The following is a 186,007-nucleotide window of genomic DNA, read 5'->3' as shown; positions in this document are numbered from 1 at the left end:
CCGGTCTACGAAACCAAGACCCGCGAGATTTGCTACACGGTTTGCAAGCCGGTTTACGAGACGCGCACCAAGGAAATCTGCTACACCGTCTGCAAGCCCGTGTACGAGACCAAGACCAAGGAAATTTGCTACACGGTCTGCAAGCCGGTCTACGAGACCAAGACCCGCGAGATTTGCTATACCGTCTGCAAGCCGGTCTACGAGACGCGCACCAAGGAAATCTGTTACACCGTCTGCAAGCCCGTGTACGAGACCAAGACCAAGGAAATTTGCTACACGGTCTGCAAGCCGGTGATGGAGACCAAGACCAAGGAGATTTGCTACACGGTCTGCAAGCCGGTCTACGAGACCAAGACCAAGGAGATCTGCTACACCGTTTGCAAGCCGGTCATGGAGACCCGCACGAAGGAGATCTGCTACACGGTCTGCAAGCCGGTCTACGAGACCAAGACCAAGGAAATCTGCTACACGGTCTGCAAGCCGGTCATGGAGACCAAGACCAAGGAAATCTGCTACACCGTCTGCAAACCGGTGATGGAAACGAAGACTCGTGAGATTTGCTACACGGTTTGCAAGCCGGTTCACTATACCAAGACGATCGACGTCTGCTGCGGCCACTGGGAAACCCAAGTGACCGAATGCCCAGGCAAGGTCATCACCAAGTGCGTCCAAGAACCCGGCTGCTGGGTTTGGGATCCTTGCTGCTGCCGTTGCGTGTACAAGTGCGGCGCGGTCAAGCAATGCCAGATCCAATGCCCGCCGGTCAAGGTGTGCAAGAAGGTCTGGGTTGCCGAGACCAAGCAGAAGACGATCGACTGCGTGAAGTACGTCAAGGAAAACTGCGTCAAGACCTGCACCTATCAGGTTTGCAAAATGGTGCCGGAACAACGCGTCAAGACTTGCACCTATCAGGTCTGCCACATGGTCCCCGAGAAGCGGGTCAAGACCTGCACTTATCAGGTCTGCCATATGGTCCCCGAGAAGTGCGTCAAGACTTGCACGTACCAGGTCTGCAAGATGGTGCCGGAACAACGCGTCAAGACTTGCAGCTACACTGTCTGCCACATGGTCCCCGAGAAGCGGGTCAAGACCTGCACCTATCAGGTCTGCCACATGGTCCCCGAGAAGCGTGTGAAGACCTGCACGTACCAGGTCTGCCACATGGTCCCCGAGAAGCGCGTCAAGACCTGCACTTATCAGGTCTGCCACATGGTGCCTGAGAAGCGGGTCAAGACCTGCACGTACCAGGTCTGTCACATGGTGCCGGAACAGCGGACCAAGACCTGCACCTATCAGGTCTGCCACATGGTGCCCGAGAAGCGTGTCAAGACTTGCACCTACCAGGTTTGCAAGATGGTTCCGGAACAGCGCAGCAAGACCTGCACTTACCAGGTCTGCCGCATGGTGCCGGAACAACGCGTGAAGACCTGCACCTACACGGTCTGCCACATGGTGCCGGAACAGCGGACCAAGACCTGCACCTATCAGGTCTGCCACATGGTGCCCGAGCAGCGGACCAAGACGGTCTGCTATACGGTCTGCCACATGGTGCCCGAGCAGCGGACCAAGACCTGCACCTATCAGGTCTGCCACATGGTGCCGGAATGCCGCTCGAAGCAGGTCTGCTACACGGTCTGCCACATGGTGGCCGAGAAGCGGACCAAGCAGGTAGCCTACTGCGTGACCAAGCCGGTGCACTCCACCAAGACCGTGATGGTCAAGCGGTGCGTGCCGAAGCAGGTTCCGTACACGGTGACCCGCTGCGTGCCGAAGGTCGTCTGCAAGCAAGTTCCGGTGCAGGTTTGCTGCCCGGTGCCGGCTTGCGGCTGCGGCGAGTAAGCGTTAGTTAGGTTGAGAGGAGCCTTCTCGACTGGTTGCGAGAGGGGTCTGGTTGATAAGCGACGGCGGGCCAGTTCGCAAGAACTGGCCCGCCGTTTTTTGTTGCGCGCGGCAGACGGCGATGTTGGTACGAGTGGTTGCCCGATCGCAATTCTTTGTCAGTGGTCCGTGGTCAGTTGTTGAAGGCACCTCAGTGGATTCCGTCATTCCCGCGCAGGCGGGAATCTAGTGGTGGCGGTTACCCTCTAGATTCCCGCCTGCGCGGGAATGACGCTTGATACTCGAATGGTCATGGTGATTTACCCTCGCTTCCCTGGCAACTGTCGGTGGCCGACGGCAATGCGATTCCAGGCGTTCATCAGCGAAATGATCAGCGTCAGATCGACGATCTGCTGCTCGGAATAGTACGGCATGAGCGCCTCGTACGTCGCGTCCGGCGCCCGCGTGTGCGACACATGGGTCAACGACTCAGCCCAGTCGAGCGCCGTCCGTTCGGCATCAGTGTAAAACTTACTCTCGTGCCAGACCGCCAGGCAATCAATTCGCTGCTGCGTCTCGCCGTGAGAGCGCAATTGATTCGAGTGCAGATCGACGCAATAGACGCAACCGTTGATTTGCGACACCCGCAGCTCGACCAACGCCCGCAGCTTCGGGTCGATGCTCCCCAAGTGCGGATTCACCGCGGCCAAAGCATCGACGGCCGGCTGGTTCAATTGAAAATACCTGGCGCGGGTAGTCATGGTTTTCTTCGTCCGTTGTCAGTGGTGAAAGCCCCTCCGCATTTCCCTAGCCCCTAATCCCTCGCCCCTAGCCCCTCTTCTTTCCCGCACGGCCTCATGCCCGGCCCCTTCTTACCCATCAGCGAATCCCCCAAGTCGGCCCGGGCGCGATCGACCGCCTGCATTAGCCGAGCAACGACTTCCGTGTGCTGCGAAGCCACGTTCCGTGTCTCGCCAGGATCGGTAGCCAGGTCGTACAACGACAGCTCGATTGGCTCGACGCGGTAGCCATGCCGGCTGGCGATGCCGCGGATGCCCGACTGCTCGATCCCCAGCGGCTTCATGTTGGCGAAGTTCGACGGCTTGCCGTCGCGCCCTGGCTCAGCCGCCACCGTCAGATACTCGTGCGGCACGTGCAGCTTCCACTGGCCAACTCGAACCGCGTGCAACTCGTCCCCCGAGTAATACCAGAACTCCTCGCGTTCCCGGGCGCCAGGCGCGCCAAATAACAACGGACGCATATCTTGCCCGTCAGTCTTGCGCTCAGGCAACGGCGCATCAATCATCCGCGACAACGAAGCAAACAAGTCCATCGAGCAAACCAGCTCGTCACACACACGACTAGCCGGTACGTGCCCGGGCCAGCGGGCGATGCACGGCACGCGCACGCCCCCCTCGAACGTCGTCAGTTTCCCTTCCCGCAGCACTCCCGCCGAGCCCGCGTGATTGCCATAACTGAGGAACGGCCCGTTGTCCGAGAAGTAAATCACCAGCGTCCGGTCGTCGATCCCGTTGGCCTTCAGCGCGTCGAGCACCTGGCCGACCGACCAATCGAGCTCCTCGATCGCGTCGCCGTACAGCCCGCGACCGCTCCGGCCCTGAAACCCGGCCGAGGCGTGAACTGGCACGTGCGGCATGATGTGTGGCAGATAGAGAAAGAACGGCTGGTCCTTGCTCCGGCCGATGAAATCGACCGCCCGCGCGGTCAACCGCCGCGTGAATTGATTCTGGTCAGCGTCCAATTCGGTGACCTTATCATTCTCGTACCAGGGCAACGCGGGCACGTCGCGCACTACCGGATGCAGCGGCCCGTTGTCGTTCGAGTACGGAATGCCGGCGAACTCATCAAAGCCGCGTCGCGTGGGCAAGAACGGCGGCAGATGCCCCAGGTGCCATTTGCCATAGATCGCGGTCGCGTACCCCTGCCGCTTGAACAGCTCGCTGAGCAGCACTTCGTCGCGGGCGACGCCGACGGTGCTCTTGTGATTCAAAGCACCGGCCATGCTGACCCGATTCGGATAGCACCCGGTCAACAGCGCGGTTCGCGACGCAGTACACACCGGCTGGGCTACATAGAAGCTGGTAAACCGCGTTCCTTCGCTGGCCATCCGATCGATCCGCGGCGTCTTGAGATCCCGCGCGCCATAACAGCCCAAGTCGCTATACCCCTGATCGTCAGTGACAATAATGACCACATTCGGCCGCTCCGCCGCCAGGGCCGCCGCATTCAGCAAACCCAACACAACCGCAACCAACAAACAGCAACGACCGCATTTCATCATTTCTCTCCGCCACATCCTCTTCTCTTCTCCGTCTCCCTCGCTCCCCTCCACCTCTTCCCCCTCCGAGCAAACCTCCGTGCCACCGTGCCTCCGTGGCAAATCTTCAAAGCCCTTCGGCCAGCAACACAGCCAAGCTCGAAGCCAGCAACTCCAACTGCTCACCCTTGGTATAGAAGTGGCACGAAGGTCGAATCAGCCGCCCCCCACGCCAGCGTGTGATCGGCACTTCGATCTGATAGCGTTCCCACAGCGCCCGTTGCAACCGCCGGCCGTCACCGTCGGGCAGCGGCATCGCCACCATACTGCCATACCACGCCGAGTCATCCGGCACGAGCGGCTCGATGCCGGTCACGGGGCGCAACAACCGCCGGGCCTGCTGCGCGAGCGCGTGCGAATGTTCGCGGAACCGCTCGACGCCGGCCGCTTCCATGAACTCGATCGCCGCCGGAATCGTCAAAAAGCCCGACGGATCGCGTGTACCGAGCCAGGTGAACTCGTCGTTCAACCCCGGCTCGGCGTTCCCCGGGAACTGGCGTCCCCAGCTCAGAATCACCGGCCGTATCTGCGCGTGAACCCGCGGATGGACGTACATCATCCCGGTGCCTAGCGGGGCACAGAGCCATTTGTGGCAACTGGCCAGATAATAGTCGCAATCGAGCGCCGCGATGTTGACCGGCGCTTGCAGCAGGGCGTGCGGACCATCGACACAGACCGCAATTCCCCGCCGCCGCGCCTCGCGGCAGATCGCCTCGATCGGCAGGATCACCGCCGTCGGACTCGTGATGTGACTGACCACCAGCAATCGAGTCCGGGGGCTCGCAGCCGCGAACAACTGTGAGACAAGCCGATCGACATCGCCCAAAGGATTCGGCAGCGGCTGGATGACGAGCGTGACTCCTACCTCACGACAGCGTCGCTCCCAAATCCGCTCGACCGCGCCATATTCATGGTTAGTCAACAACACTTCGTCGCCCGCCGCGAGCGGCACGCTGGCCGCGACAAGGTTCATCCCCCAGGTCGCGTTGTCAACCAGAATCAGATCGTTGCCCGAGCAGCCGACGAACCGCCCCAAGCGTTCGCGCACGTCGGCTAACAAGCCAGCTAGCCGGCGGACATAGAAATCGACCGGGTTCCGCTCAAGCTCCCGGAACCAGTTCTGCCGCGCTTCGATCACCGGTCGCGGCGCCGGCCCGAACGAGCCGTGATTCAGATACGTCACGCCCGGGGCGAGCGACCACTGCTGGGCCAAATCCGTGATGTCGCGCATTGGCACCCCGCCCTGGTTCTCAGCCCGGCAGCCGCGGCTGCTGTTGCGTGATGCAATGATACGCCCCTAGCCCATAGACCAAGTCCCGCGCCGGCATCGGCACAGCACGGCGATCGGGGAACAATCGCGCCAAAGTTTCAAGCGCCGCCGCATCGGCCGGGTCGTCGAACTGCGGCACCAGGACCGCCCCGTTGCAGAGATAGAAGTTGCAATAGCTGGCCGGCAGACGCTTGCCGTTGACGACCACCGGCCCAGGCATGGCCAGCGGCAAGACATCGAGCGCCCGCCCGTCTTGATCGACGGCTCGCTGCAAACGCTGCCAATTGTCTTGCAACGGCGCATAGTTCACATCGCTCGGGTCGTCTTCGTAAGCGGCCACGACGGTTCGCGAGCCCACAAACCGGGCCAACTCGTCGATGTGGCCGTCGGTGTCGTCGCCGACGATCCCTCGCCCCAGCCAGATGATCTGCCGCACGCTGCAGTAATCGACCAGATACTTTTCCAGGTCGCCGCGCGTCAGTTGCGGATTCCGATTCGGATTCAACAGACATTCTTCCGTCGTCAGCAGCGTGCCGATCCCGTTGACGTCGACAGCGCCCCCTTCCAGCACGATCCCCGGCCGCACCGTGTCGTAGCCCAGCAACCTGGCGATCTCACCTGGGACGCGGTCGTCCTTGTCCCAGGCCTCGTACTTCCCCCCCCAGGCGTTGAAGCCCCAATCGACCAGCAGCGGCCGGCTTTTCGCGGGACCGACGAGGAACATCGGCCCGTGATCGCGCATCCAGGCGTCGTTCGTTTCGATGGTGTGCAGCGTCACGTTCGGCGTGTCGCCAACGAGCGCTCGCGCCTCGGCCATCACCCCTTCGCCGCCGGCGCAAATCTGCACCGGCTCGAACTGGGCAAGCGTCCGGGCCAAATGGGCCCACACCGCCGGGATGGGCTCGAAGCGATCGGGCCAGGTCTTCTTGCGCCGCGGCCACGATAGCCACGTCGCGGCGTGCGGCTCCCACTCGGCCGGCATCCGATATCTCTGTTGTGCCGGTCGAAGTCCGTCAGCCGCCATGATTCGGTCACCGTTTGCGATCGGTTCGCGTCAGTGACCCGCCGGCCACCGCTCAAGTCACGAGAGGTTCAAAAGGTTACTTGCCCGCCGGCTTGCCAATGCAGAACAAGTGCTTCTCGCCGCGCAGGAAAAGCTGTCCGTCGGCAATCGCCGCCGAGGCATAGCACGCTTCGCCGAGTTCATTCTTGGCGACGACTTCAAACTCGGCCCCCGGTCGCACCACCGTCGTCTCGCCATCGTCCGAGGTGAAATACGCCAGCCCGCCGGCCGTGAACAGCGAGGCGCTAAACCGCCGGCCGATCCGCTCTTTCCACATCCGCTCGCCCGTCTCGGCCAAAAAGCAACTGGCGATACCATTGTCGGCAATCATCATCACGTAATTCCCGACGACGACCGGCGAGGGGACATACGAACAGTTCTCCTTCGTGCGCCAAGCAATGTGCGTGTCGGTGATGTTGCCGGTCCCGTCCTTGCGAATGGCCAACAGGTGCTTGTCGGGAAAGCCGCACGTCATGAACAGCAGCTTGCCGTTGTCGACGATCGACGCCACGAACTGTTCCGTCGGCCCGTCGATCATCCAGATTTGCTCCCCGCTGCGTGGATCGTAGCTGGCCACGCATTTGCTACCCGAGAGAATCAATTGAGGACGTCCGTCGACCGTGCGCACGAGCGGTGTGCAATAGCTGCGGGTCTTGTGCTCGCGCATCACTTTCCAGACCGTCTTGCCCGACGTCTTGTCGAGGGCCGTGATGTACGAATCGCCGTCGTGATCGCCGTTGATGATGACCAGGTTCTCGAACAACACCGGATTGCTGCAGAACCCATGCGTGCTCGAAAAGACCCCCGGCCGCGCGATCCACTGCTGCTTGCCGGCCAGATCATAGGCCGCGACGGTGATGTTGCCGCGATTCACCTGCGGGTCGTCGCTGAGGTTTTCCAGGAAGGCCGCGAACACCCACTTGCCGTCCGAGGCCGGAGTGCTCGATGCGTGACTGTTCAGATGGTGCATCTTCTCGAGCGGCGTCGAGATGACCTTCTGCTGCCAGACTAGCTTTCCATCGCGCCGGTCGTAACAGAGCAGCACCCGATCGACCGCCGTCTGGGGCGGTTTTTCGGCCGTGGCGTCCTGGTCGGCTGCTTTGGCTTCCGGCTGGGGCTTGGGGGGGCCAGGAGGGCGACGTTCCGAGGAGGGCTGACCGGAGCTAGGGCCGGGCGTTTCCAGGCAACTGACCGTGAAGATTCGGTCGCCGACGACGATCGGCGAGGCATGACCAATGCCGGGCACGTCAGTCCGCCAGATGACGTTCTCGGTGCCAGACCAGGTGGTCGGCACGCCCGACTCGCGGCTGGTTCCGTCGCCGCGGGGACCGCGCCAAGCCGGCCAATCTTCGGCCAGCGCCGGCGTTACAACCGTTAAGGTCGTCACCCAGACCAGCGTTCCCAGCGCCGCACGACGATTCATCGGTCCATGCTCCTGTCACCGATCTTTAAGCCCGCCAAGCCCTTCCAGCATGGGCGATTGGGCGCGGGAACTCAAGTCCCGTGGCTGCCCAAGGGCTGATGGCAAGCGGTCGTGGTAGCGGGCCCACGGTGGTTGTGATGCCGCTTGGCAACATGCTTGATGACGTGGCGTGGCTTTCGGGCAACGCGCCATCTAAGCGGCATGTCGCTAATTCTCTTGAACCGCCCCGCGGCACAATTCGCCAACCTCGCTCCGTGATTGGACTTGGGAGGGCCTCGCGAGCATCGCGGCGAATGCTTGCCGCGTGTTTGGCATGCCGGCTGCTTTAAGAGCTTGGCATCGACAGGGCGTCACCAAACCAATACAGCACGGCTCCAGCAATCGAGGCACCGATGATTCACTTTCTGAAGAACGCGACCACCCGTTTGGCCCGCGAGCAAGAGGGCGCCATCGTCTCGGCCGAATTGATGTTGATCGCCACCATTCTGGTGATCGGCGTGATCGTCGGCTTGAAGAGCGTCCGCGACTCGGTCGTCAGCGAATTGGCCGACGTGGCCCAAGGCTTTGCCAACATCGACCAAAGCTTTTCGTTCTCGGGCGTTTGCGGCCACGCGAGCCACACGGCCGGCAGCCAGTTCCAGGACCAGGTCGACTTCTGCGACACTTCGACCATGAACTCGAACAATTTCCAGAGCAGCAAGTGCGTCAACGTCGCCGCCTGGGCTAGTTCGGAAAGCGGCATGAGCGGCTGGAACAACGGCTACTAAGCCCAAGGTTCACGGCCCAGCTTGTCCTCTCGATTGAATCAACTGACAGGGTTTTGACCCTGTAACCAAGCTTCTCCCTGCGACGGCGAGGCTCAACGGTCCTTGGACCCGCGAGCCTCGTCGTTTTTTATTGCGCGCAGTTGCCGGCAAACCCGCAGCCTGACTTGAATCGGTTCGCTGGATATAGGCTCGCACGGTTCCGGTAAACTTTGCCGAGGTTGAGCCTCCTGTCGTCGATGCGACTTGAATCGACGATCAGGAGACAAATCGGCCCTCAAAGGGATGCTTTCGCCGCACCGCCAGCGTCCGGCTAGACGATGGTTGGAAAAGGAGAATTGCCAGCTACCTCGGCCGGCCCGGTATCAGGCCGCGCGCTCGGGCAATTCCAACCTGCCACGAAACCTGTTGCGAGCCCCCGGCGATGAAAATCACTCTGTTCATTGGATTGATCGTTGGCTTGTGGGCCGCCGTCGCCGGTTCCGCGTCGGCCCAGAACCAATACGCCGCCATGTCGGGCAGCTACTATCCGCAACAGACCGCCCCCACGGCCGCCCAACGTGCCGAAGCGTTTCGCACCGCCCAGGCTCGCGCTCGCGGCACGACGCAACAGCCCGTGCAGCGCGTGGCCACGACCCAGCGCCCCGCCGCCAACCCGAACTTTGTGCCCGGACGCAGCGCGCAACGCGGCCAGCAACCGGTCGCCCGCGGCGCAGCCCAGCGCGCTCCACAGCGCGTCGCTTGGAATCAACAGGCGTTGCCGGTGCCTGCACCTGCCGCAGCCGCTCCGGTCGCCCCATCAATGGCGCCGTTGAGCGCCGGCGCGATGCCCGGCTGGTCAGGCGTGGCGGTGAATGGCGGCGCGATGTCGGGCACGCTCCCCGGCACTCCGGCCGACGCCGGCGCGATGGCCGGCCCTATGGGTGCGCCCGTGGGTACACCGATGGTAGCGCCCGACGGTGGCCCGGTTGATGACGGTGCGTATGCCGGCGGTGGCCCTGGCGGCTGTGGCGGCAACTCGACCTCGTGGCCGTTGTGCTGGGAAAAGCGACTCTGGGGCAGCCACTATCACTGGGTCTGGAACAGCACCGGCGACATGCCACAGCACATGCCCTACTTCCCGCATGCCCACGGCTACTACTATTTCCGCCCGTACAACGTGGTCCACGGCCTGCAACAGCAAGAGATGGCAACTCGCTGGGGTGGCGATGCCCGCGACCCGTACGACATCCGGCTGTTCGAGAAAATCTATCAGGAACACGAGTCGCAGCCGATGGACGCCGTGCCAGGCGAATCGACCGCCATGCGTCAATGGCGGACGCGGTAGGAAAAAGGGGCTAGGGACGAGAGACTAGGGGCTAGTAGAAGCCGCTGCGCGCCTGCGCGATCGACTGTCTACTTTCCACAATCTCCTCTCCATTGCCCCCCGCCCCCCTGCGCCTTTCCTCTCCGTGCATCCCTCCGTGCCACAGTGTCTCCGTGGCGTACGTGCCTCCGTGGCAAATGAAAATTTGCCTACCGCGCATACGCCGTTACACTAACGGGCGTTACTGGGCAGCTCCTGCGGCGTTCTGTCGCATCTTTCTCGGAGGAATATTGAGATGACTCATCGCCTCGCTCTTGTCTGCTGCGCTCTTGCCGTACTTTTTTCTGCTTCACGTGACGCCTGGGCCGACGTCGTTCCCCCCAAGGGGTTCAAGCCGACCGTCCCGTTCGTCGTCACCGTCGACGAGAACATCCAGCAGCCCAAGCTCATCATCCCGCAACGCTTCGTCCAGCATCGCGTCGGTCTGAATGGCGACGACTCGTCGGGTTTCCGCACCGCGGCAGCCGGTGTCGCCCTGTCGGTCGGCATCGCGGCGGCGCTGTTCGTGGGCCGCCGCCGATCAAAGTCAGCGGCCTTGGCGGTACTTTGCGCGGCGGCGCTGTTCGCCGGAGCGACGGCCTGGGCCGATGTACCATTGCCGGGTCGCAATCGTGGTCCCAACCAGCAACTGGCCAGCGACCCGCGCTTTGACAATGTCCCGACCGAAGTGGTCGTCAGCCTTGTGGCCCACGGCGACGTCATTCGGCTGCAAGTCCCGGCGTCGTACTTTGACGCCCCAGGTAACTTTGGCGCGCCGGCCCCAGCGCCGAACGCGCAATAACGCCCAAACGGCGGGGACGATATTGTGTCGACCGTAGCCGACATTTCGCTGCGCACTGCACGCCCGTGGCATTGGCCGCTGGCCGTGGCGGTGTTGTTGACGATGGGCTCGGCCTGCTTGCTGGCTGGCTGGCTGCCGATCGGCTTCTCGATCGTCACGGTGTTCTTGTTCGCCGGGCCGCACAATTGGCTCGAAGCTCGCTACTTCTTGTCGCGGATGCCGGGCCGGTGGGGCGCGCTGCGGACATTCTTCCTGACGGGCATTGCCGGCGTCGTCGCGCTGACGGCGGGCTTCGCCTTGCTCCCCTGGCTGGCCGAGCGCGGCAGTTGGGGAGACGAAGGCTGGCGCGTGGCGGCGGCCGCTTGGAACAGCCTGCTCGTCGTGTGGATCGTCGCGCTCGTACAGATTCGTTCGCGGCAGAACCCGACGTTCGATGCCACTTGGAGCATCCCGATCGGCTCGATCATGATCGCGGCCGCGTGGCTGTGGCCGATGGAATGGGGGCTGTTGCTGGTTTACCTGCACCCAATAGTGGCGCTGTGGTTCCTCGATCGCGAGTTGGGACGCCAGCGCCCGGCCTGGCAAGGGACTTATCGGGCGTGCCTGGCTTGCTTGCCGTTGTTCTTAGCCGCTTTGTGGTGGCGATTGGCCAGCGCGCCGTCGCTGCCGGGGGTCGATGCGTTGACGTTGCGCATCACCAGTCACGCGGGGGCGGACGTACTCGGCGGCGTATCGAGTCATTTGCTGGTGGCGACGCACACGTTCCTGGAATCGCTCCATTACGCGATCTGGATCGTGGCTATCCCGTTGGTCAGTTTTCGCGCCGCGCCATGGCAGTTGAAGAACGTGCCGCTGGCTCGCCGGTCGATGACCTGGCGCCGTGCGCTCGCCGGCGTGGTGGCGGCTGGGGCGCTGGTGATGTTGTTGCTCTGGGCGTGCTTCCTGGCGAACTATCCGCTGACCCGCGACGTGTACTTCACGGTCGCCATGCTCCACGTCTTGGCCGAGATTCCGTTCCTTTTGAGACTAAGTTAGCCACGGAGGCACTGAGACACAGAGGATTGCACGGAGGGGAAAAGCGGATGAAAAAAGCATTTCCTTGAATTCCTTCTCCGTGAAGACCTCTGTGTCTCCGTGCCTCCGTGGCTAGTCTTCAAGCGAGCAGAGCCTCGATCGGCTTGCCGCGGCCGTCTTTGGTGACGTGGACCGGGCGGCCTTCGGTCAGATAGTACGTGTCGGCCGGAATGCCCAGCGCCCGGTAGATGGTGGCGTGCATGTCGGTGAGCGCGACCGGATTCTCGACTGCCACCATCGGGTGCCGATCGGCCGTCCGGCCATGGACCAGCCCACGCTGGAAACCGCCACCGAATAAGAGCATGGCGTTCGCGCTGCTGAAGTGGCCGTGATGGCCGTACATCTTTTCGTCTTCGATCACCAGATCGTCGCCCGACTGCTGCTCGGCGAAGCCGATCGGCTCGACGCCGGCCTTGGCCTGATTGGCAACCGTGCGGCCAAACTCGGTGGCAATCACCACCAGCGTCCGATTCAACATGCCGCGATCGGTCAGATCGCGAATCAACTGCGCAATCGGGCCGTCGACTTGCTTCTTCATTTCGACGATCCGTCGCGCGCCATTCTCATGCGTGTCAAAGCCACGGAATGCCGCGTATTGGTATTCGACCTGCACGAACCGCGCACCGGCTTCGACCAGCCGCCGCGCCAACAGCAGCCCATGCCCGAAGCGCCGGCCGTGAAAGTAGGCTTTGTCGAGCAACTCTTTCTGCTCGATGCGCGGCTCGTACGCGGCGATCGTTTCGGGCGTTTCTTCTTTGGCGTAATCGAACGCCCGCTTGACCGGCGAGTCCATCATGCCCCGGGCCAGTTCCATCGTTCGCAGGTAATCTTCGACCTTGGGGGCGGCGCGCAGCGTGTCGCCGGACATCCGGGACTGAGCCTTCAAGTATTCGAGCCGGCGGTCGAGCCGTTCCATCGTCACACCCGATGCGGCCCGCAACGTGGCCAGCCCTTGCGTCGGATCGGGAATCATGAACGGCGCGTGCTTCACGCCGTAAAAGCCGGGGCCGATCGCCTCGGTGATGAATTGTTTTTCCGAGTCGCTGGTGTCGATGTCACGACCGATGTAGATGTACGGCGGCACCTGCGCGTGACGCGGGCCCAGGATGCGCGCCGCGGCCGCGCCGATGCTGGGCACCTTGACGCCGGCCGGGAACAAGTGCCCGGTCAGCATGTAATACTGGGCCTTCAGGTGGACCGCGCCGAACTTCACATCGCTGGCCAGGCTGCGCACCAGCGTGCCGTGCTGCATGACCGAAGCCAACTGTTCGAGCCCCGCGCCGAACCGCAAGCCGTCGACCGAGGTGGGGATCGACGGGCAGGTGCCGAGCACCTGGCTGCCGCGCATCCCTTTCTCGAATGGCGTGTGGGCTTTCCAGTCCCAGCAATCTTGCTGCGGCACGCCCCCGGGGAGCCAGATGAAGATCACGCTCTCGGCCGACGACGGCAGGCGCGCTTGCAGCCCTTCGGCCGCCGGTGCCACGCCCGGCCAGCCGACCGCGCCGCACAGAGCCGCGGCCCCGGCCTGCAAAACCTCGCGTCTAGTAAACGAGCGTGACATGATTGGTAACGTGAATGCTTCTTGTCTTCATCTAATCGCTAGTTGCTAATGGCTAATCGCTACTTCATCTGATGTATTGAAACTCAGGCGAGCAGAACAACACCCAATACAGGTCTTTGACACCCTCGGCGTAGTTCGGATTGGCCGACAGGAACGTCAGCCCGGCGCGACGTTCGTCGGCATTGGGCGGCCGCGAAAGCGCCGTGCGATACATCTTGTCGACCAGCCGGGGTAAATCGGCCTTGCGCACCGCCCGGTGCAGGACGACCGCTTCGTCGAGCAGGGCTTGCAACTCGGGGCCGTTCATCAGTTCCAGCAACTGAACGACGGCCACGTCGTCCGGTCGAGCGGTGATGATCTCGTTCCGCGAGGCGGGCTTCCCCAGCGCGCGGGGCAAGCCGGTCGAGCGGGCATCCTGGAAGTTGCGTTCGGCCGGAGGTAACTGCTCGGCCGTGGCCATGCGGACACTGTCGATGAACTGCTCGGCCGTCAGACGCCGCAGCCCTGGCGAGCGGAACATTCGTACCACGTCACGCCGGCCCAGGTCGAGCGTATCGGCCAGTTGTGGCTCGTACCGCAATTGATACGTCCGACTCCGCAAGATCAGCCGGACGGTGTGGTTAATCTGGTAGTCATGCGTGATAAAGTCGTGGGTCAGCCAGTCGAGCAACTCGGGATGGCTGACCACGGTATCGCCGCGGTAATCATCGACCGGTTCGAACAGACCGGCCCCCAGGAACCGTCGCCAAAGCCGATTAACGATTGTCCGCGCAAAGCGCGCATTCAGCGGATCGACGATCTGCTGGGCCGTCTGGTGAAGCCGCGCGGCGGGATTCACGGGCAGTTTCACCACGGCGTCGGCCGATTCAAATGGCCACCGCGCCGGCACGGTCTTACCCGAGCGGACGTCGCAGCGAATCTTCTCGAGATCGTACGGCGCGAACAGCCCGGCGAAGCCTAAGAACCGCTCCTGCGTCCACTCGGCATTGTCGAAGTGATCGTGGCAACTGGCGCACTTCATGCTGGTGCCGAGGAACAACTGGCCGACATTGGCCGCGGTTTGCAGCGTGGCGGTGTGATCTTCGTTGCGGACGTATTCGACGTTGTACCGCTCGCCAAACACGTCGGGGCGCTCGACCTGCTTGCGGCGCGGCATGGTCGGGTCGAGCAGTTCGGCCACCATTACATCGAACGATCGGCCTTGCTCGAAGCTGTCGAGAATCCACTTGCGGTAGTCGCCGTGCGTGAGAATGCCCCCTTGCGAGGCGACGTTTTGGCTCCCCAGCGCGTCTTCCCAAAACGGGGCCCAATGGGCGGCGTACTCGCCGCGCCGGGCGAGGAGCGCGTCGATCAGCTTGTTACGCTTTTCCGGCGACGAATCGGCGAGGAACCGGTTCACTTCGACCAGCGATGGAATCACGCCAATCAGGTCCAGGTAGACACGGCGGCAAAACGTGGCGTCGTCGCAGAGCGCCGGCTCCGGTGCGCCACTCGGCGCCGGCGACTTGGCCCAGTCGGCAACGAGGAATTGATCGATCGGGTTGTTCGTCGGCGCGCTCACCGTCGGTGACGCGGGCGGGGGAGGCAGCAACTTGATTCGCTCGCGACGCCGGGCGATCAGTTCGGCTTCGCTGTCCACTGACGTTGAAGCAGTAGCAGCGGCCGAGGCAGTTGACGTTTGGCCCGATGATGCCGATTGTGCGGTCGGCTCGGCGGCGCGCAGCTCAGCGACGAACCAGAGTGCCGCCGCTCCGCAGAGCGCCAGGCCGGTTCGCTTAACGCGGGGCCGGGTTGTCGTACGTCGGACCATTGATATCCGAATCGGCGATGATGTCGTGGATGACGGTCAATTTCGGCGGCGAGCCGCCGCCGTCAGCCCGCGCCGTCTGCGGCGCGTAGCGGACGTATTCTTTGCGGAACGGATCGAAGAACCGATCACCCTTTTGGAAGATCGGGCGGTACTCGACCATTTCACCGAACCAGGCGGGGCCGACCACCTGGGCCGGAATCCAGTGCCCGGTCCCCTTGGCGTCGAGCATGTAAAACTCGGGGAAGTTGTGCCCTTCGACCCACACGGTGCGAGCCACGGCGCCGTTCAGCCGGCAGACGCTGATGAATAGTGCGCTCATTTCTTCACAGTCGCCGCACTTCTGTTCGACGGCGAACAACGCGCCGCGGAAGTCGCCGTTCTGGAACTTGACATTGTCGCGGACCCATTGCCAGTAGTGCTTGACTTCGTCCCAGGGCTCGTCGCTTTTCCCTTCGTGCCCCAGCTTCTTGGCCAAATCGATGATCTTGGTGTGCTGCATTTCCAGTCCGGGCGCCGGCTTGGTCAACTGCTCGCGCAGCTCGCTGGGCGGAGCCTTGGCGTATTTCAACTCGGTGGCCGGCAACTTGAAGTTCAAGCGATAACGCGTGATCTCGTACAAGCGTTCCCAGACGACGGTGCCCCCCTTGGGAATCACCTCGACCTGCAGCTTGACCATGCCGCACTGGTTCTTGATCAGAGTTTCGGTCGCGCGGACACTGGGGCTGATCTTTTCGCTTAACAATCGCAAGCGCTGCTCGGGCCAATCGATCGGCACCGGACACATGGCTACGACCTGCTTGGCCGCGCCATCCGGCGCTTCGATCTTGAGCCCGATGCGTACGCGATAGACCCGGGGGTCCAACAGTTCGAGTTCGGGATCAAGGACGAGCGGCCCTTGCTTGCTCAGACGCTGAATCTGTCCCGGCGCTGGCTCGACCGGCTGTTCGACCTTGGCCGCGGGCTTGTCGGGGTCGGCGTCGCTGTCGGTGGCCGCGTCGAACGGGCGATTGGTGCCGCTGGCCGAGCGATTCGAGGACTCGGCTTGCGGATTGGCGGCCGGCGCTTGGGCCGAGGCCGAGTTGGCCAGCCAACCGAGCGTCAGGCCGACCACGAGCAGTGAAAGTCGCGTCATCGTTGCCGCACCGAAAGTTGCAAAGGATGAGGGGCCTGGCATGATCCGCCCCGGCTCACATTTACCCATGCAAAACTGGGCAAAGCGGGCGTGCTGTCATGCTGGCAATATACTCAGTATGTTGCGACTGGGCAGGCTTGTCAAAGTTTTCCAAGCATTGTCCGCTGGCCACCACGACGGCAGCAAACTCTTATCGCCCATTCATTTATAGCACGGCGGATGGGGACGAAGTCCGGTCGTAATGATTGTGCCGGCTTACGCGACACTCGACCCCGGTGACCTCGAAACGACTTTCGGCTGGCTGCCGCGAAAGGTGCCGCCCAATGAGGAAATACGCAGCTCAATTGCCGGCCGATCACTACCAAGCGGCCGCCACGAAGTAGGCGTAGCCATTTCGATAGCCTACGGCCTGAAAGTACTCTTCCTTGGGCGTGTATTTGAAATACGCGCCTTCCTTGAGATCAAGGGGGGGATCCCACCAGGGCTCGGTGCAACGACCGAAAAAGTGGACAGGTATATTCTCGTGTTTAGAGGTCTCGTACCTCTCTTTCAAACCCAATCGATTGACATAAATCGAAAAATCCGCCTCTGTCATCTTCGCACGTAAGCACCGAACAAAATCTCCCTGAAATCCATCGTCCCAATAGTATTCGTGGATATCAGTAGCGCTCGACGGGAGCGCATTACGAGCGGTCGAGCCCCCACAACCGGCGGCTGAAAGAAACAGGACGAGAGCAAAGCTCCACTTCATCGCTTTCATTTTCGCCCCAGCATTCGGTCCAGCGTGTCGGACGTCTGGTAGATCAGCGCTTCGGGCCAGTGCTGGTACGGGTGGAAGTACTCGAACGTCAGATAGCCGTTGTAGCCGACCGCTTCAAAGGCCTCGAGCACCGCGGGCCAGTTGGTCGTGCCGTCGAGCAAGGGGCGGAAGGCGTCGAGATTGAACTCGTTGACCTTCTTGCTGTACTCCTTCAAGTGTACGTTCTGGATCCGTTTGCCGAGAATCTGGATCCAATGCTCCGGGAACTGGTAGAGCATGATGTTCCCGGTGTCAAAGTGGACACGAACCCGGTCCGACTGAAAACTGTCGACGAACTCGCACATCTCGCCGGGGCTGAACAAGAAGCCGTTCGAGAAGATGTTTTCCAGGTTCAAGTAAACGCCGGCCTTCTCGGCCACCGGGATCAACTTGTTGATCGCCTCGCGCGAGCGCCGAGCGCAGACATCGTTCGGGACTGGTTCGATATCGCGGAGCCAGGGTATATAGACCGAGCCGGCGATCGTCAGCAGATTCGGCGTTTCGAGCGCATTGGCCGCCTGGATCATCAGTTGGGCAAGTTCCAGCCCCCGGGCGCGGCGCTCGGAATCATTGGCCGTCAGCGAATACGGCCAGTACAAGAACGAGCAGAGCCCGCTGATTTCAAGCCCGATCTGCCGGGCCATCTTTCCCACCGCGGCGATGTCGCTGGGCGAAGCATCCGGTGACAGATCGCCATCGAGCGCGTAGTTCAATTCGACCGCGTCAAAGCCGGCGTCCTTGGCCAGTTGCATGGCCTGGCGCAAGGTCTGGTGCTGGGGGTAGGGAAACGCCCACAGGTTGATCGACTTTTTCATCGGGTACTTTTTGCCGGTCGGCGCTGGCGACGCGGCGGGCTTCGGGGGCTCGTCCCCCAGCGCGTCGGTCGCGATCCCTTGCGCGGCCAGAAAGGCCGGCCCGAACCAGGCGGCGTAGGCCAGCAGCTCGCGACGATCGAGCGGCGGATTCTCGGGCTTGGGCTGCGACATGTCGATTCTCCGATGGGCAAAACGCGATCAACGGCGTTCAACCTAATCGACCGTTTGGCAAGCGGCAAATGTTCAACTGCCGGTCAATGCCTGAATCGCCTGGACAATCGTCCCGTCATAGGGATTCAACTGCGCGGCGATCCGATACTCGGCTAGCGCCTCTTGCTGGCGGCCTTGTTGCAATAGCACGCCAGCCAGCCGCTTGTGCGCCTCGGCCTCTTTAGGAAAGATTTGCAGGCACTTGCGCAAATACCCTTCGGCCTGTTGCAAGGCTTCGGTTGACGCCTTTCCGTCCTTGGTGCCGGCGTTGATGGTGGACGTGGCCAGATTGAAATACGGCTTGGGGCTCGTGGGGTCCAGTTCCATCGCCTTGCGAAACAGCGGCTCGGCTTCGCTAAATCGGCCCTGCATCGCATAGGTGATGCCCAGACAGTTATAGCCGGGGCCGAACCAGGGTGCCGTCTGGATGGCGTGTTTGCATTCTCGCTCGGCCTCGTCAAATTTCCCCAGCGCCGCCAGCGGCAAGGAGAGATTCGTGTGATACTCGGGCCGGTCACGTGTATTGTGTTCGACGGCATATTTGCCGTGACTAACGGCTTCGTCGAATTTGCCTTGCTCGTTGTACAAGGCTGAAAGATTGACGTGCGCGTCGACTGCTTCGCGATCACGAGCCGCCAACAAATACTCGCGCTCGGCCCCTTTCAAGTCGCCAATGCTGAATAGCGAGCGTCCCAGGTTGGTGTGCGCCGTGTGATTGTCCGGCGCTTTGTTCACGGTATCGGTCCAGATCGAGACTTCGGTCTGATAATCCTCGACGCGCCGCTGGGTCGCCATCACCAGAGCCGCGCTCAGCGCGATTCCGAGGCCGGCCACGACAAAGCCCGCCGGCTGGGCCAGCGCCGGCGTTATCGAGGCCGCACGGAGACTGAGAACTCGCACCGCCATCACGACGAACACCACGATCACTGCCAGCGGCAGGTACATCACGCGCTCGGCCACCAGTTCGGTAACGATCGGCATGAAACTGGAAGTCGGCGCGAGGATCAAAAAGAAGCAAGCTCCCAGCCAACCCCACCACCGCCGCAGCGCCACGCCAATACCGGTCGCCACCAGCGCTGCAATGATCAGCAGCCCCGGGGTTACCACTCGCGACAATTCGCGAACCGGCTCCAAGCTATAGACCAGCCGCAACGGCGTCGGCCAAAACGAAAGCTGGACGTAAGTGCCAATGGCCCAGGCCTGCGTCTTCAAATAGTCCCAGCCGGTGTAGCCCTTCTGGGCGGCGGCCGCGAAACCGACCGTCGGGTTCGACGGAGCGGCCAATATGAAAGCCAGCAACGCCAGCCACGAAGCGGCCAACCCCGCGTAAAGACTCCAGCGTCGCCGCCAGGCCACGTTCCACGATGGCGACAGAAAAGCGGCATCGTAAAGCACCACCAAGATCGGTGTGCAAACCGCGATTTCTTTGCTCAGCACACCGCACAGGCAGGTCACGCATGCCGCCACGCTGTTCAGCGTTCTGCGCCGCGGCATCAGCCAGGCTCGGCAGCTCAAATCGAGCGTCAACAGCATGAACAAGCCCGACAGCAACGTCGTACGCTGCGTCAAATAGACCACCGGCTCAGTCAACAGCGGGTGAACACCCCACAGCAATGCCACCAGCGTAGCCCAGCGCCCCGCCGATACGCGCGATCGCGGACTGGGTATTTCACCCGCTTTCATCCGCATGGCCAACAGCGTCAGCCGCGTCAGATCCCACAGCGCCGCCACGGCCAGCAGATGGATGATGATGTTCAGCACGTGGTAGCCGTGCATGTTCGGGCCGCCCGACATCCAATTGAATGCAAATGTAATCGCCGTGATTGGTCGATTTGTCAGCGTCGAATGTGGCAAGCCGACCGAGGCGGCCAAGCCCGCGGCTATTGGGTTGCTGTACTGGTGCAATTGCTGGTTCGACGTGATCGTGTATTCGTCGTCGAAGATCAGCGGCGCTTCGTAGCTCCCGCCATAGGCAATCAACACCGCAGCCAGCGGAATCGCCAGCCAACATACTTGCCAACCGGCCGCGAACGAAGGCCGGGCCGGTGGCGGCGCGGGAGTGGCCTGCTTGGGCCGTGGATCAATCGGCGCGGTCGTGGGTCGTTTTCGCCTGGCTGCCATATTAGAGCGATGCGTTGATCCAAGCCGGCGGCTATGCCGCCGTCGATCGGCGACCGAGTCGCCGGCATGGCAGCGGAAGATGTGGACCCTCGATGTTACTCGACGGTCACGCTCTTCGCCAGATTTCGCGGCCTGTCAACGTCACAGCCGCGCAGCAAGGCCACGTGATAGGCGAGCAACTGCAGCGGCACGCTCGTGATGATCGGCTGCAGGAAATCCTCGACCGTCGGCACTACGATCACGTCATCCGCCAGATCGGCAGCCCGCGTCCCGGCCTGGCAGGTGACGGCAATCACTGGGCCGCCGCGGGCTTTGATCTCTTCCATGTTCGACATCACCTTGTCGAATACCGCCCCGTGCGGGGTCAGGAACACGCTCGGCGTCTGTTCGTCGACCAATGCGATCGGCCCGTGCTTCATCTCGGCCGCCGGGTAACCCTCGGCGTGGAGATAGCTGATTTCCTTGAGCTTCAACGCCCCTTCGAGCGCCGTCGGGAACAGGAACTGGCGTCCCAGGTAGAGGAAGTTCCGGCACTCGCAATATTTCTCGGCAATGCGGCGGACCTGGTCGTTGCAATCGAGCGCCTCGGCCACTCGCACGGGCAAGGCTTGCAGTTGTTCGATAATGCGCATGCCGGCCGCATGGCTCAGGTGGCGCATGCGACCGAAGTACAGAGCCAACATCGCCAGCACCGCGCACTGCGACGTGAACGCCTTGGTCGACGCCACGCCAATCTCGGGACCGGCGTGCAGGTAAATGCCTCCGTCGGCTTCCTTGGCGATGGTGCTGCCCACCACATTCGAGATCGCCAGCGTGGGGTGACCCTTGCGCTTCATTTCGCGCAGCGCGGCCAGCGTGTCGGCCGTCTCGCCACTTTGCGTGATGGCGAAAAACAGGGTGTGGTCGTCGAGCGGCGGATTGCGATACCGCAGTTCGCTGGCGTATTCGACTTCGACCGGAATCCGGGCCAGCTCTTCGATCAGGTACTCGCCCACCAAAGCCGCGTGCCAGCTCGTGCCACAGGCGGTCAGCACCAGCCGATTGATGCCGCGCAGTTGCTGCGGCGACAGATTCAGCCCGCCAAAGTGGGCCGTCGCGTCGTCCACGTTCAAGCGGCCACGCATGGCGTTCCGCAACGTCTCGGGCTGCTCGTAGATCTCCTTGAGCATGTAATGGTCGTAGCCTTCGAGTCCGACCTCGACGGCTTGCATCTGCAGGGTCTGAACCTCGGGGCTAACGATCCCCTGCTCGCGATTGAGCACCTGCAAGTTGTCCGGGGTGATGACGGCCAGTTCGTGATCGGCCAAGAACACGATCTGATCGGTGTAGCCGGCCAACGCGGCCGGGTCGCTGGCGATAAAATGTTCGTGCTCGCCGACGCCGACGACCAGCGGGCTGCCCAAGCGGGCCGCAATCAGCAACTCGGGCTGATCGCGAAACACCACGGCCAGGCCATAGGTGCCGTGCAGCCGCGTCAGCGCCTCGGTCACGGCGCGCACGTAAGGGGCGGTGTCGTCCGCATGCGGATCGACCGGACGTTCGACGTCGGTCAATTCCTTTTCCAGGCAGTGGGCAATCAGGTGCGCGACGACTTCGGTATCGGTGGCCGAGCGGAACTGGTAGCCAGCCGCCTCGAGCGATTCCTTGATCGGGCGATAGTTCTCGATCACACCGTTATGGCAGACGGCCACCAGGTCGTTACCGCCGACGTGCGGATGGGCGTTCTCGTCGGTGGCCGGGCCGTGCGTGGCCCAGCGGGTGTGACCGATGCCCAACGACCCCGCCACCGGCAACGCATTCAGGCGCGCAGCCAGTCGGTCGATTCGGCCCGCCGCTTTGGCCAGATCGAACAAACCGTCATGTCGAACCGTCACAACGCCCGAACTGTCGTAACCCCGATATTCCAGGCGACGCAGCCCTTGCAGCAGGAAGTCCTGGCAGGACTTCAGACCGACGTATCCGACGATGCCACACATACTTTTGAACCTTGAAGGGAGGACCGCCTGGCGTTTGACTCAAACCTAGCTCGATCGGGGGCGCGGGAGTGTAGCAGCCACCTGAAAATCGACCTAGAGCGGGCAATTGGGGGGCTGTATCGCTCGTCTCCGCGAGGCGCACGGCCTGGCAGCTCCGGTTGTAAGAATTGTAGGAGCCACGCCGCCGCATCGTTCGTGCGGCACAAGGCTTATCCCCCGGCTTGACTAGTGGTTTCATCCCAACTCCGAAGTCATTGCTTGCTCGCCACTTAGTTAAAGAAATTGACATGGTACCCGCCATTGGTAGGATCAAGCACATCGTCATCCCGGGGGCGGCCTTGGGGACGGCGATGGCTGCAATCACTGCTACCAATCGGGGTTAAGGGCAATGCTTATCCAGGGAGTTCGTCGCGCGCTGTTTTCCCTATTGTGCGTAGGTCTTTTCTCGGGAGCGTTACAAGCCGAGTACCGCCTGTGGAAAGCAGCCAACGGCGGCTTTTCGGCCGAGGCAGAGTTCGTCGGACTGAAGGACGCGAACACCGTCACGCTCAAGATGAAAGCGGGCGGGTTCCTCAAGGACATCCCGCTCGGCGTCTTGTCGACGTCCGATCAGCAGTTCATTCGCACTGCGACGGGGGGCGGCGCGTCGGTGGCCGATGCGGCCCCCGTTGCCAAAGCGCCCACTAAAGGCGCCGCCGCGGCGCTCGAGAAAGAAGCCCTGACCACCGACACGGCCAAGGAAGCGGCGGGACTCTACCGCATCTTCCTCGCCGAACCAGGCATTTCGTCCGACGATCGGATTGCGGCCACGGCGCGGCAACCGTACTGGGAAGACCTGGCCGCCAAGAATTTTGTGCGGCTCGGCACCAAGTGGGTTCCCTTTGAGGACGCACAAAAGCTGCGCAAGCAGGCGGCCAAGCTGATCCAACAAAGCGCCGAGTTGCTGCGTCTGAATCAGGATCAGATGGCGCACGCCAAACTGAAGGAGGCCAGCGCCATCGACCCGGGCGGAATCTCGGCCGACTTCATCATCGGCGTGGTCTACGCCTTGGCCCTGCGCAACTACAGCAAGTCGAGCGAGCATTTCGAGATTGCGCTGCGCCGCGACCCGGGTAACGTGGCCCTGCTGAACAATCTGGCCCTCACCGAGATTCGCACCGGCGAGCCGCGCGGCGCGATCATGCACTGGCGCAAAGCGTTGTCGATTTCCACCGATCAGGCGGTGGTCCACAACATCGGCCGGCTGATCGACCAGGCCGGACGTGGTTCGGTGCGCAACGTGCCCAAGTCTTCGATTGCCGAATTGACCGCGGTGTACAGCGATCTGTTGGCCTCGGGCAAAGTCAAGGGGGCTGACAAGGCTCGCGGCTGGCAGTACATGCTGGTGCCGATCAAGTCGCCGGAAGAACTCGAAGCTCAAGAAGAGACGGCCAACAGCGCCCCGCCCGAGCCGGGGCCGGATGACCAGAAGCTGCCCGGCGTGATCGCCGGCAGCGGCACCGGTTTTGTCGTGGCCAAGAACTACATCCTGACCAATCGGCACGTGGCGGCCGAGGGGATTGCCTTCCAGATTCAAGACCCCGTCGATCGGAACAAGTTCCACGTCGCCACGCGCAAGGCCGTTTCGACCGAGGCCGACCTGGCGATTCTGCATTGCCCCACGCTCGAAGCGCCGCCTTTGTCGATCGAGCCCAAGCTGCCCGGTCGCGGCACCGATGTGATGTTGTTCGGCTTTCCGGTCTCGGACATGCTGGGCTCGTCGCTCAAGGCAACGCGCGGCGCGCTGGTTTCGCCGCCGGATCCCAAGATCAACGGCATGATGCTGTACGATGCCACCAGCAATCCCGGCAACAGCGGCGGCCCGCTTTGCAACGCGCAAGGAGCGGTGATCGGCATCCACTGTGCCGGCATGCGGTTCAGCAGCAACTATGCCGCCGGGCTGCCCATCGATACGGCGATGGCGTTTATGAAGGCCAACATTCCCGACTTCGAAGCCCAGGCGCCCGGGACCGCGGTCTTGCCCTGGCCCGAGGTCGATCAGAAGGTCAGCCCCTCGACCGTGCTGATTCTGATCCGCATGCGGACCTACAATTTGGGCCTGGCCCAGCGCGTCGGCAAAGACTTCCTCGAAGACCGCTGGTGCAACACTTGCAATGGCTTTGGCAAGGTCAAATGCCCGGTCAACAACTGCGGCCAGGGAACGGTGCCATCGATCCAAGTGCGCAACCTGGGCGACCGGGTCGAGTCGGTGCCCATTCGCGTTCCCTGCAACAATTGCGGCGGCGACGGTGCGGTCACCTGCCGTGCCTGCGGCGGCGGCAAGCTCGATTCAACCATCGGGCGCTAAGGCGTATCGTAAAGGTCTCGTCGCAGGGGTGGCACGTCCCAAGCGTAGCGCAGGGCGTGGGGAATCACGCTTGGGCAAGATCGTTAAGCGATTATCAATTCGTTGTGACGTTCCGAATCAAGCCGTCATTCCCGCGCAGGCAGGAATCGAGGCGAGACGATTTTCTCTCTAGATTCCCGCCTGCGCGGGAATGACGGAAATGCTGGGTAGCCCGGACAACTTGTTGTCCGGGTCGCGTCCGCGACAAGAGGGCTCGATTGCGGCCTAAGCGGCTCTATTCGACCGCCGCCGGTTTTCGCTACACTCGGCGCGGGGAAATCTCACCCGAGCACGAAGTGAGCACGCATGTCCGTTAGCACGATTATCATCCCGGCGCGCCTGGCCAGCACGCGGCTGCCGCGCAAGCTCATGCTGCGCGAGACCGGCAAGACGCTGATCCAGCACACCTACGAAGCGGCTCAGCAGGCGCGCAAGCCGCGCGCCATCTGCGTGGCCACCGATCACGAGGAGATCGCGCGCGAGGTCCGCTCGTTCGGCGGGTTGGCCGAGATGACCGACCCAAACGCCGCCAGCGGGACCGATCGGGTGGCGGAGTTGGCGCGGCGGATGACCGACGTCGACATTTTCTGCAACGTCCAGGGAGACGAGCCAGAGTTGGACGGCGCGACGATCGATCTGGCGATTGGCCTGCTGGAAGAACATCCCGACGTGCCGATGGCCACGCTGGCCACGCCGATTCGCGACCGGGCCAAGCTGAACGATCCGGCCTGCGTGAAGGTCGTGTGCGACTCGCGGGGCCGGGCGTTGTACTTCAGCCGCGCGCCGATCCCCTGGGCCCGCGAATGGGACGATCGATTGCTAGCGGCCGAGCCGCCCCACTTTTTTCAACACCTGGGGCTGTACGCCTATCGCCGCGAGTTTCTCTTGGAACTGGCTAGGCTGCCGCCAGCGCCGGTCGAGCAGATCGAAAAGCTCGAACAGTTACGCGTGCTGCACGCTGGTTTCGACATCCTGGTCGGCCGCGTCGACGAACCCACGATCGGGATCGACACGCCCGAAGACTACCGGGCATTTGTCGAGCGTTACAAACGCAAGTAGATTTGGAGAATCCAGTTGCAAAGGAGCATGCCAATGATTGATCCAACCATTCAAGAGCAAATCCTTGCCAGCCTCTCCCAATTGACGTCGCCTCAACAGCAACGCGTAGCCGATTATGCCAAGTCTCTTGGTAAAACGAGTGCCGGATCGTTAAGAAGAACGCCTGGCAGCGAGTTGCTCGATTTTTTTGACGTGATAAGCGATGAAGATGCGGCAGAGATGACAAAGGCGATTGAGGAAGGCTGCGAACGCATCGACAACGAGTGGTGAAGCACTTCCACAGGCAGGATTGGCTCGATCAAAAGGACACTGACGGCCATGAACACCGTAAGCATCGACGAAGCGATCAGCCTATTGCGAAGCGAACCTGAATTTCGCGAGGTAGGAGTCACCGCTTCTCGTGGCACGCGGCAGTATTACGAACTGGCCAAGGACTGTCGCTTCAAGCGGTGCGACTGCACGTACCACGATGACTACGGCTGGCATGAGTTCGTCTCGACTACCGAGACAGTGGGCGAACGCTATGTGGTCGCGCTTAATCTGAAACTCGGAAAGATTACTGTGGGTCCAAAGGGTTATCACTCGGAATATGTTTCGAATCCGGCGCATAAACGGCCACTATGCGTTTAGCGTGATGTTCGCCCTCTCATTTGTCACCTCGACGCTAGCACGCTAAACTAGCGTTTTCCGGGTGTGCGGTGGCCGGGAAGCTGATCCTGCACTCCCCAGCACCACCTCGGGCCAGCAAGGAATGGAATCGCGGATGACCAAGCACATTTTCGTCACCGGCGGCGTCGTCAGCTCGTTGGGCAAAGGACTCACCAGCGCTAGCCTGGGTATGTTGCTCGAGCATCGCGGCCTGCGGGTTCGCATGCAAAAGCTCGACCCGTACATCAACGTCGACCCGGGCACGATGAGCCCGTATCAGCACGGCGAAGTCTACGTGCTCGACGACGGCAGCGAAACCGACCTCGACCTGGGCCACTACGAGCGGTTCACCAACAGCCCGCTGACGCGCGACAGCAATTACACGACCGGCCAGATATACATGTCGGTCATCACCAAGGAACGCCGCGGAGAGTTCCTGGGCAAGACCGTGCAGGTGATCCCGCACATCACCAATGAAATCAAGAACTGTATCCGCAAGCTGCGCCGCGACGACGTCGACGTGGTGATCACCGAAATCGGCGGCACGGTGGGCGACATCGAAAGCCAGCCGTTCCTCGAAGCGATCCGCCAGTTCTCGCTGGACGCCGGCAAGGAAAACTGCCTGTACATTCACCTGACGCTGGTTCCGTACCTGAAGGCGGCCGGCGAGTTGAAAACCAAGCCGACCCAGCACTCGGTCGGCCTGCTGCGGCAGATCGGTATTCAGCCCGACGTGCTCATCTGTCGCACCGAGCGCGGCATGAGCCACGACGATCGCGAGAAGATCGCTCTGTTTTGCAACGTGCCCATCGAAGCCGTCGTCGAGGAGAAGGACAAGGACTTTTCGATCTACGAGGTGCCACTGAGCCTGGTCGACAACAAGCTCGACGAGCTGATCGTCAAGCGGCTGAACCTGAAGGCCGGCTCGCTCGATCTGGAAGATTGGCATCAACTGATGCACCGGTTGCGCAATCCCGAGCAGGAGATCGCCATCGCCGTCGTTGGCAAATACGCCGAGCACCGAGACGCCTACAAGTCGATCTACGAATCGCTCGACCACGCGGGCATCGCCAACAGCGCCCAGGTCCGCATCCAACCGATTCAAAGCGAAGACATCGAGCGCGAAGGGCCGGAACGCTTGCTGTCGGGCTATGACGGCGTGCTGGTCCCCGGCGGTTTCGGCGAACGCGGCATCGAAGGCAAGGTCGACACGATTCGCTTCTGTCGCGAGCGCGAGATTCCGTTCTTTGGCATCTGCCTGGGCATGCAGTGCGCCGTGATCGAATTCGGCCGCAACGTGGTGGGCCTGAAGAACGCCCACAGCACTGAGTTCAGCAAGGACACGCCCCATCCGGTGATCTGCCTGCTGGACGAGCAGAAAACGATTACCGACATGGGTGGCACCATGCGGCTTGGCGCGCAAAAGGCAATGCTCGATCCGGCCAGCCACTCGGCCCAATCGTACGGTACTACTACAATCGAAGAACGGCACCGCCACCGGTACGAGTTCAACAACGTCTACCGGCAACAGTTCGCCGCCCACGGCATGATGTTCGCCGGCACCAGCCCCGACAAGTCGCTGGTCGAGATCGTCGAGCTGCCCAGCCACCCCTGGTTTGTGGCCGTGCAGTTCCATCCCGAGTTCAAGTCCAAGCCGACGCGCGCTCACCCGTTGTTCGCGGGCTTCATCGCCGCAGCCATCGAACGGCACTTGGTACGCGGCGAACGGGCCGTGACGGGATCATAAGACGTTGAGGAACTGGCCGAGACATTGTACTGGGTAGCCCGGACAACTTGTCGTCCGGGTCGCGTCAGCGACAAGAGGGCTCGGTTGCGGCCTAAACCAACCTGACACCGCAACCATCTAGTTTCTTGTTGCTGCGCAACCCCGACAACAAGTTGTCGGGGCCACCCATGACAGCTCCCTTGCCGCCAGAAATACTACTCCGGCGCAAACACCATCGCGACGGCTTGTCCCTGATCGGTTCGATTGACGACCAAGGCCGGCTTGCATCCGACTTCCAGCGGCTCGTGCAGCACATTCAATTCGCAGCCCGAGTTCCCTTGCCGAAAGTTCAGCGTCGGCGGCACGATCCCGTGCTGAATCGCCAGCAGGCTGACAATCGTTTCGGCCGCGCCGCTGGCCGCGTGCATGTTCCCCAGGTAACTCTTGGGCGCCGTCACCGGCACACCGGGGAGCGTCGCGGTTAACACCTGGGCCTCAATGGCGTCGGCCCGCCGCGCGCTCAAGCCGTGGGCATTGATGTGCCCGAGGTCCGCCGGTTTCAGGCCGGCCAACTCAAGCGCGCGAATGATCGCCTGGCGCAGTCCCTCGCCCGGCCGCGCGCGACCGTCCGTGCCGCTGGCCCAGGCCAGCAAACGCGCAATGATCGTGGCCCCGCGCGCTTCGGCGCGGCGGCGCTCTTCGAGCACGATGGCCACCGCCCCTTCGCCCAGCACTTGGCCGTCGCGATCGCGATCAAACGGCCGACAAGCCCCCGCCGGGTCGTCGTTGCGGCGTGACATCTCGAACGAGACCACATGCCGGGCCCAGTCCAGCGGCTGAATCCGCGAACTTGATCCGCCGCCCAGCGCGGCGTCGGCCATGCCGCGACGGATCACCGAATCGGCCTCCCCCAGGGCCAACAGCCCCGAGACGTCGGCCTGGTAAATCGTGTTGCAGGGGCCTCGCGCGTCCTGGGCGATCGAAACATGGCCCGTCAGCATGTTTGGCAACAGCTTGAGCATGTTCAGCGGATAGGTGGCCGGCAAGCCGGTGCCGAGCCAATAGTCCGTGTCGAAGCGGCCGCCGATAACGCTCGAGCCGAAGCCATCGCGCAAATCGTCAGGCACCGGATTGATCGTGTCGGCCGCGAAGACGGTGGCCAGGCGTTCCGGCTCGATCGTCTCGGGTGCAAGCCGCGCCGACTGTCGGGCCAAGCTCGCCGCCGCCAAAGCCAATTGCGAATCGCGGGCCATGACCTTCAGGCTTTTGCGCGGCTTCACATATTGAGCCGGATCAAACCCGGGCACGTCGCCGTAGAAATGGATCGGCGCCCCCGTCGCGGCCAGCGACTCATGACGCCGAATGCCGCTTTGCTTGGCGAGGAGTTGCTGCCAGAATGGGTCGATGCCGATGCCCAGCGGAGTCAACGCCCCTAGCCCGGTGATGACGACTTCTCGCTGACTCATCGAACGACGCGATCGTAAAAGTGTGTCAAAACGGCGCGCCACCCGCCCGGCGCGCACATCCAGCGCAGATGCGATAATACACTCGTTATCTGTGATCGGAATCGGACGGGCCGTGAATGAGGCCCAGTTTGTGTCAACCGCCCCGGAGTGATCGAGCGATGCCACCTGCAACCGTTGCGTCCGGAACAATCTATGCGACCGCGCGCGAACTGCGACAGTCGATCCGCCAAGGCCAGTTCACCGGGCCGACCGCCGGCCAAGCCCCCGGCTTCGTGCAGACCAACGTGGTGATCTTGCCGGCCACGGCGGCCGATGACTTCGAACTGTTCTGCCGGCGCAATGTCCAAGCCTGCCCGCTGGTGGCGCGCTCGCGCCCCGGCGACGCGACGCTGGCCGACGTGGCCGCCGAGGCGGACCTGCGAACCGACGTGTCAGGCTGGCGTGTGTTTCGCCAGGGACGGCCCGACACAACAGGGCCGCGCGATTTACGCGCGCTGTGGCGCGACGATTTCGTGGTGTTCCTGATCGGCTGCTCGTTCACCTTCGAGAACGCGCTGGTTCAAGCGGGCTTGCGCGTGCGGCATATTGACGAAAGGCGGAACGTGCCGATGTACCGGACCAATCGAGCCTGCGAACCGGCCGGCCCGTTCCGCGGCCCGCTGGTTGTCAGCATGCGCCCTTATCGACCCGAGCAGGTGGCCGAGGTCGCCGCCATCACCGGACGCTATCCGCGGATGCACGGCGCGCCGGTCCACGTCGGCGATCCGGCGGCGCTGGGCATTGTCGATTTGGCGCGACCCGATTTTGGCGACGCGGTCACGGTGCGCGACGGCGAGGTGCCGGTCTTCTGGGCATGTGGAGTGACGCCGCAGGCGGCGCTCGAATCGGCGAGGCTTGACATCGCCATCACGCATCATCCCGGCTGCATGTTCGTCACCGATCTGCGCGACAGTGATTTCCGCGAGACAAACGCCTAGCTCCAGGGCGAATCAACACCTGGCGACATAAGCCGCCAGTTCGCGTGACTCGCGTGCTACGGTCGTGTCGTCGGAGCGGCATGATGCGGCGTGTGGGCCGGCGCGTGCTTGTTGCGCAGCAACTCGATCAAGGCCGGAATCGCGGACTTGGCCGCCGGGCCAATTTGGCCCAGCGCTCGGGCTGCCGCGCGGCGCACGTTCTCGTCCGGGTCGGACAGGCGCGCCGTCAAAGCGCCGACGGCCGGCGCGGCACGATCGCCCATTACCGACAGCGAACGGCACGCGAACGAGCGGACCTCGGGGTCTTTGTCCTCAAGCGCCGCGATCAATGCCGGCACGGCATCGTTGCCAATCCGCGCCAGCGCGTCGGCCGCCGTCTCTTGCAGCGTCGCCACGTGCTGCGAGCCGTCTTCGCTGCCGAGCAAGGCCGAGAAGATCGGCTTCTGCGCCACGACTTCAAACCGCTCGGTTTCGACCGGCTTGACCTGGGCGGCGATGTCGTTGGCAATCTTGGCCGCGTCGCGATGCGCTTCCTGATCACTGCACCCGACGCAGACGATCATCCACGCGGCAAGCGGCGGTGTCCAAGCTGAAATACGAAAGTTCATAGCCGCAACTTCGTGGGAGCCGACGAACCAAAAGCCTGCCAGCAGCGCAAGCTCATTCAAGCATGGGCGGCGGCCGGGGGGAAGTCCACGGCTTTTGGCGAGAATGCCGGCCTGGACAAGGTCGGCTCGGGACGAAAGGGCCGGATATGACGACCAGGCAAGCTGTGCGGGGGCGGCACCACGAGGTCACGCCCACTCAAGCGCCGGCCGTTTACCCTCCCCCCTGCCCCTCCCTGAAAGGGAGGGGTGTTTATCGCACGTCGCGGACGATCGACGACGAACCGCAAATCGGAGCAGCGCTTAGTCGATGCTCTCGGTCGCGTATACGACCGTTTCGGGCAGCGGCGTCGCCAGCGGTTCCACCACGCGCGGCTCGAGGCCAGTCTGCCGCGCGGATAAATACTGCTTTAGGAAGTTGACCGTCTCGTCGATGACGTCGGCTTGGCACAATAGCAGGTCGCCCGGACGCAGCATATCGAGCGCCGTTTCGACGGCCTTCACCGCGCCTTGGATTTCGGTCACTTCGACGTTGCGCTTGGTCGCTTCCATTCCCTTGCGGAACAGCTTGATGATTTCGCCTTGTTGCCGTCCGCGGAGGTAGTGGTCTTCGTAGAGGACCACATGGTCGAACTCGGCGGCTAGCATTTCCCCTTGGCGAATCATGTCGATGTCGCGCCGGTCGCCGGCCGCCGAGTATACCGCCAGCCGACGCGCGGCCGGAAACAACTTGATCGATTCGATCATCGCCTGCAGCGCCGACGGGTTGTGGCCATAGTCGACGATCACCTTGGCGCCGTTGATTTCCAGCAGGTTGAACCGGCCGGGAACTTGCCCCATGTCGCCACTGAATGTTTCGAGGCCCAGTCGGATCGTCTCGCGCGACAGCCCCAGGCCCCACGCGGCGCCGACCGTGGCCAGCGCGTTTTCGACCTGGAAACCCACGCGGCCTCCCAGCGTGAGCGGCACGCGATCGAGGCTCAGAATCACCTCTTCGCGATCCCCTTCCGCGGCCACGATGGCGTTTTCGCGCACAATCACGCAACGGCCACCCTGCTTGCGGAAGTTCTGGATCACTTCGTGTTCCGGATCGCGGCAGAAGAAGATCTTCATCCCGTCGCCGTATTCGACCATTTGAGCGCACAACGGGTCGTCGGCCTTGAGAACCGCGTAGCCTTGCTTGTGAACCACATCGACGATGGTTCGCTTGACCATCGCGATTTGCTCTGGTGTTTCAATGCCGCTGACGCCCAGGTGGTCGCCGTCGGCAATGTTCGTGACCACGGCCACGTCGCAACGATCAAAGCCCAGCCCGGCGCGCAGGATGCCGCCGCGAGCCGTCTCGAGCACGGCCGCTTCGACGTTCGGGTTCATCAACACGTTCGCGGCGCTTTGCGGGCCGGCGCAATCACCGGTATCAATCCGGCGGCGGCCGACGTAAATGCCATCGGTGCAAGTCATGCCCACCGTGCGGCCGTTCAGGCCCAGCATGTGGGCAATGAAGCGCACGGTTGTTGTCTTGCCGTTAGTACCCGTGACGGCGACCAGCGGAATGCGAGCGTTGTCGCCGGGTGCGAACATCGAATCAATGATCGCTTCGCCGACGGCGCGGGGTTTGCCGCTGGACGGTTCCAGGTGCATTCGCAGGCCAGGGCTGGCGTTGACTTCGACGATCACGCCCCCCTGCTCTTCGAGCGGACGGCTGATGTCAACCGCCACGACGTCGACACCACAGATGTCCAACCCGACCACGCGGGCCGCGTCGATGCAGCGCGAAGCCACCTCGGGATGAACCAGATCGGTTACGTCTTCGGCGCTGCCACCGGTGCTCAGATTGGCATTGCGGCGACAGAGAACCTTGACCCCCAGGGCCGGAACCGAGCCCGGCGTGTAGTTCTGTTCGGCCAGCACACCCAGCGCGATCTGGTCGAGGACGATTTTGCTCAGCGACGTTGAATGGTCGTCGCCACGGCGCGGGTCGGTGTTGATCAATTCAACCAACTCGGTGATCGAATGCTTGCCGTCGCCGATCACGTGGGCCGGCTCGCGGCGAGAGGCGGCGATCACTTTGCCGCCAATGACCAGCACGCGGTAATCCGAGCCCGGCGCGAAGCGCTCGACCATGATGTACGAGCTTTCACGCGAGGCGGCGTCGAACGCGGCAACCACTTGCTCGCGCGTGGTCAGGTTCGTGGCCACGCCGCGCCCTTGGCTGCCATACTGCGGCTTGACGACGACCGGCCCGCTGATTTCCTCGGCGGCCTCCCAGGCATCGTCGGCGCTTTCGACCGGTCGCCCTTCGGGCACCGGCACACCAGCCGAACGCAACAGGCTGCGCGTCAGGTCTTTGTCTTGAGCAATTTCTTCGGCCACGGCGCCGGTTCGGTCGGTTTGAGCGGCGCAGATGCGACGCTGCTTCGTGCCGTGACCCAGTTGGACCAGGCTTCCCGTGTTCAGGCGGCGAATCGGAATGCCACGGGCCTGGGCCGCGTTGACAATCGAACGAGTGCTGGGGCCCAACTGGACGCGCTGTCCCAACTCGCGCAGCTTGCGGACTTCGGCCTGGACGTCGAACGGCTTGTCGTGCAGCGCGGCCATGATCAGCTCGCGGGCCGTTTCGATCGCGGCGCGGCAGACGTCCTCTTCGATGAACTCGATGGCTACCTTGTAATAGCCGTCACCCAGCCACTCGCGGGCGCGGCCAAAGTCGACCGGATAGCCGGCCAGGATTTGCAACTCGATGCTGACGTGTTCCAGAATATGAGCCAGGTACGTCCCGGTGCGCAGACGCTGGAAGAAACCACCGCGCTCGCCGATGCCGCAACGATGTTCGATCATCGTGGGGAGCCAGGCCATCAGCCGGTCGGCAAAACCTGGCACGTCCGTCGAGGGGGTGTCTTTCCATTCGTTCAGATGCACCCAGATTTCGAGGACCGGATAGTTGGTCCACATGTTGGGGCCGCGCAATGCCAGAACCTTGCGGAATTCCATAGAAGATCGACTTTTTCAGTCAGAAGAGAGATGTGAGGGGATACTTACAATTGCCATCTCGGACGGGAAGGTTACGAGAGCCGCTAATGTTTTTTATTGGATTGTTGGCGAACCGATCAGGATTGATTGATGCGGAGAGTAGCGGTTATGCAACCGCGGTATTGGCTAATACCTACCGACGTTTCCTCTGGTTTACGAACCCCGATCCTCGTTGGTTTGACTCGGCAACGCAATTCGGATTCCTGCAATTTCGGGGCCCCCCTGCTGCCATTCGGCATCAGCGGTCAGTACGACCACAAGCGGCGTTGACCTTGCCGACTTTGTCGACACTGTACCCTGATGGAGACACTGCCCGCACACCAGCGTGGGCCTGACTCAGTTGGAATGGCCGGTCGCCAACCAACCTTGTCGGGTGAAATCCAAGAATCTGGCGTTTCTGACCGAAACGAAAAGCCTTCATCCGGCAACAAATCATAGGGACGCCAAACCCGCGGTTTCGTATCGCGATGAATCGCCGCCAGTCTTTTCGATCTGCACTCTAGTCTTAGAACCCGGTGGTCTCCCACAAGTCACGACGCGCAGGCGCGATAAATCATTCGGTTCGCCGAAAACATTCAGCCGGCTTCGTGAAACTGCCGTAATCATTACAAGTAACTTATCTACCAGTCTTTCGGTCCACGGTTCTGGCTCTTGGCACGTCGTTCGACGTTGGCCTTCGATTCCCGTTTGGTTGACTGAGATCGGTCGCGCCCCCAGGACGCCGCGAAAGGCCGGGGATAGATACGCAAGTACCCGGCCCAGTGCAACCGCGGATGCCGAAAGTAGGCCCTGAATCCCACAAGATATGTAGTTGGGGCAAGAAAAACAGCTTTTATTGGCCGAAATGCTGGAACGGCGTTGTAAGTTTTGGGGCCCCGGTTTCCACCTAAAGTCTTGCCCAATTGGAAGTTCGTCCGTCACTATGTTCACCAAGCCCTTGCCAGATCGCTGGCAAAGCCAGATTGAGCAACAACTTACGCCGGGCGAATCGATCCTCTCCTGGGTCGAATGTAACCTGGACCAGCGGCTTCACTTCCAGCCGGGGCTAGTTGTCCTGACCGATTGCCGGCTGGTGGCAGCCGCCAATGGCGATGAGACTTCCGCTGATCCCGACCTTCCACGGGTCGCCTCCTGGGCGCTAGGCCAAATCGACCAGTTGCGTTTGACCGAGCTTTCGGGCGCAGGGCACTTGGAGGCGCTCGGTCCAAACGGCCGACTGGGTAGCTGGCGGTTCACCGCCCCTCAGATTCCGTTGGTCCAGCGCCTGATCGCACGGTTCCAGGCGGTTCGCTATGGCGGTCAGACCGCCGCCGAAGCCTCGGCCACCTTTGAAACGGTTTGTCCCAGCTGCGGCAGCGTGTTGGCGGCCGACGAACTCGACTGCCCGGCCTGCTCGCCCCAGAAGCAGGTTTCGACCTCGCGCAGCCTGCTCCGCCTGGCCCGGTTCGGTTCACGCCACTTGGGCATGTCAGTATTGGGCTTTAGCCTGCTGCTGCTTTGCACGGCCTCGGAGTTGGTCGCTCCCTACTTCACCAAGCCGTTGATCGATAACGAACTGATCCCCCATCAATTGACCGGCCGGCCGGTGAACTGGGGGACGGTTGGCATGTATCTGGGGGCGATTGGATTGGCCGCCTTGGCCGCCTGTCTGCTCGGTTGGGCCAAGACCTATGTATTGGCCTGGGTCAGCGAGCGGATCGCCGCCGACATGCGTAACGACACCTATGCCCACCTGCAAAAGCTGTCGCTCGAATTCTTTGGCGGCAAGCGGACGGGCGATTTGATCTCGCGAATTGGCAACGACACCGATCGGATTTGCATCTTTCTGAGCGTGAACCTGATCGAGTTCGCGTCGGACGTGGTGATGATTGTCCTTACGTCGATGGTGCTGTTCTCGATTGACGCGCGCCTGGCGCTGGCGACGCTGTTGCCCTTCCCGCTGATCGCCTGGTTGATGAAAGGAGTCCGCGGCCGACTGCTCCGCGGCTTTCAGCAAGGGGGCCGGGCGATGGCCCGCGTGACCAGCGTCTTGGCCGACACGATTCCCGGTGTCCGCGTGGTGAAGGCGTTTGCGCAAGAGCAGCGCGAGATCGAACGCTTCCGCCGCGCCAACGAACAAGTTCTGATCGCGAACGATCGGGTCAACAAGCTCTGGTCGTTCTTCGGACCCGTTGTGACGTTCTTGACCGTGATGGGCGAGTTGGTCGTCTGGGTAGCTGGCGTCTGGCTCGTGGCGCGGCAAGATCACGCCATTACCGTCGGCACGTTGACACTGTTCCTGGCCTACATCGGCCGGTTCTACATTCGCTTGGAGTCGATGAGCCGGATGTTCGCCGCCACCCAGCGCGCCGCGGCCAGCGCCCAACGCGTGTTCGACATTCTCGATCGCGTGCCAAGCGTCCCCGAGCCGATCGCTCCTATTCACTTGCCGCAACTGGCCGGCAACATCGAGCTGCGCAATGTCAGCTTCCACTACGGCGCACGGCCGATCGTGCAAAATGTGAACCTGGCCATTCGCCCCGGCGAGATGATCGGACTGGTCGGTTCGAGCGGCGCCGGCAAGAGCACACTGGTGAACCTGGTCTGCCGGTTCTACGACGTCAGCGGCGGCTCGATTCGCGTTGACGGCATCGATATTCGTTCGCTGCCGGTGGCCGAGTACCGCCAGCACATCGGCCTGGTCCTGCAAGAGCCCTTCTTGTTTTATGGCACCGTGGCCGAGAACATCGCCTATGGGCGACCCGAGGCGACGCCGGCCGAGATCATGGCTGCCGCCAAGGCCGCCCGGGCCCACGAATTCATTTTGCGGTTGCCGGATGGATATGATTCGCTGGTCGGCGAGCGCGGACAGTCGCTGTCGGGGGGCGAGCGGCAGCGGATTTCGATCGCCCGCGCGCTGTTGATTGATCCCAAGATTCTGATCCTCGACGAGGCCACCAGCGCGGTCGACACCGAAACCGAACGCGAGATTCAAGAAGCGCTCGATAACCTGGTCCGCGGGCGAACGACCATTGCCATTGCGCATCGACTGAGTACATTGCGCAAGGCAGACCGGCTGGTGGTGATGGAGCGCGGGCAGATCGTCGAAGTCGGCCCGCATCGGACGCTGCTGGAAAAGCCAGGAACCTATGCCCGACTGCACCGCGCCCAGCAAGAGTTGGCCGGCGCGATCGCCTGATTGCCGTAACCCTTCTCCCCCCGGGAGAAGGTGGTGAGCGCAGCGAACCGGATGAGGGTCAGCTGCGCCGATGGGTTGACTATGAAGATGGAAACGGAACCCTCATCCGGCCTATCGGCCACCTTCTCCCGGAGGGAGAAGGGTCGATGCGTCGCCTGGCGAGATTGAGTCTTGAGTCGATAGGTGAACGAGCTATGCCTGACGAATTGAACAGCATCACGACGCGGCCAGAAATGCGGACGTTCGGCTTGCAGCACGACGCCTGGGGCCGGCTGGTGTTGATCGACGCCGAGGGACAACGCTACGTGGGCGTGGAACCGGTTCGCTGCTTTCCGATTTCCGAGGCCGATCGCTGGATTTCGATCGTCGACGCCGAAGGACGCGAGTTGGTTTGCGTCGACCGATTGGACGATCTGCCAGCCGCCACGCGCAAGACGTTGACCGAAGAACTGTCGCGCCGTGAGTTCGTGCCGGTCATCCAGCGGATCAATAGCGTCTCAATCGGCACCGATCCGGCGCAATGGAGCGTGGTGACCGATCGCGGCCCGACGCTGTTTATGCTGAAGAGCGAAGAGGACATCCGCCGGCTCAGCCCGACCCGCGTGCTGGTGATCGACGACCACGGCATTCGCTACTCGATCCCCGACATCAAAGCGCTCGACACCGCCAGCCGCAAGTTGCTGGAACGGTATCTCTGAGAAGTTGCAAGCGGCTAGTTGCTGGTTGCTAGTGAAATGCGCTTTGGCCGCCACATTGATGTGGCGATTCCGTCAGTTGTCAGTGGTCCGTTGTCAGTTGCTAACAACGATGCGAATGCTGCCTTCAATTAAGCATTCCCTCATTCAGCCAGTTCGGCTTTAAGCCACGCATAGATCGTTCCGCCGATCTGCTGGTAGCCGGCCACGTTCGGATGCACGCCATTGTCGACCGGGTAACCCGCGACCGGGTCCAGGTTCAACTCGGTTGGCACGATATAGAGTCCTTCCCGCTCGCGGCCGGCGAACTCTGTCAACTGCCGCTCGACGACGCGGTGCTGAATCCGCTTCCAACCCCAGCGGTGATACTTCCCTTTATAGTTCGCGTCAAAACCTGACTCGCGGGCGTTCGGCGGCGTGGTCAGGCAAAGACCGATCTTCGCCTTGGGCGCCGCCTCGCGCAAGCTGGCCAACAGTTCCTTGGCGGACGCGAACATCGAGTCGATCTTGGCGTCGATGTTCGCTGGATCATCCGGCTTGGCGCCGAAGCAGTCGTTGATGCCCAGCAACACGGTAATGAAATCGGGCTGTTTCCCGGCGCACGAATCGCGTACGTAGCGCGGCACGTCGAGCTGGGCCTTGCCATCGACGGCGAACACAAAGGGACTGCTGCGCACCTTGTCGTTCGTGTCAGTCGCCGGCTTCAAGAACGTCGCGAACCGCTGCCAAGTCCAACCGCCGTACCCTTCGTGCGCCACGCCGGCCGTGGCATTCGCCGGCTTGTGCGTGCCGAGCATCGTCCATTGAGGATTGCCAGGCTGCGACAACAGCCGAGCGATCTCGTTGGGATAGTGCGTGGCATGCGTCAGGCTATCGCCGACGATCAGCAGATTGATCGCCCGACCGGTGCCGGCATCTGCCGGCACCACGCGCAGCGAAGTCGTGGCCGTGGCCAGTGTGCGACCTGACTGGCTGACGCTGAGTGTGATCGTTTGCTTGCCGACTTGTGCCGCCGCTGGCGTGACAATCCAACGATTCGATTCATTCGCGCCCAAGCGCGCGTCAACGCGGAACTCAAACGTCTCGGGCTTCTCGGTCAGCACCACATTGTCGAAGTAGATGCTCATCGGCTGGCCGACCACGGCATACACGGCCGGCGGCAGCGTGAGCCGCAACGATTCGGCCGTTGCCTCGGCCGCGACGATCGGCCGGCAAACGAGCAAGGTGCAAACGAGTGCAAGATCGCGCCACAGAGATTTCGCAGTCCATGTTTTGGCAATCATCGTGAGGTCCGGTTGGCAGAAGACAGGGGCGGGAATCGTTCGCAGCAGGCGTACCCAAGACCTTGTCACGGCACGAAAGCCACGACTGGCCAACAGGCTCGACCGCCTTTATCTAGCAACCAGGAACCAGCAACCAGCAACTTCTCCGCAGAATTTCATTGACGCCGCCAAATTGTATACAGTATACGTATAACCCCGCCCCAGGAGTCCCGCCATGATCGAGCCCACCCCCCTCTCCGCCCAGGTCCATCGCCAGTTGCTCGCCGAGATTGTCGGCGGCAAGCGCACCTCGGGCACAGTCCTGCGCGAAACAACCTTGGCCGCCGAGTTGAATGTCAGTCGCACACCCGTTCGCGAAGCCTTGCGTCAACTAATGGCCGACGGCCTCGTCGAGTTGCAAACGAACCACAGCGCCATCGTTCGTTCGCTCAACGCCACGCAGCTCACCCACGTCTGTCAGGTGCGCGAGGCCCTGGAAGGAATGGCCACCGAGCTGGCGTGCCGTCGCATGACCGACGACGATTTCGCCATGCTCGACGACATGGCCGCGGCCTGTCGCGAGCGCAAGACCGAAGCGGCGTATCACCGCTTTGACCGCGAGCTGCACCGCACCATCGCCGAGCGGACGGACAACCCGTTGTTGGCGCGCGACATCGGGCGCTATCACGACCTGGTGCAGTTGATGCGCGAAAAAATCGGCGACTTGGGGAACGCCTTGCTCAACGCCTTTGAGGAACATCTTCAGATCCTCCAGGCGATCCGCGCCGGCGACGCCGCAGCAGCGCGCCAAGCGATGGTCGATCACATCCGCCTCAGTTGTCAGGCCCAGATTCGCCATCTGACCGAGGCCAAGCAGGCGCCGGCCACGCCCAAGCGCGCCGCACGGAAAGTGAGCGCCTAGATGCGTAGCCCAACGCTCGCCAAGTTTGACTTGCCCCGAGTCGCCATTACGGCGGCCGTTGTCGTTTTCGTATCGCTGGCGGTAAGCAGCGTCGCGCACGCCGCGTCGGTTGACTTTCAAAAGCAGATCGCCCCGCTACTGACCGAGCATTGCGTCGCCTGTCACAACCGCTCGCAGCTCAAAGGGGGCCTCGACCTATCGACCGGGGCGACGGTGCTCAAGGGGGGCCAAAGCGGGGCGGCCCTGGTCCCCGGCAAGCCGCGCGAGAGTTACTTGCTCGACATGGTGTCGTCCACCGACGGCGCGCGGCCCCAAATGCCGGCAAAAGGGGCACCGCTGACGACGGCTCAAGTGGCCCTAATCGAGCAGTGGATCGTCGAAGGCGCCGCGTGGCCCGAGGGGCTGATGCTGCGCGAGCCGGCCAAGGCCGATCGGAACTGGTGGTCGCTACAGCCGCTGGCGATTGTCGAACCGCCAGCGAATCAGGGAGCGCCGGCCGGCTGGAACGACTCGCCCATCGATCGTTTCATCTTCGCCAAGCTTGCCACGCAGAACCTCACCCCCAATCCACCGGCCGAGCGCCGTGCGCTGATTCGCCGCGTGACGTACGACGTGCTCGGCTTGCCCCCAACCCCCGAGGAAGTCGACGCGTTCGACAACGACAAGCGGCCTGACGCATACGAACGGCTGATCGATCGGTTGTTGGCGTCGCCCCACTATGGCGAGCAATGGGGGCGGCACTGGCTCGACGTGGTTCGCTTTGGCGAGAGCATCGGCTTCGAGCGAAATCTGATCACCGACAACGCCTGGCCATTCCGCGACTACGTCATTAAGTCGTTCAACGATGACAAGCCATTCGATCGGTTGATTCTTGAACACCTGGCCGGCGACGTGATTGGCAAGGACCAGCCTGCGGTCGAAGTTGGCACGACGTTCCTGGTGGCCGGCGCGTACGACAATGTCGGCAATAGCGATCCGATCCAGGCGGCACAGATTCGCGCCAACACACTCGACGACATCGTTCGCGCGACGGGCGAGGCGTTTCTGGGGCTGACGATTGGTTGTGCCCGTTGCCACGATCACAAGTTCGATCCGATTCGCCAGGAAGATTACTACTCGATGTACGCCACATTCGCCGGCGTGAAGCACGGCGAGCGATCCGTCGCCACGGCCGAGGCCCGCCAGGCCCGCGACTCACAGGTCAAACCGCTCGAAGCGGAACGTCAACGTGTGGCGGCGGCGAAAGAAGCCTTGGAAAAGTCTCTGCTCGATCGGGCCAAGGCACACCTGGCCGATTATGAAAAGCAATGGACTCGTCCCGCGCCGGTTTACTCGCTGATCGAGGAGCCGGTCGCGCCGGTCGAAGCGCGCTACGTGCGACTGGTCGTCGATGAGGTCCAAGGAATCGCGCGCAATATGTCGCTCGCGTCGAGCTATGCGATCGACGAATTCGAGGTCTTCGACCTGTCCGAGCCCGCCGTCAACGTCGCGTTGGCCACGAACGGCGCTCAGGCCGAAGGAGAGTCGCGGAAGATCGAGGATTTTGCCGAGGCCTACAGTGCCAAGCTGGCGATTGACGGCAAGTATCAGTCCCCCTTCACAGCCATCAAGCCCGAACTGACGATCACGTTGGCCCAGCCGACCAAGATCAATCGCGTCGTCTTTTCAAGCAATCGGAACGGCGACTACTCACGGCCTTTCCCCATCGAATATCGCATTGAAGTCTCGCTCGACAAGCACGAATGGACCGAGGTGGCCAGTTCGCGCGATCGCCGCCCGGTGAAGGCCGCCTACGATCGTCGGCTGATCAAGCTCGAAGCCAGCGACGCCGAGCAAGCGCAACTTGCCGCGCTCACGCGCGACTTGCAAGCGGCCGATGCCGCGCTGGCCAAGATCGCGCCCCTGCCCAGTTGGTGGGCCGGCATCTTCAGCGAAGCCAAGGGGCCGTTCCAGGTCTTCCTGGGTGGCGATCCCCAGAAGCCGGGCCCGGCGACGCCGATCGGACACCTGCAATCGATCTCAGCCAACGGCCCGACGTACCGCGTCGACGATGCCAGCCCCGAAAGCGTGCGCCGGCTGGCCCTGGCCGAGTGGCTGGGAGACAAGCGCAATCCGCTCACGCCGCGCGTCCTTGCCAATCGCGTCTGGCAGTACCACTTTGGTACCGGCATCGTCGACTCGGCCAGCGATTTTGGCTACCTGGGTTCGCGGCCGACGCATCCTGAATTGCTCGACTGGCTTGCCGGGCGATTGCTCGCGCATGGTTGGCGGATGAAGCCGTTGCATCGCGAGATTCTCCTTTCGCAGACCTACCGCCAATCGAGCGCGTGGCGCGAAGCGGCGGCCCGCGTCGACGCCTCGTCGCGCAGCCTGTGGCGCTATCCGCCCCGGCGAATGGCGGCGGAGGAGCTGCGCGACACTTTCCTGACCGTCGCGGGCAAGCTCGACACGAAACCCGGCGGCCCGGGCTTTCGTCTGTATCGCTACCTGATCGACAACGTCGCCACCTACGTCCCCCTCGACGCGCCGGGGCCCGAGACCTATCGCCGCGCGGTGTATCACCAGAACGCCCGGGCGTCGCGGGTCGATTTGCTGTCCGATTACGATTGCCCCGACGGCGCCTTGGCCACTCCGGTTCGCGCGAACACCACGTCGCCGTTGCAAGCCCTGACGATGTTGAACCATCGGTTCACGCTCGACATGGCCGGCGCGCTGGCCGCACGCCTGGAACGCGACACCGGCAGCGATGACCCCGCGGCCCAGGTCGACCGGGCTTGGCTGTTGGCATTCGCGCGACATCCGGCCAACGACGAGCTGCAAGCCTCGGTGGCGATGATCCGCCAGCGCGGGCTAGCGGCGTTTTGTCGCGCGCTGTTGAACACCAACGAACTGATCTACCTCGATTGACGAGCCGACGACCATGCAACCAATCAATCCATCCGCGCCGTCTACCGCCCGACTCTCGGAGTTCGATCGCCGCACGTTGCTGGCGCAACTGGGCCGCGGACTGCTGGGCGTGGTGGCGGTCGACCTGCTCAGCCGCGACTTGTTCGGTGCGGTGAACGACCCGGCCGGTGGCGCGTGGAAACCCGGTCAAACGCACTTCCCGGCCAAGGCCAAGAAGGTGTTGCAAATCTTCTGCCCCGGCGCGGCTTCGCACGTGGACCTGTGGGACTACAAGCCCGAGTTGGTCAAGCGTCACGGCCAGCCACTGGCGGGCGAAGAGGGCTCGATGAGCTTCCAGGGAAAGAACGGCAACCTGATGCAAAGCCCGTGGGCGTTCGGGCCCCACGGCCAGTCGGGCAAGATGATTTCGAGCATGCTCCCCACGATGGGTCAGCACGTCGACGACATCGCCTTCATCCACTCGATGACTTCGCGGACCAACACGCACGGGCCGGGCTGCGTGTACATGAACACGGGCTCCGTGCGCGAAGGTTTTCCCAGCGCCGGCGCGTGGGTCAGTCATGCCCTCGGCTCGCTGAACGACAACTTGCCGACGTACGTGGCCATTCCCGACATTCGCGGCGAGCCGCCGAATGGCAAGGCGAATTGGAGCAACGGATTCCTGGCCGCGCAACATCAGGCTGTGACGCTGAGCGCGCAGCAGCCGATTCGCAATCTGACCACGCCGGCCGACATCGACACCGCGCAAGAGCGCGAAACTCGCGAGCTGCTGGCCCAACTCAATCGCCGCCACCAAGCCGGGCATCCTGGCAACTCGGAGCTGACGGCGCGGATGGCGGCCTATGAACTGGCCGCGCGGATGCAATTGGCCGCCCCCGAGGTGAGCCAGTTCGACGCCGAATCGGCCGCGGTTCACAAGCTGTACGGGACCGACGACACGAACCCCTTGAAGGCGGCTTACGCCCGTAACTGTTTGCTGGCGCGACGGCTGCTCGAGCGCGGCGTGCGCTATGTCAGCTTGTACTGCGCGTCGCGGGCCTCGGGGGCCGATGGGCTGTTGAACTGGGACGCCCATAAGACGCTCAAGGCCGACTACGAGCGGCACCTCCCGATCTTCGATCAACCGACGGCGGCGCTATTGACCGATATGAAACAACGTGGCCTGCTCGACGACACGCTGGTGCTGTGGACGACCGAGTTCGGGCGGATGCCGACGCACCAGCAAGGGGCCTTGGGACGCGATCATAATCCCGACGCGTTCACCACGTGGATGATGGGGGCCGGGATCAAGGGTGGCGTCAGCTACGGCGCGACCGACGAGTTCGGCCGCCGCTCGGTCGAGGACGTGGCGACCGTCTATGATTTCTACGCCACGGTGCTGCACCTGCTGGGCTTCGATCACGAGCGGCTGACGGTCTATCACAACGGCAGCAACCGCCGCCTGACCGACGTGCATGGGCATGTGATTCAAGAGATTCTGGCGTAGCTCAGACTAATAGAGGAGAATCTGTCACCCTGACAAGTCCGCCGCAAGCTCCTGGCGAATCTGTGAGAAGGAGACGTCGCATTGCAACGAGAGCGATGACAACACCCGCTGAGCATTTATATGACAAAACCGTTTTTGGGATTCAATGCAAGGGGCGCGAACCAAGTGCTGCTGACCCTGACCTAACTCATGAAGCAAACGTCGCAAGCAATCGCCGCTCAGACATTCGTGATAAATATGGGAACGGAAAAACCTCCACAGTCACAATCCGCACCAAGCGAAGGCGTAGCTGAAACCGACGTCAAGGCGTTGCAGTCTGACTCGCCGGCGAATCCATTTGCTAACTGGCCCGGCTGGGGCGGCGATCCTTTGAGTAAGTCGATTATCGACGCTCATCACAATACGATTGCCACCTTCGCCAACATGCGGCCCCAGTACGACAAGCTCTTGACGATCGACGGGCTCTTCCGGCGCGCAATTGGGCACCTCGACCAGCATCCTGAAATCATCGCAGCCTTGCTCTTGCACCGTGCACACGCATCATTTGTCGGTGCCGTACGTCTTGTCCTGAGTGGCCAACTTCCGGAATCTTACATGGTCATGCGAGGCTGCTTAGAGAATGCACTATATGCGGCATTCATGGCGGGCAACGAGCCTCGGCAATTGACGTGGCTGTCACGAGGCGACGACAGCGAGAGCTTAAAACGGGTGCGCCGGGACTTCGCCAATGTAAAAGTCTTGGAGTACCTTGGGGCAGTCGCGCCCGAGGCACATCGTGTGGCAAGTGAGCTTTACGATCGAACGATCGACCTTGGCGCCCATCCAAACGAAAAGGCCCTCTGGCAACAGGCCAAATTCGACGCCAACGGCTCAAAGGTAAATGTTGATGTTGATTTCTTTGCGTGCGGGGGAATTCCCCACCGAGTCTGTTTGAAGACTGCCGCTCAGTCAGGCGTTTGTAGTCTGGATGTGTTCGCCCTGGTGTTTGGCACGCGATTCAAGATTCTTGGCATAGATACAGAATTGGATCAGGCACGGGCCGGACTCTAGCCCTGGCTGAGTCACGATGATGCAACATTCTCCTGCCACATCTGACGAACAAGTCCAGCCAAGACAGTAAAGCTAGGGCAGGTCAAATCTCACAATGGAGCACACGCATCAGCTTACCTGGTGACGGCGAACATGGGCCATCGCCTCGTCGACCGCGGCGTCGATTTCGTCGTCAGTGGCGCCTATGCGGTTCGCGTGAGCTTGGGCAGAAGCGATGATTTCTCGCAAGCCCGCCGCCGCGGAGGCGCGTTGCCCTTCGTCGGACGCGGCGGACGAATCGAGCACCATGATGAACACCCGCTGATTCGGCGTCAGTTCCTTGCCGAGCAAGTCTTCGAGCGACCGCCGGTTGGCTTCGGGGATTTCGGCCACATTGCGAGAGAGCATGTTGTCCATAGCCCAATTATACCACGCCCCGCCAAGCACCGCCTAGCAGACCTCGTTTTCAAGCCGATTCCGACGTAACCACGGCCGGCGCTTCGGCTGGTAGCGGCGACTCGGGCAGGTCGACCGGCGCTGGCTGGCGGCGCTCGAGGATCGTGTAGCGAATCAGCAGGCCGACTAGGATCAATGCCGCGCCGATGATCGTCCACCAGGCCGGCGCTTCGCCCCAGACCAGGTAGACCCAGACGGGCATCAGCACCGGCTCGATCAATCCGATGGCCACCGCTTCCTGGCTGCTGATCGAGCGCAGCCCGCGGGCCAGGCAGACATACGGCGCCGCCATCTGAAACGCTCCGAACACCGCGAGCGCCCCCAATTGCTGCCACGAGGGCCAAACCTGCAGCCAGACGAGCCAGGGCAGGAACACCAGCGCCGCCGTGGCGTTGCAGACCAGGATGATCCACGGCCCGTTCTCGTCGCGCAGGGCGCTCATGCTGAGTACGACCACCGCGAAGCAGACGCCCGACGTGACGCCAAGCGCCACGCCCGACCAGGCGGCCCCTTGCAACTCGCACCAGAGAATCGCCCCCACCCCCACCGCGGCGCACGCCACCGGGACCAGGTCGCGACGGTTCACCGGACGGTGGAACAGGAACACCGAAATCAGCAGCACCCAGAACGGGCTGGTGCTTTGCAGCCAGATGGCGTTGGCCGCCGTGGTCAACACCACCGACGACAAATAGGTGGCGTTCATGCCGGTGAAGCCGATGACCAGCGGCACCAGCTCGCGCCGCCAGCGCGGCCGCCGCACCAACGGCAACAGCGAGACGGCGACAAACAGCGCCCGCCAAAAGGCCAGCAGCACGCCCCGATGTTCGGGCGGCCAGTCCTCGAACAACGGACTTTTGGCGAACAGCCCGCACGAGCTCCACAACAGAGCCGCCACGGCAATCCAGATTCGCCCTTCGCGCACCGACTGAGTCACGCCTGGTAGTCCTAACAATGCTGGCGATCTCGCCGCCTAGGAAAGCGCGGCAATTTGGTTTTCAACGCGGTTCGCGGGATGGCTGGCCACAACGCGGCTCCCGTCATCGACCTGTGTCGCGCTGGAGAACAGTAGCCCTGGGGGAGATTCGACATTCCTCATGCTGGCTTGGTCACCACCCTGAGTTCTTCGTGGTTAATCTGCTTGCCGCGGCGTCAATGGCTTGGCCGGCGATGACCAGCCAGCGGGACGTTCCCCACGGCCAGGTCGGTCCATGTCGCCGATCTCGCCGCGTATCCGTTCGGCGAGTTGCGACAGTCGCACGACCACGTCGGGATGCTCTTTCGAGGCTTCGCGCGTCTCGCCGACATCGTCGCGCACGTTGTACAGCTCGGCGTTGGCCCGCGCTGTCTTGCGCCCCGCCGTGACGTACTTATTGTCAAGCGGCAGGTAAAGTTTCCACGGCCCGGAACGGACGGCCTGCAATTGCTCAAGCCGGTAATAGCCAAATCCTTCGGCATCCCACGGAGATTGAGCGCCCGGTTGTCCCAAGAGCAGGTCACGAATGTCGTGGCCGTCGATCGGTCGGGAAGGCGGCGGCGCGTCGGCCAGCTTGGCGAAGGTGGGAAGCAAATCCATCGTGCTACAAAGCTCGTCGCACACCCGGCCCGCGGGAATGTGATCGGGCCACGAAGCCAGGCACGGCACGCGCATCGCGCCTTCGGACGTGTCGTAGCCCCAGCCGCGATAGGGAGCGCAGCTTCCTTGTCGCGGATGACGCTCGACGGCGCCATTGTCGGACGTGACCAGGACCAGCGTGCGGCGCGTCAGGTCAAGCCGATCGAGCGTGGACATCAATTCGCCGATGGACCAATCGAGCTCCTCGACGGCATCGCCATATTCGCCATTGCGGCTGTGTCCGCGAAAGGCGCTGCTCGAAAACGGATGAGCCGTCGAGCCGGGCATCGTCTGGGGCAAATAGACAAAGAACGGTCGCTGCCGGTTTTGCTCGATAAAGGCGATCGCCGCTTCCGTGCAGCGCTTCACCAGCGTGTTTCGCTCGACCGGCGCTTCGATGACTTGTTCGCCGCGCATCAACGGCAGCTCGGGCCAGACGTCAGGCCGATGGTCGCGCGTCATGTCATCGCTGTAGGGGATGCCAAAGAAAGTCTCGAATCCCTGTCGGGTAGGTAGCAACGACGGCTGATCTCCCAGGTGCCATTTGCCGAACATTCCCGTCGCGTAACCGGCGGTGCCAAGCGTCTCGGCAATGGTGACCTCGTCGGGGTTCAAGCCCTTGGGCTCGACCGGTCTCAGCACCGCGCCGTTCTCGCTGTTGACGTGCAGGTTGACGCGGCGCGGGTAGCAACCGGTCATCAGGGCGGCGCGGCTGGGAGTGCAGACGCCGCTGGCCACGTAGAAGCTCGTGAAGCGAGTGCCCGTCGCCGCCAGCCGATCGATGTGAGGCGTGCGATGGAGCGTCGAGCCAGTGCAGCCAAAATCGCCATTCCCCAAATTGTCGATAAAGACCAGCACGAAGTTCGGACGCACCGGCTCAGCGACGGCGGCCAGCGCCGCACTGGCCACGGAGAAGTTCAGGGCCAAGACAAAGACAGCCCATCGAGTTTTCATTTCGGCTAACCTCGCGTGTAACGGTCGAGAAGGTCTTGATTCAGCGTGATGCCCAGACCCGGCCCAGTCGGAATCGGCAGCATGCCATCGGCGTCGAGTTGGAACTTGGGCAGGATGATGTCCTCGATGTACGGCACACCGGTCTGGAACTCGACCCAGCGGGCGACGGGCATGGCGGCGCTGAGCGCCAAGTCGGCCGCCACGCCGACTCCGGTGTTCCAGCCATGTGGCACCAGCAACACGCCGTGATCGTACGCGGCCCAGGCCAGCCGCCGCCCTTCGCTCAAGCCGCCGCACTTGGTCAGATCGGGCTGAATCACGTCGACGGCCCGCTGGTCGATGAACGGCTGGAAGCTTTGCCGTCGGGTCAACACCTCGCCCGTCGCCACCAGCACCGGCGATGACTGACGCAGCTCCTTGAACCCCTCCACGTCGTCGGGTTTCAAGGCTTCCTCGAACCAGGTGATCTGGTAATCGCCCAGCATCTTGGCCGTTTCACGCGCCCAACAAACGCCGTGGGGCCAGAATTGCTCGCTACCCCCCGCGTCAACCATCAGCTCGACATCCTCGCCGACGGCTTCGCGCGCGGTCTTGATCAACAGCTCGTCATACTGGCGACTGACGCGGCCAAAGGGACGCCAGCCCATCTTGATGGCGCGAAAGCCGCGTGCGACTTGCTGTTGCAGCTTGTCGCGCAGCGTGGCCGGTTCGTCGAACAGCATCGACGCATAAGGTTTGATCCGGTCCCGGTAGTTGCCGCCCAACAGTCGCGACACCGGCTGGCCCAGCGCCTTGCCCATCAGATCCCAGAGGGCGATGTCGACGCCGCTGATGGCGTGCTCGACCGCGCCGCCGCGCCCTTGCCAAAAGGTGCTTTGCCGGAGCTTCTCGCTAACCCGCTCGGCTTCGACACCGGTTTCGCCAATCAACAGCGGCCGCAGCAGCGACAAGCCCGCCTCGACCAGTTGCTGGCTGGTGAAGCAGCTTCCCAGGCCGACCAGCCCGCTGTCGGTCGCGACTTCGACCAGCGTATTCATGTCCAGGTGCGGATCGGTCCCGCCCGGCCAGCCGGTGTCTTGGGTCGCGCCGCGGAGCGGAATCGTACGAACTTCGGTGATCTTCATGGTGGTGCGTGCCTCATTAGCCCCCGGTCAATGACCGGGGGCACTGCGGTTCAATTTGGCAGAGCGATGCAATTCTCAAAGACCCTCATCCGGCCTTCGGCCACCTTCTCCCGGAGGGAGAAGGGTTGCGGTGCGCGACGTGACGGTTGATGCATCATTGGCTTGCTGAGCTTTCAACGCCTCGCCGGCGGAGCGTCCAGCCGGCGGCGGCCCACAGCAGCGCCGCCACGGCGCACGCGCCGGCAAAGGTGACCAGACTCTGATAATAGCCGTCAAGCGTCGCGGTGTGGAGCGCATCGGCCGGCAAGGCGGTGACCGCGACGCCAAGTCCCGTGGCCTGCTGCGACAAAGCGCGTTCGACGATCGTGCCGGTCAGCCAGCCGGCCATGGCCGCGCCGCCGGTGCCGACGGTGTTCATGGTGGCCGCGGTGACGGCCGCGTGGTTGCCGCCGATGTCCTGGCACGTGGCCCAGGCCGAGGCCATGGTCATGTCGTTGGCAAAGGCCGACAAGCTGATGGCCGCGCAGAACACATGCACATTCGGTGCAAACATCGCCACTACCCAGCAGGCGGCGCAGAACGACTGGCCGACGATGCCGATCATGATTCGTACGCGGCGCGCGTTGCCGGTTCGCCGTGCCAGCCAATCGGCCAATTTGCCGCCGCAGAAGCAGCCGAGCGAGCCAACGAGCAGCGGCCCGCCCAGGTAAATCGCGCCGACCAGTTGATCGTCCCCCACGTCGAATCGCTGGCGCAGGAACAATGGTAAATACGTGATATGGAAGTACCAGCCGTAGTTGATGCAGAAGTACATCAGGCTCAACGGCCAGAGCGTGCGGTTGGCGAGCAGCTTGCGCCAAGGAAGCTCGTGCGAATCGTGATGCTCCGGCACGTGGGCCAACAGTTCGGGCGTGTCGCGCCAGCGGGCGTCGCCGCGCGGCGTGTCACGAAACTTAAGGCCAAAGCCCACGCACCAGACGAGCCCTAGCACTCCAAACCCCAGGAACGCCCCACGCCAATTCAAAAGCGCCGGCGTCCAAGCAGTGCCCGTCACCAGGGCCGCCCAGATCAGTGGCGTCAGTCCTCCCATCAACCGGCCCGACATCCAGACATAGCCTTGGGCCGTCGCCCAACGCTCGGTGGGGAACCAGTTGTGAAGGGCCCGGGTGATGTTCGGATAGGCCCCTGCCTCGCCAGCCCCGAACAGAAAGCGCACGATGAACAATGTGTACAGCCCGCCGAGGGTGATCCCCGCCACCTGGTAACCGACCAGCCCGGTCGCGGCCGTGAACAACGACCACCAGGCGACAATGCGCAACAGCGCGCGGCGCGGGCCGATGGCGTCGCCCAGCCAGCCCGAGGGGATCTCGAACAGCGAATAGGCGATGGCGAACGCGGTGAACGCCCACTTCAGCTCGGCATCGTTGTCGAGCCCCAGGTCGGACTTCAGATGCTTGGCCGCGACACCGAAGCAGACCCGATCCAGGTAGGTCAACGCCGACAGCGCGCAGACCCAGAGCAACACGCGCTGTTGCGCGCCGTACAACGCGCGGGCGGCAGAGGAAGTTGTTTCTGAATGAGAGGACGCGATTGCCATGACTGTTCGTGTAGTGCGATCGAGGTGAGTTCAAACCCCAAACCGACGTGCCAGGTGGTACAAAGCGAGTCGATTGACATGCGACATTGGCCATTTCATTTCCGTGGCACAGTGCCTTCGGTGGCAAGTCCCCCGAACCTCACCACTTGATCTGGCTTTGCACTGGTAGCCGGTGCATGTCTTGGCGCTTTTCGATCGGCCAGGCGCGCAGCTCGTCGACCAGTTGGACCAGGCCATTGACGGCCGCTTCGAAGATGATCTTTCCTTTCTCGGCCGTCCCCTTGGTGGCGTCGCCATGCACGCCCGTCTTGGTCCAGCGCCCCCAAAAGTCGTTGAACCGAACCGGGTAGTTCATCGTGCTGTCGCTGCTGACGAACTTGCCCATCCGATCGTTGTCTTCAACCGCCTTGTCCATCTGCACGCGCTCGGGGGCCAGGTGCAAATACAACGACGTTTCGAATTCGTCGGCATGCGCGATCACCGGCGACTCGCGAATCTTCAAAAACTCGTCGAGCAGAAAATGAAAATACGTCGTCGCGAAGCAGAGCGAGTTCGTCTCGAGCACCGTCCGACGGGCGATCAGGTCAATCAGCGGCGCGTTCGAGCCGTGGCCATTCACCAGCAGAATCTTTTGAAAGCCGTGGTAGGCGACGCTCTTGGTGATGTTCAGGCAGAAAGCGATGAACGTCTCGGGCTCGATGTGAATCGTGCCGGGGAAGTCGATATGGTGCAGGTTCAGCCCATAGGCGATCGGCGGCAGGACCAGCACGCGATCAGGCGCGCGGCGGCCGACTTCCAGACAGACCGACTCGGCCAGGAAGACATCGACATCAATCGGCAGATGATGCCCATGCTGCTCGGTCGATCCGGTGGGCAGGATAATCAGCTTTTGCGCCGCGATGGCGTCGTTCATCTCGGGCCAGGTCAGGCGGTTGTAGCGATACTCGTTGGCAGCGCCCATGCGTCGTTTGCTTTCTATAGAAGAGTTAAGGTGCGATCAATTTCGTCGATCCGCCCGCGGCGCGCAAATCGGCCAGCTTCTGTCGCGCTTGCTGGAAGTATTCGACGGCGGCTTCCTGCTCGGCGAACTTCTTCTTGTTCTTGAATTCGGCGATTAAGTCATCGAGCCGCGCGACCAGCCAGTCGACATCCCCTTCGCGATACGGCGGCCGCCCGTCGACCGTGACATAGACCGGGTTCGTGTGCGCCTCGACATCGGGCTGGCCAGGTGGCGATTTTGTCCAACACTTGGCGGCGATCCACATCGGGTAGTCGACGTTGATTTCGCCGTCGTATTGAAAAATGTCGAGCGGCCGGTCGGAACGCGACATCGTAAATGACGGCTGCCCGTTGACGACAATCGCCATCTCCCGCGGCAGGCCAACTTCAGCGCTAATCTTGACTCGTACTTTCAGTGGTCGCTTGTCATTCGCCGAGCGTTCGATCACGTCGCCCGGCCGGTGGCCGTCGACTTCGAGTAAGAGCATCGGCCCGGTCGTGAAGAAGCTCCGCCCTTCGGCCAACCGTTGGCACCACTGGGCGAACGTCGGCCGCTCGGGCGAAAAGACATACGTCCGACAATCCCCCAGCGCCCGGCAGTAAGGATAGTCGCACGCCCCGAGCGCGGGGAACTGGTAACCGATGTTCAGCATGTGATACCAGCCTTCGAGCGCCACGCCCCGGTACTCGGCGAACTGCAGCAACTCGACGCCGTTGGTGTCGCGGCGGGCGAAGTCGGCGTAAATCTCCTTGGCATAACCGCCGTGCGCGTGAAAGGCGAACCCCTTCAGCTTCCGCGCTTCAGAGCCCAGCACCCCCAGCGGCGGCCAATAGTTCGGCTCGACCGAGGCCCCTTCCAGCACCAACCGATCGTGCAGGAACAACAGGATGTGCCCGTAGGTGCCGCCGACGATTTCCTGGCCGGCGGCGATCGAGTAGTTGCCGCGCGATTTGATCGCTTCGAGGCCGAACGCCCGTTGCTGGTGGAGGTTTCGCTCCATCAGGCCGCTGTAATTCCGCCCATCCTGGTTGTTGGCCAACAGCACGCCGTATTGCATGTCCTCGGCCATCATCAGGTCGAGCGCCCGAGCTTCCTCGGCGTCGTTACGCCGATCCAGGTGAATATGCACGTCCCCCGAGTAATAGCCCAGGTCAGTCATCGTGATGCCGCGCTCGAGCGTGAGCCGCACCGACTCGGTCGCGCCCTGTTTGACGTCGAGTTCTTGGACCAACGGGCGATATTCATAGCCGCGCCAGACTTCGACGCGCGTCGCGCCGGTCGGCACGCGGACTTCGCTCTCGCCGGCGGTGTAGAAGAACCAGCCGTAGTAACGAAACGGCCCTTTGCCGGCCCGATTGCCCAATCGGTGCAGGCTGTAGGGCGCGAGCGTGTTCTCGGCCGGCTCGTAGTAATTACCATCGCTGCCCACCACGTTCACGCGGCAGAACGTCGGCTCGCCGGTGGCGCGATCGACGATCCGCAACTTCACCAGCCCGGTGTCCGATCCATCGGCCACCAGCGGCTTGCCGGCTTGTTGAAACCCTGGCGGAGTGTGAATGGCGTCTTCGGCCTGCTGATCGACCAGCTTTGCCGCTTCGGCCGGCGGATGGGCGTACACGCAGTCAATGCCCAGGCCGAGTAGCACGATGCCAATGACAAAGCGAGCGGACATGCGACGATCCGATTCAAGCGCGCGAGTTCCAGTCAGATTAACGGCGCTAGAATAAGGCATCGGAATCCGTCGATGCAAATAGATTCGCCTTTTCATTCAACTCCTTCTTCTTTGCGTCCTTTGCGTCTTTGCGGTTCAAAATAAAAAAGCCCAGGAGGTGAACTCCTGGGCTTGGAAAACGATCTGTCGTTTCTTCACTAGGAACTAGGAACCAGCAACTAGCAACTTCTAAGACCCCTTCTTCCGATTCTCGCGGCGGCGGTCGGCCTCGGCCAAAATCGACTTGCGCAGGCGAATTTTGTCGGGCGTGACTTCCACCAATTCGTCGTCTTCGATGTATTCGAGCGCCATTTCCAGCGACATTTGCCGCGGCGGCTTCAAGATGATGTTCTCATCGCTCCCCGAGGCGCGCATGTTCGTCAGCTTCTTCTCGCGGCACGGATTCACGGGCATGTCTTCCTGCCGCGCGTTTTCGCCAACGATCATCCCTTCGTAAATCTCGTCACCCGGCGCGACGAACAAGTCGGATCGTTCTTGCAAGCCGTACAGGCCAAACCCCACCGCCTTGCCCGACACCATCGAGATCAGCACACCGTTCAAGCGGCCGGCGATATCCCCTTCGATCGCTTGGTACGATTCGAACCGGTGGTGGATCACCGCGGTCCCTTGCGTGGCGTTGAGCATCCGCGTCCTAAGGCCGATCAGCCCGCGAGCCGGAATCGTGAACCGCAACGTGCAGTATTGCCCGCGGGTGTGCATTTCAAGCATCCGCCCGTAGCGCGAGCCGACCAGTTCCATGACCGGTCCCATCCGCTCGGGCGGAACTTCAACGACCAGCGACTCGAACGGCTCTTCGGTCACGCCGTTGTTGTCGCGCGTGATCACGCGCGGCTTGCCGACCGACAACTCGTAGCCTTCACGGCGCATCGTCTCGATCAGCACCGACAGGTGCAACAGCCCGCGGCCTGCCACGGCAAAGGCGTCGGTTCCGTCGATCGGCCGGACGCGCATGGCGACGTTGCGTTCGAGTTCCTTCATCAACCGCTCGCGCAGATTGCGCGTGGTGACGTATTTGCCCGAGCGGCCGGCGAACGGCGAGGTGTTGATGCTGAACCGCATTTCCAGCGTCGGCTGATCGACGGTCAATCGCGGCAAGGCCCGCGGGTTCTCGATGTCGGTGACCGTGTCGCCGATTTCGATTTTTTCCAGGCCCACCAGCGCTACCACGTCGCCAGCGGTCGCCTCGTCGACTTCGACCTTGCCGAGCTTTTCGAAGACGTTGACGTTGATGACCCGTGCCGGGGCGATCTTGCCGTCGGCCTGGGTCAGGCCAACACGCTGCCCCTTCTTGACCGAGCCGGCGTAGATGCGGCCGATGGCAATGCGGCCGACGTAGTCGCTCCAATCGAGCGTGGTGACCAACATTTGCAGCGGCGATTCCGCGTCGACGACTGGCCCAGGGATGTGTTCCAGCACCATGTCCAGCAGCGGCTTGATCGAGTCGGTCGGCACGTTGAAGTCGTGCGTGGCGTAGCCGTCGCGACCACAGGCGTAGATGTATGGAAAATCGGCCAACTCGTCGTCGGCCCCCAGCTCCATGAACAGCTCGAAGACTTCGTTCAGGACTTCGGTGGGGCGGGCGTCCGAGCGGTCGATCTTGTTGATGACCACGATCGGCTTCAGCCCGAACTCGATCGCCTTGGAAAGCACGAAGCGAGTTTGCGGCATCGGCCCTTCGGCGGCGTCGACCAGCACCAAGGCGCCGTCGGCCATTCGCAACACGCGCTCGACCTCGCCGCCAAAGTCGGCGTGGCCCGGCGTGTCGATCAAGTTAATCTTGATCCCGGCGTAGTGCATGGCGCAGTTCTTGGCCAGGATCGTGATGCCACGTTCCCGTTCCAGATCGTTCGAGTCCAGCACGCAGGTCTCGGCCAGTTCGCTGGCGCGGAACTCGCCGCTGGCCTTCAGCAAGCAGTCGACCAGGGTCGTCTTGCCGTGGTCGACGTGNNGTGCGCGATGATGGCCAGGTTGCGGATATCCTGGCGACGAGTGACGGTGCTTTCGGGCATGGCAGCTTCGGCGGTTGACATTCGATTCGTGTTCCGGGACAGGTCAATAGTTTGAGCGGGGCAATTCGGATCGGCAGTGCGCATCAGACAGAGAGACGTGCCACCAGCGCGCCCGGACATATCACGTCCCGTGGCGCGAGGGGCCGCCCGCCTCGTCGGGCGAGCGATCATCGCGGCCTGGGCGGTCCCACGACCAGCGGCCCAAGCACCTGCGCAGCGAGCAAATCAATTATCCGTTTCAGGGGGCACTCGGACAACCCCAAAAACACCTTGCTACGATTAGCTTTGCGCTTAGCAGCCCCCGTTATACGGCCAAGGCGCGATGGCAAATGCGCTGCAATGAGTGAGATTGCGCGGTGCAAACGCGAAATCACGTTGACTTTGACCGGCGGTAGCGCGACATTAAGCGCGCTGTCACGCAGCCCCCTCCCTAAACAGACTTCCCACCCATCCACGCCAAGGAGATTTGCGCCATGTTGCTATTCGCACGCGGAACTTTGATCGCTGGACTGCTTGTTGCTCTGACCGGCGTGGCTCGCGCCGACGTCAAGGTGACCGTCTCGGACATGCACCTTTGCTGCGGCGCTTGCCTGAAAGGGGTCGAGAAGGCCATCGCCCCGGTCACCGGCGCTTCGGTTACCTGTGACAAGGACGCCGCCTCGTGTACCATCACCGCCGCCGACGACGCCACCGCCGGCAAAGCGGTTGCCGCCTTGGCCGCGGCTGGCTTTCACGGCACGATCGACAACGCCAAGCTCGCCATGACCGACGACAGCGGCGCTCCGTCGGGCAATGTCAAACGACTGCAAGTCTCGGGCATCCACAACTGCTGTGGCTCTTGCACCAAGGCCATCAAGGGAGCCGTCAAGGACGTGGCCGGCGTCAAGGAAGACAACTGCAAGGCGAAGGAAACTTCGTTTGTCGTCGAAGGCGATTTCTCGGCCTCGGCGCTGGTCAAGGCGCTGAACGAAGCCGGCTTCCATGTGAAGGTGTCGCAGTAAGGCACCTGCCAAACGCCATCGGCCTCTTTGCGCCAATCACTGGGCGTGAAGCAACCCTTCTCCCGCCGGGAGAAGGTGGCCGACAGGCCGGATGAGGGTCAGCGAACAATTGGAACGCCGCGCGAGCCTGATACGGAACCCTCATCCGTCGGCTAACGCCGCCACCTTCTCCCGAAGGGAGAAGGGTTCATATCAACCCGTTCGAGGGTTCCTTGCGTTCCGCGTCGCTACTCCGCCTTCTTATCTGGGCGGCGGGCTTCGGCGTTGATCGCCTTGCCGGCATTTTCGGTCCTGGCCGGCGGCTGCACCTTGTTGAACAAGAAGCCCATCACGAACCAGCCATTGTTTTCGGTCGAGCCGAAGACGCCGCTGGTGTCGAAGTATTTGCGCACCACGGCAAAGTCGGGCAGCTTCTCGCCGTTCAGCTTCGGCTTTCGCACTTCCCCTTCGGCGACCTCGCTGCTGAAGATCGCGTTCAGCGCCTCGGCAATTGGCAGGTCCGCCTCGGGCAGCTTGCCGATCCGGAACAACTCATAGGCCAAGTACAGCCGCTCGTCGTCCCGATTGAACATCTGGATGCAGCGCGGCGTCTTGTGAAACACGCCGCATTCGTTCAGAACCTTGGCGTAAGCCTGATCGTCGGCCAACGGCTTGGCGGCCTTTGGCGACTTGATGATCGCGACCAGTGAATCAACGTGCGTGGCGATGAACATCCAACCGTGGGCCACGGTCACCGCCTGGTGCGGCGGCTGAGCCGCGGCGGCCACCTGGTTCTGGCCGTCGACCTGTACCTGCACGGCCGGCACACCGTCTTCCTCGGGCATCATCTCGAAGATGCGGTGCGTCTTGCCGGCGACGATCACTTCGTGAATGCGAACTTCCTTGTCCCCTTGCATCGCCCTTTCGACGGCCGCAGCGAGCTTGGCTTCGTTCTTGGCTTCGACGGCGAACAACCGACGCTGGCTGTAGGGCCCAACAGGCAACTCCGTGTCGATCAAGAAAATACAGTGCTGACCGGTGTGAGCGACCAAGTCGTCGCGCAAATCAATTTGAGGACCGTTCGGATCCGTCTTGATGCTGTCGAGCACATCCTTCCAGACTCCTTCTTCACCGTCGCCGGCAAACTCATCGAACAAGGTGTCGAAGTGGTCGAAGGCGTTCAGCACGTCCCAGCTAAAGGCCGTGTAGCTGGCGATCTTGCTCGGCACCCATTTCGGCACCGGAAAGGCTTTAGCGTTCGGGAAGGTCAACACCTTCATGCCGCGCTCGAACGGCTGGGGGGCCAGGACGTAATTGCTATGAATCAGGCCATACGGCGCCGCGTCCAGCACCACTACGCCCGCCGCCGCCTTGAGCGCGGCGAACTCCCGCGAGAGCACCTTCGACAAGTCGCGGCCGCCCATCTTGCGGTTCATATTCCCTTGCAACGCCGACAAGGTGGCCAGCGGGTCAACGTACCAGCGCACGTCGGGCTTCAAGTCATTGCGATTCGCCTGCTTGCTGGTAGCCACATAGTCTTCGTTGGTGTTGAGGCCGTCCTTAGTCCGGTTCTTCCAACGCACCAGGATGTCTTCGACGACAGCCAGGTTGTCGGCAAAACCCAACAGCCCTTCGTGCAGGAAGTAGATCGCCGTGATTGTTTCCTTGCGCTCGCCCCTGGGGGGAATGGTGAACACGGTCAGCGTGACCTGGCCGGCTTTGCTTTCCTGGGTGGCGCGTTTGGCGCCGTCCTTGAGCATCCGAGTTTCGACCTTCTTAAGGGCGGCTTGCGCCTGAGGAACATTTTGCGCCACGTCGAACAGCACCACGCCGCCAACGACTTTACTTGGCAGTTCGACCAGCCCTGCCGAGACTTCACCGCTGGGCAAAGCTTCAAGGTCTTCGAGCGGCATTCCCAGCCGTTCGGCAACCGTTCCCTTGTCACCGTCCAGTTGCTTGCGCAAATCGGCGGTAAATGCTTCCATCTTCTCGTCTTGCAACAGCAGGCCGAGCGGCGTGCGATTGAACTTTTCGATCGCGTCGGGCCAGTTGGCTACCGAGACAAACGCCTTGGTCGTGGCCGGAAACAGTTGATCCCCCGGCGGAATCTCGGCCAAGGCCCCCTGGGCCAGGCCTACAACCAGCGCCACAGCGCAAACGGCGGCTGCCAACAGCGTTCGGAACATCGATTCGATCCTTCTCATGGTGCGATTCGGGACGGCGGACGATTGTCGTCGCCAATGCTACGGTTTGCGATCGTCGCACTGACCGTGCGATTACGCCGCAAATGCAATCTCGACATGCGCGCGCCAGACCGGCATGCTGTCCCCTTCTATACCGATGGAACCTTTTTGACGCTAGAGCTTTCCGCCGCGCGGCACGGGTCTGCTAGCACACCCTTTCGCATGGGGCGCGATTCCGGGATACTGGCGACTGACACAACAGCCTGTCAGGTTTTCCCAGCTTCACATTCTGCCATGCGCGACTTCCAGCACGAAGCTCTCTGTCACGATCCCGTGCATGGCTACATCCCGTTCACCACCGGCGGCGACGTGGCCGCGCGGGGCCCTGATTCCGCGCACCACGGTGCGATGGTCGAGGTGACCGAGCGGCAGTTGATCGACCATCCTTGGTTGCAACGCCTGCGTCAGATTCACCAGCTGCAAACCGCGTTCTGGGTTTTCCCTACGGCCGAGCACAGTCGGTTTCAGCACGTGCTCGGCGCCATGCATCTGGCCAGCCGCGCCGTGGCCACGTTGTACGATTCGCTGCGTGAAGTCTGTCCCGACGTTCCCAGCCAGGCCTACGTCGAAGCGCTGATGCGGATGGCGGCCCTGCTGCACGACGTAGGCCACGGCCCGTTCGGCCATTTTCTCGACGAGCACCTGCTCCGACATTACGACCTGACGCACGAGACATTGGGAAGCGAGATCATCCGTCGCGAGCTCGCGCCACTGCTCCGCGGCATTCGCCGCACGCCCAATGGCACGCTGGCTGCGGCTGAGACGCTCGACCCCGAGCAAATCTGCCAGCTCATCGTGCGTCCGACCGCCGGCGACGACTTGCCACGCTGGCTCCGATTCTTGCGCAGCCTATTCAGCGGGCTGTACACGGTCGACAACATGGACTTTGTCCTCCGCGACGCCTATATGTCGGGCTACGCGGCCCACGCCTTCGATCTCGACCGGTTGCTGCGCTACAGCTTCTTCAGCGCCTCGGGCCTGACGATTCATGCCCGAGGGCTACCGGCTTTGGTCCGCTTCCTGAGCGTGCGGGCCGAATTGTTTCGCGTCCTTTACTTTCACCGCACCGTGCGCTCGATCGATCTGACGTTGGCCGATCTGTTCGCCGACAGCCGCGAGTACTTGTTCGCCGGCAATCCGCGCGAACGGCTCGAAGAGTACCGCCGGTTCACCGATTACTCGTTGCTGGTCGACGTGGCCCGTTGGCCCTTGTCGAACGATCCGCGGCAACGCGAACTGGGAGATCGCTGGCAGGCATTGCTAAATCGGCAGTTGCGCTGGAAGCTGGCCGCTGAGCGCACCGTGTTTTTCGATCCGGCCCGGCCCGAGACGGGCAGCATCTTCAGCCGCCCCGACTTTTTCGAGCAAGCGCTGCGGGCCCAGTTACCGGCGGCGCTGCGTGAACTGCCGCTGCGCGTTGACGTGCCCCGCCACATGCACCGGCCCGGCACGCGCGGCCCCACGGCGGGCCAGAACTTTGTCTACGATCCGGCCCGCGATGAAGTGCGGCCCCTGGACGACAGCGAGTTGGTCCGCCAGATGCCCCTGGGCTATCGCATTTGCCGCGTGTATGCCGAAACGGCCGAGCACCGCGCGCCCTTGGCCGCGGCGCTCGATGCGTTGGCCGGTTCGGGCGTGATCGATGATCGAACCAATATGTGACGTTACGAGTCATTATTTACGTTGATTGCAAATGACCAAACCCCAAGGACCAATGACCAAATGGGAGTGTTCGCCAATGGACATTGGGCCTTGGGCGTTGGTGCTTAGAGTATCTGTCTCAATCTTGTGAAGGCGCACACCTTGTACGACGTCTACGACAACCCACTAATCGCCCGCTATGCTTCCGACGCCATGTCCGAGTTGTGGAGCCCGCGGACCAAGTTTCGCACCTGGCGCAAGTTGTGGGTCGCGCTGGCTGAAGCGGAAGCTGAACTAGGGCTGCCAATCTCGGCGGCCGAGATCGCCGAGCTACGCGCCAACATCGACAACGTCGACTTCACCGCCGCCGAGGTCTACGAGCGCAAGCTGCGCCACGACGTGATGGCCCATGTCCACGCCTATGGCGATCAATGCCCGAACGCGCGGCGGATCATTCACCTGGGGGCCACCAGTTGCTACGTCACCGACAACACCGACTTGTTGTTGATTCGCGACGCGTTGCGCACGGTGCGCGATCGACTGATCGGCGTGATCGAACGGCTGGGCAAGTTCGCCCGCAAGCATCGTTCGCTGGCCTGCCTGGCCTACACGCACTTGCAGCCGGCCCAGCCGACCACCGTGGGCAAGCGGGCCTGTCTGTGGATCTACGACCTGGTGCAAGACCTGGCCGACGTCGAGTTCCGCATCAACAACTTGCGGGCGCGCGGCGTGAAGGGAACCACCGGCACCCAGGCCAGCTTCCTGGAACTGTTCGGCGGCGATCACGCCAAAGTTCGTCAGCTTGACCGGCTCGTTTGCCAGAAGATGGGATTCGACAGCAGCTACGCCGTGACCGGCCAGACCTATTCACGCAAGGTCGACGCGCAAGTGCTCGACACGTTGGCCGGCATCGCCGGTTCAGCCCACAAGACTGGCACCGACCTCCGGCTGTTGCAAAGCTTCAAAGAGGTCGAAGAGCCGTTCGAGGCGGATCAAATCGGTAGCTCGGCCATGGCCTACAAGCGGAACCCGATGCGGGCCGAACGCATTTGCGGTCTGGCGCGCTTTGTTCACAGCTTGCAATCGAGCGGGCATGCCACGCTGGCCACGCAATGGATGGAACGGACGCTTGACGACAGCGCGAACCGCCGCTTGACGTTGCCGCAAGCGTTTCTGGCAATCGATGCGATTCTGATCATCTATCAAAACGTCGCGTCGAACCTGGTGGTCTATCCGCACGTGATTCGTCAACGGTTGGCGGCCGAGTTGCCCTTCATGGCAACCGAGAACATTTTGATGGCCGCGGTTGCCCAGGGGGGCGATCGACAGACCCTGCACGAGCAGATTCGCCGCCACAGCCAGGCCGCCGGCGCGGTTGTCAAGCAAGAAGGGGGCGCGAACGATTTGTTGGCGCGCATTGCCGCCGATCCTGCATTGGCCGGCGTCGATTTGAGCGACGTGCTCGACCCGGCCAAGTATGTCGGTCGCGCGCCGGAACAAGTCGACGAGTTCCTGGCCGAAGTCGTGACGCCGATCGTGGCCAGCCAAGGCTCGCGCGCCACCGACGTGAACCTGCGCGTTTAGGTTTTCTGGTCCGGGCCAAGCCATGAACGAGTCGCTGAAACAAATCCTCGCGCCTGACGATCCGGCACTCGATGCGCTGTGCGAGCGCTTGCGCGGCGCGGCCGATGCGCTCGACACCAGCGGCGCTTGGCCGGCCCAGCAACTGGCCTGGCTGGGCGAAGCGGGCGTCTATCGTTGGTTCTTGCCCGAGGAGTACGGCGGCTGTGGCTGGAGCGAGGCGGACGTCATTCGCGGCTACTTGCGTCTGAGCGCCGCCTGTCTGACCACGACGTTTATCGTTACCCAGCGCACTGGCGCGTGCCGACGGATCGCCGACTGCGAAAACGACGCCAGCAAGTCGCGCTGGCTGCCGCCGCTGCTGACTGACGAAGCCTTCGCCACGGTCGGCATTTCGCACCTGACCACCAGCCGTCGTTATCTGCAGCGCCCCGTCTTGCGTGCCGCAGCGCGCGGCACAGGTTACCTGCTCGACGGTTACAGCCCCTGGGTCACCGGCGCCGATGCCGCCGACTGCGTGGTAATTGGCGCGATGCTCGACGACGGCCGGCAACTGCTCGTGGCGCTGCCGACCGACGCGCCCGGCGTATCAACCGAAGCGCCGGCCCAGTTGGTCGCCCTGTCGGCCAGTCACACCGGGCCGCTGCGACTAAACAACGTCGAAGTTCCGGCCGAATGGATCCTGGCCGGCCCGATCGAGAATGTCATGTCCCGTGGCAGCGGATCAACCGGCGGCCTGCAAACGTCGACGCTCGCGCTCGGCCTGAGCCGCGCCGCGACCGAGTATATGCTGACCGAAGCCGAGCGCGGCCGCACCGAGCTGCGCGCGCCGGCCGAGTCGCTAGCCGCCGAGTGCGAGCAAACTATCGCTGATGTGCTGGCGGTGGCCGAAGGGCAGCCGGCGTGTTCTTCGGAAGACCTGCGCGGCCGCGCCAACAGCATCGCCCTCCGTTCGACCCAGGCGGCGCTGGCCGCGGCCAAAGGGGCCGGCTATGTTGTGGGACATCCGACGGGGCGCTGGTGCCGCGAGGCGTTGTTCTTCCTGGTGTGGAGCTGCCCGCAGCCGGTGCTGAACGCCACGTTGTGCGAACTGGCAGGACTGGAATAAGCAATGACCGATCCCAAAGTGGTCTGGCACGCGACCAGCGTCACCCGCGCCGAGCGCGAACAATTGAATGGCCATCGGGGCTGCGTGGTCTGGTTCACGGGCCTGAGCGGCAGCGGCAAGAGCACGGTCGCCAACCAGGTCGACGTGGCGTTGACATGTGCGGGCATGCACACTTTTCTGCTCGATGGCGACAACGTGCGGCACGGCCTGAACGCGACGCCCAAGCTGCTCGAGGCGACGCACGGCGGCGAGTTTGCCCGCCGCTTTGGCCTGGGCTTTTCCGCCGAGGATCGCGAGGAAAACATCCGCCGCATCGGCTCGGTCGCCCAATTGTTCTGCGAAGCGGGCCTGATCGTATTGACCGCGTTTGTCAGCCCTTACCGCCGCGATCGGGACCGGGTCCGGGCGCTACTCGCGCCAGGAGACTTCATCGAAGTCTTTGTCGACACGCCGCTGGCGGTCTGCGAAGCCCGCGATCCCAAGGGACTTTACAAGCAAGCCCGAGCCGGGACATTGAAAGGAATGACGGGAATCGACGACCCGTACGAGCCTCCTGAGTGCCCCGAGTTGACCCTGGCCGGGGGTACAGCGCCGGCTGAGCAATTGGCCGAACAGGTCGTCAACTATCTTCGTCAATCAGGAAAGCTAGCAATCGGGCCGGCGAAGAGCTAGCATATGAAGCGTGCCGAAAATGTTGACAGGCCGACATTTGCCGCTCTAATTGCGCGAGAAGTAATGGATTGTGTCGGCGACGCGAGTTGCCAAATTGCGCAAGTGAGCGATGCCGGCGCCTCTTCGCGAGTTGAGGGATCAACGCATGAAGTCTCATCTGTGGAGCGCCGACGAGTCGTTTCTCGATGACGACGGACTGGACGATGACGCCCTGGCGCGTCGCATCACGCTCTGCGTCCTGGCCCGCACCGGGCGGCAGATTCGCAACCTGAGAGTCGATGTCGACGGTGAAGAAGTCCGGCTCACCGGGAACTGCAGCACCTTCTACTGCAAACAGCTCGCCCAGCAAGCCGCGATGGACATCATTCACGGCCTGGCGCTGAGCAACGATCTGCAAGTTCACGGCAACCGGTAAGCAGCGCCAAGTTCACGCCGCACGAACCGCGCGCCGGGCGACGATCTCGTCGTACACGGCCAGTATCTCGCGGCAATTCCGTTCCAGCGCGTGATCGAGCGCCAACTGGCGCGCCGCCGCGCCGAGCGATGCCCGATGCTCGGCATCGAACAGCGGTGTCAACGCTGTGGCCAACTCGGCATCGTCCGCTGGGTCGGCGACGATGTACCCCTCTTGCCCTGGCGTGATCAATTCGCCGGCGCCGTTGAAGCGGCTGGTCACCACGGGCAGCCCGCAGGCCAGCGCCTCGAGCACCACCAGACTGCACGGGTCGTAGAACGTCGGCAGCACGTAAGCGTCGGCCGCACCGTAATAAGGCCGTGGGTCATCGACGTGCCCGACCAGAGTGACACGCTCGGCAATGCCCAGTCGGTCGAGTTGACGCTGCCAAGGAGCCAATCGTTTGCCGCCGACGACGACTGCTCGAACTGGCAAGCCTTGCTGGGCCAGTCGCGCCGTCGCGCGCAACAGAGTCGGCACTCCCTTACGGCGAAAGTTGATCGCCACGATCAACAGCAGTACCTCGCCGTCGCGCACGTCCAGCTTGGCGCGCATCGACTGGCGGTGTTCGGCGATCTGGTCCGGCGCGAAGCGCGCCGTGTCGATGCCGTTGTAGACCAGTCGAATCTGACTGGCCGGCACATTGTGATATTGCCGCATGTTCGTGGCCAGCATTTGCGAGATGGCCAGGTAAATCCGCCGCGGGTCGCCGTATTGCCGGTCCCCCACCTGCTTGAACTCGCGATAGCGCGGCAGCCAGCGCGCGGCCAGGCGCTTGAACGGCCGCAGCCAGCGCGGCTCGATCAACAATTGCTGCTCGAACATCGCCTCGCGAATGCCCGCGTGCGGCAACAACAAGTCGCCGTACCAGCCGTCGCCGTTATCGTGAACAACGTCCAAGTTCAGCCGACGAGCGACGGCTTCGGCCGCCGTGGCGAACTCGACGCGCGACGAGCCGGCCCGCACGGGCTCGAAGATCAAGCCGGCGTCCTGCATCGACGGGGCGATGTCCCGCGCGATGGCGTGGACCTCGTGCCCCAGTCGAGCGAGTCGCCGCGCGAACTGGCACGTCCACATTTCCGCGCCGCCGCGCCGCGGATCAAAATGTTCGATCACCAAGCCAATTCTCATGCGTGTACCCCGTGCCGGTTTTCGAGCTGGGCGTGTTTCAACAGCACCAGCCGGGCGAATCGCTGCTGGGCCACGCCGAGCTTGTCGCTTTGCAAGTAGCGGCGCAAGAACCGTAGTCGTTGCGTATTGCTAATCCGCTCGCGCGCGGCCGAGTAGGACAATTGCCCCAGGTCTTTGAGCAGCCAGCGGCGACGGCCGCGCGTGCGATGTTCGACGCGCTGCAGATCGATCAGCGTGACGTCAAATTGCCCCGGCGTCGGCTCCGCCACGAAAAAGTGGCAACAGTAAAAGTCGCGATGATTGAAACCGGCCTGGTGGAACCGCCGGGCCAGATCGGCAACCTGATCGAGCAGCCGGTCCAGGTCGGCATCGCGCCGCGTGCCGCGCTCGGTCAGGGTTGCAAACCGCTGATCGAGAAAATGGTCGAGTTGCGTGTAACCGGTCAGCTCCTCGGTCAAGACAAACGACTCGCAACCGCCGTCGGGCAATTGCCGTTCGCCACAGGCAATCGCCCGCAGTGCCGCGATCCCCGCCGCGGCCAAGCGCTCGGCATTCAGCGCCTCGCGCCGGCCGTCACTGGCGTCGGCTTGTTCATCGCGGCCAAACGGCCACCAGCGCCACGCGCTCGCCGGACACCGATGCCGCTTGAGCCAAGCGCCGACGCGCCGGCCATCGTCAAGCACTAGTTCCAGCCGGCGACTCTCGCGGTTCGCAATCTTGCGAAACAGCGAACCTTGCTCCGTGGTCAGGTAGTCGGCGAACGTCGCGAGCCCGGCGCGGTTGAGCGCCGCGGCGAATTGCGGATCGACCCACAATTGTCCTCCGGCGGCGTCGACAACCTGACAGGGTTCAAGCGGCATGGACCTGTTCTCCTCCGCCCAGGTGCGCCGCCACGGCCCGGTAAACCTGCTCCACGGTCAAATCGCGCATGCAGCGATGATGACCCAGCGGGCAGACGCGTTGTTGGCACGGCGAGCAATCAAGCCGCAATTGCAAGTTTGTCGCGTGAGGAAAGTGGTTGTCGCTCCACGCCTGGTCGGTCGGCCCGAAGAGTGTCACCACCGGCACGCCGAACGCCCCGGCGAAATGTCGCGGCCCGCTATCGGTAGTGACCAGCAACTCGCTGCGCCGCACGCAAGCCTTGCTGAGCCCGAGGCCGATGTCCTCGTTGGCCAGGCTGACCACCCGGGGGTGATTCGCGCCGGCCACGATTTGCGCGGCGATCGCCCGCTCACTCGGGCCGCACAGCACCAACACGGAACGATCAAGCTGCAGGACGATCCGCCGCGCCAATTCGGCGAAGTATTCCGTCGGCCACAGCTTGGCCGCGCCGAACGCGCCGCTGGAATTCAACGTCACTACACGTTGACCGACCAGGGCGTGCTTGCGCCACAGGGCGTCGACCTGGAACTCGTCGACGCCGCGCGTCGCCAGTTCCATCACGGGCGATTCACGCTCGCAACCTAGCGCGTAGGCCAGTTCCAGGTAATAATCGAGCACCGGGCCCGGCACGTACTTGCGGCCATGCATCGTGGGCCGCAGCGGATGGGTCAGCAGCCAGCTCCGCCCCTCGCGGCCGTAGCCCACGCGCTGTTTAGCGCCGCTCAGCCAGCCCAGCAGCGCCGTCCGCCACGAATTGGTCATCAGCACCACGGCATCGAGCCGAGCTTGGCGCAGCTGGACCAGTACGTTGAAGTCCTTGACGTGCGGATCGCAGCTGCGCGGGTCGTAGTGAATTACCGAGTCGAGCCAGCGCGTGCCGGCCAGCACGTCGGCCACGTGGGGCCGCATGACGCCAATCAGCCGGTCGTCGCCAAACCGGCGACTCAGCGCGCGCAACGTCGGCGTGGCCATCACCACATCACCGACCCAATTTGGCAAGAAGATTCCGACGTTCATCGCGGCACTTGGCCCTCGGCGTTCCAATCAAGCGGCTTTGCGGCCGGGCGTGTGCCGCGCGGAGGACGATTCGCTCGACGAGGCCAGCACGTCGGGCTGCAACTGACTGAGGAATTGCTGTTCAACGCCGGCAGGGAGCGACACGACATAGCGGACACAGGCCAAGGCCGCGAGCAGACTCGCCCGCTCGTCCGCCGCAGCGCCAAGCATTGAGATCGTCGCGTTACCACCGGCGCTCGAGCCATCGACCGCCACGACCAGCACGTCGGCGGAACTGGCGGCCGCTTCGAGCGCGCGCACCTGAGCCAGATCGAACGTCGCGAACGTGCCGCGCACCAGGGCGATTCGCTCGCCCGAGGCGCGATGCGCCGTGGCCAGGGCCAGCAGCGCGTCCGGCTCGACGACTTTACCGAGTTGCAACGGCCGATCGGCCAGCAAGCGGGTGCGGATTTCGGCACGGGGAATCACCGCCACGCCGACCTTTTCGACTTCCAGCCCGCCGGCCACGTTCCCCAGTCGCACACAGTCGGCCGGCGCCAGACCAGCGGCCACGCAGACGCCGATCATCGCCAGCACCATATCCCCAGCGCCGGTAATGTCGTAAACGGCCCGCGGCTTCGTGGGATAGATTTCCCCATCGCCACCGCGGTCGACCAGGGCCATGCCGTCCCGGTCGAGCGTGACGATGGAAAAGTCGAGGCCGAGCGAAGTTTTCAAGCGCTCGGCCGCTTCGAGGGCTGCCGTCCTGGAATCAATGGTCAGGCCCGTCGCCTGGCCGGCTTCAGTTCGGTTGGGCGTCATGCTGGTCGCGCCGCGATAGCGAGAATAGTCGTGGCCGCGGATCGGGTCGACGAGCACCGGCACGTCGAGTTCGCGGCAGCGGTCGATCACCTTGCGCAATAGCGCCGGCGTGCAGACGCCCTTGTCGTAGTCCGAGATCAGCACCACGTCGTGCTGACCGATCAGCGTCGCCAACCGCTGGGCGAATTGAGCCTCCAAGGCCGCGCCGATCGGGGCGCGCACTTCGCTGTCGACGCGCAGGATCTGGTGCGGGTGTCGGCCCTGAGCACGGCCGATGAAGCGCTCTTTCACGGTGGTCGGCCGAGTCGCGTCGGCCAGCAGCAAGTCGGCATTGGCGCCGCACGACGTCAGCAGCTCGCGGACCTGACGGCCGTCGAGATCGTCGCCGACGATGCCGGCGCAGGTGACCTGGGCGTCGAGTCCGCGCAACATGGCGGCCACGTTGCCAGCCCCGCCAAGTCGGGCTTCGCGATGATCGGCGCGCAGCAAAATGACCGGCGCTTCCTGACTGACGCGTTCGGCGTCACCCCAGGTGTAGCGATCGAGGATGAAGTCCCCCAGGACCAGCACGCGGGGCTGGCCCAATCGTTCGAGACACGTCAACAAGTCGCTAGTGCTCATTGGTCGGATGAGGTCGTGGACAAAGGAATTAGTCGCCAGGCGCGCAGGGTTCGCGCGTCGCCAAAGCACAATGCTAGCGGCGCGCGTTGCGCACGCCCGGGGAAGATAACTCGCTGGCCCCGCACGACCAATAGCGAATGGTTGCTAGCGGAACTGCAACCCATGAATGCCGTGAATTTAACGTGCTGTCAGGCGAGCGAATTCCGGTCGACCGGCAGGACGGCGTCGATGGCCGCGATCAAATCACCCTGCCCGGCCGTGAACTCGAGCCCGATCGCTAAGGCCCACAGCGGCACGCCGCCGAGTTGATCGACGCCGATTTTGACCAGATCCTTGTGTGTGCAAACCACCGCGTCGGCGGAATTCGTGCGTGCCCAAGCGGTCAACTCTTCGACATCGCCTCGCGAGTAGGCGTGATGGTCGGTGAACGTCATCAACTCGGCAACTTGATAGCCGCATTGTTCGAGCGAGTGGCGAAAGCCAGCCGGGTTGCCGATGCCACAAAACGCCGCGACGCGCTTACCCGCCAGGTGCCCCAGCGGTTGTGCCGCGCCGCTTGACGCGAGCAAGCGCTGGGGACGATGAACGGCCTCGGCCCAGACTGCGTCGGGGGAAATCTTTGAGACTTGTGAGTGTAGCGTCGCGCGCTCGGCCATGGGCAGCATGTCGGCGCGCGAGAGGACGACCGCGTCGGCCCGGACAATGCCCGAGAACGGCTCGCGCAACATCCCCCGCGGAAAGACATGCCCCAGCCCGGTCGGATCGGCGGCGTCGAGCAGCACCAGGTCAAAGTCTCGCGCCAATCGGCGGTGTTGAAAGCCGTCGTCCAACACCACCACCTCGGCGGCGAACTCCTCGACGGCGGTTTGCGCCGCCTCGTGCCGATTGGGGTTTTGCAGATGGGGCACGTCGGGTAAGCGCTGTTCGAGTTCGAGCGCCTCGTCGTTGCGCGCGCCGGCTTCGGCCCCATAACCCCGGCTGACAATCGCCACGCGCAAACCGCGGTCGCGCAAATGCTGAGCCAGCCACGAGACCATCGGCGTCTTGCCGGTGCCTCCCATCGTCAGATTGCCCACACAGATCACCGGCGCATCGACATGCTTGATCTCGGCGCGGCCGGAGTCATAGCGCCAGTTGCGCAGCCGCATGGCGCACGAGTAGGGAACTTCGGCCAGGCACAATGCCGCGCGGCCGAGCGATGCCCTGAGTCCCGACGAGCGCCCCGAGACCAAATCGCGCCAGCGCTGCGCTAGATCGGCCATGGGTTCGCCCGCGCGACGGTTTAGAGCTTGGCGATGATGGCGTCGGCCATTTCGCGCGTGCCGACGGCGGTCGGATCGTTCCGGTCGGCCTTCAGATCGTAGGTGACTCGCTTCCCTTCGGCGATCACGTCGGCCACGGCCTTTTCGAGCCGCTGGGACGCTTTTTCTTCCTTGAGGTGCTTGAGCATTAGCATGCCCGACAGAATCAACGCCGTCGGGTTGACCTTGTTCTGCCCCTTGTACTTGGGAGCGCTGCCGTGGGTGGCCTCGAACACCGCGCCTTCGGGGCCGATGTTCGCGCCCGGCGCCACGCCCAAGCCACCGACCAGGCCGGCGGCCAGGTCGCTGAGCACGTCACCATACAGGTTCGGCAACACCAGCACATCGTACAACTCGGGCTTCTGGACGAGCTGCATGCACATGTTGTCGACGATCCGGTCTTCGAACTCGATGTCCGGGTATTCCTTGGCCACGTTGCGGGCCACTTCCAGGAACAACCCGTCGGAGAACTTCATGATGTTCGCCTTGTGGACCGCAGTCACTTTCTTGCGACCGTTGGCCCGGGCGTAATCGAAGCCACAGCGGAAGATCCGCTCGCTGCCCGACACGCTGATTGGCTTGATGCTGATGCCGGTCTCGGCGGCGCTGGTCTTGACCTTGCCGCTCTTGGAATGTTCGTTGATGAACTTGATCAGCTCGGCGGTCTCGGGCTTGCCGCGTTCGAACTCGGTGCCGGCGTACAAGTCTTCGGTGTTCTCGCGCACGATCACCAGGTCGACCGGAATATGGCTGAAGTAGGAGCGGACTCCCTTGTAGATCTTGCAGGGGCGAATGCAGGCGTACAGTCCGAACGCCTGACGCAAGTGGACGTTGATGCTGCGAAAGCCCGTGCCGACCGGCGTGGTGATCGGGGCCTTGAGCGCACAGCGAGTCCGCTTGATGCTTTCCAGCACCGCATCGGGAAGCGGCGTGCCGGTGCGGGCCATCACGTCGACGCCGGCCTCTTGCACGTCCCAGTTGATCTTCACACCCGTGGCGTCGACACAGCGGCGAGCGGCCTCGGCAAGTTCAGGTCCGGTGCCGTCCCCGGTGATCAGAGTAACTTCGTAGGCCATGAGCGTGGTAACCTTCGGTTGAAACAGGGCAAGCTGGGTGGCGGTTAGTCGTCTGGGACAAAATTATCAGATGCCCCGGGGAGCGTCAAACGAGCGGGAAACGGCAGGGTTTGTCGCTCGCCTTGAGCCAGCAGAGAAGGCAAAATCGACCACGACGGCACGACGGACACGACGTAGGAGGCAGGAAGTTGGCATCCAGTGGGTTCGACTCGGGTAGCACCGACAACTTGTTGTCGGTGTCGCGTCAGCGACAAGAGGGTGCGGGAACGGTCTGCAACGCTCTCCGGTGTCATTCAGGCAAACGCGATTGACTCCGGCGCTCGATCCCTCTTGCTGCTGCGCAGCCCCTCGCCTTGAGCCAGCAGAGAAGACAAAATCGACCACGACGGCACGACGGACACGACGTCGGAGGCAGGAAGTCGGCATCCAGTGGGTTCGACTCGGGTAGCACCGACAACTTGTTGTCGGTGTCGCGCCAGCGACAAGAGGGTGCGGGAACGGTCTGCAACGCTCTCCGGTGTCATTCAGGCAAACGCGATTGACTCCGGCGCTCGGTCCCTCTTGCTGCCGCGCAGCCCCGACAACCGAGTTGTCGCGGCTACCCCATTGTTGCCGGCAACCCAGGGATTACGCATTTACGGGGCGCGGTTGCCGCAGGGCTTTCAGCCCATGCCAGACGCCGTAGGCCGCGCGCGTGAGGTCGCTGGGCAGAATACTCAGTGCAAACTGCGCCGCAGTGGCCGGCTGCAACGGCTTGTACCGCAAGCTGGCCCCCAGGTGACGTCGCGCCGCCTGCCGGTCGCCGGCCCGCAACTCTTCGCGGCCGATCCAACTGTGCGATTCGGCGAACCGGCGATTGATCAGCCGGCGTGGCAGGTCGCTACGGTCGCCGGCGCGGGCCAGGCCGCGCTCGAGCGTCAGCAGATTGTTCCGGGCAATGTGCAATTGGTTGGCGGCCGACGAAAGTTGATCGGTCGAACCGATCCGGTAGAGAATGCTCGGCACGTTCATGTAACCGACCGGACCAAACGAGGTCGTCCGCAGGTGGAAGTCATAATCTTCGCCGGTGACGGGCAAGGTGACATCAAAGCCGCCCACCTGTCGCAACCGCTCGCGCCGCATCAACACGGTCGACGTATGGATCAGGTTTCCCAGAATCATGTATCGGAAGATATTGCCCACGTAATACCGCTCGTCGGCATACTCGGCCGGCACTTCGGGAAAGTCACGGCCGACAGCGCCGACATTCTGCTTGGCAAAGACTTCGTCGGTGGTGACAAACGTATAGGCGTTGTAATACGTGCGCAAGTAACGTGGTGCGACGATCGTGCCGGTCTCGTCGATGGCCGACATCTCGGTCCACACGTTGCCCGCTTCGGGAAAGCGACGCAGGAACGCGACCTGGGCCCTCAGTTTCCACGGCAGCCAGGCATCGTCGGAATCGAGCAGGGCGATGAACTCGCCACGGGCAGCCAACAGCCCCGTATTCCGGGCCGCCGAAACACCAGCGTTTGCTTGATGGAAATATCGGACGCGCGGGTCAGTAAACCTGGCGACGACTTCGCGAGTATGGTCGGTCGAACCGTCGTCAACGACCAAGGCTTCGACCTCGGTGTGTGTCTGGTCCAGCACGCTTTGAATGGCGCGGCCCAGCAAATCGGCGCGGTTGTAGGTGGGAATGACCACGCTGACCAGGTTCGGCACGCCCGGCCCGGCGCCAATCGCGAGATTGTCACTCATCGTTCGCGGTTCCCTTCGAGAAAGCAGGCCATGCTCATTGGCGCCCCTTGCGCAATGATTGGCAAAGATCAAGTGCGAACCACGTGCCACCGGTTGCAGAGTCGAGGAACGACTTTCAGGGAGGGGCGAGCCACCGAGCTTAGCCTCCTACTCCGTCTTGACTTAGCAGCTACCGCTCGGCCAAGAGCGCAAACGCTTTGCCGCAGGCTGGCCGTTGCCAAATCGCCACACGTTGCGTCACAGCAACACCAGACTGGACGAAGGGGCGCGAACCTTGCCGCCCCGACGCCCCTCGTATGGCTGCCCGGGTGTCGCCCGTAAAGCAGCGACGGACGGCCCCACGGGTCGAATGTTGCGGGCGGTAACGACGATGCCGGTTCTGCCGTCAAGGCAATGGCTTACAGCGTAGCGCAAGGCGATAAATGGCCACGCTTTACCTTGCAAACTGGCCCCGTCTCCCCTAGGCTAATGATCTTGTCCCGAGTGCAACCGCTCGGGCTCTTTTCGACGCAACGATCCCTTCAAAGCAGGTTTCCATCCGTGGCCACAGCAGCCAAGCCCAACGTCAGCAATCAACTGGTCAGCGGCGCCGACATTGCCGTGCAGTGCCTGATCAATCAAGGCGTCAAGGTGATGTTCGCCTATCCCGGCGGCGCGAGCATGCCCTTGCACCAGTCACTGACCCGGTTCAAGGACCAACTCCGCACCGTATTGCCCCGCCACGAACAAGGTTGCGGCTTTGGCGCGCAAGGCTATTCGCGGTCGACAGGTCTGCCCAGCGTCTGCATGGCCACCAGCGGCCCCGGCGCCACCAACCTGGTTACCTGCATTGCCGACGCCAAACTGGACAGCATTCCCCTGATCGCCATTACGGGGCAGGTTCCCACCCGCGTGATCGGCACCGATGCCTTCCAAGAAACGCCCATTGTCGAAGTCTGTCGCGGGATCACCAAGCATCACTACCTGGTGACCGATGTGAACGACATCACGCGCGTGATGCGCGAAGCGTTCCACATCGCCACCACGGGTCGCCCGGGCCCGGTGCTGATCGATATGCCCAAGGACGTGCAACAAGCTCACTGCGTTCCCGACTATGACGCCCCGATGAACCTGCCGGGCTACAAGCCAACGCGCAAGGCGCCGCCCGAGCAACTGGCCCAGGTCGTGGCGGCCATCAAGCGCGCCAAGCGGCCGGTAATTTACGCCGGCGGCGGCATTATCTCTTCAGACGCGGCCCAAGAACTGCGGACCCTGGTCAAGAAGACCGGCATTCCGGTCACGATGACCGTGATGGGGCTGGGTGCGTTCCCGAACGAAGATCCGTTGTCGCTCGACATGCTGGGCATGCACGGCAGCGTCTACGCCAACATGGCCGTCGACCAGGCCGACTTGCTGGTGGCGCTGGGCGTGCGATTCGACGACCGCGTGACTGGCAAGGTGGCCGAGTTCGCCAAGCACGGGTTCATCGTTCATATCGACATCGACCCGTCCGAATTGAACAAGAACAAGGAAGCGCACATCCCAATTGCCAGCGACGTGAAATACGCGCTGACCGAGCTGAACAAGATTGTCGAGCGGCCGACCGCCGACTTGCAGCCCTGGTACGACCAAATTGCCGCTTGGAAGAAGTCGGACCCGTTCAAGTACGACACGAACTTCGCGGGTATCACGTCGCAGAGCGCGATTAGCGAGCTGTCGCGGCTGACGCAGAATCGCGACACGATCATCAGCGTGGGCGTGGGCCAACACCAGATGTGGACTGCCCAGTTCTACAAGTTCCGCAATCCGCGCACGTTCCTCAGCAGTTCGGGTCTGGGGACGATGGGCTTTGGGCTGCCGGCGGCCGTGGGCGCCAAAATCGCCCACCCCGACAAGCTGGTCGTCGACATCGACGGCGACGGCAGCTTCCAGATGAACATCCAGGAACTGGCCACCTGCTTCTGCGAGAAGGTGCCAGTCAAGGTGTTGCTGCTGAACAACCAGCACTTGGGCATGGTCGTGCAGTGGGAGGACCGCTTCCACCAGTCGAACCGCGCTCACACCTACCTGGGTCCGATCGACGATCCCGAGGCCACCGGCCAGGGCGACGGGCTGGGGCCGAAGCGCCGCTTTCCCGACTTTGTGGCCATCGCCAAGGGCTATGGCTGCGGCGGCCGCTCGATCCGGCTCAAGTCGGAACTGACCGAAGCCTTGCAAGAAATGATCGACTACGACGGGCCATACGTGCTCGATGTCGAAGTGCCGTATCAGGAGCACGTGCTGCCGATGATTCCGACGGGCAAGACCGTGCAAGACCTGATCAAGGAATAACCGCCGCGAGCACTCGCGCCGTGACTTCTCGCGTTGTGACCCGCCGCACGTGGCTGCATGCCGCCCAGTCGATCGGCCTGCTCGTGTTGGCCGTGGCGGTCGTGTACGGACGCGCGGTCACTTTTGACTTTGTCGATTGGGACGACCAGCGGCACCTTGTCGAGAATCGCGCGATCAATCCGGCCAGTTGGTCGGGTCTGTCACAAGTCTGGTCGACGCCGTACGACCATCTTTACATTCCGCTCAGCTACACCTGGTTCGCCTTGCAAGCCTGGGTGTCGCAGCTTTTTCTGGGGCCGCGTCAGCTTTCGCCGGCGCTGTTTCACGCCGTCAGCGTGCTGCTGCACCTGGCTTGTACGCTGCTGGCGTGGCGGCTAATTCGCTCGTTGGTGCGCGATGAGATCAGCGCCTTGTTCGGCGTGTTGCTGTTCGCCGTTCATCCTTTGCAGGCCGAATCGGTCGCCTGGGTCAGCGAGCAGCGCGGGTTGTTGAGTGCCGCATTGGCGCTGGCCGCGATCAACGTGTACTTGTCAGTGTGGTCCACGGCAGTGAATTCATCGGCGCCAACCGCCACGGCTTGGCGCTGGGATCGCTACTTGCTGGCGACACTGCTTTTTGTCACCAGCTTGCTGGCCAAGCCGAGCGCGGCCGTCGTGCCGGTGCTCGTATTGATCGTGGCCGTTGGCTGGCTCGAATTGCCCTGGCGGCGGGCCATGAAGTCACTGACGCCTTGGCTGGCGCTCTCGGTCGCGGCACTGCTGCTGACCAAGCGACTGCAAGGAAATGACGAGCTGACGTTTGTTCCCTCGCTGTTCTTGCGACCTTTCGTGGCCGGTGACGCGCTGGCGTTCTACTTGGCCAAGCTCGTCTGGCCGGTTGAGTTGGGCTTTGACTACGGCCGGCGTCCACAGGACGTGCTCGAAGCGGGCCAGGCCTACATCACTTGGCTGCTGCCGGTGTTGGTCACGCTCGTGGCGCTGCTGCCCGCGTCGCGGCGAACCTGGCTGGTCGCGTGGGGCTGGCTGATCGTAGCCCTCGCGCCGGTGCTGGGGCTGGTTCCGTTCGTCTACCAGGAAGTCTCCACGGTCGCAGATCGGTACATGTACTTGCCGATGGTTGGCGTGGCGCTCGCGCTGGCGGCGGCGCTCAAGCGCGCCAGTGGAGGCCTCGCGATGGCCATTGCCGGCGCGGGGCTGGGCGTGTTGGCGCTGTTGAGCTTTGAACAGGCCGCCTTCTGGACCGACAGCCCGGCGTTATTCAATCACGGGCTCGAAGTGAACCCGCGGAGTTTCACGGCGCAATACAATCTGGGGGCGGCCGAGTTGCGTAGCCGGGACTTTGCCGCGGCCGACGAGCGATTACGCGCGTGCCTGGCGATCAACCCGGACTATGCGCTGGCGCATAACGCGCTGGGCGTGTCGCTGGCCGAGCGCGGCCGCTGGGCCGAGGCCGAGATCGAATACCGCGCCGCCCTGAAGCTGGACGACCAGTACGTCAACGCGCACGGCAATCTGGCCAACGCCCTGCAAACGCTCGGCAATTCCCCCGGCGCCATCGGCGAGTACCGCCGCGCCTTGGAAATCGACCCGAGCCAGGCGACCATTCGCGGCAACTTTGCGTTGTTGCTAATCGCGCTGGGACGCATGGCCGAAGGAACACAGCAACTCGAAGAGGCCGTCGCCGGCAAGCCCGATTCGTTGGTCCCCTATCGCACGCTCGCGCACTTGCATGAGAGCCAAGAACGCTGGGCCGCGGCCGAGGCGTTGTGGCGCGAGGTACTGGGCCGCGAGCCGAACGACATCGAGGCGCAGTGCAGCCTGGGCCTTTCGCTCGCGCGGCAAGAGCGGCGAGACGAAGCGATAGCCGTCTGGCGAAAAGCACTGGCCCAGTTGCGCGACGATGCGCCCGAGAGCGAAGTGATTCGCGCCTACTTTCGTCAATGGGGTGTCCCCTGACGCGCTTTGTCCCATTGCTGGTGTTGCTCGCGGCAGTCGCGGCCTGTTATGCCCAAGTCGGCGAACTCGGGTTCACCAATTGGGATGATGACCAATACCTCGCCGAACGTCCCCAAGTACGCACGGGGCTGTCGCTGGCCAACGCGCGCTGGGCCTTCACCGCCACCCACGTCGGCAACTGGCATCCGCTGACGACCCTTTCGCACCAATTGGACTGCTCGCTGTTCGGCTTGGAGCCGCGTGGGCCGCACGTCGAGAACGCGCTCCTGCACTTCGTCGTTTGCTGGCTGCTGTTCAGCTTCTGGCACCGCGCCACCGGCCAGACCTGGCGGGCCTTGGCCGTGGCCTTGCTGTTCGCGGTTCATCCCCTGCACGTCGAGAGCGTGGCTTGGGTGTCCGAGCGCAAGAATCTGCTCTGCGCGTTGTTTTGGCTGCTGACGATGCACGCCTGGCTGGGTTACGCTTCGCACGGCGGGATGTTCCGCGATGCGCTTGTGGCGATTTGCTGCGCGCTGGCGCTGTTGGCCAAGCCGATGGCGGTGACGCTGCCCGTCGCCTTGATGCTCGTTGACTGGTGGCCGTTCCGGCACGCATCTAATTTGCGAACAGCGCTGCGCGGCAAGTGTTTGTTGCTTGCCCTGGCGATTGCCGCGGCGGTGATGACGCTGCTGGCCCAGGCGCGCTTTGGCGCGGTTCAGACCGCCGAACTGGTTCCCTGGAACTTGCGCGCGGTCAATGCCGCCCGGTCTTACGGCATTTATCTGTGGCAGTTTCTATGGCCGCGCGAACTGTCGTGCATGTACCCCCTGCCCGGTGGTGGCGACGAGTCGTTCGCGCTCGATGCAACCTGGCTCTGGCAAGGGCTTGCATCGCTGGCGGTCGTGGCGACATTCACGCTCGTGTTGTGCTTCAAGCGACGTGCTCTTCCTGCCGCGTGGATGGGCTGGGGCTGGTACTTGGTTACGTTGCTTCCGGTGATCGGACTGGTGCAAGTCGGCGAACAGGCCCACGCCGATCGATATATGTACCTACCGATGATTGGCCTGTTGGTCGCGGTGGTCTGGACCTGGAACGATTGGCTGCCGCGCTGGCTTGCATCGGCCGCGATGCGCAACGGCATCAACACAACATTGCTGGTCGCGTTATCGGCCGGCTGCATCTGGCTCACGCGAGCCCAGGTGCCGGTCTGGCAAGATTCGCACACACTATTTACCCACGCACTCGCCGTTGGCCGCCAGACCGACGCGGCGCTGTTCAACCTGGGTTTGCACGAAGATCGGCTCGGCGACTGGGACGACGCCGAACAGTTCTACCTGCGTTCACTGAAGCTGAATCCACGGCACACCCGGGCGATGAACAACCTGGGGGGCATCGAGCTGCGCCGGAACCGGCCGGCCGAAGCGCTCGCCTGGTTCGACCGTGCCGTGGCGGCGGGCGTGGAACATCCGCTGCTGTATATCAACCGGGGCGAGGCGCTGACGCGACTCGAACGCTGGCCCGAAGCGGTCACCGATCTGGCCCGCGCCGTGAAGGCGTCGCCGCACGACGTTCGGGCGTTGCACCTCTTGGGGCGCTCGCGAGCGGCCGTCGGTCAACTGGCGGCGGCGCTCGACGCGCTGAACCGCGCCGTGGCCGAGGGAAATCCAACGCCCGAACTGCTCAACGATCGTGGCGCGGTCGAACTGACGCTGGGTCACACCCTCGCGGCCGCGCAAGACTTCCGCGCGGCATTAACCGCTCAGCCGGAAAACACCGGCATCCTCGTTAACCTGGCCGAAGTGATGACGCGCCAGGGAAACCGCAACGCGGCGACTGCTATGCTTGAAAAGCGCCGCGACCAACTGCCGAACGACTCGCCTCAACGTGCAGCGATCGACGCCGCGATTGCTCGTTTGCGCGAGGCAAAGTGACGAGCCTCAAGCGACGTCAATTGCTCGTCACGGTCGGCGGATGATGCCGCCAACGGCCGAAGAACGAGTAGAGCACCGGCATCAGCAGCAACTCCATCAGCGTGCTCGACAGCACGCCCCCGATCACCACCGTGGCCAAGGGGCGTTGCACTTCGGCGCCGACAGCTTGGCTTAACGCCATCGGCATGAACCCGGCGCACGCCACAACGGCCGTCATCATCACCGCCCGGAGTCGCGTTAGCCCGGTCTGGCGAATCGCTTGCCAAAGCTCGAGGCCATGAGCCTGCAAATGTCGCACCTGTGTCGAGAAGACCATGTTGTTCAACACCGACACGCCCGCCAGGGTGATGAACCCCACGGCGGCCGGAAGCGACAACGGTAAGTCGCGCCACTCAAGCGCTAGGATTCCTCCGACACAGGCCATCGGCACGCTCGTGGCCACTAGCAGCGTATCGACGACATTGCGATACGTCAGATACAGCAGCAGCACGATCAACGCCAGGGCCAGCGGAACCACCACGGTCAAGCGCTCGGTTGCCTGGCGCATGTTTTCAAACTGGCCACCCCATTCCAGGCGATAGCTGCCTGAGGGAAGCTCAAATCGCTCGTCGAGCAGTTCCTGCGCCTCGGCCACAAAGCTGCCGACGTCACGGCCGCGGACGTTGCATTGGACCGTGATGCAGCGCTGGCCCCATTGATGCGAAATCACGCGCGGGCCGGCTTGCACGCTGACATCGGCTAGCCGCGACAGCGGAATCCGCTCGCCCAGCGCTGTCGGCACCAGCATGCGGTCGATCGTCTCGGGCCGCTGCCGATAGGCGTCGGGCAAACGAATCGCCAAGGGAAACCGAAGCGTCCCCTCGACGATCTGACCGACCGGCTTGCCGCCAACCGCCTCGACCAGTTCCAACACCGTGCTGGCCGGCACGCCGTAGCGAGCGATGGCGTCCTGGTCGATCTTCACCTGCAACACGGGCTGGCCAAAGACTTGTTCGACGGCCACGTCGGCGCTGCCCGGCACGGTGCGCAACAATTGTTCCAGCACCGCTGCCCGATCGACCAGCGTTTCGAGATCGTCGCCGAACAATTTCAACGCGATGTCCGAGCGGACGCCCGACACCATTTCATTCAAGCGCTGCTCGATCGGTTGCGTGAACCAGGTGGTCTGACCAGGCAAGTCGCCGATCGCCGCGGCCATCTGCTCGACTAGCTCGCCTTGCGTGCGGGCGCGGCGCCACCGGTCGCGCGGGGTCAAGGTGATGAACACATCGGTCGATTCCACGCCGCCAGGATCGGTCGCCACCTCGGGTCCGCCGGCGCGGCTCCACACGTAGCGTATCTCGTCGGGAAACTCAGCCAGCAACAAACGCTCGGTCAGGGTATTCAAGCGGCGTGACTCGTCGAGATCGGTCCCCGCCGGGCGAATCACGCCGACGACGATGGCGCCTTCGGAAAGTCGCGGCACGAACTCGGTCCCCATCTGCAACGCCAGCACAGCGACGATCGCCAAGACCAGAGCCGCCGCGCCCGCCACCAACCAACGCGCGCGGAGCACGCCGGCCAGCACCGGTTGATAGATGCTCTGGGCCAGGCGGACCAACCACGGCTCGCGATGACTCATCACCCTGGGCAGGAAAAAACTGGCCAACACGGGAATCACCGTCAGCGAGATCAGCAGCGAACCGACCAGCATGAAGATCACGGTACACGCCATCGGCCGGAACATCTTTCCTTCGATCCCCTCCAGGGTCAGGATCGGCAGGTAGACGATAATGATGATCAATTGGCCAAATACGGCCGGCTGGCGCACCTCGATCGCGGCGCGGCGAATCAGTTGCAGACGACAAGCCGGCTGACGCGCGTCGTCTGGATGAGCGGCCAGGTGTCGGGCGATATTCTCGATCACGATCACCGAACTATCGACGACAATGCCGAAGTCGATCGCGCCCAGCGACAACAGACTTCCCGCGATGCCCGACCAGAGCATGTTGGGAAAGGCAAACAGCAGGGCCAACGGAATGGCGGCCGCCACGATCGCTCCGGCTCGCAGGTTCCCCAGGAACAGCAATAGCACCAGCACGACCAGCGTCGCCCCGTCGAGCAAGTTGAGCCGAACGGTGTTGATCACCTGGTCAACCAGCTCGCTGCGGTCATAAACAACCAGTAGGTCGATGTTCGCTGGTAGCCGGCTGCGGTACTCTTCGACTTTCGCCCGTAGGCGGCGTGTCACGGCGTCGCTGTTTTCGCCCAGTAGCATGAAGCCCAGCCCGAGCACCACTTCGCCCCGCCCGGCGGCCGTCACCATCCCGCGGCGCAGCTCATGGCCGATCACCACGTCGGCGACGTTGCTGACGCGGATAGGAACCCCTTCCTTGGCGGTGATGACGATATTGCCAATCTGATTGACATCGATCGTCCGCCCCATGCCATGCAGGAGCAGCATTTCGCCGCTGCGATCGCGCTCGATATTGCCGCCGCCGACACTGAGATTGTTGTTCATCACCGCGTCGACGACTTCCTCGAACGACAACTCGTGGCGAATCAGCCGATTGGGGTCGATGCGAATCTGGTACTGCTTTTCGAGGCCCCCCCACGAGTTGATCTCGGCGGTGCCGCGCGTGGGGCGCAAGGCCGGCTTCAGCACCCAGTCTTGATAGGTGCGCACGTTGGTCAGCGCCTTGCCCGCCGGGTCAGTCTCGCGCGGCACGAGCAAGTAATGAAACACCTCACCCAGCCCCGTCGAAACCGGCCCCATCTTCGGGCGTTCGATGCCCGGCGGAAGTTCCACGGTTTGCAGACGCTCGGCGATCAGTTGCCGCGCAAAGTAAATCCCAGTCCGATCCGAGAACGTCGCCACGACCTGCGACAGCCCGAACTGCGAAATGCTCCGCACCTGCTCCAAGCCCGGCAACCCGGCGATCGCTTGCTCGATCGGAATCGTGACCTGCCGCTCGATTTCCTCGGGCACGAGGGATGAAATCGAAGTGTTGATCTGTACCTGGACGGGCGTGGTGTCGGGAAAAGCGTCAAAGTTCAGCCGACGTCCGGCCCAGACTCCGGCCAGCACCAACAGCGCGGCGCACACCAACACGTGCGGGCGATGTCGCAGCGACCAGTCGATGAGCCAGGTTGCCATGGTCGAACTCGAAACTTGTTTGGCGGCGTGCTGGTTAAAGTTTCTGTAATGTTTTTGATCGAGCGAAACGACGCGAACGAGTCACGAACGAGCTGACGATTACGGCGCCGCCAAGACCGGCTCGGCCGGCACGTGAATCGACAGCCGACGACGGGTGAGCTCCGCCTTCAAGACATGGCTGCCGCGCGCGGCAATCGTTTGACCAGCCGCCAGGCCCGAGCGGACCTCGGTGACCTCGGGGCCAATCACACCCAGTTCGACCATCTGGGGTCGAAACTCGACGTCTCCATGGGAGACGAACACGACGTGCTGCTCGCCGACCGTTTGCACGGCGGCGCTGGGGACGACGAACGCGGTCTGTGTCTCGCGCACCAGAATGCGACCCGAGCCGAATGAATTAGCACGCAAGGCGCGTTGCGGCGCGTTGCCGGCAAGGGTGCCAGGGACCATCGGATTGTCGACTTCGGCGCGGACTTCCAGGGTTCGCGTCTGGGGGTCGATCGCGGTGCTGATCCAATCGATGGTCCCGACCACCACATCGGCCGAGCTGTCGTCATGGAACGCCACGCGCTGACCCACGCGAACCAACATGGCGTCTTCCTGACGGACATCGAGCTTGATCCACATCCGGCTGATGTCGGCGATGGTGAATTGAGTTTGATTCGGCGACACGACCTCGCCCAGCGCGATGCCACGGCCGATCACCACTCCATCGAACGGAGCTCGCAATGCCACTAGATTGGCCGTGGCCACCTCGGGATCGAGCGTTTTGGTCAGTGCGGGAGGCAGCCCCAGAAAATGCAAGCGGCGCACGCGCTCGTCGTCGGACAAATTGGCAAAGTCGATCAGACGAATTGGCAGACCCAGATTGATCAGCGTTTGCTGCTTGTTGTGCAGCGTGATATGGGCTTCACGCGCGGCGGCCGCCGCTTCGCGCACTTGCCGGTCAGGGACCGAGTCGGCCACCTGTTGCAGCCGTTCGAGAGTCTTGGCGGCCAGTTCTTCGGCAACGATCGCTTGCAGGAAGTCGGCCTTGGCTTTACCGATGTCGACCGCTTCGATCACGGCCAGCACGTCACCTTCGCGAATCGGCTGGCCGATTTGCTTTTCGATTCGCCAGACCGTCCCCGGCGTGCGAACCGAAAGCTGGGCCAGGCGATTTTGGTCGTATTCGACGACCGCATTGGCCACGAGATGCTGCTCCATCGGCTGTTGCTCAACCGTGGCCAACTCAATGCCCGCCTTGGCAACCGTAGCCGAGTTGCGCAGATCGATCGTGCCCGGATTGGGAATCGCCGATAGCTCGCGCGGCTTCGAATCATCGCCGACTTCACGCGCCTTGGCGGCGAGCGGCATCGCTTGATTGGCGATCTCGGCTCGCCAGGCCACCGGCGCAGGTTGTACCGGTTGTGCCACGGGGCGCAATCGCCAGCCTGTCCAGTGCCCCCAAAGTGCCAGTGAAATCACCGCCACAACCCCCAGCCCATAGCTGAGGTGCGCGACAGATTGACGTAGCCAAGAGTCCGAAACTCGGGCAATCATGTGTAATTCATTAGCAAGCGCCGCCCCGAAGCAGGTCGACTGCTATACCCCTTAACCTTTGTCACAGATATAGGTTGCTGCAAATTGTGATTCGCTTGGCGCTGCGACGCAACGAACCGATATTCGGCGTAATCACTAAATAGCAAAACCCACGCCAAATCGACTTGCGCACGCATCGGAAGCGAGTGCCCCGCGCTAAAAATATAGGTCGCCGGTTGCTACCCGCAGCGGCCAAATAGGGCATTCGCGGCCGCTTATTCGCCGTTTCGGTCGACGACCGTTTCGAGATAGCCTTCGTTGTGGACGGCATATTGCCGGTTGCTGCTGATGAACAGCACGTCGCCGAGCGCCCCATCGATGTAGAAGGCCGACATCTTCACCCGCGCGCCAGTTTGATGAACCACCTGCTGCGTATCGGGATCGAGCCCGGTGAACTCGACCTTGGTGCTTTCGACCAACTCTTGCAGCACGCTGGGGGGACCATTCTCAACCAGGTTCGTCAAATGCTCCGCCGCTTCGTCACGCCCCATCTGCGAAAGGACGACGAACGACTGGGCGGCGGCGGCGGTTTCGCTGGTGCCGGACTCCTTGGTCACGAAGCGGCGCTCTTCGTCGGGCAACTCGGCAAGCCGCTCGAACGGCAGCCAGCGCCCATCGATCGGCACTTCGGCCCCCGGCGCGAGTAAGATGGTGCGCGGGATGATCTGGCTCAGCACTTCGTGCGACACGTCATCAATCAAGCGGCGCCAACGATCCTGCAAGCGGCAATCCCAGAACAGCGCCATCCAGATTTTCTCGTCGAAGAACTGTTTGCAGGTGTTCATTTCCTGGACCGCGCCGTCCAAGTAGGCGTCCAGCAGCGGCCGCATGCCCAGGTGGGCCAACTCGGCCAACTCGAACAGATCGATCAGCCGATCGAAGTGGGTGAACTCGAACCGATGCCCCGGCCGCAGACATTGCATCTTGCCATCTCGGTACGACAAGTAAGGCAAGTCTTCTTCGAGCAAGGCTTCCACATTCGCGCCGGCTTCTTGCAGCAGCGACACGTAACACCGCGCATCGTCCATCAGCTCGGCATAGGTCGGATGGTGCGCGCACAAGATTGCAACTGGCTGGTTCGTCAGCCCACGGCGGCGCAGCATCTCGGCGTACAACTTCACCGACGACTTGTCGCCGGGCAGTCCGTACGCCTGGCGCATCAGTTCGCTATCGCTCCGCCCGCCCACCGTGATTTCGAGCTCAACGAACTTCGGGTTCCAATCGGCGTCGGGCACGATGTCGGGGCGAGGGTTCAGCGGAATCGCCTCGGGCTGTGAATCGTTAAAGCGACGATAATTCGGGTGATACCGCTTTTCGGTCAGTTGGCGGACCCAAGGCGTGTCGTGGAAAATCTGTTGTGCCGCACGATAAAAGGCGTGCATGGCCGGGCCAGCGCGTTCGATTCGTTCGAGGCAGTGCGGCGGAATCCGCCAAGGGCGGTCGCTGAGCATCCAATCGACCTTGCGACCTGGGTTATGTCGATCGAGAAGCGCTTGCACACGGTCGCGCCGATCGAGCAGCGATTCCAGCGTCGGCGAAGGGGCAAGCGTGGAACTCATGCGACATCCTCGACTTCGGCCTGGGCAAACCAGCGCGGCAACAACAACACCAAACAGGGTAACGCCAACACGCCCAAGCAGGCCACGCCCACCGCGGGAGAAAACCAATGAAATAAGCCCGCGATCAGCGCGCCGGAGAATGCCCCTGCCAGCCCGGTGAGCAGATTGAACGCCGACGAGGTGGTGGCTCGATGGGTCGAGTCGAGCAGGCGATGCTGATACTCGTCGGCGGCCGTTTGAAAAACATGGTACATCGACGTCGTTATCAAAAAGGCCGCCGCCACGGCGCCAATCTGGCCGCCAGTCCAGTACATAGCCAGCGAGACCATCGCCGGCAGCAGCACGCCCAGGGCCATCACCCGACGGGTTCCCAATCGCGTCACCAGCCACACGGCCGCCAACGGCGCGGCCATGCCCAACACGTCGCTTCCCAACTCCAACAGCGCGAAATCGTGTTCTTCGTTCTGCGCCGGTCGGGCCATCGCCTCGTGAGCTTCGCTGAACACGGTTTGGATCGCTTCCGAGCCGCTCCCCAGCGTTAGCACCGACCAGAACAGGATCGCGGCCAGCGCGATCAAGCTCGGGTGCTGAACGATGTTTCGCCAGCCGCGCCGCGCGGTTTCGATGACGCCCCCTTCCGCGCCGGCAAGCTCGGCTTCGAGTTCTTCAAGCTCTTCGGCCTGTGGATCATCGGCGTCGAAGACCCACTCGCTCTTGCCCGTTTGGGCCCCCGTTGCCGACGAGGAGGAGTAGTGGTCCGCGCGGAACGGCGCTTCGGACTGAGTTGCCAGAATCGCCAGCGCGAACCACTCGCCCAGTGCCGTCATCACGAAGAACCAGCGAAAGTCGAACAGTGCCTGCGACACGCAGTACAACGCCACGACGTCGGCAACGACTCCCGCGGTCGAAGCCAGCGAACGCTCGCGCCCAAAGAAACTCAAGATCAAATCGCGCCGTCCGGCAGCGCGCAAGTCGTCGACTACCCACGATTCGAACGCGCCGGAAGTCAGCGCGTGCCCCGCCGCCACGACGCTGAACGCCAGACAAACCAGCGGCAGCCAGTAACTCTGGGGCGCGAGCGTGCTGCCCGGAATGCACAGCCAACCCAGTCCCGCGATGGCGTGCCCCGCCAGGACGCTCAGCTTGCGGCCGAATCGATCGGCCAGCGCACCGGTCGGAATTTCGGCCAGCAGCCCCACGCTTCGCTCAGCCAGCAACACCCAGCCAACATTCATCTCGCCCAGGTAGCGGACCATGAACAGCACCTGGAACGGCATGGCCAAGTGGGCCAGTTCTGAAACGACCGTCGCCAAGTAGAATCTTCCGAGCAAGCAGCGCTCGGCCGCCGACGGGATTAACGCTCCCATGCGAGGGCCGCTCCCGCCGCGACGGGCAGTCGAAGGTGCGAGCCGCGCGGGCCGCTGTGAACCGTTTGCCGCGACACGACGGGCGTGGTCGCCGTGGCCAGGTCGCCTCCGTCTTGCAAGTTCACATCCCAGCGTCCCAGCGCCGACGACGCGATCTCGACCCGCAGCCGATGCCCCGCGCGGAATCGATGAGCGATGTGCCAGAGGTTGACGTTGAATGTTTCTTTGCGACCTGGCGTCAGTAACCGAGGACGGGCGAAACCACGACGGAAGCGGCTACGCAAAATGCCGTCGCGCACGCAAATGGCCCGGCCATCGGGGTACTCGTCAACCAGCCGCACCACCCAATCGCAATCGAGCGCCGTCGAGCTGCCGACGATCGCGGCCGAGACGTCACCGGCCACGAATAGCTCGTCGTCGAGCGGCGTCGAGCGATAGACCAGCACATCGTCGCGCTCGTCCAGCGCCGTGTTGTAGGGGAAGGGCTCGATCGGAAAGGTCGTGGCCGAGCTGATCGTGTTGGGCCGCGCGGGGTCGAAGTCATAGCTCCGCTCCCCGCGCTTGGCCCGTTTCTGCGCAATCGAACCATCGGCCCCCAGATGCCAATCCTGCGTCTCGGCGGGTAGCGGCCAATCAGGCCATTCGTGCCAGTTCCAGTCGCCGGTGACGAAAACCTCGACCGGAGCCAGTCGGTTTGGCTGCCCCTTCAGATGATGCTCGAACCAGGCCAACTCATCGGTCGCCGGCTTGCGCCAGGCGGCACGCAGCACCAGCGCCTGTTCATGCTCGGGCAGGTCGGTAACCTGTGGCGCGATCATTGAGTGATCCCAGGGACCGATCAACAATCGCTGTCCACCGGCCGCACCCCCCATGGCTTGAAACGCCAGCACGCTGCCGCGAGCGTTATTGTCCCACCAGCCCGACACGTGCAGCGCGGGCACGCGCGCCGCGGTAAGCGCCGGCAGCCAGGCGCGACGCTCCCAGTATTTGTCGAGCTTCCAGTGCTGCATCCAAGTACGGAGCAGTTCGCTGCGCACACCCAAGCGCAAGTCGGCGTCGATCAATGGACGCGCCGTCAGCGCGGCCCGGGCGCTGGCGGCCCGGCTGGCATCGTCCATCTCCGCTTCCAGCGGATCGTACAGCGATGTGCGGCCGCTGTTCTCCCACGCCCAGTCCAAGTCGGACAGCTCGTACGCGCCTCCCTGAAACGGAACATTCTCAAAGGCGTCGGCCGGCGCCGATCGGACGCTCATTGCTTTCAGCGCGCTGGGCGCATGAGGCGCGGCCATGAGCTGGTTCGCGCCGCTGTACGAAGCGCCGCGTGTGGCCACCCGACCGTCGCAGCTTGGATGGGCCGCCAGCCAGGCGATCGTGGCCGGCCCATCGACCGTTTCGTGGATCATCGGATCCCACTGCCCCGGGCTGCGATAGCGCCCGCGGACATCGACGACCAAAAACAAGTAACCGTGCGCGGCGTACATGTGCCCGCGCTCGTGCAAGTCGGCCGCTTCGTAAGGAGTGCGCGTGAGCACCGCGGGCCAAGGGCCAGCCCCCGGCGGAATGTACAGATCCCCCACCAACTCGACACCGTCAGGCATGGGGACGCGAACCGTGGTGCAGGCCACCGACTCGTGAGCCGAGTCGTTTGACGCTCGCAGCGGCGCAATTGGCGCCGGCGGCGTGGTCATGATTTCGCCAGGGGCTTACGCCCGGCGTCGTGCAGCAGTTGTTCGAGCGTCAGGTGCCGCTCCACGCGGGGACGCCCGCCGAGGAACACCTCGCCACCCTTCATGGCGACCATGTGCGTGCCGCCAGCCGAACTGACGAGCGCTTGCCGTTGCTTAAGCTTGCCGCGAAGCAAGGCCACCGTGAATGCGGCGGCCGAGCCGGTGCCACAGCTGCGCGTGATTCGCCGCACGCCACGTTCGAACGTGCGAATATGCAACTGTCCGCGCTCGACGGCCACCAGATTCCAGTTGATCCCCCCGTCGGGCGAAGCGTCACACACCTCGCGGCCGATTTCCAAGCAGCGATCGTGGTACGGCGGCTCGGCGATCGCCAACTCTTCAACAAAACTAACGGCGTGCGGCTCGCCGGTGTGAATGGCCGACGGCGCGCTGAGCAAGCTCGCCGGCAATGAACTGGAGCGTGGCAGCATCCGCGGCACGCCCAGGTTCACGCGCGCCAAACGCTCGGACAGCAGTTCAATCTGCCGGCTTTCCGCGCCACAGTGAAAGACCAATCGGCTGAGGTTGTCGCGCGTGGCGACCAACCAGCCGGCCAGGAGTAAACCATTGGCGCAGTGCGTGGCCACGCGGCCATCGCCACCAACGACCCAGAAATGGTGGTCCGGCCCACGCTGAGCCGGCGCGACGTGCAACGTATCGTCAACACGCAGGCCGCGCTGGCAGACTTGTTGCGCGACTTCGCTCCAAAAGCTGCGCTCGGCGGCCGATTGGTCGGCGACGCCCGTCTGTTGCCAGACCAGCAGAAAGCGGTTGCCAAACGTCTCGCCCAGCGTCACCTGCGCGCGGGCCAAGCCAAGCTCGACGGCGCGGCGGCGCAATCCGCGCAGGTACACATCAGTCAGCCAAGGCGAAGCATGCTTCGACTGTAGTAACTGACTCCAAGCGTCATTGCTCGGCAACATGAAAGTCTCTGCCTGTATCGAATCGCAAGCGCCCTGCCCGAGACCGGACGAGATCGTCTCGTCACGGTCGCGCTGTCGCAGCCTGGTTCAGCGCGGCTAACAATGAAACACAACCAAAAATGAAACACCGTTCCTACGAATCGAGGTCGCGAAACGGCGGAACTTGACGAAGCTTTAACCTTCGCCGCCGATTTCACGGTCGACCGCAACGATTCAAACCATCGATCCGTTCAATCACGCGCCTGGTCGGACCAATGGCTGACGCCGCTTGGCACGGCAGAACGACATTGGGGGCCGCTTGCCGCAGGAACGTGATGGGTTTGTCTGAAATACCGAGCGCGCCGTGGCGAGATCATGGCCCGGAATCAACCGAACCGGTAAGCGCCAAGACATGCCGCCTTGCACGTACGAGCCGAGCGGAATCCGTTCGCTGCACGCGCCAATTTGCGTCGCGAAAGCGACGGCAAGTGCCGACGATTTTAGTGGCCCTGCTGTCACCTGGGGACCGGCTAAACATTACAATTCAGCAATATTAGCCGATTATTTCGGCCACCAAAGTCCACCACAAGTCTTTTGTTTTCAATATCTTAATGAAATAGCCCAGAAGCGTTGGCTCCTGGGCGATAGCGGGCGAATCCACCGCGACAGGGTGTCGCCCTTAGATCGTCGCTCTAGTACACCCCGCCGCCGTAGTTGAAGTACCCGTACGGGCGTCCGCCGTAGCCAAAGCCGAACGAGACGCCCGGGTTGTAGTACCCCTGGTAGTACGAGCCGTAGCCCGGCACGCCGTACGAATACGGCGAGTAGTAAGGCTGAGCATAGTACGGTTGGTAGTACCCGCCCCAGCCACCGCCGTATCCGCCCCACCCGCCGCCATAGTAACCGTGGTGATGATGGTGACCGTGATGGTAAGGGTTGGCCATCACCGCGCCGGCCGGAACGGCCAACGCCGCCAGCGCGACCACCGACAACAGTAAGCGTCTCATCGCAGCACTCTCCCGCTCGCCGTGTGAATTGCTCCCCCTGTAACCAAAGGTGTGTGACAAGCCCGAGCATGAATTCGCCGGGCGAAGCAGCGGCGTCGCTGAACTTGCCACCAGCCGGTTTTCTGTACGCGAAAACTTGAGCCGTCGTTCTGCGATTCTGACAAAGACGTAACGCCCCGCTGGCCTGCACTTCGCAAGGCGCCGCGCGTAGCGGTTTTTCTGGCGACGGATCGTCGTGCTTCGCAGACGACTCGCCCGGCCAAGGGTTTTGAGCAGAGCACCGATCGTGTCCCGCTGACAGCGAACGATCGGGTTAAGCCGACCTTTCGGGCCACAAGTCACGGCGCGAGTTCCGAGCGGTCGATCACCAACCGATGGGGGGCGTTGTCGCCCGAGCGCACACCGTGCGCGCCGACGGCCCCTTCACGTACTTTCGGACAATTGCCTGGATGCCTGCCGAAGCGCTTTGCAACGATGACCGCCCGCTGGGGCAACGACGAGACTGGCCTCGCCGTGTTGGCTGGCGGTGTGCGCGTGCGATTCTGGCGTTGCTTGCGAGCGCGATAGCCGCGTGCCCCGCGCACGCTCAGGTCGAGCGTTTCAGCTTCGTCAGCCCCCCCTCGACCAGCAGCGCCCCGCCACGCGGGATGAACGAGTCGTACACGCCCCACCCGGCCGTGGTGCGCGTGGTTGTGCCCGAGCGCGACGGGCTGTCGCTGGGAACCGGCACGCTGGTCGACGTCCGCGGGTCGTACGCCCTGGTGGTCAGCAATTGGCACGTGGTCCGCGACGCGACCGGGCAGTTGCACGTGATCTTTCCCGATGGCTTCCGCTCGACGGCTTATGTGCTGAAGGTCGATCGCGATTGGGACTTGGCGGCGCTGGCCGTCTGGCGGCCGAACATCGCGCCGGTGCAAGTGGCGCGCAGCGTCCCACGGGCCGGCGACCGGCTGACCATTGCGGGCTACGGCGATGGCAGCTATCGGGCCGCGCAAGGAGCTTGCGGCGCGCAGTACCTGGCCCCGGGCGTCGGCATGCCGCACGATATCATCGAACTGTCAGCCGAAGCCCGGCAGGGTGACTCGGGCGGCCCGATCTTCAACCAGCAAGGTGAACTGGCCGGCGTGTTGTTCGGCTCGGCCCAGGGCATGACCAGCGGCAGCCACGCGCTGCGACTGCGCTGGTTCCTGCAATCGATTGTCCCCGACAAGGAACTGGGACATTGGGATCCGACGGCTGTGGCACAAGCATCGCCGGCGGCCGTGATGCAACCGAACACGACGACGGTTGCCGCCGCCAATCCGCTGGAGCCGCGCGCCGCGCCGGCCCAGACGTTCGACGTGCCGATTGGCGGCGCCACGGCCACCTCGACCATGTCGTCGGTGGGACCGACCACGAGCGTCGCCGGCACGCTCGTGTCGAGCGGCGACAATGCCGCAATTTTGCCGACGGCGATTCCGGCCGACGGCTATCCACACCAGCCACATGATTTGTCCGATGCCGGCGGCGATGCTGGCTTTGACTGGCGCGTGTTCGTCGGCACCTCGGCGATCGAGCAGATCAAAGCGGCGCTGGCACTGGTGGGGCTGCTGGTGCTCGTCGAGCGCGGCTTGCAATGGCTGGTGAGTAGCGCCCAAGCGCCGGCCAAAGCGAAAAAGCTCCCTGCCATGCCCTCGGACGGCTAGAACGACTCTCGCGTCTGTGTCTCGCTGCTCACCCAAGCCGGCGGCTCTGCCGCCGAGAGCGGTGGCCAAGCCACCAGCTTGGGAAAAACGCCAGCGTTGCATTGAATCGAGGTTCACTCCAAGCCGACGAAAGGTTGCAATCGCCGACGCGAGGGGGGAAGATACACCCCGTCGATCGGACGCAATCCAGACCAGTTCGTGCGGCGAGTGGAGGCCAGGGGTGTCACGGGTGAGCGAGTCGTCGAAGTCCTCGAGCCAAGCTGCCGAGGCAGCACCAATCAACGCGGGCGTGCAAGAGGTTTGCTGTCTGCTAGGCCAGCCGGTGGCCGGCAACCCGACCCAGTTCATGATCGAGAAGGCCTTCGCGCGGCTGGGGCTCGATTGGCGCTACCTATCGTTCGAGGTTCCGCCCGAGGCGCTCGGCGACGCGATCCGCGGCATGCGGGCGATGGGTTTCCGGGGCGGCAACATCACCAAGCCCCACAAGGTGGCCGTGATCGAGTTCCTCGATCGATTGTCGCCGGCCGCCGAGATGATGGGGGCGGTCAACTGCATCGTTCGCCAGGACGACGGCAAGTTGCTGGGCGAGAACACCGACGGCAAAGGGTTCCTTGAGTCACTTAAAGAACTGATCAACCCGGCGGGTCAGCGCGTCGTGTTGCTCGGCGCTGGTGGCGCGGCGCGGGCGATCGGCGTCGAATTGGCCTTGGCCGGCGCGGCCAGCATCGCGGTCGTCAATCGTTCAGCCGAGCGAGGCGAGGCACTGGCCAAGCTGTTGCGCGAGAAGGCGTCGGCCAACGCCACGTACGTTCCCTGGGAAGGGGAGTATGAAATCCCGGCCGATGCGCAGGTGGTCGTCAACGCGACGTCGATCGGGCTGTTCGAGCCGGAGGCGCGCGTGCCGGTCAAGTTCGATCAACTCGCGTCGGGCGCGGTCGTGGCCGACGTGATCTTCAATCCGGTCGACACGCGGTTCCTGCACGAAGCCAAAGCCCGCGGCGCGCGGACGCTCGACGGCCTGGGGATGATCGTCAATCAAGGAGCGATCGGCTTCCGGTTGTGGACGGGGCTGGACCCCGACAAAGCGCTGATGCGCGACGCCGTGGAAGAATACCTGGGCGTGTGATGACGGCTGCTATGCCCGTCAGATGATGCGCTATGTCACGCGCGGGGTGCTGAACTGTGGTAAACAGAAATTCCGCGTTTCTGAAACGGCAGAAGATCCCTTCTACTCTCCCCACGATGACAATTCCAAAACACAAAAGACGAACCATCGTCGTTGATGGCACGCAATACCACTGGACGCCCGGGCGGCACCCGCAGGGGTGGATCGTTATCCAGCACGGTTCGGGGAAAGGACCCTACGTCAAAATAGATTTATTTGCGACACCTGCGACCGAGGCAATATTCCCATTTATGAATCCCGCCGAAGTTGAGGCAGCTATACGCTTCGCCCTTTCCGAAGGTTGGAATCCGAGTGGGAACGGAAAAAACCTTTGGCTAGATTTTCAACAATTTGCTCTCCCACAAGATCGCTTTTCCATTCACGCTGAATGAGGCGCACTCGAGAGCTTGAATGGGTTATCGTAGGCGCGAGTTTCGCGGGTGGCACCGATAGCTTGGCTATCGGTGTTGCGAAGCAACAAGAAACTCGATGAGCCACGCGCTGACCCAGTGGAAAGTCGCCATCTGTGCTTGCCGTTGCCTGAGGTTTCTTGCGGCCTGCGGCCGCCCAGGTGCATGCACCTGGGCCACCCTTTGTGACTCGCTCACGATTGTTGCGTTATCGAACCTGCGCGCATGAAAAAGCCCAGGGGGTGGAACCCCTGGGTTTGTGATTCGACAATCGAGCGTGGTTCGCCGCGGCGAATTAACGCTTCGAGAACTGGGTGCCGCGGCGGGCGCCACGCAGACCGTAGTGCTTGCGTTCCTTCATGCGGCTATCGCGCGTCAGCAGGCTGTTCTGTCGCAGCGCCGGTTCCAGCGAAGCGTCGAACAGCTTCAGTGCCCGGGAGATGCCCAGCTTGATTGCGCCGGCCTGGCCGGTCGAACCGCCGCCGTGGGCATTGATGGTCACGTCGACCGCGCTGCGGCGATCGGTCGCCACCAGCGGGGCCAGCACGTCGGCCAAGTCGCGCTCGTTCTTGAAGTACTCTTCGGCCGGGCGGCCATTGACCACCACTTTGCCCGAGCCGGCGTGCAGCCGCACACGAGCGATCGAAGTCTTGCGACGACCGGTGCCCAATGCGTCGCCGGGCGTTCCCTTTACAACAGTGGCCTCTGCCATGACGATCCCTACCTGGTTGCTGATGTGAACTGTGTTGCTGAAGTGAATTGCGTTTTTAGGTCGACTCTCAAGCGCGAGTGACCAAGTTTACTTAGCGCCCAAATCTTTCGGCTCGGGCATTTGCGCCTGGTGCGGGTGCTCGCTGCCGGTGTAAACCTTGAGCTTGGCCAGCATCTTGGTCGCCAGCTTGTTCTTGGGCAACATCCGGCGGACGGCTTCGCTGAGCATCTCGTGGGGGTTCTTGGCCAACCGCTCGCCGGCCGTTTCGCTGCGCAGCCGCGTGTGGCCGGTGTACCAGGTGTATTGCTTCTGCTCGAGCTTGCGGCCGGTCATGACCATCTGCTCGGCATTGATCACGATCACATAATCGCCCGTGTCGACGTGCGGCGTGTACGTGGGGCGGTGCTTGCCCATCAACACCATCGCGATATCCGATGCCAAACGACCGACGACCTTGTCTTTGCCGTCAACAATGAACCACTTGTGTTCGACTTCGGCGGGCTTGGCCAAAAACGTCTTCATTACAAATCACCTTCGTGGGACCGCGGACGGTGCCGTCGGCCAGATGCACGATGCGACCCACCCTGGGGCCGCTCGGCTGGAATATGGGAAACCGCTAATTTACCGCTCGCGGCTTGCCAGTTCAAGGCGGGCAATTTACCTTAAATCCCGAAGTTGCAAGGCCCAGGGCAGTTGGGGCCATGACTTGCCCCGTTTACCACGCCGGGAAGCGAGAAAATCCGCATGAAGCTCGGCATTATCAAGGAAACCTTCCCCGGCGAGACGCGGGTGGCGGCGGTCCCGGCGACGCTAGCCCCCCTGCAAAAAGCAGGTTTAACCGTCATCGTCGAAAGCGGCGCCGGCATGGCGGCCGGTTTTCCCGACCACACGTACGCCGACCGGGGCGCGCTGGTCGTGCCGTCACGAGCCGAAGTCTTTGCCCAGTCGGACCTCCTGGCCCAGGTGCGGACGCTGGGGGCGAATCTCGAAGCGGGCATCACCGACCTCGGACTGTTGCGCAGTGGTCAAACGGTGCTGGGCTTTTCCGACCCGCTCACGTCGCTCGACGCGGCCCAGCAACTGGCCGCGCGCGGCGTGAACCTGCTGGCGATGGAACTCATTCCGCGGATCACGCGGGCCCAGAGTATGGACGCGCTGTCGAGCATGGCCACGATCTCGGGCTACAAGGCGGTGCTGCTGGCGGCGGCCGAGCTGCCCAAGATGTTCCCCATGATGATGACCGCGGCCGGCACGATCTCGCCAGCCAAGGTGCTGGTCCTGGGAGCTGGCGTGGCGGGCTTGCAAGCGATTGCCTCGGCGCGGCGACTGGGTGCCGTGGTCGAAGCCTACGACGTGCGCGCGGTCGTCAAGGAGCAAGTGCAAAGCCTGGGCGCCAAGTTCCTCGACCTGCCACTCGAAACCACCAATGCCCAGGACAAGGGTGGCTACGCCAAGGCGCTGGACGACGAGACGATTCGCAAGCAGCGCGAGCTGCTGACCAAAGCCGTCGCTGCCAACGATGTGGTCATCACCACGGCCGCGGTCCCTGGCAAAAAGGCCCCGGTCATGGTTACCCGCGAGATGGTCGAAGGAATGACGCCCGGCTCGGTGGTGTGCGATCTGGCGGCCGAGCGAGGGGGCAACTGCGAGCTGACGAAACCAGGCGAGACGATCACCTATCGCGAGATTCGCATCATGGGGCCGCTGAACTTGCCGGCCACGGTGCCGCACCACGCCAGTCAGATGTACGCCAAGAACGTGGCGACGTTGCTGTGCCACCTGGTCCACGGCGGCGAGATGAAACTGAACCTCGACGACGAGATCACGCGCGAGTCGCTGGTCGTGCATGGCGGGCAAGTGGTGAATCAGCGCGTGAAAGATTTGATCGCCGCGGCCGGCCACTAGTCGGGCCGCCGCTTTACGTTGACCATGTCCGAGCCTAGTGCCTTGCGAGAGCCAAATCATGCCTCCGACCGAAGCGGCCGTTGACCTGGGCGCGCCGATTACCGCGATCCTGGAATTGTACGTGTTCGTGCTGGCCGGCTTTGTCGGCTATCAGTTGATCACGCGCGTGCCGCCGCTGCTTCACACGCCGCTGATGTCGGCCACGAACGCCATCTCGGGCATTTCGCTGGTCGGGTCGCTGGTTGCGGCGGGCAGCCAATCGAGCACCGCCAGCACCGTTCTGGGACTCGTGGCGGTCACGGCCGCCACCATCAACGTCGTGGGCGGGTTCATGATTACCGATCGCATGCTCAAGATGTTCAAGCGGCAGGAAAAGCAGCAATGAACCGACAGTACCTGATCCAATTCGCGTACCTGGTCGCCTCGGTGCTGTTCATCCTGGGCATTCGCGGGCTGACGCGCCCGGACCAGGCACGACGCGGCATGCAGTTGGCCGCGCTGGGCATGTTGGCGGCCGTGATCGGCACGCTGATGAACCACATGATCGTCGACTACACCTGGATCCTGGTCGGCTTAGTGATCGGTTCGATCATCGGCGCGATCATGTCGGTTTTCATGCCGATGACCGCCATTCCTCAGCGGACGGCCATCTCGCACGCCTTTGGCGCGCTGGCGGCCACGCTGGTCGGTGTGGCCGAATACTACGATCACGTCGGCCACATCGACAGTGTCAAGATGGCCGCGCTTGGCTTCGAGGTGATGTTCGGCTCGCTAACGATCACCGGCAGCTTCATGGCCTTTGGCAAGTTGCAAGGCTTTGTCAAAAGCTCGCCCGTCACCTATCCGCTGCAAAATGCGTCGAACATCGGGCTGTTCATTCTGGCGTTTCTGCTGTTCATCTTCTTGATCTTCAATCCCACGGCCCAGTGGGCGTTTTACGCGATGGTCGTCATCGGACTGGCCGTCGGGGTGCTAATCGTCTTGCCCATCGGCGGTGCCGACATGCCCGTGGTGATTTCGCTGTTGAACAGCTACGCCGGTCTGGCGTCGTCGGCCACGGGTTTCGCCATTCACAACAATGTGTTAATCATCGCCGGCGCGCTCGACGGGGCGTCGGGGTTCTTGTTGTCGATCTTGATGAGCAAGGCGATGAATCGCTCGTTCACCAACGTGATCTTCGGCGCCTTCGGTGGTGGTGACACGGCGGCCGGCCCGGCCAAGAGTGCCAAGGACCTGACGGTCAACGCCATCTCGGCCGAAGACGCCGCCATGCAGTTGGCCTATGCCCGCAGCGTGATCATCGTGCCGGGCTATGGCATGGCCGTGGCCCAGGCCCAGCACCAGGTGCGCGAGCTGGCCGAGTTGGTCGAGAAGCACGGCGGCGAAGTGAAGTACGCCATTCACCCGGTGGCGGGGCGCATGCCCGGACATATGAACGTGCTGCTGGCCGAAGCGAACGTGCCGTACGATCGGCTTTACGATATGGATGAGATTAACTCCGAGTTCCAACGCGCCGACGTGGCGCTGGTGATCGGAGCCAACGACGTCGTGAATCCGGCGGCGCGAAACGATCCATCCAGCCCGATTCACGGCATGCCCATTCTGAATGTCGATCAGGCCAAGCGCGTGATCGTCATCAAGCGAAGCATGAACCCGGGCTTCGCCGGCATCGAGAACGAGCTGTTCTATCAAGAGAACACCAGCATGTACTTCGGCGACGGCAAGAAGGCTGTGCTGGAGCTCGTCTCAGCGATCAAAGCGCTGTAGCGGTTTTCCACACCCCCTGAGCGCGGAGTGGTACGGCAGTCGATCCTGCGGCAAACTGTCGCAATTGCTCTGAGGCGCGATCGTTAAATTCAAGGTTACGGTCGTAATGTTCCCGGGGTGGTGTGGAAACGATTGGTTGCCGTACCCGTCATTCCCGCCTTGGCTGCGGTACTCGTTATTCCCTCGCCGGCGGAAATGACGGCTAGCAAGTCGCTTCACTTTGACAGGCGCTTCGTTGCTTTCCTGTTAAGGTCGCAAGCGCCCGCGTCGCGCGCACTATGATTTGAGTCTACGGTATTGAACGGCCTGGGCCGGAACACAGGTCGATGGTTTGGACCGGGTTTGCCTCACATGTCAACGGTCAATCGTCCGCCCCTCGTGCGTCGGTCAAACGCGCGAGTCAAGACGTTTCCATTTCCTATGCGCTTGGCGCTGGTGGGGATGCTGGTCGCAGCCAGCTTCGCCGGCGGCATCTATGTTGCGCAACGCGCGACGCCGCGCAAGTCGACCCTGGTGCCAGCGGAGGCGCTCACTCCTGGACGCGTCGTGGCCGAGTTCGAGCGTCAAGACGCCATGATGCTCGGCTGCAACGAATTGGTCGACATCTACCCGGAAACGCTGATCGACCTGGTTCGTGAACTCGACGGTCACATCGCGATCGTCGCGCTCGTCCGCTCGCAAGAGCAACGCGTGCAGATGATCGAACTACTGCACAAGCATGGGCTGTCGAGCGACAACATCCACTACTTCGTGTGGCCCGCGGCGTCGATGTGGGTGCAGGACTTTGGCCCCCAGGTGGTCGTCGGGGACGAGCCCCGCATCGTCGACTTTGAATATCACTATCCAAACCGAGGGTTTGACGGCTTGCTGCCGGCCGCGTTCGCGTCGTGGTGTGGCTTGCCGCTGGATCACTCGAACCTGGCGCTCGAAGGAGGCTGCTGGCTCACCAACGGCCAGGGACTGTGCCTGGCAACGAATACTCTGGTGAACATGAATCTCGAGCGCGGTCACAAGCTGCCCGAGATCGCCAGCGCCCTGCGCAAGCATTTGAACTTCAACAAGCTGACCCACTTGCAGCAGTTGAAGGGCGAGCCGCTGGGACATATCGATATGTTCCTGACCCTCACCGGGCCGAACGTCGCGGTCGTGGCCAGTTGCGACCCCGGCGAAGACCCCGAGAACGCCAAGATTTTGGACGACAATGTCCGGGCACTCGCCGAGATTCAAACCAGCAGCGGACCAATGAGCGTGGTGCGATTGCCCATGCCCACGCACCGTGACGGCCAATGGCGGACCTACAACAATGTCTTGTTCGCCAACGATGTGCTGCTGGTGCCGCAGTATCCGGGCGTGGCGTCCGACCTTGACCGCCAAGCGATCGAGACGTTTCAGCGTCTGCTTCCCGCGTGGAAGGTCGTCGGCATCGATTGCACCAAGCTGATCGAGCACCGCGGCGCGCTGCATTGCATCTCGCTGAACATTCCGCGATTGCCGACGGCGCTGCTCGGCGACTAGAACGGCTGTCCTTTTAGCGCGCCTATCGAGGCAGGGCTGGCAGTTTATCACTGGTTCCAAATCAGCGGCTTCGTAGGGCAATTACGGCGATTTGAGATTCTGCTTCAGAAAACCCCAGATGTCGTCGTACCCTTCGGTCGGGTGCCCGGGATATTTCACATGGCACTTCGCCCCGGCGGCCAGGGCCAGTTTCTGGAAGCCCAGTCCCCAATGGGGCGAGTGGACCTTGTAGTTTACTTCCTCGATGTCGTCTGGCTTGATCAGCCCCCACTCGTTCTCAAAGTACATCGGCGCCGCCCCGGCATGCAGCAGCGCGTCGGGGGACCAACGCTTGATGATCGGCAGCAACTCGTCACGCCGCTTCAGCGACTCCTCGAACGAAACACCCAGCGCTGGTGCGCCCCACTTCACGCCCGGCTCCCATTGCTGCATCAATTGCGGATCGATTGTCGGCTGGCTGCGATAGGCGGCCACGCAGGTCACGCGTGACGAGGCGCGTGCGACGGGATCGTCGGACTTCGGATTCGCTCGATCGGCCGAGCAGCCGACGTACAATGCCGGCAGCGCCCCCTGCGAACCGCCTCCCACGGCAATCCGCTGGCCATTCAGATTCCACTTCGACGCGTTCAGCCGCACGAACTGCACCGCCCGGCAGGCGTCGTCCATGATGTACTTGACCGGCTCAGGCTGCTTGTCTTGCACCGCCTCGGTCATGGTCCGCAATTGCACCGCCACGACGGCCACCTCGGCCGGCAGGAAGTAATCGAGCCGAGCCGCGTGCTTGGCCGGCTTCCACAGCCCGCCGTACCAGACGAGCACCGGATAGGGTCCACTCCCGTTGGTCGGCACATAGATGTCGATCAACTGATCCGGGTGCGGACCATATGAAATGTTGGCGTGCGCCGGCGCTGGGGGCGCAGCCTGCGCGGCGAGTGAAGTTGCAACGATCGCCAACATGACGAGCGACGCTACGACGGCGAGGGATTTCATCGAGCAGCGACTCCAACCGAAGAGGAAGGTAATGCAGGCGTGGGAGGAATACGCCGATTCTACCCAGCCGCGAAATCGCTGAGCAATCGCCTTAGCCACCGTTCGCCCCGTTGAGACTCACTTTCGGCAAACCTGCCAAATCAGATTCGGCGAACTCGCGCCGGGCGCGCGGCGACATGATCAGCTCGCGCGAATAGAACAGCCGCAAGGTTTTTGGCTCCCACAGTACACGAGCCCGGTTAATCATCGCCGCCGGCTGCGGTTGATTCCTCGGGTCAGGCGTTCTCAAACCAAGGTGGCACGAACATGATTTCACCAAGCGACAACAAACGAGTCGTGATTGCCGGCGGATCGGGCTTCCTGGGCGTTTCGTTGGCGTTTCACCTGGCCGAGCGGGGCTGGAACGTGACAATCCTCTCGCGTCACGCGCCAAAACCACCGGGTCCGTGGCGACATGTCCCCTGGGACGCCCGGTCGCTCGGCGACTGGAAACGCGAACTTGACGGCGCGGCCGGGCTGGTGAACCTGACTGGGCGTAACGTCGACTGCCTGAAGACGCCGGGCCATCAAGACGAAATCCTCCGCTCGCGCATCGAGTCGACGCGCGTCCTCGGCGCGGCAATGCGCGCGATCGAAGGGCCGCCGCCCGTCTGGGTGCAAATGAGCACGGCACATATCTATGGCGACCCGCCCGAGGTCTGGTGCGACGAAGACTCACCTCCCGGCGTCGGACTGGCCCCGACCGTGGGCACCGCCTGGGAAGCAGCCTTTCGCGAGGCGGTACTGCCAACACAGCGTGGCGTTGTGCTGCGGACCAGTTTCGTCCTGGGACGCGACCGCGGGGCAGGTTGCGGCGCCTTGCGGCGGTTGATGCCGCTGGCGCGCCTGGGTCTGGCGGGGCGTATCGGCTCAGGTCGTCAAGGGATGAGTTGGATTCATGAGACTGATATGAATCGGCTCTTCGAGCGTGCCCTGACCAATCCAACCATGCGCGGCACCTACGTCGCCTCGGCGCCAGCGCCTGTTTCGCAAATTGAATTCATGCGCAGCCTGCGCCGCGCGGTACGCATGCCGATCGGCCTGCCGGCTAGCGCCTGGCTCGTCCGGCTAATGGTCGGCCACGTGTTACGCACCGATCCCGACCTGGCCCTTTACGGTCGCTACGTCGTCTCGAAACGATTGGCCGCCGAGGGTTTCGAGTTCCAGTTCCCGACGCTTGACGCGGCCCTTGATGAGATCATCGCCAATCGCCAGCCAAAGTCGGCCATTACGCAACACTCGTCAATCGCTGGCGACGCCGCTCACAAGGCGTCGATCTGTTCGGCCACGCGGTTGCCCGAGCGGGTGGCCGCGTCCATGCCCCAGGGCATGTTGTCGGCGTGGCAGCCGGCAAAGTGAATCCGCCCGACTGGTTGCATGATGTGCGGCCAGAACTTTTTGAGCGCCCCCTGCGGGAACGGATGCCGCTCACAGAACATCGACCACGGGTCGCGCGACCAATTGTGAACGTACGCCGCCTCGACGGTCTGGCGCTTGCCGGGATAGACCTTGCGAAACGCCGCCATCGCCTCGTCGGGCGTCACATCAGGCTTGCCGCTTCCCATCAGTACGGCCCGCTCGCACGCGACTTCATCGGCCGTCTGATACGTGGTGTACATCGCCGACTCACCGGTTTCGAGATTGATGCTCGGCAGATCCCCTTTCCAGAACTTGTCTCGCGACTGCAGCAGCACGCGCGACTGCGAGCCGAACTTCACGTTTTCGAGTACGTACCGTTTTGACTCGGGCCAGTCGGGCGTCGTCGGAATCTTGGCCAGCAAGGCCAAAGGCAGACAGCAGACCAGGTAGTCCGCTTCGAGCTTCCGCGGCTCGCCGAATTCTTGAAACTCGACCGTCACGCCCGAGTCGCCGTGATCAATTCGCGTGAGCGGGCAACCTAGCTTCACCCGCGGACCAAGCTCACGCGCGAACCGGTCGGTCAGTTCCTGATTGCCGCCAACCAGCCGGAAGACCTCCCGCTTGAAGGATGGCAGCCCGCGGCGTTTCATGATCGCCTGCTGCCAAATCCGAAACAGCGCCGACACTTCATTGAGCCGCGCGGCCGGCGTCTCGTCGCCGCGGCGCATGCCATTGAATCGCAGCCCGGCGTCCGACGCGCCGTCCTTGATAAAGATTTCGCTGGCGGGTACTTCATCGAGCGCGTCGTGCCCCACGCCGAATGGCTGGTACTCGTCGCCAAACGCATCCAGGTACGGGCCAAAATACAATTCTGGCAAGGCGTACCAGCCGTGCTGAACAATGTAATCGAGCTCGCGCTGATTGAACCCAAACGCCTTCAGCACCGCCGGGTCTTGCAATTGCTCCTCGGTGTACCAGCGGCCCTCGATGCGGCGCAGCATGTTGAGACGCCGCGGATAGAACGCGAACGGCAGCTTGAACCGTTCGACGTATTTCCAGTATTGGGTGTAACCGGGTCGCGTGAAATGCTCGGCGCCAACGTCGGCGTACAAGCCATCGGCCAGCGGGTCACGCACCGTCTTCACGTGCCCGCCGGCCCGCATCGACGCCTCGAGCACGGTCACATCATGCCCCCGGTCCATCAATTCAAACGCGGTACACAGCCCGCCGATGCCGCCGCCAACGACAATCACCCGCTTGCGGGCCCGAGCCGCCGCCGCGAAGGCGACCTGGTCCAGTAGCACCGCCGAAGCGATCGCCCCGCCGGCCAGTTGCAGCGTCTCGCGCCGCGAAAACAGGAAAGGGGGCAACGTGCGGCGGGAAATTCGTGGCATCGTAGCGTGCCTCGCGCGAGGGGAATGTAGATTGATCTTGTACTTTGGAACTCGGGCAGACTCGACTTGGCCGAAATTATCAGCCAATATTGATCTATCTCATCAGCCACCCCGGGTCAATCAAGTCACGTACTTTGGTCTGTACTGGGTAATGGTATCCGACGCCTGAAACATCCCAGTTGTCCACGAAGTTCGACGAGCACACGTACATGCCGGGGAAGAAACTTCAAGACGATCTCTGGCAGGGTCTCGTCGCCGCGCAAATTGGCTTGGCAACGCCCGAGGCGGTGATCGCCGCGGCGCGATGGTGCCGCGAGCGCGACCTGTCACTGGCCGGCGCGCTAGTGGCAACGGGTGCGCTCACCGCCGAAGACGAAGGGCTCGTCGAGCGGCTGGCCCAACGGCTCGTCGCGCGCCAGTTGCCGCGACCGCAAGCCGCCTGGGTACAATCGCTCGAACAGGCGCTGGCGTCGGAGGACTCAAACAGTGGCTTCGACACCGTCAGCGATCCCGTCACGCCGGCCGACCCTTTCGCCACCGCGTCGCTCCACGATACGCCCCCCAGCACGCTCGACACGCCACCGGCGCAGGGACTAGCACCCAGCGCAACCTCCCGGTTTCGCATCGTTCGGCTTCACGCGCGCGGCGGGCTGGGGCAAGTTTCGCTGGCCATCGACGAAGAGTTGAGCCGCGAAGTGGCGCTCAAGGAAATTCAATCCCGATTCGCCGACGACCCGGCGTCGCGGGCGCGGTTCGTGCGCGAAGCCGAGATTACCGGCAGCCTCGAACACCCTGGCATCGTGCCGGTCTATGGCATGGGCGTTTCGCCCGACGGGCGACCGTATTACGCCATGCGCTTCATCCAGGGGCGCAGTCTGTGCGACGCCATTGACGAGTTCTATCGCCCCGGCCAGCCCGACGCCGACCAGCGGAAGATGGCCTTTCGCGAGCTGCTGCGCCGGTTCATCGATGTCTGCAACGCGATGGAATACGCCCACAGCCGGGGCGTGATTCACCGCGATCTGAAGCCGGCCAATGTGATGCTCGGCCCCTATGGCGAGACGTTGGTGGTCGATTGGGGGCTGGCCAAGTTGCTCGACGAGACCGATCACGAGCCGCGCCATGCCGTGATGCCGCAGTTGAGTCCCGCCGCGATGACCATGCAGGGTTCGACCATTGGCACGCCGAATTACATGAGCCCCGAGCAGGCGCTCGGCGACCTCACGCGCGTCGGCACGCGGAGCGATATCTACAGCCTGGGGGCGACGCTGTACCATCTGCTGACCGCGCAGGCTCCGTTGGAGTGGGCGCGGCTCGACGAGGTGATCGTCCGCGTGCAGCGCGGCGAGATTCCCCCCGCGCGCCAGGTGCGGGCCGACGTCAGCCCGCCCCTCGAAGCGATCTGCTCGACGGCCATGGCGCTGCGCCCCGACGCCCGCTTTGCCTCGGCCCGTGCGCTGGCCGGCGAGGTCGAGCACTGGCTGGCCGACGAACCGGTGGCCAACTATCGTGAACGGTTTCAGGAGCGCTGGTTCCGGCGGATGCGCAAGCATCGGACCTGGACGATGGCCGTTGCCGTGGTCTTGCCGCTGCTGCTGACGATCGTGACCGCGGCGACCTTCGTCGTCGAAGGCGCCCGTCGCGAGGCGGTGACCCAGCGCGAGTCGGCGCAGCACTCGCTCATCAACCTGGAACTGGCCAACGGGGCGCGCCTGGAAGACGAGGGGGATCCGGGCGGAGCGGCCCTCTGGTACTCCAAGTCGCTGGCCGCGATGGAAGACCTCGATCCACAACAAGCCCGACTCAATCGCTTGCGGCTGTCATTGTTGCTCAAGAACCTGCCTCGGCCGACGCGGCTTTGGGCGCTGCCCTTGCAGCAACAGCGGTGGATCATTCGCAACACGATCTCGCCCAACGGGCAACTCGTGCTGGCCGCCAGCGGTGACGGAAAGGTGTTTGGTGTCGACACAACGACGGGGCGCGAATTGTGGCCGCCGCTGGTTCACAACGAGGTGACTTGCTGGGAAGGTTTCACGCCCGACAACAAGCGGATCGTCACGCAGGTGATTCCCAAGTCGGTTTTCATTTGGGACGCGGCGACGGGCAAGCAACTTGAACCCGCGATCCAGACGCAATATGGCTTCGCCCCTCCCATGGGCACCTCGGCCGTTGAGGCCGACTCGTACATCAGCCCCGACGGGCGCTGGCTGGCGGTGGTCACTCTGCCCGGCAAGGCGCGGGCCGTGGAAGTGTTCAACTTGGAAACTGGCGCGGCGCGAGGCAAGCCGTTGCTCTTTCCCGCCGAGATTCGCGCCCTGAGTTGGAGCGTCGACAATCAGCGTTTGTTGATCGGTTCGAATAACAAGCTGGAAGTGTTTGACCTGGCCACGGGCCAACCGATCGAGCCGGCGATCAACGTGCCCAGCCTCTGGTACGCCACGTTCAGCCCCAATGGAAAGCAGATCGTTAGCGCCAGCGGCGAATCGTCCGCTCAACTGTGGGACGCCCAGACCCACGAGCCGGCCGGGCCGCCGCTGCTTCATCGCGGGGTGGTGACCCGGGCGGTGTTCAGTCCCGACTCGATTCGCATGCTGACCCTGTGTGGCGACCGCACCGTGCGACTGTGGGACACGGCAACGGGCAAACCGGCGGGCGATTCGATCGAACTGCGCGATGCGCCGTTCTCGGCGCGGTTCAGCGCCGACGGCGCGCGATTTGTCACCGTGACGTACGATCACACCGTACAGCTTTTCAGCAGCGCTACGGGCGAGTCGCTGGCCGCGCCGTGGCGGCATCCGGCGGCGCCCGTCGTACAACCGACTGCGGAGGGCGTGCTGATCGCTAACGGCGGATTCGGCGCGCGGTGGGACGTCAGCCGGTCAGCGCGCCTGGGCCACGCGCGACTGACCGATGTCAAACAACTGGCCCACGTGGCCTTTGCTCCAGACGGTTCCACCTTGGCGGCCTATGGCGGCGCTCAAGCCTGGCTGCTTGACCCCACGTCGGGCTCGGTGCGACATGGCCCCTTGGATCACCCGTCGACTGTCAGCGCCGTGGCGCTTTCACCCGATGGCCGCTGGCTGGCCGCGGGTTGTGCCGACGGCTCGGTCCACTGGTGGCAGGCCGACAACGGTAGGCGGCGCGACGCCGCGACGCAACATCAGGGCTCCATTACCCAGTTGCGCTTCGATCCACGCGGCCAACGGCTGGTTTCTTGCAGCGCCGACAAGACGGCCCGCTTGTGGGACGTGGCCACCGGAAAGCCGCTCGAAGCGGTCCTGCAACACGCCGGCCAGGTCAGCGACGCCGCGTTCAGCGCGGACGGACGCTGGCTGATTACCGGCGGCGCTGACGGCGTGGTCAAGGTTTGGGATCCGGCCACCGGAGCGCCGCGCGGCAAGCCGCTGCCTTTGCACGAGCGCGGGCCGGGCGAAATGATCGACGTGCTGGCGTTTCACCCACGAGAGCCGGTGGCCTTGGCGGGGGGGAATCGCGGCGCGTTGCGTGTCTGGGATTTTTCGCGTGAACCCTGGCTGGCGCGCTCGTTCGAAGCCCGCTCGGCCATTGTCCGAGGCATGTTCTCGCCCGATGGCCGACGGCTGCTGACGTCGGGCTTTGACCGCGAGTTCAAGGTTTGGGATTGGCAACAAGCGGACCTGCCCCCCGTCTTGATCCCCACGCGCGACTTGATGATCGATCTCGCGATTCACCCAAGCGGTGAATTCGTGGCCGCGACGACCTTTCGCGGCGTGAAGCTGATCGATCTCGAAACAGGAGAATCGATCGTGCCACGACTGAGCGGTGTGCCGGCCAAGTCGATCGTCTTCAGCCCGGATGGGCAGTGGCTGACCACGCTCGATTTCCAGGAATTGCGATGGTGGCGATTGCAGCCGGCGCCGTTTCCGGCCGAGCAACTCGAAACCATGTGCCAACTGCTCGCGACGCGCAGCATTGACCCGCGCGGCGTGATCAAGCCCTTGGACAGCGGGCAGATTCAGTCACTCCACCAGCGGTTGCTGAAAGAAATCCCGGTCGAGTTTCAACCGTCGCCAGGCAAGACGGGCATGTTCGGCGCGAATTAACTTTCGATACGTTCACCGAATCGGTATCGTGACATCATGGACTGCGTGCTCCTCATTCACCGCTGGTCGCCGTCGCGCCGCTTCGTGGCGAGACTTTTGATGCTGCTGTTATTGGTCGCGGCGTTCACAGGAGTCGATGCTGACTCAAAATTGTTTGCCGCCGAGCCAACCGGAGACCTCTATCAGCTTGGCATCGCGCTGAACCAGCAAGGCATACGCGGGCACTGGCGGCAACTGGGCAAGCCGCAAGCCTGGCGCGGCACCCGCGCCGGGGCGATCCTCGGCGATCGGCTGTACACGGCCGAAGCCAACGGCGCGCTCTACGTCACGCGACTCGACAATGGTCAATGGGCTCAAGTGGCGGCGCCGGGCTTTGATCAGACACGGCTGATGTTCGCCGGCGGCGGCAGTCTGTGGACGATCGAGCAGAGCGGCACACTGTACAAGGTGAACCCGGCCAACGGGGCGTGGGCATTCGTGGGAGCCCAGCGGGCCTGGGTCGGCGCGCGGGCCGGCGCGATCTTGAAAGGCCACCTCTACACCGTCGAAACTGGCGGCGCGTTGCAGGTTGCCAATCTGGCCGACGGCAATCGTTCCCGCGTCGGTTCGGCGAACTTCGACGATGTGACTTCGCTGGTGGCGGCCGGCGATCAGCTTTACGTCATCGACAAGGCTGGCGACTTGGCCAAGATTGATCTTCAATCGGGCTCGCGACAACGCCTTGGCCCGTCGCGGGGCCTGGCCTCGACGTTGGCCGCGACCGTCGTGCAGGACGTCTTGTACACGGTTCGCAACGATGGCACCCTGCATGAAACCCTGTTGGCTGAAGGGCGCGGCCCTCAGCTTGGCAAAGCCGAATTCGCCAACACGGCGTTCCTGTTCGGCGGCCCGCGGCAGTGCTACACGATCGAACGGGATGGCTCGCTGTACGAAGTGTTCTTGCACCCGATCGACAGCATCGACGGTTGGGATTGCTTTCCGCGCGAGTTTGAAAAGGTGTTTCAGGAACAGGCCAAGAGCTTCTATCGCGCGTCCCAAACGCGGCTATTGCTGGGGAAACAGTGTACTCACCAGGCGATTGTCGACCAATTGCGATGGCTGCAGCGCGAGGCCAAGGCCCACGACCAGGTCGTGATCTATTTCACCTCGCACGGAGCGACCGATCCCACGACCGGTTGGAGCGTCGAGACCGCCGACGGCAAAATTCTGCACGCCCATGATCTGAAGGCCGAGTTGGCCAAGCTGGCCTGTCACGCCCTGGTGTTCATCGAAACCTGCGGCAGCGGGGGCTTTGCCGCGGCGCATCAGAACGACCCGCCGGTGCCGGCGAACGTGACGGCGCTGTGCGCCTGCTCGGGCAAGCAAACGGCCAGCAACGAACTCGACATCGCCGCGCTCGAAGGGTTGTGGGGCAAGGCCGACTTCAGCCGCGACGGCGTCGTCGACCTGGACGAGTTGTTACGCTATGTCGAGGCGCGCTACAAGGTGATGTGCCCCACGCCGAACCATGAAGGGCAATTGACCCGCCCCGTGGTGGTCAAGTCGCCGCGGATGCCGGGCTCGCTGCGACTGACCCAGGCTTCGCCCCGGCTGGGGGCGATGGTTCACGATGGTTGGCTGTACGCCGCGCTGATCGGCACGCCGGCGGAAACTCCGAACCACGGCGAGAAGTTCGCCGTCCACGTGCTGGGCTTCAACAATCAGCCGGGGCCCTATTACGTGGCCAACTCGGCGACGCGCGACCAGGTGTGCCTGCCGCATGAAGGCCCGCCGCTCGAAGTCGAGCAGAATGGCGTCTGGTACCCGGCCCGGCTGGTGGCCAAGGTCGGCGATCGGTACAAGGTCCACTACCTGGGCTGGCACGAGGAGGAAGTGGTCACGGGCAACCGCGTCCGCCGCGCGTTCGTACATATCGGCAACTCAGACTAGCCCTTTCAGATTTCACGAGGTCTTTGATGCGATACGTCGAGTTTCGAGATGCGATCCAGCAAGCGCTGCGCCGGTCGCCGGCCGGGCTGACGTGGGGCAAACTGAAAAGCCAGCTCAATTTACCTTACAGCACGCCATGCCCCGCATGGGTCAAGCGGCTTGAGAAGGAAATCGGGCTGTCGCGTGAACGCGGCGCCGAACGAGCGCTCACCTGGAAAGTCGTGCCCGCCAAGGCGGCGCCGTCGAAAAAGCCCCGCCGAGTGAAAGCGGCCCGATAGTCACCAATGCGACTCCACCGCAGTTGCCACAAGGGGATTACGAACATTCCACTTGCACCACAAGAGAGCATCTCGATGCGATCTGTCTGCCTTCATGCCTTCATCGCCTTGTCACTCGCGCTGGGTACGGCGTTTTCGTCTCTGGCAGCGCCCCCTGGGTTCAAATCGCTGGAAATAGGCGACGCGGCGCCTGATTTCTCGCTGCCTGGCGTCGATGGCAAGCAACATGCGCTGGCCGACTTTGCCGATGCCAAGTTGCTGCTGATTGTGTTCACCTGCAACCATTGCCCGACGGCGCAAGCCTACGAGGAGCGGATTATCAAGTTGCATGCCGATTATCAGGATCGTGGCGTGGCGCTGGTGGCCATTTCGCCGAATGATGATCAAGCGCTGCGGCTGGATGAGTTGGGCTACACCGACGTCGGCGATTCGCTCGAAGATATGAAACTCCGCGCCAAGGAGCGAAGCTTCGCGTTCCCCTACCTGTACGACGGCGAGACGCAAAAGACCTCGGCCGCTTATGGCGTGGTCGCCACGCCGCAAGTCTTCTTATTCGACGCCCGGCGCAAATTGCGCTACGTGGGACGGATCGACGATTCCGACGTCCGATTGGTCACCAGTCAAGACACGCGCAACGCCATCGAGGCCTTGCTGGCCGGAAGCGCCGTGCCGGTCGAACGAACCCGCACGTTTGGCTGTTCGACCAAGTGGGCCGAAAAACGCGCCGAAGCCGAGGCCTGGCTGGCCAAGGCCAACCAGGAAACCGCCGAGGTGAAGTCGCTCGATGAAGCGACGCTGCAGAAGTTGGTGAAGAACGAGACCGGCAAATTGCTGTTGGTGAATGTGTGGGCCACGTGGTGCGGGCCCTGTGTGGCCGAGATGCCCGAGTTGGTGGCCATCAATCGCATGTATCGCAAGCGAGACTTTCAGCTGGTGACCATCAGCATCGATGAGCCGGAACAGCGCGATGCAGTGCTCAAGGTTTTGCAAGAGCATCACGCATCGACCACTAACTATTTGTCGACGATCAGCAACCGTGACCGGCTGGCCGACTTGCTCGATGCCAAGTGGGAGGGGCCGGTCCCGCACACGCTGCTGATTCTCCCCGGCGGCGAAGTGTGCTATCGCAAAAGCGGCCAGCTCGACGTCCTGGAACTCCGCCGGGCGATTGTCGATAAACTTGGCCGCACCTACGCCAGCCGCGCCAAGTGACCGGGTCGGTGATCTCTTTCGATTTCTCACCATCTCGCCTGCCGTCATCAGCAATTCAACCATGTGACCCTTCATGGCCGTTACACAGCAGTACACGCCCAGCCGGGCTCGCTATCGAGTCGTGGGCTTGTGCGTGCTGTTGGCGATGGTTACGTACCTCGATCGCGCTTGCATCGCGACCCTGGCGCCGCAGATCATGGCGGACCTGGACCTCGACAAGGACCAGATGAGCTACGTCTACAGCGCCTTTGCGCTGGCCTATGCCGCCTTCGAGATTCCCACCGCGCTTTGGGCCGACCGGCTGGGAACGCGCCTGGTGCTTACACGCATCGTCGGCTGGTGGTCGGCCTTCACGGTGGCCACTGCCGTTGCCTGGGGACAGTACTCGCTAATGGCCATTCGCTTCTTGTTCGGCATGGGAGAAGCCGGCGCATGGCCCTCGGCGGCGCGCACCTTCTCGCAGTGGATACCGCGCCGCGAGCGCGGCACGGTACAGGGAGTCTTCTTTGCCGGCGCGCATCTCTCGGGCGGGCTCACTCCTTCGCTGGTCTTGCTGCTGCTGGGCCATCTTCATTGGCGCATGATCTTCGTGCTGTTCGGGGTGATTGGCTTCGCCTGGGCCGCGGCCTGGCAGCGCTGGTACCGTGACGATCCGGCGCTCGATCCACGAGTGAACGAGGCCGAGCGAGATTTGATCTACGCCGGCCGCGATCTGGCCTCGCCACACGCCATCGATGGGCATTTCTGGCGCAAACTGCTCAGGCATCGCAATGTCATCGCCCTGTGCGTGATGTACTTTCCCAACAGTTTCGTGTTCTACTTTTGCATTACCTGGCTGCCGACGTTCCTGCACGAGAAGCATGGCTTCTCCGATACCGAATTGGGCGTGTTCGCGGGTTTGCCGCTGCTGCTAAGTGTGTTGGCCGACTTGTTCGGCGGCGTGGCCACCGATTGGGCGGTGAGACGATTCGGGGCCCGCCTGGGGCGCGCCGGCGTCGGCTTTGTCGCTTATGCGATGGCCGCCGTGGCGACGGCGCTAGCGACCGTGGTCAGCGAACCGATGGTGGCGGCGTCGTTGATTTCGATTGGCACCGCGGCCAGCATGTTCACGCTGGGGGCCGCCTGGGGAACGTGCCAGGACATCGCGGGCAGCCACACGGCCGCGCTCAGCGCCACGATGAACACGTCGGGGCAGATCGGCAGCATCTTGAGCCCGATCGTCGTCATCTACCTGGCGGAACGATTCGCCGATTGGAACGCGCCGCTGATCCTGATCGCCAGCTTGTTCGCCGTCGGCGCCGCGGCCTGGTGCGTCATCGACCCAAATCGCCGCGTGTTAGATTGATGGAGAAGCCTCCCATGAGTACGCCACGCCGAATTGCCATCGTCACCGGCGCGGGCTCGGGAATTGGCCGAGCCGTGGCGCTGGCGTTGCTGCACGACGGGTACGCCGTGGCGCTGGTTGGCCGTCGCGCCGAGGCGTTGGCTGCCACAAAGGAACTGGCGGGCGAGCACGGCGCGAGCGCGTTGACAGTCCCCTGCGACGTTACCGATCCGGCTGCCGTGCGGTCGCTTTTCGATCGAGTGATGCAAGAGTTCCGCCGCGTCGACCTGTTGTTCAACAACGCCGGCATCGGCGCGCCGCCAGTGCCGCTCGACGAACTCGGCGACGCGCAATGGCGTTCGGTGGTCGATGTGAACCTGTCGGGCGCGTTCTGGTGCATGCGCGAAGCGTTTCGGGTGATGAAAGCCCAGTCGCCGCGCGGCGGACGAATCATCAACAACGGCTCGATCTCTGCTCACACGCCGCGGCCCAATTCGGCACCTTATACAGCGACCAAGCACGCGATTGCCGGGTTGACCAAGTCGGGGGCGCTCGATGGCCGGGCCCACAACATAGCCGTCAGCCAGATCGACATCGGCAACGCGGCCACCGAGTTAACCGAACGGATGAGTCGCGGCGTTCCGCAGGCCAATGGCACGATGGCGCCAGAGCCAACCATGGACGTGCAACACGTCGCGCGAACGGTGCTACACATGGCCGGCTTGCCGCTCGACGCCAACATGCTGTTCGTCACGATCATGGCCACGCAAATGCCGTTCGTCGGCCGCGGTTAAGAGATCGCGTATTTGGCGAGAGCGAGCGACAATCCTTTGCCGGCGTTTGATCCGAGCCAACACGCCAGCCAATTCCGCGCGCGATGGATAGTTTGCGGTTGCCACCGTGCATTTCTTGACAAGCCACCAGGACACGCCTATACAACATTCGCCCTTACATAAGATCATAAGCGTTCAGCGTCGCGGCAGTGGTCTCGACGGCAGATCGATTCCGAGTTGAATAACAACCTTGCCAATCAGAAAGTAGCGCACTCATGAAAATGTTCGCTGTTGCACTCGTCACGATGGTGTTGTTGGGTGGTGGAGCCGCGCTTGCTCAACAGCTAGCGCCGGCGGCCAAGTCCAAGGCGTTTCAAGCGGGTAAGCCGCTGGGCTCGGTGAACGAAGCGGGGCAGTTCGTCCCGCTGACCAGCAACGTCAAGGTCTATGGCAGCTTCCGCTTTGCTGAAAGCGTCACCTACGATCCCACGCGCAACTTGATCGTGGTGATGAACGCTGGCGTGACAGAGAAGCAGGAGCCGAACGATGGCTATGTCTCGCTGTTGAACCCCGATGGCACGGTTCACACGGCCAAATGGATCGGCGCCACGCGCGACGGGCTGACGTTGAATCATCCCTTGGGTAGCTGCATCCAAGGGGGCACACTGTACACGGCCGACATCGACACCGTCCGCACGTTCGACTTGGCCACGGGCCAGCCGGGCCGCGCGTACCCGGTGCCGGGCTCCACGTTCCTCAACGGCATTGCCGTGACCAAGGATGGCACGATCTTTGTCTCGAACACGCGGCCGCCGGAGTGCGTTTACAAGATCACGCCGTCGGGCGACGTCTCGAGCTTTGTCGAAGGCAAGCCGCTGGCGCTGCCCAACGGTGTGGCGATTGACCAGGATGGCAACGTGGTGGTGGTCAACGTCGGTGACAACGCCGTGCTGACTTTCGATTCAAATGGCAAGCTCGTCCGCACCGAGCATGCCGCCGAAGGAGGGAACGACGGCATCGTCGTCCTGGCCGACGGCACCAAGTACGTCAGCAGCGTCAAGTTCGGCAGCGTCTCGAAGATTGTCCCGGGGCAGCAGGCCACGATCATCGCCGCCGGCATCCCGAGCGCCGCCTCGATGGGCTACGACTCAAAGCAGCATCAGCTCATTATCCCCATGAACCCCAACAACGCCGTGGCGTTCATTAAGCTGAACAGGTGATTCTACTTTTGGTGGTGGAAGCCTGGTCGCGGTCTTCGCGCCGTTGAATGTGTGGCATGGCGACTGGTCAAACGAGGAGTCGACTTCCGGTGACGATACGAAAAGCCCGGGCCGCCAGTGTCGCGTTTGTCCTCCTTGGGTTGGTGGCGTTCGCGGCGCGGGCCACCGCCGCCGAGCCCCGGCAATCGATCGGGCGCGCGATCGAGAAGCTGAAGACGAAGAAGTCGCTGACCATCGGCTACCTGGGAGGTTCGATTACCGCCGGCGCTGGCGCTTCGGACAGTCGAAAGACCTCCTGGCGGGCGCTCACCACCGCCTGGTTTCAACAGCAGTTTCCCGACGCCACGATCAAGGAAGTCAACGCGGCGATCGGCGGAACAGGCTCCGATCTGGGAGCGTTCCGCTGCCCACGCGACCTGCTGGCCAAGGATCCCGATCTGGTGTTCGTCGAATTCGCGGTCAACGACGGCGGCTCGGCCGAGCAGCGCGTCAAGCGCGCGACCGAGGGGATTGTCCGGCAAATCCTGTTGGCCAATCCCTGGGCGGAGATTGTCTTCGTTTACACCACCACCAAAACCCTGGCGCCGGCGTACGCCCAGGGAGAACTACCCAAGGCGGTCACGTATCACCACGCGATTGCCCAGCACTATGGCATTCCCGAAATTAATGTCGGCCGCGCACTGGTGGAACAGATCGCTCAAGGCAACGGCACTTGGGAAACACTGACCACGGACGGCGTCCACCCCAACGACGCTGGGTACGCGCTGTACATGAAGACGATCGCTGAGTACCTGGCGGCTCATCAGCGCGACACTCCCGCGCCAGGTTCCACCGACTTGCCCGACCCGCTGACTAACGATCCGTTTAGCGGGGCGCACATGCAAGACGTGACCGCGCTCTACGCGCCAGGCTGGACCAAGGAAGAGAAGTCATTCGCCGGGCACTTTCCCCACTATCTGGCCTGCCACGAACCGGGCACGGAATTGGTCCACAAGTTCAGCGGCACCACCATCGGCGTCTTCTGGTTGATTGCGCCGGACAGCGGCGACATCGAATGGAGCATCGATGACAGCCCGCCCCAGCGTCTTTCCAGTTGGGACAAGTACGCTCTCAAGTTCACCCGCGCGAATTACGCGATCTTGTCCGACAGCCTTCCCTCGGGCGAACACACCCTGAAGATCAAGGTGTTGGGCGACAAGAACGCTCAATCAAAGGGAACCTGGATTCGCATCGCGGCGCTGCTGGTGCATTGCGACTGCTGAAATCGCCTCCTTGATGCACCCGCTAGAACTTGCCGCGGCGCGAGACGGCAGATGAGGGTCGCGCGTCAATCGGGCGCGACATCCCACCGACCCGCGCGCTGCCTCGCTTCACCCTTCCATCGAATACGCCGGCAAGTCGTTGACGATGGCCACCGTTTCCAGGCTCACTCGGATCGGCATTATACTTGTCGATCACCTTGAGCAGCGTTTTGTTCTGCCTGCCCGCCGGTGTTTGCTTCGCCATGGAGCAGCCTTCTGAACGTGGGAATCGACGACGGGCGTCGCGGAACGAGCAGTCATATCGCGGGCGGGACAAGCGCGGGGCAACGGAAGTCAGCGTTAGCCAACCTGAACGGTCAGCATGGAAATGGAGCCACCATCCACGCCTTCGATGGGGAACGCAATCGGGTCGTTTTTCTGACTAGTCCCGACAACGTACAGCAGGGGCAGGAAATGATCGGGGGTCGGAATCGAAAGCTGGGCGTCACGTCCCAGTTTCTCGTACTGGATCAGCGGGTCGAACTCGCCGGCTTGTAACATTTGCCGCGCTGCCGACTCGAACCGAACAGCCCAGTCGTAGGGTTCGGACATGTGCTGTCCCCAAGCATAGGTGCGCAGGTTGTGGACGATATTGCCGCTGCCAACGATCAGGATACCCTCGTCGCGCAACGGGGCGAGTTTCCTGCCGATCTCGAAGTGGAATAGCGCCCCCTTCGATTCATCGATGCTCAGTTGCACGACCGGAATATCCGCGGCGGGATAAACATGAGTGAGCACCGACCACGTCCCGTGATCGAGCCCCCAGGAATCATCCAAGTTGACTGGCAACGGCGCGAGCAATTGTTGAACTCGGCGCGCCAGCGTCGGATCGCCGGGGGCCGAGTACTGTACCTGGTAAAGCTCGCGGGGGAATCCGCCGAAGTCGTGGATGGTTCGCGGCGAGGTGCTGATGGTGACGCCTGTGCCGGGGACAAACCAGTGTGCCGAGATGGCGAGAATCGCCTTGGGCCTAGCGATTTCTTTTCCGATGCGCGACCAGCCTTCGGTGAAGTTGTTCTGCCGCAGCGCATTCAAGGGATTGCCGTGGCCAATGAAGAGAGCGGGTAGCGTTTCCGTCAAAGGAGGTCGCCTTTCTGCCATTACGCTAAATGCGATTTAACCCAGGCCACGTAATGGTCCAGCCAGTTCTGGAGGAATTGCCTACTCGCTGGGCCGATGTTGCCTTCTCCATCGAATAAGTCGTCCTTCGCATGGATAAATGCTTCTGGTTGACCCATCGTCGGCACATCCAGATACGCGAGGACATTTCGCAAGTGCTGCTGTGCCAACGCGGTACCGATCGAGCCGATCGATGCGCCAAGCACGCCAGCAGGCTTGCCTGCCCAGACGCTCTGGCCATAGGGGCGTGATGCGTGGTCGATGGCATTTTTCAATACGCCGGGAATGGAGCGATTGTATTCCGGCGTAACGAACAGAAGGCCCCGCGCACCCGCGATGTCGGCCTTGAGTCGTTTGACGGATTCCGCCTGATGGGCGTCATCATCCTGGTTGTACAGAGGCAAGTCGCCAATCGAAACTTGTTTGAACTCGAATTCCGATGGTGCCAGTCGCGTGATACCGGTGGCCAGCTTTCGGTTGAAAGAGTCTTTGCGTAAGCTGCCCACGATTACCGCGATTTGAAACTTGTCCATGCTAATCTCCTAAAAATGCTGCGCGCCGACGGTGGAATCCGCACTGGACAGGCGTAGTTGATGACCTGAACCCTATCACGGCAGTTGGCGAAAGACAACAATCGTTACCGCTGGAAGTCAGCCGTTCGCTTTCCTGGTTGAATTGGTTGCGGCCCCCGCAATCGAGGGCGCCACGGATTTCCAATATTTCCGTAATTCAAGGGAGTCCGCGATGAGCAAAGAGCGATTAGCCGTGCCTTTTGTCACGGTACTGACGTTGCTTCTGCCTCTGGCTGGCGCGGCGCGCGCCGACACCGAATCATTGGAGGCGGAAGTGCGCCAACGGGCCAAGGATGTCGAGGCGGAACTCATCGCATTACGCAGAGACATTCACCAGCACCCGGAGCTTGGCGATCAGGAGAGGCGCACCGCGGGGCTCGTCGCAAAGTATCTGCGTGACCTTAAGCTGGACGTGCGAACAGGCGTTGCACGAACGGGCGTTGTCGGAATCCTGAAAGGGGGAAAGCCGGGACGTATTGTTGCCCTGCGCGCCGATATGGACGCGCTTCCGGTCAAAGAGCCGGCTGGGCTTCCCTTTGCTTCCAAGGAAATGGGGAACTATCACGGAAAGATGGTCCCCGTGATGCACGCCTGTGGTCACGACACGCACACCGCAATGTTGCTGGCAACCGCAAAGGTGCTGGCCAGCATCAAGGACGACCTGCCGGGCACGGTGATGTTCATCTTTCAACCGGCCGAAGAAGGTTCGAGCCTGTTCGATCCGACCTCGGGCCAAAGCTGGGGAGCCAAGCTGATGATGGAGCAGGGCCTCTTCAAGGACATTAAGCCCGACGCCATCTTCGCTCTTCACGTGATGCCTAGTCGTTCCGGCGAGATTGCCTACCGAACTGGCGCCACGACTGCCAGCGGGGATGACCTGGAGATTACCATCACGGGAAAACAAGGGCACGGCGGCATGCCCTGGAACACGGTGGATTCGATCGTGACCTCGGCCAGCATTATCTCCGGGCTGCAAACAGTAGTCAGCCGAAAAGCCAATCTCATCGAATCACCCCTGGTCGTCACGATCGGTACCATCAATGGCGGAACAGCGTCGAACATCGTGGCTGAAACGGTCAAAATGACGGGCACCATTCGGGCATATGACGAGAAAGTTCGGCAGCAGGCACACCGCGACATTCGCCTGACAGTGGAAAAAATTGCGGAAAGCGCGGGGGCGAAAGCCGCCGTATCGATTACGAAGAATTATGACACGACGATCAATAACGAGCACTTGGCGGCACAAATGGCCCCCGTTCTAAAGCGTGCCGCTGATGGCAAGGTGACGACATCGCCGTTGGTGGGAGCGTCCGAAGACTTCTCCGTCTATGCTCGGGAAATGCCCGGATTATTCATTTTCCTAGGCATCACGCCGGTCGATCAAGACCCCGCCAAAGCCGCGCCTAACCACAGCCCTGATTTTTTTGTCGATGAGAGCGCACTGGTGGTGGGAACTCGAACACTGGCCTCGTTGGCGGTAAACTTTCTTGGCGAAGCGCCGAAGAAGTAAGAAGAATTCCGCGAGGCGTGATGATCGCAAGCAGACGCTATCGCACACGATGTTTATCTCGCTGCTTTCCCAACTGGGTCGGCCAGGCTCAACCGCGTGTCGTCAAGACCGAGGGGCAGACGCCGCATCTCGGCACGGCGTCGCTCATTCATTCCGGCGGAAAGGGTGTGAACTCGTACCTCGTATGGGAGCGGGCGCAGCCACAGGGACGGAAATCGAACCGGTTGCGCAAAGCACCGATTGGAGGCTGGTTCGCCGACCTTTCCCAGTATTTCGCGCAGCTCGTGTGCCGTTGCTGGGAGCCGTGCGGCACGTGGAGACGCTTCAAGACGGATTTGGTAGAATTCAGAGAGTTGAATTACCCGTTTACGGAGGAGGAAACCGATGAGCATCGAAAAAATTCGCGACGAAGGGCAAACTTTAGGCATTCCCACGGGCAAAGTGCTGGGAATCGTTGATTCGCGTGCCGATTGCGAAAAGGTTGCGCATGCACTTGCCGCAGCGGGATTTCCCAAGACTGAGGTTCTGGTTGGGGACGCGGGAGTTCAGTTGCTGGAAAGGGTCAATCAATTCTTCTTCAGCGACATGGAAGACCGCGTTCTGCGCCGGCACCTTGAAGAGTTGCGCGCCGGACATGCGATTATCGCCGTCGAAGCACCCTCGGATCGCGTGAATGATGTTGTCCGCGTGGCTTCTGCTAACGGCGCTAGACTCCTTGTTCATTTCGGCTTTTTGGCGGTGACCTGGCTAACTGCGTAATTCCGCAGTCGAGAATGTGATTGCGAACATCGTGACTTGTCATGTGGCGGAGAGAGAATCAGCCCCGGCTCGCTCGTGCCGAGATGATTAGTCCGATGGTTCGCCCCGCGCGCCAGATACGGGATCGGCTCGCCTCGATCAAGCTGCAACTCGACGTGCTGGACCGGTCGCATGATGAAACGGCCGAGTTAGCGGTGAAAGTTTTTGAACTTTCGCAAACCCTGCGGCAGCGGTGGCTTACGGCCGACTACGCCGCCAAGCGGCGAATTTTGGAAATCGTGTTTTTGAACTGCCGACTCGACGACGCAAGTCTCGTCCCACAAATAAGAAAGCCCTTCGACGTGCTCGCCGAAGGGCTTTCTATCTCGTTAAGTCGGGGCGACAGGATTTGAACCTGCGACCTCTTGACCCCCAGTCAAGCGCGCTAGCCAGGCTGCGCCACGCCCCGCGATTTGATTCCGCTTGGGTTCGGCACGCTTGTCGCAACGGCACTGCTGCCAGCAAGACAACGCCATCCAGGCGGAGCTTTCACGTCAAACACGTTCTCGAGTCGCAAAGCCAACTCGCTGGGCGAGTTGCTGCCGGCTGACTTACATCGAAGCAAGCAACACGGCGAACCACGGCGACGCCTTGGGGGAAGCGGCCACTCGCGGTCTTGGGCGATGGAATCGCGCCTGTCGAACAGGGGCCAAGTATCGCAAATCCGCCCCCCGCCCGCAACTCGTTACACGCGGCCGACGCTGGCATTTCCACCCGCAAACGCCCGTATTTCGCCGCCGGTTGTTCGGCCCGGAAAACGGAATACACTATTTTTGAAGCCGGCGACTCTGCCGACTTCGTTCATGGTCTGCATTGCCTGAGCCCAGGCCGTGTTGCCTGCCCACTACTGACACTGTGTCGCCCCCCTGCACCGCTCCACCCTTCCCGCCGAGGAGTCCTCACATCATGCTCAGCGTTTCCTGGTCGAACTCCGCGCGTCGCTCCGCGCTGCTCGTCGCGTCGTTGGCTTTGGCCTTGTTGTCGATCGGTTCGCTGGCAAATGCTCAGAACGAAGGAACCGCCACGATGAAAAAACTCCGCGTGGGCATCATCGGTCTCGACACCTCGCACTGCGCCGCCTTTACCAAGGCCATCAAGGACCCGAACGCGGCCCCCGAATTGAAGTCCATGGAAATCGTCGCCGCCTTCCCCGGCGGCAGCCCCGACGTCGAGTCCAGTCGCAGCCGCGTCGAAGGTTACACGGCCGAGTTGAAGAGCCTGGGCGTGGAGATCGTGCCGTCGATCGATGAATTGTTGACGCGCGTCGATGCTGTGTTGCTCGAAAGCGTCGACGGCCGTCCTCACCTGGACCAGGTGCGACCGGTGATCAAGGCTCGCAAGCCGGTCTTTGTCGATAAGCCGGTGGCGGGCAGCCTGGCCGACGCGGTGGAAATCTTCCGCCTGGCCAAGGAAGCAGGCGTGCCGTTGTTCTCCAGCTCGTCGCTGCGTTACAGCCCTGACCTGATCGCACTGGCCAACAGCGAGAAACTCGGACCCGTGCAAGGGTGCCTGGTCCACTCGCCATGCTCGCTCGAGCCGCATCATCCCGACTTGTTCTGGTACGGCATTCACGGCGTCGAGATGGTCTTCACGCTGATGGGCCCGGGCTGCGTTTCGGTCCAGCGGACCACGACGGCCGACACCGATGTCGTGACCGGCGTGTGGCGCGACGGACGCGTGGCCACGTTCCGCGGCGTGCGCGGCGGCAAGCCGGGCTATGGCGGCATGGTCTACGGCGCCAAGGGGACCGAGCCGATCCTGGCCGAAGGTGGCAAGGCGATCCGCGTCAGCTACCAGCCGCTGTTGGTCGAGATCGGCAAGTTCTTCCAGACCGGCCGCGCGCCGGTGCCCGCCGAGGTGACGACGGAAATCTTCGCCTTCATGGAAGCGGCCGACGAGAGCAAACGCCAAGGGGGCTGCCCGGTCACGCTGGAATCGGTGTTGAAAAAGGCCGAGCAGCAGAATGCGAGCCGGAGCGCGCAATGAGCGTCTGAGACTTTCCATGCTAAGTCTCAATGCCCAATCACCAATGACCAAGTGAAGACGAAGCACGAATGAGAAATGTTGCGCGTTTCTTCTCCGCTTGCGGTTTAGCCGCCGCTGTCTATCTCACATTTGCAGTTCATTCGCCACTGCACGCCGCGGGCGTCGTGCAGGCCGACGTGGTGGTCTATGGGGCGACGCCGGCCGGTGTGTGCGCGGCCATTGGCGCCGCGCGCGAAGGGGCCCAGACGGTCCTCGTCGAACCGAGCCAGTTGATCGGCGGCGTCAACAGCGGCGGCCTCTGTTTCAGCGACTCGAACCAGATGGTGCGCAGCGCGCTACGCGGTTTGTTCGAGGAGTTCCATCAGCGGATCGAGGACGATTACACTCGGCGCGGCATCACTCTTCCCTACCGCGTGGCCGAGAAGGACCAGAGCAAGTGGACTTACGAGCCGCACGTGGCCGAGCGCGTGGCCCTGGCCATGCTTAAAGAAGCCGGTGTGAAGATCGTCACGAGCGCCGTCCTAGCGCGCGTGGAAAAGCAAGACGCGCGGATCACCACCCTGGCCACGATTGACGGAAAAAAGTTCGAGGCCCCGGTCTTCGTTGACGCCACCTACGAAGGCGACCTGCTGGCCGGGGCCGGAGTCAGTTGGACGATCGGCCGCGAGGGGCGCGACGAGTACGGCGAGTCGCTAGCCGGCAAGCAATATCCCAAGCCAGCGATGGCCATGTCGGGGCTTGACGCCAGCGGCAAATTGCTGCCGCTGTTGACGACGACCGACGCCGGCGACGCCGCGGCCGGCGACAAGAACGTGATGGTTTACAGCTTTCGGCTCTGCCTGACGACGACGCCGGAGAACCGCGTGTCGTTCCCCAAGCCCCAGCACTACGACCCGGCGCGGTTCGAAGCGGTTCGTCGCTACTTCGCCCAGGAGAAGAAGCCGATCCTGTTGTGGGATTTGTATCCGTTGCCGAACGGCAAGATCGACGCCAACAACGGGATTGGCAAGCAGTTCTCGATGGGACTGATCGGCGCTGGTAACCGCTGGTGCGAGGCGAGCCCCGCCGAGCGCGCAGCGATTTGGGAAGCGCACAAGCAGTACACCCTTGAACTGTACCAGTTTCTGACGACCGATCCGGCCGTGCCGAGCGAGCTGCGCGAGCAACTGGCGAAACTGGGACTCTGCCGCGACGAGTTCGCCAGCTACGACCATTGGTCGCCCCAGCTCTATGTGCGCGAAGGGCGGCGAATGCGCGGCGCGGCCGTGATGACCCAGGCCGACATCCTGACCACCGGCGCGAAGCCCGACTCGATTGCCGTGGTGTCGTTCCCGATCGATTCCCACGATTGCCAGCGCGTCGCTCGCGGCACGACTGAAGTGATCAACGAAGGGACGATCTTCCCGGTTCGCATCCCGGGCAAGCGGCACGGCTACGCCTATCAGGTGCCCTACCGGGCCATCACGCCGAAGGCCGCTGAATGCGGCAATCTACTGGTCCCCGTGGCGCTGTCAGCGACTCACGTGGCATATAGCTCAATCCGCGTCGAGCCGGCCTGGATGACCATCGGCCACAGCGCCGGCGTCGCCGCCGCGCTGGCTTCCAAGCAAAAGACAGCGGTGCAAGAACTCGACTACGCCGCGCTGCGCAAGCGACTTCTGGCTCAGCGCCAAGTGCTGGATTTGCCTGCGGCTGAGAAGCCTCAATGACCAAGGGGATGTGCCACAGCATCACGCCGCAACACATCCCCTTTTCATTGGTCATTGGGATTTGGACATTGGGGCTTAGCATGGAAGCCCGCGCCTCCCGCAGCGCTCTATCCCAGCGCCTTGATCGCCACTTCGCGGCATTGGCGAATCTCGTCGATCGGGTCCTTGGGGTTCTCTTCGTATTCCAGGGCGATCACCCCGTCGGCGGGGAAGTTCACCTGGCGCAGCGCGTCGAACACCGCCGCCACGTTCAGATGACCTTTGCCCAGGATCACGCCCTTGGTCTTGTCGGCCTGCTCGGCGAAGTCCTTCAGGTGGACGCCGAACAAGCGACCTTGCAGCGAGCGGATGACGTGGACCGGGTCTTCGGCCGAGCGGATAAAGTGACCCAGGTCGGCGCACGCGCCGATGTTCTTGTGATGGTCCTTGATGGCGTCGAGCACGTCGACCACTTTGTTGTAGCGGTGCTTCGGCCCGTGGTTGTGAATGCCGATCCGCACGTCGAACTCCTCGACCAACTTGTCCAGGCTGTCGAACGAATCGGGGTCCGGGTCGGCCGACAGATTGCGAATGCCCGCCAGCTTGGCGAACTCGAACATCCGCTTGTTCTTGTCGTGATCTTTGGTAAAGCGATTCACGCCGTGGGCCAGGCAGGTCAGCTCGAGTCCCTTCATCTTGTCGAGCGTCGCTTGAATCTCACTCGAATCGGTGCTGATCGGGAACATGCCCGGGTACATCTCGATCACGCGAAAGCCCAGGTCGTGGGCGTGCTGCATCGCCTCGGCCACTGGAAAGCCACGCAGCGAGTACATCTGAATGCCGACTTTCAGGTCCGACGCCGCGGCGGCGGCCAACACCGCACGCTGGCTGGTCAGGCAAGCGGCCGCGGCAGCGCCGGCCGACACGCCAAGAAAACGACGACGATCAAGGGTGCGTAGCATGGTCAAAACTCCTGGTTAGCGAGTGAAAGCTGGCAGCGTTGCCGGTGCGCGACACGATGCGCCGATACCGGATGGCGGGTCTGTCCGCCCCGTGGGCTGCCGCTAGAATACAAGCTGAATCTTCCCTTTTCCAGCAACGCGGCGGCGCATGGCTGACAATTCGGGCCCCGATGCTTTCGATCCCGACGACTCGGACGCCGAGCGTGCCGATCCGCTCGCCGCAGGGGCGTTGGGCGATGAAGCGCTGGGCGAAGCCGATTCACTGGAGAACGACGATCCGTTCGCCGAGGTCGCCGCTGACCGAGCCGCCGAGGCCGAACTTGAACCTCCCGAGTCCGAAACGCCGGTCGAAGTTACCGACGAAGACCTGCGCGGCCGCAGCCCTGGCTTTCGCGCCGCCGCCGAAAAGGTTCGCAAGTTCCCCCACACGCCTGGCGTGTACCTGATGAAAGACGCCGCCGGCGTCGTGATTTACATCGGCAAGGCGGTCAATCTGCGCAACCGGGCCGGCAGTTACTTCCTGCGAGCCGCCGCCGAGGACCGCCGCACGGCGGAACTGGTGCGCGAGATCGCCGACATCGATTTCTTGCCCTGCGACAGCGAAGTCGACGCCCTGTTGGCCGAAGCCCGGCTCGTCAAAGATGTCCAGCCGAAATACAACCGCAGCCTGAAAGACGGCAAGTCGTTCCCCTATCTGCAGATTCACATTCGCGAGGACTTCCCCCGCGTCGAGTTCACGCGCCAGCCAGTGCGCGGCGCGAAGCTGTATGGCCCGTTCCCCAGCGCCGGCACCCTGCGCGGAGCGATTCAGGTGCTGCAAAAGATCTTCAAGTTCCGCACCTGCTCGCTGGACATCGAAGACGGCGATCAGCGGTGGCGCTGGTTCCGGCCGTGCCTGCTGGCCAGCATCAATCAATGCACCGCGCCGTGCAACTTGCGCATCTCGAAGGAACAGTACAAGCAAGACATCGCCCGACTGCGAATGTTCCTCGACGGCAACAAGAAGAAGCTGCTCGACGAGATGCGCGGCGAGATGCAGCAAGCCGCCGCGGCCCGCCATTTTGAAAAGGCGGCCCGGCTGCGCGACGACATTCAAATGCTCGAAACGATCGACCGCCGTGGCCGGCTTGACACCCATGCGCAGCCCGAGGTGTTTTACATCGATCCCAAGCGCGGCCTGGCGGGGCTGAAAAAACTGCTGAACCTCCCGCACGTGCCGCGAACCATCGAAGGGGTCGACATTGCCCACCTGGGCGGAGACGAAACGGTCGCCAGCCTGGTCCAGTTCATCGACGGCGTGCCGTTCAAGCCGGGCTATCGCCGCTACAAGATTCGTGGCGTGCAAGGAATCGACGACTTTTCGAGCATTCACGAAGTCGTCGCCCGTCGGTTCCAAGGGTTGCAACAGCGTGGCGACAAGGCGCCGGATATTTTGCTCATCGACGGCGGCCGCGGACAGTTGAACGCTGGGCTCGCCGCGTTCAAGCAACTGGACATCACGCCCCCGGCGGTGATTTCGCTGGCCAAGCGCGAGGAAGAGGTTTACCTGCCCGACCGTGACGAGCCGCTTAGGCCGAGCCGGCACGCCTACTCGCTGCGGCTGTTGCAGTACGTCCGCGACGAAGCCCACCGCTTTGCCCAGCACTATCACCACCTGCTCCGCAAGCGGACGACGTTTGACGAGTGAGGGAAAGTTGCGAGCTGCTGGTTGCGAGTTGCTAGCGAAAGAGAACGGAAGACAATCATGGACAGCGCGAACCAGCTAGGCTCTCCCCTTCTCCTCTAGCAACCCGCAACCAGCAACTTTTTCTTCCCCCATGAACTCCAAGCAGCTGGAAAAACTTGGCGTGCCTGGCCATTGCTTGCGGACGGCGGTGCAGTGCATTGGCCGGGCGGCGAACGACCGCGCGCTCGAAGGGGTCGACCTGCGCGCGCGGATTCAATCGCTGCTGACCGAGCCCAAGCTGTTCGTCGGCGATTCGATCTTCGGCCCGCTGGCGACGGAAATCCTCGACACCGGCGTCGCAGCCGGCCCGCGCGAACCGATCGCCTATCGCACTTGGGGCGAGGCCGACATCGACCCGGCTTCGCACGTCCAGATGCGCGACGCTTGCTCGCTCCCCATGGCCACCGGCGCGGCTTTGATGCCTGACGCCCACGTGGGCTATGGTTTGCCCATCGGCGGCGTGTTGGCGCTCGATAACGCGGTGGTCCCTTACGCGGTCGGTGTCGACATCGCTTGCCGCATGAAGCTGTCGGTCCTCGACGTGCCAGCCGCGGCACTGGGCGAAGCCCGGCAAGCAGATCGCTTTGATGGTGCGCTCGAGCGGGGCACTCGCTTTGGTGTTGGCTCGGCTTACCAGACGCCCATGGACCACCCGGTCCTCGACGCCGATTGGACCATCACGCGAATCACCCGCGAGCATCGCGACAAGGCGGCCAAGCAGCTTGGCACCTCGGGTTCGGGAAACCATTTCGTCGAGTTCGGCGTGCTGACACTGGCCGCCCCCGACGCCGAGTTGGGTCTCGACGGCGGCGAGTATGTGGCGCTGCTCAGCCACAGCGGCAGCCGCGGCACCGGCGCGGCCGTCTGCTCGACCTACAGCGCGATCGCCCGGGCCAAACTTCCCAAGCAGCACGAGTGGGCGGGCCGGTTGGCGTGGCTTGATCTGGCCAGCGAAGCAGGCCAGGAGTACTGGGCCGCTATGAACCTGATGGGGGATTACGCCGCCGCCAACCACGACGTGATTCACCGCCAGGTGAGCAAGCTGCTCGGCGCGCGGATCGTCGCCGGTGTTGAGAACCACCACAACTTCGCCTGGCTCGAAGAGCACGGCGGCCGGCAGGTCGTCGTCCACCGCAAAGGGGCCACGCCCGCGGGTGTCGGCGTGCTGGGAGTCATTCCCGGCTCGATGGCCGACCCGGCCTTCGTCGTGCGCGGACTGGGCAATGCTGAAAGCCTGCACTCGGCGTCGCACGGCGCTGGTCGCTGCATGTCGCGGACTGCCGCCAAGCAGAAGTTCACCTGGAACGCGGTCAAGCGCGACCTGGCCCAACGCGGCGTCCGGGTCCTTTCGGCCGGCGCCGACGAAGTGCCCGGCGTCTACAAGAACATCGAGTCGGTGATGGCCGCCCAGCGCGACCTGGTCGACGTCGTCGCACGCTTCGACCCCAAGGTCGTGAAAATGTGCGGCGACGGGAGCAAAGCGGAGGATTGAGTAGCTAGCGATTAGCGACTAGCAATTAGCGATTAGACAAATGCGCCAAAGCGCGAGCGATGAACACCCCTTCCTTCCAGGGAGGGGCAGGGTAAAGACGCTCCCAGCCATTCACGCCCCGACCATCATTTGCTCAACGGTTCCAGCTTCGCGTCGATCGCTGTTTGCCCCCTAACCGGCGCTTCGCATGTCGACTGCTGACATACGAAGAGCGTGACGTCGTCGGGAGCACTGCGACCCGCAAAGAGTTCATCGAGCGCGGCGCTCTGCGACTTCGTCGGGCGCGCGGCCAGCAGCTTATTCGGCCAGAACCGCGTGCGTAGCGAACCGAAAGCGGCGGCCGCTGTGTCCGCATCGCGTCCCACGGCCACCAACTCGTATGCCGGCCCCAGCCAGCCGTCGAGCACCAACAAGAACTGCCCTGCCGCGCCGGGCGCGCGTTCGACGATCGGCGCGACCATCCGCAAAGTTCGTTCGCACGCTTCCAAGTAATCGCTCCGCCCGAGCAGGCGTCCTAGCTGGGCCAACAGCGTCGCCGCCATGCCATTGCCGCTGGGGGTGGCGCTGTCGTACAGATCGCGCTGGCGGACCAACAGCGCCTCGGCATCGTCGGCCGTGTAGTAAAAGCCTCCCTGCTCGGCGTCGGCAAAGTGTTTCAACAGCGCATCGGCCAGCGTGGCGGCGCGCTCGATCCAGCGCTCGTCGAACGTGGCCTGATACAAGCTGACCAATCCGCAGCCCAGGCAGGCGTAATCGTCCAGGTATCCGGCCAGCCGAGCCTTGCCATGCCGCCAGGTGTGCAACAGCCGGCCTCGCTCATCGCGCAGCGAGGTCCATAGAAACTCCGCTGCTCGGGCGGCCGCTTCCACATAGCGCGGCTCGGCCAATGCCGCTCCGGCCTGGGCGAGGCCGTCGATCATCAATCCGTTCCAGGCCACGAGCACTTTGTCGTCGAGCCCGGGCGGCACGCGCTTGGCCCGGGCCGCCAGCAACACGGCGCGACTGGCCGCCAGTTCGGCTTGCAACTCAGCCGGATCGCGCTCCATTAGCTTGGCGCAATCGGCAATCGACTTGGGCAGATTGAGAATGTTCGTCTCTTCAAAGTTGCCGTGCTCGCTGACGTCGTACACGCGGCAGAAACTGTCGGCCCGCTCGGGGCCCAGCAGTTGCTCGGCTTCGGCCGGCGTCCAGACGTAGTACTTCCCCTCGACTCCTTCGCTATCGGCGTCGAGCGTGCTGTAAAAGCCGCCGGCCGGATCGGTCATGTCGCGCAGGACATAATCGGCCACTTCGCGCACCACTCGGGCCAAGTCGTCGCGCCCACTGGCTTGCCACGCTTCGGTGTAGGCCGACAGGAGCAACGCGTTGTCGTAGAGCATCTTCTCGAAGTGGGGGACCAGCCAGCGGGCGTCGACCGAATAGCGATGAAAGCCGCCGCCGAGCTGATCGTACATTCCGCCGGCCGCCATCCGGTCGAGCGTGTGCGTGACCATCTGCAACAAGCCGTCGTTCTTGAATCGTCGCCAGCAGCGGAGCAAAACGCGCAGATCGACCGGATGAGGAAACTTCGGCTCGCTGCCGAACCCGCCGTAACGGAAGTCGAAGCTCCGCTCCAGCGCCCCGGCCGCTCCGCGCAAGTAGCCCACGATTGTGTCCGGCGCGAGGGTCGCGTCGGGAGCGTCGGCCTTGACCGGCGACGTTTGCAAGCGTTCAACGCTGGCCGACTCGGCAAGATGCCGCGTCAGTTCGTCGGCCTGCTCATGCACCGCGTCGCGGCGCGAGCGCCAGGCGTCGGTCACCGCGACAATGATCTGATCAAAGCCTGGCATCCCCATCCGCCCTGTCGGCGGCCAATAGGTTCCGCCATAGAACGGCTTCAACTCCGGCGTCAGAAAGACCGACATCGGCCAGCCGCCGCGGCCGGTCAGCATCTGGACCGCTTGCATGTAGACCTGGTCCAAGTCGGGACGCTCTTCCCGGTCGACCTTGATATTGATGAACGAGGCGTTCATCTGGGCGGCCAGCGCTTCGTTCTCGAAGCTTTCGTGCTCCATCACGTGGCACCAGTGACAGGCCGAGTAACCGATCGACAGGAAAATCGGCCGATCAAGCGCCCGCGCCGCCTGCAATGCCTCGTCCCCCCACGGATACCAATCCACCGGGTTGTGGGCGTGCTGCAGCAGATAAGGACTCGATTCATGAGCCAGGCGATTGGGCATAAAGGAAGTTGCTAGTTGCTGGTTTCTAGTTGCGAGTTAAAACAGACCTTTGAAAATGGATGGCGTTCGTCACTTCTTTTCTTAAACTAGCAACTAACAACCCGCAACTAGCAACTTCCCTCCCCCACCCCATGCCCCGCACCGAAGCTACCCTGCGAACCGACGCGTTGGCCATCTGGCAAGCGGGCGTTGACGCCGTGCGCAGCGATCGGCTCGTCGAAGAGGCGCTCCACTGCGACGGGTTCACGCTGCGGTTCGCCGACGTCGAGATTCCGCTCGCCGGCGTCCGGCACATCGAAGTCATCGGCGCTGGCAAGGCCGGCACCGGCATGGCCGCCGGCGTCGAACGGGCGCTCGGCCCCGGCATTGTCGCCTCGAAATGGGTCACCGGCTGGGTCAACGTGCCGGCCGATTGTGTACGACAGCTTGAGACGATTCACACCCACGCGGCCCGCCCGCCGGGCGTGAACGAGCCAACGCCCGAGGGAGTGTTTGGCTCTGAGGAGATTCTCCGCCGCGTGGCTGCCCTGCAAGAGAACGACATCTGCATTGCCGTCATCTCGGGCGGCGCGAGCGCCCTGCTGCCAGCGCCGGCCGAGGGAGTTTCGCTAGCCGACAAGCTGGCAATCACGCGGCACCTGAGCGGCGCGGGGGCCAACATCGCCGAATTGAACACCGTCCGCAAACAGCTCAGCCGGATCAAAGGGGGCGGTCTGCTCCGGGCCTGTCGCGCTGGCTGGTTGCTGACGTTGGTGATCTCGGACGTGCTGGGCGATCCGCTGGATTTGATCGGTTCAGGGCCGACGGTGACTGACAGTTCGACGCCACGCGAGGCGCTGGACATTCTGGCCTGCTACGACGCGCTCGCTCGATTCCCCGCAGTGGCCGCCGTGTTGCAAGCGCGACAGACCGCCAATCCCCCGGCCGCGCCGACCACGCAAGCGCGCACAGAAATCATCGGCAACAACGCCACCGCGGTCGACGCCGCGGGGGTCGAAGCTGAGCGGCGGGGTTACTCGATGGCGATGGAGTCGGCGCGGGAATTGGAAGGTCCAGCCGAGCAGATTGGCGTTCACCTGGCGCAAATGGCCCGGCAGATGCGCGACGAACCGGGGCCCGATTGCCTGATCTTCGGTGGCGAGCCAACCGTCAAGCTGGCCCCGCCCGAGTTGCGGGGCCGCGGCGGTCGCAATCAGCAGTTGGCGCTGGCCGCGCTGGACGTGCTGGCCGATGATCCACGCGACATCGTCCTGCTCTCCGGAGGGACGGATGGCGAAGATGGCCCGACCGACGCCGCCGGCGCGATCGTGACCCCGTCGCTGGTCGCGGCAGCCCGAGCGCGCGGCCTCGACTGGCGCGAACACCTGCGCCGCAACGACGCCTATCCCTTCTTTGACCAGTTGGATGGGCTGATCCGCACTGGTCCGACGCACACCAATGTGTGCGACCTGCGCGTGGTGGTCGTCGACCAGCAGGATGCACCGGTGCCACGCTGAGCGACAGGCGCACGCATTGGCCGAGAAACTTACGTCTCGCTTGCAGGATGCCGTCGGGTGGCACGGCCGCTTGTCGGCCGTGTTGCGCAGCAACGAGAAGAATTCTTCCGGTTGGCGATCGCATGATTCTTCTTGTCGCTGCGCGACCCAGCCGCAAGCGGCTGGGCCACCCACATCCCACGTCGAATCGCAATCCCAACTGCGAGCAATCGGCCGCGCCGTGTGTTATGATCGCCGAGACGTTTTCCTTTCAGGGCAAGAGTGAACTATGAAGACAATGACTCGATTCGCCGGTTGGTTGCTGTGCGGCTGGTTCCTGTTGACCGGTGTGGCCGCGGCGGCCGACGCGCCGATCCTTCCGATCGGGCTGGCCCGCGAAGACATTACGCCCAAGTACGGCGTACGCATGACCGGCTACAACAACCGCACCGCCGAAGCGACCGGCGCGAAGCAGAAGCTCTATGCCAAAGCGATGGCCCTTGGGGCCGACGACCAGAAGCCGGCCGTGATCATCACGGTCGACAACCTGGGCATTCCGGCCGCGATGACCGAAGAAGTGTCGGATCGGCTGATGAAGCGGGCCGGCATCGAGTTGGAACGGCTGGCGATTTGCGCGTCGCACACGCATTGCGCCCCGGCCCTCAGCGGCACCGCCGGGTTGATCTTGAATGAACTGACCGACGAACAGCGGAAGCATATCGAGCAATACTCCGACGAACTGACCGACGCGCTCGAACGCGTGGCCCTGGCGGCCTTGGCCGATCGGCGCCCGGCGCAGCTTTCGTACAGCGAAGGACGCGTCGACTTTGCCATGAATCGCCGCGTGATCGTCAACGGGCGCTGGACCCGTTTTGGCGTCGAGCCAGGGGGCATGATCGATCACAGCTTGCCGATGCTCCGCGTGACCGATCCGGACGGGAAGCTGCGCGGGATTCTGGTCAACTACGCCTGCCATTGCACGACGCTCGGTGGCAACTTCAACGAATACTTCGCCGACTGGGCCGGCTGCGCCCAGGAAGCGATCGAGCGCGAGCTGCCCGGCGCCATGGCGATGATCGCCGTTGGCTGCGGCGCCGATGCCAACCCCGAGCCACGCGGCGAAGTGAGCATGGCCGTCCAGCACGGCGAAGCGGTGGCCCGCGAGGTGAAAAGACTGGTCGGCGAGAGGCAATTGCCGCTGGGGCGCGTCACATCGGCGGTCTCGAAGGAGATCGACCTGCCGTTCGATACCTTGCCGTCACGGGCCGAATATGAAGCCCGGGCCCAACAGAAAGGCCCGATTGCCAAGCATGCCCAGGCCCAGTTGGCACGACTCGACGCCGGCAAAGCGCTGGCGACGTTCTTGGGCTATCGGCTGCAAACCTGGATGTTCGGCGACGAGTTGGCGATGGTCTTTATGCCGGGGGAGGTGACGGTCGATTACGCCTTGCGACTGAAGCGCGAGTGCGACAGCCGTCGGCTTTGGATTACGGCCTATGCCAACGACGAGCCGTGCTACATCGCCTCGGAGCGGGTGCTCGGCGAAGGGGGCTACGAAGTCGACAGCTCGATGTACTACTACGACTGGCCCACCCACTTCGCGCCCACGATCGAGGACCAGATTGTGGCGGCGGTGAAGGAAATTCTGCCGGCCGACTATCGTGCGGCCGAGGCCAAAGGGGCCGACACGTGGCAAGGCGAGATCAACAAGCTGATCGCCCGCGACGACCAGCAAACGACCCAAGGCAAGATCGTCTTCATCGGCAGCTCGAGCATTCGCCGTTGGGATCTGACCAAGTCGTTCCCCGATTTGCCGGTGGTGAACCACGGGTTTGGCGGCTCGGAATATCGCGACGCCATTTTCTTCTCCGATCGGTTGCTCGCCGATTATCGCCCCAAGACGGTGGTGATCTACTCGGGGGACAACGACATCAACTCAGGCAAGTCTCCCGAGCAAGTCGCCAACGACGGCGTGTCGCTGATCCGCAAGGTGCGCAAGTCCCTGCCCGAGGCGCGGATCGTGACCCTTTCGATCAAGCCCTGCCCGAAGCGTTGGCGGAATTACGGCGCAGTTCAGCGCGCGAACCAGATGCTCAGCTATTACATCAAGAACTCTGGCGATCGCCGGCTATTGTGGGTGGACGTGTCGTCAACGCTGTTGGGGGACGACGGCATGCCGCGCCCCGATTGCTATGTGGCCGACGGGGTCCACATGACCGACGCCGGCTACGCCCGGTGGGTCGAAGTGCTTCGTCCCTATTTGCTGGACGATTCGAGCGGGACAGTATTGGACGGGAAAACAGTATTGGACGGGAAAGTGGGGAAATGAACGTGGCTGATGAATGGATGGAGCCGCGCGCATGACTCCGAAACGTCCCAGCGGCCGGCAAGGCCCGGCTAAAAAGCCGTCGCAACCTGCGCCGCGCGAAACCTCGCCGACGGCGGTTTCGATCCGCCGCGCGGCCGGTGACGAGTGGCAACTGGTGTTGCCGCGCTGCGCCCAGCAGCGAGCCGAAGACATGGAAGAAGTCGATGCGATGATCGCGGCCGGCGAGCCGGAAATCGCGGCCGACGAGCTGCGATTCTTGCTGCAGGAATGTCCCGACTTCCTGGTTGCGCACCAGACTCTGGGACAGATCGCCCTGGAAGCGGAAGACTTCGCGCTGGCCCGCGGACATTTTGGCTACGTCTTCGACCTGGCCCGCAAAGTTTGGGAACGGGCCGGCGCGCGGGGGACGCTGCCTTATCGAATGATCGAAAACCAGTCGGTACACGAGTCGGGCAAAGGGCTGGGCTGGTCGCTGCATCACTTGCAAAACGACACGCTAGCGCTAGAAGTCGTGCGGCAGCTACTGGCCTGGGAGCCGACCGATCCGCTCGGGGTGAGACCCTGGTTGGGATTGTGGGGGAAAAGTTGCTAGTTGCTGGTTCCTAGTTGCTAGTTAGGGAACCGAAGCGGTGGGTGCAATCGCAAGTTGCGATTCTCTTCCTCGTCCCCCTCTACGTCATCTCCGTGCCAACCTCCGTGCCTCAGTGTCTCCGTGGCTAGGCTTTAGCCGGCCACGAAGTCGGCGGCCCAGGCGGCGAGCTTCTCGGCCCCTTGGCGTTGGCAGAAGTCGCCGAACACTTCCCCTGGCTGACGCTCTTGCTTGAAGAACGTCAACAGCGGTGTCAGCTCCTGGACGATCTCTTCGCCCGGCACGAGATCCTTGTAGATGAAGTTCAACCGATCGCCGAGCGTGCGGCCACCGACAAGGATCGTGTACTTGCCAGCCGTCTTGCCGACCAGGCCGACGTCACAATTGTAAGGCCTCGCACAGCCGTTGGGGCAGCCGGTCATGTGGACGGAAAAAACTTCGTCCGAGAGGCCCAGCTTGGCGAGTTCGGCATCAAGCTGATCGATCACGCCGGGCAGCGCGCGTTCGCTTTCGGTGATCGCCAAGCCGCAGGTGGGCCAGGCGACGCACGCCATCGACCAACTGCGCACGGTGCTGTATTCGTTTGAGAGCTTGACGTGATGCTGCTTGAGAATCGCTTCGAGCTTCTCGCGATCGGCGGCCGCGACGTTTGTGAACAGAATGTTTTGGATCGCCGTCAGGCGGATGTCGGGCTTGAGCGTGGTGCAGATTTCCCGCAGCGCGGTTTTCAGCTCCAAGTACGTCCCGTTCGACAGATGCCCGTCCAGAATGCGGCCATTCTCGACATTCAGGCCGTAATACCAGCGGCCGTCTCCTTGTTCGTGCCAGCCCAGGTGGTTTTCGACGCGCTTGACGTCGGCCGGGTGAGGTGGATCGAGCGTCAGACCTGCGTATTCCTCGACCTTGGCTTTGAACCAGTCGAGCCCCTCGTTGTGGATCAGGTATTTCAACCGCGCGATCTTGCGATCGGCCCGGTTGCCGTAATCGCGTTGGACCATGATCACGGCGGTGGCCACGTCGACCACGTGCTCGGGGCGCACGAACGCCATTCGCTTGGCCACGGCGGGGAACGTCTTCTTGGCGCTGGGGATCACGCCCATGCCGCCGCCGACCAGGAAGTTGTAACCAATGATCTTGCCGTGCTCGACGACCGCCATCAGCCCCAAGTCGTTGGCGTACAGATCGACGCAGTTGTCGTCGGGCAGGCCGATGGCCGTTTTGAACTTGCGCGGCAAATACGTCGGGCCGTAGATAGGCTCGACCTCGGCTTCGGGGGATTCGCCGACTTTCTCTTCCTCGCCGCTGTCGAGATCGCGCAGCCAGATGTCGTAATACGCGCGCGTCCGCGGGCACAGGTGCTCGGCCAACCGATCGGCCAACGCTTGCAGCTCTTGGTGAATCGTGTCGTGCGCGTGGGGTGCCGGGCAGCACATCACATTGCGCTCGACGTCGCCGCAGGCGGCCAACGTCGACAATTTGACTTCGTGTATCCGCTGGATTGTCGACTTCAAGTCCGACTTCAGCACGCCGTGGTGTTGCAACCCTTGCCGGCTGGTGATGCGCAGCGTCCCGTTGGCCAGCTCGTCGGCAATGCTCAGTTCGGCCAGCATCTGGGCGCTGGTCAGCTTGCCGCCGGGAACCTTGGTCCGCACCATGAAGATGTACGACTTGTCGGCCTTGCCACCGCCGGCCGCGCGCGAGGCCGCCCGGGCGTCGCGATTGTCTTGCTGGTAGGTGCCGTGGTTCTTCAGCAGTTGGATGCTGTCCTTGCTGAAGAAGTCGTTTTCGTCGATCAGCTCACTGCTAATTTCTCCGCGGAGAAAGTTGCTGCCGACCTTCATGTGCTCGACAGGGCTGAGTTTTTCCTGTTCTTCGGTGGACATGGGAACTCGCGCAAATAAGAGGACGTAAACGGTTGCAGTAACGCAGGATCGGCGAATGATTAGAAAGACGACCGCATTGGTAGTCTATTCGGCAGTTGACCTAAGTATACGCGAGACGTTTCAAGCTGGCTACGGCATCTCGATGCGTGAAAACCCGGCAAAAATACCGAGCGCCGCTGGGAAAAATCCGGGAATCGACCACGACGGCACGACGGCACGACGTCGGAAAGGAGAATTGGTTTTCTTTCTTCGCCCCGTTTGTCTTACGTCGTGTTCGTCGTGCCGTCGTGGTCGATTCCTCCGGTGCCTTGTGAGGTCGCGCATCGAATCGGTACGATGCGCGTCCGACGTGGTCACCAGCGAACGGAATCAACGAACGAGGCAACCGCATTGGCAGCGCGCATTCTCGACGGCAAGGCCCTGGCCCAGCAGATTCAGGCCGAATTGGCCGCCCAAGTGACCGAGTTTCTCAACGAAGACGGGCTGCACCCCTGCTTGGCCGCGGTTCTGGTCGGCGAGAACCCCGCCAGCGAAGTCTATGTCCGCAACAAGCGGCTGGCTTGCGAGCGGGTGGGCATCGATAGTCAACTGCACCGGCTGCCCGCCACGGCCACTCAAGACGAGCTGCTCGATCTGATCTACCGACTCAACACCGACGAGCGCGTGAACGGCATCCTCGTTCAATTGCCTGTCCCAGCACAGATCGATACCCAGCGGGTGTTGCAGGCGGTCGACCCCTTGAAAGACGTCGACGCGTTCCATCCCGAGAATGTCGGCCTCCTGGTCCAGGGCCACGCCCGCTACTTGCCATGCACGCCGCACGGGGTGTTGCAGTTGTTGCAGCGCAACAACATTCCGCTGGCCGGTCAACACGTCGTAATCGTCGGCCGCAGCGACATCGTGGGCAAGCCGTTGGCCAACATGCTGGTCCAACGCGGCATCGACGCCACGATCACCATTTGCCACAGTCGCACGCGCGATTTGCCAGCGGTCACACGACTGGCTGACATTCTCGTGGTGGCGATCGGCCAGGCTCGTTTCGTCACCGCCGATATGGTGCGCCCGGGCGCGGTCGTGATCGACGTGGGAATGAACCGCGCGGCCGACGGCCTGTGCGGCGATGTCGATTACGCCGGTGTCAGCCAGGTGGCCAGCGCCATCACGCCCGTCCCCGGCGGTGTCGGCCCGCTGACCGTGACGATGCTGCTGCACAACACCTTCGAAGCGGCGAAAATCCAGCAGGAATAGCGGCACTCCCTTGCTCACAGCGACTGAAATGACGCTTCGTCACTTCGATCACTACTGACCCGAGGGTGGTTGACGCTGGCACGGGTGAATTCACTCCGTTACCATATAAGTCACGCCTTGATGGTTGCGCGGCCGGTGGCCACTGTGCCAAGGTCGCCGCATGCCTCGCCCCGCCCATCGTTACGTTTCGGCATCTGAACCTGTCGTACCAGGAATTGCGATGATGCGCCCCGCCACGCTTTGCGCCGCAATGTTTGCTGCTCTCCTTGCATCCTATCCGCCCGCCAGCGCGGCCGAGCCCGAGTGGACGCGCTTTCGCGGTCCCAACGGCACCGGCCTGAGCGAAGCCAAGGACATTCCCACCACCTGGACCGACGCCGACTACAACTGGACGACCACCCTGCCGGGCGTGGGGCACTCGTCGCCGGTCATCTGGAGGCAGCGAGTGTTTCTGATCAACTCGGTCGAGGAAACGGCCGAGCGAATCGTGATTTGCGTTGACACCGAGTCAGGCAAAATCCTCTGGGAGCGCCGCTTCCCGTCGTCGGTACACAAGAAGCATTTGCTCAATAGCTTCGCGTCGGCCACGCCGGCGGTCGACCAAGATCACCTCTACTGCAGTTGGTCGTCGCCTGAAGAGTACACGATCCTCGCGCTCGACCACGCCGGGCGCGACGTCTGGCGAGTGAACCTGGGTCCGGTAATCAGTCAGCACAGCACCGCCGTTTCGCCCGTGGTGTTCGACGGGATGGTGATTCTCGGGAACGACCAGGACGGCATCGGCAAGGACAGCCCCGTTGCCGGGGTCAGCTTTCTGGTCGCGCTCGACTGTAAAGACGGTCACGAGCGCTGGCGCACCAAGCGCGAGAACGCGGTCGTCAGTTACTCGACCCCCTGCGTGCGGCGCTTGCCCGGCGGCAAAGTGGAAATGATCTTTAACAGCCAGGCCCACGGCATCACCGCCATCGATCCCTACACCGGCGCGGTGCGCTGGGAATTGCCGGTCTTGGACAAGCGCTCGGTCAGCTCGCCCGTCATGGCGGCCGGGCTGATCTTCGGCAGCACGGGCTCCGGCGGCGGCGGGAACTACGTGGCGGCCGTGCGACCGGGCAACCCGCCCGAGTTGGCGTATAAGATCACCAAGATGGCGCCCTATGTGCCGACGCTGTTGGCCAAAGACGGGCTGCTGTTCATGTGGGGCGATCAAGGGGTGGTCAGTTGCGCCGACGCCGCCACCGGCGACATCATTTGGCGCGAGCGCTGCAACGGCAAATACTCCGGCTCACCGATCTGTGTCCGCGATCACTTGTACTGTCTGGCCGATGACGGCACCGTCGTCGTCATCAAAGCGTCGCGCGACTTCGAGCAAGTGGCGCGGATTACCTTGGGCGAAGAAGCGCGTTCGACGCCGTCGGTAGCCGACGGGCGGATTTACTTCCGCACCGTCTCGCACTTGTACTCGCTGGGGGGCAAGAAAGTCCTCAGCGCCCGCTAGAGGACGCGCCCGCTATTCGACCACGACGCGCCGTCAGTCGAGATGCAAGGTTCCCCAGCAACAATGACTCGACCCGAGCGGCTTCCCCAGTTCTGGCTCGACGTCGGGGGCACCTTCACCGATTGCTTCCTGCAACATCCCGACGGCCGGCTCGAGCGGGCCAAGGTGCTCAGTTCGGGCGTCACCAAAGGCTCGGCCTGCGCAGGCTCGACGAAAGCGATCATTGTCGATTCTTCGCGCAGGAGCGAAGCGGCGGACTTTTGGCGCGGCTATCGGCTGCGCCTGCTCGATCAGTCGGGCGCTGCGGTGGCCGAAGCCGACGTCGCCGAGTTCGACGCGACTGCCGGCGCGTTGCATTTGACCAGTCCGCTGTCGATCGCGCCGGCCGTGGGACAGGCCTACGAGTTGACCGCCGGAGAAGAGTCGCCCTTATTGGGGATTCGCCGGCTGCTCGGCCTGCGTCTCGATCAGCCGGTGCCGCCATGCCTGGTTCGCTTGGGGACCACGCGCGGCACCAACGCGCTGCTCACGCGCCGCGGGGCGCGAACGGCTCTGGTGACCACGGCGGGGCTGGGCGACATCCTGCACATTGGCTACCAAAACCGCCCCAAACTTTTCGAGCGGACCATCCGCAAGCATCAGCCGCTGTTCAGCGCCGTGGTCGAGATCGAGGAGCGCCTGGCCGCCGACGGCAGTGTGTTGCAAGCCCCCGATCTCGAAGCGGTGCGTCAGCAGTTGCAGGCCCTCCAAGACTCCGGCGTCGAATCGCTGGCCGTTTGCCTGCTGCACGCTTATCGCGAACCGGTCCACGAGCAGTTGGTGGCACAGGTCGCGCGAGATGTCGGCTTTCGCCAGATCAGTCTGAGCAGCGAAGTCGCTCCGCTGGCGCGGATTGTGGCCCGTGGCGATACCACCGTGGTCGACGCCTATCTGACGCCAGTGCTGCGCGACTATGTCGAACGGTTGCGCGCGTCACTCGGCCCTGTCGTTCAGCTTCGCTTGATGACCAGCGCCGGCAGCCTGGTCCGGGCCGAGCAGTTCTCGGGCAAGGACGCGATTTTGTCCGGGCCCGCAGGGGGAGTGGTCGGCTTTACGCATGCGGCCCAGCGGGCTGGGTTCACGCGCGCGATCGGTTTCGACATGGGGGGAACCAGCACCGACGTGGCTCGGTTCGACGGCCACTTCGACTATGAATACGAAACCGAGAAAGCCGGCGTGCGGATCGTCGCGCCGATGTTGGCCGTGCATACCGTGGCCGCCGGCGGCGGGAGCATCTGCGACTTTGACGGCGTGAAGCTGTCAGTCGGCCCGCAAAGCGGCGGCGCCGAGCCCGGGCCGGCCTGTTACGGCCGTGGCGGGCCGCTGTGCGTGACCGATGTAAACCTGTTTCTCGGTCGCATCGTCCCCGAGGCATTTCCGTTTCCGCTCGATCGCGTGGCCGTCGCGCGGCGGCTGGACGAGTTGATCGAGCGCATCGCGACCGCGGCGGGCACGCGGTACACGCGCGAGGATCTGTGCGAGGGATACCTGCGCGTGGCCAACGGCAACATGGCGCGGGCCGTGCAGGCGATCTCGCTGGCTCGCGGCTATGACCCGCGCGAGTATCTGCTGGTGGCGTTTGGCGGCGCGGCCGGGCAACACGCCTGCGCCGTGGCGCACGAGTTGGGGATGACGCGCGTGCAAGTGCCCGACGACGCCAGCTTGCTCAGCGCCCACGGCATCGGCCACGCGCAAATCGCTCGGCACCGGGTCGCGCCAGTCTATCAGCCCTTCAACGCCGACTCGCTGGCCGACGTGGAGCGGCAGTTCGCCAAGTTGGCCGGCGCGGCCCAAGCCGAGGTCGAAGCCGAAGCCGAGGCATTCGAGCGGATCGAAGTGCGGCGGTCGCTCGATCTGCGCTATCGGGGACTCGACACCGCCCTGACGGTCGACGAGCCCGGCGACGGCCGCTGGACCGAGGCGTACGAAGCGGCCCACGAACGGCTGTTCGGCTATCGGCAACAGTCACCGCAGTTTGAAATCGTGGCCACCCGCGTCGAAGTGATTGGTCATACCCTGCTGCACGATCCAGCCCCGACCGCTAGCGCATCTGCAACGGCCGCGACACCCAGCGGGTCGATTGACGGCTGGTTCGCCGGTCATCGAGGCACGACGCCAATCTTCCGGCGCGAAACACTCGCCGCGGGCGCAACCGTCACCGGGCCGGCGCTCGTCGTCGATGTTCATACGGTCACGGTCGTCGAACCGGGCTGGACGTTGCGCGTCCATGATCGTGGCGGCTTGATCCTGGAAGCGGACTCGACTGCTCGTGGAAAGCAAGCGACGGGTGATTCGCAAAACCACGGGGCCATCGACCCTGCGATTGCCGATCCGGTCTGGCTCGAAGTTTTCAATCGCCAGTTTGCCGCGATTGCCGAGCAGATGGGCATCACGCTGCGCCAGACCGCGCGGAGCGTGAACGTCAAGGAACGGCTCGATTTCAGTTGCGCCATATTCACGCGCGACGGCGATCTGGTCGTCAATGCCCCGCATATTCCCGTACACCTGGGGGCGATGAGCGAAACGGTTCGCCGCGCGCTGGCCGACAATCCTGACCTGGCGCCCGGCGACGTGATCGTGACCAACGATCCTTATCGGGGCGGCTCGCACCTGCCCGACGTGACGGTGGTCACGCCGATTCACTCGGCCGACGGTCGCGAGCTGCAATTCGTCGTCGCCAGTCGCGCCCATCACGCCGAGATCGGTGGCAGCCGGCCGGGCTCGATGCCCCCGTTCTCGCACACGCTCGGCGAAGAAGGAGTGTTGATCCGCAACTTCCGCTTGTTCGAGCGCGGACAGCCACGCTGGGAACAACTAGCCGAGTTGTTGCGCTCGGGGCGGTATCCCTCGCGGGCGGTCGACGACAACCTGGCCGACATCGCGGCGCAACTGGCGGCCAATCGGCAAGGCGTGCGCGACCTCGAACGATTGGTGGCCCGCTATGGTTGGCCCATCGTGTCGGCTTACATGCGTCACATCCAGCAAGCGGCGTCGCGAAAGATGCGCGCGGCCCTGGCGCGTTTGCCCCGCGGGGATCATCGCTTCGTCGATCATCTGGACGATGGCTCTCCGATCGCGCTATGCGTGACCATTCAAGAGGCGACGTCCGACGACGCGCCATTGGCCTTGTTCGATTTCGCCGGAACCGGGCCGGTGCTGCAGGGAAACTTGAACGCCAATCGGGCGATCGTGACCGCGGCCGTGATGTATTCACTTCGCCTGCTGATCGACGAGGACATTCCCTTAAATCAGGGGGTGCTGGAGCCGGTTCGTATCACGATTCCCAACTGTCTCCTCAATCCGACCGAGGGAGTCGACCCGGCCGAAAGCCCCGCCGTGGTGGGTGGCAACGTCGAGACATCGCAGCGCGTAGTCGACGTGGTCTTGGGAGCGCTGGGCATCGCCGCGGCCAGCCAGGGGACGATGAACAATCTGTTGTTTGGGGACGAGACTTTCGGCTACTACGAAACGATTTGCGGAGGCAGCGGCGCGACGGCCGAAGGCCCCGGCGCCGACGCGGTGCAGGTCCATATGACCAATACGCGGCTGACCGACCCCGAGATTCTGGAGTTGCGCTATCCGATCCGCTTGCGCCGTTTTGCCATTCGCCATGGTTCGGGTGGCGCGGGGGCCAATCGCGGCGGCGATGGTGTGTTGCGCGAGATCGAATTCTTGCGCCCGCTGGAGGTTTCGATCTTGTCCGAACGTCGTGGCCCGTACGCTCCTTACGGCATCGCTGGCGGCCAGCCTGGGCAACTCGGCGTGAACTCACTTCGTCGTGCTGGCGCGAGCATCGAAGCGCCCGAAGAAATCTTGCCGGCGAAGGTTCAACTGCGTGTTGGCAAGTGCGACAGACTGACGGTCCATACTCCGGGGGGCGGTGGTTATGGAAAGCCGAAGTCGTGAGCAGCTAGTGATATTCCACTAGCCATCATTAGCATTGTTCGATCAATGCATTCGCGCCAAATGTGTCCACGTTTGGCGTCACAACGCGCACTGGCCGATCAACCGCGCGAGCCTGTTTTTATCCACTTGGTTTTCTCACGAACAATTTGCGGAAAAAGAGCGCATACCCGCTATAGTTCATGTAGGCGTTCAGGTTGCCGCCGAGTGGGAAAACGTGGTTATGCCGATCAGTGTTGCTTGTCCGGAATGTGGTCGCCATCTTAAGGCCCCCGACGCCTTGCAGGGGAAGCGCGCGCGCTGTCCGCGTTGTCGCCATGTGGTCGATGTGCCGGCGGTCGATGCGCCGGCGAACGTGGCCGAGGTCGTTGCCGAGTCGCATGTTGCCGTGTCATGTGCAATGAGCGAAGCGGCGGCTCAGCCACCCGCCGAAGCATTGGTCGTGCGGGCTGTCACTCCCGAGATCATGGCGCCAGTTGTTGAGCCGGCAGCGCCCGTCGTCGACCCAGTAATTGCCCTCGCCGCGGCCGAATCGCCATTAACCCTTGAAACAGCGCCAACGGCGGTAGAGCCAACCGCGGCCACGCCGATGGCCGCACCAGCGCCGGAGACTGGCCGACGTCGATCGCATCACGAGCGGTTACAGCGTGTGCCGGTGGCCCCCTGGGAAGAGCATCACCTACCCCGAATCAACCCCGAGTTCGACCTGCCGCGCCGTGTCGACTTGAAGGAAGATGCGGCCACGCCAAGCGCGCCGGCTCGGCCGGCGGCGGTGATTGACGTCGCCGCGAACAGCGACGGCGCGACCCCTCAGCCAAAGGCGAAAGACCCGAGCGAGTTTCTTCGCTCGGGCGATTGGCCCAAGCTGTCTTCGCCACCACCGCCGAACTCAGGCTTCCTCGTGCCAGGTCACGAGGCGGCCGATGGGCAGGCAAGCGCCGCGCCGGCCCCGCCGGTCACGGATCGCGAAGCCGGCGTGGACGGCAATTACGAAGCCCGCGACGACGATGAAACATCACCGGACGCCGACGGCGAGTACGGTGGCGCTCCCTTGGCAATGTCCAGCAACCCGTGGTGGCGATCCAAGATCGCGGCTCTGTTCTCGTTGGCCGTGTTGGTTGCCGCCGGCTGGCTCTTGTTGCAGCCGAACTAAACGCCCGGGCGCATCCATCGCGGTTCAGGTCATGATCCGTCAACGCGCTCTCCATTCAGCGCGGGTACATCGTATGCTCACCCGAGGATGCTTGTTGGGTATTTTGCCAGGCTCACGCTGGGGCGACGTAGTCTTGCCCGCCGCGCGCCGCCGTGACGAGCAGTCCCAGCGCGAGCGTTAGCACGACGATCGACGTCGCATAGGGCGCGGCTGGCGCGACGGTGAAGAGGGGTACGGCAACAGCCGGTCCCAAGATCCGCCCTAGCGACGCGGCGCTTTGCACCACGCCCAAAATGCCCCCTTGCTGCTCCGGACTGCTGCGCCGCGAGATCAGCGCCTGGAGCGCTGGGTTGACCATCGCAAAGCCGGTCACTTCGACCGCCATCGTCACCAGCAGCCAGTCGAAGCTGCCGCGCCAGGCGCTCCAGGCCAACCCGACAAAACCCGCCAGCGCGATCACGCCGCCAGTAAGGGCCAGCGTCGTCTCGGGTAACTTGCCCGCCAGTCGGCGGACCAAGAATCCCTGGGCCAAGGTCAGCACGATCCCCAAGTAGGTGAAGGCCGAGTAGATGGCGATCTCGCGTAGTTGCTCGTGCCCCGAGTAGCCGAAGCCTTTGGCCTTGGTGAAGATGAATTGCAAAGCACCGCTGACGCTGCCGTCCTTAAAATGATCGGCCACGATGCGATCGATCTGCAGCGATAAACTCGACTCGAAGATCGCGAACGAAAAGATCGCGATGAACGATGTCAGCAGCAGCGCGCCAATGGTGGGAATGGAAAGCGCCGTGCGCAGGCCCGCCAGGCCGGCTTGTTCGCGAACTTCGCTCGCCTCGCCGGGATGATGCGACTCAGGCAACAAAAAGATCGCCAGGGCCAGCGCCCCGCCCGACAGGATCGCCGCCACGTAGCCGGGCCAGGGGCTCATCGATGTTTCGCCTCCGACCACCAGCGACACGGCCCCCAACATCGGCCCCAACGTGAAGCCGAGCGCGAAGGCCGCGCCGATCAGGGCCATTCCCTTGGCGCGGTTTTCCTTGGTGGTGGTGTCGGCAATGTAGGCCTGGGCCGTCGAGATCGTGGCCCCGGCAATGCCAGCGCCGATGCGGGCCACGAACAGCAGCACCAGGCTATGCATCGTCGTGGCTACGCCGAACAGCGCGTAGCAAGCGGTCGAGCCTGTCAGGCCGATCATCAACACGGGCCGGCGGCCGATCCGATCGGACAGTCGCCCCCACAGCGGCATGAACAGAAACTGCATGGCCGAGAAGCTCGACATCAACAGCCCAATCGTCCAGCCCGTTTCCTTGGCCGACAGTCCGTCGCTCAGAGCGAATTGCTTGCCATAGACCGGCAGCAGGGGCAACACGATGCCAAAGCCGAGCAAGTCGATGAAGACGGTGAGAAAGATGACCAGCAGCGAACCGGTGCGCATGGCGATGCCGAACCTGGGATGGGACAGACGGAGAGCACGCCTGGTGCGCGCCCGAGCCTACCGATGCTAATCGGCAAGGGGCGTTTGGGCTAGCGGGCTAGACCGCTTCTCGGCATGTTCTGGCAAGTGGGTGGCACGCCCGTCCTTCGGGCGTGGGGAAGCGAGTACCAGCCCCCAATGTACGAGCGGCGATCCCCCACGCCCTGCGCTGCGCTTGGGACGTGCCACCCAACGTGCCCTTTATGGTGCATTCGGGAATCCCCACCATTGCATTCGCTCTGCTGAGGGACCGAGAGCGACGATCGCTCCGGTGATTATTGTGCCCCAGATGGAGCCGATGAGGATCCACAATAATAGTCGCCGCGAGGCACGTTCTTCGACCTTTCGCGTTTTCGCCTGGCCCTCGTCCATGCACGCATTGTAGCACACGCCCGCTCACTCCGGTGCGGCTTTGGCCATCGACTCGGCTCGCATGGCGTCCATCGGCGGGAAGACGTCGTCGACCTTGGTATCGAACAAGTCGCCGATCAGCAAGTCGGTCAGGTGCCCCTTCAGCGTGGGGTTTTTCTTCACGAACCGGCCGAAGCTGAAGCCGTCGTAGTATTCGCAGACCAGCCGCTTCATCCGGTCCACGCCGCGGTTGTAGTCCGGCCCCCACTTTCCCAACAGCGTCCCCGAGAAGTCACGCTGCTGGAACGCTTCGGCAATCGTGTCGGCCGCGAGCATGCCGCTGCGCAGCGCCAGCAGCACGCCCGACGAATACAGCGGGTCCAGGAATCCATACGCGTCACCGATCAACACCCAGCCGTCGCCGGCCACTTCGGTCGAGCGATACGAGTAATCCTTGGTGGCGTAGAACCCGGCACACTGCTCTCCCATTGACACGCGGCGCAGGCACTCGGGGCATTTCTCCAATTCCTCGCGATAAATCTGCTCGTGGCTGCCGCGGCCGTCGAACAAGTAGCGGAAGTCCGCCACGACGCCGACGCTGACCATGTTGTTGTGCAGCGGGATGTACCAGAACCAGCCCTGCTTTCCCTTGGTCTGCAGGACCATCGTGGCCCCTTCGTCGCGCCCCTGGTCGCGATAAGCGCCGCGCCAATAGGTCCAGACCGCTCCCTTCTTCAAATCCTCGATCACTCGCCGGGTCTTCAAGCGATTGGAGATCAGCGCCGATTGGCCGCTGGCGTCGACCACCACGTCGGCCGTCACCACACGCTCGGTCCCGTTTTCCTCCTGAATCCGCACGCCGCACGCCTTGGTCCCTTCAAACAGCACTTCCAGCACGCGGACCCCTTCGTGGGCGTTCACGCCATGTTCCCGGGCGTTGTTCAACATCATGGTGTCGAACTCGCTCCGCAGCACCTGCCAGGTTTGCGAACATTCGTGCGGCTTGTTGTCCCAGAAGTAGAACGGCTCCGAGATGCGGCCACTCTCGCTGACGAACTGGACGCTGTGCTTTTGCACGAAATGGCTAGCCCGCATCTTGTCGAGCATGTTCAGCCGCTGGAGCACCCAATAGGTCTCCGGAATCAGCGATTCGCCGATGTGAAACCGCGGGAAGTGCTCGCGCTCGAAGAGTTCCACCTTGAGGCCATGCTGAGCCAATAACGTCGAGCAGGTGGCGCCGCTGGGGCCGCCGCCGATGACGATCACTTGCGTGTGCTGGTCTGCTGCTTGAGTCATGGTGGGTCTCGCTGGGGAGGTGGGGGTGAGAAGACAGTCGTCTGGTTAGCTGCTTGGTGAGGCTGTTGCTCCGCCGTTGGACCAGTGACTTTCCGATTGTTCGTGAGGTTGGCGGGCGGCTTGTAAGAGGGTTACTAGTTGTTCAAGTTGCGCGCGTGACAAGTGACCTAGTTGCCGATGGTGACACTCGCGGACCGGCTCGTCCATTTCGGTCAGCAGCTTCAGTCCGGCGTCGGTGATGGCGACTTGGACCACGCGGCGATCGCCGGCGCGGCGCCGCTCGATCCAGCCGCGCGACTCCAAGTGGTCGACCATCCGCGTAATGTCCGGTGCTCGCGAGACGAGCCGGGCCTGCAGCACCAAGGTCGGACAACTTTCCGGATGATTGCCACGCAACAAGCGTAGCGCGTTGTACTGTTGAGGTGTCAGTCCGAACCGCTCGAACAGCTCTCCCTCGGCCGTGCGCAACCGGTCGTAGGTCCGCCACAGGTTGAGGAACGCTTCCTGCTCGAGCGAGTCGAAATGCCGGGGCTTGGGTCGGGTTTTCATCGTGCTTGCCATACCGACGAATATAGATGTTCAAACAATCGTCGTCCAGACAACTATCTTCCAAAAATGCCGCCACGGAGGCACAGTGACACGGAGTTTTGCACGGAGAGATCGAGAAGGAAGAGAGGGGAATTGAGGAGGATGATTAGCAATTAGTGTGGCCATAACTATTTATGCCATCATTACTTGTGTGCTTGCCACCCGCTCGATGAATTGCCAGCCCAGGGGCTTGGCTGGGGTGTGAAACCCTGGCGGGATGCGGTCGGCAAGAACCTCGTCGACCACGGCCAGCGCGGTCAGGATCGTCAGAGCATAACCGCCGGGCGTTTGCAGGGTGCCGACGCTTTGATGCCCCTCGTCATCGCGGACCTCGCACCAGAACTCGGCCCGGCTGTCTTGCAACGCCTGGTCATTCGGCCCCGGCGGGCGACGATCGACTTGACTTTGCAGCCAGCGCAAGATTCCCTTCGATCGTAGCAAGGGGGCGAACACACCCAGGATCGACATCTGCCAGGCGTCCGCTCGATCGAGGGCGACATAGGTGGCGATGTTCGGGATGCCGGTCGTGTAATACGCGCTGGCCACGTCCCCCCACGGCACGGCACGTGCTTGGCGCAATCCACTGGGAAAAGAGATCCTGCGCGTACGCGCGATGTCGCGTGCCTGAACAATGCGCCCGGCCGAGCGGTGACGCGGCCCATCGGGCAGACTTTCGAGCATCGTCTTGGCGGTGCCGCGGCTGAAGCCGCCGCTGCTGGTGAAGGCCAGCGTCAAGTGCGTCGCGCCGGGCAACGACTCGGCCACCGCTCGCGCCAGACAATCGCTCGGCACCACGTCAAAGCCAACCGCCGGCATCAGAACCGTGCCGGCCTGCTTGGCGCGCGAATCGAGATGGGCGGCATACTCGATGACGTCGATCTCGCCGGTGATGTCCAAGTAATGAACGCCCGCGTCCAGGCACGCGGCCATCATCGGCGTGGCCGTCTTGGAGAACGGCCCGGCGCAATTGAGGACCAGCGCGACATCGCGCAGGCCTTCACGCACGGCCACTGCATCGGTCAGATCGAACACCCGAGCTTCACAACCGAGCCGCGCCGCCAACGGTTCGATGTTCGCCGCCGAGCGGCCAGCCAGAATCGGCTTGGCGCGCGCCGTGCCGACCGCCTCGGCAATTAACTTGCCGGTGTATCCATTCGCCCCATACAGCAGCCAGCTATCGAGCATTTTGCGTATGCCTTCCGTGAGCGTTGCACCGGAATTCGCGAACGCCGCTGCCCTTGGTCGCCAAGCTCAATGAATGAAGCTTGGTCACGACTCCTTAAAGACGTCATTTTGGCACAAACAAGCCATTAACGAATTCCGGAAGTTGCGCGACGCCATGCGGCCGCCCCGATTCGTCGAGGATCGAACAACCGTAATCGAGGCGTTCGAGGTACTCGACGATCCTGGCCCCATTTTCACCGTAGAGTTCAATATAGAGGGCACCAATCCGCTTCTGTTCGAGTAGCGACTTCGCGCCAGCCAGCGCTGCTAGTTCGTGCCCCTCCACGTCGAGCTTCCAGAGCTGAACCCGGTCGATTGACCGTCGAGCAAGCTCGTCTTCCAACCTGGCCAGCTGAATGGGTGCGCCCTGCGATTCGTCCACGGCGTTTTGCGCGCCGTGTTTCTCCGCGGCGCCGCAAGCGGCCAGAAAAGCCGCTCTGTTGGCGTCACTTAAACCAAGCCGGATGAGTTCGATCGGCAATTGAGGATTTCGGCTCAAACATTCGGCCAGCCAGTCTGCTTGTTCCTGCCCCGGCTCAAAGGCCAGGAGCCGACCGCGCGGAATGAGCGGCGCCAAAGAAAGCGACATTTGCCCGATATTGGCGCCCGAGTCGACAATCACCGCATCGGCGGGCAGATGCGCCGCGGCCCAGCGATGCAACGCCGGCCCTTCGTAGGAGCCGTACACGATCCAACGATGGGTGCTATTGGCCAGATCGAGCTTCCAAACAATCCCATTTGCAGCTTCAACCCATACGATGCCCTGCCGGCTCAACACGCGGCCATAACAACGATCGAGAATCCCCAATTTGCGAGGGAATCCGAAGCGCCGCAGCCAGCGCAATATCCCAGGAAGTTTGAGCATGCCTAGTCTCGCTCGCGCTAATCGGTCAGCTTGAACAATTGCTTAAGGGCCGACAGCAGGTTGTGCGGCACGCCCTTCTTGGCCTCGTCGCGCAGCGATTCGAGCGGCGGATGCAACAGCTTGTTGATCAGCCGATCGTACGATTGGCGAATCTCCTCGCGACTGCGCTCGTCGAGCGCTGGCAACTTGTTGAATAAGCGACGCAGTTCGTCTTCCTTGGGCTGCTGCCAACCTTCACGCAGCCTGCGGATGATCGGCGCGGTGGCTCGATGGTTCAGCTCGGCCATGAACTGGCTGGCTTCTTCTTGGACAATGGCCGTGGCGCGGGGCCATTCCTTCTGGCGCTCGCGGCGGTTCCGCTCGCAGGCCGCCTGTAAGTCGTCGAGCGAGTACAGATAGACGTTCAAACAATCGCTCAGGGCCGGATCGAAATCGCGAGGCACGGCCAGGTCCAGAATGAACAGGTCGCGTTGGTAACGCTCGGCTTCGATGGCGCGGTAGCTGGCCAGTGTGACAATCGGCTCGTCGGCCCCGGTGGTGCTAACCACCAGGTCGGCCTCGCCCAGCGCCGGCATCAGTTCACCCCACGGCCGCGCGGTTCCGTGCCAACGCTCGGCCAGTTGCCGGGCTCGCTCGAAGTTGCGGTTCACGACCGTGACGTGATGCGCCCCTTCGTTCTGCAGATAGCGGAGCGTCTCTTCAGCCATTTCGCCGGCGCCGATCACTAGCACGTGCTTGTCGTCGAAGCGTTCAAAGATGCTGCGAGCCAACTCGGCCACGGCGATGCTGGGAATGCTGACGCGTTTCTCGTTGATCGAGGTTTCGGTCGAGACGCGCTTGGCCACGCGGAGGGCCGCCTGAAAAATCTGGTGCGTCAGCGGGCCGACACTTTGATGCGAAGCGGCCGTTTCGTAGGCCTGCTTCACCTGGGCCGAAATCTGCGGCTCGCCGACGACCATGCTGTCCAGGCTGGCCGCCACGTTGAACAGGTGAGCGACCGCTTCTTCGCCCGTACAGGTGAGCAACTGGCCGAAGAATTCGTCGGTCTTCAGGCCGTGAAACTCGGCGAGAAACTGGGCCATCGCCCGCTCGTCCGGCGCGGCCAGGGGCTCATCACTGGCGGTGTAGACTTCCACGCGATTACAGGTCGACAGCAGCACCGCTTCGGACTGGGGAAAGCGTTGTCGCAACAGGTCGAGCGCTGCGCCGACTTGCGTGGGGCTGAAGGCCAGGCGCTCGCGCTGCTCGACGTCGGACGTGTGATGGCTGAGGCCGATCATTTGTAGCTTCATGATCGCGCCTCCTGCGCCGCCGTGGGCGTCGAGGGCTCGGGCTTCAGGTTGCCATGCTGACTGGGCAACAGCACCCGAACCAGCACCATCAGCAACAAGAACACAAAGCTGACCGTGGTCAGATACGCCACCTTGCGACCGGTGCGGGCCGGGCGGTACAGGCTGCTGAACCCAGCGGCCACGATCACCCAGCCGAGCAGCAGCGCCGAACTCCAAATGATCGGATCGGTCCAGGGGAGCCGACTGATTTCGAGTCGATGGTTCACCAGGTTCAGCACCACGCCCGACAGAAACCCCAGCCCGATCATCACGACCGAAATCCAGATGGCGCGCGAGTTCAGGCGTTCGAGCCATTCCAAGCTGGGCAAGCGAAGCCCTTCGCTCAGCGAGCGCTTGTGTTTCAGTCGATTGGCTTGGACCAGGCACATGGCGCCGCCGGCAAAACCGATGGCCACGGCCACCGTTCCCACCAACAGAAACACGCCGTGAATCTGCCCCCACACGCGCGCGGCATGTGAAGAGACCAGCGGCGCGCGATCGGCCGACCAGGCCGCCACACCGATCAGCCCCAGCACCAGCGGCAGCAAGAACACGCCGAACATCGTCTGTCGATGGAAAGTCAAGTAAAGGTAGATGGCCGTCAGCAACCAGGCAGCCAGCAAGTACCAGTCAAACTCGCTCGACAGCGGCGCCGCAGGTTCCTGCAGGGCCCGATAGGTCAGGTAGAGCGTGTGAGCAAACAGGCCCGCGCCGGCAAAGCCGATCATCAGCGCGCCGCGCACCCCGCTACGAAAGAAGAGCCGGGTGATCTCCAGCGCAAGCGCGACCGCATAGCTGGTGGCGAAGCAGGTGATGCTGATTCCGGCAAGCATGGGTGCGATTGAAGGGTGGGCGACGTGACGCTTGGAAATCGGGGACGAAGCAGGCCAACGAAGCAATCAGGACATTGTACTCAACAATTCAATCGCTTCGCGCTAGGGAAGGCAAACACCCCTCCCTGACAGGGAGGGGCAAGGGGGAGGGTAAAGACGTCGGTGCGTGATCGGCATAGCGATCAGCGGCATTTGAGCAAGGCTACGTCCTTTGGCTTGCAACATTTTCACCCTCACCCGGTTCGCTACGCGAACCACCCTCTCCCTCGACGGGAGAGGGGTAAATGCACGCCGATGGCCAAGCTTACGCCGGCGGTTCTTCGCCCGACTCGTCCAGGCCGTATTCTTTCAGCTTCTTGTGGAGTGTATTGCGGTTAATGCCCAGTCGGGCGGCAGCCTTGATCTGCACCTGGTTGCATTGCGTGAGCACCTGGGCGATCAGTTCGCGCTCGACCCGATTAACGATTTTGGCGTGCAGGTTGTCTTCCTGGGGGCCAGCGTCGGCCAGGCCCTTTTGCACTACCTCGTAGGTCAACGTCTCAAGATCCGGCTCGCGGTAACGAGGATTGCGCCGCCGCGTGTTCCCCAGCACCGCCTCGGGCAGCAGGTCGGCCGTGAACTCGTCGGATGGCGCCATGACGACGGCACGCTCGATGTAGTTCTGCAGCTCGCGCACGTTGCCAGGCCAGTGATAATCCTGCAAGGCTTCCATCGTCTTGGGGTCAACGTGCGTCACGTAACGATCGTTCCGCTCGTTGTAGAAGTTCAGGAAGTAGTGGGCCAACTCCGGCACGTCTTCGCGCCGCTCGCGCAGCGGCGGAATGTGAATCGGCACCACGTTCAAGCGATAGTACAAGTCCTCGCGAAACCGCTCGGCGTCGACTTCTTCGAGCAGATCGCGATTCGTGGCCGCGATCACGCGCGTGTCGACGCGGATCGTCTGAGTGTCGCCGACGCGCTCAAACTCGCGCTCTTGCAGCACCCGCAACAGCTTGACTTGCAGCTTGGGCGTCGTGGAATTGATTTCATCGAGAAACACGGTCCCGGTGTGCGCCGCTTCGAAGCGACCGCTGCGGTTGTCGACCGCTCCGGTGAACGCGCCGCGCACGTGACCAAATAGTTCGCTTTCCAACAGACTTTCAGCCAACGCGCCGCAATTGACGCGGACGAACGGCCCGCCAGCCCGAGGGCTAAGCTGATGGACCGCCTTGGCGATCATTTCCTTGCCGGTGCCGGTTTCACCAAACAAGAGGACCGTGGCGTTGGTCATGGCGACCTTGCGCGTGGTCTTATAGACCTGCTCCATGGCCGGACTCGAACCGATCAAGCCAATGATCGGCGGGCCAGAGGTGTTCGCGCTGCTGGGTCGGTTACTCGGGGGCATCAGTCCATTCCCACGCCACGTGCGGCATACGCTTCCTTGAACGATTGACCGCGAATCGCGCGACGCATCGCGCCACCGCCAGCCGCCGCCACGGCCCGCAGCTTGTTCACCGTCAACAAAGGTCGACGCATTAGCTACCGTCGGTTTTGCTGGGGGCTCCTTGTTCGGGAAGTGGTGCCGCCACGGGGGCCGCGCTAGCTTCGCTGGGCGATTCGAGTTCGGCGGTCGCGTCATTGGCCACGCGCGGGCCGCGGGCGCGATCAAACCTGGCTCGGGCTTCGACGATGTCGAGGACCGCGCCGATCGAAGTGCGCAAGGCCGAGTCAGTCGCGCCCAGCGCGTTGTAGCGATCGTACAGCGATTGCAGCTGCACCGCGGTCAGCAGGATGCCATACCGCGACAAACTTTCCGTCAATGCGCCGAGCGCCGCCCCCCGCGTCTCGGGTGAATGAATCGCGGCACTAGCCAACTCGACCAGGGTGGCTTGCATCTGCGGCGAAGTGAATTGAGCGGCGATGGGCAATGCCGGCCCGCGCACCGCAGCCGAGTGGAGCGCCTGGACGAGCGGCGGTTCGCACCGGCTCAGGTCGTACACCTTGGGCGCTGGCAACCCGGTCGTGGCGATCCACTCAAGCGCGCTCGCCAGGAACAAACGGCGCGCGGCGGTGGGAATGTACTTTTCGCGTGGCAGTTCCTTGAGCTGGCGAACCCAGAACTCGGCCGCCTGGTCGGTCGGGGCATCGATCAGCGCCACGGTCAGCGGCAGCCGACTGGACATCAACATCGCTTCGTCGTAACGGTCAGATGGGGCCAGAATGCCGACCGGGAGATTGGCCGTGCGGTTATCACGCCGCAAAGCGGTGATCAACTGGGCGGACTGATCGGCCAGCATCGTGATGTCGATCAGGACGAATTCGACGTCAGGTGTCTTGATCGCCACGTCCAGCGCGCTGCGATGGTCGACCGCGATCTCGGCTTCGTATCCCTGTCCAACCAGCAAGCCGGCCCGACTGCGGGCCACGGCCGTGCGGCCATCGACGACCAGGGCCTGCTGTTTTCCCCGGCAGCGCAGGAAGTATTCCAGCGACTCGACAACGTAGCTGCTGCCGTCGAATGGCTGGGTGGGGGCAATCGCGGCGATGGCGTTGAGGGCCAGCATACGAATGCGAGGGTCAGCCGCACGAGCCGCCTCGACCAGGGTGCTGGGGCGCGACTCGCGCTGGTGCAACAACGACTCGGTCCCATGATTGCCCAGATAAGCCAGCGCAAAGGCCGCGCTGCGCGGGTCTTGTCGCTTCAAAGCGTCGGCCAGAAAACTCTCGAAGGTGGCGACGTCGTATTCGTTGAAGTTCTCGGCCGTCTGCTTGTCACCGGCATTCGCCAGGATCGACAGGTAGACATTGCGCAGCGCCGTGTTGTGCGGCAAGATGTCGAGGCCGTCGCTGGCCAACTGTTCGGCCAAGGGCAGCCGATTCTCGTCATGACGCAGCTCCGCGGCACGCGCGTAAAGTCGGCCAGCCGCTTGCGACGAAGTTAGTTCGGCGCCAAATAGCTTGGTCGCTTGTCGCAGCGCAATCGCGCGGACTTGGTCGTCCTGTTCGCCTTCGCCAAATGCCGGGCCCAGGACCAGCAGATTGGCATCGTCGTCTTTCAGCCGGGCCAGCGCGCCGATGACGAGTTTGCGGACATTCGAGTTGTCGCCGTCGCGCGCCGCGGCCAGATCGGGCAAGCAGTCGACGCCCATTGCGACCAGGGCATCGATCATCGCCGCCTGAGCCGCCGCTTGCGCATCATCGGCCAGCGCGCCCACGAGCGCCTTCGAGGCCGCTTCGCCTCCCCAGGTCAATTCTTCCGCGGCCGCTAACCGCACCGGGCGCGCAGAGTTCGCCAGGTTGGCGATTCGTTGGTTGATCTTCTCGGCATCGGTAACATTGGCCTTCACCGCCTCCAGAATCTTCTCCTGGAACGGGTCGGCAATTGCCTTCAACGCCGGCTGTCCCGACCATTTCATCAGCGTGCCGGCGCCGTACTCACGATAAAACCGCAGCAGCGCCGCGTCGTCCATTTCGATGCCGGCCAGTCGCGTCAGCAGCGGGGCCGCCGCGGGCGCTTCGCGCAAATCGATCAGCGAGTTGATCACCCGTGCGATGTTCGACGGCTCGGTCGGATTGGTGGCCACCAGATCGCGCGCCGCTGGGTTGGTGATCACCGGCGCAGGTCGCGCGGCCGGCTCTTGCCCCAAGGCCGGCGTCACGAGCAACGCCGTAATCACGGGAAGCCACAAGCAAAGGCGAACCATTCGGGTCATGTCGTCACCCCGGTCTCGGGCAAGCCGAGCTTCTGCCGCCATGCAGCAACCTGGCGAGCGACTTCCGTGGGCGCCGTGGAACCGTAACTGCACATCGCCTCGACCGCGCGGCGCGGGCCGAGCACCTGATAAACTTCGTCGGTCAGGCTGGCGTGGGCCGCCTGAAAGTCCTGGCTGCTGAGTCCGGCCAGTGAAACCTTGCGCTTGATCGCTTCGCCGACCAGCTTGCCGACCACTTCATGGGCGCTGCGCTGCGGCACGCCGCGGCGGATCAGCCATTCCATCAACGTCGTCGCGTCAAGGTATCCATCGTCCAAGCGCGCCGCGATGCTCTCGGTGTTCAAGTGCGCGCCGGCCACCAGCGGCGCCGCCACCGCCAGGCAGTTCGAGACCGTGTCGACGGAATCGAACAGCGGCTCTTTGTCTTCTTGCAGGTCGCGATTGTAGGCCAGAGGCAAACCTTTGATCAGCACCAACAGCCGCGTCAGGTTGCCAACCACGCGGGCGGTCTTGCCGCGGGTCAGCTCCAATACGTCGGGGTTGATCTTCTGGGGCATGATCGACGAGCCGGTGCAGAACGCTTGCGGCAGCGTCAGAAACCCAAACTCCGTCGTGCTCCAGAGAATCCACTCCTCGGCCCACGTGCTCAGGTGTTCCGCAATCAGCGACAGTGCGAACGCCAGTTCGACGACAAAGTCCCGATCGCTCGATACGTCGATGCTGTTGGCCGCCACCGCGTCAAAGCCCAGCCGCGTGGCGACGTCGTGTCGATCGATCGGCAAGCTGGTGCCAGCCAGGGCTGCCGCCCCCAGGCTTAGGACATTCGTGCGCCGACGACAATCGGCCAGCCGGCCCCGATCGCGTTCGAACTTTTCGCAATAGGCCAGCCAGTAATGGGCGGCCAGCACGGGCTGGGCCCGCTGCATGTGGGTGTAGCCGGGGACCACCTGGTCGGCGTCCTGGGCACAGCGACCGACGAACGATTTTTGGAGTTCCACAAGCTGGGCGTCGATGGTGTCGATCGCCTCGCGACACCAGACCCGCAAGTCGGTCGAAACCTGGTCGTTCCGGCTCCGGCCGGTATGTAGCTTGCGGCCCACGTCGCCCAGCCGCTCGATGAGCGCCCGTTCGATGTGCATGTGGATGTCTTCCAACTCGGTTCGGAAGGTGAACCGACCGGCTTCGATCTCCTGCCCGATGTCACGCAACCCTTGCTCAATTTGTCGGCATTCGTCGGCCGAGAGCAGGCCGACCTTGGCTAGCATCTGGGCATGGGCGGTCGAGCAGCGGATGTCGTGCGCGTAGAGTCGGCGGTCGAAGCTGATGCTCTCGGTGAACTGCTCGACACGTTTATCGGTGGGCTGATCAAAGACGCCCGACCATGCTTTGGCTGCCAAAGACCGACCTCGAAAAAACGATCTGGCGACGACTTCAAAACATTCACTGTAAATGGCTTAGAACGAAGCGTCAATCGACCGAAGCCGATGCTTGGCAATCGCGAACCCAACAGATAGGCGCAGCCGTTATGACTGTTCCTTCTATTGCAATCGACCGCTGCTGATGCTCGTCACGCACACCACCATGCGGCAGGGAAACGCTCAACCAAATGCTGGGGCAAACCGGACCTAATCATATGATTCGAGCCACTGCCCGCAGGTTCGGCAGCCCCCGGTGAAACAAGCGGCAAATCTCGTTAGCCCGCAGTCTGTTCGGGTACCGTGGGCTGTTCTCAGGCGGCCAGTAGGTTTTGGCCCCGGTTCGTTGTAGTCTATAGGTCCAACCTAACTTCCCACCTCCCTCGGCTCCCCCTGCCAGCCATGAAATTGACGAGTCTATCGGTCTGTCTCCTGTGTGCCGCCTTTGCTTCGACCGCCCTGGCTCAAGAAGCCGAGCGCCCGAAGTTTTTTACCCAGGCCCCCGCAGTGATGCGCTCGGTCGAAGCCGGCTTGAACGTCAAAGCCGAGCCGGCCGCAGAGCTTGCGCCGGTCGATTGGGAAGCCGGGCCGGCACCGGCCTGGATTTGGGGGCCCAAGGATAGGAAGCGCTATTTTCTGCACGCCAAGTTCAAAGGTGGCACGAAAGCGGCGCGGCTGAAGACCTGCTGTGACAATCACGTCACCGTGTTGCTCAACGGCCAGCAGGTGGCGCACAGCGACGACTGGGCCAAACCGGTTGATGTCGATGTGCAAAGCAAGATTCGCCCCGGCACGAACGAGCTGTTGCTCGAAGTGAAGAACGACGGCGGCATTGCGGCCTGCATCTTGAAGCTGGTCCTCACGCGCGCCGACGGCAAGATCGATTACCTGGTTACCGACGACAAATGGCAAGTTGGCGAATCGCGCGACGACAAGGAACTGGTCTCGGCGCGCGTGATCGGCAAGCTAGGGACCGGCCCTTGGGGCAACCCGATGACCAAGAAGCCAGCGGCCGGCCCCACCGAAGCGCCGTCCGACGTGTTCAGCGTGCTGCCAGGCTTTCAGGTCGAAAAGCTGTTCACCGTTCCCAAGGATCAGGCCGGCTCGTGGGTTAATTTGACCGTTGACGAGAAGGGCCGCCTGATCGCCAGCGACGAGAAGAACTTCGGTCTGTATCGCATCACGCCGCCGGCCATCGGCAGCCAGGACCAGACCAAGGTCGAGCACTTGGACGTGAAAGTGCCGGCCGCGCACGGGCTATTGTTCGCCTTTGGCAGCTTGTACGTGTGCGCCAATTCCGGCGGCGACAGCGGCATCTACCGGCTGCGCGATATGAACAATGACGATCAATTCGACTCGGTCGAGAAATTGTTCTCGATTCGCGGCGCTGGCGAGCACGGACCACACGCGTTGCGCCTTGCGCCGGATGGCAAGAGCATATACGTGCTGGCCGGCAACCACACGCGACCACCGTTCGACCCTGTGCGGAATGCCGCTCCGCAAACGATGGGTGGCGTGCGAACCGAGCCATTGCGCGCCACGCTGCCCGAGCACGCCACCAGCCGGCTCGCGCCGAACTGGGACGAGGACTTGCTGCTGCCGCGCCAATGGGACGCCGGTGGCCACGCCGTCGGCATCCTGGCGCCGGGGGGCTGGATCGCCAAGATCGACCCCGAAGCCAAGGATTGGGAGCTATTGAGCGTCGGCTATCGCAACGCCTTTGACATGGCGTTGAACGCCGATGGTGAAATCTTCGCCTATGACGCCGACATGGAGTGGGACTTCGGCGCCCCCTGGTATCGGCCCACCCGAGTCTGTCACGCCACCAGCGGCAGCGAGTTCGGCTGGCGCAGCGGCACCGGCAAGTGGTCGGCTTATTTCGCCGACAGCCTGCCGCCAGTCGTGAACATTGGCCCCGGTTCGCCGGTGGGCGTCGAGTTCGGCTACGGCGCCAAGTTCCCATCCAAGTATCAAAAAGCGCTGTACTTGCTCGACTGGACCTATGGCACGATGTACGCCATTCACCTGGAACCAACTGGTTCGACCTACGTTGGCCAGAAAGAGGAGTTCCTCTCGCGCGGGGCCTTGCCGCTGACCGATGCGGTGGTCGGACGTGACGGAGCGTTGTACTTCACGGTCGGCGGGCGCGGCACCCAGTCGGAACTGTTTCGCGCCACCTACGTTGGCAAGGAAGCGACGTCCGTGGTTGACGTTCGCGACGCTCGCCAAGCGGACACGCGGGCGTTGCGCCATAAGATCGAGCAACAGCACACGGCCACGCCAAGTGTCGACGCCTTGCCGATGCTCGTCGAGAACCTGGCCCACCATGATCGCTTTGTCCGCTATGCCGCGCGGGTGGCGCTGGAGCGCTACCCGGTCGAGAAATGGCAAGCCCAAGTATTGAACTCAAACCAGTTTGAAACCGTCGTCACCGGCGCGCTGGGCCTGGCGCGGGCCGGGGACCGATCGTTGCAGCCAAAGCTGCTAGCGGCGCTCGATCGGTTCTCGATGTCGGGGCTCGACGAGTTTCAGTCGTTGGAACTCTTACGGGCTTACGAGTTGGTCTTCATTCGACTGGGCGCGCCGACGGAAGCTGAGCGGGCGGCCCTGGGCACCAAGTTTGAAGACTTGTTTCCGCATGCGAGCGATTGGGTCAATCGTGAATTGGCCAACTTGATGGTCTATCTCGAATCGCCCCATGCCGCGCGAAAGCTGGTGCCGCTGTTGAACAAGCCGGGCGAAGTGCGTGCCGATGACCTGAATGAATTGATCGCCCGCAATCCGCGGTACGGCGGGGCGATTGCGGCCATGCAGGCCAACAAGCCCGACGCGCAACAGATTCAATTCGTGTTTGCCTTGCGCAATCTGAAGACCGGCTGGACGCTCGACCTGCACAAGGAGTACTTCCGCTGGTTCACCAAGGCCCACACCTGGAGTGGCGGCAACTCGTTCCAAAAATTCCTGACGAACATTGACAACGACGCCTTTGCCAATGTCTCGGAGAAGGATCGCGTGCTGATCGAATCGTCCGGCGCGCGCCAGCCTTACGTGCCCCCCGAATTGCCCAAGCCCAAGGGGCCGGGGCAAGCCTGGACTCTCGCGGAAATCGTCGCCTTGCAGCCCAAGCTGGCCAACCGCAATTACAACAATGGCAAGAAGATGTTCGCCGCCACGCGGTGCATCGTTTGCCACCGTTTTGCGGGCGAAGGGGGCGCGACGGGCCCCGACCTGACACAACTGGCCGGCCGGTTCAACTTGAAAGACCTAACCGAGTCGATTGTCGACCCGAGCAAGATTGTTTCCGACCAATATCGCGCCTCGATCATTCAAACCAACGATGGCCAGGTAATCACGGGCCGCGTGGTCAGCGAAACCGACGACGCACTGGTCGTGGTGATCAACCCCGAGGACTCGTCCAAGATCGCCACGGTGAAGAAGCAGGACATCGAGAGCCAGGCCGCGTCCCCCATCTCGCTGATGCCGAAGGACTTGCTGAATGTGTTAAATCAGAATGAGGTGCTGGACCTGCTGGCCTATCTGCTGTCACGCGGCAACCCCCAGGATCCGCTGTTCGGTAAGTAACGGGCCGGGGCTAGGAAAAACGCCGCCACAACGCTACGTTCGGAGTCAGAAAGCGCCCGCCAGGACGGCAGGCCTGCTACCGAACTATTCTCAGCCGCGCCGCACGCCGCGAGCTGTCCCGGACTACTCATCTACCCAGCATTCGACGGAGTTGTACTCATGGCTGTCACCTCGACTCAGATGGCATCGCTGATTCGGACACTGCTCAGCGGCGAAGCGGGCGGCAAAACGCTGCAAGACTACCTGGCCAGCATTCCTCGGCTCGAATCGTTGGCCGACGTGCCGTCGGGCACGCCGGTGCTGGTGCGCGGCGACGTTGACGCCAAGCCGGGGCCAAAAGTCGGCGACGGCGACATCCGCCTGCAGTCGATGGTCGAAACACTGAAGTACGGCCAACAGCGCGGCTGGAAGCAGGTGATCTTTGGCCACATCGGCCGCAAGCCCGAGGGGAGCCTCAAGAGCGTTGCCAAGCGAATCGGCGAGTTGCTGGGTACCGATGTGCCGCTGATCGAGGATTGGTACGACGACGCCACGGGCGTGCAGGCCAGCGTGACGGAAAAGATCAAGCAGGCCCCGGCCGGCAGCGTGCTGGTGCTGGAAAACACACGGCGCTGGAAAATCGAGCGCGTGTTGTGGGATGCGTCGGCCGCCGATGCCGACAAAGTAGCCGAGCCACTCGTCGCGTTCGCCAATCAGATGGCCGACAAGGTGGCGAGCGTCTACGTGAACGAAGCCCTATCAGCCGGCAGCCTCGACAGCTCGACCGTCGTCGTCCCCAGCGCGATGAAGCGCGTGGCCTTGGGCAAGTACGTCGCCCGCGAGTTCGACGGGCCCATGCTCCGCTGCCAGGCGGCCACGCTCGTCGTCTTCAGCGGCTTGAAAATCGACAAGCTGGACGACCTGTCCGCCATGATCGCGCGCGGCACGATTCGCTGGGTGTTCACGGCTGGCTCGCTGGCCATGGCGCTGCGCAAAGCCGACGCGCGCCTGAAGGGACAGAACTTGTGCATCGGTTTGGCCGAAGCCGCCGGGCACGAGGACAAGCCCTACTTCATCGAAGAGTCGCGAGTGAAGCAAGCCGAGAAGATGCTCACCGATGGCCGGGCCAAGGGTATTCGCTTTGTGCTGCCGGTCGACTCGATTCTGCAAGACGGCCGCGCGTCGGATACGATTGGTCCCGCGGATCAGCAGTTTGACATCGGCCCCAAGTCGAGCATCGTGTTCGCGGAGGCGGTCGGCGAGTTCATCAAGACCGAGGCCGCTGGCGGTCGCAAGCCAGTGGCTTTTCACAACGGCGTGTTCGGCATGTTCGAGGATCCTCGCTTCGAGAACGGCACCAAGAACTTCATCGCGCAACTCAAGCGGATGAAGGACGCGGGCGTCGAGGTCTATGTCGGTGGTGGCGAAGGGGGCGCGGCCCTCGACAAGTACGGCCAGCACGACTGGGTGACCCACTGCTTCACGGCGGGCGGAACCGTGTTGAACGCTTTGGGCAGTTCGCCCGTACCATACTTGGTGGCCCTGTCGGCGGCCGCCAAGCGTTAAAGTCACTGGTGGTTTGCCTATTTAATCGCGCCGACAAGCGACGCGAGGTTGCGCCTGCGTTGCTGGCGCTGGTGATCTGGCATCAATTATTTGGCAGTGATTTAGGGACGAACCTTGGCTTTGGCGAGACAAAGTTGACTTTAACGGCAGACTCGTCACCAGCGACGCCCGCAAAGTTTCACTAGTCGCCCCGCGCCATGTACATGGCAGAGTCTTCGCAACCGGCACCACCGGAATTCGGGCTATTGCGATTCCAGGTTGTTCACGAAGGGGGTCGATAGCGTTCGGTAGCATTGGGCATCGGACCCAAAACATCGAACTCGCGACTCCCCTTTAGGAGACTTCCCGTGAAAGCTCGTTTTGCATTGGCGATTGCCATCGCCTGCCTTGCAGCCAATGTTCAGGCTGCGACGCTGATGGAACGGATGCTCGGCGGCGGCTGCTGCAAGCCGAGCTGCTGTGAGCCGACTTGTTGCGCCCAGGCCGCTTGTGAACCTAGCTGCAAGGCCGCGTGCGAACCCAGCTGCTGCGCCAAGGCTTGTGAGCCGAGCTGCTGCGCTGCTCCTTCGTGCTGCGAATCGTCGTGCTGCAAGTCGCATTGCACTCCGATCCGCGACCTGCTTGATCGCCTGCACGCTCGTCACTGCTGCCAGTCAAGCTGCTGCGAACCGAGCTGCTGCGCCGCCCCGAGCTGCGCTGCTGCTTGCGAACCTAGCTGCAAGGCCGCTTGTGAACCTAGCTGCTGCGCCGCCCCGTCGTGCTGCGAATCGTCGTGCGGCAGCTGCTGCCGTGGCACCCCGGTTCGCGACTGGCTGCGTTCGCTGTGCTCGTTCCACCGCTCGAGCTGCTGCAACAGCGGCTGCGGGTCGTGCTGCGAGCCCAGCTGCAAGGCCGCTTGCGAGCCGAGCTGCTGTGCCGCCCCGTCGTGCGGCAAGTAACCCTTGCTGACCGACGAGCTGAGCAGAACGCCTAGCTCTTAAACCAGACGACCCCGGGTGGCGACCAACGCTACCCGGGGTCGCTGTTTTTTGGGGTAGTCAGTTGTCAGTGGTCCGTTGTCAGTTGCACTCCGCTTCTGGCTAACTGCTAATCGCTAGCCGCTAATCGCTCTGACAACCACTGACCACGGACCACTGACAACGGACCATTCCGGCCGGAACTTTCTCTTGGCTCCCAGCGTCTAAAAAGCCGTTGGCAAGCCTAAACCAGTCGTCTCCCTGGCTATTTCCGGCCGGAACTCTCAAAAAAGCTTGACTCCGGGCCTGTCGCTTAACAGTCTGGAAGGGATTCGCTGTTTTTGCCGGCCACGACGCCCAGGGTGTCATTGGCACGGAGCGGTCGCGGGCCGTGTTGCCCACCGAGGCGCTGGCTGCGCGTTCGCGCGGTTAACCCGCTGACAGGTCAATGTTGTCGAGAGGAAAGATCGTTATGGCTTGCGCTGCATGGCGTCGCGCGTTTCATGGGGCCCTGATCGTTGGTCTTGTCACCGGAGCGATGACGGCCCGACTTTCCGCCAGCGAGGCGGATGCCAAGCTGCTGAACGAACAAATCGCCGCCGGCGAGTTTTCCTCGGCTATCGAGTTGGCCAACCGCCAGGCCGACCGCGCCACGCGGGATCGCTGGCTGGCCCAAGTTGCCACCGCCCAGCGGAACGCCGGCGCCAGCCAGGCGTCGCTTTCGACCATGGCCCAAGTCCGCGACGATCGTTATCGCAGCGAAGCATTGAACGAAATGCAGTCAGCACCCGTCGGCCAGCAAGGGGCCGGCGTGGTACCCGACTTTGACTCACTGATCACCCTGCTCAAGGAAACCATCGCCCCCCAGTCGTGGGCCGACACCGGCGGCACGGGCGCCGTTAAGGAATTTCGTGGCGGAGTCTCGGTCGACACTCGCGGCATGATGCGAAAGCTCGACACGGACAAGAGCAAGACGCTGGCCTCGGCGCGCAGCGGCGCCAAGACCGGTAGTGCGACCCGGCTGCAAAGCCCGTCGAACCTGCGCAAAGTCTCGCTGACGCGTCTGGAGCGCGAGATTCAATTGCGCGTCGCCGCCGGCAAGCCGATCGACGATGCCATGATGCTGTTGGCCGGCATCCAACGAATTGAATACTTGTTCATCTATCCCGACACCGGCGATTTGGTCATTGCTGGTCCGGCTGATGGCTGGCGAACTGACGTCGAAGGTCGCATGGTCGGCAACGAATCGGGGCGTCCGGTCGTGCGCCTGGAAGACCTGGTCGTGATGTTGCGGCACCTCGATGCTTCGCAAGCCGGCCGGTTCGGCTGCTCGATCACCCCCTCGCAAGAATCGCTGGCCCGCACCCAGGAGTTCGTGGCCGCCAGCAGCAAGACACCGCTCAAGCCGGGCAAAGCCGCCCGCGAAACCTGGCTGGCCAAGCTGCGTGACACCTTGGGCCCCCAGGACATCACCGTGTCGGGCATCGACCCGCGGACCCGCGTGGCCCGCGTGTTGGTCGAAGCGGACTACCGCATGAAACTGGTCGGCATCGGGCTCGAGCCGGGCACGGCCGACGTGCCGAGCTATTTGGACATGATTCGCGTCGCCCCGGGCCAGGCCCCGCCGGCACTCGACGTGCTGCGCTGGTGGTTCACCATGAACTACGACGCTGTTCAATGCGACGCGGCCCGCGAATCGTACGGCTGGCGCGGCCAGGGCGTCCGCGTGCAGTGCGAGAATGAGCTGCTCGACGACGAAGGCCAGCGAGTCCACACCGATCAGGCCAATCAGTGGAACCGCGAGTTTGCCCACAACTTTACCAAGCACTTCAACGCCTTGGCGGCCAAGTACCCGATCTACGCCGAACTGCAGAACGTGTTCGATCTGGCCCTGGTGGCGACGATCGTCAAGCAGGAGAAGCTGGATCAGCGCATCGATTGGCACGCCGTCACGTTCCGCGATCCCAAGCAGGTCGCCGTCTCGATGGAGCCGGCCCCGCGCAACGTGCAGACCGTGTTGAACCACCGCGTGGTCAACCAGAAGGACATCCTGGCGGCGATCAGCGGCGGCGTCAGCGCCGAGCCCACCGAAATCGCCGACACGCTCAAGACCGAGCGCGATGGCCAACTCGACTCGCGTCACAAGTACATCGTGCCCGCCAAGGTCGAGAATCGCCAATGGTGGTGGGACTAAGCTGAGGGTAAACGATCGTTAGCCCCCGGTGAGTCACCGGGGGCTAAGTGCGCAACCGAAGTCACCTCGGCGACCATTTTGGCGCGGTGCTGAGCGATGGCCCGCTTGCCGGTCCCGGCGCGGTTTCAATCATCACGTCATCGATCCACGCTTCACCCGTCCCGGTCAGCGCAATCGTGATCGTCAACGGCCCCGAATAGCGGGCCGCACGCAGCAAGACAAACTGCTGCCAGCGAGCGGTCTGATCGATCCGCTCGGCCAATGCCGGCCCGGTTTGCGAGTCGTAGATCATCACGCCGTCGTATGAGCCGCCGATCGCACCGGGCACATAAACCCAGCCCGAGATGCGCAGCCAGCTCCCCTGTTCGACCTGAACCGCTGGACTGGTCATCCAGACGGGCGGCACTTCCAGCAGCGCGGTGCCGCGTTCGGCCGAGGGCGTGGCCGACAAGTGCAGACAACCGACGCCCCCGTGCCGGAAGGTCGTCGACAAATCAACCTCGGCTTTGACGCCATCGATAGGGTATTGCAGCCGTTGCCAGCCGGCGTTGACCATCCGGCCAATGTCCTCGAAATCTCCCTCGGGCAATCGATTGGGCTGCCATCGTATCGTCGCCAAGGTCGAACTGAAAACCAGGTGTTCAGGCAGCGTCGAAATCGACGCCGCCAGCGGGCTCGACGCGGGCGAAGGCAACAAGCGCGTGGCCGCCTGCCAATGGGCGCGTTCGACCAGCCGCACGGGGCGCTGCGCCCGCCGGGCCGCCAGAACAGTGCCGGCCAAATCGTTCTCGGCCAGCCGCTGATCGGAGAGTTGCATGTTCGCCCGGGCGGCGCTGAAGTACGGCGTCGCCTCGGGGACCGGTCGTCCGGCCGCCGTGAGTTGAATGTCGATTTCGGTCGCTTGGGTCAACGCCTCGCCGGCCAGCCAGCGCTGCAACTCGGTCGTGCGGCGTCCCGTTTCGGCCAAGCGCTGCGAAAGCGAGCGCACGACCAGCGGGTCTTGCGTCAACACGGCCATCGACGACATGCCGGCTTCGTCAAACGTGACCCGCACGCCCCCGGTGACACGTTGACGCTTGAATGGCGGACGCAACCCACCGGGCGTCAGCTCGTACGCCTCGGTCGACTCGGGCACGCCTGGCAGAATGAACGACAAGTTGTTGGCGGCGCTCTGACCAGCAACGTACTGCGCCCCCTTGCCCTGCCAGACCGGCAGCAGCAGCCGAGCCCGTTCGGTCTGGAGCATCAGCCCCTGCACGTCAGGGCTGATGGTCAGCGTTGGGTTGATCATCTGCTTGGGATCGCCCATCGGGCGAAGTTGGCGCGGGCCGCCGCTGAGATTGGGCGGGTCATAGCGCACGCCAGACACCGTGGTGACCTGGCTTCCCCCCGCTGTCCACGGTTCAAGCAATTGCAGTTCCAGATTCATCAGCTCGACCAGCGCCGCGCGATACTGCGTGGCCGCGTCGTTGGCATCCAACCGATTGTTCGAGCGGAACACCACCCCACGCGCCCCGGCGGCAATGGCCGAAAAGGCGACCGCGCGTGCTTGCTCGACCGACACTCGCGGCGGCTGCGCGCGCCCCTGGGAAAGGAGCGTCATTTGCTCGAACAGTTCCGGCGCTAGCTCGGTTTGCACCGTTACCCAACAAGGTGTGCCCGGCCGGGCCAGGCGGAGCCGCTGTTCAATCCAGTCGCGGAAGTCGGCCTGCTCGAAGGACGTGCCCAGCGGATCACGCGCGAACACCACCACGTCGAGCACCCGGCTGTAGGGCATGAGCTGCGTGATCGGCATACCGACCAGCGGTCGCAACATCCGCCGGTCACGGCGGCGAATCGACTCGGCCAGCTTACGCGTGGTTTCCAGGTCGGCATCGGTCAAACCCGAGCCCAGATGCCAGGCCGCCACCGCGTCGTACTCGGCCCCCCATACGCCGTCGCGGCCGACCGGGCCGTCGCCGCCGTCCATCGGCGGCGGAGCAACGAGCCACAACCCTAGTTGCCGCGCTTCGAGCAACTGCTCGGCCGCAGGTTGTGTCTCGAACACGACTCCATTGAATCCAAGATCGCGCAAGCGCCGGAGCGGCTCGCCGCGGTACTCGACAAATCGCGGGAAGAATGGCCGGCCATCGATCAGCAAGCTGCCATTCGACAACTCTACCGCCGTCTGACGCGCGGCGTCCGTCGTCCCCTGCCCCGTCATTGTCACCGGCGTGGCGGGCGTGCCAGACGCCGGCTCGCTGGCTGGCGTGACGACGCCGCGCACTTCCAGATCATCAATGAACATGTGAGATTTGCCGTCGCCGACGTAGAGGTTCAGCACGACCTGATCGATGTACGCTTCGCGCGTGTCGATCACCATTCGATGCTGCACGCGCAGGTTCCAGGTCTGCTGCTTGAGCGCGGACGCCGGGTCGCCGACTTGCAGTTGTTGCCACTGGCCGACGGTTGAATAGCCGCTGCCCGGCAACAGCAGCGTCATCGGCTGATTCGTCCGCGAATCGATGGCCCGGGGAAGCACGGCCCGTAAGTACATTTGCGCCCCGGGACGATCGCCGCGCAGCCAGACCGTCGGCTTCAATTCGGCGATCACCGGCGCGTTGCCGATCGGATAGACCAGGTAAGCCGAGTGGCCATTGCCACCGGCCGACAGCTCGACGTGCTCGCAGCCGTTACCCGTGTGGGCTCCTTGCTGGACGCGCTCGATGACGTCAAAGCGATACCGCGCGTCGCCGCCGCCGTCGCGCCAGGCTGACTCGGCGCTTTCAAAGCCGTCGCGCAGCGCTTGCTGGGCCAACGCAGGCGCGCAGCATAGTCCGATCGCGACGATGATCGCGCCAGCAAGGCTTTGAGTTGTCGCGTTAGGCATCAGGTGAACACCGCGAGCGCGGAACGCGACACCACGGCGCACCGCGTGCGCCACACCGCCGCGAATCGTTCGGGAAACCAATCCATCGGTCAGTCGAGTGCGCTCATCTCCGTGGCCGGTTGGCCCGAGCGCCTTCACTCGTCGGCGGATGTTGCCCTTTGGCAACACGTTGCCGCGACGGGCGGAAACGACGTAAGGCGTTAATTTATCAGCACTTGGCGTTTGCCTCCAGGCGAGTTGTGGCGTTCCGGCAACACGTGCGCCCCGCAACTCGTTAATTCGGCGGCTTACGTAACCAGTGGCTGGGCAACGAGTTACCGAAAACAAGTCGCGCCGTGTCGACGTTCTGGCACGGCGGCTGCATTTACCTCCTTGCACAGCAACCGAGACCACACCACGAGGAGCGAACCATGAGCACCGTCACCCCGACCACTCGTCCCGCCGTTGAAGAACTCCCCTACGACGTGGTCGAGCTCAAGGCCGCCATCGAGGCCATGCCTTTGGAAGTCCGGGTGCGGCTCGAACCGCTCGTCGGTCGCGTGGTCGAAAGCACCAAGCGCCGCCGCAAAATCATGAACCTGGTCCAAGACGCGCTGGGCCAGTTGCGGCTCGACATGAAGTACCTGGTCTTCGATCTGGAAGCCACGCGTCGCGAGCGCGATGAATACCGCCAGCAACTCGAAGGCGACAGCGCCGAGTAAACTCGCCAGGCTATTCCCCACCAGTCGCCGGCGCGATCCCTCTCGCGTCCGGCGATTGGTTCAAGCCTAGAGCTCGACTCCCATTCGCTGCATCACCATCTTCATGTCTTCCCAGACGTCGCGCTTGGCGTTGGGATTGCGCAGCAAGTAGGCCGGGTGATAAGTGCAGACCACCTGGATGCCCCGGTACTCGTGAAACGTGCCGCGCAGCCGGCCGATGGTCACATCGGTCTCGAGCAGTGACTGGGCCGCGATCGCGCCTAGGCAGACCAGGAACTCAGGCTGAATAATGCTCAACTGCCGCTCGAAGAAATGCCGACAATTGGCCACTTCGTCCGGCGCGGGGTTGCGGTTCCCCGGCGGGCGACACTTGAGCGTGTTCAAGATATAGACATCCTCGCGCCGCAGCTTGCACGCTTCGATGATCTTGGTCAGCAACTGACCGGCGCGACCAACGAATGGTTCGCCTTGCTTGTCTTCGTCGGCACCAGGTGCCTCACCCATGAACACCAGCCGCGCTCGCGGGTTTCCCACGCCGAACACCGTCTGGGTCCGCGTCTCGGCCAGTTCGGTGCAGCGTGTGCAGGCGACGACCTCAGGGCGGATGACCTCCAGCAGTTGCTGAGCTTCGGCCGGCGTCGTCGCGCGCGAAGCAACTTTCTCGGGCGCTTTCGCCGTCGGCGCGGGCGCTTTCGCTACCATCGGCGATTGCGAAGTTACCGGCGCTGGCACGGCCACTTCCGATGCGGCAGGCTCTTCCGTTGGCACGGCCTGGTGAATCGAAACCTTGCGCCGCGCTTTGGGCAAATGGGTCACGCCGGCGCGCTGCAGCGCTTCGAGTGTTTGGACGGCGGCTTTGCGTGCCGATGCCGACTTGGCCATGCTGCGTTATCCTTGGTGGTGTCTCGGGCCGTGCGTTGTCAGCCGGCCCAGCGGTGCATTCACGCCGCTAGTTCGGGGCATTTCGCGATGCCTACCGGACTCGGGGCGGCTGCATTATGATGAACGGCAGCGAAACTGCCTATGACTCCTGCGGGGTCGTCTTTTGGCGCGAGCTTCTCGCGCGCCCCCGTGCGCCGAGTGCCATGCAGCGCGGCCGGCAGCGCCGCTCGATCGTTCCTCCAGCGTGCCAGGTTTTCCGGTCATGGGCGTTCCTCAAGTTGTCATCGTCGGTCGACCCAACGTCGGCAAGAGCAGCCTGTTCAACTGGCTGGCCGGCCGCCGCTTGGCCATTGTCGATGACCGGGCCGGCGTGACCCGCGACCGTGTCACGCAACTAGTCGAATACGACGACCGGTTTGTCGAGTTGGTCGACACCGGCGGCATCGGTATCGTCGACGCGGACAACCTGACCGAACACGTCGAACGCCAGATTCAGATCGCCATCGATTCGGCCGACGTGATTCTGTTCGTGGTTGACACGCGCGCGGGGCTGACGCCCATGGACAGCGATATTTCGCAACGCCTGCGCAATGTACCGGCTCCGGTGATCTGCGTGGCCAACAAGGCCGACGCCCCGTCGCTCGATGTGCAAGCCGACGAGTTCTACAAGCTGGGGCGCGATCCCATCATTCGTGTTAGCGCCCGGGAAAAGCGCAACCGTGACGAGTTGTGGAGCGCGGTCTTCGCTGCTTTGCCCAAGCAAGTTGACGAAGAAACTCCGGCCGACCCGGTGATGAAGGTGGCGATCGTCGGCCGTCGCAACGTCGGCAAAAGCACCTTTGTCAACACGTTGTCACAGACCGAGCGGATGATCGTCAGCGAAGTGCCCGGTACCACCCGCGATAGCGTTGACGTTCGGTTCGAACTCGATGGCCAGGCGATGATGGCCATCGATACGCCCGGGCTGCGCAAGCGAAAGAGTCTGGCAAACGACCTGGAATACTACAGCCTGCATCGAGCCCAGCGCAGCATCCGCCGCGCCGACGTCGTGTTCATGTTCTTCGACGCCGCCGAGCCGGTCAGCCAGGTCGATCAGCAGCTTTGCGCGTACATTGACGAAAACTCCAAGCCCTGCGTGTTCGTTGTGAATAAGTGGGACTTGTACACCGGCAAGGTTTCGACCGAGGAGTGGGCGCAATACCTGCACGACGAGTTCCGCACCATGCGGCACGTGCCGATCGCCTTCATCACCGGCCAGACGGGCAAGAACATCAAGGCTCTGGTCAATCACGGGCAAATGTTGTTCAAGCAAGCCCGCACGCGCGTGACCACTGGCGAACTGAATCGAGTGCTGCGCGCGGTCATCGAGCGCAACCCGCCGCCGCTCTATAAGAACCGCCGGCCCAAGATTTATTACGCCACGCAAGTCGGCATCGAGCCGCCGACGATCGTGCTGTTTTGCAGCGACCCGTCGGCCATCAGTCCCAACTATCAGCGATACCTGATCGGCGCGCTGCGCGAGCGATTGCCCTATGCCGAGGTGCCGATCAAGCTTTACACGCGCTCGCGCAGCGCCGACGGAGCAGAGAAACGGCCGAAGGAACCGCCGCTGTTCGACGACCAGGCCGTCCCCGTTGCCAAACGACGCAAAGGAGAAGCGGCCGACGCGGAAATACCCTTGCCGACCGACTGGCAAGAGGATGCTGACGCGGACTTCGACGAATTGCCCGACGACGAGGAATGATTCTCCGCATCGCCATTTCGCGCATTGACCGCCCCCCCTCAACGACTGAGAGCCTCGCATGATCATCGGCGTGCCCAAGGAAGTTAAGCGTGACGAGTATCGTGTGGCCATGCTGCCCGTCGGCGTCGAGGAACTCCGCCGCGCCGGGCACCAGGTGCTGATCGAGGCCGGCGCCGGCCTGGGCTCGGGCATACCCGACGAGAACTACGCCGCTCACGGGGCCACCATCGTCGCCACGGCTGACGAGCTGTTCGCCGCGGCCGAAATGATCGTCAAGGTCAAGGAGCCGCTGCCGGTCGAGTGGCCGCGTCTGCGCCGCGGGCAGATCGTCTTTACTTACTTCCATTTCGCCGCCAGTCGCGCCTTGACCGACGCGATCATTAACAGCGGCATCACCGCCGTCGCCTATGAAACGCTCAGCGACGATCAAGGGCGCTTGCCCCTGCTGACTCCGATGAGCGAAGTGGCCGGGCGCATGAGCATCCAGGAAGGGGCCAAATACCTCGAACGGCCGCAAATGGGTCGCGGCATTCTGCTGGGCGGCGTGCCGGGCGTCGCGCCGGCCAACATCCTGATCCTGGGTGCCGGTGTCGTCGGCGCCAACGCCGCCAAGGTGGCGGCCGGCTTCGGCGCGAATATCGCCTTGCTCGACGTGAACATGGACCGGCTGCGCTACCTGGACGACATCACCGCGCCGAATGTCGATTGCTTGTTCAGCGACCGGCACACGGTGCGCGAACATCTGCGCCGAGCCGATCTTGTCATTGGCGCCGTTCTGATTCCCGGGGCCAAAGCACCGCGGTTGGTCGAGGCCGAAGATCTAAAGCTGATGCAGCCAGGCAGCGTGATTATCGACGTGGCGATCGACCAGGGAGGTTGCATCGAAACCAGCCGCCCCACCACACACAGCGAGCCGACCTACATGGTCGACAACGTGCTCCACTACTGCGTCACCAACATGCCCGGGGCCGTCGGGCGCACCAGCACGTACGCCCTGTGCAACGTAACGCTCCCCTGGGTGCTGCAGATTGCCAAGCGAGGAATCGTGGCCGCGGCAGAACGCTCGCGACCCCTCGCGCGGGCGATCAACATCATCGATGGCCGAGTGACGAACCGGCCCGTGGCCGAGACGTTCGAGCTGCCGTTCGACGACCGGTTCAGCGCGTAGCGAGTGATCAAATTCGTGGCCGGCGGTCGCGCGATTAGCCGGGCGAGCGCGAACGGGGAACAGTATTTACCGCGTGTTTCCTTCGCGGCGGGCCGCCGGGCCGAGCAGCGCATCGAGCCCGCGGTTCAGCCCGTCTTGCACGGCCGTGGCCGCCGAATTGCGGAACAGCTCGCCGGCCTGGCGATCGAGTTCTTGCCGGTCAAGTCCCGGCCGGGTAATCGTGCCGCCGACCGGCACGCGCAACAATTGATTGCGCAAGGGCGAGCTCATCGGATTGTTCCCCAGCCATTGTTGTGGCACCGGCATTTCGACCATCAACGCCAACGATTGATCGAGACCGACCGAACCTTGGGTACGGAAGCTCATCGTCGGCGTGGCCAGTTCGAGCCCCTGGTGGAAGATGCGGCCATTGACCATGCGGAACTGCATTTCCGATTCACGCTTGAATTGCAACGCCGAGTTCGCGCCCACGAGCATCGCCAGCTCTTGCATGATCGGGCCGCCGGCAATATCGACCGAGTGCAGCGTCAATTTGCCTGACAGGTCCCCCTTCGACGGAGCGGCAAGCGGCACGCGACAGTCGCTGATGGCTAGCGAAATCTGCCCTTGCGCGTGAGTCACGCCAGCCAACATCGGCGCGGCGTACGCGATCGCCTGGCCGCACATCTCGGGACTTAGCTCGACGTGGTCGAGCAATACCGCCGGCGCGTGCTGCAACTCAGCCGGCGCTGGCGACAAACGCGCCACCGGGGCCAGGTTCATGCGCCCGCCGCCAATCGGCAACTCGACGGGCAAGCAACGAAGCCAACCTTCGCGCAGATCGAACGTCAGCTGCGCCTTGTTCATTTTCAGCCCGTACAGATTCATCCAATCCCAACCCAACTCGGCCCTCCCGGTGAAGGGCTTGAGCCAGGCGTTCGGATCCTTGGGATCGAGCAGTTCAGTCGGCGTGTTCAACGGGCCAACGAACGAAAACGTGCGCGATTGCTGGCCGGCCAACTGCAAATTCGGCCCCACGTATGGAGCCACAATTCGTTGCACCTTGGCTAGGTCGTAATTGATTCGGCCGTCAACTTGCAGCATCCGCCGCGCGGACAGTTCCTCGAGCTTGCCGGCGACTTGCAAGGCCAGCATGTCGGATTGCAGCTCGCACTGCTTGACTTCGATCTTGTCGGACTCGCGGTCGTATTCCGCCGCGGCCAGCCAGCGAATGCTCGGCTCGTGCCACTGGCGGCTGCCGCGCGGCGTGGCCAGCACGTTTTCGGCGTTGGCGTCGACCGTGAGCGTGGTCTTGCCCGACTGGTAGTTGAATACCGCCCGGCCCTTGAACGCCCCACTCACTTCCCACGAACGCGGCTGGCGCGGGTCTTGGAACCAATCGAGCAGCTTGTGCAGATTGGCATCGGCGGTGATTTCGCCTTGGGTCAGGTGAGCCGAAGCGGCTGCCAACCCCAGTCGGGCGTCGCGCGAACGGAGCGTCGCGACCGACGTTTCAAGTGTCGCTTCTTTCAGATCGAGCAAGTTCTGCGCGCGATCCCAGCGCCCGACCAACCGACACTTGGCCGCAGGTTCATCGATGAACAACGACCACCCGTTGACTTGCAGCGGCGTGACCGAGAGTTCGCACTTTTCGACATCGACCACTGACGACGAGAGTTGCATCACACCCGTGACCTGCATCTGCCCTTCGGCGTTGAGCCCGGGCAAGGGCCCAATCGCCGGCGTCAAGCGACGCCGCCAGGTGCCCAGGCTTCCTTGCATGCTTAGCTCGACGGGCCAACTGGTGGCCACCGTCGGATGGGCGACCGGCGTGGATAGGTTCAATAACATTAAATCAGTGCCCGAAACCAGCTTTGCCTGGGCCGACGCGACTTGCTGCAGGTTTTGCTGCTGGTCCAACGACCCGCGGGCGCCAAACGAGAAGACCAACTGCTGCTCGGTCCAGGGCGCAGCGCCGGCCGTCGCCAATTCAAAGCCGTCGACAGTTAATTGCCCGCCGGTCTGGAACGCGCCGTCGGGTTGACGCTGCCAGGCCATTTGGGCCGTGCCGCGCCCCGCCAGGCGGATGTTCGACAGATCGACGAACTTGCCCAGTTCTTGACTCAGGCGTTGCAGGTCGAGCGTACTGTTCAGTTGGCAAGCGTCGGCCGTGCCGGCCCCTTCGACCTGGATGAAATTCGATTGGCACTGCAAGCGATCGACCACCAGCCCGCGTTGCTCGTCACGGGCGGCGAACGCGATCCGCAACGGCTGATCCCAACTCACCTCGCGACCATCGTGGACGGCCACCAGCCGGCTGGCTTCGATTCGCCCCAGCCAGGTGTACCCCGCCGGCTCGCGCCGCGTGTTGAGTTCGACGTCAAGCTGCCCCGACGCCACCTGCGTGTCGTCGCGCACCCGCAGGGTTTGCGGCATCAGCCGGGCCAACTGGGCCAGGTCGACCCGCATTTGCAGTTCGTTGTTGCCGCGCGACAGATGCCGCGCGATCTCGCGCGCATCCGTCAGATCGAGCAGCTTGTCCGCCTCGGCCACGTCGGCCTGCAGCGACAGTTTGCCAATGTCGCACACGGCCTGCAATCGTGTGACCCGGGCCTGGTTGTTCTCCCACGTCAGATCACAGGGGATATCCAGTTGGGCCAGCCGCAGAGGCTCGCCGCTGAGCTTCGGGACCAGGATGCTGAGTTGGCGAAAGTTGACCTGTCCCTTGGCCGATTGGCGGACATTGCCCGACTGGTCCAAACCCCATTCACAATTCAAGTCGCTCGACATCCGACCGGCGAGTTGGATGTTGGTTTGCAAGCGCCGCAACAGAACCTGGGGCAAGCCGAGCGGGAAGTCCTGGGCCTGGAGGACCAGACGCCCCATCGGCACTTGCCGACCGTGGGCGTCGGTGGCGCTGCGTAGCGAGACCTGAGCCTGGAAAGGTCCGCCTCCGTCAGCCGAACGGGCCAGGCCGCGAGCGGCAATGTCGGACACACCATCAGCGCCGTCGACGATGACTTGAAAATTGAGCTGCGACAGTTCTGATTGCCGACGTGCCAAGGCATCGTTCACCGTGATCGTGGCGTCAACCACTTCAAGTTGCAGATGTACGCTCGCCGACGACGAGGGCTGATCGCTGGGCGTTAGGTACTTGGCGAACATCTGCTCGAGGTTGCTCGACTGATCGTCCAGCACCACGTTCAGTTGCGGATTGGTGACCCGAATGCGGCCCAGCTGATGTGGCGACCAAAGCAAGTCCCATAGGCGTTTGTCGCCCTCCACTGCCGGCACACGCGCCACCAGTTGTCCGCTGGCGTCGGTCAGTTCGATGTCGCGCGCGGCGAGGGGCGACCACCAGCCAATCGACAAGCTGCCGACGGCCAACTTGCCGTCCAGGTCGGACGTGGCGCGATGAATGAGCTTTTGCCCCAACGGCGTCCGCGAGACCACGGTTGGAAACGCGGCCGCAAACACCACCAGCAGCACCGCCGCCACGATCAAGCAATGCCAGAGCCGGCCGCCGCGCGGCTTGCGCTTGACTGGGGTGAACGGAACGGCATCCTCACCGGAGCGACGGACCTTTTTGGTCGCCATCGTGGCGTCTCGCTTTGATTCGACGATAAGATAGTAGACCGTCGGCGCGAGCAGACTGGCGGCGAGTCAGATTCGCCCTGCCGCGCCAACTTCCTAAAATGGCGGGGCATTCTAGCGAGGCTGGCAGTTCGGACCTAGATCGACTGCCGCCGGCCCAAATGCCAGCACCGGCAGTGCGTCCCTGACCGGTTGCTAGCGAGAGCTAAGGGGACGTGATCTAATGGCACGCCGTACCCAGCGGCCACGTCAACGGTCGAGTATTTGAGCCCCATTTCGTCTCAGTCTTGCCCCATGCGAATCCTGATCGCCAGTCACGAGCCCTGGGACGATGCGCCGGTCGGCCGGCGCGTCGGGCAACTGGCCTCGCAGCTAGCGGCGGCGGGGCACCAGGTGCGTCTGCTGGTGGTCGATTCAGGCGAGTTGGCTGGAGGGCGCGCGGCCTCGCTGTCGGCGGGCGTTTCGCTGCGTCACGCGGTCTGCCGAGCCGGCGACACGACAGCGATGGTACCGTTTGCCGCGCCGCGATTCGTGGCGGCCAGCGAGCACCAGTCGTTCGCGCGCCTGACCGATCAGCAAGTCGATCAATATCGCGACCAACTTCGCACGGTCTTCGACGACGAGATTCAGGAGTTCAATCCGCATCTGGTCCATGCTGAGCATGTCTGGCTGCTGGGGCATTTGGCCTTGGAGGCAGGTGTGCCCTACGTGGTCGAAGCGTGGGGAGCCGAGTTGGAACTGCTGGCGGTCGACAAGCGCTGGCTCCGCTATGCCCGCGAAACGGCCGAGAACGCTGGCCGGATATTGGTCCCCAATAATGACGTTGCCCAGCAACTGCATCAGACGTTTCCTGGACTCGAAACCGAGGTCACGCTGACGTCGCGTGACGACGTGAATACACCGGCCGGGCGCGACAAGCTGCTCGACGTTTACCGAGCCGTCGTCCGCGCGCGATGCGGCGACGTGCCGCTCGATTAGAATGAATGGCGATCAACTTTGCGCCATTAAACCAACGACGACTACGTATCATGCCCGACCCCTCGCCACGTCCCAAGGCCGAAGACATTTGCCCGCGGCCGGCTTCGATTCCAGAAAACATTCACTCGCACGCCCCGCCGATCTACCCGGCCAGCGTCTATCGCTGTGAAAGCACGTCCCAGGCCGAGCGGTTACTCGCCGGCGAAGAAGCGGGCTTTGTCTACAGCCGCGACGGCCATCCCAACGGCGCGATGTTGGCCGAAAAGTGCCGCGAGCTGCACGGGGCCGAACGGGCGGTGATGTGCAGTTCGGGCATGGCGGCGCTGGCGGCCGCGGCGCTGGGGGTGCTTAAGCCGGGCGATCACGTGGTGGCCAGCAATCAGCTTTACGGCCGCAGCCTAAAATTGCTGGTCGATGAACTGACCCGCTGGGGTGTCGCGTCGTCGGTGGTCGATACCTGCGATCTGGCTGCGGTGCGTGCGGCCTGTACCAAGCAGACGAAACTCGTCGTCGTCGAGACAATCAGCAACCCGGTGCTGCGCGTGGCCGATATTGGGGCGCTGGCCCAAGTAGCCCACGATCACGGGGCGGCGCTTCTGGTCGATAACACCTTTGCCTCGCCGGCCCTGTGCCGGCCGCTGGAGTTGGGCGCCGACCTGGTGCTCGAAAGTCTGACCAAAGTGATGAACGGGCACAGCGATGTGCTTTTGGGAATGTTGTGCGGCCGGGCCGCGTGGTTCGAGCGGATTCCCGGCACGATCGGCACCTGGGGCCTTTCGGCGCCGCCGTTCGACTGCTGGCTGGCTTGGCGCGGGCTAGCGACATTGGCCGTGCGATTCGAGCGCGCGGCGGATAACGCCCTGGCCATCGCGAAATGGTTGACCGGGCGCAAGGAAGTGACCGCGGTCCACTACCCGGGACTGACAACTCATCCCGATCACGCGCTCGCCCAGCGACAATTCGGCGAACGGTTCGGCACGGTGGTCACAATCACGCTCGGCGGCGACACACCAGCGGCCGACCGGTTCATTGCCGCGGCGCGGCGCGTGCCCTTCTGCCCGTCGCTGGGGGAATTGAGCACGACCCTATCGCATCCGGCCTCGACCAGTCATCGCACCTTATCGGTCGAAGCGCGCCGGGCGCTGGGGATCGAAGGAGGAACGCTGCGGCTGTCGATCGGCATTGAGTCGTGCGAGGAAATCAAGCAGGCGATCGCCGAAGGCCTGGCTGCGGTGTGAGCCCGATTGTCCGCGAAACGACGCAATTCCCTTAGCGTCGATTGCGGCTTATATTATTGAACTCGTGATCGGGCAGATTTTGGAATCCATCAGAGGATGCGAACAATGGCGTCGGCGTTATTGGGTGTGCTGGTGATTACGGTGTTGGTGATCTTGGCGGTCGGCGTGACGGCGCGAATGACGCTTGGGCAATAGCACCGCGGTACACGCCATTAGCCCCCGGTCAATGACCGGGGGCCTTGTGAATCGCGCTTTGGCAAACTCTTTGCCGATGGCGAGTGGACCCTCATCCGGCCTATCGGCCACCTTCTCCCCGGGGGAGAAGGGTTGCTTCGTGCTCGGTGATGGACTTGGCGCTGTTGGCGTTCGACGGCTCTAACGGCGCGGCTTTCTTTGTGGGCGGCGTTCGGCTTGGGCGGTGTAAGGGTCATCGGGCCAAGCGTGTTTGGGGTAGCGCCGCTTCAACTCCTTGCGCACCTGCGGGTAAGTGTTGGCCCAAAAGCTGGCCAGATCGTTCGTGATCTGCTCGACGCGCAGGTTTGGTCCCAGCAGGTGGAGCAGCACCGGCACGCGGCCGGCGGCCACCCGGGGCGTCTCGCGCAGACCGAAGACTTCTTGAATCCTCACGGCCAACAGCGGCGGCTTGCCCACCTCGTACTGCAGGGCAATGCGGCTGCCGCTGGGCACGGCAATGTGCGTCGGCGCGTCCCGATCGAGATTCACCGGCCGCGCGCCACGATCGAGCGTCGCTTGAATGAACGGCAACATCGAGCTGCGCCGCAACTCGTCGAGCGAACGCTTTCCTTCACACCAGCGCGGCAACACTTCCTGGCGCAGCCAATCGCCAGTGATCTCGGCGATTTCCAACTCGGGTATCCAGGTTCGTAAGCTATTCACGCGAGCGATGAATTGCCGGGCCGCGTCGTCGTTTTCGAGCAGTTGATCGAATCGTTCGCCGGCCTCGGCCGCCAGGAGCTGCGACGAGTCGACAGCATCGCTGACCGCCGTGGGCGTTTCTCGAATCACCAGGTCGCCATAGCAGGTCTGCTTGAAGGCCACGACCGTTTGCCGCTCGCGATCGAAGCGGGCCACGGTTCGTGTCGACAGCATCTCGGCCGGTAGCCAGTCGGGCTCAATGGCCGAGGCCAGACGCACGACGCTTTCGCTCTGACCGAGTTCCTGTAGTTCGACGCAAACGAACATATCGGCCCGGGTCACGGCGCTCGACCGATCGAGTCGCACGCCGCGGCCACCAACCATCACGGCGCGAGGACTACCCGGCTCACGGCGGCGCGCCACCCGATCGGCAAAGGCCGTCAACAGCGCGTGGCGCAGCGCCTCGTCGGCGTCAAGGTCAGGCCGCTGCGGCCGGCCAAACAATTCGCCGACGTTGCGAACAAGCTGTTCGGCCACTTGCAGGGCGCTCCGCGCGCCCCCCCGATCGAGCCGGCCGGCGGCGTGCTGCAGCGCGCCCGAGCGTTCAAAGGCGTCGAGGGCCGCGATCCGATCGGTTAAATCGCAATCCGAGGCGTGACTGGCCGCCTCGCGAGTGCGCAAAAAAGGGTCACGATCGGAAAGCAACGCGGCTGCCCGGGCGGCGATCTCGGGGTGTCCGTGCCGGTGGCCGTCGATCAACAGTCGGGCCAGGCGCGGATGGACCGGCAGCCGCACCATCGCCTGCCCCAGTTCCGTCGGCACGCCATCGGCGGTGGCCCCCAAGCGCTCTAACAGCTCCAGCGCACGGGCAAGCGATTCGGGGCGCGGCCGCTCGTACCAGGGGAACGTCTGCAAGTCCCGCTCGCCCCAGCAGAGCAATTCGAGGGCCGCCCCGGCCAGGTCGACACGTTCGATTTCCGGTGGCGTCTCGGCCGCCAGAGCCTGTTGCTGGCGCTCGGTCCACAGTCGGTAACTACGCCCCGGCGCCGTGCGACCCGCGCGACCGGTGCGCTGGGCGGCCGACGATTGCGAAATCCGTTCGAGTTGCAGCCGATTCATGTCGAGCGTCGGATCGTGGCGCAGCACTCGGGCGTAACCACTGTCGACCACGGCCGTCACGCCGACCACGGTGACCGACGTTTCGGCGACATTAGTGGCCAGGATCACGCGCCGACGCTCGCCGGGCTGCAAGACGCGTTGCTGCGCTTCAAGGGGCATATCGCCGAACAATTCGAGCGTGTCGAAGTCATATTTACCGGCGACGCCATTCAAGCGCTCGCCCGTGCGACGAATCTCGCCGACGCCAGGCAAAAACGCCAATACATCACCCGTCGTTGCATCGAGCGCACGTCCCACGCCCGCGGCGACGAGGTCTTCGAGATCCCCCTGCGGCTCGTGCCGAGTGTATTCGACCTCGACGGGGTACAAGCGGCCGCGGCTTTCGATCACCTCGGCACCCAGCCAGCGGGCGACCGGTTCGGCGGCCAACGTGGCCGACATGACCAGAATCTTGAGATCGGGGCGGACTTCCTGCTGCACGCGGCGAATCATCGCCAGCGCCAGGTCGCTGTTCAGATTCCGTTCGTGGAACTCGTCGAAGATCACCACGCCGACGTGTTGCAGCAGCGGGTCTTCCTGGACCTGGCGCAGCACGATCCCCTCGGTGGCCACCAGCACGCGGGTGGCGGCCGATGAGCGATTCTCGAAACGGACCTGGTAACCGATCTCGCGGCCCAGTTGCAAACCCGTTTCGGTCGCCATCCGCGTGGCCGCGGCGCGCGCCGCCAGCCGGCGCGGTTCGAGCATCACCACGCGCCCTTGGCCAGCGAGCCCGGCCTGCCAAAGTGCGGTCGGCACGCGGGTCGTCTTGCCCGCGCCCGTCGGCGCGCAAAGGACCACTGCCGGACGCTCGCGCAGAGCCGCGATCAATTGCGGCAGCACTTCGTCGATGGGCAGCGGAGCGAGCGCCATGCGCAGGATCGTTACTGGAAAGAGCCGCCGCCGAAAAAAAGACGCCCCCGGCGAACGCTCGCCGGGGGCATTGTCTGTTCAAGTGATTGCAACTCACAACGCTCAATACGACATCGCCGATGCGATCAATCGTCCGAGCGCGAGCTGGCGATCAGCTTGATGAACTCTTTATTGGCCTTGAAGCGGCCCAATTGCTTGGTGAGCTGTTCCATGGCGTCGACATGGTGCATCGACGACAAGGTCCGCCGCAACATCGTCACGGCGTGCAAGGTATCCGGATCGAGCAGCTTCTCTTCGCGGCGCGTGCCCGACTGGCTGATGTCGATCGCCGGCCAGACACGACGGTCAGCCAGCTTGCGATCGAGCACCAGTTCCATGTTGCCGGTCCCCTTGAACTCCTGGAAGATCAGCTCGTCCATGCGGCTGCCCGTGTCGATCAGAGCGGTGGCCACGACGGTCAATGAGCCCCCTTCTTCAAAGGCGCGGGCCGTGGCGAACAGCTTCTTGGGGATGTCGAGGGCCTTGATGTTGACGCCGCCGCTCATGGTGGCGCCGTTGTTGCCGACCCACTTGTTAAAGGCGCGAGCCATGCGGGTGATCGAATCCATCAGCAAGAACACGTCGTGCCCCAGCTCGACCAGCCGCTTGCAGCGTTCGACGACCAGTTGCGAAATGCGGACGTGGTTTTCGACATCGCGGTCGAGGCTGCTGGCAATGACTTCGCCATTGACGCTCCGCTGCATGTCGGTGACTTCTTCGGGCCGTTCGTCGATCAACATCACGAACAGCTTGACCTCGGGATAGTTCTTCGAGATCGACTGGCTGATCTGCTGGAGCAACACGGTCTTGCCCGAGCGCGGCGGAGCCACGATCAACGCGCGTTGCCCGCGGCCCAGCGGCGTCAGCAGGTCCATCACGCGCGGGCTCAGCGGCGTCGCGCCAATCTCCAACTGCAGCCACGATTCGGGATTGATCGGCGTCCGCGTGTCGAAGCCTTTGATGTTTGGATATTCTTCCGGCTTGATTCCGTCGACGTCGGTGATCTCGCGCAAGCGCGGACCTTCCTGCTTGCGAGTATGGGCGGCCATGCCGTTGACCAGCACGCCCTCGCGCAGGGCATAACGCTCGATCATCGTACCCGGCACGAACGGGTCGGTACGCTCGCGCGAGTAGTTCGTTTTGGGGTCGCGGAGAAAGCCATAGCCATTGGGGTGCAATTCCAGCACACCGGCCACGGGCATCAGCGGCACCGGTTCGCCATTTTCGGTGGTCTCGGGCTCATACGAAGGGTTGTATCCTTCGCCGCGTGGCATCCCGCCCCCCACGCCTCCGCCGCCCTGACCGAAATGTCGGCGATGATGTCGAGGCCGACCGCCGCCGTGATGAAAACCACCACCACCCCCGCCGCCACCACCCGGACCGCGGCCACGGCCGCGTCCCCGCTTCTTCTTGGTCATATCAACTTCTTACCTGCTACAGAGAGTCCGGCGTGGGACTGTCGATGGCTGCCCAGCTTGGGCCCGCGAAGGCCCGCACGCGCTGAGTCGACTTCGCTCGACAATTGCATCATCCGGCACTCGACGACACCGACGGACGCGGGCTGGCCATAAAGTGGCAACCAGCGCGCCGGCGGCGGAAAAAAACCCGTCGCTAAGGCGACAGAAACCAACAGGAATGCGCGTGGCGCACATTTGTGCCGCGCGAACATTGCATCACTTACGACCCACAACGGTCGTGCGCTCGCGCCAGTTCATCGGGCGCTGCGCCGATCGATCGTGGCTTCAACACCACGGCTTACTTGCGGCGGAATGCCTGGGGAACCTCGGGATGCCAATTCGTCGCACCCGAGACCTACCGCGAACCAACTCGCACCGCGCACACCATGACGCCGTGACGAGCGGAAACGCTCAGGCAATACCTGCCATGCGAACTTGCCGTGGACGCATCTCCGATTGCTCGGAATGCCCCAAAAAACCTGTGGCCAAACACACCATTTGGCGAGTAAGCGTGTGGACCTTGGCCGGCCTTGTGGAGGGGCACTAGCGTGATGACCCGTCCTGGGTCCACCGCTAGCGAAACGCCAAAGGCAAAATACGTGTGGGGCCAGCCCATCCAACAGGGACGCGAAAGCTCACGATGGCGAAAAACTCGCTGTATCGTCCGCAACTGACCGTGTGCGAATCAAACCTGATCCGCCGATCGCTACCCTGCGGGAGTCCACGCTAAAACGCTTGGGGGCCAAACGCTTGCTGAACCAGTGGCCCGCGGGCTTGGCACCGCTGCTGGCTTTTCCAGCCGCAATTCGGGGCCACCACGGGCCGAGAGTGCCTTCTGCAGGCATTAACTCGTGTAACGCTGGTCAATCTTAACCGGCCATTAGCCCTTGTCAAGCCAACTATTTAAGGACTTAGGTCGCGCTGCCGTGCTCTTGGGGCAACCTCGCCTCGGACACTTGGGCCGCCATGCCAGCAGCCAGGAACCGCAAATTTTACGCAACCGTCACCACCCCTACGACCGATATAGGAGCAACAGCGTCGAGCGATGAGCGTTCGTTTCAGCCCGGAACCGACTGCCATGTCATCGGTCATGAAAACCTGCAGCGCGTTGATCCTCGCGCTCGCCTGCGCCGGCACCGCCCGGGCCCAAGGCCTGACCTGGGAAACCGATCTGAACACCGCGCTGCAAAAAGCAGTGCAGTCCAACAAGATGGTCATCGTTCACTTCGGCGCTGTCTGGTGCAAGCCGTGCAAGCAGCTTGAACAAAACGTCTTCAACAAGCCCGGCTTCGGCAGCGATCTGCAAAACTCGTTCGTGGCCGTGAAACTCGATTTCGACGCCCATCGCGACCTGGCGCAGCAATGGGGTGTGAAGGCGATTCCAGCCGACGTCATCCTGACCTCGTACGGCAAATATGTTGAGCGCGTGCAAAGCCCGCAGAACGCCGAGAGGTATGTCGCGTCGATCTACGAGGGCGCGCTGCGGGCCAAGAGCAAAGGCCCGCTCGCCGGCCTGCTGGCTGGTACGCCAGCCGGCCCGTTGCAACCTCCGGCGCCGACAACTCAGCCCGCCGCGCCCGCTCAGCCGAGCGCGTCTGCCGCAACTCCCCATGCCACGGCAGCAATGCAAACCGGCTACGGCGCCGCGACGCCAACCGCTGCGACATCAAATCAATCTGCCGCGGCCTCACCTGCCGCGCCCTTGGGTCCGGTCGGCTTGCCGCCGGGCGTGCCGCCGCTGGGGTTGGAAGGAAACTGTCCGGTGGCGCTCGTCGAGCGCAAGAACTGGGTTCCTGGAGACGCGCGCTGGGGCGCGATTCACCAGGGGCGCACGTACTTGTTCAGCGGTCCCGCCGAACAGCAACGCTTCTTGGCCCAGCCCGATCATTACAGCCCGGCCCTGGCCGGCAACGACCCGGTTTTGGCCATTGACCAGCAGCAACAAGTTCCCGGCGCGATTGCTTGCGGGGTGTTCTACTCGCAGCGGATTTACTTGTTTCAGAGCCCAGACACGTTGGCCAAGTTCCGCGCCAATCCCGATCGCTATACCTCGGCCAGCGGCACGATTCGCTAGTTCGACCGCGAGCCGAGCCAAAACGCATTTCAAGAGGAGACGGTGTCGTCGGTTGCCTGTGATTGGTTGTCGATGATTGAGAGTTAGTGCCGAGGGAGCGATTGGTGCTGCCGCGGCGGGCGGGGCAGGTTCCGCCGCACAGCAAATCATCGACAACCGATTCCGGGCAACCGACCACGTCGTCTTCGGCGTTTCAAGGGCCGACGCCCCCGCCTTCATGGGTGTCGGTTGATCATTGGGTCGGCGAATTCGCCGACGTCGCGACGCTCATAACAGCACCAATCCGATAACGTGGTGTGTCGGTTGATCATTGGGTCGGCGAATTCGCCGACCTGATGGCTCGGTCAAGATGGAGATTGCTGAACAGTGTCGGTTGATCATTGGGTCGGCGAAAAACAATACAGGGTCGGATTCGTGTGTCGGTTGATCATTGGGTCGGCGGGGAGGGGTAGCCATGCGGTGATTAGTGTCGGTTGATCATTGGGTCGGCGAATTCGCCGACTCGACCTCGAACATCGCTTCCATCGCGTCCAGATAGGTGTCGGTTGATCATTGGGTCGGCGAATTCGCCGACGCTGGAGCGGTTGGCGGTGTGGGAAACACTGGGGCAGTGTCGGTTGATCATTGGGTCGGCGAATTCGCCGACTTGAACTGCCGCAACCGCGGCATGTCTCTAACTGTTCGTGTCGGTTGATCATTGGGTCGGCGAATTCGCCGACTTCTATCCCGAGTTCGTGATGCGCCTCGCCACCGGAGTGTCGGTTGATCATTGGGTCGGCGAATTCGCCGACGCAACGCGCCGCGTAGGGCGCGAGTGCGGATGCTTCTGTGCGCGGTGTCCTTTGGAACGGCGAATTCGCCGACGTCAGCACGCCCGCCCAAGTGAACGGCACGGGAACCTGTGG

The 186,007-nt window shown here is 63.1% G+C and carries 128 protein-coding genes, 1 tRNA gene, 2 pseudogenes and 1 CRISPR repeat array; of the genes and pseudogenes, 65 read left to right on the top strand and 66 right to left on the bottom strand.

From position 1 onward, the window contains the following. The coding region (locus tag JSS27_08660) for a hypothetical protein (GenBank protein MBS0209009.1) at nucleotides 1–1,839 on the top strand (1,839 nt) is incomplete at its 5' end. Between the two features lie 299 nt (nucleotides 1,840–2,138). On the opposite strand, the gene JSS27_08655 is transcribed toward JSS27_08660, so the two are convergent. The 5 genes from JSS27_08655 to JSS27_08635 all read right to left on the bottom strand — a co-directional run bounded on the left by JSS27_08655 (nucleotide 2,139) and on the right by JSS27_08635 (nucleotide 7,912). Then, nucleotides 2,139–2,579 (bottom strand): carboxymuconolactone decarboxylase family protein, encoded by a 441-nt coding sequence (locus JSS27_08655; GenBank protein ID MBS0209008.1) that lies wholly within the window; start codon nucleotides 2,577–2,579, stop codon nucleotides 2,139–2,141. Between the two features lie 53 nt (nucleotides 2,580–2,632). Continuing rightward, nucleotides 2,633–4,117, bottom strand: a complete 1,485-nt coding sequence (locus tag JSS27_08650) for a sulfatase-like hydrolase/transferase (GenBank protein ID MBS0209007.1) — start codon at nucleotides 4,115–4,117, stop codon at nucleotides 2,633–2,635. 106 nt (nucleotides 4,118–4,223) lie between these two features. Further along, a complete protein-coding gene (locus JSS27_08645; protein ID MBS0209006.1) occupies nucleotides 4,224–5,387 on the bottom strand; it encodes an aminotransferase class V-fold PLP-dependent enzyme in 1,164 nt (387 codons plus the stop codon). Nucleotides 5,388–5,406: 19 nt separating this feature from the next. After that, a complete protein-coding gene (locus JSS27_08640) occupies nucleotides 5,407–6,450 on the bottom strand; it encodes an agmatine deiminase family protein (protein ID MBS0209005.1) in 1,044 nt (347 codons plus the stop codon). A 76-nt stretch (nucleotides 6,451–6,526) separates the two neighbouring features. Then, complete coding sequence (locus tag JSS27_08635) at nucleotides 6,527–7,912, bottom strand: PQQ-like beta-propeller repeat protein (protein ID MBS0209004.1); 1,386 nt, start codon at nucleotides 7,910–7,912, stop codon at nucleotides 6,527–6,529. Nucleotides 7,913–8,304: 392 nt separating this feature from the next. Here JSS27_08635 and JSS27_08630 point away from each other — a divergent pair, with 392 nt between their 5' ends. The 4 genes from JSS27_08630 to JSS27_08615 all read left to right on the top strand — a co-directional run bounded on the left by JSS27_08630 (nucleotide 8,305) and on the right by JSS27_08615 (nucleotide 11,858). Next, entirely contained in the window at nucleotides 8,305–8,679 is a 375-nt protein-coding gene (locus tag JSS27_08630; GenBank protein ID MBS0209003.1) for a hypothetical protein, read from the top strand. Nucleotides 8,680–9,100: 421 nt separating this feature from the next. Further along, on the top strand, nucleotides 9,101–10,003 hold the full coding sequence (locus tag JSS27_08625) for a hypothetical protein (protein MBS0209002.1): 903 nt from the start codon (nucleotides 9,101–9,103) through the stop codon (nucleotides 10,001–10,003). A 274-nt stretch (nucleotides 10,004–10,277) separates the two neighbouring features. Next, nucleotides 10,278–10,823 (top strand): hypothetical protein, encoded by a 546-nt coding sequence (locus JSS27_08620; GenBank protein MBS0209001.1) that lies wholly within the window; start codon nucleotides 10,278–10,280, stop codon nucleotides 10,821–10,823. Between the two features lie 24 nt (nucleotides 10,824–10,847). Beyond that, nucleotides 10,848–11,858 (top strand): hypothetical protein, encoded by a 1,011-nt coding sequence (locus JSS27_08615; GenBank protein MBS0209000.1) that lies wholly within the window; start codon nucleotides 10,848–10,850, stop codon nucleotides 11,856–11,858. A 118-nt stretch (nucleotides 11,859–11,976) separates the two neighbouring features. Here the strand turns inward: JSS27_08615 and JSS27_08610 are convergent, their stop codons facing one another. The 7 genes from JSS27_08610 to glmS all read right to left on the bottom strand — a co-directional run bounded on the left by JSS27_08610 (nucleotide 11,977) and on the right by glmS (nucleotide 22,321). Beyond that, entirely contained in the window at nucleotides 11,977–13,458 is a 1,482-nt protein-coding gene (locus JSS27_08610; protein ID MBS0208999.1) for a DUF1501 domain-containing protein, read from the bottom strand. Nucleotides 13,459–13,522: 64 nt separating this feature from the next. Then, complete coding sequence (locus JSS27_08605; GenBank protein MBS0208998.1) at nucleotides 13,523–15,097, bottom strand: DUF1549 domain-containing protein; 1,575 nt, start codon at nucleotides 15,095–15,097, stop codon at nucleotides 13,523–13,525. Nucleotides 15,098–15,233: 136 nt separating this feature from the next. Then, nucleotides 15,234–16,400, bottom strand: a complete 1,167-nt coding sequence (locus tag JSS27_08600) for a hypothetical protein (GenBank protein ID MBS0208997.1) — start codon at nucleotides 16,398–16,400, stop codon at nucleotides 15,234–15,236. A 358-nt stretch (nucleotides 16,401–16,758) separates the two neighbouring features. Beyond that, nucleotides 16,759–17,160 carry a hypothetical protein gene (locus tag JSS27_08595; protein MBS0208996.1) on the bottom strand — a complete coding sequence of 134 codons (402 nt, stop codon included), beginning with the start codon at nucleotides 17,158–17,160 and terminating at the stop codon, nucleotides 16,759–16,761. After that, the gene (locus JSS27_08590) at nucleotides 17,157–18,185 is read right to left on the bottom strand and encodes a sugar phosphate isomerase/epimerase (protein MBS0208995.1); all 1,029 of its coding nucleotides are present in this window, start codon (nucleotides 18,183–18,185) and stop codon (nucleotides 17,157–17,159) included. The genes JSS27_08595 and JSS27_08590 overlap by 4 nt, the downstream gene beginning before the upstream one ends. A 72-nt stretch (nucleotides 18,186–18,257) precedes the next feature. After that, a complete protein-coding gene (locus JSS27_08585; GenBank protein ID MBS0208994.1) occupies nucleotides 18,258–20,345 on the bottom strand; it encodes a tetratricopeptide repeat protein in 2,088 nt (695 codons plus the stop codon). A gap of 95 nt (nucleotides 20,346–20,440) precedes the next feature. Further along, a complete protein-coding gene (glmS, locus tag JSS27_08580; GenBank protein MBS0208993.1) occupies nucleotides 20,441–22,321 on the bottom strand; it encodes a glutamine--fructose-6-phosphate transaminase (isomerizing) in 1,881 nt (626 codons plus the stop codon). 388 nt (nucleotides 22,322–22,709) lie between these two features. On the opposite strand from glmS, the gene JSS27_08575 reads away from it, so the two are divergent. The 5 genes from JSS27_08575 to JSS27_08555 all read left to right on the top strand — a co-directional run bounded on the left by JSS27_08575 (nucleotide 22,710) and on the right by JSS27_08555 (nucleotide 28,161). Further along, the gene (locus JSS27_08575; GenBank protein MBS0208992.1) at nucleotides 22,710–24,668 is read left to right on the top strand and encodes a trypsin-like peptidase domain-containing protein; all 1,959 of its coding nucleotides are present in this window, start codon (nucleotides 22,710–22,712) and stop codon (nucleotides 24,666–24,668) included. 345 nt (nucleotides 24,669–25,013) lie between these two features. After that, the gene (gene kdsB, locus JSS27_08570) at nucleotides 25,014–25,766 is read left to right on the top strand and encodes a 3-deoxy-manno-octulosonate cytidylyltransferase (protein ID MBS0208991.1); all 753 of its coding nucleotides are present in this window, start codon (nucleotides 25,014–25,016) and stop codon (nucleotides 25,764–25,766) included. A 33-nt stretch (nucleotides 25,767–25,799) separates the two neighbouring features. Then, nucleotides 25,800–26,036: a hypothetical protein gene (locus tag JSS27_08565; GenBank protein ID MBS0208990.1), complete on the top strand. Its 237-nt coding sequence runs from the start codon at nucleotides 25,800–25,802 to the stop codon at nucleotides 26,034–26,036. 48 nt (nucleotides 26,037–26,084) lie between these two features. Continuing rightward, nucleotides 26,085–26,396, top strand: coding sequence for a hypothetical protein (locus tag JSS27_08560; protein MBS0208989.1), 312 nt, complete (start codon nucleotides 26,085–26,087; stop codon nucleotides 26,394–26,396). Nucleotides 26,397–26,529: 133 nt separating this feature from the next. After that, the gene (locus JSS27_08555) at nucleotides 26,530–28,161 is read left to right on the top strand and encodes a CTP synthase (protein ID MBS0208988.1); all 1,632 of its coding nucleotides are present in this window, start codon (nucleotides 26,530–26,532) and stop codon (nucleotides 28,159–28,161) included. A 194-nt stretch (nucleotides 28,162–28,355) separates the two neighbouring features. On the opposite strand, the gene JSS27_08550 is transcribed toward JSS27_08555, so the two are convergent. Continuing rightward, the gene (locus tag JSS27_08550) at nucleotides 28,356–29,606 is read right to left on the bottom strand and encodes a beta-ketoacyl-[acyl-carrier-protein] synthase family protein (protein MBS0208987.1); all 1,251 of its coding nucleotides are present in this window, start codon (nucleotides 29,604–29,606) and stop codon (nucleotides 28,356–28,358) included. Nucleotides 29,607–29,764: 158 nt separating this feature from the next. Between JSS27_08550 and JSS27_08545 the strand changes: the two genes are divergently transcribed. Then, a complete protein-coding gene (locus JSS27_08545) occupies nucleotides 29,765–30,583 on the top strand; it encodes a putative hydro-lyase (GenBank protein MBS0208986.1) in 819 nt (272 codons plus the stop codon). A 56-nt stretch (nucleotides 30,584–30,639) separates the two neighbouring features. Here the strand turns inward: JSS27_08545 and JSS27_08540 are convergent, their stop codons facing one another. Further along, nucleotides 30,640–31,191 carry a HEAT repeat domain-containing protein gene (locus JSS27_08540; GenBank protein MBS0208985.1) on the bottom strand — a complete coding sequence of 184 codons (552 nt, stop codon included), beginning with the start codon at nucleotides 31,189–31,191 and terminating at the stop codon, nucleotides 30,640–30,642. A 300-nt stretch (nucleotides 31,192–31,491) separates the two neighbouring features. Continuing rightward, on the bottom strand, nucleotides 31,492–34,179 hold the full coding sequence (cphA, locus tag JSS27_08535; GenBank protein ID MBS0208984.1) for a cyanophycin synthetase: 2,688 nt from the start codon (nucleotides 34,177–34,179) through the stop codon (nucleotides 31,492–31,494). A 961-nt stretch (nucleotides 34,180–35,140) separates the two neighbouring features. Here cphA and JSS27_08530 point away from each other — a divergent pair. Next, nucleotides 35,141–37,396: an ABC transporter ATP-binding protein gene (locus tag JSS27_08530; protein ID MBS0208983.1), complete on the top strand. Its 2,256-nt coding sequence runs from the start codon at nucleotides 35,141–35,143 to the stop codon at nucleotides 37,394–37,396. A 233-nt stretch (nucleotides 37,397–37,629) separates the two neighbouring features. Then, nucleotides 37,630–38,094: a DUF1854 domain-containing protein gene (locus JSS27_08525; protein ID MBS0208982.1), complete on the top strand. Its 465-nt coding sequence runs from the start codon at nucleotides 37,630–37,632 to the stop codon at nucleotides 38,092–38,094. Nucleotides 38,095–38,234: 140 nt separating this feature from the next. Here JSS27_08525 and JSS27_08520 read toward each other — a convergent pair whose 3' ends face one another. After that, complete coding sequence (locus JSS27_08520; protein MBS0208981.1) at nucleotides 38,235–39,374, bottom strand: SGNH/GDSL hydrolase family protein; 1,140 nt, start codon at nucleotides 39,372–39,374, stop codon at nucleotides 38,235–38,237. A gap of 214 nt (nucleotides 39,375–39,588) precedes the next feature. On the opposite strand from JSS27_08520, the gene JSS27_08515 reads away from it, so the two are divergent. From JSS27_08515 to JSS27_08500, 4 genes are all read left to right on the top strand, one after another. Further along, a complete protein-coding gene (locus JSS27_08515) occupies nucleotides 39,589–40,275 on the top strand; it encodes a GntR family transcriptional regulator (protein MBS0208980.1) in 687 nt (228 codons plus the stop codon). Next, a complete protein-coding gene (locus tag JSS27_08510) occupies nucleotides 40,276–43,182 on the top strand; it encodes a DUF1553 domain-containing protein (GenBank protein ID MBS0208979.1) in 2,907 nt (968 codons plus the stop codon). Between the two features lie 13 nt (nucleotides 43,183–43,195). Continuing rightward, nucleotides 43,196–44,668 carry a DUF1501 domain-containing protein gene (locus JSS27_08505; GenBank protein ID MBS0208978.1) on the top strand — a complete coding sequence of 491 codons (1,473 nt, stop codon included), beginning with the start codon at nucleotides 43,196–43,198 and terminating at the stop codon, nucleotides 44,666–44,668. Between the two features lie 189 nt (nucleotides 44,669–44,857). Further along, nucleotides 44,858–45,718, top strand: a complete 861-nt coding sequence (locus JSS27_08500) for a hypothetical protein (GenBank protein ID MBS0208977.1) — start codon at nucleotides 44,858–44,860, stop codon at nucleotides 45,716–45,718. A gap of 108 nt (nucleotides 45,719–45,826) precedes the next feature. On the opposite strand, the gene JSS27_08495 is transcribed toward JSS27_08500, so the two are convergent. From JSS27_08495 to typA, 8 genes and pseudogenes are all read right to left on the bottom strand, one after another. Beyond that, a complete protein-coding gene (locus JSS27_08495; protein MBS0208976.1) occupies nucleotides 45,827–46,105 on the bottom strand; it encodes a hypothetical protein in 279 nt (92 codons plus the stop codon). A 58-nt stretch (nucleotides 46,106–46,163) separates the two neighbouring features. Continuing rightward, nucleotides 46,164–47,087 (bottom strand): EamA family transporter, encoded by a 924-nt coding sequence (locus tag JSS27_08490; GenBank protein ID MBS0208975.1) that lies wholly within the window; start codon nucleotides 47,085–47,087, stop codon nucleotides 46,164–46,166. Between the two features lie 195 nt (nucleotides 47,088–47,282). Continuing rightward, nucleotides 47,283–48,719: a sulfatase gene (locus JSS27_08485; protein ID MBS0208974.1), complete on the bottom strand. Its 1,437-nt coding sequence runs from the start codon at nucleotides 48,717–48,719 to the stop codon at nucleotides 47,283–47,285. A 5-nt stretch (nucleotides 48,720–48,724) separates the two neighbouring features. Next, nucleotides 48,725–49,843: a mandelate racemase/muconate lactonizing enzyme family protein gene (locus JSS27_08480; protein MBS0208973.1), complete on the bottom strand. Its 1,119-nt coding sequence runs from the start codon at nucleotides 49,841–49,843 to the stop codon at nucleotides 48,725–48,727. A 154-nt stretch (nucleotides 49,844–49,997) separates the two neighbouring features. Beyond that, nucleotides 49,998–51,440: an MFS transporter gene (locus tag JSS27_08475; GenBank protein ID MBS0208972.1), complete on the bottom strand. Its 1,443-nt coding sequence runs from the start codon at nucleotides 51,438–51,440 to the stop codon at nucleotides 49,998–50,000. A gap of 139 nt (nucleotides 51,441–51,579) precedes the next feature. Continuing rightward, nucleotides 51,580–52,401, bottom strand: a complete 822-nt coding sequence (locus JSS27_08470; GenBank protein ID MBS0208971.1) for a creatininase family protein — start codon at nucleotides 52,399–52,401, stop codon at nucleotides 51,580–51,582. 25 nt (nucleotides 52,402–52,426) lie between these two features. Beyond that, nucleotides 52,427–54,112: a CehA/McbA family metallohydrolase gene (locus tag JSS27_08465; protein ID MBS0208970.1), complete on the bottom strand. Its 1,686-nt coding sequence runs from the start codon at nucleotides 54,110–54,112 to the stop codon at nucleotides 52,427–52,429. 228 nt (nucleotides 54,113–54,340) lie between these two features. Next, nucleotides 54,341–56,202: pseudogene (typA, locus tag JSS27_08460) on the bottom strand (translational GTPase TypA). Nucleotides 56,203–56,654: 452 nt separating this feature from the next. On the opposite strand from typA, the gene JSS27_08455 reads away from it, so the two are divergent. Further along, nucleotides 56,655–57,182: a cation transporter gene (locus JSS27_08455; GenBank protein MBS0208969.1), complete on the top strand. Its 528-nt coding sequence runs from the start codon at nucleotides 56,655–56,657 to the stop codon at nucleotides 57,180–57,182. A gap of 227 nt (nucleotides 57,183–57,409) precedes the next feature. On the opposite strand, the gene JSS27_08450 is transcribed toward JSS27_08455, so the two are convergent. Then, nucleotides 57,410–59,347: a hypothetical protein gene (locus JSS27_08450; protein MBS0208968.1), complete on the bottom strand. Its 1,938-nt coding sequence runs from the start codon at nucleotides 59,345–59,347 to the stop codon at nucleotides 57,410–57,412. Between the two features lie 291 nt (nucleotides 59,348–59,638). On the opposite strand from JSS27_08450, the gene JSS27_08445 reads away from it, so the two are divergent. The 5 genes from JSS27_08445 (at nucleotide 59,639) to JSS27_08425 (ending at nucleotide 64,821) form a co-directional block, all read left to right on the top strand. Beyond that, nucleotides 59,639–61,066, top strand: a complete 1,428-nt coding sequence (locus JSS27_08445) for an HD domain-containing protein (GenBank protein MBS0208967.1) — start codon at nucleotides 59,639–59,641, stop codon at nucleotides 61,064–61,066. Between the two features lie 192 nt (nucleotides 61,067–61,258). Next, on the top strand, nucleotides 61,259–62,629 hold the full coding sequence (locus JSS27_08440) for an adenylosuccinate lyase (GenBank protein MBS0208966.1): 1,371 nt from the start codon (nucleotides 61,259–61,261) through the stop codon (nucleotides 62,627–62,629). A 22-nt stretch (nucleotides 62,630–62,651) separates the two neighbouring features. Beyond that, complete coding sequence (locus tag JSS27_08435) at nucleotides 62,652–63,734, top strand: acyl-CoA/acyl-ACP dehydrogenase (GenBank protein MBS0208965.1); 1,083 nt, start codon at nucleotides 62,652–62,654, stop codon at nucleotides 63,732–63,734. A 3-nt stretch (nucleotides 63,735–63,737) separates the two neighbouring features. After that, complete coding sequence (gene cysC / locus JSS27_08430) at nucleotides 63,738–64,406, top strand: adenylyl-sulfate kinase (GenBank protein ID MBS0208964.1); 669 nt, start codon at nucleotides 63,738–63,740, stop codon at nucleotides 64,404–64,406. A 145-nt stretch (nucleotides 64,407–64,551) separates the two neighbouring features. Further along, complete coding sequence (locus tag JSS27_08425; protein MBS0208963.1) at nucleotides 64,552–64,821, top strand: hypothetical protein; 270 nt, start codon at nucleotides 64,552–64,554, stop codon at nucleotides 64,819–64,821. A 12-nt stretch (nucleotides 64,822–64,833) separates the two neighbouring features. On the opposite strand, the gene JSS27_08420 is transcribed toward JSS27_08425, so the two are convergent. The 7 genes from JSS27_08420 to JSS27_08390 form a co-directional block, all read right to left on the bottom strand. Further along, nucleotides 64,834–65,991 (bottom strand): glycosyltransferase family 4 protein, encoded by a 1,158-nt coding sequence (locus tag JSS27_08420; protein MBS0208962.1) that lies wholly within the window; start codon nucleotides 65,989–65,991, stop codon nucleotides 64,834–64,836. Beyond that, nucleotides 65,988–66,851: a hypothetical protein gene (locus tag JSS27_08415; GenBank protein ID MBS0208961.1), complete on the bottom strand. Its 864-nt coding sequence runs from the start codon at nucleotides 66,849–66,851 to the stop codon at nucleotides 65,988–65,990. The genes JSS27_08420 and JSS27_08415 overlap by 4 nt, the downstream gene beginning before the upstream one ends. Then, nucleotides 66,841–67,890, bottom strand: coding sequence for a lipopolysaccharide heptosyltransferase II (gene waaF / locus JSS27_08410; GenBank protein ID MBS0208960.1), 1,050 nt, complete (start codon nucleotides 67,888–67,890; stop codon nucleotides 66,841–66,843). The genes JSS27_08415 and waaF overlap by 11 nt, the downstream gene beginning before the upstream one ends. 27 nt (nucleotides 67,891–67,917) lie before the next feature. Continuing rightward, on the bottom strand, nucleotides 67,918–69,312 hold the full coding sequence (locus tag JSS27_08405; GenBank protein MBS0208959.1) for a bifunctional heptose 7-phosphate kinase/heptose 1-phosphate adenyltransferase: 1,395 nt from the start codon (nucleotides 69,310–69,312) through the stop codon (nucleotides 67,918–67,920). Nucleotides 69,313–69,500: 188 nt separating this feature from the next. After that, entirely contained in the window at nucleotides 69,501–70,574 is a 1,074-nt protein-coding gene (gene lpxK, locus JSS27_08400) for a tetraacyldisaccharide 4'-kinase (protein MBS0208958.1), read from the bottom strand. Between the two features lie 20 nt (nucleotides 70,575–70,594). After that, nucleotides 70,595–71,689: an isocitrate/isopropylmalate dehydrogenase family protein gene (locus tag JSS27_08395; protein ID MBS0208957.1), complete on the bottom strand. Its 1,095-nt coding sequence runs from the start codon at nucleotides 71,687–71,689 to the stop codon at nucleotides 70,595–70,597. Between the two features lie 627 nt (nucleotides 71,690–72,316). Further along, nucleotides 72,317–73,429, bottom strand: a complete 1,113-nt coding sequence (locus tag JSS27_08390; protein MBS0208956.1) for a glycosyltransferase family 2 protein — start codon at nucleotides 73,427–73,429, stop codon at nucleotides 72,317–72,319. 468 nt (nucleotides 73,430–73,897) lie between these two features. Here JSS27_08390 and ilvB point away from each other — a divergent pair, with 468 nt between their 5' ends. The 3 genes from ilvB to JSS27_08375 are packed head-to-tail and all read left to right on the top strand — an operon-like array spanning nucleotide 73,898 to nucleotide 79,604. Next, nucleotides 73,898–75,739, top strand: a complete 1,842-nt coding sequence (gene ilvB / locus JSS27_08385; GenBank protein ID MBS0208955.1) for a biosynthetic-type acetolactate synthase large subunit — start codon at nucleotides 73,898–73,900, stop codon at nucleotides 75,737–75,739. A gap of 20 nt (nucleotides 75,740–75,759) precedes the next feature. Next, the gene (locus JSS27_08380) at nucleotides 75,760–77,694 is read left to right on the top strand and encodes a tetratricopeptide repeat protein (protein MBS0208954.1); all 1,935 of its coding nucleotides are present in this window, start codon (nucleotides 75,760–75,762) and stop codon (nucleotides 77,692–77,694) included. Further along, nucleotides 77,679–79,604, top strand: a complete 1,926-nt coding sequence (locus tag JSS27_08375; protein ID MBS0208953.1) for a tetratricopeptide repeat protein — start codon at nucleotides 77,679–77,681, stop codon at nucleotides 79,602–79,604. The genes JSS27_08380 and JSS27_08375 overlap by 16 nt, the downstream gene beginning before the upstream one ends. Nucleotides 79,605–79,620: 16 nt before the next feature. Here JSS27_08375 and JSS27_08370 read toward each other — a convergent pair whose 3' ends face one another. The 7 genes from JSS27_08370 to JSS27_08340 all read right to left on the bottom strand — a co-directional run bounded on the left by JSS27_08370 (nucleotide 79,621) and on the right by JSS27_08340 (nucleotide 90,820). Continuing rightward, nucleotides 79,621–82,740, bottom strand: coding sequence for an efflux RND transporter permease subunit (locus JSS27_08370; GenBank protein MBS0208952.1), 3,120 nt, complete (start codon nucleotides 82,738–82,740; stop codon nucleotides 79,621–79,623). A gap of 99 nt (nucleotides 82,741–82,839) precedes the next feature. Beyond that, the gene (locus JSS27_08365) at nucleotides 82,840–84,156 is read right to left on the bottom strand and encodes an efflux RND transporter periplasmic adaptor subunit (GenBank protein MBS0208951.1); all 1,317 of its coding nucleotides are present in this window, start codon (nucleotides 84,154–84,156) and stop codon (nucleotides 82,840–82,842) included. Nucleotides 84,157–84,536: 380 nt separating this feature from the next. Continuing rightward, entirely contained in the window at nucleotides 84,537–85,880 is a 1,344-nt protein-coding gene (locus JSS27_08360) for a hypothetical protein (protein ID MBS0208950.1), read from the bottom strand. After that, entirely contained in the window at nucleotides 85,877–87,247 is a 1,371-nt protein-coding gene (locus JSS27_08355) for an MFS transporter (protein ID MBS0208949.1), read from the bottom strand. The genes JSS27_08360 and JSS27_08355 overlap by 4 nt, the downstream gene beginning before the upstream one ends. Next, a complete protein-coding gene (locus tag JSS27_08350) occupies nucleotides 87,235–88,935 on the bottom strand; it encodes a CocE/NonD family hydrolase (protein ID MBS0208948.1) in 1,701 nt (566 codons plus the stop codon). Before JSS27_08350 ends, JSS27_08355 begins: the two co-directional genes overlap by 13 nt. Then, nucleotides 88,932–89,897 carry a hypothetical protein gene (locus JSS27_08345; protein ID MBS0208947.1) on the bottom strand — a complete coding sequence of 322 codons (966 nt, stop codon included), beginning with the start codon at nucleotides 89,895–89,897 and terminating at the stop codon, nucleotides 88,932–88,934. Before JSS27_08345 ends, JSS27_08350 begins: the two co-directional genes overlap by 4 nt. 671 nt (nucleotides 89,898–90,568) lie before the next feature. After that, a complete protein-coding gene (locus JSS27_08340; GenBank protein MBS0208946.1) occupies nucleotides 90,569–90,820 on the bottom strand; it encodes a hypothetical protein in 252 nt (83 codons plus the stop codon). A gap of 710 nt (nucleotides 90,821–91,530) precedes the next feature. Between JSS27_08340 and JSS27_08335 the strand changes: the two genes are divergently transcribed. From JSS27_08335 to JSS27_08325, 3 genes are all read left to right on the top strand, one after another. Beyond that, on the top strand, nucleotides 91,531–92,568 hold the full coding sequence (locus JSS27_08335; GenBank protein ID MBS0208945.1) for a trypsin-like peptidase domain-containing protein: 1,038 nt from the start codon (nucleotides 91,531–91,533) through the stop codon (nucleotides 92,566–92,568). A 277-nt stretch (nucleotides 92,569–92,845) separates the two neighbouring features. Continuing rightward, the gene (locus JSS27_08330) at nucleotides 92,846–93,694 is read left to right on the top strand and encodes a shikimate dehydrogenase (GenBank protein MBS0208944.1); all 849 of its coding nucleotides are present in this window, start codon (nucleotides 92,846–92,848) and stop codon (nucleotides 93,692–93,694) included. 116 nt (nucleotides 93,695–93,810) lie between these two features. After that, complete coding sequence (locus JSS27_08325) at nucleotides 93,811–94,125, top strand: hypothetical protein (protein ID MBS0208943.1); 315 nt, start codon at nucleotides 93,811–93,813, stop codon at nucleotides 94,123–94,125. A gap of 313 nt (nucleotides 94,126–94,438) precedes the next feature. On the opposite strand, the gene rpsI is transcribed toward JSS27_08325, so the two are convergent. Further along, nucleotides 94,439–94,855 (bottom strand): 30S ribosomal protein S9, encoded by a 417-nt coding sequence (rpsI, locus tag JSS27_08320; GenBank protein MBS0208942.1) that lies wholly within the window; start codon nucleotides 94,853–94,855, stop codon nucleotides 94,439–94,441. Between the two features lie 87 nt (nucleotides 94,856–94,942). Continuing rightward, nucleotides 94,943–95,377: a 50S ribosomal protein L13 gene (rplM, locus tag JSS27_08315; GenBank protein ID MBS0208941.1), complete on the bottom strand. Its 435-nt coding sequence runs from the start codon at nucleotides 95,375–95,377 to the stop codon at nucleotides 94,943–94,945. A gap of 222 nt (nucleotides 95,378–95,599) precedes the next feature. On the opposite strand from rplM, the gene JSS27_08310 reads away from it, so the two are divergent. From JSS27_08310 to JSS27_08295, 4 genes are all read left to right on the top strand, one after another. Then, nucleotides 95,600–96,760, top strand: a complete 1,161-nt coding sequence (locus JSS27_08310; GenBank protein MBS0208940.1) for a Re/Si-specific NAD(P)(+) transhydrogenase subunit alpha — start codon at nucleotides 95,600–95,602, stop codon at nucleotides 96,758–96,760. Between the two features lie 58 nt (nucleotides 96,761–96,818). Further along, nucleotides 96,819–97,145, top strand: a complete 327-nt coding sequence (locus JSS27_08305; protein ID MBS0208939.1) for an NAD(P) transhydrogenase subunit alpha — start codon at nucleotides 96,819–96,821, stop codon at nucleotides 97,143–97,145. Then, a complete protein-coding gene (locus tag JSS27_08300; GenBank protein ID MBS0208938.1) occupies nucleotides 97,142–98,527 on the top strand; it encodes an NAD(P)(+) transhydrogenase (Re/Si-specific) subunit beta in 1,386 nt (461 codons plus the stop codon). Before JSS27_08305 ends, JSS27_08300 begins: the two co-directional genes overlap by 4 nt. 420 nt (nucleotides 98,528–98,947) lie before the next feature. Beyond that, the gene (locus tag JSS27_08295) at nucleotides 98,948–100,042 is read left to right on the top strand and encodes an agmatine deiminase family protein (GenBank protein MBS0208937.1); all 1,095 of its coding nucleotides are present in this window, start codon (nucleotides 98,948–98,950) and stop codon (nucleotides 100,040–100,042) included. A gap of 81 nt (nucleotides 100,043–100,123) precedes the next feature. On the opposite strand, the gene JSS27_08290 is transcribed toward JSS27_08295, so the two are convergent. After that, nucleotides 100,124–101,032, bottom strand: coding sequence for a hypothetical protein (locus JSS27_08290; GenBank protein ID MBS0208936.1), 909 nt, complete (start codon nucleotides 101,030–101,032; stop codon nucleotides 100,124–100,126). A 306-nt stretch (nucleotides 101,033–101,338) separates the two neighbouring features. On the opposite strand from JSS27_08290, the gene JSS27_08285 reads away from it, so the two are divergent. Next, the gene (locus JSS27_08285) at nucleotides 101,339–102,430 is read left to right on the top strand and encodes an epimerase (GenBank protein ID MBS0208935.1); all 1,092 of its coding nucleotides are present in this window, start codon (nucleotides 101,339–101,341) and stop codon (nucleotides 102,428–102,430) included. On the opposite strand, the gene JSS27_08280 is transcribed toward JSS27_08285, so the two are convergent. Next, nucleotides 102,334–103,824, bottom strand: coding sequence for an FAD-dependent oxidoreductase (locus JSS27_08280; GenBank protein MBS0208934.1), 1,491 nt, complete (start codon nucleotides 103,822–103,824; stop codon nucleotides 102,334–102,336). The two genes, JSS27_08285 and JSS27_08280, sit on opposite strands and share 97 nt — an antisense overlap. 179 nt (nucleotides 103,825–104,003) lie before the next feature. Here JSS27_08280 and JSS27_08275 point away from each other — a divergent pair, with 179 nt between their 5' ends. From JSS27_08275 to JSS27_08240, 8 genes are all read left to right on the top strand, one after another. Next, nucleotides 104,004–107,906 carry a protein kinase gene (locus JSS27_08275; protein MBS0208933.1) on the top strand — a complete coding sequence of 1,301 codons (3,903 nt, stop codon included), beginning with the start codon at nucleotides 104,004–104,006 and terminating at the stop codon, nucleotides 107,904–107,906. Nucleotides 107,907–107,942: 36 nt separating this feature from the next. Further along, a complete protein-coding gene (locus JSS27_08270; protein ID MBS0208932.1) occupies nucleotides 107,943–109,835 on the top strand; it encodes a caspase family protein in 1,893 nt (630 codons plus the stop codon). A gap of 26 nt (nucleotides 109,836–109,861) precedes the next feature. Next, nucleotides 109,862–110,113 carry a hypothetical protein gene (locus tag JSS27_08265; GenBank protein MBS0208931.1) on the top strand — a complete coding sequence of 84 codons (252 nt, stop codon included), beginning with the start codon at nucleotides 109,862–109,864 and terminating at the stop codon, nucleotides 110,111–110,113. Between the two features lie 75 nt (nucleotides 110,114–110,188). Then, on the top strand, nucleotides 110,189–111,325 hold the full coding sequence (locus JSS27_08260) for a redoxin domain-containing protein (GenBank protein MBS0208930.1): 1,137 nt from the start codon (nucleotides 110,189–110,191) through the stop codon (nucleotides 111,323–111,325). 73 nt (nucleotides 111,326–111,398) lie between these two features. Beyond that, nucleotides 111,399–112,670: an MFS transporter gene (locus JSS27_08255; GenBank protein MBS0208929.1), complete on the top strand. Its 1,272-nt coding sequence runs from the start codon at nucleotides 111,399–111,401 to the stop codon at nucleotides 112,668–112,670. 14 nt (nucleotides 112,671–112,684) lie between these two features. Next, entirely contained in the window at nucleotides 112,685–113,443 is a 759-nt protein-coding gene (locus JSS27_08250) for an SDR family oxidoreductase (GenBank protein ID MBS0208928.1), read from the top strand. Between the two features lie 254 nt (nucleotides 113,444–113,697). Continuing rightward, the gene (locus JSS27_08245; protein ID MBS0208927.1) at nucleotides 113,698–114,642 is read left to right on the top strand and encodes an SMP-30/gluconolactonase/LRE family protein; all 945 of its coding nucleotides are present in this window, start codon (nucleotides 113,698–113,700) and stop codon (nucleotides 114,640–114,642) included. 89 nt (nucleotides 114,643–114,731) lie between these two features. Further along, on the top strand, nucleotides 114,732–115,904 hold the full coding sequence (locus JSS27_08240) for a hypothetical protein (GenBank protein ID MBS0208926.1): 1,173 nt from the start codon (nucleotides 114,732–114,734) through the stop codon (nucleotides 115,902–115,904). 22 nt (nucleotides 115,905–115,926) lie between these two features. On the opposite strand, the gene JSS27_08235 is transcribed toward JSS27_08240, so the two are convergent. The 3 genes from JSS27_08235 to JSS27_08225 form a co-directional block, all read right to left on the bottom strand. Continuing rightward, complete coding sequence (locus JSS27_08235) at nucleotides 115,927–116,148, bottom strand: hypothetical protein (GenBank protein MBS0208925.1); 222 nt, start codon at nucleotides 116,146–116,148, stop codon at nucleotides 115,927–115,929. Between the two features lie 95 nt (nucleotides 116,149–116,243). Further along, nucleotides 116,244–117,023 carry a 4,5-DOPA dioxygenase extradiol gene (gene ygiD, locus JSS27_08230; protein ID MBS0208924.1) on the bottom strand — a complete coding sequence of 260 codons (780 nt, stop codon included), beginning with the start codon at nucleotides 117,021–117,023 and terminating at the stop codon, nucleotides 116,244–116,246. A 20-nt stretch (nucleotides 117,024–117,043) separates the two neighbouring features. Beyond that, entirely contained in the window at nucleotides 117,044–117,595 is a 552-nt protein-coding gene (locus tag JSS27_08225; protein MBS0208923.1) for an NAD(P)H-dependent oxidoreductase, read from the bottom strand. A gap of 211 nt (nucleotides 117,596–117,806) precedes the next feature. Here JSS27_08225 and JSS27_08220 point away from each other — a divergent pair, with 211 nt between their 5' ends. The 3 genes and pseudogenes from JSS27_08220 (at nucleotide 117,807) to JSS27_08210 (ending at nucleotide 120,295) form a co-directional block, all read left to right on the top strand. Beyond that, the gene (locus JSS27_08220) at nucleotides 117,807–119,144 is read left to right on the top strand and encodes an amidohydrolase (protein MBS0208922.1); all 1,338 of its coding nucleotides are present in this window, start codon (nucleotides 117,807–117,809) and stop codon (nucleotides 119,142–119,144) included. A gap of 384 nt (nucleotides 119,145–119,528) precedes the next feature. After that, nucleotides 119,529–119,903 (top strand): hypothetical protein, encoded by a 375-nt coding sequence (locus tag JSS27_08215; protein MBS0208921.1) that lies wholly within the window; start codon nucleotides 119,529–119,531, stop codon nucleotides 119,901–119,903. A gap of 113 nt (nucleotides 119,904–120,016) precedes the next feature. Then, nucleotides 120,017–120,295, top strand: a pseudogene (locus tag JSS27_08210) (recombinase family protein). On the opposite strand, the gene JSS27_08205 reads toward JSS27_08210, so the two are convergent. Next, nucleotides 120,277–120,351: transfer RNA gene (locus tag JSS27_08205), tRNA-Pro, on the bottom strand. The pseudogene JSS27_08210 and the gene JSS27_08205 overlap by 19 nt on opposite strands. A gap of 497 nt (nucleotides 120,352–120,848) precedes the next feature. Here JSS27_08205 and JSS27_08200 point away from each other — a divergent pair. After that, nucleotides 120,849–121,928 (top strand): Gfo/Idh/MocA family oxidoreductase, encoded by a 1,080-nt coding sequence (locus tag JSS27_08200; GenBank protein MBS0208920.1) that lies wholly within the window; start codon nucleotides 120,849–120,851, stop codon nucleotides 121,926–121,928. Between the two features lie 68 nt (nucleotides 121,929–121,996). Further along, a complete protein-coding gene (locus JSS27_08195) occupies nucleotides 121,997–123,637 on the top strand; it encodes an FAD-dependent oxidoreductase (GenBank protein MBS0208919.1) in 1,641 nt (546 codons plus the stop codon). 107 nt (nucleotides 123,638–123,744) lie between these two features. Here JSS27_08195 and JSS27_08190 read toward each other — a convergent pair whose 3' ends face one another. After that, nucleotides 123,745–124,578, bottom strand: a complete 834-nt coding sequence (locus JSS27_08190) for a sugar phosphate isomerase/epimerase (GenBank protein MBS0208918.1) — start codon at nucleotides 124,576–124,578, stop codon at nucleotides 123,745–123,747. 148 nt (nucleotides 124,579–124,726) lie between these two features. Between JSS27_08190 and JSS27_08185 the strand changes: the two genes are divergently transcribed. Continuing rightward, a complete protein-coding gene (locus JSS27_08185; GenBank protein ID MBS0208917.1) occupies nucleotides 124,727–126,265 on the top strand; it encodes an excinuclease ABC subunit UvrC in 1,539 nt (512 codons plus the stop codon). A gap of 130 nt (nucleotides 126,266–126,395) precedes the next feature. After that, nucleotides 126,396–127,796 (top strand): RtcB family protein, encoded by a 1,401-nt coding sequence (locus JSS27_08180; protein ID MBS0208916.1) that lies wholly within the window; start codon nucleotides 126,396–126,398, stop codon nucleotides 127,794–127,796. A gap of 125 nt (nucleotides 127,797–127,921) precedes the next feature. On the opposite strand, the gene JSS27_08175 is transcribed toward JSS27_08180, so the two are convergent. Next, complete coding sequence (locus tag JSS27_08175; GenBank protein ID MBS0208915.1) at nucleotides 127,922–130,015, bottom strand: thioredoxin domain-containing protein; 2,094 nt, start codon at nucleotides 130,013–130,015, stop codon at nucleotides 127,922–127,924. A 131-nt stretch (nucleotides 130,016–130,146) separates the two neighbouring features. Between JSS27_08175 and JSS27_08170 the strand changes: the two genes are divergently transcribed. From JSS27_08170 to JSS27_08160, 3 genes are all read left to right on the top strand, one after another. Beyond that, the gene (locus tag JSS27_08170; GenBank protein MBS0208914.1) at nucleotides 130,147–131,511 is read left to right on the top strand and encodes a DUF4147 domain-containing protein; all 1,365 of its coding nucleotides are present in this window, start codon (nucleotides 130,147–130,149) and stop codon (nucleotides 131,509–131,511) included. 268 nt (nucleotides 131,512–131,779) lie between these two features. Next, on the top strand, nucleotides 131,780–133,819 hold the full coding sequence (locus JSS27_08165) for a neutral/alkaline non-lysosomal ceramidase N-terminal domain-containing protein (GenBank protein ID MBS0208913.1): 2,040 nt from the start codon (nucleotides 131,780–131,782) through the stop codon (nucleotides 133,817–133,819). A gap of 31 nt (nucleotides 133,820–133,850) precedes the next feature. Next, the gene (locus JSS27_08160; GenBank protein MBS0208912.1) at nucleotides 133,851–134,411 is read left to right on the top strand and encodes a hypothetical protein; all 561 of its coding nucleotides are present in this window, start codon (nucleotides 133,851–133,853) and stop codon (nucleotides 134,409–134,411) included. Between the two features lie 131 nt (nucleotides 134,412–134,542). Here the strand turns inward: JSS27_08160 and JSS27_08155 are convergent, their stop codons facing one another. Beyond that, complete coding sequence (locus JSS27_08155; GenBank protein ID MBS0208911.1) at nucleotides 134,543–136,291, bottom strand: NADPH-dependent assimilatory sulfite reductase hemoprotein subunit; 1,749 nt, start codon at nucleotides 136,289–136,291, stop codon at nucleotides 134,543–134,545. A gap of 390 nt (nucleotides 136,292–136,681) precedes the next feature. Here JSS27_08155 and folD point away from each other — a divergent pair, with 390 nt between their 5' ends. The 4 genes from folD to JSS27_08135 all read left to right on the top strand — a co-directional run bounded on the left by folD (nucleotide 136,682) and on the right by JSS27_08135 (nucleotide 144,129). Beyond that, a complete protein-coding gene (folD, locus tag JSS27_08150; protein MBS0208910.1) occupies nucleotides 136,682–137,539 on the top strand; it encodes a bifunctional methylenetetrahydrofolate dehydrogenase/methenyltetrahydrofolate cyclohydrolase FolD in 858 nt (285 codons plus the stop codon). Nucleotides 137,540–137,789: 250 nt separating this feature from the next. Next, the gene (locus JSS27_08145) at nucleotides 137,790–139,034 is read left to right on the top strand and encodes a PQQ-binding-like beta-propeller repeat protein (GenBank protein ID MBS0208909.1); all 1,245 of its coding nucleotides are present in this window, start codon (nucleotides 137,790–137,792) and stop codon (nucleotides 139,032–139,034) included. Between the two features lie 63 nt (nucleotides 139,035–139,097). Further along, nucleotides 139,098–142,979, top strand: a complete 3,882-nt coding sequence (locus tag JSS27_08140) for a hydantoinase B/oxoprolinase family protein (GenBank protein ID MBS0208908.1) — start codon at nucleotides 139,098–139,100, stop codon at nucleotides 142,977–142,979. A 220-nt stretch (nucleotides 142,980–143,199) separates the two neighbouring features. Then, nucleotides 143,200–144,129, top strand: coding sequence for a hypothetical protein (locus JSS27_08135; GenBank protein MBS0208907.1), 930 nt, complete (start codon nucleotides 143,200–143,202; stop codon nucleotides 144,127–144,129). A 112-nt stretch (nucleotides 144,130–144,241) separates the two neighbouring features. On the opposite strand, the gene JSS27_08130 is transcribed toward JSS27_08135, so the two are convergent. The 10 genes from JSS27_08130 to argH all read right to left on the bottom strand — a co-directional run bounded on the left by JSS27_08130 (nucleotide 144,242) and on the right by argH (nucleotide 157,177). After that, nucleotides 144,242–145,561: an MFS transporter gene (locus JSS27_08130; protein MBS0208906.1), complete on the bottom strand. Its 1,320-nt coding sequence runs from the start codon at nucleotides 145,559–145,561 to the stop codon at nucleotides 144,242–144,244. Between the two features lie 435 nt (nucleotides 145,562–145,996). Further along, entirely contained in the window at nucleotides 145,997–147,247 is a 1,251-nt protein-coding gene (locus JSS27_08125; protein ID MBS0208905.1) for a tryptophan 7-halogenase, read from the bottom strand. A gap of 45 nt (nucleotides 147,248–147,292) precedes the next feature. Beyond that, nucleotides 147,293–147,796 carry a MarR family transcriptional regulator gene (locus tag JSS27_08120; GenBank protein ID MBS0208904.1) on the bottom strand — a complete coding sequence of 168 codons (504 nt, stop codon included), beginning with the start codon at nucleotides 147,794–147,796 and terminating at the stop codon, nucleotides 147,293–147,295. A 171-nt stretch (nucleotides 147,797–147,967) separates the two neighbouring features. Beyond that, on the bottom strand, nucleotides 147,968–149,020 hold the full coding sequence (locus JSS27_08115; protein ID MBS0208903.1) for a saccharopine dehydrogenase NADP-binding domain-containing protein: 1,053 nt from the start codon (nucleotides 149,018–149,020) through the stop codon (nucleotides 147,968–147,970). Between the two features lie 103 nt (nucleotides 149,021–149,123). Next, a complete protein-coding gene (locus JSS27_08110) occupies nucleotides 149,124–149,924 on the bottom strand; it encodes an FkbM family methyltransferase (GenBank protein ID MBS0208902.1) in 801 nt (266 codons plus the stop codon). A 17-nt stretch (nucleotides 149,925–149,941) separates the two neighbouring features. Beyond that, nucleotides 149,942–151,216, bottom strand: coding sequence for a glutamyl-tRNA reductase (locus JSS27_08105; GenBank protein MBS0208901.1), 1,275 nt, complete (start codon nucleotides 151,214–151,216; stop codon nucleotides 149,942–149,944). After that, nucleotides 151,213–152,088 carry a cytochrome c biogenesis protein CcsA gene (gene ccsA / locus JSS27_08100; GenBank protein MBS0208900.1) on the bottom strand — a complete coding sequence of 292 codons (876 nt, stop codon included), beginning with the start codon at nucleotides 152,086–152,088 and terminating at the stop codon, nucleotides 151,213–151,215. The genes JSS27_08105 and ccsA overlap by 4 nt, the downstream gene beginning before the upstream one ends. Nucleotides 152,089–152,392: 304 nt before the next feature. Beyond that, nucleotides 152,393–153,472 (bottom strand): sigma-54-dependent Fis family transcriptional regulator, encoded by a 1,080-nt coding sequence (locus JSS27_08095; GenBank protein MBS0208899.1) that lies wholly within the window; start codon nucleotides 153,470–153,472, stop codon nucleotides 152,393–152,395. Nucleotides 153,473–153,602: 130 nt separating this feature from the next. Next, on the bottom strand, nucleotides 153,603–155,780 hold the full coding sequence (locus tag JSS27_08090) for a hypothetical protein (protein MBS0208898.1): 2,178 nt from the start codon (nucleotides 155,778–155,780) through the stop codon (nucleotides 153,603–153,605). Beyond that, on the bottom strand, nucleotides 155,777–157,177 hold the full coding sequence (gene argH, locus JSS27_08085; protein ID MBS0208897.1) for an argininosuccinate lyase: 1,401 nt from the start codon (nucleotides 157,175–157,177) through the stop codon (nucleotides 155,777–155,779). The genes JSS27_08090 and argH overlap by 4 nt, the downstream gene beginning before the upstream one ends. A gap of 420 nt (nucleotides 157,178–157,597) precedes the next feature. On the opposite strand from argH, the gene JSS27_08080 reads away from it, so the two are divergent. Further along, nucleotides 157,598–160,777, top strand: a complete 3,180-nt coding sequence (locus tag JSS27_08080; GenBank protein ID MBS0208896.1) for a c-type cytochrome — start codon at nucleotides 157,598–157,600, stop codon at nucleotides 160,775–160,777. Nucleotides 160,778–160,936: 159 nt separating this feature from the next. Then, nucleotides 160,937–162,322: a phosphoglycerate kinase gene (pgk, locus tag JSS27_08075; GenBank protein ID MBS0208895.1), complete on the top strand. Its 1,386-nt coding sequence runs from the start codon at nucleotides 160,937–160,939 to the stop codon at nucleotides 162,320–162,322. Nucleotides 162,323–162,962: 640 nt separating this feature from the next. Here pgk and JSS27_08070 read toward each other — a convergent pair. Further along, nucleotides 162,963–163,256 (bottom strand): hypothetical protein, encoded by a 294-nt coding sequence (locus JSS27_08070; protein MBS0208894.1) that lies wholly within the window; start codon nucleotides 163,254–163,256, stop codon nucleotides 162,963–162,965. 494 nt (nucleotides 163,257–163,750) lie between these two features. On the opposite strand from JSS27_08070, the gene JSS27_08065 reads away from it, so the two are divergent. Then, nucleotides 163,751–165,472: a DUF1598 domain-containing protein gene (locus JSS27_08065; protein MBS0208893.1), complete on the top strand. Its 1,722-nt coding sequence runs from the start codon at nucleotides 163,751–163,753 to the stop codon at nucleotides 165,470–165,472. A gap of 61 nt (nucleotides 165,473–165,533) precedes the next feature. On the opposite strand, the gene JSS27_08060 is transcribed toward JSS27_08065, so the two are convergent. Next, nucleotides 165,534–168,341, bottom strand: a complete 2,808-nt coding sequence (locus JSS27_08060; GenBank protein ID MBS0208892.1) for a hypothetical protein — start codon at nucleotides 168,339–168,341, stop codon at nucleotides 165,534–165,536. Between the two features lie 410 nt (nucleotides 168,342–168,751). On the opposite strand from JSS27_08060, the gene JSS27_08055 reads away from it, so the two are divergent. Then, entirely contained in the window at nucleotides 168,752–169,042 is a 291-nt protein-coding gene (locus JSS27_08055) for a transcriptional regulator (GenBank protein MBS0208891.1), read from the top strand. A 66-nt stretch (nucleotides 169,043–169,108) separates the two neighbouring features. Here the strand turns inward: JSS27_08055 and JSS27_08050 are convergent, their stop codons facing one another. Continuing rightward, on the bottom strand, nucleotides 169,109–169,924 hold the full coding sequence (locus JSS27_08050; protein MBS0208890.1) for a uracil-DNA glycosylase: 816 nt from the start codon (nucleotides 169,922–169,924) through the stop codon (nucleotides 169,109–169,111). 262 nt (nucleotides 169,925–170,186) lie between these two features. Here JSS27_08050 and der point away from each other — a divergent pair, with 262 nt between their 5' ends. Together der and ald are read left to right on the top strand one after the other, a co-directional pair. After that, entirely contained in the window at nucleotides 170,187–171,668 is a 1,482-nt protein-coding gene (gene der, locus JSS27_08045; GenBank protein MBS0208889.1) for a ribosome biogenesis GTPase Der, read from the top strand. A 58-nt stretch (nucleotides 171,669–171,726) separates the two neighbouring features. Continuing rightward, nucleotides 171,727–172,836, top strand: a complete 1,110-nt coding sequence (gene ald, locus JSS27_08040) for an alanine dehydrogenase (protein MBS0208888.1) — start codon at nucleotides 171,727–171,729, stop codon at nucleotides 172,834–172,836. 66 nt (nucleotides 172,837–172,902) lie between these two features. On the opposite strand, the gene JSS27_08035 is transcribed toward ald, so the two are convergent. Continuing rightward, the gene (locus JSS27_08035) at nucleotides 172,903–176,412 is read right to left on the bottom strand and encodes a hypothetical protein (GenBank protein ID MBS0208887.1); all 3,510 of its coding nucleotides are present in this window, start codon (nucleotides 176,410–176,412) and stop codon (nucleotides 172,903–172,905) included. Between the two features lie 291 nt (nucleotides 176,413–176,703). Between JSS27_08035 and JSS27_08030 the strand changes: the two genes are divergently transcribed. Together JSS27_08030 and JSS27_08025 are read left to right on the top strand one after the other, a co-directional pair. Continuing rightward, complete coding sequence (locus JSS27_08030; GenBank protein ID MBS0208886.1) at nucleotides 176,704–177,387, top strand: glycosyltransferase; 684 nt, start codon at nucleotides 176,704–176,706, stop codon at nucleotides 177,385–177,387. Between the two features lie 50 nt (nucleotides 177,388–177,437). Next, nucleotides 177,438–178,625, top strand: coding sequence for an aminotransferase class I/II-fold pyridoxal phosphate-dependent enzyme (locus JSS27_08025; GenBank protein ID MBS0208885.1), 1,188 nt, complete (start codon nucleotides 177,438–177,440; stop codon nucleotides 178,623–178,625). A 375-nt stretch (nucleotides 178,626–179,000) separates the two neighbouring features. Here JSS27_08025 and hrpB read toward each other — a convergent pair whose 3' ends face one another. Together hrpB and rho are read right to left on the bottom strand one after the other, a co-directional pair. Continuing rightward, nucleotides 179,001–181,532 carry an ATP-dependent helicase HrpB gene (hrpB, locus tag JSS27_08020; protein ID MBS0208884.1) on the bottom strand — a complete coding sequence of 844 codons (2,532 nt, stop codon included), beginning with the start codon at nucleotides 181,530–181,532 and terminating at the stop codon, nucleotides 179,001–179,003. Nucleotides 181,533–181,657: 125 nt separating this feature from the next. Then, nucleotides 181,658–182,989 (bottom strand): transcription termination factor Rho, encoded by a 1,332-nt coding sequence (gene rho, locus JSS27_08015; GenBank protein ID MBS0208883.1) that lies wholly within the window; start codon nucleotides 182,987–182,989, stop codon nucleotides 181,658–181,660. A gap of 1,117 nt (nucleotides 182,990–184,106) precedes the next feature. Here rho and JSS27_08010 point away from each other — a divergent pair. Continuing rightward, the gene (locus JSS27_08010) at nucleotides 184,107–185,102 is read left to right on the top strand and encodes a thioredoxin family protein (protein MBS0208882.1); all 996 of its coding nucleotides are present in this window, start codon (nucleotides 184,107–184,109) and stop codon (nucleotides 185,100–185,102) included. A gap of 221 nt (nucleotides 185,103–185,323) precedes the next feature. Then, nucleotides 185,324–185,966: direct repeats of the CRISPR family, unit length 27 nt; unit sequence GTGTCGGTTGATCATTGGGTCGGCGAA. Nucleotides 185,967–186,007 lie beyond the last annotated feature (41 nt).

It is taken from the genome of Planctomycetota bacterium (assembly GCA_018242585.1).
Taxonomy (GTDB): Bacteria; Planctomycetota; Planctomycetia; order Pirellulales; family PNKZ01; genus JAFEBQ01.
Note: the sequence above shows the minus strand (reverse complement) of the source record. Positions and strands in the feature narration are given on the sequence as shown.

Bases quoted from the DNA above. Each gene is read 5' to 3' on its own strand.
- JSS27_08655 (MBS0209008.1), bottom strand. From the start codon at position 2,579: ATGACTACCCGCGCCAGGTATTTTCAATTGAACCAGCCGGCCGTCGAT.
- JSS27_08650 (MBS0209007.1), bottom strand. From the start codon at position 4,117: ATGAAATGCGGTCGTTGCTGTTTGTTGGTTGCGGTTGTGTTGGGTTTG.
- JSS27_08645 (MBS0209006.1), bottom strand. From the start codon at position 5,387: ATGCGCGACATCACGGATTTGGCCCAGCAGTGGTCGCTCGCCCCGGGC.
- JSS27_08640 (MBS0209005.1), bottom strand. From the start codon at position 6,450: ATGGCGGCTGACGGACTTCGACCGGCACAACAGAGATATCGGATGCCG.
- JSS27_08635 (MBS0209004.1), bottom strand. From the start codon at position 7,912: ATGAATCGTCGTGCGGCGCTGGGAACGCTGGTCTGGGTGACGACCTTA.
- JSS27_08630 (MBS0209003.1), top strand. From the start codon at position 8,305: ATGATTCACTTTCTGAAGAACGCGACCACCCGTTTGGCCCGCGAGCAA.
- JSS27_08625 (MBS0209002.1), top strand. From the start codon at position 9,101: ATGAAAATCACTCTGTTCATTGGATTGATCGTTGGCTTGTGGGCCGCC.
- JSS27_08620 (MBS0209001.1), top strand. From the start codon at position 10,278: ATGACTCATCGCCTCGCTCTTGTCTGCTGCGCTCTTGCCGTACTTTTT.
- JSS27_08610 (MBS0208999.1), bottom strand. From the start codon at position 13,458: ATGTCACGCTCGTTTACTAGACGCGAGGTTTTGCAGGCCGGGGCCGCG.
- JSS27_08600 (MBS0208997.1), bottom strand. From the start codon at position 16,400: ATGACGCGACTTTCACTGCTCGTGGTCGGCCTGACGCTCGGTTGGCTG.
- JSS27_08595 (MBS0208996.1), bottom strand. From the start codon at position 17,160: ATGAAAGCGATGAAGTGGAGCTTTGCTCTCGTCCTGTTTCTTTCAGCC.
- JSS27_08590 (MBS0208995.1), bottom strand. From the start codon at position 18,185: ATGTCGCAGCCCAAGCCCGAGAATCCGCCGCTCGATCGTCGCGAGCTG.
- JSS27_08585 (MBS0208994.1), bottom strand. From the start codon at position 20,345: ATGGCAGCCAGGCGAAAACGACCCACGACCGCGCCGATTGATCCACGG.
- glmS (MBS0208993.1), bottom strand. From the start codon at position 22,321: ATGTGTGGCATCGTCGGATACGTCGGTCTGAAGTCCTGCCAGGACTTC.
- JSS27_08575 (MBS0208992.1), top strand. From the start codon at position 22,710: ATGCTTATCCAGGGAGTTCGTCGCGCGCTGTTTTCCCTATTGTGCGTA.
- kdsB (MBS0208991.1), top strand. From the start codon at position 25,014: ATGTCCGTTAGCACGATTATCATCCCGGCGCGCCTGGCCAGCACGCGG.
- JSS27_08565 (MBS0208990.1), top strand. From the start codon at position 25,800: ATGATTGATCCAACCATTCAAGAGCAAATCCTTGCCAGCCTCTCCCAA.
- JSS27_08560 (MBS0208989.1), top strand. From the start codon at position 26,085: ATGAACACCGTAAGCATCGACGAAGCGATCAGCCTATTGCGAAGCGAA.
- JSS27_08555 (MBS0208988.1), top strand. From the start codon at position 26,530: ATGACCAAGCACATTTTCGTCACCGGCGGCGTCGTCAGCTCGTTGGGC.
- JSS27_08550 (MBS0208987.1), bottom strand. From the start codon at position 29,606: ATGAGTCAGCGAGAAGTCGTCATCACCGGGCTAGGGGCGTTGACTCCG.
- JSS27_08545 (MBS0208986.1), top strand. From the start codon at position 29,765: ATGCCACCTGCAACCGTTGCGTCCGGAACAATCTATGCGACCGCGCGC.
- JSS27_08540 (MBS0208985.1), bottom strand. From the start codon at position 31,191: ATGAACTTTCGTATTTCAGCTTGGACACCGCCGCTTGCCGCGTGGATG.
- cphA (MBS0208984.1), bottom strand. From the start codon at position 34,179: ATGGAATTCCGCAAGGTTCTGGCATTGCGCGGCCCCAACATGTGGACC.
- JSS27_08530 (MBS0208983.1), top strand. From the start codon at position 35,141: ATGTTCACCAAGCCCTTGCCAGATCGCTGGCAAAGCCAGATTGAGCAA.
- JSS27_08525 (MBS0208982.1), top strand. From the start codon at position 37,630: ATGCGGACGTTCGGCTTGCAGCACGACGCCTGGGGCCGGCTGGTGTTG.
- JSS27_08520 (MBS0208981.1), bottom strand. From the start codon at position 39,374: ATGATTGCCAAAACATGGACTGCGAAATCTCTGTGGCGCGATCTTGCA.
- JSS27_08515 (MBS0208980.1), top strand. From the start codon at position 39,589: ATGATCGAGCCCACCCCCCTCTCCGCCCAGGTCCATCGCCAGTTGCTC.
- JSS27_08510 (MBS0208979.1), top strand. From the start codon at position 40,276: ATGCGTAGCCCAACGCTCGCCAAGTTTGACTTGCCCCGAGTCGCCATT.
- JSS27_08505 (MBS0208978.1), top strand. From the start codon at position 43,196: ATGCAACCAATCAATCCATCCGCGCCGTCTACCGCCCGACTCTCGGAG.
- JSS27_08500 (MBS0208977.1), top strand. From the start codon at position 44,858: ATGAAGCAAACGTCGCAAGCAATCGCCGCTCAGACATTCGTGATAAAT.
- JSS27_08495 (MBS0208976.1), bottom strand. From the start codon at position 46,105: ATGCTCTCTCGCAATGTGGCCGAAATCCCCGAAGCCAACCGGCGGTCG.
- JSS27_08485 (MBS0208974.1), bottom strand. From the start codon at position 48,719: ATGAAAACTCGATGGGCTGTCTTTGTCTTGGCCCTGAACTTCTCCGTG.
- JSS27_08480 (MBS0208973.1), bottom strand. From the start codon at position 49,843: ATGAAGATCACCGAAGTTCGTACGATTCCGCTCCGCGGCGCGACCCAA.
- JSS27_08475 (MBS0208972.1), bottom strand. From the start codon at position 51,440: ATGGCAATCGCGTCCTCTCATTCAGAAACAACTTCCTCTGCCGCCCGC.
- JSS27_08470 (MBS0208971.1), bottom strand. From the start codon at position 52,401: ATGGGCGCTGCCAACGAGTATCGCTACAACCGCCTGACCTGGCCCGAG.
- JSS27_08465 (MBS0208970.1), bottom strand. From the start codon at position 54,112: ATGTCCGCTCGCTTTGTCATTGGCATCGTGCTACTCGGCCTGGGCATT.
- JSS27_08455 (MBS0208969.1), top strand. From the start codon at position 56,655: ATGTTGCTATTCGCACGCGGAACTTTGATCGCTGGACTGCTTGTTGCT.
- JSS27_08450 (MBS0208968.1), bottom strand. From the start codon at position 59,347: ATGTTCCGAACGCTGTTGGCAGCCGCCGTTTGCGCTGTGGCGCTGGTT.
- JSS27_08445 (MBS0208967.1), top strand. From the start codon at position 59,639: ATGCGCGACTTCCAGCACGAAGCTCTCTGTCACGATCCCGTGCATGGC.
- JSS27_08440 (MBS0208966.1), top strand. From the start codon at position 61,259: ATGTCCGAGTTGTGGAGCCCGCGGACCAAGTTTCGCACCTGGCGCAAG.
- JSS27_08435 (MBS0208965.1), top strand. From the start codon at position 62,652: ATGAACGAGTCGCTGAAACAAATCCTCGCGCCTGACGATCCGGCACTC.
- cysC (MBS0208964.1), top strand. From the start codon at position 63,738: ATGACCGATCCCAAAGTGGTCTGGCACGCGACCAGCGTCACCCGCGCC.
- JSS27_08425 (MBS0208963.1), top strand. From the start codon at position 64,552: ATGAAGTCTCATCTGTGGAGCGCCGACGAGTCGTTTCTCGATGACGAC.
- JSS27_08420 (MBS0208962.1), bottom strand. From the start codon at position 65,991: ATGAGAATTGGCTTGGTGATCGAACATTTTGATCCGCGGCGCGGCGGC.
- JSS27_08415 (MBS0208961.1), bottom strand. From the start codon at position 66,851: ATGCCGCTTGAACCCTGTCAGGTTGTCGACGCCGCCGGAGGACAATTG.
- waaF (MBS0208960.1), bottom strand. From the start codon at position 67,890: ATGAACGTCGGAATCTTCTTGCCAAATTGGGTCGGTGATGTGGTGATG.
- JSS27_08405 (MBS0208959.1), bottom strand. From the start codon at position 69,312: ATGAGCACTAGCGACTTGTTGACGTGTCTCGAACGATTGGGCCAGCCC.
- lpxK (MBS0208958.1), bottom strand. From the start codon at position 70,574: ATGGCCGATCTAGCGCAGCGCTGGCGCGATTTGGTCTCGGGGCGCTCG.
- JSS27_08395 (MBS0208957.1), bottom strand. From the start codon at position 71,689: ATGGCCTACGAAGTTACTCTGATCACCGGGGACGGCACCGGACCTGAA.
- JSS27_08390 (MBS0208956.1), bottom strand. From the start codon at position 73,429: ATGAGTGACAATCTCGCGATTGGCGCCGGGCCGGGCGTGCCGAACCTG.
- ilvB (MBS0208955.1), top strand. From the start codon at position 73,898: ATGATCTTGTCCCGAGTGCAACCGCTCGGGCTCTTTTCGACGCAACGA.
- JSS27_08375 (MBS0208953.1), top strand. From the start codon at position 77,679: ATGGGGTGTCCCCTGACGCGCTTTGTCCCATTGCTGGTGTTGCTCGCG.
- JSS27_08370 (MBS0208952.1), bottom strand. From the start codon at position 82,740: ATGGCAACCTGGCTCATCGACTGGTCGCTGCGACATCGCCCGCACGTG.
- JSS27_08360 (MBS0208950.1), bottom strand. From the start codon at position 85,880: ATGAGTTCCACGCTTGCCCCTTCGCCGACGCTGGAATCGCTGCTCGAT.
- JSS27_08355 (MBS0208949.1), bottom strand. From the start codon at position 87,247: ATGGGAGCGTTAATCCCGTCGGCGGCCGAGCGCTGCTTGCTCGGAAGA.
- JSS27_08350 (MBS0208948.1), bottom strand. From the start codon at position 88,935: ATGACCACGCCGCCGGCGCCAATTGCGCCGCTGCGAGCGTCAAACGAC.
- JSS27_08345 (MBS0208947.1), bottom strand. From the start codon at position 89,897: ATGTTGCCGAGCAATGACGCTTGGAGTCAGTTACTACAGTCGAAGCAT.
- JSS27_08340 (MBS0208946.1), bottom strand. From the start codon at position 90,820: ATGGCCAACCCTTACCATCACGGTCACCATCATCACCACGGTTACTAT.
- JSS27_08335 (MBS0208945.1), top strand. From the start codon at position 91,531: ATGAACGAGTCGTACACGCCCCACCCGGCCGTGGTGCGCGTGGTTGTG.
- JSS27_08325 (MBS0208943.1), top strand. From the start codon at position 93,811: ATGACAATTCCAAAACACAAAAGACGAACCATCGTCGTTGATGGCACG.
- rpsI (MBS0208942.1), bottom strand. From the start codon at position 94,855: ATGGCAGAGGCCACTGTTGTAAAGGGAACGCCCGGCGACGCATTGGGC.
- rplM (MBS0208941.1), bottom strand. From the start codon at position 95,377: ATGAAGACGTTTTTGGCCAAGCCCGCCGAAGTCGAACACAAGTGGTTC.
- JSS27_08310 (MBS0208940.1), top strand. From the start codon at position 95,600: ATGAAGCTCGGCATTATCAAGGAAACCTTCCCCGGCGAGACGCGGGTG.
- JSS27_08305 (MBS0208939.1), top strand. From the start codon at position 96,819: ATGCCTCCGACCGAAGCGGCCGTTGACCTGGGCGCGCCGATTACCGCG.
- JSS27_08300 (MBS0208938.1), top strand. From the start codon at position 97,142: ATGAACCGACAGTACCTGATCCAATTCGCGTACCTGGTCGCCTCGGTG.
- JSS27_08295 (MBS0208937.1), top strand. From the start codon at position 98,948: ATGCGCTTGGCGCTGGTGGGGATGCTGGTCGCAGCCAGCTTCGCCGGC.
- JSS27_08290 (MBS0208936.1), bottom strand. From the start codon at position 101,032: ATGAAATCCCTCGCCGTCGTAGCGTCGCTCGTCATGTTGGCGATCGTT.
- JSS27_08285 (MBS0208935.1), top strand. From the start codon at position 101,339: ATGATTTCACCAAGCGACAACAAACGAGTCGTGATTGCCGGCGGATCG.
- JSS27_08280 (MBS0208934.1), bottom strand. From the start codon at position 103,824: ATGCCACGAATTTCCCGCCGCACGTTGCCCCCTTTCCTGTTTTCGCGG.
- JSS27_08270 (MBS0208932.1), top strand. From the start codon at position 107,943: ATGGACTGCGTGCTCCTCATTCACCGCTGGTCGCCGTCGCGCCGCTTC.
- JSS27_08265 (MBS0208931.1), top strand. From the start codon at position 109,862: ATGCGATACGTCGAGTTTCGAGATGCGATCCAGCAAGCGCTGCGCCGG.
- JSS27_08260 (MBS0208930.1), top strand. From the start codon at position 110,189: ATGCGATCTGTCTGCCTTCATGCCTTCATCGCCTTGTCACTCGCGCTG.
- JSS27_08255 (MBS0208929.1), top strand. From the start codon at position 111,399: ATGGCCGTTACACAGCAGTACACGCCCAGCCGGGCTCGCTATCGAGTC.
- JSS27_08250 (MBS0208928.1), top strand. From the start codon at position 112,685: ATGAGTACGCCACGCCGAATTGCCATCGTCACCGGCGCGGGCTCGGGA.
- JSS27_08245 (MBS0208927.1), top strand. From the start codon at position 113,698: ATGAAAATGTTCGCTGTTGCACTCGTCACGATGGTGTTGTTGGGTGGT.
- JSS27_08235 (MBS0208925.1), bottom strand. From the start codon at position 116,148: ATGGCGAAGCAAACACCGGCGGGCAGGCAGAACAAAACGCTGCTCAAG.
- JSS27_08225 (MBS0208923.1), bottom strand. From the start codon at position 117,595: ATGGACAAGTTTCAAATCGCGGTAATCGTGGGCAGCTTACGCAAAGAC.
- JSS27_08220 (MBS0208922.1), top strand. From the start codon at position 117,807: ATGAGCAAAGAGCGATTAGCCGTGCCTTTTGTCACGGTACTGACGTTG.
- JSS27_08215 (MBS0208921.1), top strand. From the start codon at position 119,529: ATGAGCATCGAAAAAATTCGCGACGAAGGGCAAACTTTAGGCATTCCC.
- JSS27_08200 (MBS0208920.1), top strand. From the start codon at position 120,849: ATGCTCAGCGTTTCCTGGTCGAACTCCGCGCGTCGCTCCGCGCTGCTC.
- JSS27_08195 (MBS0208919.1), top strand. From the start codon at position 121,997: ATGAGAAATGTTGCGCGTTTCTTCTCCGCTTGCGGTTTAGCCGCCGCT.
- JSS27_08190 (MBS0208918.1), bottom strand. From the start codon at position 124,578: ATGCTACGCACCCTTGATCGTCGTCGTTTTCTTGGCGTGTCGGCCGGC.
- JSS27_08185 (MBS0208917.1), top strand. From the start codon at position 124,727: ATGGCTGACAATTCGGGCCCCGATGCTTTCGATCCCGACGACTCGGAC.
- JSS27_08180 (MBS0208916.1), top strand. From the start codon at position 126,396: ATGAACTCCAAGCAGCTGGAAAAACTTGGCGTGCCTGGCCATTGCTTG.
- JSS27_08175 (MBS0208915.1), bottom strand. From the start codon at position 130,015: ATGCCCAATCGCCTGGCTCATGAATCGAGTCCTTATCTGCTGCAGCAC.
- JSS27_08170 (MBS0208914.1), top strand. From the start codon at position 130,147: ATGCCCCGCACCGAAGCTACCCTGCGAACCGACGCGTTGGCCATCTGG.
- JSS27_08165 (MBS0208913.1), top strand. From the start codon at position 131,780: ATGAAGACAATGACTCGATTCGCCGGTTGGTTGCTGTGCGGCTGGTTC.
- JSS27_08160 (MBS0208912.1), top strand. From the start codon at position 133,851: ATGACTCCGAAACGTCCCAGCGGCCGGCAAGGCCCGGCTAAAAAGCCG.
- JSS27_08155 (MBS0208911.1), bottom strand. From the start codon at position 136,291: ATGTCCACCGAAGAACAGGAAAAACTCAGCCCTGTCGAGCACATGAAG.
- JSS27_08145 (MBS0208909.1), top strand. From the start codon at position 137,790: ATGTTTGCTGCTCTCCTTGCATCCTATCCGCCCGCCAGCGCGGCCGAG.
- JSS27_08140 (MBS0208908.1), top strand. From the start codon at position 139,098: ATGACTCGACCCGAGCGGCTTCCCCAGTTCTGGCTCGACGTCGGGGGC.
- JSS27_08135 (MBS0208907.1), top strand. From the start codon at position 143,200: ATGCCGATCAGTGTTGCTTGTCCGGAATGTGGTCGCCATCTTAAGGCC.
- JSS27_08130 (MBS0208906.1), bottom strand. From the start codon at position 145,561: ATGCGCACCGGTTCGCTGCTGGTCATCTTTCTCACCGTCTTCATCGAC.
- JSS27_08125 (MBS0208905.1), bottom strand. From the start codon at position 147,247: ATGACTCAAGCAGCAGACCAGCACACGCAAGTGATCGTCATCGGCGGC.
- JSS27_08120 (MBS0208904.1), bottom strand. From the start codon at position 147,796: ATGAAAACCCGACCCAAGCCCCGGCATTTCGACTCGCTCGAGCAGGAA.
- JSS27_08115 (MBS0208903.1), bottom strand. From the start codon at position 149,020: ATGCTCGATAGCTGGCTGCTGTATGGGGCGAATGGATACACCGGCAAG.
- JSS27_08110 (MBS0208902.1), bottom strand. From the start codon at position 149,924: ATGCTCAAACTTCCTGGGATATTGCGCTGGCTGCGGCGCTTCGGATTC.
- JSS27_08105 (MBS0208901.1), bottom strand. From the start codon at position 151,216: ATGAAGCTACAAATGATCGGCCTCAGCCATCACACGTCCGACGTCGAG.
- ccsA (MBS0208900.1), bottom strand. From the start codon at position 152,088: ATGCTTGCCGGAATCAGCATCACCTGCTTCGCCACCAGCTATGCGGTC.
- JSS27_08095 (MBS0208899.1), bottom strand. From the start codon at position 153,472: ATGCCCCCGAGTAACCGACCCAGCAGCGCGAACACCTCTGGCCCGCCG.
- JSS27_08090 (MBS0208898.1), bottom strand. From the start codon at position 155,780: ATGACCCGAATGGTTCGCCTTTGCTTGTGGCTTCCCGTGATTACGGCG.
- JSS27_08080 (MBS0208896.1), top strand. From the start codon at position 157,598: ATGAAATTGACGAGTCTATCGGTCTGTCTCCTGTGTGCCGCCTTTGCT.
- pgk (MBS0208895.1), top strand. From the start codon at position 160,937: ATGGCTGTCACCTCGACTCAGATGGCATCGCTGATTCGGACACTGCTC.
- JSS27_08065 (MBS0208893.1), top strand. From the start codon at position 163,751: ATGGCTTGCGCTGCATGGCGTCGCGCGTTTCATGGGGCCCTGATCGTT.
- JSS27_08060 (MBS0208892.1), bottom strand. From the start codon at position 168,341: ATGCCTAACGCGACAACTCAAAGCCTTGCTGGCGCGATCATCGTCGCG.
- JSS27_08055 (MBS0208891.1), top strand. From the start codon at position 168,752: ATGAGCACCGTCACCCCGACCACTCGTCCCGCCGTTGAAGAACTCCCC.
- JSS27_08050 (MBS0208890.1), bottom strand. From the start codon at position 169,924: ATGGCCAAGTCGGCATCGGCACGCAAAGCCGCCGTCCAAACACTCGAA.
- der (MBS0208889.1), top strand. From the start codon at position 170,187: ATGGGCGTTCCTCAAGTTGTCATCGTCGGTCGACCCAACGTCGGCAAG.
- ald (MBS0208888.1), top strand. From the start codon at position 171,727: ATGATCATCGGCGTGCCCAAGGAAGTTAAGCGTGACGAGTATCGTGTG.
- JSS27_08035 (MBS0208887.1), bottom strand. From the start codon at position 176,412: ATGGCGACCAAAAAGGTCCGTCGCTCCGGTGAGGATGCCGTTCCGTTC.
- JSS27_08030 (MBS0208886.1), top strand. From the start codon at position 176,704: ATGCGAATCCTGATCGCCAGTCACGAGCCCTGGGACGATGCGCCGGTC.
- JSS27_08025 (MBS0208885.1), top strand. From the start codon at position 177,438: ATGCCCGACCCCTCGCCACGTCCCAAGGCCGAAGACATTTGCCCGCGG.
- hrpB (MBS0208884.1), bottom strand. From the start codon at position 181,532: ATGGCGCTCGCTCCGCTGCCCATCGACGAAGTGCTGCCGCAATTGATC.
- rho (MBS0208883.1), bottom strand. From the start codon at position 182,989: ATGACCAAGAAGAAGCGGGGACGCGGCCGTGGCCGCGGTCCGGGTGGT.
- JSS27_08010 (MBS0208882.1), top strand. From the start codon at position 184,107: ATGTCATCGGTCATGAAAACCTGCAGCGCGTTGATCCTCGCGCTCGCC.